Origin of the sequence: Oceanicola sp. 22II-s10i (genome assembly GCF_002210105.1) — a bacterium.
GTDB lineage: Bacteria > Pseudomonadota > Alphaproteobacteria > Rhodobacterales > Rhodobacteraceae > Pseudooceanicola.
The window spans coordinates 112,086-337,842 of sequence record NZ_AQQU01000004.1 but is presented as its reverse complement, the minus strand read 5'-3'; the positions used below and the strand labels follow the sequence as shown (position 1 = coordinate 337,842).

The following is a 225,757-nucleotide window of genomic DNA, read 5'->3' as shown; positions in this document are numbered from 1 at the left end:
GGACGGGGTGTTCGGGAAAAAGACCGAAGCCGCGATCCGCGCTTTCCAGCGCGCGAACGGCATGGCCGAGACGGGCGAGCCGTCGCAGGCGCTGCTGCAAAGGCTGGGCTAGGGCCCGCGCGGGAGGCGAGGATGGCCAACGCCCTGGTCCCGGAGTTCGCCGTCTCGGACTGGCGGGCGTCACGGGCATTCTACTGCGACGTCCTCGGGTTCGACTGCGTCTATGCGCGCGATGAGGAGGGCTTCTGCTACCTCCGCCTCGGCGCGGCGGAGATCATGATCGACCAGATCGGGCTGGGCCGGGACTTCGACGGGGGGCACCTGCCGGACGGATATCCGTTCGGGCGGGGGCTCAATGTGCAAATCGAGGTGCCGGAGATCGCGCCGTTGGTCGCGGCGCTGGACGAAGCCGGTCATCCGCTGTTCCTGCCGGTCGAGGACAAATGGTATCGCATCGACGCCGCAGAGGCCGGGTCGCGACAGTTCGTCGTCGCCGATCCCGACGGCTACCTGCTGCGGTTCTTCCAGGATCTCGGCCGGCGCCCCGCATCAGAGCCAGCTTAGGGCGGGGTTGCCCCCCGCACTGCCGTGTTCAGCCCATCCGTTCGGAGGCGTAGGATCCCGGACTTGCCGGGAAAACCACCGTCTTGTCGTCGTTGATGAACACCCGGTGCTGCACATGCGCATGGACCGCGCGGGCCAGCACGGACGCCTCGACGTCGCGGCCCAGCGAGACGTAGTCGGACGGGCTCTGCGCATGGGTGACGCGCACGGTGTCCTGCTCGATGATCGGGCCTTCGTCCAGATCGGCGGTCACGTAGTGGGCGGTCGCCCCGATCAGCTTGACCCCGCGCTGGTAGGCCTGCTTGTAAGGGTTCGCGCCCTTGAACGACGGCAGGAAGGAGTGGTGGATGTTGATGATCCGCCCCGACATCTTGCGGCACAGATCGTCGGACAACACCTGCATGTAGCGGGCCAGCACGACCAGTTCCGCGCCGCTGTCCTCGACCACCTCGATCAGCCGCGCCTCGGCTGCGGCCTTGGTGTCGGCGGTGACCTTGATGTGGTGGAACGGCAGGTCGTGGTTCACGACGACCTTCTGGTAGGTCAGGTGGTTGGAGATGACGCCCACGATGTCGATCGGCAGCGCCCCGATGCGCCAGCGGTAGAGCAGGTCGTTCAGGCAATGGCCGAAGTTCGACACCATCAGCAGGACTTTCACCCGGCCCGCCGTGTCACGGATGCTCCAGTCCATCTCGAAGGGCTCGGCCACGGACACGAAGCCCTCGCGCAGCGCGTCGAGCGTGGTGCCGGTTTCCGACCGGGCGCTGATGCGGGTGAAGAAGCGGCCGGTCTGCGTGTCGTCGAACTGCGCGGCGTCGGTGATGTTGCAGCCGTGCTCCGCCAGAAAGCCGGAGACGGCGGCGACGATGCCGCGCCGTGACGGACACTGGACGGTCAGGACGAAATTTTCCATGTGGGCTTCCTCTGTTGGCCGGACCCGTTTCGTTTCGCAGGGTTCTGGCCTGAACCCCGGACCCGCCGCAAGCATACAATGGACGTTCCACGATCCGTTTCCGACCGCGCGTGTCGCCGGCGCGTTTTCGGGCGCGGTCCGGGGGTGCCGCCGGGCAGCGGCCCGACCCGCGTGCCGTGTCCGTCACACTCGCCGGTGAAACCGGTCCCCTGCCCGACTGCCGCCTTTGTCGCGCCGTTTTTGGGGAACTACCCTCTGGCACGACTGCACGACGAAAGGCGCACGATGCCCTATTCCGACCTTCCCGATCACGCGTTCTGGCGGCTCTGCCGGGACAGCGGGGATTTCCTGCTGCCCGGCCTCTACCAGCCGAAATTCGCGCTGGAGCCCGGCATGCGGATCGCGACGGCGGGCAGCTGTTTCGCCCAGAACATCGGCCGCTACGTCCGCGCCTCGACGCTGGAGCTGGTGGACGTGGAGCCCGCGCCCGCCACCATGCCCGCCGAGGCGGCGCAGAGGTTCGGCTACGGCCTGTTCTCGGCCCGATACGGCAATGTCTACACCGCCCGCCAGCTGCGGCAGCTGCTGGAGGACTGCGTCTCCGAAACCGTCGACGACAGCGCGATCTGGACGAAGGGCGACCGCGTCTATGACGCCCTGCGCCCGAACACGGAACCGGAGGGCTACGGCTCCGTGGCCGAGCTGCGCGCGCACCGGCTGGATCACCTGCGCCGGGTGCGGTCGATCTTTGGCCAGACGGATGTCTTCGTCTTCACGCTCGGCCTGACCGAGGCGTGGGAGGATGCCGGGACGGGACGTGTCTACCCGACCGCCCCCGGCGTCATCGCTGGGGAATTCGACGCGGCCCGGCACCGTTTCGTCAACCTCGGCTTCGCCGACACGCTGGAGGACATGGCAGCCGCCCGCGCCCTGATGCGTGACCTTGCCCCCGACATGCGCGTGCTGCTGACCGTGTCGCCCGTCCCGCTGACCGCGACGGCGAGCGGCCACCACGTGCTGCGCGCCACGACCTATTCCAAGTCCGTCCTGCGCGCCGTGGCCGAGGAGATGGTTCTGGACGACGCCGCGACCGACTATTTCTCGTCCTACGAGATCATCACCGGCATCCCTTTCGGCGCGCGCATGTACGAGGACAACCTCCGCTCCGTCCGGCGCGAGGCGGTGGACACCGTGATGTCGTGCTTCTTCGGCGCGCATCCCGCACTCGGCCCCGTGTCGCGCCCCGCGGCGCTTGTCGCCCCCGCCGACCCCGAGGCCGAGGCGCGCGACGACGTGATCTGCGAGGAGGCGATGCTGGACGCCTTTGCCCGGCCATGAAGCTCTGCGTGATCGGTGCCTCGCATGTCGCCATGCTGATGCTGGCGGAACGGGACAGCCCGACACCGGGCCTGTCGATGACCTGCTATGCCGCACCGGCGGGCGGGATCGAGGACGCCGCGCTGGATGGCACGCGGCTGTACGCCACCACCCCCGCCCTGCGCGAGCGGCTGGACATGATCGGCACCCCGCACGACCTGGACCTCGCGGATTTCGACGGCGTGGCCTTCGTGGGCGAGACTGCCTCGGCCTTTTCCGCGGTGGCGCTGGTGCGCAAGCACACGGTGTCGGGCTGGCCTTCGGGCGCCGCGGCGCTGGAGAAGGCGGCGCAGCCCTTCGCCCCGCCGCTGCGTCAGCCGCTCATCACCGTGCCCGCCTATCAGGCCGCGCTGACCGAGGCGCTGAAGACGCGATTCACCTTCCGCATGGTGATGGCCCTGCGGCGGTCCAGCGACGTGCCCGTCTTGATCGTCCCGCAGCCCTTCCCCGCAGAGCGGATGCTGGACGGCAAGGGCAACAACCCGGTCTTCCAGCGCGTCCGGCGCGGCGGCGACGGACCGGCGCTGGCCGATGCGCTGCGCGTGGCGCATGACCGTGCATTCGCCGGGATCGCCAACCTGCGCGTCCTGCCGCAGCCCCCCGCAACGATCGCCCGGCACTTCCTGACAAGGAACGAATACGCCCGCGACGCGATGCGGCTGAGCCTGAACAAGCCCCAGCCCGAGGACGATTTCCTGCACACCGGCGGGACCTATGGCGCGCTGGTGATGGGCGACGTGTCCGCCGCCCTGCGCGACCTCGCCGCCTGAATAATTAGAGTCGAAACCGCAGCAATTCCGCGATCCGGAATAGGCCTGTCTTAACTCCTCTGACCCATCCTGCCCCCACGCCAGGTGGAGGTGCGGTCATGCCTGTTCCGATCATTCTGCTGGCCGGGCAGAGCAATGCCGGTCGCGTATCCGACGAAATCGACGCGGCCCTCGCCGCGCGCTACGGGGGCGGAGAATATGTCCTCGTCGATGTCCATGCGTCGGGCGCGCCCCTGACCCGCCCCCGCGACGGCAAGGACGACTGGTTCACGCCCTCAGAACTGCCCGACGATCTGACCGAGGCCGCGGTCACGGCGTTGCGCGACACCCCCGACGGCAAGATCGCCGGAATGATCTGGGTGCAGGGCGAAGGCGACACGCATGGCGCGGGCGTGCCGGACGACTATGCCGCGCGCGTCCGGGCGCTGTGGTCCGGCCTGAGTGAGGCAGTCGGCACCGCCATCGGCCCCGGCACCGGCATTGACGAGGCACCGTTCATCGTCTCGCGCCTCTCCGCCGCGGCCCCGCAGGCGGACTCGCGGGTCAACTGGGCGGCCATCATGGCGGCGCAGCAGGATCTGGGCACGGCTCCGGGCTTCCTGACCGTCGATCCCGACGCCATCGCAGCCCGCGACGGCATGGGGACTGCGCAAATGTTCTCCGATCCGCTGCACTACTCGGATGATTTCAGTGACAGCCTTGCGCAGGAACTGGTCGCCGCCCTGCCCTATGTCGGAGGAACCGATGTCGGCGGACACGATGCCGAGACGGCTGTCCGCGACCTGACCGGCGGTCCGGGCCGCGATGTGCTGCAGGCGACCGATGCGGCCGAGGTCATGACAGGCGGCGGCGGGCCCGACCGCTACGTCGGAACGGCGGCCAACCTGGCGGGCGATGCGATCACCGATTTCTCGAGTCTCGACCGGATCGAGGTGCGCGACGCCCTGCTGTCGTCGACGGACCTCTCCATAGGTCCGGAGCAGGCCCGGCTGGCAATGGACACCGACGGCGACGGCGCGGCGGACGGACTACTGAAAATCAGGGGCGATTTCCGCGACGACAGGTTCCTGACTGTCCATGAAGGTGGTGACACGACCATCGTCCTCGGGGCGGCCACCCCCGCCCTGGCCGAGGGGCGGGCCGTCGATCCAGCGCAATTCGATCCCCGCACGGTGCAGCCGATGTTGACCGGCGACGGCGAAACGGACTTCAGGGTGGAGCTGATCAATGTCGGCTTTGCCGGATTCGACAACGCGGTCGGCGTCTACGAGGTGACACCCCAGGGCCGGATCGTGGATGTGCGGATCCTCTTCGACAGCGCCAAGTCCGGCCCCGCCTCGGCCACGGTTACGGGGGTGGAGGACGGGAACGGCGTCGGCTTTTTCGTCCTGCAGGACGGCGCCGGCTGGGTCCAGGACAACGACGGGGCGGAATTTCGGTTCACTAACCGCAGCGGCGGACCCGCCACCCTGGCCGACGGCGACGGCATGCGCCTGATGGCGGACCAGGAAGTCGCCGAGATCGAGGTGTTCCACAGCCTCGCGGCGGCCCAGAATTCCGACGGGCTGCAGCACGTGATCGCCGGGATCAACGACGATGGCGTGTCGATCACGCTGGGGTTCGAGGACCTGTTCGGCGGCGGCGATTCCGATTTCGAGGATGTCGTTCTGTGGATCACCCCGGACGAGGATATCCTGCTGTAGCATCCGCCATCCCGCACGCCTTAGCGCGGGCCGGATACCGACACCCCACTGGACGGCGTCGTATTTTGAGATAGCTTGCCGGATCACCGGCAGGGCGATTCCAGCATGGGCATCCGCCGCCGGACCTGCGTATCAGGAAAGGGCCGCGACGACCCAGACGACTGACAACGGCAGCATAACGGTGACCGGGCCCCTCTGGCGGAAGCGGCGGCTCTTTCGTGATGTCGGCACCGAAAACAGTGATCCAGCCGCCGGGAAAGCTTTGTCGTATGTCGATAGGTTCCTCGGGTCCCGCCTCGGGCCGTTCCACCCTGTATTTCTTTCGCTGGGCCTTTGCCGTCACCGTGCTCGGCCTCATCCTCGGCGCCTATGTGGGCTGGCACTCAACCGGCACGCTCAGTGGCACGCTCAACATCTTCTTCATCTGCGCGGTCCTCGCGCTGCTCGAAATCTCGCTGTCCTTCGACAACGCCATCGTCAACGCGAACAAGTTGAAGGACATGAAGCCGATCTGGCGGCAGCGGTTCCTGACCTGGGGCATCCTGATCGCTGTCTTCGGGATGCGGATCGTCTTCCCCCTGCTGATCGTGGTGATCGCCGCCAACATCGGCCCGGTCGAGGCCATCGAGCTCTCGATCTCCGACCCCGAGGAATACGCCCACATCATGCACGATGCGCATCTGCCGATCGCGGCCTTCGGCGGGACGTTCCTGATGCTGGTTGGCCTCAGGTTCTTCTTTGACGAGGAAAAGGACATCCACTGGGTGCGCTGGCTGGAAAGCCGGATGTGCCGCTATGCCAGCATCCGCGGCGTCGAGGTGGCGGTGGTCCTGCTGATCGTCATGGGCTTTGCGCAGGTGATGTCCGAGCAAAACGCCGAAACCTTCATCTATGCGGCGGTCTGGGGGATGCTGACGTTCCTGCTGGTCGAGGTGCTGGGCGGCTTCCTCGACCATGCCGACACCGCGCGCGGCGCGGCGGCGCAGGGGGGCCTGGGGGCATTCCTCTACCTCGAGGTGCTGGACGCCTCCTTCTCGTTCGACGGGGTGATCGGGGCCTTCGCGCTCAGCCAGAACCTGTGGGTCATCGCCATCGGCCTGGGCATCGGGGCGATGTACGTCCGGTCGATGACCATCATGCTGGTCGAGAACAAGACGCTCAGCGAATACCGGTATCTGGAGCACGGGGCCTTCTACGCGATCATCAGCCTGTCGGTGGTGATGTTCGCGCAGTCGCTGGTCACGATCCCCGAGGTCATCACCGGCTTTGCCGGGGCCACGCTGATCGGCGTGTCGCTCTGGGCCTCGATCCGCTGGAACCGCATCCACGGCGGCACGGCCGAGGACGCGGCCTGAGGCGTCAGCCGAAGGGCCCGTCCCGGCGGCAGTCGATCGGCAGCGCGCCGAGGTCCTCCGGCACCCGCGCCGAGTCGCGGATCAGCAGACCGGCCGCGATGCCCACGCGGTCGGGCGGCAGGTCGGGCTTGTCCTGCCGGTCGAGGATCAGGCCGAGCGCATCGCCGAACATCCGCTCGATCGGCTGTGCTACGGTGGTCAGGCGGAACCCCGGCCATGCGCCGACGCGGCCATTGTCGTAACCCACGACCGACAGGTCGTCGGGCACCGTCAGCCCCGCGGCCCGTGCCGCCTCGATCGTGGCATAGGCCATCATGTCGTTTGCGGCGAATATCGCATCCGGCCGCACCTCGGCCTGCAGCAGCCGGGTCGCGGCGGCATAGGCGCCACGGAATGTGAATTCGCCGCGGTCGATGGCGAAGGGCTCCACCCCGATCTCCTTGAGCCCGGCCAGGAACCCGCGTTCGCGGTCCTGCGCGGCGGGGTTCATGTTGCCCGCGATGAAGGCAATGCGCCGGTGCCCGCCCGCGACGAGGAAGTGCGCCACGCCGCGCCCGCCCTCGGCCTGATCCTGCCGGACCGACGAGGCGCCGAACGCCTCGCCCGGACGGTTCAGCAGCACCATGGAGATCCCGAACTGCCGCAGCCGTTCGGCCGCGGTATCCGTCATCTCGACCGCGGGGATCACGATGCAGCCCGCCACGCGATACTGGATCATCTGCGGGATCACGTCGTCGATCGTGCCGCCACGCATCACCTGGAACAGCATCAGCTGCCGCCCGGCCTGCGTGACCTGCCGCGCCAGCGTCTGGATGTTTTCCTGATACCAGTAGTTCTGCGTCTCGCTGCCGACGAAGGCCACGATGTTCGAGTTGTTGGTCGCCAGCGACTGCGCGATCGCGTTCGGCGCGTATCCCATGCTTTCGGCGATTTCGAGGATGCGTTTTCGCGTCGCCTCCGAGATTCTCGGGTCGGCTTTCAGCGCCCGCGACACGGTTGACTTGTTAACACCCGCCTCGCGGGAAATTTCGGCTGTTGTCGGGAAACGGCGGACGTTCATGCGCGGGTCTTTCGAACCTCCCCTGTGCAGGCCGCGCCAGCTTAGCCTGCCGGATGCGCAGGCAAAAGCGCATAGCGGGCGATAGCCGATCTACCGAAAAGAAGTATGAAGAAAACAGGTATGTGCAACCGGTCGCACAATCCGTTGACCGATCTATGCAACCGGTTGTATCAGCGAAAACCGGAGGAAAACTCCTGGGAGGTAACATGTCTATCAAAAAACTGGCTGGATCGGTTCCGGCCGCGGCCGCGCTTGCTTTCACGCTTGCCTCGGCCCCCGTGGCCACGGCGCAGGATTACCCGTCGAAGGCCATCGAACTCATGGTCCCGGCGGGCGCCGGCGGCTCGACCGACACGCTGGGCCGCATTCTGGCGGACGGGCTGTCCAAGGAACTGGGCCAGCAGGTCATCGTGCTGAACAAGAACGGCGCGTCCGGGCGGATCGGCACCAAGGAAGTGCTGTCGAAAGAGGCCGACGGCTACACCGTCGAAATGGTCTGGTCCGCGATCCTGACGCTGAACGAAAGCCTGTTCGCCGAACCCGGCTACAACGCGGTCGAGGATTTCGACATGATCGCGGGTTTCGCGACGGTGCCGAACTTCCTCGTCGTGCACCCTGACGTGCCCGCCAACAGCATCGAGGAACTGATCGCGCTGGCCAAGTCCAAGCCGGGTGAACTGAACTACGCCTCGTCCAACCCCGGCTCGATGAGCCGCCTGTCCATGGACCTGTTCAACCAGATGGCCGGCACCGACATCGTGCACGTCCCCTTCTCGGGCGATGCCGAGGTGATGCCCGCCATCGTCGGCGGCCACATCGAGGTGACGATCACCAACACCGTCGCCGGCCTGCCGATGGTGCAGGAGGGCAAGCTGCGCCCGCTGGCCGTGACCATGGCCAAGCGCTCGGTCCTGCTGCCCGACCTGCCGACGATGGACGAGGCCGGGGTCCCCGGCTACGCGACCGACCTCTGGTATGGCCTTGTCGCCAAGAAGGGCACGCCCGAGGACATCGTCAACAAGCTGTCGGCCGCCGTCGAGGCCGTGCTGAAGACCGACGAGGTCCAGAAGGCGCTGGCCGATCGCGGGGCAGAGCCGTTCTACATGGCGCCCGGCGAGATGCTGGAAAAGGTCAAGAAGGACCGCGAGACGCTGGGCGGCGTGGTCAAGGCCGCAGGGATCGAGAAATCCTGATCCGCACAACGGTTGAACGGCGATCCGACCCGTAGCGGTCGCCGTTCTTACGGTCCGGGCGGCACCAGCGCGCCCGGACCGATCCGACGAAAGAGACATCCGATGACCATTGCCACTGCCACCGACTCCGCCAAGTCCGACATTTCCGAATCCGTCACGCTCGACGGCGTGACCTACCCGATCCGGGGCCGGATCGACGCGGGCGCGGATGCCTTCGTCGACGCCTTCATCGCGAATTTCCGCACCGGCGAGGAAACCGGCGCCTCCGCCGCCTTCTGGCAGGACGGCCGCCTTGTCGCGGACCTGTGGGGCGGGTTCCAGGACGAGGACTGCACGAAGCCGTGGCAGGAGAACACGCTGGTAAACGGCATGTCCTCGACCAAGCCGGTCGCGGCGACCTGTTTCCACATGCTGGTGGACCGGGGCGAGGTCAGCCTCGACGATCCCATCGACAGATACTGGCCGGAGTTCGGCTACAACGGCAAGGAAGGCGCGCTGATCCGCTGGATCCTCGATCACCGCATCGGCCTGCCCTCGATCCCCGCGCCCTTCTGGCCCAACGACCTGTTCGATCACGACGGCCTCTGCGCCGCGCTGGCCGCCGCCACCCCGGAATGGAAGCCGGGCACCGACGCGGGCTACCACGTCCGCACTTACGGCTTCCTGCTGAAAGAGGTGTTCAAGCGCGTTTCGGGCCGCGACATCGGTGAGTTCCTGCGCACCGAGGTGACCGAACCCTTCGACATCGATTACTGGATCGGCCTGCCCGAGAGCGAGCATGACCGCGTGGCCGATTTCCTGTCGGAAACCGAGGGCACGATCTATGCCTCGGACATCGCCCGCGACGCCCCGCTGGCCAAGGCCAGCCCCGCCATCCCGCGCGAGATGTACAACTCCGCACAGTGGAAAAGCGCCGTGCTGCCCGCTTCCAACGGCATGGGCAACGCACGATCCCTGTCGAAATTCTACGCCATCCTCGCCCGTGGCGGCGAACTGGACGGCAAGCGGCTGATCAGTGCCGAGGCGGTCGAGACAGCGACAGCGACCCAGCATTCCATCCACGAACGCGTGATGGACCGCACCTACAACCAGGCGCTCGGGTTCCTGCGCTCGTCGCCGCCCATCGTGGTCTTCGGACCCGGCGACCGGTCCTTCGGGCACCAGGGCGCGGGCGGCGCGCTCGGCTTCGGGGATCCCGAGGCGCGGGTCGGCTTCGCCTACCTGCAGAACAAGATGCACAACCGGCGGGAAAACGGGCCGCGCGCCAAGCGGCTGATCGACGCCACCTATTCCATAATCTGAGAGGCAAACAATGGGCAGACTGGACGGCAAGGTCGCACTGATCACCGGCGCGGGCGGCGGCATCGGCCGCGAGATGGCGCAGCTTTTCGCGACCGAGGGTGCGATGGTGCTCTGCGTCGACATCGCATCCGACCGGAACGAGGAAACGGCGGCCCTGATCGAAAAGGCCGGCGGCCGGGCCGAGGCGCTGACGACCGACATCTCCAGCCGCTCCGCCTGCCACCAGATGATGGAGGGCGTGCACCAGCGCCACGGCAAGCTGGACGTGCTGGTGAACAACGCGATGTGGATCTCCTACGACGCGATCCCCGACGTGACCGAAGAGGTCGTGGACAAGATGTTCGGCATCGGCCTCAAGGCGGTGATGTGGACGACGCAGGCGGCGCTGCCACTGATGGAAAAGGCGGGCGGCGGGTCGATCATCAACTACGCCTCGATCGCCGCGCTGCGCGGCACGGCGGAACGGATCGTCTATTGCGCCGTCAAGGCGGGCGTCACCGGCATCACCCGCGCCAGCGCCGCCGAACTGGGCGACCGCAACATCCGGGTCAACGCCATCGCACCGGGCGCCGTGCTGTTCCCCGCTACTGCCGAACGGCTGGGTCCGGAAAAGATCGAGCTGCGCAAGCGGACCACCCCGCTCGGCCGTCTGGGCGAGGCCGAGGACATGGCCCGCGCGACGCTCTTTTTCGCCAGTGACGACAGCGCCTTCATTACAGGACAGGTGCTGACGGTGGACGGCGGGCGGATCATGTCCGCCTGAACTGCCGACCCGGCACCGACGCAACATACCGACGTGAAACCGACCAAGGAACTGACCCGATGATCGACCAGTATTCCCCCGACCGCCTCGCCGACCGGATGGAGATCCAGGACGTGATGCTCAAGTGGTGCCGCGCCATCGACCGGCTGGATGCGGACGGCATGCTCGCCTGTTTCACCGAGGACGCCATCGACCTGCACGGCCCCTACAACGGCCCGATCCCCGGCCTCGTGGACTGGGTGATGAACCGCCACCAGACGATCCCGTTCTCGTCGCATCAGGTGTCCAACATGCTGATCGAATTCGCCTCTCCGACCGTGGCGCTGGCGGAAACCTACGTCCGCACCCTCCAGCGCTACCCGGCCGAGGCGATGGCCGCGATGGCGCAGATGATGGCCAACGGCCCGGCGGTGAAAGAGGGCGAGGGCATGGACCTGATGACCTCCTCCCGCTACATCGACCGGTTCGAAAAACGCGACGGCCGGTGGAAGATCGCGCACCGCCGCCTCGCGCAGGACTGGAAGCAGAGCTTCGCCGTCACCGCCGCCACGCCCGCCAACAACCCCGACTGGCTGACCGGCCGCCGCGATCAGGACGACGCGGTGTACGAGGAACGCCGGAACCTCGGAATCGCGTGATCTGTCAGGGGCCTGCGTGATGCGTATCCGGAACGAGAAGGACTTCTGGTCGGGCGTGATGTTCGTGACCATCGGCGTCGCAACCATTGTGATCGCCCGCGATTACGGCATGGGCACGCTGCGCAGCATGGGCCCCGGCTGGTTCCCGACGGCCATCGGCACGATCATGGCGCTGCTCGGCGCCGTGATCGCGCTCCGCTCGCTCGGCCGCTCCGGCGGGACGGAACGGATCGAGCGCATCGGCCTGCGCGAACTGCTGCTGCTGGCGCTGTCCATCGCGCTGTTTGCCTTCCTGCTGCCCCGGCTGGGCATGGTGATCTCGGTCGCCATCCTCAGCCTCGTCGCGATCTTCGCCGACCACGGCTTCCGCATGATCGAGGCGGTCATCATCACCGTCAGCCTCGTCCTGCTCTCGTGGCTGATCTTCGCGCTCGGCCTCTCTGTCCAGATGCCCGTCTGGCCGACGGTGTTCTGAGGTTTCCCGAATGGACCTGCTTTCCAACCTCGCGCTCGGCCTGTCGACCGCGCTGACGCTGACCAACCTCGGCTACTGCTTCATCGGCGTGCTGCTCGGCACCGCCATCGGCGTGCTGCCCGGACTCGGGCCGCTGGCCACCATCGCGATGCTGCTGCCGATCACCTACCAGATCGGCGAGCCGGTTTCCGCGCTCATCATGCTGGCGGGCATCTACTACGGCGCGCAATACGGCGGCTCGACCACCGCGATCCTGATCAACGTGCCGGGCGAGATCTCCTCGGTCGTGACCACGCTCGACGGCTACCAGATGGCCAAGCAGGGCCGCGCGGGTCCGGCGCTGGCGATCGCCGCCATCGGGTCCTTCGCGGCGGGCACCATCGCCACCGTCGTGATCGCCGCCGCTGCCGGGCCGATGTCGGAACTGGCCTTCACCTTCGGACCGGCCGAATATTTCTCACTCATGACACTCGGCCTCGTGGGCGCGGTCGTGCTGTCGCACGGGTCTCTGCTCAAGGCGATCTGCATGGTTCTGGCGGGGATCCTCGTGGGCACCGTGGGGATCGACGTGAACTCCGGCGTGACGCGGTTCTCCTTCGGATTCGACGAGTTGTTCGACGGGGTGGAACTGGCCGCCGTGGCCATCGGCGTCTTCGGCCTGTCGGAAATCCTGATCAACCTCGAACGCCGCGACCACCGGGAAAAGGTCACCTCCAAGGTCGGCCGCCTGATGCCGACGAAGGACGATTTCCGCCAGTCGACATGGCCCATTCTGCGGGGCGCTGGCCTCGGCTCGATCCTCGGCGTGCTGCCCGGCGGCGGATCGGTGCTGTCCTCCTTCTCATCCTACGTGCTGGAGAAAAAGCTTTCCCGCCATCCCGAACGCTTCGGCAAGGGCGAGATCGCGGGCCTCGCCGGGCCCGAGGCCGCGAACAACGCAGGCGCGCAGACCTCGTTCATCCCGATGCTGACCCTGGGCATCCCGTCGAACGTCGTCATGGCCCTGATGATCGCCGCCATGATGATCCACGAGATCACGCCCGGCCCGCAGGTCATCCGCAACGAACCGCAACTGTTCTGGGGGCTGATCGCCTCCATGTGGGTCGGCAACCTGATGCTGCTGGTGCTGAACCTGCCGCTGATCGGGTTGTGGATCCGGCTGCTGACGATCCCCTACCGCATCCTCTACCCTGCAATCATCATGTTCTGCGTCATCGGCACCTATTCGATGCGCAACAACGTCTTCGACGTCTGGCTGATCCTGCCCTTTTTCGTGATGGGCTATCTCTGGCGCAAGCTGGGGTGCGAGGCGGCGCCGTTCCTGCTGGGCATCGTGCTGGGCCCGATGCTGGAGAAACAGCTGCGCCGGGCGATGATCATCTCGCGCGGGGAATGGGACATCTTCGTCATGAAGCCGATCTCGGCGGCCCTGCTCGGGGTGACGGTGATGCTGCTGCTGGCGGTCGCCCTGCCCTTCACCGCCGGGAAGCGGCGCGAGGTGTTCGTGGAGTCCGAGGATTGAGCGGCACCGGTGCGAAGGCGCATATGCGTGAAACCGCTTATGCATCCGGTTGCGCAACTGCGTGCACCGCGCTAGATTTCCCACGAAAGCGACAGGACGAACCGTTGAGCACCCCAGCCGTCACACCCGAGACCGAAAGCGACGCGGACCGCCGCGCCGCCTACCGGCGCGCGCTCGGGACATTCCCGACCGGCGTGACGATCGTCACCGGGCGCGACAGCCAGGGCCAGCCGCGGGGCTTCACCGCCAACAGCTTCACCTCGGTCTCGCTCGACCCGCCGATCGTGCTGTTCTGCGTCAAGACAAACAGCGCCTCGGGCCATGCGTTCAGCCGGATGCAGCGGTTCACCGTCAACATCCTGACCGACGTGCAGCGGGACATGGCGATGCTCTTTGCCTCGCGGCAGGTGGACAAGTTCCGGGGCATCGACTGGGAACGCGGTGCGGGGGCGACACCCAAGCTGACCGATCCGCTGGCATGGTTCGAATGCAGCACCATGCGCGTCGACGAGGTCGGCGACCACTTCGTCATCTACGGCGAGGTCGAACTGTTCGGGAGCCGCGAGGACGCGGCGCTCGGGTTTCACAGGGGCGGATGGGCCGCCGTCCGCACGATATGAATTCGCGACAGCGATAGGAGGAGAGCAAATGGATTTCGGCATGTTCAGCCTGATGCAGCGGAGGGATCCGAAAAAGCCCTCGGCGCAGAGCATCAACGAGGTGATCGAGCAGACGCAGCTGGCCGAGAAGATGGGGTTCACCGCGTCGTGGTTCGCGGAGCACCATTTCTCCAACTACGCGCTCTGCCCCTCGCCGCTGCTGCTCTGCGCCGCCGTGGCGCGGGCGACGACGACGATCCGCGTGGCGACCGGCGTGGTCCTGCTGCCGCTCTACCGCCCTGCCCGGCTGGTGAGCGAGATCGCCTTCGTCGATGCGATCAGCGGCGGGCGGCTGGTGCTCGGGGTCGGCTCCGGCTACCAGCCCTACGAGTTCGAGCGGTTCGGCGAGGACCTGAAGGAATCCAAGGCCAAGACGCTGGAATTCCTCGACATCATCGAAAAGGGGCTGAGCGAGGACTTCTTCAGCCACGATGGCGATTATTACCACCTGCCCGAGACGCATATCTCGACCCGCCCGACGGGCGCGATGGAGATCTGGATGGCGGGCGACAATCCCATCCTGCACGGTGTCGCGGCCAAGAAGGGTTATGGCGCACTGATCGGCGGCAAGACCGGCGGGCTTGAGACGGTGCTGCAGCAGCGCCAGTGGTGCATGGAGAACTTCGCGGCCGAAGGCGTGTCCGAGGACAAGGTGCCCTTCGCCGTTCAGCGCCACATGTGCATCACCAACGACCCCAAGGTGGCCGAGCGTTACGCCGAGAACGTGCTTTACCAGACGCGGCTGACGACCTCGCTGCGGCGGCGGTCGGAGTCGATGGAGGGCACGATGCTGATGGACCGTCCGTTCCCCGACGAACCCAGCATCGAGGCGATCCAGAAGAACCTGATGATCGGCGCGCCCGAACGCGTGGCCGAGATGCTGGCCGCCGAGATCAAGGCGCTGACACCCAAGCATATGTGCTTCCACTTCCAGGTGGGTGACTTCCCCCATGCGGATGCCCTGCGCTCGATCGAGCTCTTCGCGACCGAGGTGGTGCCGCGGGTCGAGGCCGAGGTCGGGCCGCTGGCGGACATCGGCGTGACGATGCCGCGCGTCGAACGCGCGCGCCGCCAGCTCGCCGGTCAGGCCGCCTGAGCTACGCCGCCCCCGTGCGGCCGAGGATGGGCCAGTGGCCCGTCCATTCGCCCCCGCGCATCAGGTGGTAGCGGGGGTAGAGGTTCACCGTCGGATCGCAGTGCGACGGCACGAAGTCGAGGATCTGCCCCAGCCGGACCGGCGCCCCCGGCGGCAGCATCAGCGCGCCGTGCTCGTCGCCCTTGTAGCGGTAGGTCGTGTCCGACGGGTTCAGCCCCTCGGGTCCCGAGGCGAGGCGCGGCAGGCCGCTGTCGGTGGCAAAGGCCTTGAGCCCCGCGTTCACGATCACCTGCGGCAGGTCGTTGCCGAGTGCATTGGCGCTGACCACGGCGGCCCGGACGAACAGCGAGTGCCGGTAGGGGTTCGTACCATCGGCCTCGAGCGCCAACGGGCCATAGAGGCTGTCGAGAAAGATGAAGGATCCGATCTGCAGCTCGGTAAAGATGCCGAGATCGCGGTCGATCGAGAAGGTCCCGGTCCCGCCGCCGGTGACGATCGCGGGTTCCAGCCCCTCGGCCCGCAGATCGGCGATGATGCCGCGCAGCACATCGGCCTGCGCCTCGACCCTGGCGCGCCGCTCGGCGATGTCCGCGACCTGTTGCAGATGCCCCCAGTAGGCGTGAATGCCCGCGAATGTCAGCCCCGGTGCGGCGGCGATGGCATGGGCCAGCGTCACTGCGGCTTCGGCGGTCAGCACACCGGTCCGCGCCTGCCCCATGTCGCACTCCACCAGCACGCGCAGCCGCATCCCGGCCCGGTCGGCCGCGGCGGACAGGGGCGCGACGGTGTCAGGGTGATCCGCAACGACCATCAGGTCCGCGCCTTCGGCCAGCATCAGTGCGATCCGGGCGATCTGTCCCTTCGTTGCGACGGGCGCCGTCAGCAGCACGCCCTCCACATCCGCCGCGACCATGGCCTCGGCCTCGGCCAGCGTGGCGACGCAGGTGCCGACAGCCCCGGCGGCGATCAGGCGGCGGGCGATGTCGGGGGACTTGTGCGATTTGCCATGCGGGCGCAGCGACACGCCCGCCGCGCGGGCGAGACCGAAGGCCGTTTCGACATTCGCCTCGAAGGCGTCAAGGTCGAGGACCAGCGCCGGGGTTTCCACTTCGATCATGCACCACCTCCCGTCCGTTCGGCGGCAGCATGCCCGGCGCGGCCCGTTCACGCAAATCCTTCCGGATGGAGATACCCGTCCCTCAGCGCGGGTTCAGGCGCGAGATGTCGAATTCCGCCGGGTTCAGCCGGGCCAGCGAATTCGCGTAGCCCTGCAGATGCTTGCGCGCCCGCCGCTCGGCGCGGACCTTGTCGCGCGCGACGATGGCGTCGAGGATCTTGCCATGCGCCTCGGCCATGTGGCGGGCATGTTCGCCCGAGCCGTGACTTTCCATCAGCTTGGCCTGGTGATGCGTCTCGGTCAGCCCGGTCGCGATGGCAACCAGCAGGTCGTTATGACTGGCGCGGAACATGGCGACATGCCAGTCGAGGTTCAGCCGCACCAGAGCGCCACGGTCGGTGAGTCCGATCTCGGCGATCCGCGCGTTGATCTCGCGCATACGGGCGATGTCCTCGTCCGTCCGATGCTCGCAGGCCATCACGGCCAGCGCCGGTTCGATGACCAGCCGCGCCTCCAGCAGGTCGCTGTTCGACACGCTGTCGCCGCCGATGAAGAATTCGAGCTGCCGGGTGACCGTCCGGTCCGACGCGCTTTGCACGACGCTGACACCCTTGCGACCGGGCGACTTGGGGGCCAGCAGACCCTCGGATTCGAGGATGCGGATCGCCTCGCGCACCGACCCGCGTCCGATGCCCGCCAGATCGACCAGTTCACGCTCCGCCGGCAGCGGATCGCCGACCCTGAGCGCACCGCCAAGGATCATCTGCCGCAATTCGCGTGCCAGAACCTCGTACCGACGGCTGCCGGCACCCGGCTCCGCCGCTGTCAGCCTGTCGCGCAGCTGATCTTTCAGTTCGTCCCGCATCTTGTCCATGTCCTCTGGCCGGACACCGTTCTGCATATCCGTTCCGGCAAAGCAACTGTGACGTTTCAGCGCTTTACCACAAGATTGACTACGAGCTTATTAATGGTCATACCATTATTTGCATCGCGCGTCACGACCCCCGCGCCCGCCTGCACATCCGTGTCGCGACAGGGATGGAATATCGCTGCAATGGACATGCTTGTGTCGAATGCGGGCGGAGGCTGGTCGTGACCGGGCGCCGGATGTTCTCTGACCGCATCCGACCCCGTCCCGTCAGGTGTCCGCCGGGCCTGACGCCGCCGCGCGCGCGACCGGGGAGGAACCGAATACAGGGAGGATCAAGGTGGATCAGCGAGTGGAACAGGGCGACCGGAGCTTCGGCGCCTGGCAGATGCCGGACGAATACCGCGAGATGCGCGATGTCGTGCGGCGCTTCGTGCAGACCGAGGTCAAGGCGGTCGAGGATACCCTCCCCCATGACGCGACCTACTGCCCCGAGGACAAGCTCAAGCCCCTGCAGGACAAGGCCAAGGCCATGGGTCTGTGGTGCGTGCGCACGCCCGAGGAATTCGGCGGCGCGGGGCTGAACCTGTTCGGTCAGGCGATCTGGGCCGAGGAGGCCAAGCAGGTCCGCATGGGGCTCTACAACGCTGCAATGGGTGCCTTCGGGATCGACCCGCCCAACGTGATCTGGGAGGGCAACCGCCAGCAGATCGAGAAATACGGGCTGCCGGGCGTCGAAAAGGGCTCGCGCTGCTTCGTCGCGATCTCGGAAAGCTCGGGCGGGGCCGATCCGGGCCGCGCGATCCAGCTGAAGGCCGAGAAGATCGGCGGCAAGTATATCCTCAACGGGTCCAAGATGTGGATCACCGGCGCGGCCAAGGCTGACTGGGGCATCGTGTATGCCCGGACCGGCGGGCGCGGTCGGTCGGGCATCTCGTCCTTCATCGTGGATCGTGACACCCCCGGCCTGACGGTCAAGGAAATCCCCGTCATCCGCGCCTATTCGCCGTTCGAACTGCACTTCGACAATGTCGAGGTCCCGGCCGAGAACCTGCTGGGCGAGGAAGGCATGGGCTTCGCGCTGGCCGAGAAGTGGCTGGTGGACAACCGGATCCAGTATTCGGCGGGCACGCTGGGTGTGGCTCAGGCCGCGCTCGACATCGCGGTGAAATGGGCGAACGAGCGCGAGACGTTCGGCTCCAGGCTGGCGGACAAGCAGGCGGTCCAGTGGATGCTGGCCGACAGCGACATGGAACTGCGCGCGGCGCGGCTGATCGTCTACGAGGCCGCGTGGCGCGGGGATCTGGGCAAGGACTTCAAGCTGGAAGCCTCCATCGCCAAGGTCACGGCGACCGAGACGGCGGGCCGCGTGGTGGATCGCTGCATGCAGATCCTCGGGGGTCTGGGTGTCTCCAAGGAGCTGCCGCTGGAACGCTGGTATCGCGAATTGCGGATCCACCGCATCGGCGAGGGTCCGTCCGAGGTGCACCGCATGGTCGTTGCCCGCAACGTGCTGAACGGGAGGCGCTGATATGTCGATTGATTACGAACTGACACCCGAAGGCGTCGCCAAGATCACTATCAACCGGCCCGAGTCGATGAACGCGCTCGACCCCGATCACTACAAGGCGCTGTCGCAGGCGTGGATCGAGGTGCGCGACAACAAGGACGTCCGCGTGGCGGTCGTCACCGGCGCGGGCGACAAGAGCTTCTGCGCCGGGGCCGACCTGAAGTCCGGCGTCGTCGTGGGTGCGGAATGGGCCGACAACTGGCTGACCCAGCGGGACCAGATCCTGAACCGGGGGCTGGAGGTCTGGAAGCCGGTGATCGCAGCGGTGAACGGCTACTGCCTCGGCGGCGGAGTGACGCTGCTCTACGCGACCGACATCCGGGTCGCCTCCGAAACGGCGACCTTCGGGCTTTCCGAGGTCAAGCGCGGGATCATCGCGGCGAACGGCGGGACACAGCGGACGCTGAAACAGCTGCCCTACTGCCTCGGTATGGAGCTGCTGCTGACCGGCGACCGGATCGACGCGAAGACGGCGCTGGACTGGGGGCTGATCAACAAGGTCGTGGCCCCGGACCAGCTGATGGACGCGGCGATGGACTATGCCGACCGGATCGCCGCCAACGCGCCGCTGGCTGTGCAGGCGACCAAGGAACTGGCGATCCGTTCGCTGGACATGGACCTGACGACCGGGCTGCGGATGGAGCAGCAGATCAGCCGCGTGATGCGCGAGACGGAGGACGCCAAGGAAGGCCCCAAGGCATTCCGCGAAAAGCGCAAGCCGGAGTTCAAGGGGCGATGAGCCTGCGGAACGCCGGGCGCCGCGGCCCGCGCCCTCCCTCGGGTGGGCGCCTTCGGGACGGCTGTCCGGCGGCGGTTTATCTCAGAAGCCCTGAGCTACGGCTTTGTGTAGAAAGACATCGCCATGGCGCCCTCCCCGGGGGGAGGGAGGGCGCGGGCCGTGGCTGGTCGCCACGTCCCCACGGGGCGGCTGGTGCTGAGTCTGCTTTGGCGACCATCGCTTTCACTACCCTGCCCCAAACCGGGCACCACGGATCGCGCCCTTTCCTGGAAGGGCGCACGCGGAACGGCTGCCCGGCGGCACTTTATCTCCAAAGCCCCGGACGACGGCTTGGTGAAGCACGACTTCGCCAAAGCGCCCTTCCGTGGGAAGGGAAGGGCGCGGGCCGTGGCTGGTCGCCACGCCCCCACCGAGCGTCAACAGACTTACTCAACACAATGGAGCAGCGCGCATGAGCACACTCTCAGGCAAATGCGTCATCGCCGGGATCGGGGCCACGAGCTTCGGCAAGCACCCCGGCCGGTCGTCGCAGTCGCTGAACGTCGAGGCGATCCGCGAAGCGCTTAAGGACGCAGGGATCGAGAAACATCAGGTCGAGGGGCTGTTCGTCAAGCCGCCGACCAGCGACTTCCAGATGCTCTACACGGTCAAGGTCGCCTCCGCCCTCGGCATCCAGCCCAAGATGGGCGGCGCATGGGATCAGGGCGGCGCGGCCAACGCGACGCTGATCTCGGTCGCCTGCATGGCCATCGAGGCGGGCCAGATCGACATCGCGGTCGTCTCCTTCGCCGACAACCCGCGCTCGGGCAACGCGGCGGTCTATTCCCGCCCGCGCGGGGATGACGGTCTTTACGGCTGGTTCGGCACCCTGCCCGGCTACGCGATGATCATGCAGCGCCACATCGGCCAGCACGGCACGCCACCGGAAGCCTTCGGCGCCATCGCCGTAGCCGCCCGCAAGCATGGCGCGATGAACCCCAAGGCGCAGGTGCAGAACCCGCTGACGATGGACGACTACCTTGCGAACGGCCCCATCGTCGCGCCGTTGCGCCGCGACGACTGCACGCTGATCTCGGACGGCGGCGGGGCCGTGGTCATCATGTCGGCGAAGAAGGCCAAGGAGCTGGGCGTCAACGAACCCGTGCCGATCCTCGGCTGGGGCTATGGCCAGACCTTCTACGAGGTCGCCTATCGCGACGACCTGACCACCACCAAGGCCGCCGTGTCCGGCGCAACGGCGATGAAGATGGCGGGGATCACCCCCAAGGACGTGGACTGCGTGCAGATCTACGACTGCTTCACCATCGCCGCGCTGATGACGCTTGAGGACTACGGCTTCTGCAAGAAGGGCCAGGCGGCGGATTTCGTGAAGGACGGCGCACTGCACGTCGATGGCGCCCTGCCCTTCAACACGTCCGGCGGGCTTCTGTCGGAGACGGGGATGCCCGGCATGCAGCTGATCCACGAAGGCGTCCGCCAGATGCGCGGCACCTCGGTCAACCAAGTGAAGGGCGCGGGCAACGTGGTGATTTCCAACCAAGGGGGCGTGATGCAGACCCATTCGACACTGGTGCTGGGCCAATGAACGCGAAAGTCGAACCCGACCGCAACGGGCCCGCAGGCGATTTCTGGGCGGCACTGGACGAGGGCCAGCTCAAGTTCCAGCGTTGCCGCGCCTGCGGCCACGCACAGCTGCCCGCGCGCGAGGAATGCGTGAACTGCCTCGAGGCCGATCTGGAGTGGGAAGCGGCCGGCGGCGAAGCCAAGCTGATCTCGTGGGTGGTCTATCACCGCGCGTTCCACGACGCCTTCAAGGACGACGTGCCCTACAACGTCGCGGTGGTGGAACTGGCCGAGGGGCCGCGGCTGATGTCGAACATCCTCGCCGAGACCTCGGCGCTGAAAATCGACATGCCGCTGACGCTGGATTACGGCGAGAAGTTCGGCCAGACGATCCCGCAGTTCCGCCCCGCATGACGACCCTCGCCGTGCCGCAGATGCCCCGCTTCGCGGCGGACCTCGACGCGTCCGCCGAGCGGCTGGACGCACAGGGGATCGCCATCCGCCGATGGGGCACGGGCCGCCCGCTGGTACTGTTTCACGGCAACCACGGGTCATGGCTGCACTGGGCGCGCTGCGTGCCGCTGCTGTCGGCGGAACGCAGCCTCTACCTGATCGACCTGCCCGGCTTCGGCGAAAGCGCGAATGTCGAGTTCACCGACTTCACCGCCTATTCCGAGGCGCTGATCCCCGCGCTCTCATCCGTCCTGCCGGACGGCCGCGTCACCATCGGCGGCTTCTCCCTCGGGTCGATCGTCGCGCTGCACCTCTATCCCGCGCTGCGCGAGCGTGTGGACCGCGTGATCCAGGTCGGCGCGCCGTCCCTGACCGACGGGCTGAACCGGTCGGACCGAGAGATGATCCGCTGGAAGGACCTGCCCGAATCCGAGCGTCCCGCCGCCCACGCCCACAACCTGCGCCAGCTGATGCTGCCGCCCGACGCCGTCGCGGATGATGACAGCATCGGCATTCAGGCGGTGGTGACGGCGCAGGCGCGGCTGCGGATGAACCGCACAAGTCCCGGCAACCGCGCGCATCGCATCATCCGCGAAACGAAGCCCGTCATCACCGCGATCTGGGGCGAAGGCGACGTGATCGTGAAGGGCCTCTTCCCCTCGGCCGAGGCGCGGCTGAGCGGGCTGGAGAACGGGTCGACCATGCATGTCATCCCCGGCGCGGCGCATTGGGTGCAGCATGAAAAGCCGGACGAGGTCGCCCGGCTGATCCTGTCCGACAGCCGAGCCTAGACTCTATTTCCCGGTGAACACCGGCTTGCGCTTCTCCATGAAGGCGCGGCGCCCCTCGGCGTAGTCGGCGCTGTCCATCGCGTCGCGGCCGAGCTGGGCCAGCATCTCCAGATCGCGGTCGACTTCGTGCTTGGCCAGTTCGCGGATCGTCTTCTTGGTCCCGCCGACCGACAGCGGCGCGTTCCCGGCGATCGCCTTGGCATAGCGCAGGACGGTGGCGTCGAGATCCTCGACCGTCGTCACCTCCTCGATCAGCCCCATGCGCAGCGCCTCGTCCGCCGGAAAGCGGAAGCCGGTGAAAAGGATCTTCTTGGCGTTGCCGGGACCGACGAGTTTTTCCAGCCCCTTGATCCCGTCATAGGGATAGACGATCGACAGCTTCGCCGCCGGAATGCCGAACTGGCTGTCGTCCGACGCGATGCGGATGTCGGCCTGCAGCGCCAGCCCCAGACCGCCGCCGAGGCAGAAGCCCCGGATCCGCGCGATCACCGGCTTTTCCGCGATGGAGAGCTGATGCCGCGCCTTGCCGGCGATGCGGTTGTATTCCGCCGAAGCCTCGGCGCTGTTGCGGACCTTTTCGAACTGAGAGATGTCCGCGCCCGAGACGAAGGCCTTGTCGCCCGCGCCCTGCAGCACGATCACCCGCACCTCGGGGTCGGTGGCCCACTGTTCCAGCACATCCCCCGCCGCCGACCACATCTCGAGGCTCATGGCATTGCGCTTTTCCGGCTGGTTGAAGGTCAGCCAGCCGATGCCCTCGCCCTTTTCGGCGATGATCTTGGGGGTGCTCGTTTCGATCTTCTGCATCGCGTCCTCCTCAGACGACAGTCCTGTCCTTCAGCGCCGCGATGGCCGCGGCGTCGTAGCCGAGGCCGCTCAGCACCTCGTCGGTATGTTCGCCGCGGTCCGGCGCGGGGCGGCGGATTTCGCGGTCCTGCCCGGTCATCTGGAGCGGGGAGGCGACGATGTTGATCTGTCCCATCTCGCCGTGCTGCACCGGTTTCTGCATGCCGAGGTGTTTCACCTGCGGATCGGCAAACGTCTGGTCGATGGAGTTGATCGGCCCGCAGGGCACGCCCGCCTCCATCAGCAAGTCGATCCAGTGTTGTGAAGGTTTGGTCGCCGTCACCTCGCCGATCAGGGCGTTCAGTTCCACGCGGTTGTCCGACCGGCCGTTGCCTTCGACGAAGCGCGGGTCGTCGATCAGGTGCCCGATGCCGATGGCCTCGGCAAAACGGGTCCACAGGCGCTGGCCGGATGCGGCGATGTTGATGTGCCCGTCCGAGGTCGGGAAGACACCGGTCGGGATACCCGTCGGGTGGTCGTTGCCCGCCTGTTCGGCCACCTCGCCCGCCATCGTCCAGCGCGAGCCCTGGAAATCGAGCATGGCGATCATCGCCTCCAGCAGCGAGGTCGTGACCCATTTGCCTTCGCCCGTCTTCTCGCGGTCGAAGAGCGCCATCATGATCCCCATGGCAAGGTAGCCCCCGGCGCAGAGGTCACTGATCGGCACGCCGACACGCACGGGCCCCTGCCCCGGCAGGCCGGTGATCGACATAAGCCCGCCCATGCCCTGCGCGATCTGGTCGACACCCGCGCGCGCGGCGTAGGGGCCGTCCTGACCGAAGCCCGAGATCGAGCCGTAGACGATGCGCGGATTGATCTTGCGGATCGCGTCGTAGTCGATCCCGAGCCGCGTCTTCACGGTCGAGCGCATGTTCTCGACGATCACGTCCGCCTCGGCGGCGAGCTTCATGAAGATCGCGTGCCCCTCGGGGTCCTTGAGGTTCAGGGTCATCGCCCGCTTGTTGCGGTGCAGGTTCTGGAAATCCGGCCCGTGCCGCGACCCGCCGACCGCGTCGTTACCGGCATCGGCAGCGGGCGGTTCGATGCGGATCACGTTCGCGCCCCAGTCCGCCAGGTGGCGGACACAGGTCGGACCGGCGCGGGCCAGTGTCAGGTCCAGAACCTTCACCCGCGAAAGCGGTTTGTCCGCCGGGGTTGCCGCGTCGTCCCATGCACCTGCCATGTCCTGTCCTTTCTGATGCCGTTCCGGTCTAACCTGCCACGAAGCCGCGACGGACCTGAATCCCCCCGCGTTCACATTCGTGCAGTTGCCCGATCGGGAACCGCACGGTGCCGCGATATTGCTCACCGAACCGGCCGGCGCGTCGGATGCAACGGCGCTCAGTTCGGCGTCAGCACACGCAGCGGGGCGCCGTCCAGCCAGGCCGCGATGTCCTCGACCGCCTCGCCGTAGTAGACACCGTAGTTCTCGGCAGTGACATAGCCGATGTGCGGGGTGGCCAGCACGTTGTCGAGCCGCCGGAAGGGGTGATCGTCCGGCAGCGGCTCCGTCCCGAAGACGTCGATCACGGCGCCCCGGATGCGCCGTGCCTCCAGCGCCGCGACCAGTGCGTCCTCGTCCACGATCGGGCCGCGCGCGGTGTTGACGAGGATCGCATCGGGCTTCATCCGGGCCAGCATGTCCGCCGTGACCATGCCTTCGGTCTGCGCGTTCTGGACAAGCTGGATCATGACGATGTCGCTCGTCTCGAACAGCGCCTCGGGGCTCAGCCCCTCGATCCCCAGTTTCGCGGCCTTGCCCGCCAGATCGGTGCGGGTCCAGCCCGCCACCTGCATCCCGAAGGCCTGACCGTAGCGCACCATGCGCGTCCCGATCTTGCCCAGCCCGAGCACCCCGAGCCTGCGCCCCTCGAGCTGCCGCCCGAGTGCGACCTGCCAGGGCCCCGCGGCGCGGAAGTTGTTGACCTCCTGCGGGATCTGACGCTCGAAGGCCATCATCGCGGCCCAGGCCAGTTCGGCGGCGGCCGACCCGAAGGCGCCCGTGCCGCAGACCGTGACTCCGCGCGCATTGGCCGCCGCGATGTCGATGCTGCGGTTCCGCATGCCGGTCGTCACCAGCAGCTTCAGGCGCGGCAGGCGGTCGAACAACTCGGCGGTGAAAGGGGTGCGTTCGCGCATGGCGAGGATGATCTCGGCATCCGCCAGCCGTTCGGCCAGCGCGTCGATGTCATCAAGGTGATCGGAATGGCAGCGCAGGGTGATCCGGCCTTCCAGCGCCGACCAGTCGGCACTGACGCGCGCGGCGTCCTGATAGTCGTCGAGAACGGCGCAGACGGGTAGATCGGGCATCGGAAGGCTCCTGTCAAAGTTGGCGCACTGTGACCGGGCGACCGACCGCACTCAAGCGGGGCGGAGCGATTTGCTGCGTCCATGTCGGGGAAAAGTGCCGCGCGGGCGGCGGCAGGGGGCCGGCCGTCAGGGCCGGCCCCGGTCTCGTGACCTCAGAGGCCGTAGTCGTCCGGAAGCTTGTCGAAGATCTCTTCGTTCATCTTCGCGATCATCGCCTCGCGCTCGCCGCCGGTTTCCTCGACGATCTTGCCCCACTTGGCGATCAGTTCGTTCAGCTTGGCGACCTTCGCCTCGGCATCGGGAATGCCATAAGCCGTCTTGGCGTTCTCGATGATGACGGATTCGTCCATCTTGACGAACTCGGCCTTGGCCGCCTTCATCTCGTCAGACGCCTCGATCCGCTCGACGCCGTGGCTTTCAAGCTCGGCCAGAACTTCCTCGTCGGTCTTGGTGTAGAGGATGGTCGTGTCCACATCGAGACGCGCCATGTCGCCGATGATCAGCTTGCGCTGTTCGGGGGTCAGGTCGGCCCACCAGTCGCGGTTGATCGTCGTTTCCGACAGCGAGTGGTAAGTGCCGAGGTTCAGCATGGTGATGTATTTCGCCACGTCCCACAGCTGATAGGACCGGAACGCGCCCGGCGCCTGGATCGCGATGTCGAGCGCGCCCTTGTCGAGGCCCTCGAACATCTCGGACGACGGCACGTTCACTTCGATGCCACCCACGGACTGGGCCCAGCGGGACCACAGGCTGCCCGGCACGCGCATCTTCTTGCCCTTCAGGTCCGCGGTCGAGCGGATCGGCTGGGACGAGATGATCGAATAGGGCGCGGTCGAATAAGTGCCGAGGTAGAGGACGTTCTGCGCCTCGTATTCGGCCAGGCATTCCGGGCAGTGCAGCAGGTTGTATTCCGTCGCCACCGCCATCGCCGTCAGGTTGTCCGGGGTGGACAGGCCCATGTCGGCCACCAGCTGCGCGTTCGGGAACTCGGCCGGGAAGTAGGTCATGGCCAGACCGGTGATGTGCGCGATGCCGTCACCGACGCCCGGCAGCGAGGGCTTGGCGCCCAGCAGTGCGCCGCCTTCGAAATACTGCACCTCGAAGCCGTTCTCGGACAGCAGTTTGCGGAAATCGGTGTAGCCGCCCACGTTGACCGGGTGCTTGGGCCCGGTCCACAGGCTGATCGTGACGTCGGTCGCCTGCGCCACCGTGCCGGCGGTGCAGAGCGCGATGGCCGCTGCGATCGTTCTGAATTTCATTGGTAGTCCTCCCTTGGGTTTCTTTTGTGCCGGGCGTGGCCTCCCTGCCCGCCCGGCATTGCGGTCGTTGGCGACCGCCCGGCTATGCGCCAGGCAGCCAGAGAATGATCTGCGGCCAGATGATGAGCGCCGCGATCACCAGCAGGTCCATCACGACGAACCACGTGATGCCCTTGAAGATCGCATGGATCGGAACCTGATCGCCCACGATCCCCTTCACCACGAAGACGTTCAATCCGACCGGTGGCGTGATGAAGCCGATTTCCAGGAACTTGGCCATCAGGATGCCGAACCAGATCAGGTTGATATCGCGCGCTTCCAGCACCGGCAGCAGGATCGGGATGGTCAGCAGCATGATCCCGATCGGGTCCAGCAGCATCCCCAGCAGGATCAGGATGACCGAAATGATCAGGATCACCTGCAGCTGCGAATATTCCGGCGACGCGATGAAGTCCGCGATGATCTGCGTGGTCCCCGCCAGCGCGAAAAACCGCGTCAGCAGCTGCGCGCCGATGGCGATGACGAAGATCGACGCGGTGGTGCGCAGGGTTTCCTCGATCGCCTCGCGGATCACGGCCCAGCTGAGCGCGCCCTTGGCAAGGCCGATCAGGAACGACAGGGCCGCGCCGACGGCGCCCGCCTCGGTCGGGGTGAAGACGCCGGTGAAAAGGCCGCCGAAGACGCCGATCACCAGCAGGATCACCGGCCATGTGTCCTTGATCGCCCAGAACCGGTCGGCCATCGACACGTCCTCGTGCACCTTGGGGGCGAGCGAGGGGGTGATGGCGCAGCGGGTGATAACCATGATCGAATAGAAGATCGCGGTCATGATGCCGGGGATCAGTGCGCCCATGAAGAGCTTGGCGATCGATTCCTCGACGAAGATCCCATAGATGATCAGCAGGATAGAGGGCGGGATCATCGACCCGATGGTGCCCGCGGCAGCAACCGTGCCGGTGGCCAGCCCCTTGTCGTATTTCGCCGCCAGCATCTCGGGCACCGCGATACGGCCCATGGCCGCGGTGCAGGCCAGCGAAGACCCGGTCACGGCGGCGAACAGCGCCGAGCCCTGGATCGACGCGACCGACAGGCCGCCCGGCAGCCACGACAGCCACAATCGCGCCAGCCTGAACAGGCCCGTGGTCAACCCCGCGTGGTAGCAGAGATACCCCATGAACAGGAACATCGGGATCGAGCTGAGCGTCCAGTGCGCCGTGAAGTCGTAGGGGATCTGCGCCAGCATCCCCACTGTCGGGCGCGGCCCGACGATGTAGTAGAGCCCGCCGAGAGACACGGTGGACAGCGCAACGCCGATCGGCACGCGCAGGAAGATCATGACCAGAAGGACACCGATACCGATGAATCCGACGGTTTCTTTTGCCAGGTCCATCACAGTGAGGTGCCTTTCACGTAATCGGTGGGTTCGTCGCTGACGGCTTCGGTGTTGTCGAGGTCGGGACGGAACAGCATAACGACCGCCCGGTAGAGCTTGACCACCAGCAGGACCAGCAGCAGCCCGCAGCCGATCGGCACCATGTAACGGGTCGGCCAGATCACCACCGGGTAGGACCCCATGATGAATTCGCCGACCTTGTGCTTCTTCAGCGCGACGGTCCATGTGCCGGTGGTAATGAGCCAGATCAGCCAGATGAAGAGCAGGTAGCTGATGATGTCGAGCACCCGCTTCGCCGCCCGGCCCAGACGGGCATAGATCAGTTCGACGTGGATGTTGCCGTTCATCCGCTCCACCGCGGCCAGCGGCAGGAAGACGACGGCGACCATGTAGTAGTAGGACACGATTTCCAGCGTCACCGGGACGGGCGCGGTGAAGACGAACTTGCCGACCACGTCGGCGCTGACCTGAACCATCATCAGCATCAGCGCGATGCCGGCGATGATGATCAGAACCAAACTGATCGCGTCGATGATCTTCAGGGCAATCCTGTCGATCACCGTGATTGCATCGTCGGCCGCTTGATGGCTACTCAACTCCGCTCCTCCCCCCTCGTGCCGCGCCAGAGCGCGGCGTTTGTATTGTGGCGTCCGGTCGGTGCGACCGGCGTCCTGGTCCGCTGCGCGGGACATTGCGAGGGGGGAAACGACAGATGGTCCGCCGGACTGCATCCGGCGACTCCGAGCCACCCATGCCACCGGCACGGGTCCTGTTGTGCGAACGGCTCCTCCCTGACACCGCGACCGCACCCGATCCTCGTGCCGGTTTTGCCCGGCTACAGAGGAATCATTTGCATGCTAAGTGGTTACATGCCGGATAGGCAATAGAAAGCCCTCACCTTCGCATTTCTGTCGGCACCGCCCTTGTCCATGCCCGGCAAACGGGATTGGATCGGCCACGATCATGCGGAGGAGAGCAGCGGATGAACACGGAAAGACTGGATGCGGCGCTGGACAGCGCGCTGGCTGACAAGCGGATCGTCGGGGGCGTCCACCTCGTGTCCGAGGGCGGCGAGACGGTGCGCGCCCGTGCGGTCGGACTGGCCGATCGCGAGGCCGGTCGGCCGATGACGCCCGATACCCGCATCCGCCTCGCCTCGCTCAGCAAGCCGGTCTGCACTGCGGTCTTCATGTCGCTGGTCGAGGACGGCACGCTGGCGCTCGACGCGCCGGTGACGGACCACCTGCCCGGTTTCCGCCCGCGCCTGCCGGACGGGACCGAGCCGGTCATCACCCTGCACCACCTGCTGACGCATACCGCGGGGCTGGGCTATCGCTTCCTCGAAACCGAAACCGGACCTTACGCCAAGGCGGGAATTTCCGACGGCCTCGACCAGCCCGGCCTGTCGATGTCCGAGAACATGCGCCGCATCGCCTCGGCCCCGCTCTACTACGCGCCCGGCACGGCCTGGCGCTATTCGGTGGGCATCGACGTGGCGGGCGCCGTGGCCGAGGCGGCGACGGGCAAGTCCATGCAGGCCCTGCTGGACGAACGGATCGCGACACCGCTCGGTACCACGACGCTCAGCTTCGCGACCGAACCGGCGGAGGACCTCGCCACCGCCTACCGCAACGCCAGCCCCGAGCCGGTGCCGCTGCAGGACGGCGACCGCCCGATCCTCTGGGGCGAAGGCGGTGTGAGCTTCGCCCCCTCGCGCGCCTTCGACGCGGCGTCCTTCCCGTCCTGCGGGGCCGGCATGATCGGCAGCCCGCGCGACATGCTGACCGTGCTGACCTCGCTCGCCGGTCACGGGCCGCAGGTGCTGAAGCCCGAAACGCTGGAGTTGATGAAGAGCCCCCGCATCGCGCCGGGCATCCTGACGATACAGGGGCCGGGCGTCAGCTTCGGCTACGGCTGGGGCATCGTGACGGATGCGGAACTGGCCGCGACGGGCCAGCCGGCGGGCACGCTGAAATGGGGCGGGGTCTATGGCCATTCGTGGTTCATCGACCCGACGCATGACCGTGTGTCCGTGCTGATGACCAACACCGCCTACGAGGGCATGTCGGGCCAGCTGCCCGGCGATATCGTGGGCGCGTTCTACCGCTAAAACTGCCACCGGAGACACGAAGACGCGGCGCATTGCGGCGCCGCGTCCTGATCGCGTATCGGTAACCGGTTCCCCGGCCCCGCTCAGTCGTAGGCGAAGACCTCGTCGCCGAAGTCGATGGCCGCGAAATCATCCTTCTCGGTCCAGTAGTCCTGGTTCAGACGCCATTCGTTCGTCGTGCCCCGCTTGGGCAGCACGTTCTTGCCACGCAGCAGGTAGCCGGGGTTGAAGTCCTCTTCGTCCGGCCAGTCCACGATCTGCATGTCCTTCTCGGATTCGCGCAGGCGCGGGACGACCGTGGACTTCTGATGCTCCTGCATGTGATCCAGCAGGCGGACGACGAACTGCGCCACCAGCTCGGCGCGCAGCGTCCACGAGGACCGCCAGTAGCCCATGACCCACGCGAGGTTCGGCACCCCGGTGAACATCATCGAGCGGTAGCCGAGCGTGTCGTGGAAATCGAGCGCCTCGCCGTCGATGTCGAACCTGATGTCGCCCATCTGGCAGAGGTTGAAGCCCGTCGCGGTGGCCACGACATCGGCCTTCAGAAACTCGCCCGACTTCAGCTTGATGCCGTCCTCAACGAAGGTCTCGATCTCGTCCGTCACGACCGAGGCGCGGCCGGTGGCCAGCGCCTTGTAAAGATCGCCATCGGGGATCCGCGCGATCCGCTGGCGCCACGGCAGGTAGGACGGCGTGAAGTGCTTCTCGACGTCGAACTCCTCGCCCAGATAGCGGCGGGCGATGCCGATCAGTTCGTCCCTGACAGTCTCCGGCTCGTTGAAGCAGCGGTTGGTGAAGTCATGGCTGCCCAGAAGCATCTCGCGCCGGACGATCTCGTGAACCCAGTCCTCCTCGACCTGCAGTTCGCGCAGGCGCTTGGCGATCGGGATCTCGTTCTTCTCGGACCGGAAGTAGGTCGGCGAGCGCTGCAACATTGTCACATGCTCGACCTGATCGACCACGTTCGGCACAAGCGTCGCGGCGGTGGCACCGGAGCCGATGACGACAAGGTGCTTGCCCTTGCCGTCGAAATCCTCGGGCCACGTCTGCGGGTGGATGACCTCGCCCTTGAAGGTCTCCATGCCCGGCCATTGCGGGGTGTAGCCCTCGGAATGGCGGTAGTAGCCCTGGCACATCCACAGGAACCGGGCCGAGATCTCCTCCATCTCGCCGGTCTCGACGTTCTGCACCTTGAGCGTCCAGAGCTTGCGCTCCGAATCCCAGCTGGCCGTCTGGCCGCGCCAGCCGTAATGGATGTGGTCGGCAAGGCCGTATTCGTCGATCGTCTCGTCCAGATACGCCAGGATCTCGGCCGCCGTGGCAATTGGCGGTCCGACCCAGGGCTTGAAGCTGAAGCCGAAGGTGTGCAGGTCGCTGTCCGAGCGGATGCCGGGATAGGTGTGCGTGACCCATGTCCCGCCGAAGGTCAGCTTTTCGTCCACGATGGCAAAGCTGTCGTCCGGCCGCTCGACCTTCAGGTAGCGCGCGGCGGCCAGGCCGGAAATACCGGCGCCGACGATCAGCACGTCGAGGGGCTGGGTGATCTTGGACAGCGGCACGGCGGGCCGCACACTGGTCATCTCGTTCATGATATCCTCCTCCTGGCTCCGTCATCCCGCTCGGGCGGGCCTCGGCTCCGGGTCGCGCCCATCAAGTCCCTTGGCGACCGGCAAGTCAACACCCGACGGGGCGCGACATTGCATTCCCGCATCCGCGCACGCGGAACTGCCGCCTGCGGTAATGCGCGCACTCTGGCCCGCGCCGGTCAATGCGCTACGATCCGTCCGATGCTGAACCGACTCCGCTCACTCTACGAAGACGATACGGACCGCGCGCACCGGTTCCGGTACGGGCTGCTGGCCTTCGACATCGTGACGATCCTCTTCGTGATCGTCACCTCCTTCGTGCCGCGCAGCATGGCGATCGAGATGATCGACATCGTCTTCGGCGCGCTCATCCTTGCCGATTTCGTGGTCAGGATGGCCATCGAGCGCAATCGCTGGCAGCTGCTGTGGCGCCCGGCCACGTGGGCGGACATCGCCGCCATCGGATCCTTCCTCGCCCCGATCGCGGGCGAAGGGCTGGGCTTCCTGCGCATTCTCAGGACAGTCCGCCTGCTGCACACCTACCAGCTGCTGGTGCGGCTCAGGCAGGACTTCCGCTTCTTCCGCGAGAACGAGGACGTGATCCTCGCCTCGATCAACATAGCGGTGTTCCTGTTCATCATGACCGGGCTGATCTACGCCTCGCAGGTCCACATCAACCCCGAGATCAACAACTACGCCGACGCGCTCTATTTCACCGTCACGACACTGACGACGACCGGGTTCGGGGACATCACCCTGCAGGGATCGTGGGGGCGGATGCTGGCCGTCTGCGTGATGATCTTCGGGGTCACGCTGTTCCTGCGGCTGCTTCAGGTCCTCTTCCGCCCCTCAAAGGTCCGGCAGGAATGCGAGGTCTGCGGGCTGGTGCTGCACGATGCCGACGCGGTCCACTGCAAGCACTGCGGCACGGTCATCCACATCCGGACCGAGGGCGAGGTCTGACACATCCGCCGGTGCGATTGACTCCGCCCGGACCCCGCGCCACGCTTACCCGGCTAACCAAAACCGATGCAGACAGGGAGGAGTGTCCGCAATGGGAGGACCGCTGGCCGGATTGCGTGTGCTCGATTTCAGCTCGGTGCTGATGGGGCCTTACGCCACGCAGACCCTTGGGGACTACGGTGCCGACATCATCAAGGTCGAACCGCCCGAGGGCGACATTGTCCGCCAGCTGGGCCCGACCCGGCACGACGGGATGGGGGCGGTCTATCTGAACATCAACCGTTCCAAACGCTCCATCGCCCTGGACCTGAAGACCGAAGGCGGGCGCGAGGCAGCCCTCCGGCTGGCCGAGACCGTGGACGTGCTGGTCACCAACGTCCGGCCCCGTGCGATGGAGCGCCTAGGCCTCGGCTATGCGGCTCTGCAGGCCCGCAACCCCCGCCTGATCTACGCGGCGCTGGTCGGCTTCGACCAGACCGGCCCCTATGCCGATCGCCCCGCCTATGACGACCTGATCCAGGGCGGCGCCTGCATCCCTCACAGCTTCACCCGCGCGGGGATGCGCCCGGCCTATGTGCCCGCCGCTGTGGCCGACCGCATCGTCGGGCTGTCGGCGGTCAACGCGATCCTCGCCGCCGTGGTGGAACGCGACCGCTCGGGTCAGGGCCAGAAGGTCGAGGTGCCCATGTTCGAGACGATGGTCTCGATGATCCTCGGCGATCACATGGGCGGGCTGACCTATGATCCCCCGCTCGACAAGGGCGGCTATGCCCGCCACCTGTCCCCCGACCGCCGCCCCTATCAGACCAAGGACGGCCATGTCTGCGCGCTTATCTACAACGACGGCCACTGGAACCGTTTCTACGCCGCCATCGGCCAGCCCGAGATGCCCGCCGCGAACCCCAAGTTCGCCACCTTCGCCGCCCGGTCCCGCAACATCAACGAGGTCTATGCCGAGGTCGGCCGCATCATGCTGACCCGCACCACCGCGGAGTGGCTGAAGCTGTTCGAAGAGGCCGACATCCCCGCCCTGCCGATGCACAGCTATGAATCGGTGATGGAGGATCCGCACCTGACCGCCACAGGCTTCTTCCGCCGGGTGGAGCATCCGACCGAAGGCGCGATCTACCAGATGGCCGTGCCCGCCAAGTTCTCGCGCACGGCTGCCGAACCCGGCCACATGCCGCCCCGCCTTGGGGCGGACGGGCCAGCGGTGCTGGCAGAGGCCGGTTTTGGCGCGGACGAAATCGCGGCTCTGGCAGAAAACGGGGCGCTCCGGACCGGCGAATGACGCACGGGAGGTGTCGGTCCCGTCGCAGGCGCAAATGAAAAGGGCCCCCGAACCGAGGGCCCTTTCGCTTGTCCCGCCGATCAGATCGGCGCGCAGGATATCACTGGACGATACCCACGTTGTTGCTGTTGCCGGTCTGGCCGAAGTTCGCCGTGTTGGTCCCGCCCACCTGGGTCACGACAGCCTGGTTCGAAGCGCCGGTGATGGTGCCGATGATGGAGTTCGAACCACCGATCTGCGCCATGGCAAAACTGTTCAGATCGCCATTGACCGTCAGGTCAAGAAGGTTCCCCAATCCGTCCTGCACCAAAGCGCCCTTGCCCAGACCCTGCGTGTTCGCCGTCAGGGCCGAGCCAGAGAACGCCACCGAGGACGGCGGGTTCGCCGGGTAGCCGAAGAACGGCACGGTCGGGCTGGTGTAGTTGTTCCGGTTGCCGGTGATCGAGACGTCTATTTCGTTCCCGTCCTGAGTCTGGCTCATGTCCAGAACGTTCAGGTTACCGGTCATCGAGGCGATGAGCACGTTGTTGCTCCCGGAGACATCAGCGGTTGCGTCGTTGGCATCGCCGTCTTGATCGACCCCAGTAAAGTTACCATCGCCGAAGATCTCCGCCATCGCCGAGTTCAGGTCACCCTGCTGTCGGACCGAGCTGGAATTACTGTCGCCTTCGATATCGACGTTACCGGCGTTGAAGCCGCCGATTTGGCTGAGCAAAGTCGGGTTGCTGTCGCCGAGAATCGTTACAGTTCCATTGTTGATTGTCCCATCCTGGATGATGCTGGTGGACCAGTTGTCGTCGCCAACGACGTTCGCCAGAGCGACGTTGAGCGTGCCTTCCTGGTCGATATCGGTGGTGTTGCCGTCGCCTTCTACAGTGGCGGTGCCGATGTTGACCGAGCCGTCCTGAGTAACGCCGGTGGTGTTGCTGTCTCCGGTCACCGACGCCGATGCAACGTTCACGTTGCCCGTCTGGTCGACATTGGTGTCGTTGCCGATCCCGGCGACGTCGATACCGCCCACATTCAGGTCGCCGACCTGCATTGTGAGCGTGTTGTTGTCATCACCCGAGACGTCGGTGTCGGCGAGGTTGCCATCGCCTTCCTGATAGAACCCGGTGCTGTTGCGGTCGCCCGTGATGGTGCTGAGCAGGACGGTGTTGTCATCGCCGAACTGGCCGACGCCCACGGAGTTGTCGTTGCCGGTCACGACGATGCCGGCCGCGCTGTTGTCGTCGCCCTGCTGGGTGGTGCCATAGGCGTTGCGTTCACCCGAGATGTCCAGATCGACATCGTTGCTGTTGCCGTTCTGCACGACTTCGCGGCTGTTGGCGGTGCTTGCAGCGGACGCGCCTCCGGCAGTCAGGTCCGGTTTCCCGTTGTCGATGCCGCTCAGGCGGACTTCTGCGTTGTTGTCATTGCCGGATTGCGACAGCAGGCGCAGCCGAAGGCCCTGACCGTTCTGGACCGCCAGCGCGGTGTTACCCGAACCGGCCTGGATCACACCGCCCGTGTGGCCGCCGCCGGATGACACCTCGTTGCGGTCGAGGTTCTGGTTGGCCGTGGCGGTGTTGGTCTGTTCGACCGTAGCGGTGTTGCCAGCGGCCCCGCCGCCCGCGTTGGACTGGCGGACGTTCGCATAGTTGCGGTTCTGATCGGTGTTCTGTTCGATCGTGGCGCTGTGATTGTCCCCGCTCTGCTTCAGGACAGTCACGATATTGCCGGTGCTGGTGCTGGGCGACGTCGCTGGCGCAGTGCGGGTCTGTTCCACGGTTGCTTCGTTTGCGTCACCGCTCTGGCTGACCTCGGCTGCAGCCGCGTTGCTGCCGACACGGTTGGCGTCACCGCTCTGGGTGATGGCCAGAACGTTGTCGTCGCCGGTCTGCGATGCGGCAGGCAGAGCGCCGAGGTAGCCGATATTGGAATTGTCGGCAGCGCTCTGGTCGAAGCTGGCCGAGTTGTCGGTGCCCGACTGCGACAGCATCGCGTTGTTGTTGTCGGCCATCGCCGACCCCATAGAGAGCACCAGCGTGCTGCCCGATGCCATAAGCAGGTGTTTAAGTTTGATATTCATATGTTTGGTCCTTGAACGAATAATCGGAATAAATGGTTGGTTCCCCTGGAAAAAGCAGTTGGCTCAATGCCTGCGACGAAACCGGTTACCGCGGCTCTTCGTTCAGCGCCGGTACCGTGTCTCGTTCAGTCTGCCGCATTCAAAAGTCCCGTCACCCCCCCGAACATGATGAGCAGAACAATAATGCCACTAATTCGCCGCAATATTCATCCCATTTCGACGTATTTCTGACAAGTTTTAGAACACCTCGAAACAAAACCTGTTCTTCAAATGGATAGCCAAGCGGTGTGCAGACAATTACCTCAGATCCGCTCCATCCCCGGTTGTATTTGACCGAGTTAAATCACGTTATATTAGATCACATTCCAACCAATACCGAATCTCGGAGAATCAGAATCGGAAATTGCGCGGGATTTGAAACTGAAAGCTGACGCCAATATTCGAGCGATTCCGGCCCAGCGTCCGCCCTGATGTTCTTTTGGCCGGCAACACAGTGCGGCGACGCGGGCCACTCGGCCCGCATCCCCGTTCAATCATCCCGCAGAGGCCGAGGGTATATCAGTGCATCCTCAGCCGCGTCATGGCAGCTGTCGCGGCAGACGCCCTGTCAGCCGCACTTCGAGTGACCGCAGGCCGCGCAGGTCATGCAGCCTTCGATCATCACCAGCTCATACTGGCCGCATGAGGGGCAGGCCTTGCCGCGCTTGCCGGTTTCCAGCCCGATCACCTTGGCCTGCGGATCGGTCTTCAGCCCCCGGCCCTCGCCCTCGATGAAACCGATGGATATCAGGTGCCGTTCGATCACCCCGCCGATGGCGGCAAGGATCGAGGGGATGTATTTCCCCTGCACCCAAGCACCGCCACGCGGGTCGAACACGGCCTTCAGCTCCTCCACCACGAAGGACACGTCGCCCCCGCGCCGGAACACAGCCGAGATCATCCGGGTCAGCGCCACGGTCCAGGCGAAATGTTCCATGTTCTTGGAGTTGATGAAGACCTCGAACGGCCGCCGCCGACCGCCGACCACGATGTCGTTGATCGTGATGTAGATCGCGTGCTCGCTGTCCGGCCACTTGAGCTTGTAGGTGTTGCCCTCCAGCTCCTGCGGGCGGTCGATCGGCTCCTGCATATAGACGACCTCGCCGCCCTCGACGGGCATCGGCGCGGGCGCGTCCTCCTTTTCCTCGCTGACGCTGAGGACCGAGCCAGTCACGTCGTTCGGGCGGTAGGTGGTGCACCCTTTGCAGCCCGTATCCCAGGCCTGCATGTAAACGTCCTTGAACGCTTCGAAACCGATGTCCTCGGGGCAGTTGATCGTCTTGGAGATCGACGAATCCACCCACTTCTGCGCGGCGGCCTGCATCTTGACGTGCTCGGACGGCGACAGGGTCTGTGCGTTGACGAAGTAGTCCGGCAAAGGCGCGTCGCCCTTGAGGTCGCGCCACATCTGCACGGCGTAGTCGACAACCTTCTCCTCGGACCGCGACCCGTCCTTCTGCAGCACCTTGCGGGTGTAGCTGTAGGCAAAGACCGGCTCGATGCCAGACGACACGTTCCCCGCGTAGAGCGAAATCGTCCCGGTCGGCGCGATGGAGGTCAGCAGCGCGTTGCGGATGCCATGCTCGCGCACGGCGGCGCGGACGTCCTCGTCCATCGCCTGCATGGTGCCACTGGCCAGGTAGGGTTCGGCATCGAACAGCGGGAAGGCACCCTTCTCCTTGGCCAGATCGACGGAGGCGAGGTAGGCCTCGCGCGCGATCAGCTTCAGCCAGGCCTCGGTCTGCGCCGCCGCCTCGTCCGAGCCATAGCGCAGGCCCAGCATCAGCAGCGCGTCGGCCAGTCCGGTGACCCCGAGGCCCACGCGGCGCTTGGCCTGTGCCTCGGCCGCCTGCTGCGGCAGCGGGAAGTTCGAGGCGTCGACGGTGTTGTCCATCATCCGGATCGCGGTGCGCACCAGTTTCGACAGCGCCGCTTCGTCCAGCTTCGCGGCGTCGGCGAAGGGATCGCTGACCAGCCGGGCGAGGTTCACGGAGCCGAGCAGGCAGGCGCCGTAGGGCGGCAGGGGCTGTTCGCCGCAGGGGTTGGTGGCGGCGATGGTTTCCACGTAGTTCAGGTTGTTGGCGGCATTGATCCGGTCGATGAAGATCACGCCCGGTTCGGCGTAGTCGTAGGTCGACTGCATGATCCGGTTCCACAGGTCCCGCGCCTTGACGGTCTTGTAGACCTTGCCGTCAAAGATCAGGTCCCAAGACCCGTCGGACTTGACCGCCTCCATGAAGGGATCGGTCACCAGCACGCTGACGTTGAACATGCGCAGCCGGGCGGGGTCGCTTTTCGCGGTGATGAAATCCTCGATATCCGGGTGATCGCAGCGCATCGTCGCCATCATCGCGCCCCGGCGCGATCCGGCGGACATGATGGTGCGGCACATCGCGTCCCAGACATCCATGAACGACAGCGGACCCGAGGCGTCGGCGGCCACACCCTTCACATCCGCGCCCTTGGGCCGGATGGTGCTGAAGTCGTAGCCGATCCCGCCGCCCTGCTGCATGGTCAGCGCGGCCTCCTTCAGCATCTCGAAGATACCGCCGAGGCTGTCGGGCACGGTGCCCATGACGAAGCAGTTGAAGAGCGTCACCCGGCGGCTGGTCCCGGCACCGGCGGTGATCCGCCCGGCGGGCAGGAACTTGAAGTCCTCAAGCGCTTCGAAGAACGGCGCTTCCCACGCGGCGGGGTCCTTTTCGACCGAGGCGAGGGCGCGGGCGATCCGGCGCCACGAATCCTCGACCGTGGTGTCGATCGGCGTCCCGTCCGCATTCTTGAAGCGGTATTTCATGTCCCAGACCTGTTCGGCGATAGGGGAGGCAAAGCGGGTCATGAGAGGATCCTCGGCTGGTTAGAGGGGGATTGTTTAGCAGGCGCGGGCGGCAGGAACTAGGGTTTTGATCCCGCGCTTTCCACAAGATCTATTGTGTGCTCATATTTTCTTTCGTCTCCCGCCGGCCCAATGCGCGGAATCAAGGCGAAGCCGCCGCGCAGCGCCTGCCCGTCCCGGGGGCAGGCGCTTTGTCACCCGCGCCCTGACCTTCGAACAAGGAAAGACCCGGCTGGGATAAAGCGCGCCGTTCAGACGTCATGTGCGCCCGCCCACGGACAGGCTTGCCCGGCCAGCTCGCCTTCGGACAGGTGGGTGGCCGCACTGATTATTTCGGAGTTCCGGTCCCCTTTTCAGTCCAGTCACGAGGCACTCCCGGCAACGGGGTTTGCCTTGGGGGGCAGGAGGTGCCGGAATCGCCGCCTCGTGACTGGACCCTTGGGTGACATAGATATATGGTGGGCGAACAGGGGTGTCCACCATATATTGGGTGCGCGATTGGCAAAATATGTAAATCTGGTGAAACTCAGCGTCGGAACGGAGTCGGTCGAGGGACTCGCCGACTGGCAGAGCAACCACGCGGTCCTCACCAACGACGGCTACCCGCGTCACGTCACCCGGATGTGGCCCAAGCGCGAGGACGAGGTTCTGGCGGGCGGGTCGATCTACTGGGTCATCAAGGGCCTGATCCAGGCGCGACAGAAGATCATCCGGCTGGACGAGGTCGTGCGCGAGGACGGCATCCGCCGCTGCGCCATCGTGCTCGACCACAAGCTGATCCGCACCACCCAGGCCCAGAAGCGTCCGTTCCAGGGCTGGCGCTATCTTGCAGCCACCGACGCCCCCGCCGACCTGCCGAGCACCCGGCAGAACGAAGAGGCGCTGCCCCCCGACCTCTCCGCCGCGCTGGCCGAAATCGGGGTGCTCTGACCCGTCAGCCCAATGCGACGAGGTGGTTGTCCCACGCCATCTCGCCCCGCGCCAGCGGTCGCGCGCCGTCGGCATCCACAGTCAGCAGCCCGCCCAGACCGTCGCTGGCCAGATAGCCCGCCGGATGAGTCGCCAGCCCGCAGACATCCGCCCGGGCCATCGCGCCGAGGAACGTGCCGTCCACCGCGAAGCGGTGCAGCCGCCCGCCCTTGGGTGAGGTGATCGCGACTTCGCGCCCGCTGCCCGAAAGCGCGACCGAACCCGCGTAGCCCTTCATCAGCATCTGCTCGGCCAGCGGCGCCTCGGCCAGCACAACCGCCCCGCCCTGCCGGTGCAGGCCCAGAAGCGGCGTCGCGGCCCCTGCCCCGCCTTCCCATTGCATGGCGAAAGCCACAAGCCCGTCCCCCCGCACCGCGAGGTGGCGGATCGAATTCTGCGACAGGTCGGGCTCCAGCACCACCTGCTCCAGCAACGCGCCATCGGTCGAAAGGTAGACGAGGCTCGGCGCCATCGTCTCGATATTCAGCTTGGTCCGGTCCTCGGGATCCGTGGCGATCCCGCCATTGGCGACCACCAGCGTCTCGCCATCAGGCATCAGCCGCAGCTCGTGCGGCCCGATCCCGCCGGTGGCGACGTCCCGCACCCGGCGATACCCCGCGCCGACGTCCCAGACCCCGACCCGGCCCGCGCTGTCCGCGGCCATCTGTTCCGAGGTGAACAGCCAGCGCCCGTCCTGCGAATAGGCCCCGTGGCCGTTGAACTGATGCCCCTCGGGCGGCGTCAGTTCACGCGCGACCACACCGGTCAGGCAGTCGATCACCAGCGCGTAGTGACCTGGACGCCGGGCAAAAGCGACCGCCTCGGCCCGTTTCGGATGTGCCGCCCCGGCATGACCGCGCGCGGGCAGCGGGATCGAGAAGGCGACGGAGCCGTCCGTCCGGATGCCGTGCAGCCCGTAGCTGCCGTCCGGCTCCTTCGCCGCGCCCAGCCAGTCTGGACTGCCGGCGGCGGCCCATCCGAGGCGCGGCGCTGCTGTGGCGGCGGCGAGGCTGGCGAGGAAGGCGCGGCGGGTGGTCATGTCAGTCTCCGTCCTGCGAGTTGAAGCCGGGGGCGATCCCCATCGGCGCGCCGACCTCGGCCTCGATGGCGGCCTCGACCTCTTTCACGCGCTGTTGCACGATTTCGACCTTCAGCCGCTCGCCGGGATCGTCGACGCTCTGGAAGGACGGATCGGTCACATTCCCAGCCACGTCGCGCAGCCGGAGCAGCGCCGCCTGCGTCTCGGGCAGGTCGTGCCCGGCGAGTAATGTGGCTGTCTCGACCGCCGCCTCGACCGTCACCAGCGCGTCGTGCAGGCTGCGCCCCGAGCGCCATGCCTCGGCCCGTTTCGGACGCGGCCGCTCAAAGGTGCCGAGCGGACGGCCGATGCGGCTGTCACGGGTGAACTCCAGCGAGGACAGGATCTGGGTGTAGACCGCGCGCGTCGCCTCCTCGGGCGAAAGGTAGGTCGCATTGCCGTCCGCGCCGCCCGATGTCAGCGTCCCTGCAAAATCACTCCACGCGGCCCTCAACGCCTTGGCCTGTGCGGCAAGGTCGGCGGAGATCGCCCGCGCGAGGCGGCAGCGATAGTCGTCGCGCCGGTAGTCGCGATAGAGCGGATCGTACATCAGCATTTCCAGCGCGAAGAACCCCCGGCCGGCGACCGAGACCTCGGAGAAGGCCTCGGGGTCCGAGACAGCCGGCGCCTCGTCCCGGACAAGCGCACCGATCGTCCGCTGCGTGAAGCCCCGGTCATCGGGCCAGAAGGCGATGGAAATCGCCGCGTGTTCCGTCGGCCCGAGCCTCAGGTCGCCGATCCGCAGCCATGCGTCGAAAGCCGCGTGAAACGGCACCCGGAGCGCGGGGGCCCGGCAGTCGGTATCGGCCGCCAGTTCCAGCGCCGTCGTCTGCTCGACAAAGGCGGAGAGGCCGGGACGGATATGATCGGTGACCACTTCCTCGACACCGGCGGTGACGGGGGTCGCGAGAAGGACGAGGGCGAAGGCGAGACGCATCACAGGGACTCCAGGAATCGTATCAGGGCGGCGCGGTCAGGCTTGGGCATGGCGACAACGGCGTCGCGCATCGGCTGCGCCTCGCCCCCGTGCCACAGGATCGCTTCCAGCAGCGACCGCGCCCGACCGTCATGCAGGAACTCGGTGTGGCCGCTGACCAGCTTCGTCATGCCGATCCCCCACAGCGGCGCGGTGCGCCATTCGGTACCGGTGGCGCGACCTTCGGGGCGGTGATCGGCCAGCCCCTCGCCCATGTCATGCAGCAGCATGTCGGTATAGGGCCAGATCAGCTGGAACGACTGCTCGGGCTGATCCTCCAGCCGATGCGTTACGAACTTGGGGGTGTGGCAGGAGGTGCAGCCGGTGGAATAGAAGACCTCCTTGCCGCGAAGGACTTCCGGGTCGGCTTCGTCCCGCCGTGCCGGCACGGCAAGGTTGCGGGAATAGAAGGTCACGAGGTCCAGCCCCGCCTGCCCGATCTCGACCCCCTCGGCATCCGCGCCGTCCGGGGCCGCGCGGCAGGCCTCCTGCGCGGGGCGGCATTCGCCCGCGCCGTCCGGGAAGAGCGGCGAGGAAATCCCGATGTCCCCGGCAAAGGCCGCGGCCGACTGGTGCCGGATCGTCGGCGCGCCCGCCTTGTGGCCGAACCGGCCGAGCATCGGGACGCCGTATTCGATCGACGGCACGATGTTGGCCCGCCCGCTGATCCCGTCGCCATCCGCATCCTCCGGATCAGCCAGCGCAAGGATGTCCGCGGCCGGGATCGCTTCCAGCAACCCGAGCCCGATCATCTGCGGCGCAACGCGGGGCGACAGCATCGCCTGCGGGTGCAGCGGGCCGTATCCGAGGTCCTCGGCCGCGTAGGTCGGTTTGCGCAGCGTGGCGACCTCGCCATCCGACAGCGGGACCTCGATCTCCTCGTAGCTCACGGACAGGCGATACTCGGCCGGCACCCCCGCCGTGCCGAAATCCTGAAGCTGCTGGCCGTAAACCGGGTCCGGCAGGGTGGCGAGCCAGCCCTCGATGCCGTCGGGGTCGGGCCCGCCGGGGATCGAGATGCGCAGGAACATCGACACCGCGTTGTCTTCGGGCCCCTCGGGCACATGCCCGCGCCCGTCCTTGAAGTGGCAGTTCTGGCAGCCACGCGCGTTGTAAAGCGGGCCCAGCCCGTCCGACGCCAGCGTCGAGGACGGGGCGGAGACCCAGATCTTGCGGAACAGGCCGTTGCCGACCTTGAAGTCCAGTTCCCGCTCGAAGCTGATGTTGCCCGACGGCTGGGAAAAGGCATCAGCATTGGTCCGGGCCCGCACCGTGGCGGCACCGCCCGGATTGGTCTCGAATGTCTCCGCACTGGTGAAATCCGTCGTGGGACGGGTCACTGCGTGGATGCGGGCGGTTTCCTCCGCCGTTCGGGGGATGGCGGACAGGTGAAGGTCCGCCAGATCGCCCGCCGCAAGCGGACCGGCCACGAGGCCGGTCAGCGCAGCGAGAAGGAGCTTATTCGGCCTCGTCCATCGGCGAGGCATTGAGCAGCGCATATTTCTCCGCTCCGAGTCGTTCATGCAATTCGATCTGGGTCTCGAGAAAGTCGATGTGCCCTTCCTCGTCCGCCAGCAGTTCCTCGAACAGGTGCATCGTCACGTAGTCACCCGCCGAGGCGCAGTATTCCCTTGCTTCCTTGTAGAGCGCCCGCGCCTCCTGTTCGGCGGCCAGGTCCGACTCCAGCGTCTCGAGCGGGGTCTGGCCGATTCTCAGCGGGTCGAGCTTCTGCAGGTTCGGATGCCCGCCGAGAAAGATCACCCGAGCGATCAGCTTGTCCGCATGGTGCATCTCCTCGATGCTCTCCTCGCGGCTTTTCTTGGCCATCTTGCCAAGTCCCCAGTCTTCCTGAAGGCGGAAGTGCAGCCAGTACTGGCTGACCGCCGTCAGCTCTGACCGGATGGCACTGTTGAGGTATTCAATGACTTTCGCGTCGCCTTTCATGACGGGTTCCCTGTGTTGTGTCGCGGCGCTTGCGCAGACCGCGAAGTTGCATGGGTACTTCCATACTTGCGCTTTGACGCATGGTTGCCAAGAACAGCGGCATGCAAGATCCGCAATCCGGCGTTTTTCCGAGCGCGCGATAGACCTTGCCGGGGGTCACGATGGTCTGGGGATCGGCGGCGCGCATCCAGTCGATGGCGTTGTGCACATCGCGGTCGGTGATGGCCTGACAGTGGCATACGATCATCCGGGGATCCTCCGCTTTCGCCGGTCCGGCGGGTTGCGGATTTTCTGACTGTTTCACTAGGCAAAGTCAATCCGACAAAATTGGTAGGACATTTGGACGCATAGTATCGAGGCGCCGTGGCCCCGACTCGGAGGCCGGATTGCACGCAGAGGTTGACTTGCAATCGCCCTCACCGGCCAGATCAGGCAGGCAACGCAGGCACACCGCGATGATCCCGCCAGACACTTGGTTCAACTTGTTCAAGGCGCCCTTTTCGGGCGACGTGACCCAGCGGATCGAACCGCGCCTGTTCTCGCCCGACATCGCGGGCGTGCCGGAGATCGAGGAACACATCCACCGCGACGTGGCCAGCTACGGCACCCAGCTGGGCAAGATCCTGGAAGCTTTGCAGACCCTTTCGGTGGCGACGGGCACGCCCCTGCCAGAGATCGACGACCTTGTGCGGAAAGTCGAAGTGGCCAAGACCGAGACTTCCGAGGCGCTGCGCGAACGGGCCGTGCAGGCGCTCGAGCGGCTCAGGCAGGCGGACCCGGCGGCCCATGCGGCGCTGATGGCCGCACCGCCCGATCCCTCAGACCAGCCCTAGCTTCTCCAGCAGCATGCCAAGCGCCGCGCGGTCGGCATCGTCCATCGGCGCGGTGCGCGCGCGGAACAGCGTCGCCTGACTGCGCAGGACCGGCCCGTCGGACAGGGGCCGCAGGTGGTTCGCGCGCAGCGTCTCACCGGTCGAGGTGATGTCGGCCACCGCTTCGGCGGTCTCGTTCTTCACCGTGCCCTCGGTCGCGCCCTGGCTGTCGACCAGCTGGTAGTCGGCCACGCCGAATTCACGCAGGTGATCGCGGATCAGCCGGTGATACTTGGTCGCGATCCGCATCCGGAACCCGTGGTGACGGCGGAAGGCCGCGGCGGCGGCGTCCAGATCCTCCAGCGTCTCGACATCGACCCAGCAGTCGGGGACCGCGATGATCAGGTCCGCGTGGCCGAAACCCATCTCGGCCAGCAGTTCGACCTGCATGTCCCAGCGGGCCAGCTTCTCGCGCACCAGGTCCAGCCCGGTGACACCCAGGTGGATCCGCCCCGCCGCCAGTTCGCGCGGGATTTCGCCCGCCGACAGCAGCACCAGTTCCACGCCCTCGGCCCCCTCGACCTTCCCGGCATATTCCCGGTCCGACCCGGCGCGGCCGAGCGTGACGCCACGCGCACCGAACCAGTCGAAGGTCTTCTCCATCAGCCGCCCTTTGGATGGCACGCCCAGCTTGACGGTCATGCGAGCCCCCCGAGATCCAGCACGAGGCCCGGACGGATCACGCCGCCGACCGCCGGGATTTCCCGGCCGCGCCCCAGCACGCGGGTCAGCGCATCGTAGCGGCCGCCGGTGGCGACGGGCGGCAGGTCGGGCCGCGTTTCGGCGTAGAAGCCGAAGACGAAGCCGTCGTAATATTCCATGTGCGTGCGGCCATAGCTCGCCTCGAAATCGAGCGCGTCCACATCCACCCCCCGCGCGGAAAGCGCGTCGGCGCGGGCGGCCAGCCGGTCGAGCGCGGGATTGATCCACGGCAGGTCCACGGCGATGTCGCGCAGGTGCTCCAGCGCGAAGGGCATCTTTTCCCGCACGGCCAGCAGCGCGTCGATCAGGTCGACCACGTGGGTCGGGATCGGATCGGCGGCAGCTTCCTCGCGCAGGCTCTGCAGCCGCTCCTCGACCTCGGCACGGCGGCGCAGGCCGATCTCGGGCCCGGATCCGGCAAAGGGATCGGCGGCGGCCAGCAGCGCGGCGCGCGCGTCGTCGGCGGGCGGGGTCGAGAACCGGTCGAGCAGGGTGCGGAACCGGCGCGGCCGCCAGATGTGCCGCATCAGGGCGCGCTTGCGCTTGTCGCTGGCATTCAGCCCGGCGACCAGCGCAGTCAGGATGCCGATATCGCCCGTGGCGGCGCGCAGGTTCAGCGGCGCGAGGATGCGCTGGAACAGCGCGAAGACCTCGGCATCCGCATCCGGCGGGTTGGCCCCATCAAACACCTCGAACCCGGCCTGCAGGTATTCGTTGGCGCGGTCCTCGTCCTCTTCCTGACGGCGGAAGACCTCGCCCGCATAGCAGTAGCGCGCGGGCTCGGCGCCGCCGTCCATGTGCATCTGCACGACCGGGACGGTGAAGTCCGGGCGCAGCATCTGTTCGCCGCGCAGGGCGTCCGAAGTGACATAGGCGCGGGCGCGGATGTCCTCGCCGTAAAGGTCAAGCAAGGTTTCGGCGGGTTGCAGGATCCCGGCCTCGATGGCCACGGCGCCCTCGGCCTCGAACAGCGCGCGCAGGCGCAGCGCCTCGGCGCGGGTCGCGCGGCGGGTGGCGTCGGTCGCGGCGTAGAATGGACGGGCGTCGGTCATGACAGTGCCCATGTCCGGAGGTCGTAACCGCCCGGTGCGCGCAGCGGACCGGGCAGCGCCCGCCCGCCCCCCAGGCGGGCGCTTTCAGCGCCCACCACGGGCGGACGCTGCCCTATGTCCCGCTCAATCCACATGATGCTCACCCCTGCCCCGCAAGGATTTCCCGCAGCTTGGCGACCATCTCGCCACGCGGCACCTCGAACTGCGAGGGGCGTTCCTTCCATTCCTCCAGCGTCGCGTTCTGCGCGATCTGCGCGCCGAGGATCAGGTCCTTGATCTGCACCACACCGCGCGCCTTCTCGTCCGCGCCCTCGATGACGGCGGCGGGGGAATTACGCTTGTCCGCGTATTTCAGCTGGTTACCGAAGTTCTTGGGGTTGCCCAGATAGACCTCGGCCCGGATACCCGCCGCGCGGATCTCGGACACCATCGTCATGTAGTCGCCCATCCGGTCGCGATCCATCACGGTCACCACCACCGGCCCGTGGCTGTCCCCGCCGATCCGCCCCTTCTCGCGCAGCGCCGCCAACAGGCGGTCCACGCCGATGGAGACGCCCGTCGCGGGAACCGACTGGCCGGTGAAACGCTTCACGAGGTCATCGTAACGCCCGCCACCCGCCACGCTGCCGAACTGGCGCTTGCGGCCCTTCTCGTCGAGGATCTCGAAGGTCAGTTCCGCCTCGAAGACAGGCCCGGTGTAATAACCGAGGCCACGCACGACCGAAGGGTCGATGACGATGCGGTCGGCCGCGTAGCCCTGCGCGTCGAGGAGGTCCGCGATCTGTTCCAGCTCGTCCACGCCTTCGGCCCCTATAGCCGAGCCGCCAACGGCTGCGCGCAGGTTCGCAAGCGTCGCCGCCGCGCTGTCGCCCTTGGACGTCAGGAAGGCGATCACCGGCTCGGCCTGCGCCTCGCTCAGCCCCACCCCGTCGATATAGGCGCCGGAGGCGTCCAGCCGTCCCTTGCCGAGCAGCTCGCGCACCCCGGCCTCGCCGACCTTGTCGAACTTGTCGATGGTCCGCAGGACGTCCGCCGCCTGTCCTTCGTCGGTGACGCCCATGGCCTCCAGCACGCCGTTCAGTACCTTCCGGTTGTTCACCCGGATCAGGTAGTCGCCGCGCGGAATCCCGACCTCTTCCAGACAGTCCGCCAGCATCGCGCAGATCTCGGCATCCGCCGCGGGCGACGCCGTGCCGACCGTATCCGCATCGCACTGGTAGAACTGCCGGAACCGCCCCGGCCCCGGCTTCTCGTTCCGCCAGACGGGCCCCATGGCGAAGCGCCGGTAGGGCGTCGGCAGGTCGTTGCGGTGCTGGGCATAGACGCGGGCCAGCGGCGCGGTCAGGTCATAGCGCAGCGCCAGCCAGTCGCCCGGCTTCGCCTCCGGGCCGTCGCCGGCCTCCTGCCATGCGAAGACGCCCTCGTTCGGACGGTCCACGTCCGGCAGGAATTTCCCGAGCGCCTCGACCGTCTCGACCGCGCTGCTTTCCAGCGCCTCGAACCCGTAGCGATGGTAGACCCCGGCGATCTTCGACAGCATGTCGCCGCGTTCGGTCACCTCGGTGCCGAAGTAGTCGCGGAACCCTTTCGGCGTTTCCGCCTTGGGGCGCGGGGATTTCTTGTCCTTGGCCATGTCTTACCACCCGGTCTGGCTTCGCGGCGGGGTCTAGCCCAAGGGGTCGGGGCAGGCAAGCAATGCCGCACCATGCGCAAGCGGTTTCGACTTTCCTTTCCCTATGCTAACTGTAAGGAAACATTCTGAGCGTCATATGCGTTGACGAGTTTAAGGGTGCAGTGTGGACGCCCGACGTGTGGAGTGGGGATGCAGCATATCGAGGAAAAGCTCGCGCATATGGAGCGGGTGGTCGAGGATCTGTCGGACGTCATAGCCCGACAGCAGGCCGAGATCGGAATACTTTCCCGCCGCGTCCAGTTGCTGATGGAGCGTGAGGCTGAACGGGAATCGGAAGCCGGAGCTTCGGTGACCCTGTCCGATCAGAGACCACCGCACTGGTAGCATTGGGTGTTCACGGCGACTGAAGTTCGAACGCCTCGACCTTGCCGTCGTGCAGCAGGACGTTCGTCCAGCGCGACCGGTCACTGAAGCTCTCGTACATCGTCAGAAACACCGTGCCGCGTTCCAGCTGCGCAACCCGCGACCCGCAGGGCGTGCCGCTGACAACGCCGCAGACCCGCGCCTTGACGATCTCATAGGCCTTGTCCACCCGGCCCCATGCCCCGTCGCCCGATCCGGTCGAGTAGCGCATCAGTTCGTGCATCTGCACGCCGCCGAACACGCCGAGTGCCCCGATCACCTGACGCGGGCAGCCGTCGGAGAAGCCGGTGACGTAGAAGGCGTGCGGGGCCGCGTTGCCCGGTTCGGAATCGTACAGCCGGTATTTCGGAAAGCGCGAGGGATAGGATTCGACCTGCCTGCCCATCTCGCCGCGCCCGACGCCACATTCCTTGACCACGGTGCCGAACGCAGCCGGTCCGGCCTCCGCCATTTCGGACGCAGCCGCCCCGCCACCGCCGCGAAACAGACCGAAGAACCCGCCACCGGACGCCGCAGCGACCTCGACCGTGTCGTCCCCGGCCTCCGCCTCGGGCGTGGCCGCGGCGGAGCCGTCCGCTCCGGCGCTGGCGTCGTCACGCTTGAACAGACCGAGCAGCCCGCCCGGACGCGCCGCATCTTGCGCGGCGTCCGAAACCACCGACACGCTCGCCTGATCCTCCGGCAGATCGACCTCGGACAGCCGGGTGACGTTGTCCAGCGGCCCGCCGCAACCGGCGGCGAACAGGCAGAGTGTGACGACGGCTGCCGCTCTGAACATGCAGGATCCTCCACGGGGCTTTCCCGGCATGTGTATACAAAGGGTTAAACTATAGTCCACCGCATACGGTCGCGTCCGGGCCCCGCAGGCTTTCCGCCGCCTAGAGGTCCTCGACCGCCATCACCCCGCCGAGGCTCTTGATCGCGCCCTTGATCTGCGGGGTCACCGGGAACTCGACCCCGGTGTCGATTTCCACCTCGCCCGGCAGGTCGTCCTTCATCAGGCAGAACCAGATCGGCCCGCGCGCGGCGGTCTTCACCGTCTCGGCCGCGCCCTGCAGCACCGAGGCGACGGCGGGGATCGACGCCTCGTCCTCGATGTAGATCTTCAACCCGGCCGTCCCGGCATCCGCCACAACCGCGTCGATCGGCGACACGCCCCGCGCCAGCAGCTTGAGCTGGTCGCTCTCCATCGTCGCCTCGACCGTCAGCACGACCTTCGATCCGTTTTCCAGATGATCGCGGCTGGCCTCCAGCGTGTCCGAGAAGATCGTGACCTCGTAGGCCCCCGTCGGATCGGACAGCTGCGCAAAGGCGAACCGGTTGCCGCGCGCCGATTTCCGTTCCTGCCGCCCGGCGACGACACCCGCGATCCGTGCGACGCAGGCACCCTTCTCCTGCGCCTGCTTCGTCACCTCGTCCAGCGTCAGCACCGGGTTCGCATGACCGCGCCCGACCCGTTTCAGCGGCGCCATGTAATCGTCCAGCGGATGGCCCGACAGGTAAAAGCCGACGGCCTTGAACTCCTCCGCCAGCCCCTCGGCCGGAAGCCAGTTGCCGACCGGCGACAGCCGCGGTTCGGGCAGGTCATCGCCCGCCTCACCGAACAGCGACACCTGGTTCGAGGTCTTCTGCTCCCAGATCGCCGTGGAATAGGCGACCAGCGCATCGAGGCTGTCAAACACCCGCCGCCGGTTCGGGTCGAGCACGTCGAACGCCCCCGCCCGCGCCATCATCTCCAGCGGGCGCTTGCCGATCTTCTTCATCTCCACCCGCCGGGCGAAGTCGTAGAGGTTGACGAAGGGCTTGTCCCGCCCGTCGACCCTGCGCCCCTCGACCACCAGCCGCATCGCCTCCACGCCCACGTTCTTGAGCGCGCCGAGCGCATAGACCAGCGCCCCGTCCACCACCTTGAACGTCGCGTCCGAGCGGTTCACGCAGGGCGGCACCCATGGCAGGGCCAGCGCCTTCTTCACCTCTTCGAAATAGGTGGCGAGCTTGTCGGTCAGGTGGATATCGCAGTTCATGACACCCGCCATGAACTCCACCGGGTGGTTCGCCTTGAGCCATGCGGTCTGGTAGCTGACGACCGCATAGGCGGCGGCGTGCGACTTGTTGAAGCCGTAGTTGGCGAATTTCTCAAGCAGGTCAAAGACCTCGGAGGCCTTCTTCTTCTCGACCCCGTTCTCGGCCGCGCCCTTCTCGAACTTGGGCCGTTCGGCGTCCATCGCCTCCTTGATCTTCTTGCCCATGGCGCGGCGCAGCAGGTCGGCGCCGCCGAGGCTGTAGCCCGCCATGACCTGCGCGATCTGCATCACCTGTTCCTGGTAGACGATGATGCCCTGCGTCTCTTCCAGAATGTGGTCGATCAGCGGATGCACGGATTCGCGCTCGCGCAGCCCGTTCTTGACCTCGCAATAGACCGGGATGTTCTCCATCGGACCGGGGCGATAGAGCGCCACCAGCGCCACGATGTCCTCGATGCAGGTCGGTTTCATGCGCTTGAGCGCATCCATCATCCCCGAGCTTTCCACCTGGAACACTGCGACCGTCTTGGCCTTGGCGTATAGCTCGTAGGTCTTCTCGTCATCCAGCGGGATCAGGTTGATCTGGTTCTCCGCTCCATCCGCCGGCTCGTAAAGCTGGGTGCCGTCGGCGGCGGTGTGCAGGTCGCGCCCGCCGGCATGGATCTGCTCGATGGCGTTCTGGATGACGGTCAGGGTCTTGAGGCCGAGGAAGTCGAACTTCACCAGCCCCGCCTGCTCGACCCATTTCATGTTGAACTGGGTCGCCGGCATGTCCGAGCGCGGGTCCTGATAGAGCGGCACCAGCCGGTCCAGCGGCCGGTCCCCGATCACCACGCCCGCCGCGTGGGTCGAGGCGTTGCGCAGCAGCCCCTCAACCTGCATGCCGTATTCCAGCAGGCGGTTCACGACCTCCTCGTTCTTCGCCTCCTGCCGCAGACGTTCCTCCTGCGCCAGCGCCTGTTCGATGCTGACGGGCTTGACCCCCTCGACCGGGATCATCTTGGACAGGCGGTCGACCTGGCCATACGGCATCTGCAGCACGCGCCCGATGTCGCGCACCGCGGCCTTGGACAGCAACGCACCGAAGGTGATGATCTGCCCCACCTTGTCGCGGCCGTATTTCTCCTGCACGTAACGGATCGTCTCCTCGCGCCGGTCCATGCAGAAGTCGATGTCGAAGTCGGGCATGCTGACCCGTTCGGGGTTCAGGAACCGTTCGAACAGCAGCGAATAGCGCAGCGGGTCGAGGTCGGTGATCGTCAGCGCATAGGCCACGAGACTGCCCGCGCCGGAACCACGCCCCGGCCCGACCGGGATATCGTTGTCCTTGGACCACTGGATGAAGTCGGCCACGATCAGGAAGTAGCCGGGAAAGCCCATGCCCTCGATGATCCCCAGCTCGAAATCCAGCCGTTTCTGGTAGTCCTCGACCGAGACCGCATGCGGGATCACCGCCAGACGCTTCTGCAGCCCCTCGTTCGCCATGCGGCGCAGCTCGGCCACCTCGTCGTTGGCGAACTTCGGCAGGATCGGATCGCGCGTCTCGGCCTTGTAGGCGCAGCGTTTCGCGATCTCGACCGTGTTCTCCACGGCCTCGGGCAGATCGGCGAAGAGCGTCACCATCTCCTGCTGCGACTTGAAGTAATGCTGCGGCGTCAGGCGGCGGCGCGGCGCGGACTGGTCGACATAGGCGCCCTCGGCGATGCAGATCAGCGCGTCATGCGCCTCGTACATCTTCTGGTCGGGGAAATAGACGTCGTTGGTCGCGACCAGCGGCAGGTCCATGGCATAGGCCATCTCGACGAAGCCGCGCTCGGTGATCCGCTCCTTGCCGGGCAGCCCGCCCTCGCCCGGATGCCGCTGCAACTCGACATAGAGCCGGTCGCCGTAGATCGCCGCCAGCCGCTCCATCAGCTCCTGCGCGGCGGGGCGCTGGCCTGCCTGCAGCAACATGCCGACCGGCCCGTCCGGCCCGCCGCTGAGACAGATCAGCCCCTCGGCATGGGCCTCCAGTTCGCCGATCGTGACATGCGGCACCTCGCCCCGTTTCTCGACGTAGAGACAGGTCGACAGCTGCATCAGGTTGGCATAGCCCGCTTCGTCCTGCGCCAGCAGGACCACCGGCGCGGGGGGCTTGGGCTGCTGGCCCGGCACCACCGGCAGATAGGCGACATCGACCTGGCAGCCGATGATCGGCTGAACCCCCGCGCCCGAGGCGGCGACGGAAAACTCCAGCGCGCAGAACATGGAATTGGTGTCGGTCACCGCGACCGCCGGCATCTCCATCTTCTCGCAGAGGCCCGGCAGCTTCTTCAGCCGCACGGCGCCCTCCAGCAGGGAATATTCGGTATGGGTGCGGAGGTGGATGAATCGGGGGCTGCTCATGCCCCATGTCTAGCGCCCCTCCCCGCCTCCTGCCACCACTCCTTGCAGCCCCGGACCGCGCGCCGGGCCCTGACGCGCCCGGCTCGCAGGGCACAGGTCCCCTGCTTCTTCTGGTTCCAAATACCTTCGGGGGGGGTCGCGGGCACAGCCCGCGACGGGGGGCAGACAGCCCCCCTTCACCCTCTCCGCCAGGCGCCGACCCTGCCGCTTTCGCGGGCGCCCCCGCATGAAGCCCGCAACGGAACCGCAGGAAATGCTTGCCAAATGCGCACTTCACCGTTTTGCTCAAGAAAACAGCACACCCGCCCCGCTCTATGCCGCATCGGGAGGGGCGCCACGGGTGCAACAGGGTAAGGCGGCGGACAGACCACATGAAGCTCTCCTTTCTCTTGAACGGAGACCGCGTCGAGCTGGAGCGCATTTCGCCCCAGATGACGCTGCTCGACTACCTGCGGATCGACCGCGGGCTCACCGGCACCAAGGAAGGCTGCAACGAAGGCGACTGCGGCGCCTGCACCGTCATGGTGCGCGACGGCACGGGCCGCAAGGCGCTGAACGCCTGCATCCTGCTGATGCCCCAGTTGCACGGCAAGGAGGTGACGACGGTCGAGGGCCTCTCCGCCCCCGACGGCGCGCTGCATCCGGTGCAGCAGGCGATGGTCGATCACCATGGCTCGCAATGCGGCTTCTGCACGCCGGGCATCGTCATGTCGCTCGCCACGGCCCATGCGACGGGCGAGAAGGACTACGATTCGGTCCTCGCCGGCAACCTCTGCCGCTGCACCGGCTACGCCCCGATCATCCGTGCCGCCCAGGCGGCGGCGGGCGGCGACGTGCCCGGCCATCTGGCCCCGGTCGACCTGCCCGACAGCGCGGCCGAGGACGACCTGACCGGCGGCGCGGCGGCCGTCATCGACAGCGCCGACGCGCTGGCCGACTGGTGCCTCGCCCATCCCGACGGGCGGCTGATCGGCGGCGCGACGGATGTCGGCCTCTGGGTCACCAAGCGGCTGGACGACCTGGGCCCCGTGGCCTTCGTCGGCCGGGCCGGGGACATGCGCCAGATCACCATGACGCCGCAGTGCACCAAGATCGGCGCGGCGGTCACGATCACCGAGCTGACGCGCGCCATGATCCCGCTGCACCCGGACCTCTCGGCCATGCTGTCGCGGTTCGGGTCGGTGCAGGTCCGCAACGCCGCCACCATCGGCGGCAACATCGCCAACGGCTCGCCCATCGGGGACGCCCCGCCCGCGTTGATCGCGCTCGGCGCCACGTTGCAGCTGCGCCGGGGAGCGGAACGGCGGACGATCCCGCTCGAGGATTTCTTCCTCGACTACGGCAAGCAGGACCGCGCGCCCGGCGAATTCGTCGAGGCGGTGATCGTCCCGCGTCAGCCCGACCGGCTGGCCTGCTACAAGATCTCCAAACGGTTCGATCAGGACATCAGCGCGCTCTGCGGCTGCTTCAACGTTCAGGTGTCCGAGGGCCGTGTCACCTCGGCGCGCATCGCCTTCGGCGGCATGGCCGGCATTCCCAAACGGGCCGCGGCAGTCGAGGCCGCGCTGACCGGCAAACCCTGGAACGACGAAACCATCGCCGCCGCCTGGGGCGCGTGGGACCAGGATTTCAACCCGATGAGCGACATGCGCGCCTCGGCCGCCTACCGGCTGGAAACGGCACGCAACATGCTGGTGCGCTACTACCTCGAGGATCTCGGCGCCAAGACCCGCGTGCGGGAGGTCTCGGCATGAGCGTCACACAGTCCCTGCCCCACGACAGCGCGACGCTGCATGTCACGGGCCGCGCCAACTACGTCGACGACATTCCCGCCCCGCCGGGTGCGCTGCACCTCGCCTTCGGCCTCAGCGAAGTCGCGAAGGGGCGCATCCTGTCGATGGACCTCGCCGCCGTCCGCGCCGCGCCGGGCGTGGTGGACGTGCTGACCGCCCCGGACCTGCCATTCGCCAACGACGTCTCGCCCTCGGCTCATGACGAACCGCTGCTGTCGGACGGCACGGTGCATTACCTCGGCCAGCCGCTGTTTCTGGTGGTCGCCACCTCGCACCTTGCCGCGAGGAAGGCCGCCCGCCTCGGCAAGGTCGAGATCGCGGCGGAGACCCCGATCCTGACGATCGAAGAGGCGATGGCCGCCAATTCGCGGTTCGAGGAAGGCCCGCGCATCTACGAAAAGGGCGATGCCGCCGCCGCCATCGCCGCCGCGCCGCATGTGGTCGAAGGCACGATGGAGATCGGCGGGCAGGAGCATTTCTACCTCGAAGGCCAGGCCGCCATGGCGCAGGCGCAGGACGACGGCGGCATGGTGGTCTGGTCCTCGACCCAGCACCCGACCGAGATCCAGCACAAGGTGGCCGAGGCGCTCGGCCAGCCGATGCACGGCGTCAAGGTCGAGATGCGCCGCATGGGCGGCGGCTTCGGCGGCAAGGAAAGCCAGGGCAATGCGCTGGCAGTGGCCTGCGCCGTGGTCTCGGCCCGGACCGGCCGCGCCTGCCGGATGCGCTATGACCGCGACGACGACATGGTCGTGACTGGCAAGCGGCACGATTTCCGTATCACCTATCGCGCGGGCTTCGACGGCCGGGGCCAAATCGCGGGGGTGGAGTTCCTGCAACTCGCCCGCTGTGGCTGGGCGCAGGACCTGTCGCTGCCGGTCGCGGACCGGGCGATGCTGCATGCCGACAACGCCTACGACCTGCCCGCCTGCCGGATCGAGAGCCATCGTTTGAAGACCAACACCCAGAGCGCCACCGCCTTCCGCGGCTTCGGCGGGCCGCAGGGGATGGTGGGGATCGAGCGGGTGGTGGATCACATCGCGCATGTCCTCGGGGTCGACCCGCTGGAGGTGCGGCGGGTGAACTATTACGCCGATATGCTTGATGACACAGCAGAAGGGGGGCTGTCTGCCCCCCGTCCCGGCGATGCCGGGACTCCCCCCGAGAGTTTGTCGGGCCAGATGAAGCCTGCGGCGGATGCGCATCAGGACCTCGCCTCGCGCGGGGCGGTCGGGGCCGTAGCGCCGGGCGGCGTGCCCGCCGCGCCGTCCGGAGCGCAGACGACGCCCTACGGGATGGCGGTCGAGGATTTCGTGCTGAACGGGCTGACGGACCGTCTGCTGGAGACCTCGGACTATGCCGCGCGACGGGCGGCGGTGACGGCATGGAACGACAGCCAGCCGATCCTGAAACGCGGGCTGGCGATGACGCCGGTGAAGTTCGGGATCTCGTTCACGCTGACCCACCTGAACCAGGCCGGGGCGCTGGTCCATGTCTACCAGGACGGGTCCGTGTCGATGAACCATGGCGGGACCGAGATGGGCCAGGGCCTGAACCGCAAGGTCCAGCAGGTCGCGGCGCAGGTCTTTGGCATCTCGTCGGACGTGGTGCGGATCACGGCGACGGACACGACAAAGGTGCCCAACACCTCGGCTACAGCCGCATCCTCGGGGTCCGACCTGAACGGCATGGCGGTGCAGGCCGCCTGCGAGACGATCAGGGACCGGATGGCCGGGATCATCGGCCAGCTGCACCAGGTGCCGGCGGCCGAGGTGATCTTCCGCGGCGGCGAGGTGATCGCCGGGGCGGAGGCCATGAGCTTTGCCGATGCGGCAAAGCTCGCCTACGAGAACCGGGTCAGCCTGTCGTCCACCGGCTACTACCGGACGCCCGAAGTCGCGTGGGACCGGATCGCGGGCAAGGGGCGGCCGTTTTACTACTTCGCCTATGGCGCCGCCGTCACCGAGGTGGTGATCGACACGCTGTCGGGCGAATACCGCATCCTCCGGACCGACATCCTGCATGACGCGGGGCGCAGCCTGAACCCGGCCATCGACATCGGCCAGATCGAGGGCGGCTACGTTCAAGGCGCGGGCTGGCTGACGACCGAGGAACTGGTCTGGGACGACAAGGGCCGTCTCAGGACGCACGCGCCGTCGACCTACAAGATCCCCGCCTGCGGCGACCGGCCCGACATCTTCCGCGTCGACCTCTGGGACCGTCCGAACCGCGCGGCGACGGTGCACCGGTCCAAGGCAGTCGGCGAGCCGCCGTTCATGCTGGGGATCTCGGCCTTCCTCGCCCTGTCCGACGCGATCGCGGCCTGCGGCACCGGCTACCCGGCGCTGGACGCGCCCGCGACGCCGGAGCGGGTGCTGGCCGCCGTGATGCGGGTGCGCGATGGCGTTTGAGCTGGACCTCCTCCGCCGCCGGGTGGCCGCCGAGGGCCGCGTCGTCCGCGTGGTCATCGCCGAGGTGCGCGGGTCCTCTCCGCGCGAACCCGGCGCCGCGATGATCGTCGGGCCCGCCGGGACGGACGGCACCATCGGCGGCGGTGCGCTGGAATTCGAGGCGATGCGGGATGCGGCTGACGTGACGGCCCCGCGGGTGGTGCGCCGGGCGCTCGGGCCGGAACTGGGCCAGTGCTGCGGCGGGTCGGTGACGCTGGTCTACGAGCCGGTGGATGCGGAGGTTCTGAACCGGATCGAGGGCGCGGCCTACTGCCGCCAGGTGTCCGTGCAGGCGGGCGAGATGCCCCTGTCGATGCGCCGAGCGCTGGCGGCGATGCGGTCCGAGGGGCGGGACGCGCCTGTGCTCTGCGAGGGCGGCTGGCTGTTGGAACCTGTGGCGGGCGCGCGGCGTGACCTCTGGATCTGGGGCGCGGGCCATGTCGGCCGGGCGCTGGTGTCGGTGCTGGCCCCCCTGCCCGATGTCGCGATCACCTGGGTGGATACGGCGGCCTCGCGGTTTCCGGACGCGGTGCCCGCAGGGGTCGAGATGGTACCGGCCGCGGACCCGGCGCTGCTGGCGGCCCATGCGCCCGAGACGGCGGAGCATCTGATCCTGACCTATTCGCATGCCATCGACCTTGCGCTCTGCGACGCGCTGCTGACGCGCGGCTTCGCAAGGGCGGGGCTGATCGGGTCGGCGACCAAGTGGGCGCGGTTCCGCAAGCGGCTGGCCGGGATGGGGCATCCGGACGCCCGGATTTCGCGCATCGACTGCCCGATCGGGGATCCGGCACTGGGCAAACATCCGCAGGCGATTGCCGTCGGCGTCGCGGCGCGGCTATTGATGGTGGGGACGCGGCAAGAGACCGCGAGGGACATAAGCGCGTGACGGGGACGGATATACTGCTTTCCATCCGGGGGCTGACCAAGGCCTATCCGGGTGTCGTGGCCAACAGCGACGTGTCGTTCGACATCGGCCGGGGCGAGGTTCACGCCCTGCTGGGCGAGAACGGCGCGGGCAAGTCGACTCTGGTTAAGATGATCTACGGGCTGGTCAAGCCGGATTCGGGCGAGATGACCCTGAACGGCTTACCCTATGCCCCGGCTGAGCCGCAGGCGGCACGGGCGGCGGGCGTGGCGATGGTGTTCCAGCACTTCTCGCTGTTCGACGCGCTGAACGTGGCCGAGAACATCGCGCTCGGGATGGCCGATCCGCCCAAGATGCGCGACCTCGCCACCCGTATCCGGGATGTCTCGGAACAGTATGGCCTGCCGCTCGACCCCTACCGCACCGTGGGCGACCTGAGCGCCGGCGAGCGCCAGCGGGTCGAGATCGTGCGCTGCCTGCTGCAGGATCCGAAGCTGCTGATCATGGACGAACCGACGAGCGTTCTGACGCCGCAGGAGGTGGAGATCCTCTTCGCCACCCTGCGCAAGCTGTCGGCGGAGGGGACGGCGATCCTCTACATCTCGCACAAGCTGGAGGAGATCCGCGCGCTCTGCGACGAGGCGACGATCCTGCGGCTCGGCAAGAAGGTGGCGACCTGCACGCCGCGCGACACCACGGCGCGCGAGATGGCGGAACTGATGGTCGGCTCGGAGTTGCACGTCCCGGAACGGGCGGGCAAGGCGCCGGGCGCGGTGCGGCTGGCGCTGAACGGGCTTTCCGTGCGCTCGCCGTCGGAATTCGGAACCTCGCTCAAGGACATCACGCTGGAGGTCCGCAGCGGCGAGGTGCTGGGGCTGGCCGGTGTCGCGGGGAACGGGCAGGACGAACTGCTGGCGGCGCTGTCGGGCGAGATCACCGGCGCGCGCGGGATGGTGGTGCTGGATGGCACCGAGATCGGGAACACGGGGCCGAACGTGCGTCGGCGCATGGGGCTGCTGACCGCGCCCGAGGAACGGCTGGGCCATGCCGCCGCGCCGGACATGAGCCTGACCGAGAACGCCCTGCTGACCGGCGCCGAGCGCGAGGGGCTGGTGTCGAACGGGTTCCTCAAGTGGGGCAAGGCGCGGGACTTCGCCAAGGCGATCATCGAGCGGTTCGATGTCCGGACGCCGGGCACCGAGAACGCGGCGCGGTCGCTGTCGGGCGGCAACCTGCAGAAGTTTGTCATCGGACGCGAGGTGCTGCAACGGCCCGAGGTGCTGGTGGTGAACCAGCCGACATGGGGCGTGGACGCGGCTGCGGCGGCGGTCATCCGGCAGGCCATCCTCGACCTGGCCGAGGGCGGGACGGCGGTGATCGTGATCTCGCAGGATCTGGACGAGTTGATGGAGGTCTCCGACCGCTTCGCCGCGCTGAACGAGGGGCGGCTGAGCGAGGTGGTGCCAGCCAAGGGCCTGACGGTCGAGCAGATCGGCCTGATGATGGGCGGATCGCACGGGATGGAGGTGGCGCATGTGTGATCATCTTCCCGTAGGGTGCGTGCTCGCACGCACCGCCAGACGAACGTCACCCAGGCTCGGTGCGTGCGAGCACGCACCCTACGACGGGAGGTGCCGTCATGCTGAGGCTTGAGAAACGGCGCCAGCCCTCTCGGGTCTGGGCATGGGCGACGCCGCTGGTGGCGGTGTTGGCGACGGTGATCTTCGGTGGACTGCTGTTCGCGGCGCTCGGCAAGGACCCGGTGACGGCGATCCGAACGATCTTCTACGACCCGCTGCTTGGGGAACATGCGTTCTATTACCGCCCGCAGCTGCTGGTGAAGGCCGCGCCGCTGGTGCTGATCGCCATCGGCCTCAGCCTCGGGTTCAGGGCGGGGATCTGGAACATCGGGGCCGAGGGGCAGTACATCATCGGTGCCCTGACGGGCGCGGGATGTGCGCTGGCCTTCTATCCGCTGGAGGCCGTCTGGCTGTTCCCGCTGATGATCCTGTGCGGCGCGCTCGGCGGGTTCATCTGGGCCATGATCCCGGCCCTGCTGAAGGTGAAGTTCGGCACCAACGAGATCCTCGTCAGCCTGATGCTGGTCTACGTGGCCGAGCAATTGCTGGCGTCCATGTCCCTGGGATTGCTGAAGAACCCGCAGGGCTTCGGCTTTCCGGGCAGCCGGAATCTGCAGCAATACGAAAGTGCGCATAACGCCGAGATCATCGCGGGCACCGGGATGCACTGGGGCGTGGCGACGGCCTTCATCATGGTGATCCTCGCCTACGTCCTGCTGAACCGGCACATGCTGGGCTTTCACATCCGTCTGACCGGCGAAGCCCCGCGCGCCGCGAAGTTCGCAGGCGTCGTGCCGGCGCGGCTGATCATCTTCTGCCTCGGCGCCTCCGGAGCATTGGCCGGGCTGGCCGGGATGTTCGAGGTCTCGGGCCCCGCGGGTCAGGTCAGCATCGACTTCAACGTCGGCTACGGGTTCACCGCGATCATCGTGGCCTTCCTCGGGCGGCTGCATCCGGTGGGCATTCTGCTGGCGGGGCTGCTGATGGCCCTGACCTATATCGGCGGCGAGATCGCGCAGTCCGGGCTGGGCCTGCCTGCGGCGGCCATCCAGGTGTTCCAGGGAATGCTGCTGTTCTTCCTGCTCGCGGTGGACGTCATGACGAATTACCGCATCCGGATCGGCGGAGGGCCCAAAGCGTGAATTGCCAGAATCCCGTTTTCGCTTATTCTGACCCCATTGTTCATACTTTTGGGGAATTTTCCTATGAAGACGATACTGACTGGCGCGCTCAGCGCCATTTGCATGACGATTGCCGCAACCGGGGTAACGGCGCAGACACTCCAGCCGCCACAGCAACAGCAGCCGGGGACCATGTCGCCCGCCGGAACGTGGTATTGCGAGATGGGGTTCCAGAACACCGCGCCGGGGGTCAATCCGAACCCGGTCATGATGCAGTTCCAGATGATGCTGTATCAGAACGGCGGCGCGCAGGGACAAGGCGTGCAGGGCGCCAGTTCCGGGCAGTTCCAGTTCCAGTTCCAGGGCCGCTGGTCCGCGCAAGGCCAGATGGTCGTGGTCGAGGGACAGCAGAGCGGCGGACTGGCCTTCGGGCCCTCGCAGTTCTTCTTCCAGTCCAAGATGCAGAGCAACCAGAACATGGCGTTCACGCATCGCTACCAGAACCAGCAGATGCAGGTCTACGCCTCGCAATGCGTGCGGCAGGCCTGACGCCCGCCGCTGACCCCGAGGAGGACGCGGCATGGATCTGAGCGCGATCAACCCCGTCCTTCTCATCGCCTCGCTCATGGTGGCCGCGACGCCGATCCTGCTGGCCGGGATCGGCGAGCTGGTCGTCGAACGGGCCGGTGTCCTGAACCTCGGGGTCGAGGGGATGATGATCACCGGCGCGATCTGCGGCTTCGCGATCGCCGTCAACACCGGGTCGCCCTTCGCGGGCTTCGTCGCCGCCGCCGTTGGCGGGGCGGCGCTGTCGCTGCTCTTTGCCCTGCTGACGCAGGTCGCGCTGGCCAACCAGGTGGCGAGCGGCCTGGCCCTGACGCTGTTCGGGCTGGGGCTGTCCTCCCTGCTTGGGCAGGGCTATGTCGGGATCAAGCCGCCCGCGACCGGACGGCTGGAGATCCCGGTGCTGAGCGACCTGCCCTTCGTCGGGCGTATCCTGTTCGGGCATGACCTGATGGTCTATTTCGGGATCGCCGTCGTCGCGGTGGTCTGGGCGTTCCTGAAGTTCACCCGCGCGGGGCTGATCCTGCGGGCGGTCGGCGAAAGCCACGATGCGGCGCATGCGCTCGGCTACAAGGTCAAGCGGGTGCGGGTCATGGCGATCATGTTCGGCGGCGCCTGCGCCGGTCTGGGCGGCGCCTACATCAGCCTTGTCCGGGTGCCGCAATGGACCGAGGGCATGACCGCGGGCGCGGGCTGGATCGCTCTGGCGCTGGTGGTCTTCGCCTCGTGGAAGCCCTGGCGCGTCCTGCTGGGTGCCTATTTGTTCGGCGGTGTCACCGTGTTGCAGCTTAATCTGCAGGCGGCGGGGCTTGCCATTCCTGTCGAATATCTTTCCATGTCTCCCTACCTGATCACCATCCTCGTGCTGGTCATCATGTCGGCGGACAAGAGCCGGGCGCCGGCCTCACTCGGCCGGATATTCCACGCCTCGCAATAGTGCGACATGACCCGCGCCAGACTGAACGCCATTCTCGAAGGAAGCGACGCCACTTGGGGACCCCTCGCACAGAAGATCATCGGCGGTGCGATCATCCTGTCGGCGGTCGTGATCACGCTGGAGTCGCTGCCCGAGGTAAAGGGCCATTACGCGGGCTTTCTGGCCATTGCGGAATACGTATTCCTCGCCATGTTCCTCGCCGAATTCGTGTTTCGGCTGATCTCGGCGCCGGAACCGTTGCGGTATCTCTTCAGCTTCTGGGGCGTGGTGGATTTCCTCGCCTGCATTCCCGCGCTGCTGCTGGTCTGGCCGGATCTGCAATCGCTGCGGGTCATCCGGCTGTTCCGCCTGCTGCGCGTGCTGAAACTGCTGCGGCTCGGCCATGCCTTCGACCGGCTCTCGGCGGCGGTTCTGACCGTCCGGCACGAGATCCTCGCCGTTCTGATGGTCGCCGTGCTGATGCTTTATCTCGCGGCGGTCGGGATCTACCATTTCGAACGGAATGCGCAGCCCGAGGCCTTCACCTCGATCCCGGAAAGCCTGTGGTGGGCGCTCGCGACGCTGACGACCGTGGGCTACGGCGACGTCTATCCCGTCACGGCGGGGGGACGGATCTTCACCGGGCTGGTGCTGCTGATCGGGCTCGGCATCGTGGCGCTGCCGACCGGACTTCTGACTTCGGCGCTGCTGTCGCCGAAGCGGGACACAAAGACTGAACAAGACACTCATCAAGGAAGGGAAGACCCATGAAGATGAACAAGAGAACGTTCCTCGCCGGCACCGCCGCCGCGATGGCGCTGAGCGCCGGCGGCATGGCCCGTGCGGCCAGCCACGGCGAAAAGCTGAAGGTCGGCTTCGTCTATGTCGGCCCCGTTGGCGACGGCGGCTGGACCTATGAACACGATCAGGGCCGCAAGGCCGTCGAGGCCGAGTTCGGCGACATGGTCGAGACGACCTATGTCGAGAACGTGCCCGAGGGCCCGGACGCCGAGCGCGTGATGACCCAGATGGCGCTTGGCGGCGCCAAGCTGATCTTCACCACCTCGTTCGGCTACATGGACCAGACGATCAACGTGGCCAAGAAGTTCCCGGACGTGAAGTTCGAGCACGCCACCGGCTACAAGACCGCCGAGAACGTCGGCACCTACTCCGCCCGCTTCTACGAAGGCCGCGCGGTGCAGGGCACGATCGCCGGGCACATGACCCAGTCGAACAAGATCGGCTACATCGGCTCCTACCCGATCCCCGAAGTGATCCGCGGCATCAACTCGGCCTACATCCACGCCAAGAAGGTGAACCCGGATGTCGAGTTCAAGATCGTCTGGGCCTTCACATGGTTCGACCCGGCGAAAGAGGCCGACGCGGCCAAGGTGCTGATCGAACAGGGCTGTGACGTCGTGCTGCAGCACACCGACTCCACCGCGCCGCAGGCGGCGGCCGAGGCGGCGGGCAACGTCTATACCTTCGGTCAGGCCTCCGACATGGCCGAGTTCGCGCCCAAGCCGCGCATCAGCTCGATCATCGACAACTGGGCGCCCTACTACATCGAGCAGACCCGCGCGGTCATGGAAGGCACGTGGAAGTCCGAGATGACCTGGGACGGCATCGGTGCCGGCATGGTCGGCATCGGCGAGATCACCGACGCGGTCCCCGCCGAGGTGAAGGCCGAGGCTCTGGCGCTGAAAGACGCAATCGCGTCGGGCGAATACCACCCCTTCACCGGCCCGCTGAAGAAGCAGGACGGCTCCGACTGGCTGGCCGAGGGCGAGACCGCCGACGACGGCACGCTGGCCGGCATGAACTTCTACGTCGAAGGGCTGGAAGGCGAGATCCCGCAGTAAGCGGGTCCGGCGCGGGCTGGTCCCGCGCCGCGTGACGATCATTGCGGGCGGTCCCAACCGGGCCGCCCGTTTTCGTTTCCCATGCCGCCTCAGCCGGGCAGCGTCACCACCAGCGGCCCGCGATCCGTGGCGACGACCGTGTGTTCATACTGGACCACGGGCGCGGCGGGTGTGCTGTAGAGCGTCCACTCGTCGCCGTCCCGCGTTTCGGCCCAGATGCCGCCGGTGGACAGGAACGGCTCCACCGTCATCACCAGCCCGCGATTGATCCGTCGCCGGTCGGATCGCGTGGGCCAGGTCGCGATTTCCTCGGGATATTCATGCAGCGCCCGCCCCACGCCGTGGCTGGCGAGGTTGCGGATCAGCGTATAGCCGCGCGCCTCCGCAAAGCGCCCGATCGCCTGCCCGATGCCCGCCAGCGGCCGTCCGGCGCGGACCTGTGCGATGCCGATCTGAGCCGCCCGCCGCCCGTCCCGGCACAGCCGGTCGAGCGAGGGGCGCACCGGTCCCACCCGGAACGTCGCGCCGGTGTCAGCGAAGAATCCGTCCTTCGACGCCGAGACGTCGATATTCAGCAAGTCCCCCGCGGCGATCACCCGGTCGCCGGGAATGCCGTGCGCGATCTCTTCGTTCACGCTGATGCAGGTCGCGCCCGGAAAGTCATAGGTCGACTGCGGCGCCGACACCGCGCCGGCCCGGTCCAGCAGGTCGCGCCCGATCCCGTCCAGTTCGCCCGTCGTCATCCCAGGCTCGACCGCCGCGGCCATCGACTGCATCGTGGCGGCGACGATCCGGCCGATCGCCTTGAGCCCGTCCAGTTCGTCTTCGTTGGTGATCGTCATCCACGCGTCCTTTGCAACCTTGCCCCTCCTACAACAGCGGAGACCGGATGTCGCGGAGCATCGGGTTCCCGCACACCGACCGCCAAGTTCTCTTTCCGTAACACACGATTTGCACAGACAGCGTTTCGCTCCATCTCTATGGTGGCGATCCGAGGGACGCTTCTGTTCGCGCGGCACGCCTTCAGGGAGCACTACTTGCTAAGACGTCAGTCGCCCAATTTCGACAAGAGCTCGTTCCTGGACGGAACGGGGGAAATGGCCACGCGGATCAGGCAGTTCGACTGGTCGGGCCACCCGTTCGGCCCGCCCAAAGACTGGCCGGTCGCGCTGCGCTCGGCGCTCGGGATCGCGCTGAACTCGGCCTTTCCGGCCTGCATCTACTGGGGCTCGGACCTGCGGCTGCTCTACAACGATGCCTGGTCGCACATTCCCGGCCCGCGCCATCCCGCGTGCCTGGGCCAGCCGGCGGAGGAGGTCTGGGCCGACATCTGGCACATCATCGAGCCGCAGTTCACCCAGGCGATCAGCACAGGCAGCGGGGTGTTCTTTCAAGACCAGATGCTGCCGATGCGCCGCTTCGGGGTCGAGGAAGAAACCTACTGGACCTATAACTTCACCCCGATACGGGGCGATGACGGCTCGATCGGCGGCATCTTCAACACCGGCAGCGAAACAACCCGGCAGGTTCTGCAGCAAAAAAGCACGGGCTTCCTGCTGGAACTCAGCGACATGTTCCGGCACGTGACCGATGCGCCGGCAGGGCGCAGTTCCGCGCTGGAGATGCTGGGCCGTCACCTTTCCGCCGACCGGGTCGGGGTCCGTGAACTGCAGCCCGGCGGCTCCGGCGCTTCGTTGCCGGTGGTCGAGGTCTGGGCGACCCCTGACATGGCCCCGCTCGACGATGCTGTCCGCGACGCGCCGATCGACGGAACCGCATGGACCGATCTGCTGGACGGGCATGTGATCCGGCTGGACGGCACAGATACCAACCGCGCAGATGTCGAAGCGAGTGTTCTCGCCGCGCTCGGCTGCGCCGCCGCGCTGGCGGTGCCATGGGTCGAGGACGGACGCACGCAGGCGATCCTGTTCGTCCATTCGCGCCGCGAACGGCACTGGTCGGACATGGAGGTCGAAACGGTCGAATCCGTGCTCAGCCGGTTGATGCACCTGATCGAACGGGCCCGCGCGGCCGAACGCGAACGGCTGATGTCGAACGAGATCAACCACCGCGCCCGGAACCTTCTCTCCGTGGTGCAGGCCATCGTCCGTCTGGCCCGCGCCGAGGACCCGGACATCATGCGCGCCAAGCTGATCGACCGGTTTTCCGCGCTGGCCAAGTCGCATTTCCTGCTGTCGGACAGGAAGTGGGAGACGGTCACGCTGGAACAGATGCTCAAGCAGGAGCTGGCGCCCTATATCGGCGGCTCGAACAGCGACGTGACGCTGAGCGGTCCCGAGGTCGCCCTGTCGCCGGTCGAATGCACCTCGGTCGGAATGGTCCTGCACGAACTGGCCACCAATGCCGCGAAATACGGTGCGCTGAACGGCGACGGCGGGCGGCTGACGGTGACATGGACGCTATCGGACTACCGGCAAATGCGGCTTGACTGGATCGAGAGCAGCGCGACACCGATCGACGTCGGGGCCGGCTCGGACAAGGGCTTCGGGTCGACGCTGCTGACGCTGATGATCGAACGCCAGCTGGAGGGCACGCTGATCCACGACCTGCGGCCCGAGGGCCTGCACTGCGTCATCGAGGTGCCGCTGAAGGCCCATGACGTGATGGTGGCGGACCGGTTCTAGCCGCCCAGCCGTCCCTTCATCGCGGCTTCGGGAAAACAGGTGGCTGGCAGGCCCTGCGCCTCCTGCCAGCGGCCGATGGAGCGGCGGGTCTTGAACCCGGCCAGACCATCGGCGCCGCCGACGTCGTGCCCCAGCCGTTCCAGCCCCCGCTGCATCACCGCCACGTCCGACCGGTAGAGCCCGCCGACCGCGCCCCACCGGGCGGTGAAGTCGCCGACCCCGTAGCGGATGCGGTCGCCGACATGGCCGACGAACAGCGCGTAGAGATCACTCATGTTGTAGTCCTTGAGCACGTAGAAATTCGGCGTGACGACGAAGGCGGGCCCATGACGCCCTGCGGGCAGCATCAGGAACCCCTGCCCCGCCAGTTCGTGGTCGGGAAAGGGACGGCCCGACACCCGCGTGATCCCCATCCGGGCCCAATCCGCGATGGCCCGCCCCTGGTCCGGTCCCTCCAGCGTGCACGAGACCGAGGCGGGCAGGTTGACTTCGAACCCCCAGTCGCGGCCCGAGACCCAGCCGTGCCTGGCGAGATAGTTGGCGATCGAGGCGATGGTGTCCGCCTCGGACCGCCAGATGTCCGCATGGCCGTCCCCGTCCCCGTCAGCCGCGTATTGCAGGAACGAGCTCGGCATGAACTGCGGCTGGCCGAGCGCTCCGGCCCAGCTCGACTTCATGGCGCTCGACGGCGCGTGCCCGGCCTGCGCGATCCGCAGCGCGGCGACCAGTTCGCCGGTGAAATAGGCGGCGCGGGTGGACATGAAGCCCTTGGTCCCCAGCACCCGGAACACGTCGTGCGGGATCGCGGCGCGGCCATAGCCGCTTTCCCGGCCCCAGATCGCCAGCACGATCCGCCCCGGCACGCCCGTGGCCTTCTCGGCCCGCGCCAGCGCCGCCGCGTGCCGCTGCGCCATCTGTCGCCCGACCGAGGTCGCGCTGTCCACGCCGCCACGGCTGAAATACCTGCCGGGCGAGCCGAACTCGCTCTGCCGCTGCTTGCGCGGCCCTTCCGGCTTGGCTCCCGGCGGCACGAGATCGGGCAAAGACCAGTCCAGCGTCACGCCCGAAAAGGCCCGGTCGAAGGTCGCGCGCGACACGCCTGCGGCCCGCGCCTGCGGCCAGACTGTCTGGTCCAGCCAGCCCCGGAACTGCCGTTCCACGGCCGGTTTGTCGACCGCCCCCGCGATGGCGGGCAGGACGGTCAGGATCAGCGCGGCAAGGATGGCGCGGAACGGCATGGAAGGCTCCCCTCTAGCGTCGGTCCGGTGGTGATACCATGCCCGCCCCGCCGGGTCAGCCACCGGGACCGGCGGAGCGCCGCCATCCGCCTCGGATAGCGCTTTCCCGCCGGCCCGCCCGATGGCACAGTCGCCACATGCAGACCGATACGGATTTCCTGATCATCGGCGGCGGCGTCGCCGGTGTCTCGGCCGCCGCGCGACTGGCCCCGCTCGGCCGCGTCACGCTGCTCGAAGGCGAGGACGCGCTGGCCTATCACGCCTCGGGCCGCTCGGCCGCGATGTTCCTGCGCACCTATGGCGCGGGCGCCGTCCGGGCGCTGAACGAGGCGAGCGAGGATCACCACCTCCATGCCGACGGCGGCGTGCTGACGCCCCGCGCGATGCTGCTGATCGGCAGGCCGGGCGAGGAAGACGCCTTCGAACGCGAACATGCGGATTTCGGCATGGAGCGGATCGGCATGTCCGAGGCGCGCGCGCTGGTGCCGATCCTGAACCCCCAGACGGTCAGCCGCGCGGCGCTGAATACGGGCACCTTCGATCTGGACACCCACCTGCTGATCCAGAACTTCCTGCGCGCCGCCCGCGCGGCGGGGGCCGAGATACTGACCCGGCACAAGGTCCATGCAATCCGCCGCGACGGGTCCGTCTGGGCGGTCGATGCGGGCGGCAAGACGATGACCGCCCGCACGCTGGTCAACGCGGCCGGGGCATGGGCCGATACGGTGGCCGAGATGGCCGGGGTCGCGCCAATCGGCATCGTGCCACACCGGCGGTCGATGGCGGTGATCCCCGCGCCGGGCGGGCACGACCTGAGCGGCTGGCCCTTCATCGACGCGGTCGGCGAGCGCTGGTATGCCAAGCCCGACGTCGGACGGCTGAGCGTATCGCCGTCCGAGGCCGACCCGATGGAGCCGCATGACGCCTTCGCCGACGACACGGTGCTGGCCGAAGGGCTGGCGCGCTACGAGGAGATGGTGACCGAACCGGTGGACCGTGTCCTGCATTCATGGGCCGGGCTGCGGTCCATCGCCCCCGACCACGCGCTGGTGATCGGCCCGGACCCGGCGGTGCCCGATTTCGTATGGTTCGCGGGGCAGTCCGGCTATGGCTTCCAGACCGCGCCCGCCGCCAGCCGCCTGCTGGCCGACTTGATGTCCGGCGCGGCGCCCGAACTGCCGCCCGATGTGGTCGCGGCGCTGCGGCCGGACCGTTTTGAACTAAGGAGGACGGGCACATGATCCGACGCGGGATGATCGCGGCGCTGGCCTCGGCGCTCCTGCTGGCCGGATGCGGCGGCGACAGCGAGATCGGGGGCGGCGAGACGCGCAGCCAGCCGGTGATCCGCCATGCGCCGGGCCTGCCCGCGGCCTTCGGCGACGCGGACCCGCATGGCTGGGAGGGGCGGACACCGGCGAGCTATCCGGTCCACGGGCTGGACACCGCGCGGTTCCAGGGACAGGTCGACTGGGACCGCGCCCGCGCGGCGGGTGTCCGTTTCGCATGGATCAAGGCGACCGAGGGCGGCGACCTGCTGGACCCGGAGTTCCGCGGCAACTGGCGCGGTGCGGGCCGAGCGGGCGTGCCGCGCGGGGCCTACCACTTCTACTACTGGTGCCGCCCGGCGGCAGAACAGGCCGCGTGGTTCATCCGCAACGTGCCGAAGGAGGCGGGCGCCCTGCCCCCGGTTCTGGACATGGAATGGACCCCGTTCTCGCCGACCTGCACCATCCGCCCGCCCGCCGAGACGGTCCGGGCCGAGGCGCTGATCTTCCTGCGGGCGCTGGAACGGCATTACGGCACGAAGCCGGTGATCTACTCGACGCCCGACTTCTTCGAGCGGAACGAGATGTATCGCCTGCGCAGCTACGACTTCTGGCTGCGCTCGACCGCCGGGCATCCGTCGCGGACCTATCCCGGCCATCCCTGGACGTTCTGGCAATACACCGGCACCGGGCTGGTGCCGGGGGTCTACACCAAGGTCGACATCAATATCTTCAACGGCAGCGCCGCCGCCTTCGACAGATGGCTGGCGACCCGGCGGCAGTAGGCGGACGGCGCGGTGATCTGATCAGGATCAAGGCCGGGCACCGCCGGGCATGGTCTGGGTGTTCCGGACATATGCAAGGAGCGGAACATGTCCTGGACCGAGAAACTCGATGCCACAAAGGCGCAGCTACGCGCGCTGAACAAGACCATCCCCGACGCGACCCGCGCCTTCGGCGGTCTGACCAAGGCGGTGAAGGAGAGCGCGGGGCCGCTGGATTTCAAGACGAAGGAATACGTGGCGCTCGGGATCGCGGTGGCGACGGGCTGTGAAAGCTGCATCGCGCTGCATGTGGACACGCTCCTGCGCGCCGGGGCTTCGCGGGCGGAGGTCGGCGACGTGCTGGCGATGAACCTGCAGATGGGGGGCGGGCCGGCGATGATGTACGCCGCCAAGGCGCTGGAGTGCTACGACGAGTTCGCGGCGCGGGGATAGTGTGGGCTCCGCCGGCGGTGCGCTGGCGGAGAGGCCGGGGGCTCTGCCCGTCGCCATCGGACCTGACCGATGGCGCAAACGGAGAGGCCGGGGGCTCTGCCCGTCGCCATCGGACTAGACCGATGGCGCAAACGGAAAGGCCGGGGGCTCTGCCCCCGGACCCCCGGCATATTTCTGGCAAGATGAAGCAGGGAGCCGCGCATTGACGGCGCCCTGTGGCGCGTCAGCCGTCCTTGCGGATGACGGCGTTCTGCGGGTCGTAGGGGCTGTCCTCGGTGACTTCGGCGGGCCAGAGTTCGTTGAACATGCGGACCATCAGCTTCTGGCCGGGCTTCGCGAGGTCGGGGCGGACGTAGCCCATGCCGACGGACTTGCCGAAGGCCACCGAGTGGCCGCCGGAGGTCAGGCGGCCGACCTTTTCGCCGTCGAGATAGAGCGCCTCGCGGCCCCAGGGATCGGCATCGGCGGGACCGTCGATCAGCAGCGTGACGCACATCGAGCGGATGCCGGTGGCCTCCATCGCGGCCTTGCCGTGGAACTCCTTGGAGAGGTCCACGAAGCGGTCCAGACCGGCCTCGAGCGGGGTGGCGTCGCGGCCGAGCTCGGTACCGAAGGCGCGGTAGCTCTTTTCCTGACGCAGCCAGTTCTGTGCCCGCGCGCCGACCAGCTTAAGGCCATGCGGTTCGCCCGCCTCCATGAGCCGGTCCCAGAGGTGGCGCTGCATCTCGATCGGGTGGTGCAGTTCCCAGCCAAGTTCGCCCGTATAGGCCACGCGGATCGCCATGACCGGGACCATGCCCAGTTCGATCCGGCGCATCGACAGCCAGGGGAAGCGCTTGTTCGACAGCACCGTCGCAGGGTCGGCGTCGCGGACCAGCGTGTTCAGCACGTCGCGCGATTTCGGGCCGGCGATGGCGAAGACGCCCCACTGGGTGGTCACGTCCTGCAGCTCGATCCGGCCGAACTCGGCCTCCTTGTCCTCGATCGCCTTCTTCAGGAAATCGGCGTCATAGGCCGTCCATGCGCCTGCCGAGACGAGGTAGTATTCATCCTCGGCCAGACGGACGATGGTGTATTCGGTGCGCGTCGTGCCCGCCGTGGTCAGGGCGTAGGTCAGGTTGATCCGGCCGACCTTGGGCAGCTTGTTGCAGGTGAACCAGTCGAGGAAGGCCGTCGCGCCCGGCCCCTTCACGATGTGCTTGGTGAAGGCGGTGGCGTCGACCAGCCCGACGCCCTCGCGGATCGCCTTGGCCTCGTCCACCGCGTATTGCCACCAGCCGCCGCGGCGGAAGCTGCGGGCGTCGTGGTCGAACCCCTCGGGCGCGTCCAGCGGGCCGTAGTAGTTCGGCCGTTCCCAGCCGTTCACCTGGCCGAACTGCGCGCCGAGCGCCTTCTGCCGGTCGTAGACCGGGGTGGTGCGCAGCGGGCGGGCGGCCTCACGCTCCTCGTCGGGGTGGTGAAGGATGAAGACGTGCTCGTAGCATTCCTCGTTCTTGGTGATCGCGAACTGCGTCGTCATCCAGTCGCCGTAGCGCTTGGGGTCGAGCGAGGCCATGTCGATTTCGGCCTCGCCCGCCGTCATCATCTGGGCGAGGTAATGGCCAGTGCCGCCCGCGGCGGTGATCCCGAAGGAAAAGCCCTCGGCCAGCCACATGTTGCGCAGGCCCGGCGCGGGACCGATCAACGGGTTGCCGTCCGGCGTATAGCAGATCGGGCCGTTGAAATCGTCCTTGAGGCCGACCGTCTCGGAGGACGGGAGGCGGTGGATCATGGACATGTATTCCTCCTCGATCCGCTCCAGATCGAGCGGGAAGAGGTCGGCGCGGAAGCTGTCGGGCACGCCGTAGGCGAAGCGCGCGGGCGCGTTGCGCTCGTAGGGGCCGAGGATCCAGCCGCCGCGTTCCTCGCGGACGTACCACTTGGCGTCGGCGTCGCGCAGGACGGGGTGCTGCGGGTTGGTCTTGCGCCATTCGACCAGCGCCGGGTCCGGCTCGGTCACGATATACTGGTGTTCGACCGGAATCGCGGGGATCTTCAGCCCCAGCAGCTTGGCGGTGCGCTGCGCGTGGTTGCCGGTCGCGGTGACGACATGCTCGGCGGTGATGACGACGGTTTCCTCGGACGGCACGAGGTTCCCGCCCCGCTCGACCATCTTGGAACAGGTGACCTGCCATTCGGAGCCGGTCCAGTTGTAGCTGTCCACCTGCCAGCGGCGTTCGATGCTGACCCCGAACTGACGCGCGCCCTTGGCCATCGCCTGCGTCACGTCGGCCGGATTGATGTAGCCGTCGGTCGGATGATAGATCGCGCCCTTCAGGTCCTCGGTGCGCAGCAGCGGCCAGCGCTCCTTCATCTGCGCGGGGGTCATCCATTCATAGGGCACGCCCGCCGTCTCGGCCGTCGAGGCGTAGAGCCTGTATTCGTCCATCCGCGCATCGGTCTGTGCCATCCGCAGGTTGCCGACGACGTAGAAACCGGGGTTCAGCCCCGTCTCGGCCTCGAGCCCCTTGTAGAAGTCGACCGAGTACTTGTGGATGTGGGTCGTCGCATAGCTCATGTTGAAGAGCGGCAGCAGCCCCGCGGCGTGCCAGGTCGAGCCGGAGGTCAGCTCGTCCCGCTCCAGCAGCATGGTGTCCCAGCCCGCCTTGCCGAGGTGATAGGCGATCGAGGTCCCGACGGCACCGCCGCCGACGACTAGGGCTTTGACATGGGTTTTCATGGCGCAGGGCTCCGCTGGATTGCGGGTCCACATATGGCCGAGAATCCGGTGGCGGCGCACCTGTCATCCGACGCCTGAACGCACAAAACCGACGCGGGCGCGCGGCGGTGGTTCAGGCGACACGGGACAGACCCTTGGATGCATCGGCCCGCCGCCGCACCGCCTGACGCCCCACCATCATTGCCGTCAGGCGGAACAGTGTCAGAATACACCAAAATGCGGACGGGATTATGGTGGAGCCGGGGAATTATCAGACAACCCTGACGTGCATCTGCCGCAATGGTTGCGGGCGGGTCAACGACCACCGGGGATGAAAAAGGCCCCGCCGGTGACGGAGCCTTGTCGGATTGCGTGGTGTCCGGCGGGTGATACCGGGATCAATCCTCGGCGATGCGGCAGCGTTTCGATGCACCGACGATTTGGCAGGACCCCAGCCCGCCTGCAATGCCGCTGCGCGATACCTGGACCTCGGGCTTGCGGTCCTCTGACCCTCCGCCGAACAGACCGCCGATCTGGCTGATCAGTCCGTCGGATTTTGCCTTGGCAGGCAGCGCGCTGGCGCTGGCCGCCGTTGCCGCTTGCTCTGCCGGTTCCGGCGCGACCTCTGCCACGACGGACGTCCCGGTGGCTTCGGGCTCCGGCGCCACATCGATGCCGCGTCCAACCGTCATACGCTGGCTCAGCGCAGCGACATGCTGGCCGAGGCCATAGGCTTGGCCCTGCTCCTTGGCTGCGTTCATCTGGACGGCGTAGTCGGCGGCGAAGAAGGCGCCCCCGCCCGCGACGGCCAGCCCGAACACCAGCGCGATTTTGTATCCCCCGGACATGATCCCGATCTCCCGATTGTGGTCGGGTCCTGCATCACGCGCGAAAGTGCCGAGAATGTGGAAACGGTCGGGCATGTGTGGACAGGACCGCCCGTGTGGTGCGAACAGCACGGAAACCTGACGGTCAGAAATATTCCGCATAGCAGAACATGAAACCGCAGGTCGGACGAAACGTCGCGGCGGATGGGATTTTCTTGGGCATTTTGCTCTGTCCCGCCGCCAGACGAAGCTATATCAACACGCGAGAGCGCGGTCCGAGAGGCCGCGAATCCGCGTTTGGGAAACTGAAGGAGACCGCGTGCAATGAAGGTGCTTGTGCCTGTCAAACGCGTGATCGACTACAACGTGAAGGTCCGTGTCAAATCGGACGGTTCCGGTGTCGATCTCGCCAACGTCAAGATGTCGATGAACCCGTTCGACGAGATCGCCGTCGAAGAGGCTATCCGCCTCAAGGAGGCCGGAAAGGCCGAAGAGATCGTCGTCGTCTCGATCGGTGTGAAACAGGCCCAGGAAACGCTGCGCACCGCGCTGGCCATGGGCGCCGACCGCGCCATCCTGATCGTCGCCGCCGATGACGTCCACAACGACATCGAGCCGCTGGCCGTCGCCAAGCTGCTGAAAGCCGTGATCGACGAGGAGCAGCCGGGTCTGGTCATCGCCGGCAAACAGGCGATCGACAACGACATGAACGCCACCGGCCAGATGCTGGCCGCGCTGACCGGCTGGTCGCAGGCGACCTTCGCCAACGATCTGTCGATCGACGGCGACAGCGCCACCGTCACCCGTGAAGTCGACGGCGGCCTGCAGACGATCAAGGTCAAGCTGCCCGCGATCGTCACCGCCGACCTGCGCCTGAACGAGCCGCGCTATGCCTCGCTGCCGAACATCATGAAGGCGAAGAAGAAGCCGCTCGACGAGAAGACCGCGTCGGATTACGGCGTCGACGTCACGCCACGCCTCGAAGTCGTCAAGACCTCGGAGCCGGAAGCGCGCAAGGCGGGTGAGATGGTGCCGGATGTCGACACCCTCGTCGCGAAACTCAAAGAGAAGGGGATCGTGTAATGGCCGTTCTTCTGCTTGCCGAAGTGAACGACGGCGCGCTGGCGATGGACGCCACCGCGAAGGCCGTTTCCGCCGCGAAGAAGCTGGGCGACGTCACCGTGCTCTGTGCCGGTGCGACCTGCTCGGACGCCGCGAAAGAAGCCGCGACCATCGACGGCGTGGCCAAGGTGCTCTGCGCCGAGAACGCGCTCTACGGTCACCGTCTGGCGGAACCGACCGCCGCGCTGATCGTGTCGCTGGCCGGTGACTACAGCCACATCGTCGCCCCGGCGACGACCGACGCCAAGAACATCCTGCCGCGCGTCGCCGCTCTGCTGGACGTCATGATCCTGACCGACGTGACCGGCGTCGTGGACGCCGACACGTTCGAGCGTCCGATCTACGCGGGCAACGCGATCCAGACCGTCAAGTCCAAGGACGAGAAGAAGGTCATCACCTTCCGCACCTCGACCTTCGACGCGGCCGGCACCGGTGGCTCCGCCTCCGTCGCCGATCAGGGCGCGGCCGAGGATCCGGGCCTGTCCGAGTGGGTCGAGGACAAGGTCGCCGAAAGCGACCGTCCGGAACTGACCTCGGCCGGCATCGTCGTCTCGGGCGGCCGTGGCGTGGGCTCGCAGGAAAACTTCTCGCTGATCGAAGGCCTCGCCGACAAGCTGGGCGCCGCCGTCGGCGCGTCCCGCGCGGCGGTCGATTCGGGCTATGCGCCGAACGACTGGCAGGTCGGCCAGACCGGCAAGGTCGTGGCACCGGGTCTCTACATCGCCGTCGGCATCTCGGGTGCGATCCAGCACCTTGCCGGGATGAAGGACTCCAAGGTCATCGTCGCGATCAACAAGGACGAAGAAGCCCCGATCTTCCAGGTCGCGGATTACGGCCTTGTGGCGGACCTGTTCGAAGCCGTTCCGGCGCTGACCGAAAAGCTGTAATCTGGGCGGTGCGTGGCAAGCACGCACCCTACGGATGAACACGAACGGGCCCGCATCGCGGGCCCGTTTCGCTTCTTATCGGTGCGCGCCGATCAGCGCCTCAATGGCGGGGGCCAGTGCCGCGGCGGCCTCCTGGTGCGCGGCGGGGCCCATGACTTCGGCCGCGATCGCGGCCTCTTCGGCGGCAAAGACCATTCCGTCCGTCCGCCGCGCCATCGCCGCGCCGCTGGCCCTTACGAGCACCTGCGCGGCAGGCTGCGGCGTCAGGGCCGCCATCATCTCGTCCGACACGAACAGCGGCTCACCGGATGCGGGCATTCCCTGCGGCACCGGGCCCGGCGCGTGATCGGCGAACCACAGCAGCACCACGGGCCGTCCGATCTGGCGGATCAGGTCCCCGACGCGCGCGATCCAAGCGAACTGCATCTCGGCCACGAGGATCGCGAACCGGTCCGGCGCGTCCGACGCCAGCGTGGTCAGCATATGGCGGGTGAAGTTGAACTCGGTGAAATCGGCATCCGGGAACACCCTGCGCATCAGGACCGAGGCCTTGAGGAACCTGTCGTTCCGGCGCGGATGCACCGCGTAATAGCGGTTCGACATGTTCTGCGCGCCCGGCACCTGCAGCACGACCGCCCGCGCCCCGCGCGCCGCGTCCATCACAGCGTCGTCCCGCAGAAAGGCGTCCACGCCAGCATTCAGCCAGCCGAAGTTCACGCAGGCCATGCCGATCCGGTCCTCGACCAGCGCCGGAAAGGGCCGCGGTATGAACCGTCCGTAGGTATCTGTGCCGCCCAGAAAGGCGATGTAATCGCCCTCCATCGACCGCTTCGGTCCCCGGAACCCGTTGCGCGATGTGCCGTACCGGCACGGAAAATAATCCAGCGCCTCAACGCGCCGCGTTTCGTAGGTCATGCTACCCACCACCATTTCGTCTCACCCGCGCCCCTTGTCGCGCAAATTCCTTACCGCCGGCCTAATCGCGGCGCGTCAGGTCCGCTTGCAGAGCCCCCCCGCCCCCGCCTATTGTCCGTCGGACATATTTAGGAAGGGGCAGGCGATGGACGTGAACAGGATCGGGGTCATCGGCGCGGGTCAGATGGGCAACGGCATCGCGCATGTGATGGCGCTGGCGGGATATGACGTCCTGCTGACCGACATCAGCCAAGACGCCATCGACAAGGCGATGGCGCTGATCGACAAGAACCTCGACCGTCAGGTCACGCGCAACCTGATCGCCGAGGACGCCAAGTTCGAGGCCATGTCGCGGATCAGCACGACCCTGACGCTGGCCGACCTTGGCCAGACCGATCTGGTGATCGAGGCCGCGACCGAGCGCGAGGCGCTGAAGGACAAGATCTTCGCCGACCTGCTGCCGCATCTGCAGGATCACACGATCCTGACCTCGAACACCTCTTCGATCTCGATCACCCGTCTGGCCAGCCGGACAGACCGTCCCGAACGCTTCATGGGCTTCCACTTCATGAACCCGGTGCCGGTGATGCAGCTGGTCGAGCTGATCCGCGGCATCGCCACCGATGCGGAGACCTACGACACCTGTCTCGGCATCGTCGAACGCATCGGCAAGACCGCCGCCAGCGCCGAGGATTTCCCGGCCTTCATCGTGAACCGCATCCTCGTCCCGATGATCAACGAGGCTGTCTATACGCTCTACGAAGGCGTCGGAAACGTCCGCTCGATCGACCAGGCGATGAAGCTGGGGGCCAACCATCCGATGGGGCCGCTGGAACTGGCGGATTTCATCGGGCTCGACACCTGCCTCGCCATCATGAACGTCCTGCACGACGGGCTGGCGGACACCAAGTACCGCCCCTGCCCCCTGCTGACGAAATACGTCGAGGCCGGGTGGCTGGGCCGCAAGACCGGGCGCGGGTTCTACGACTATCGCAGCGGCACGCCGGTCCCGACGCGCTGATGCTCAGAGCGACGGGTCGGAGGAGACGCGGACAAGGCGGGTGAGGTCCGACAGGCTTTCCACCTGCCGCCCGTGGGCGTCGAAGTTCTTGGGCGACAGCCAGACTTCGAACGCCTCCTTCAGCGCGGGCCACTGGTCGTCGGTCACCGCGAACCACGCGGTGTCGCGGCTGCGGCCCTTGACCACCATGTGCTTGCGGAACACGCCTTCATAGCTGAACCCCAGCCGCTGCGCCGCGCGGCGCGACGGGCGGTTCAGGCTGTCGCATTTCCATTCGTAGCGGCGATACCCGGCGTCGAAGGCCCAGCCCATCATCAGCGCCATGGCCTCGGTCGCGGCGCGGGTCTGCTGCAGGCAGGGGGCGAAGTTGATGTTGCCGACCTCGATCACGCCCATCTCGGGAACGATCCGCATGAAGGCGGCGACCCCGCCCCATTTCTCGGTCTGCTTGTCGCGAATGGCGAGGAACAGAGGATCGGTGCCGCTCTCCACCCCGTGCATCCAACGGTGATACTGCGCGGTCCCGCCGAAGGGCCCGACGGCAAGGTAGTCCCAAAGCCAGTCGTGGCCCTGCATCTCTCGGAACAGCATGGCCGCATGGCGCTCGGCGCTCAGCCGCTCCAGCTGGGCATAGCGCCCTTCCAGCCGGACATCGTCGGGTGCGGCAGGTGCGGTCCACCCGTCCAGACGCGGCCCGACCGGCCGTTCGTGTTGCGTCATCTCGCGTCCTCCGAAGCTCCCCGTGCCGAGCGTAGCCCGACTGGGCGGCGGCGGAAAGCGCCTCTTTCCGGACGGTTGCCGCGCATGGGCCGACGGGGAACCGTTCAAACCACATAGGGGTTGTTCCGGCAGCTTTCATGAAAGGGGCCAGCCATGACGTCGATCTACGATGCAATCAAGAAAGACCACGACCGCCACCGCGAGCTGCTGAACCGGATCGCCGAGACCGAGGGCGCCAGCGAGGAGCGCAAGCAGGCGTGGACCGAGTTCTATCGCGACGTGAAGAGCCATTCCGCCGCCGAAGAAGAAACCTTCTATTCCAAGCTGATGGAACAGACCTGGGGCCAGGATGCCGCCCGCCACTCGGTGCATGAGCACGCCGAGATGGACGAGATCCTCGAGGAACTGCGCGAGATGGATATGTCCTCCTCGGGCTGGCTCACCCGGTTCAAGACGCTCAAGCACGATTACGAGCATCACATGGAAGAAGAAGAGAACGAGGTCTTCGGCCGCGCCAAGGAAGTCATCGGCCAGGAAGAGAACGACGCTTACGGCAAGCGTTTCCATGACCGCAAGCAGAAGGAACTCGGCCTGATCGAGGAAAAGCGCGAGGACGCGCTGGAGGACTGACCCGTTCCGCGGCCCGGGCTACGGCCCGAGGCTGGAAAATCCCGCCCGCACCCCCGAAAAGGCGGTGCGGGCTTTGCCATCCGGCGCCGGTGCCACTATTGAGGCGGCACGCTCAACCTTCCCGGACCCGGACCCCATGACCGCCAGCAAACGCATCGTCCTTTCCAGCGATCACGCCGCCATCGCCATGCGCCAGACCATCGCCCGCCATATCGAGGCGCAGGGATGGGAGGCCGTGGACATCGGCCCCGTCACCCCGGAAAGCACCCACTATCCCCTGCACGGCAAGGCTGCGGCTGAGAAGGTCGCGTCCGGCGACTGCGCGCTCGGCATCGTGCTCTGCGGCACGGGACAGGGCATCATGATGGCCGCCAACAAGGTGTCCGGCATCCGCTGCGGCGTCTGCTTCGACACCTTCTCGGCCCGGATGATCCGCCAGCACAACGACGCCAACATGCTGTCGCTCGGCGCGCGGGTGATCGGCGAGGAACTGGCGCTGTCCATCGTCGACGCCTTCCTCGGCGCGGAATTCGAGGGCGGCCGCCACGCCACCCGCGTCGCGATGATCGAAGGCCCTGCGGCCTGATACCCTGCCTCGGGCGGGCTCAGCCGTCCGACACCCCCGCCTCCGCAAAGGTCGCCATGCCGGAATGACAGGCGACCGCCGCCCGGAGGATCTGGATCGCCACAGCGGCGCCAGAGCCCTCGCCAAGTCGCATCCCCAGCGACAGCAGCGGCGCCTTGCCGAGTCGCGCCAGCAGCGCCGGATGCGCGGCCTCAGCGCTGACATGCCCGGCCACGGCGTGATCGAGCGCCCCGCCGTCCGTTTCCAGCAGGCAGGCCGCCGCCGCGCAGCAGATGAAGCCGTCGAGGATCACCGGTATCCGCGCCACCCGCGCCCGCGCCATGGCGCCCGCCATCGCTGCGATCTCGCGCCCGCCGAGGCGGCGGAGCGTCTCCAGCCCGTCGCCGTGCCCGGCATGCAGCGCCGCCCCCTCCCGCGCCACCTGCGCCTTGAGCGCGAGCCCCGCGTCATCCACCCCGGTGCCGCGCCCGACCCAGTCCTCCGGTGCACCGCCATAGAGCGCCAGTGCCAGCGCCGCGGCCGAGGTCGTGTTGCCGATCCCCATCTCCCCGGTCACCAGCAGGTCGGCCTCGGGATCGACCGCCTCCCACCCTGTGCGCAGCGCCGCGTCGAACTCGGCTTCCGTCATCGCGGGGGCGCGTGTGAAATCCGCGGTCGGCCGGTCCAGCGAGAGGGCGTGAACGGACATCTTCGCCCCGGCCAACTCGGAAAGCTGGTTGATCGCGGCACCACTGGCGCGAAAGTTCTCCACCATCTGCGCGGTCACCGCCGCGGGAAAGGCCGAAACGCCGCGCGCTGCAATGCCGTGATTTCCCGCAAATACAATCACCTGCGGCGCCGCGATCCGGGGCCGTGGATCGCCCCGCCATCCGGCATACCACAGCGCCAGGTCCTCCAGCCGTCCGAGCGCCCCCGGCGGCTTGGTCAGCTGCCCGTTGCGGACCCCGGCCGCGCTGCGGGCACCGGTGTCCGGCCCCGGCACCCCGGCAAGGGCGGCGCGCAGATCGTCGGCTGTGCGGATGTCGGTCATGGGAACTCCGTTGCTCTTGGGGCCGCAGCCGTGTCTAACCGACGGACCTGCCGGAACAAGCGCCAATGACAGACTCCCGACCTCATCCGCGTGACATCGCCGCCGCCCTCGGGCTGCTCAGCCGCCTGCCGCTGAACGCGCCCCTTCTCGTCCCCTCGGGGGTCTGGGCCTTCCCGCTGGCCGGTGCCGTTCTCGGCGCGCTGGCGGCGACGGCGGCCGCGCTGGCCCTGTCGCTCGGCCTGCCCCCGTCGCTCGCCGCACTCGTGGCGCTGGCCACCGCCGTCGTCCTGACCGGCGCATTGCATGAGGACGGGCTGGCGGATGTCGCGGACGGTTTCTGGGGCGGCTGGACCACCGAACGGCGGCTGGAGATCATGAAGGACAGCCGGATCGGCACCTATGGCGTCGTGGCGCTGGTCCTGTCGCTGGCCGCACGCTGGCAGGCGCTGGCGCTGATCCTCGGCGCGGGTCACGGCTGGACCGCCCTGATCGCCGCCGGCGCGCTGTCCCGCGCGGCAATGCCCGCCGTCATGACCGCCCTGCCCCACGCCCGCCGCGACGGTCTCAGCCGCTCGGTCGGCCGCCCCGGCCCGCGCCCCGCATGGATCGCCGCCGCCATTGCCGCGGCGATCGCCCTGATCCTGCTGGACCTCCGCAGCGCCCTCGCCGCCTGCGTCCTGACACTGCTCGCCGCCCTCGGCACGGCCACCCTCGCAAAGCGCAAGATCGGCGGTCAGACCGGCGACACCCTCGGCGCGACCCAGCAGGTCGCGGAGATCGCCATTCTCACCGCGCTCGCCATCTGACCGCCAGAACGGATCCCAGCTTCATCTGGCCAGATAAACTCCCGCCGAAGGCCGCCTGTGCCGGGCTCGATGCCCGGCACAGGCGATCCCGCGCGACGGGCCCCGCCCGGCGCAAACCCCATCCCGTTCACATACCCATATTATCAACCGGCAGGTCAGATGGGGACTGGACCCCGCCGCGGCTCCGCGCGACAACAGAACGCGGGAAAAAGGGAGAGACGCATGACAAACGGGGCCGACCTGCTCTGCGATACGTTGCTGGCGAACGAAGTGGATGTCTGCTTCGCCAACCCCGGCACATCCGAAATGCACTTCGTGGCCGCGCTGGACCGCAAGCAGAACATGCGCTGCGTCCTCGGCCTGTTCGAAGGCGTCGTCACCGGTGCCGCCGACGGCTACGCCCGGATGAGCGACCGCCCGGCGGCGACGCTGCTGCACACCGGGCCGGGCCTCGCCAACGCGCTGGCCAACATGCACAACGCGCGCCGCGCCGCGACGCCGATGGTGAACGTGGTGGGCGATCACGCCTCCTACCACCTGCCGAACGACGCGCCGCTGACCTCGGACATCGAAAGCCTCGCCCGGCCGATGTCGAAATACGTCCGCCGGATCGCCGGTGCGCTGGACGTCAGCCGCGCCACCGCCGATGCCATCGGGCAGGCGATGAACGCGCCGACCGGCGTGACCACCGTCATCCTGCCCGCCGACGCCGCCTGGACCGACGTGCCCGACGACACGCCGATCCACATGGCCGACCGCCGCGCGCCGAGCCGCGTGGACGGGCACCGCCTGAAGGAGGCCGTGGATGCGCTCAAGGCCGGCGGCAAGCCGGTCCTGATGCTCGCGGGCAAGGCGCTCCGCGCCGGGGCCCTCGAGCGTGCCCAGCAGATCGCCGAGGCGACCGGCGCGCGGATCATCGCGCAGCAGTCCAACGCCCGCGTCGAACGCGGCCGTGGCCGGGTGCCGGTGGAGCGGGTGCCCTATGTCGTCGAACTGGCGCAGAAGTTCCTCGAAGGCACGACGCACCTGATCCTGATCGGCGCCAAGGCCCCGGTGACATTCTTCGCCTATCCGAACAAGCCCACCACCCCGATCCCGCCGGGCTGCCAGGTGATGACGCTGGCCGATCCTTCCGACGACGGCCCCGGAGCGCTGGACCTGCTGGCGCAGGCGCTGAACCTGCCGGACACCGCCAAGGTCTCCGTCCCCGACGCCGCGCTTCCCGACCTGATGACCGGCGACCTGACCACGGCCGCCATCGCCTGCGCGGTCGGCCGCTTCCTGCCGGAGAACGCGATCATCGCGGACGAGTCCGTCACCTCGGGACGCGAGTTCTTCGGCTTCACCCATGGCGCGGCGCCGCATGACCACCTGCAGGTCACCGGCGGCGCGATCGGCGGCGGCATGCCGCTGGCGACCGGCGCGGCCATCGCCTGCCCGGACCGCAAGGTGGTGAACCTGCAGGCCGACGGCTCGGCCATGTACACCAACCAGGCGCTCTGGACGATGGCGCGGGAAAAGACCGACACCTGCACGGTGATCTTCTCCAACCGCCGTTACGCGATCCTTCAGGGCGAGCTGAAGAACGTCGGCGCGGGCGAGCCGGGCGTGAACGCCAACAAGATGCTGAACCTCGACGATCCGGCCATCGGCTGGGTGTCGCTGGCGAACGGCATGGGCGTCGAGGCCGCGACGGCGTCGACGGCGGAGCAGTTCAACGACCTCTTCAAGACCGCCATGTCCCGCAAGGGGCCGTTCCTGATCGAGGCGCTGGTCTGATGGCCGATCTGCCCAAGAACCTGTTCAAGGCCGGGCTGGCATCGGGCAAGTGCCAGATCGGCCTCTGGACAGCCCTCCCCGGCACGGTCCCGACCGAGATCCTCAGCGCCTGCGGGTTCGACTGGCTGGTGCTGGACACGGAACATGCGCCGTCGGACCCGCTGACGGTGCTGCCGCAGCTTCAGGTCATGGTCGCGCATCAGACGGCCCCCGTCGTCCGCCCCGCGTGGAACGACAAGGTGCTGATCAAGCGCTTCCTCGACATCGGTGCGACGACCCTACTGGTGCCCTACGTCCAGACGAAGGAAGAGGCCGAAGAGGCGGTGGCCGCCATGCGCTATCCGCCACGCGGCATCCGGGGCGTGGCCGGATCGGTCCGTGCCTCGAAATACGGACAGGTGCCGGACTACATCCTGCGCGCCGAGGAGGAGCTCTGCCTGATCGTGCAGGTCGAGACCGCCGAGGCGCTGGAGAAGCTGGAAGAGATCGCGGGCGTCGACGGCGTGGACGCCGTCTTCATCGGCCCCGCGGACCTGTCGGCCAGCATGGGCCACCCGGGCGACCAGATGCACCCCGAGGTGGTCGAGGCCATCGAGGGCGCGATTGCCCGGCTCAAGAAGATCGGCGTGCCCGCTGGCATCCTGACCACCGGAGACTTCGCGCACCGCTGTATCGAGCTGGGTGCGCTGTTCGTCGCGGTCGGCAGCGACGCGGGCGCGATGGCCAAGGGCGCGCGGGAGCTGTCCGCGACCTACCGGCCCAAGTGACAAGATACGCGAAGGAGGAACGCGAGAATGGATAACCCGAACCTGAAAGTCGAAGACCGCGGCGGTCTGCGCATCGTCACGATGCACCGCCCCGAGGCGAAGAACGCCCTGAACCTCGACATGACCACCGGCCTGACCGAGGTCATGGCCGACAGCCGCCGCGACCCGTCGGTGCGCTGCGTCGTGATCACCGGCGCGGACGGCTATTTCTGCGTGGGCGGCGACGTCAAGGGCATGGCCGCGCGCAAGGCGGGTGAAGTCACCATCGAGGAAAGCGCGCAGGATCTGCGGCTGAAGATGGAATCGGTGCGCAATCTGCACGAGATGGAAAAGCCGACGATCTGCGCCGTCGAAGGCGCGGCCGCCGGTGCCGGTCTGGGCATCGCGCTGGCCTGCGATTTCCGGATCGTCGCGGATGACGCCAAGATCACCTCGGCCTTCGCCAAGGTCGGCCTGTCGGGCGACTACGGCGGGTCCTACTTCGCCTCGCAGCTGATTGGCCCGAGCCAGGCGCGCGCGTTCTGGATGCTGTCCCCGATCGTCTCGGGCAAGGAAGCGGCCGAGATGGGCCTGTTCACCAAGGCGGTCGAACCGGGCAAGGCGCTGGAAACCGCCATCGAACTGGGCGAGCAGCTGGCCAACGGCCCGACGCTGGCCATGGGCCGGATGAAGCGCAACTTCCGCCTTATCGAGAGCGGCGCGACGCTGGGCGAACTGCTGGACAGCGAAGCGATCAACCTGTCGCTGTCGCGCCAGACCGCAGATCACAAGGACGCGGCGAAGGCCTTCGTCGAAAAGCGCAAGCCGAACTTCACCGGCACCTGATCCGGGTCAGCGGGCGGCGGTCAGTAATGACCGACCGCCCCGCCCTCGGCCGCGGCATTCGTCAGCGCGGCATAGACATACTCCGCCACCGAGCGGAAGCAGATCACCCCGAAATCGCCCGGTGCCACGCACCAGACCGCCGCCGGCACCTGCGCCAGCCGCGTGCGGCGGATGTCGCCCGGCCCGAAGGCGCCCGGCGCGAAATCCACCGGCATCAGCTTGCCGAGCGTTTCGCGCACCGCCGCATCCTCGCCCGACAGGCGCAGGACGGCGCGGGCGTCGGTGACCTCGGCGGCAAGGTGGTGCTGACCGGAGAGGTCGGAGGCGATCCTGTCGAGCGCGCCCGCGACATCCTCGGGTGGCATCACCAGCAGCAGTTCGTCCGGCGACATCCACGCCAGCAGCCCGCCGTCGGCCAGTTCCACCTTGCGCTGACCGGGCATACCTGTGCCCGACAGAGCCGTCACGGTGCCCGCGAAGGTCGCGTCGGACAGGTCGCCGCGCAGGGTGATCATGCCCCGGCGCGGCATCTCCTCGACCCGGACGCGTCCGTCGCGGGACGCGCCGCCCAGGGGGGTGCGATGGTCAGACATTCTGTTTCTCCCCGTCCTTGTCGAAGAACACCGGGTCCACGATCTTGGCCGACACGCGGCCGCCGCCGATCTTGCCGAACTCGATCACCTCGCCCATCCGGTCCGGACCGTTCAGGACCAGCCCCATGGCGATGCCGCGCCCCAGCGTCGGCGAATGGTAGGTCGAGGTCACGCGCCCGATGGTGATCGCCTGCCCGTTGGCATTGACCCCCTGCCCCACGGCATAGGCGCCGTCCGGCAGGACGGACCCGTCCGTCGTCTCCAGCCCCACCAGCTTCCACCGCTTGGGGTCGGTCATGTGGCTGCGCGCCTGCGCACGTTTGCCGAGGTAGTCGTCCTTCTTCTTCGAGATCGCCCAGTTCAGGCCGAGATCCTGCGGGATCACCGTCCCGTCCGTCTCGTCCCCGATCATGATGAAGCCCTTCTCGGCCCGCATCACGTGCAGCGCCTCGGTGCCGTAGGGGGTGATGCCGAACTCGGCCCCCGCGTCCATCAGCGCCTCCCACAGGGCGAGGCCCTGGCTGGCAGGCACGGCAATCTCGTAGCTGAGCTCGCCCGAGAAGGAGATGCGGTAAATGCGGGCCCTGATCCCGGCCAGATCGCGATCCTCCCACGCCATGAACGGGAAGGTCTGGCTGTCCATCCCCTCGGCCCCCAGCTTTTCGATCACCTCGCGGGCCTTGGGGCCCACCACGGCAATCTGGGCATATTGTTCGGTCACGTTGGCGACGTAGACCTTCCAGTCCCACCATTCGGTCTGGAGCCATTCCTCCATGTGGGCATGGATACGCTCCGCCCCGCCGGTGGTGGTGTGGCAGAGGAACGTGTCCTCGTCCCAGCGGGCGACCACGCCGTCGTCGATCAGGAAGCCGTTTTCGGAGCACATGAGGCCGTAGCGGCATTTCCCCGGTTTCAGCGTCGACATCATGTTGGTGTAGAGCATGTCGAGGAATTTCCCCGCATCCGGCCCCTTCACCACGATCTTGCCCAGCGTCGAGGCGTCGAGCAGCCCGACCCGCGCGCGGGTCTGGTTGATCTCGCGCCCGACGGCGTCGCCGTGGCTTTCACCGTCCTGCGGGTAGCAATATGGCCGCCGCCAGTGGCCGACGGGCTCCCAGTGCGCGCCGTGATCCTCGTGCCAGCGGTGCATCGGGGTGCGCCGCAGCGGCTGGAAGATCTCGCCCCGCGCCTCGCCCGCGATCGCGCCCATGCTGATCGGCGTGTAGGGCGGGCGGAAGGTGGTGGTGCCGACCTGCGGGATCGGGGTGGACAGGCTCTGCGACAACACAGCCAGGCCGTTGATGTTGCTGAGTTTCCCCTGATCCGTCGCCATGCCGAGGGTGGTGTAGCGCTTGGCGTGTTCGACACTCTCGAACCCCTCGCGCGCGGCGAGCTGGACGTCGGAGACCTTCACGTCGTTCTGGTAGTCGAGGAACGCCTTGGAGCGCAGGTCGTAGCGCGCACCCTGCGGCATCATCCAGACGGGTTCGATCGGGTGCTCGTCGCTCGATGCGGGCTGCGCCGCATCAGCGCGACTCGCTTCGCGGCCGGTGCGTTCGGCGGCCATTGCGCCCGCCACGGCGGCATCGGCGCGGGCGGCCTGCGCCTGCATCGCGCCGGAGGCCGCGCCTGCGGTGATCACGAAGGGCTTGCCGTCATGGCCGGTCGGCGCGCGGTCGGGATCGGGACGGAACATCGCCTGCGCCTCGTCCCACGTCAGCTTGCCGCCGCAGTGCGACCACAGGTGTACGACCGGGGACCAGCCGCCGGACATGGCGACCGCGTCGCAGGGGATCGTCTCCAGCACCGCGCCTTCGCCCGCCTGCGCGCAGATGGCGACGCCGGTGACGCGCTTGCCGCCCTGCACCTTGGCGATGCCCTTGCCGTTCTCGACCCGGATGCCTGCCTCGCGCGCGGCCTGCGCCAGTGCGCCCCCGCCGCCCGCGCGGGCGTCGAGGATCATCGGGACCGACAGGCCCGCCTTGTGCAGCGCCAGGGCGGTCCGGTAGGCATCGTCGTTGTTGGTGACGACCACGGTCCGGTCGCCGGGCGAGACGGCCCAGTTGACTACGTAGTCGCGCACGGCGGAGGCCAGCATCACGCCCGGCACGTCGTTGCCCGCAAAGCTGAGCGGGCGTTCGATCGCGCCGGTCGCCGTGATCACCTGCCCCGCACGGATGCGCCACAGGCGGTGGCGCGGGCCTTCCTTGGCATCCGTGTGGTCCGTCAGCCGTTCGTAGGCCAGCACGTAGCCGTGGTCGTAGACACCCGCGCCCATGGTGCGGGCACGCATCCGGACGTTCGGCATCGCCTCCAGTGCGTCGACAAGGGCCGCGACATCGGCCTCGCCGCCGTCTTCGTCCACCGGCGCGCGGCCGCCCCAGTGCGCCGTCTGTTCGACCAGCAGGACCTCGGCCCCGCTGTCCGCCGCTGCCTTGGCCGCCGTCAGGCCCGCGATCCCGCCGCCGACGACCAGCACGTCGGTGTAGGCGTAGAAGTGTTCGTAGCGGTCGGCATCGCCCTCTTTCGGCGGCTGGCCGAGGCCTGCGGACTGGCGGATGATCGGTTCGTAGACGTGCTTCCAGAAGGCGCGCGGACCCATGAAGGTCTTGTAGTAGAAACCCGCCGGGAAGAAGCGCGACAGCTTGGTGTTGACCGCGCCGATGTCGAATTCGAGCGAGGGCCAGTGGTTCTGGCTTTTCGCCGTCAGCCCGTCGAACAGCTCCTGCGTGGTGGCACGCTGGTTCGGTTCGAACCGGGCGCCCTCGCCGATCCCGAAGAGCGCGTTCGGCTCCTCGGCCCCGCTGGCGACGAGGCCTCGGGGGCGGTGATACTTGAAGCTGCGGCCCGACAGCAGCCGATCGCCCGCGAGAAGCGCCGAGGCGAGCGTGTCGCCCGGATGGCCGCTCAGGCGCTGGCCGTTGAAACGGAACTCGATGCTGCGTGTGCGGTCGATCAGGCGACCGCCGGTTGCGAGGCGGGTGCTCATGTCCGTGCTCCTCGGATGGTGGAGAGCCGGGGGGCTGTCTGCCCCCCGGACCCCCCGAGCATATTTCGGGCAAGATGAAGGATCATGCGAAGTCCCTCCACGACCAGCCGGGCCGTTTGTCGCGGATCTTCGCCAGCAGGTCCTCGGGCGGGCGCGTGGTCTGGGCGGGATAGGTGCCGAACACCTCGAGCGTCTGGGTGCAGCGGGCGGCGTGGAACCACTTGCCGCAGCCGTTCACGTGGCGCCAGCGTTCGAAATGCACCCCGCGCGGGTTCTCGCGGTGGAACAGGTAGGATTCGAACTCCTCGTCCGCACTGCCGGGACCGAAACGCTTCAGATGCGCCTCGCCGCCGCCGTGGAACTCGGTTTCCTCGGCAGTCACGCCGCAGCAGGGACACTCCAGCAAGAGCATGTCACGACCTCCGCACGATGAGAGAGAGCCGCGCCGGACGGTCGAGGTCACTGGCGCGGGCACGAAAAAAGGGGCGGAGGTGCAAAGACCTCCGCCCTGAGGGACAGGTAAGGGACAAGGGAAAATGGACAGGCCGTGCGGTGCGGGCGGCACCTGAGGCCAGTGTCTTCCCAGGCAGTATGGACGAAACGCCGCAGGGGACGGAAAGGTTCCCGGCAGAAGCGGATTTTTCCTTAAGAACGGTCAATCCACCCGAAAAACCCGTGTTTGCGTGGATCGTATTGCCCGCCACATACGCACGAGAAAGGCGGGCCCCGGACAGGACCCGCCCTGCGGCATCAGCCGCCGCGATCAATTGGACTGTGTCAGTCGGTGCCGGCCGTTGCAGATGCGCCAGCTTCGGCATCGGCGCCGGACGCGTCGGCTGCGGGCGGCGTTGCGCTGTCTTCGGCGACAGGCGCGGTGCCTGCACCGGCGCTGGTGTCAGCGCCCGCTTCGCTGCCGGACGTGGCGTTGATCTCGACATTCGGCGCGGTGGATGCGCCACCGTCAGCCATGTCTGCGCCGCCGAACAGCCAGAAGAAGATGAGGCCGACAGCGACGACGAGACCGCCGACGATGAAAGCGATCGTGCCAGTGCTGGTCGAACCAGCCGGGCGGGTTTCCTTGTAGGTTTCGTGGTAATGATGTTCGGCCATGATCCGACCTCCGTCTGAGTTTCCTTTGACGGAAGAACCTCGACGGGGGCGAGTCGGTTCCCAACGGTTGGAATTGCCGCATTCGCAGGCAGAACCTTGCCGATGCGGTCTATATGTAGTTCAGACCGCGGTCGGACACGCAATTCGTTGATCGGACGGGGACATGCTGTGTTAGCGTCGGTTGCAGAGGCAGCCAAGGAGCACGGCAGATGCGCATCCCTGCGGGCAAGAATCCGGATACGCTGACCCTGACCGGCGCGTCGGGCGCGGATTATGCGTTCAGCATCGTCCGGTCCCTGCACGACCTGCCAGGGACGCCAGGCGTCTTCGCCCTGCTTTCGGGCCCCGGCGCAACCGGTGTCCCGCGCATCCTGTTCCTGGGCAGGGCTGCGGGGTCCCTGGCGCAGGACATTCCCCGCCACCCGAAGTTCGAGCCCGCCATCCGCCTTGGCATGCGCGCCTTCGCGGTCCTGCCCCGCGCGCAGGATCTGGACGCGATCCAGTCCGACATACTCGCGGCGCAATCCACCCCGCTGAACGACCAACGCGACGCCCTGCGCGAGATCGCGGCGCTGACCGACCGGCATCGCCGTGCGGCCCGCGGTATCGCGGCCGAGTGAGCCGGAGCGGCCCGGACGGCTGACAGGATGGCCGGCGGTCGGATGCATCAGTGCGCCACCCCCGCGGCGACGCTTTCGTCGATGAAGCGGCCCTCGCGGAACCGGTCCAGCCCGAACTCGGCGCAGAGCGGCCCCGGTTCGCCCTTGGCCATCATGTCGGCCATCGCCCAGCCCGAACCGGGGATCGCCTTGAACCCGCCGGTGCCCCAGCCGCAGTTGATGTAGCATCCGCCGAGCGGCGTCCTGGAGATGATGGGCGAGCGGTCGCCGGTCATGTCCACGATCCCGCCCCACTGCCGCAGCATCTTGAGGCGCGAGATCATGGGGAAGGTCTCGACCAGCGCGCGGACCGTTTCCTCGATGTGGTGGAAGCTGCCGCGCTGCGTGTAGTTGTTGTAGCCGTCCGCGCCGCCGCCGATCACCATCTCGCCCTTGTCGGACTGGCTCATGTAGCCGTGGACCGTGTTCGCCATCACGACGACGTCCATGCAGGGTTTGATCGGCTCGCTGACCAGCGCCTGCAGCGCGACGGATTCGATCGGCAGACGGAAGCCCGCCATCTCGGCCACCACGCCGGAATGCCCCGCGACGACGATGCCCAGACGGTTGCAGCCGATGTCGCCCTTGGAGGTGCTGACGCCGGTGACCTTGCCGCCCTCGGACCGGATGCCGGTCACTTCGCACTGCTGGATGATGTGCATCCCCATGGCCGAACAGGCACGGGCATAGCCCCAGGCCACGGCGTCGTGCCGGGCGGTGCCGCCGCGCGCCTGCAACAGCCCGCCCAGCACAGGATAGCGCGGCCCGTCGATGTTGATGATCGGCACGATTTCCTTGACCCGCTCGGGGCTGATGAATTCGGTCGTCACGCCCTGCAGCGCGTTGGCATGGGCCGTCCGCCGGTAGCCGCGCACCTCGTGTTCGGTCTGGGCCAGCATGATGACGCCGCGCGGGCTGAACATGATGTTGTAGTTCAGGTCCTGGCTGAGCGTTTCATACAGGTCCCGCGCCTTTTCGTAGATCGCGGCGGACGGATCCTGAAGGTAGTTCGAGCGAATGATCGTCGTGTTCCGCCCGGTGTTCCCGCCACCCAGCCAGCCCTTTTCCAGCACCGCGACGTTGGTGATGCCGTGGTTCTTGCCAAGGTAATAAGCCGTCGCAAGGCCGTGCCCCCCGGCGCCGATGATGATGACATCATACGCGGCGCGCGGCTCGGGCGAGGCCCAGGCGCGTTCCCATCCGGTGTGATGCCGCAGGGCCTCTCGGGCGATGGCGAAGGCGGAATAGCGTTTCATGGCGCGGGCGACTCCGGGGCTGTGACAGATGTCCTTCTGGACCCTTATCGCAAAGCGCCGCCGACCGGGAACGTCATGTCGCATCACAGTTGCGACATGCGACGGATCGCGCAGGTATTGGTGCTTTTTCCGTTCCCGCAGACAGGGTAAAGGGGCGCAGGAGAGGGTCGCCCATGCTGTTCTGGATCATCGCTGCCGCACTGACGCTCGGGGTTGCCGCCGTGATGGGCCTGACCGCCCTGCGCGCGCATGGCCTGCCTGCCGCGGGCGGTGCGGATGTGCCCGTCTATCGCGCGCAGCTGGCCGAGGTCGACCGCGACATGGCACGCGGCACCATCGGGGCCGAGGAAGGCGCGCGGTTGAAGAACGAGATCGCCCGCCGTCTGCTGGCCGCCGATGCCGCCGCGAAGGGCGCCGTGCAGGCGTCGCGCCGCGCGGGGCCCCTGGCTCTGGCCGGGGTCGGCGTCGTGCTGGCCGCCGTGACGTTCGGCGTCTACCTGCAAATGGGCGTGCCGGGCTATGGCGATCTGCCGCTGGCGGACCGGCTGGAACGGGCCAAGGAATTCAAGGAGAACCGCCCCTCGCAGGCCGCTGCCGAGGCCGATGTCCCGCCGATGCCGGCCCCCGAGGTGTCGCAGGATTTCCTCGACCTGATGGAAAAGCTGCGCGCCGCCGTGGCGGGCCGGCCCGACGACCTGCAGGGGCACCGGCTGCTGGCACGTAACGAGGCGGCGCTTGGCCGGTTCACCGCCGCCTATGCCGCACAGGAGCGCGTGCTGTCGATCCTCGGGAACGGCGCCGGGGCGCAGGACTATCTGGATTACGGCGAATACCTGATCCTCGCGGCGGGCGGCTATGTCTCGCCGCAGGCGGAACAGGCGCTCCGCGCGGCGGTCGCGCGGGACGAGACGCTGGGTGGGGCGCAGTATTACCTCGGCGTCATGTGGCGGCAGACCGGGCGGCCCGATGTGGCCTTCCGCATCTGGGACCGGCTGCTGCGCAAGGGCCCCGAAGACGAGCCGTGGATCGCCCCGATCCGCGCGCAGATCGACGAGGCCGCGATGCTGGCGGGTGTCGACTACGAACAGCCTGCGCCGGTCGAGCAACTGGCGGGGCCGAGTGCCGACGACGTCGCCGCTGCCCGCGACATGAGCGCCGAGGACCGGCAGGAGATGATCCGGGGCATGGTCTCGCGTTTGTCCGAACGGCTGGCCGCGCAGGGCGGGACGGCCGAGGAGTGGGCCCGGCTGATCGGGGCTTACGGCGTGCTCGGCAACACCGGGCAGGCCCGCGCGATCTATGACGAGGCGCTGCAGGTCTTTGCCGGGCGCGAGGACGATCTGGCGATGATCCGCGAAGCGGCGGTCCGGGCGGGCCTGTCGGAATGATCTACGATACCGTCGAGGATTTCGCGGCCGCGCTGCCCGCCTACCGCGCCATCGCGGGGCTGGATCTGGGCGACAAGACCATCGGCGTCGCCGTGTCCGACGCGATGCGCAGCGTCGCGACGCCGCTGTCCACCATCCGCCGCAAGAAGTTCACCACCGACGCCGAGGCGCTGGCCGAGATCGTCGCCAAACGCGACATTGCCGGTCTGGTGCTCGGCCTGCCCCGCAACATGGACGGGACGGAGGGGCCGCGCTGCCAGTCCACCCGCGCCTTCGCCCGCAACCTGCAGAAGGTCATCGACCTGCCGGTCACCTTCTGGGACGAACGCCTGTCCACCGTCGCCGCCGAACGCGCGCTGCTGGAGGCCGATACCTCGCGCCGCCGCCGGGCCGAGGTCATCGACCATGTCGCCGCGGGCTACATCCTGCAGGGCGTGCTGGACCGGCTGCGCCATCTCGGAGGGGCCGCATGAGCGATGAAGTCTGGAAGCGGCGCGAGATCTCCTCGCCCTGCGTCAAGATCTGCATGATCCATCCGGATGCGGGCCTGTGCACCGGCTGCCTGCGGACGCGGGACGAGATCGCGCTGTGGATGACCTATTCCTCCGAGGAACGGGCGCGGATCATGGCCGAATTGCCGGACCGCCGCCCGCAACTGGTGCGGCGGCGGGGCGGCCGGGCCGCGCGGCTGGCGCGCGGCGGCGATCAGTAAAGCTCAGGCGGCCTCTTCCATCACGAAGAGGTCGATGTGATGCGCGCGGACCTTGCCGAAGCCGCCCGGCACGATGGCGACCACGCGACCGCCCAGCTTGACCAGCGCATCGCCCGGATTCTCGGGGTCCTCGACGATGCCGATCCGGCCGTCACCCGCTTCGCCCTGCTGATAGCCGATGACGATCTGATCCTCGCGCGGGTCGAAATCCTCGATCACCGGCGGGCCGTCATAGTCTGCCTCGGCCGCTTCCCGCAGGGCTTGCATGGCCCGCAGATCGTCGTCGTCATCCTCGTCGTCGTCATCGGACCAGCCTTCGAGGCTCTGCGCCGGCGCGGGCGACAGCGCGTCTTCGAAATCATTGTCGAGATCGGCCTCGTCGAGATCGGGGTCATGTCCGGACATTTCAAACTCGGGCTCAGCTTCGGACTCGTATTCGTCCCGGAACTCCGCGGTCGAAAGGGACTCCGCTGCGGGCACGAACATGTCCTCGCGCCGCATCAGTTCGCGCATCCGGTCCAGTTCGGGCGTCGAACGCCGCGCGGGCTTTTTCGGGCGGCTGGACTGGCCGGAGTCTCCCGCTTCGGCCATGACCGAACGGATCGTGGCGCCCAGAATGGCGTCGTCGAATGCGGGATCCTCGTTCTCGACCTGCGCCGGTGCGCCGCCAAGGCTCAGCCGGTCCTCGGCGCCCAGAACGTCGTTGCCGTCGTCGTCCAGCAGGTCGTCCTCATGCGCCTCGGCATTCAGCAGAAAGGCCGGCTTGGCCCGCGCCGGACGCGCGGCGCTCTCTGCCTCGTCCATACCGGCCTCGTCCATCCCGGTGTCGACCGCGGCCTCCTCGGCCATGCGCGCGGCCTCCTTGGCCTTGCGCTTGCGCTTCTGTCGGGCGCGGCGACCGATGTCGACGCCGAGAATGCCGATGCCACCCTCTTCCTCGCCGCTTTCGCCGCGATCATAGCCGTCGTCCCGGCCGGAATTCTCCGGCTGCGGATCGTTGCCGGTCGTCGTGAAATAGATACCGATAGATGCGAGCGTAAAGACGACAAGTAGCTCAAGCATGGCCGGACTCCTGCTGGTGTTGAGCAGAAGATGGCAATCGAATGCGGCCCCAACGTGTCCCTGACGGGGTAATCCGTGGGAATCCGCGCGGCGGGTGTCAGCCGAATATGGCCTTGCGCAGCATGTTCAGGGCGACCAGCAACAGGAAGACCGCAAAGGTCCGGCGCAGCGGCTTGGGATCCGTCGCGTGGGCCAGTTTCACACCCCAAGGCGTGGTGATGAGGGTCATCGCGATGACCACGAAAAAGGCCGGTAGGTTCACCGCGCCGACCGAATAGGGCGGGATCTGGCCCTGCGGCGTGTAGAGCAGGAAGCCGATGACCGAGGGCACGGCGATCACCACGCCAAAGCCCGACGCGGTGGCCACGGCCCGGTGGATCGGCCGGTTGTAGAGCGTCATAAGCGGCACCCCGAAACTGCCGCCGCCGATCCCCATCAGCACCGACAGGAACCCAAGCAGGGGCGACAGGATCGCGCGTTTCAGCCCCTTGGGCATCGCGTCGGCCAGCCGCCATTCCGCCCGCCCGAACCCGAGATAGAGCCCCACGACGATCCCCAGCACCCCGAACAGGACCTGCAGCGCCACCGACCGGACAGACGCAGCGACCAGCATCCCCAGCAGGGCCCCGACCACGATCCCCGGCGCCCATGCCTTCAGGATGTCCCAGTCCACCGCGCCCTTGCGGTTGTGCGAATGCAGCGATCTGAGCGAGGTTATGACGATCGTGGCCAGCGAGGTGGCCAGGCAGATCTGCATCAGGTTCGGCCCGTCAAAGCCAAGCGTCTGGAAGGCATAGAAGAACGCGGGCACCAGCACGATGCCGCCGCCGACACCCAGCAGCCCGGCCAGCACGCCCGCGAAGGCGCCGATCACCGCCAGCAGGGCCAGCATCGTCAGGATAAGGCCGGTGTCTTCCATCTTGTCCCCCGTCCGTCATGCGGATGTCCGTCACAAGCACGTTTCCCCGCGCGCCGCAAGTGCGGCGCCCGACCGTGCACAGCTGCACCCGCGTCCGTGCGGCAATGCAGCATTCCCCTGACGGGCCAAGGGGCGTAGACCCCGGCGGATCGACGGTCACCGGACCGCACAACCGGAGCGCTCCCCATGCTGCGTCTTGCCATCATCCTCGGCCTTCTGGGCCTGATCGGGCCCCTGGCCATCGACATGTACCTGCCCGCGATGCCGATGATCGCGACCGACCTCGGCGCGACCGAGGCGCAGATCCAGCAGACGCTGACCGCGTATTTCCTGACCTTCGGCATGGCCCAGCTGTTCTACGGCCCGCTGGCCGACCGGACCGGGCGCAAGCTGCCGATCCTGCTGGGGCTCGCGATCTTCGGGCTGGGTTCCGTCGGCGCGACGCTGGCCGACAGCGCCGGGTCGCTGGCGTTCTGGCGCGCGGTGCAGGGTCTTGGCGGAGCCTCGCTGATGGTCGTCACCCGCGCGGTGATCCGCGACCGCTATACCGGTGTCGAGGCGACGCGCCTGATGGCGATGCTGATGCTGGTGATCTCGGTCTCGCCGATGCTGGCGCCGCTGGCGGGCACCGTCGTGATCGCCTTTGCCGACTGGCGCGCGATCTTCGGCGTGCTGGCGGTGCTGGCGCTGGTGAACCTCGCGGTCGCGCTCTTGGCGCTGCCCGAAACGCTACCCGCCGAGCGGCGCCGCGCACTGAACTTCGGCGCCCTTCTGCGCGGGGCCAAGGTGCTGCTGAGCGATCCCGTCTTCGTCTCGCTGACCCTGATCGGCGGGTTCGGCATGGCCAGCTTCTTTGTCTTCATCGCCTCGGCCAGTTTCGTCTACACCGGCCAGTTCGGCCTGTCGGCGACCGGTTTCTCGCTGGCTTTCGCGGTGAACGCGGTCGGTTTCTTCGGCGCCTCGCAGGTGGCAGGCGCGCTCGGCGCGCGCTACGGGATCACGCGCGTGGTCCGGGCGGGGGTCTGGGGGTTCTTCGGCTTCACCGCCACGCTCGCCCTGATCGCGCTCGCCGGGGGTGCCACGCTGCCCGTCATCATGGCCGGTCTGTTCCTCGGCAACGCGTGCCTCGGCCTTGTGATCCCGACCGCGATGGTTCTGTCTCTCGACGAACACGGCGACATCGCCGGTCTGGCGTCGTCGCTGGGCGGCACCCTGCAGATGCTCGTCGGCGGGCTGATGATCACGTTGTCGGGTCTGTTCTTCGACGGCACCGCCCTGCCGATGCTGCTGGCGATCGCCGTCTGTTCGACGGTGGCCCTGACGCTGATGCTGGTCGTCTTCTCGCGCCGCAGCCGGGCGACCGCCTAGGCCGCCTGCGCGAGGTCGGACAGCGCCGCCTCGACCAGTTCGGGCCCAGCACCGGGGCGGTGCGCGCCTTCGGACAGCACCCGGCGCCAGTGCCGCGCGCCGGGGCGTCCGGCGAACAGGCCCAGCATGTGCCGTGACACCTGCGCCAGTTTTCCACCCTGCGCCAGATGCCGTTCGATATAGGGCAACATCCCGCGCGCCACCGCGACCGGGTCGGTAACGGGCGCGTCGTGGCCATAGATCACCCGGTCCGCCGCGGCCAGAATGTCTGTCGGCGCGTGATATGCGGCCCGGCCCACCATCACCCCGTCCATCCCCGCCTCCAGCAGCTCCACCGCCTGCGGCAGAGAGGCGATACCGCCGTTGATCGACAGGTGGAGATCCGGAAACGCCTGCTTCATCCGCAGCACCAGCCCGTAGTCGAGCGGCGGAATATCCCGGTTCTCCTTCGGGCTCAGCCCCTGCAGCCACGCCTTGCGCGCGTGGATCGTCACCCGGCCGACACCGGCGCCCCGGATGCGGTCCAGAAAGTCCGGCAGCACCGTTTCGGGGTCCTGATCGTCCACGCCGATGCGGCATTTCACGGTGACCTCGACCGACACCGCCTCGCGCATCGCGGCGACGCAATCGGCCACGAGGCCCGGCTGCTTCATCAGCACCGCCCCGAAGGTGCCGGACTGCACCCGGTCCGACGGGCATCCCACGTTGAGGTTGATCTCGTCATACCCCGCCGCCTGCCCGAGCCGGGCGGCCTCGGCCAGTTCCTCCGGATCCGAGCCGCCAAGCTGCAGGGCGACCGGATGCTCCTCGGGCGAAAAGTCCAGCAGATGCACCGCGCCGCCCCGCACCAACGCCGGCGCGGTCACCATCTCGGTATAGAGCAGCGTCTCCCGCGACAGCATGCGGTGCAGGAATCGGCAATGGCGGTCCGTCCAGTCCATCATCGGGGCCACGGACAGGCAGGAAACTCTTGATAAGTCTTGTTTTTTATATTTTTCAGTCACTTACAGGCACCTACATTTCGTCTCGTTTCCGCTCATCATGGGCCAAACCCGTCGATTTCGACACTGGATTTGGTCCCGTGGACCAAATACAATTTCGTGGACCAAATGGGGAGGCCATCATGGGCTCGATCACCACACGCAAACGCAAGGATGGAAGTCACAGCTACAGGGCACGTGTACGAGTGATGCGCGAGGGAACCGTCTATCACGAGACGAAGACTTTTGACAGACGCCCAGCTGCGACGACCTGGATAAAGAAGCGCGAGAAAGAACTAGCAAAGCCTGGTGCCTTGGAGGAGCTGAACGTATCTGACCCTCCGCTATCCAAAGCGATCGAGCGCTACACTGAAGAGGCCGTAAAGGAAATCGGTCGCACGAAAGCGCAGGTCCTCAGGACCATCGCGACCTACCCAATCGCCGATCTGCCCTGCTCCACCATCAAGTCGAAGGATATCATCGAGTTCCTTCAGTCTCTGCCCGGACAACCGCAAACCGTCGGGAACTACGCGAGCCACCTCGCCTCCATATTCGCCATAGCTCGACCGATGTGGGACTTCCGACTGGATGACCGAGAGATGAGAGACGCGATCACCGTCGCACGCCGCATGGGGATCATCTCGCGTTCCGCGCAGCGGAACCGCAGACCCACCCTCGATGAACTCGACCGGCTGCTGGCTCATTTCATTGATCGGCGCCAGAGAACACCTCAGGCCATGCCCATGCACAAGGTGATCGTGTTCGCTCTCTTCTCGACGCGCCGACAGGCAGAGATCACCCGACTCACCTGGGACGATTTCCAGAAGGAGCATAAACGCATCCTTGTTCGTGACATGAAGCATCCCGGCGAGAAGCTCGGAAACGATACCTGGGTCGATCTGCCTGAGGAAGCCATTCGGATCATCGACAGCATGCCCGGGCATAAAGGTGAGATTTTCCCCTACTCACCGGACGCAATCACGGCCAACTTCACCCGCGCTTGCAAGCTGCTCGGGATCGAGGATCTGCACTTCCACGATCTGCGCCATGAAGGCATTTCTCGGCTATTCGAGATGGGCTGGAACATTCCCCATGTCGCGGCGGTCAGCGGACACAGGTCATGGGTTAGCCTGAAACGCTATACGCATATCCGGGAAACAGGCGATAAATATGTAAACTGGCCTGGAATGCAGCTCGCAATCGGCAACACGTGATGCGCCAGTACGTCAATCTCATCGAAAGGATCCGCGCATCACTCAAGGTTTTGCCAGGTACAGGCATCAACTTTCATGGCCGCTGAATGCTGAGATAGAGGCAAGTTAGCGATATGCCGTCCATCCTATTGGCGCCCTATTCATCCATGAACTTTCTCTGGTAGCGCTCCTCCGGCGAAACCCACTGCTCGATAAATGACAGCGGATCGAGTTCGCCCAGCATCGAACGCGCCAAACGCAGCCGGGATTCCAGATGCGCGCGCCGCTCTCCGTCCACCATCTGCATACGCTTCTCAGCCTCGACGAAAAACATCTCGACGGAGAGCGCCTTGGTCCAGTCCGCCATGATATCCGAAAGCTGTTGAAGGCTTTCGGAGCGGGCCTTCGCCTCTCGCCAACGCGGGGCTGGTGTTTGGCTTTCGGAGCACCATACCGCAGATCGTTGGCATTCCGACCGGTGTGATCTCCCAGATCCTGCTCGTGGCCGCCGGTCTCAGCAGCCTTTTCGCACAGTTTCCCAGTATCCAGTTGGCACTCAAGGTGGCTGGGACGTTCTATCTGCTCTGGCTCGCCCTGAAGCTTTGGAAAGCCGATGCGCTGGCGCAATCACCTAATGCCACCCCGATCTCGTTTTCTCAGGCGCTGCTGTTCCAGTTCATCAATCCGAAATCTTGGCTGATCGCGCTCACCGCCGTGTCGGCATTTCTGCAGCCCGAAAAGGCGGTTCTTCGGTCGCCGTGCATCCGACTGGACGCTCGACAGGCTGCATCTGGTGCTGCAGGCCGCGTTCAGCTGGACCGACAGCCATCTGCATGAGTTCCGGATCGGCGGGCTGCGCTATGGCGACCCCGATCAGCTTGAGGATGGTTTCGGCGGACCGCAGATTTTCGACTACACCGGGGTCAGGCTTGCGGATTTCACCGGCCAGGATCTGACCTTCAATTACCTCTACGACTTTGGCGATGACTGGACCCATGTGATCCGGATCGAGGAGTGGCTATCCCTCGATCCCCTGCCCCGCCACGCGGAATGCACCGAAGGTGCCCGTGCCCGGCCGCCCGAGGACGTCGGCGGCCCCTGGTCCTATGCCGATTTCCTCGAGACCATCCGCGATCCGAACCACGAGGACCACAACTCCAACCTTCGCTGGGCCGGCGGGCATTTCGATCCGGACTGGTTCGACATCGACCTGATCAACAAGGATCTGCGCAACACCTTCCGCAAGAACACCAGCCGGCGCCTGCATCAGCCCAAGCCAAAGCCTTCTGGTCGGTGAGCGCAGAGGGCTCGGCCCTCAAGGCGCTGCCGCGGGCCTGGATGACCCTCCTCCTGCCGGCAGCACCAGTGTGGCAGCGCCCCCAGCGGGATCCGGGGATGTCTGCACCGCAAAAGGTGCACTGGTCTTGCGGCCTCTCCAGAAGCGTTGCTTGGCGTCGAGGCTCCCGCCCGACTTACCCAAGCATGGGCTCCCTACCCCCTTTCACACGCTTCGGAGAGTCTCCCCGATCCAACGCTCCCGTCCGATTTGCGCTCTATGCTATCCGTCTCCCCGCCAACCCGCTGCGCGCCCTTCTCCCAGCTATGCCATCGTGTTTCACTCCGGGATCATGAACACGGCGTTTCTCTTGATAGCGATGTATTCCGGGCGACCGATCATTCCCGCTGAGGATGTCGCCAGGGATTTTTTCGGTCTGAGTACCGACAAGTTCATCCGCAAAGTCTCGGCCGGTTCGATCGCCCTCCCCCTCGTCCGAATGGAAGCATCGCAGAAATGCGCCAAAGGCGTCCATATCGACGATCTGGCCGAGTACCTGGACAAGAGGCGGGCTGCAGCCGTCAAGGAATGCCTTCAACTGCAGGGTCTTCGGTAAGCGTGTTCCCCTCTGAAAATCGCCGACGGCCAGCCTGCTACCCACGGCACGAAGCCACCACCCTCTTCATCTCGCTCAACAGCACGGATTGAATTCTGTCAGAAAACTGCATATATTTCTGACAGGAAAACGATCATGCAGCACCTTGCAGAACAGATATTGACCCATGCAGAGGGACTTCCGGAAGGAGCGCCACTTGCCGCAAAGGGCCTGCTGCACCTCGGCAGCCGTGCCGGTGTGGATCAGGCCTTGTCGCGCCTTGCCGAGCGCGGCCAGTTGATCCGTGCCGGGCGCGGCGTTTACCTGCGACCGATCAAAAGCCGGTTTGGAACGCGCGCTCCGTCCGTGGAACAGGCCGTCGAGGCCCTCGCGGCGCAACGTGGCGAAATCATCGTTCCAACCGGCGCCGCCGAAGCGAATGCACTCGGCCTGACCACGCAAGTGCCTGTTCGCTCCGTGTACCTGACCTCGGGTCGCAGCCGCACGCTCTCATTGGGCAAACAACTCGTGGAACTGCGCCACGCCCCCCGATGGCAACTCGCCCTCGGGAAGAGGCCGGCTGGCAGTGCTGTTCGCGCCCTGGCCTGGCTCGGGCCGGAACAGGCAGAGACAGCTCTTAGATCGCTGAAGCAGAAACTGCCCGCAGCGGCGTTTGACGAATTGGTAACCGCAGCACCGCAGTTCCCGACCTGGCTTGCACGCAGTGTCGGAAAGGCGGCGCATGTCTGAACTCTTCCTGTCTTTGCCGCCTGCAGACCGCAAGGAAGCCCTGGCCGTAGCTGCAGATCGCTCCGGGCGGCCCGCGCACCTGCTCGAAAAGGACGTCTGGGTTGTCTGGGCCCTTCAGACCCTCTTCAGTTCCGAGCTTGGTGAGCACCTCGTTTTCAAGGGCGGAACATCCCTTTCCAAAGCCTATGGGGTGATCCAGCGCTTCTCTGAAGATGTCGATCTGACCTATGACATACGGGCAATCGCACCTGATCTGGTGGGAGAACGCGCCGAAGCCCTGCCAACCACACGCAGTGAGGAAAAGCGCTGGTCGAAAGCTGTTCGGGATAGATTGCCAAAATGGGTCGTCGAAACGACGCAGCCCTTGATCCAGGACGCCATTGCAGCGCAAGGGCTATCGGCCTCGACACGGGCAGATGGCGACAAGCTTTTCATCGATTACAAAGCCGCCTCTTCTGGCTCCGGCTATGTCGCCCCCAGCGTCATGCTGGAATTCGGCGCGAGATCGACCGGCGAACCGGCGAGCCTGCGTGACGTCACCTGCGATGCGAACGGGCTGATCGAGGGCGTGACCTTTCCGACCGCGACACCGCGCGTGATGCATGCCGAACGAACCTTTTGGGAGAAGGCCACGGCGATCCATGTCTTTTGCGTACAGGGTCGGCTCCGCGGGGAGCGCTTCGCGCGCCATTGGCATGACCTGGTACGCCTCGACGATGCAGGCATCGCGGATGTGGCTATTTCCGACCGAGACCTCGCCTCAGCAGTCGCGCGGCACAAGCGTATGTTCTTCCCGGAGAAGACGGCCGGCGGAACACCCGTGGACTATGAAGCCGCGGTTCATGGCAATCTGCAACTGGTCCCAAACGGAGAGGCTCGCACCGCGCTCGCGGCCGACTACGCGCACATGGTCGACGACGGCCTATTGCTTGAAGACGCTGAGCGTTTCGACGACCTCATCGAACGTTGCGCATCCATTGCCGAGCGCGCAAAGCTCGCAGAAAACAATCAGCACATCCGCACCTGAGCAGGTGGGCATACAGACTTCACGCCAGATAGCGGAAATCCGATGATCTTGGCAATGTCACGTCTTGACGCAATGCCAAGGGTCGTTTTGACTTCAAATCTGTATTTCATCCTGCATCCGAGGCGCGCGTGCGACGAACGTCAAAGACCGAATTTCTCAGAGGGTTAGGCGAATATAATCCCGGCGCACATGGGCCTTCGGGAACATCCTCAGAGCGGCAAAGACTAAAAGAAAAAATCGCCGCATATGATGCTCAACGCGGCGGCGTTTGGAACTACGAAGATCTCTATCATATCCTGACTATGATCCTGAAAGGATACCCCGTAGATAAAGCGCGCGACACGATTGCGGCCTTGGATGGGCCTGGGGAAGCCGCTGCAAAATTAGGAATATTTGACGGAATCTGCGGATATATTCCAATTGGTAAAGCAAATTTCATCGAACGTGAGCGACGGGCTATCGCCTTCGGAAAACATGAAGTCGACATTTCACCTGACTTTAGCTTCAAGGCAAATCAGGAAATTTTCGAAGTCTTCATTTATCCCTATAAGTCACCTCCACTCAAGCAGCAACAGAGGCATGCGATCGTTAACGCCATTGCCGCGACCGAGAGGAAAGTCCCGCATTTCTTAATTTTGGCAGAGTACCCAGAACTGTCCGGGATACGAAAATTCAAAGCAGAAACCTTTGATTTTCGTTACAGAGTTACTGAAGAGGGCTTCATAAAACACATGGAAACCTTCTATGATCTCCTCGACGAACGATCCAAAACAGGAGATTTATTCGGAGGATAGTGCATGGGCGACGATCGTGTCTGCCGCACTTGCGATCCCCCACCGCATGACCCGCCGCCTCAGAACTTTAGCTGAAAAGTTGTTGACGCACCCCAGTCACTTCATGAAGCAACAGGCCACTATCGCATAATTTGGATGGAGGATGGCATGGTGGCCCGCAGGAAGAAACGTGCCACAGAAACTTCACTATCGAGCAACCTCTCGCGCCCAGAGTCCAATGAAATTTCCCTTACTGTTCAATACGCAAGCGCCAGGCTCACGTGATCTATGTCAGGGGTTCGATCTTGATTAAAATTCTTCACACTGCTGACGTCCATTTGGACTCTCCCCTCAGGTCACTGGCCTTGCGCAACTCGGACCTTCGCGACGCGGTTGCAGCAGCCTCCCGGTCCGCTTTCCGCGGACTGGTCGATTTCGCCATCTCCGAACAGCTCTCCGCAGTCCTGATTTCCGGCGATCTGTTCGATGGAAAAGAGCGCAGCGCAAGAACGGGCGCCTTCCTGATGGCCGAGCTTGATCGCCTTGGCGATGCGGGGATCAAAGTTTTCTACATCAAAGGCAATCATGATGCCGAGAACCCGATCACCGGAGCGCTTGATCTGCCTGCCCAAGTTCACGCTTTCGATGCACGCGGCGGCATGGTGCCGCTGACAGACGACATCGTGATCCACGGTGTCAGCTTCGCGGACCGTCACGCGCCCGACAGCCTTCTGCCGCGGTTCAAACCGCCGGTTCCGGGCGTGGTGAATATTGCCATGCTGCACAGCTCGCTTGGCGGTGCGGCGGGTCATGATATCTATGCCCCCTGCAGCCTCGCCGATCTGGCCGGCATGGGGTTCGATTATTGGGCGCTCGGCCATATCCACAAACGGCAGGTCCATTCGGCCGCACCCTGGATTGTCATGCCCGGCACCCCGCAGGGGCGAGATATAGGCGAGTCCGGCCCAAAATCCGCGACGCTGCTGACCATCGATCAGGGCCAGATCGATATTAGCGAAGTACCCAGTTCGGTCGTGGAATTCGCCCAAAGCGAACTGGATGTGACAGAGACGGAGAGCGACGAGGCTCTGCGCGGGCTGCTGAAGTCCCACCTGAGTGCGATGCGCAACCAGATCGCGGCGCCGATCGGCGTTATCCGACTGATCTTGACCGGAACGCCGAAGCGCCATTGGCAAATCCTACGGGATCGCGATGTCTGGATCGAACAGGTGAACGAGCTTGCCCAGGCCACCGGGGATCTCTGGATCGACAAACTCCTGTTCGACCTGCCGCCGCCGGACGCAACCGAAGGCGCAAGCGGCGCCGCCGACGAACTGGCGACGATCATGGCAACGATCCGCGGCGAGCCCGGCTTTGCCGCCCTCGCCCGCGACGAGGTCGAGACCGTCCTGCAGGAACTGCCCGTTACCCTGCGCGACCGCTTGCTGCCGGATGAGGCCGCGCGCGATGCGATGGTGGATAAATTGACCAAGGCCGGCGCCGACGTCGTCCTGGCCCAGATGAAGGGGGCCGGACACTGATGCGGCTCCAGCGCCTCTCCCTTGATCGTTTCGGCCATTTCACCGACCGGCACTTCGACTTTGGCTCGGCCTCCGATGGCCATGATTTCCACATCATCTATGGCCCGAACGAAGCCGGAAAAACCACCACGATGGAAGCCGTCCTACGGCTATTCTACGGCTTCCCGCTGCGCGAGGGCTATGCGTTCAAGCATCCGCGCAATAACCTCCAAGTCTCGGCCAGGCTGGACATCGACGGTGTCTTGCGTGATTTCACGCGACTACCGACGCGCAGCGGATCGCTGGTCGACGCGACCGGCACCCCGCTGCCCGAGGCTGCCCTCTCCGCCCATCTCGCGGGATTGTCCGAAGAGGATTACCGCCGCCTGCTCTGCCTTGACGACGAGACAATCGAACGCGGCGGCGAAGAGATCGCAAATGCCGAAGGGGATATCGGGCGCCTGCTCTTTTCCGCTGCAGCGGGCGTGGCCGACCTGAGCACCGTTCTGGATCACGTCCGCGAGCGGGCCGACGCGCTATGGAAGAAACGCGGACGCACCACCCACATGGCCGAATTGAAACGCGCCTTGGCCGACGTTGAAAAAGAGATCAAAGACCGCGACGTGACCGCCAGCGCCTGGAAGGCCCTCAAGAAAGATTTGCGCAAGGCACAAGAGGCCGAGCGGGAGGCGCGCAAGACGCGGGATGCGCTGAATCTGACGAAGGCGCGCATGGAGGCGCAGCGGCGTGCCCTGCCCCTGATGGGCGAGATCCGGGACCTGGAACAGGCGATTGCCTCTTTCGCGAGTTATCCCGATCAACTGGATTTCGATCCGGAACGGCTGATCGAGCTAAACAGAGACCGTGGGCTGGCCACACAGAATATCGCACGCCTGACCGAGGAGATCGCGAACCTCAGGGAAAATCGCGACGCCGTCGCCTTGGATCCGAAGCGTCTTGAGCTTTCGACCGCGCTGGCAGCGCTGGAGGATCTCGCCGCGCGGGATCGAACCGCACAGCTCGACCTTGACAGGCGCGAGGACGAACGGCGGGCCGCGGAGGCATCGATGAAGCAGGCTGCATGGGATCTTGGGGTCACCTCGCCAGACGTCGATCTGCAAGGGCTGGTCCTGTCGGGCGCCGATATTGCGTCTCTGGAGAGCGCCAGGGAAGCTCTGCGCGAGGCGATTTCCCAAGAAAAGATCGAGGCGCGCGAAACCGCCGAATTGAAAGAGCGGGTGATCGCCGCGACCGAAGCCATGCAGGATGGCGCGCCCGCGGATGAGGAACGCCCACAGGTAGCAGATATTCTGCTGCGCTTCGATGCGGAGACCCTCGCCCCTGCCTACGCCGCAGCGCAACAGGCGATCGCGGATATGAAGATCAAGGCGCGGCGCTCCCTGGCTGCGCTCTCATTCGCAGGCGTCACTTTCGATCACCTACCCGCCTGCCCGACCTCACGTCACCAGGCAACCAACTGGGCCGAGCGCCATCAGGACTTGCTTCACGACCTGCGCACGACAACGGCAAAGCGCGACGAGCATCTGGAGGATGCGGAGGCCCGCGGGGCTCAGGCCAAATCACTGGCCCGGGACGCGAAGCTCATCTCGGATGCCGATGCCGAGGATCTGCGCGCGCGGCGCGATGCACGCTGGGCGGAGCATCTTGCCGCCTTGGACAGACAGACCGCCGCCGACTTCCACGAGGCAATGCAAGGGCATGATATCGCTGCCGAAGCGCGATTGGCGCAGTCCCGCGAACTGGCACAGCTCCGCGAAATCGGCCAGGCCGAAGCCCAGGCCCGCGCCCGTGCGGCTCAGACCGACAAACGCCTGGAAACCCTTCGTGAAGAACGCACCAATATCGAGGCCTCGGTCAGCGCGGCGGCGGCTCAGGTTGGCCTTCCAGACAGCATCACGCCTGCGGAATGGTTGGACTGGCGGCGAAGTCACGAGGCGGCCAGCGAAGATGCCCAGGCCCTGCGCGATACCGAAGAGACCAATCAATCCACCCTCCAACGCGCCGACGCCCTACTGGCCGAGCTGGCCCGGACCCTGCCCTTTCCCCCGACAGACCTGACCGGCGCCCTGGCGGCGGCCCGGCGTCAGGCCGAGGACGACCGCAAGCAAACCGACGCCCATACAACGGCCGAGGCAACCCTGCGACAGGCGCAGCGGGATCTTGCCCGGCGCGAAGAGCGTTACGCAAAAGCGTTTAAGGCAAAGGAGGATACGAAGAAGACCTGGCGCGCACTGGTCCACGACCTCCTCGGAGAGGCATTGCCCCCCGAACGGCTGGAGGCATCGCTGGAGCCCCTGCGCGCTTTGCGCGAACACGAAAACACACGGGCCGCAGCCGGGCGACGGATCACAACCATGCAGGCGGACCAAAAGCAGTTCACCCAGGAGATCGACAGCCTGGCACGCGCCCATGGGCAGGAGCCTCACGCAACGGCGGCAAAGACATTCGCCGCCCTCAAAACCCTGGCGGAAAAAGCGCGTTCGGCCACTGAGACGGGCCGAAAACTCGACACCGCGATCGAGACGGCCGAGGCCGATCTTGTCGAACACAAGGATCGACAAAACGCCATCGACCAAGAGGTCGCGACCATCGCCATGCTTTTCCCCGATACGACCACCCCGGGCGATATCGGCGCCCTGCGCGAGGCCGCAATTCGCACGCAGAAAGCAATCGACAACCGCGCCGCGCTGGCGAAAATCACCCGCCAGGTCCTGGCCGAACTGGGCACGACCGACATCGAGACAGCCCGCGCCCAGCTTGCAGAGTCCTCAGTTGCCGCATTGGAGGGCGAACTCGACAGCAACCGATCCGATCTTGCCCATGCCGAGGACGAGCTGACCCTCGCCATTCAAAACCGCACAGCCGCCGAATATGCCCTAGCCGAGGTGAAGGGAGACGACACGGTTGCGGAATTGGTCGAGCAGAAAGCCACGCTGGAACTGCAGCTCGAAGAGGCTGCCTTGGAGCATCTCGAACTTTCCCTGGGCCATCACCTCGCCTCCGACGCCATCCGGCGCTATCGCGACAGCCATCGCAGCGGCATGTTGACAGCCACGGAAGACTGCTTCGCCAGTCTCACGCAAGGCGCCTATCCGACCCTGAGTACCCAGATCGACAAGGAGTCCGAGATTTTGCTCGCCGTCGATGGCAATGGGGTCAGCAAGCGTGCGGTCGAAATGTCCAAGGGCACGCGCTTCCAGCTATACTTAGCGCTGCGGGCAGCGGCCCACGAACAACTTGTCGCGCAGGGCACGAGGCTCCCGTTCTTTTGCGATGACATCTTCGAAACCTTCGACGAGGCACGCACCAGCGCCGCCTGCCGCGTCATGGAAGCCATCGGCGGACGCGGCCAAGCGATCTACCTGACCCACCACCGCCACGTGGTCGAGATCGCAAAGAGCGTTTGCGTAACGCCTCCGGTCATTCATGAACTTTAAGACATCGCGCCGAGGAGAGTTGATTTGAGTACTTGGAATGCTCGCCGAGAGGCCTGGAACCCGCAGAAGGAAGACGCCCGGAATATCGGGGATGTCGACTATGGCCGGGTGATCCATTCGGCATCATTCAGAAGATTGCAGGGCAAGACCCAGATCCTGAATCTCGGCGACAGTGATTTCTATCGCACGCGCCTGACGCATTCCTTGGAAGTTGCTCAGATCGCGGGAGGGCTCGCAGTCCAGCTCGCGCGCAGTTTCCCCGATCACTCGGCAACGGCAAGTCTCCCGGACCGCAGCCAAATCCATGCGATCGCCTGCTCCCACGACCTGGGCCACCCACCATTCGGCCATGGCGGTGAAGTCGCACTGAACTACTGCATGCGCGATGCGGAAGGGTTCGAGGGCAACGGCCAGACCCTGCGTCTCCTGGCACGGCTCGAAAACTTCTCAGCCGCTGCGGGGGCCAACCTGTCACGTCGTTCCATGCTTGGCGTCTTGAAATACCCTGTTGCACTCTCAAGGTTGCGCAACCCCGAATTGCGCCCGCGGTTGCAGGAGGGCCCTTCGGTTCTGCAAACCATCGACTTGAAAGCCTCGACTCCGCCAAAGGGATATCTCGACAGCGAAACCGACGTCGTCGACTGGATTCTCGAGCCGCTCGGCAATGCCGATCGGGATGCCTTCACGTCGATCGAAAAGCGCGAAGGCAAGCATGCCCGCACTCTCCACAAGTCTCTCGATTGCAGCATCATGGATCTCGCGGACGATATCGCCTACGGGGTCCATGATTTGGAGGATGCCATTGCACTTCGGCTCGTCACAGAGCGCCAGTTCCGCGACCTCGTTCCCGAGGAATCCTGCAAAATCTTTGTCGAAGAAAGGCGGCTGAAGGGCCCCACCGAGAGCAACGCCCCATACGAGGCCATGGTCGACGGGCTGTTTGGCGACAGCAACACGCGCAAGCGCTGGATCAGCCGGTGGGTCAATCATCTGATTACACCCGTCCGTTTCATCGAATGTCCCGAATTCCAAGACCCCTTGCTCCGCTGGCGCGTCGAGATTCCAGAAGGTCAGGCCCGCTTCCTCAAGGCCCTAAAAGAGCTCGTAATGCAGGTGGTTATTCGCAGTCCGGGCGTGCAACATCTCGAATTCAAGGGGCAATCCATGGTTGTCTCGGTCTTTGAGGCAATGCAATCAGATCCAGAACGTTTGCTCCCGCGCGATGCGCAAGCGAAATTCGAAGCAGCAGATGGCGACCTCCGGCACATCAGCGATTTCGTGGCTGGTATGACCGACACCTATCTGCTCAAGACCTATGAAAGGCTGTTCGAGCCGAGGATGGGCTCAGTGTTCGACAAGCTTTAGTGAGCACTGTCCCTAGGGCGATGCTCAACCGCTCTAGCGGCCGCGTCGAAGTTCAAGCGCGATGGCCTGCTTAAAAGCGCGAGGCCCGCGGGGAGCTACACAAGTTGCCGGGACATCATCTGGGTATCTCCCGAGACAGGCGCCGGGAACCACTCTCCCAGGCCTCAACCCGTCGCCGTGAAACCGGTCAAACTGGTACCCTTTCTGGCAAACGATGCTTAGTTGTTGGACTCCCACGCCTGTAATTCATCGGTGTTGACCTGCGCTCGAAAATGGCAGATGTTGATCTCGGCCTTTCTCGCAGGCCGGTGTGCCCGCCATGCGAAGCTTTGCAGCGACCTTGACTTCGAACAGCAGACTTCATGCCATCGGCGGGTCTGATTAGCAGCGGGCACCTAGTCGGATCCAGCTTGGACATGGATCATGACAGAGAACGACAAGCTTAAAACATTGAAGCTCTTGGCAAAGCGTTGCGCCAGAGCGATGGGGCAACCGCAACATGTGGCACTCGACTTTGTTGCCAATCGTTTGGGCTTTCCTCATTGGAACGCATTGACAGGAAGCGCCAATAGAGAGTGGACCCCATCCGAAGCACAAGTCGCCTCAATCAAGGCGTTTGTGGAACGCATTACTTCCTACGAAGGCGCGGCCTTTGACCATGTATTCGGAGGGCCCAATGCAATTACTCGGGGAGATGTAAGGGGGCATCCATACGAGTTGAAGACAATGCTCGGCGACGTTTATATGGAAGGTGAGGGCTGGCGAATAGTGCTGCCAGAAAACCCCTCGGCGGCCCCGAATGTCGAGATCGACATCAGCCACGCCCAGAACAGCCCGATAAATGATCGAGTGCTGCTTGCAGAGGCGATCGGAATTGCCAAGGAGTTGATGAAGAGCGTCAAGGCACGACGATTTTCTGATTGGCCACGGCGCGCCACAAAACCGGATGCAGAGGGAACGGTCCGCCATCCGTTCTTGGAGATGGAGAAATCAAACCTCTGGTACTGCCTTCACTGCGACGCAGAGATCACCGGTCCACAGATCGCTGGAAACCAATGGCACTGCCCCGGCTGCGGCGCTTCACCGATCAACATCTTTCCAGAAGCCTTCTGGCTGGGACGGAACGATGAAAAGCCAGCGCCAGTCCAATCCCGCGCCGAAGAGCAAGAGATTGAACCCATCGTGTCAGTTGTTGATCCGCGGCCTAGGCTTGATCTCAACAAGAACCAGGTGACCCATCTGATCCGATCAGCCCTGTTCGAGGATGCCGCGAGTGCCAGCGAGCGAATGGGAGCGAGTCTGGCCGAGATCTGGGTTGATGACGATCTCGAGGTGATTGTTTCCCTCGAGGATCACTACTGGCCCGAGGACAAAGAGCCGACCGCTGCGATCAAAGTGGCCGCACTGCTTGGGATCGAAATTGAGTTGGAAGTTACTTGGTCGGATCCGTTGTTCGCATGGCCAGGTTTGGGCACTATGACCCGGAGCACGGCCGAATATACGCGCATGATGCTTGATGCCTACCGCAGTAAAGGCATCGTGGAAGAAAGGGGTGGAAACCGATAGCTCCTTAGCCTGCGCGGCTTCGACAACCAACTCGCCGGGCACCGGCAGGCGCGAAACGCCTTCAGTCTGGCGGGTTTCTCCGCTGGGTCTGAGGGGAGACCCGTTCCTCAGAACTGGATCTCATCATCGCGGTCGACCAACTCGGGATGTTCGCTCTCGGCCGAGGCTGTGTGGAAACTCGATCGAACATTGCCTGCCCCGGAACGATATTCTTGGACAGGCGCACCTGTGTAAGTTTGTTCCAATGCGGGCCGCCACAGGCAGGCCAGCAAGGAAACCATTCTTCACGAATTCGGGAAATAAGAGCTTCCATGCAGCCTCGGCCCTCAAGAGACATTCGAGCCAGGAGCAACGGATGACCGGTCTCAGCCCCGCTCAAGACATTCGTGTTAAGCGCTGCATGCGACCGAGCGCTGACACCGAGGGCGGGGAATTGCCTTTCGCGGTAGCACCGACCAACGACCGTTTTGGGGTCGTCTTCTGTCTGTTCGCTTGGCGGTCCCCCGATTGAGATGGCCGTCATTCCCGACATCTGATCACCAGAGCCAGTCGCTTACATCAGTGACCATGGATTTCCGCTCCCTGGCCAACCTGCCGAGGCGCACTTTCAGACATGCCGCTGGAAATCGGATCGTGTTGCGACCATGATGTCATGAATCTCCGATATGCGAGCGTAGAAAAGAAGGAATGATCGAAAATGAGTATTTCTATGGCGAACAAGGGCAGACGTGACGTCCGCGCCGCGGATCTCCACAGGGGGTAATGATGACCGATCGGAGCGCGGTTTCCACGATTACTGGCTATTTCTATCAGTTCGACCGCTCTATACTCAGCATCCTCGCGCTAACCGGAGATAATGACTCTGTGGCGATCGAATGCATCGAGGACATTGACGTCCAAACGGCCACGGAAACAACCGCCGTCCAGTGTAAATATTATGAGAAATCCGAGTACAACCATTCTGTTATCAAGCCCGCGATCCTTTTCATGCTCGAACACTACAAATCGGGCCTCACCGCCGGTCGGCCAGAGATCCAGTATCAGCTTAGCGGGCATTTTGCGTCTGGGCAGAACAAGCTCGCGCTCCCTTTCGATATCGGATTCCTCAAGTCGAATTTTCTCACCACTACATCGAAGGGGAAAACGATCAGAAAGCATGAAGAGCTGGGTCTCAGTGACGCCGAGCTTGAAGGCTTCTTGAAACTTCTATCCATCGACGTGAACGCGGCGAAATTCGACGATCAGTTTCGGAGTATCATCGAGAGTCTGGCAGAAGAATTTGAGTGCTCGCCGTTCGTGGCTGAGTTCTTTTATTATAACAGCGCCCTGCGAGTTATCAAAGAACTGGCCACCGAATCGGAGGAGGCTCGGCGGGTCATAACAAGAAAAGCCTTTGTAAAGCGAATAGACACATCATCGTATCTCTTTGATGAGTGGTTTATCGCTAAGCTCGGTATGGATAAATACTATCTTGAGTTGCGCAAAGAGTTCTTCGCAAGTGGCGTCAACGTCTCCCCTGTGGAACGGCTTTTCATCATCCATCTGGCTGGTAGAAGCTATAGCCGAAGCACGGTTAAAATGCTTCTGAAGACCATATCCCGGAAATATTCCAAGCTGTCCAAGCGCGACGCGAAGCCCTTCTCGCCTTACGTTCTGCTCGTCGGTATCGGCGAAAGCGAACTTGTCGGTCTAAAACAGGAGCTACACAACGAAGACGTTCGCTTCGTCGATGGCTACGATTTCAAGGGGGCCCAGTTCGACGCCGGGTCTATCTCCCGCCGCGCGTCCGTTGCCGGCCCGGCACTGAGGCTATTCTGCAATCTAACAGAGGCGCGGCAGACCTTTCTGTCATTCCGTCGCTCACGCGAGATATACGAATTCTATAGCAGTGAGCCGGTTGAAGACTTTGGTGATGTCGCCATCAACCATACCCGGTTCCAGGTTCCAAAATACGAAGATATCAATAAGATAATTTAGGAGATGACATGAGTGATGTAAAAGCGGAAGTAGTCGCGGTCTTTCCAAACAAGGTCAAGATTGTTGTCGATGACCTCGAGAATTTCAGAATCGCTGAAGAGTCTCTCCGCGTCGGATCTTACTTGAAGATCGCCGACAATGAGAACGCGGTTCTGGTCGCTATCATTGAGAATTTCCAGATTCAGGCGCGCGATGACGGCAGCCAAGACTACGTGATCGAGGCCTTCCCGCTCGGCGTTCTGCGCGATCAGAAGTTTGAGCGCGGGGGCGACGCCCTCGCCATCCCACCAAAGACAGTCCAACCGGCGACAATCGACGATATCCGACTGATTTATGGAAGTTCGCTAGCCGTGAAGGATCGCTTCTGCTTTTCGAACCTCGCGACGAACAATGAGGTCGAGGTTCCTGTCGACGGGAATAAATTCTTCAACAAGCATATCGCAGTGGTCGGTTCTACGGGCTCTGGCAAGTCGCACACCGTCGCGAAGATCATTCAGAAGGCGGTTGGCGCCAAGGGCGACTATACGCTCAACAACTCTCACGTGATCATATTCGATATCCATTCGGAATATCGTGCGGCTTTTCCGGAGGCGAACTTCATCGACAGCACCAGCTTGGTTCTCCCCTACTGGATGCTGAGCGGCGAGGAGTTGGAAGAGTTCTTTCTCGACACCGAGGCGAATGACCACAATCAGCGCAACGTGTTCAAGGATGCCGTGATCCAAAGCCGTAAGGCTGAGTTTACGGGAAATGACGACGAAAGGAACCGGATCCATCTGGACACCCCGCTCCCGTTCGACATTCGCTACGTTTTGGATCATGCCAACCATCTCAACACCGAGATGGTCGACACCGGCGAGGTGTATGCTGCTAGTAACAAGGCGAAGGCCGGACAACCGAAACTCACGCAGGGTAGCCTTCATGGGCGGCTGACCAACTTTGTGAATCGTCTCGAGAACAAGATTAATGATCGGCGCCTCGACTTCTTCCTTGGCGAGAATTCTAAATCGATCTCTTTTGAGGAAACGCTCCGATCCATTCTCGGCTATAGCGCTGACAAGCATAACAACGTTACGGTCATCGATCTGAGCGGCGTCCCGTTCGAGGTCCTGAGCATCACGGTCTCCCTGATTTCGCGGCTGATTTTCGAGCATGGCTATTTCTATAAGCGGCTGCGTTGTGCCGCCAATCCGAAGGAAGAGATCAACAACGATGCACCGATCCTCCTTGTTTACGAGGAAGCGCACAAATACGTGCCGACTAGCGAACTTTCAAAGTTCCGAGCGTCGAAAATGTCGATCGAGCGCATTGCCAAGGAGGGTCGTAAATATGGTGTCACCCTGCTCCTAGCGAGTCAGAGGCCCTCAGAGATTTCGGAGACGATCTTTTCACAATGCAACAATTTCATCGCAATGCGCCTGACCAATCCGGTCGACCAAGGCTACGTTCGCAAGTTGCTGCCAGACTCGCTGGGAACGCTTATCGACAAGATGCCCGGGTTTAAGCAGGGCGAAGCGCTGCTCGTCGGAGAGGCTGTCGCCCTACCGTCTGTAGTCCAAATCGAGAAATGCACGGTGGCTCCAGCATCGACTGATATTCCTTACTGGGACCTCTGGCAGCAAGAGTGGAAGGATCTTGCGATCGACAAGATCCGCGACGAGTGGTTGCGCCGCTAGTCAGGCGATGGGGAGCAGCCGGAAAGTCATTGTCGACCGTTCTGCGAACTATTTTGCAGCTTGGCCAGTGATGTTGGAACGCGCCTGACATCGGCCTTAGGCGACAGGTCTTAGGAGAAGAGCACCGGACGCTAGAAGGACTGAGATTGGGCGCAAAGCGGACGTTGCTCATGAGGAGATCAATCGGCGGTTAGGTCCGGGACTGTCGGTCGCTGTGGCAGCGGAGCCGCCCGAACTGCATATCCGCTTCAGCACCAGAGCCGCCGTTCGTTCAGGTCGCAGCGAACGGCAGCTGTCCGCCCTTTGCGTCAAATCCTTGGGGCAGATAGGGCCTTACTAGTGAAGACAGCAGATGTGGGGCGGACGTAGCGTTCAATTTAAGGATCCTTTTCGAACAATAGCTGCGACCACATCCGGAAGCGCCTGCACCGACAACCTTGAGGATTCCGCGTCCAGAACTAGAAGCGCGCTAGACAGATATGGATGAAACTTCTCCGACATCAGGTTTCCTGCTCCCGCGAACAAATCGACAGGTTCGCCGGATCGAATATCGGCCAGGAGTGCTCGAAGATCAGGTGTTTCATCGCCGACCTCCACCAGCAGAAACCCGTCATGCTGCTCGACTGAAAATCCCTCACTTCTAAGTGCGAGCGCCAGGGTTGACGTCTTAACCGTCCCCACTCGCGTTGCGATGATCGATGTACGCTCGCTGAGAGCCTGGATATTTGTGGCTCGAAACCCAAGTTGGTCATAATGTGCACGCGCTTCGTCTAGCATCTCTAGAGAAACCGCGTCCATGTATGCCGGTTGGGTGCCTCCTTCGAGCACTGCGAACATTCGATCAATCACCTTGTCATGAATGTCACCAGGATCACCGCCAAAGACAGGAGGCACGCCCGCCTTCGCGGGTTTGACCACGATCACCTTCTCGCGGTCATGGATTTCCTGAACCACCCACCGCCGCCCAGAGAAAATCAGAAGCATCCCTGGGGCAAGAACATTGTCAATCGGCAGGGTGCCAAGATCCCTCCCGTCTGCGACCAAGCGGAATTCCTCAGGCGTCTGAAACACTGCGTAGAAGCTGTAATGTTCGACCAGCTTTTCGCCTGCAGGTCCCAAGAGTAGCAGTCCGCTTCCGGACTGTTCGATCAAACCGGTTTCGGTATGACCGATCGAACGCAACACATCCGCGAAAACTTCGGTTGTGACCTTGCGGAAGGGGCCCTCGCGACACAGGATTCTGTAGACCACACTGGCAGAAGCACCTCCGCGTTGTGCAATGACAGACAGTATCTGATGGACGAGCGTCGAAAGATGAAGCGCCTGCGGTCTTGGCGGTTCGCACCACCCCTCAAGTAACAGGTCTATCATCGCGATAGACCGGATCAAACCAAGGCGAAGACGATCAACGAAGCTGCTTTCTGGCGTCAACTGAGTCTCGACGGCATACTGCCGCAAGACGGCTGGTTGTCCCTCGCGTCGGCCGGACCGGCCGAGACGTTGTCGCAACGCGGCGACGCTGAATGGCGCGCCGATTTGGGCCACGCAGGTCACATCACCGATGTCGATTCCAAGCTCGAGCGTCGACGTGCAGACGGCAGTTGTCGGCTTTGCGGCGTCCTTTAAGCGGCGTTCCACGAAGTCTCGGTGTTCGCGGGAGAGGCTAGCGTGGTGAGGATAGAATTCCTGCGGCAGATGTTCCCTCTCGCAGAGTTCCCGCAGCCGATCTGCATAGATCTCGACTCGTTGCCTCGCCCCAGCGAAGACGAGGTTGTCGCTGCCTCGAAGGTGCTTGAACAGATGGGCTGCGATGGCATCCGTTGCGGATGGGCTGTTTTCATCCTCATCGCCTGATACGTAGCCGCGAAGCTGGAGCCTCAATTCAGCCTCGCCGCCATCTGCTTCTATGAGCTGGACAGCGTTTGCAGCGTCAGGGCGAAGATAGGCCTTGGCGAGGTCCATGTCGCCCAGCGTAGCTGACAGACCTATCCGACGGAGTGGGCGCTTTATCGTGAGCTCGAGCCTTGTGAGCAACGAACGGAGCTGGACACCGCGTTCGCTATCTAGAACCGTGTGCAACTCATCGATAACGACCGCGCGCGTGGCCCCAAACAGGCGGCTAATTTCCAAACCGCGACGAATGAACAGTGCCTCAAGGGACTCTGGAGTTATCAGCAGGATCCCTTTTGGAGATTTCAGCGCGCGCGTCTTGATCGATTGAGAAACATCCCCGTGCCATGGAACAACCGGCAGCTCTGCTTCCTGGCAGATGCCCTCCAGCCGCATGGCCTGGTCCGTGATCAAGGCTTTCAGCGGACCGATATAAAGCAGGTCGAAGCCGATGCCGCCGAACGGCTCGTCAAGCACCTGTGAAATCAACGGCAGGAACGCCGCCTCGGTCTTTCCGCCCGCCGTGGAAGCCGCAACGATCAAATCGGCATCGGTCTCGCAGATCGTCCGGATGGATCGCGCCTGGATGTCGCGAAGCTCGCGCCATCCTTGCTGGCGTATCCATTTCTGCACAGGCCTCGCCAGCTTGTCGAACGCACTGCTCATCGGCGTCAGAGCTTGAAGCTGATCAGGTCATCATCACCGGGGTCTTGGGCACCAGTCGACTCGTCGACCTCGGTCATGTCTTCGCCGCGGTCTTCGTATACCTCGATCTTTTCGATTAGGTCGCTCCACTCGACACCGGGGTTTTGCTCGAGCACGGAAAGCAGGTTCACGAAGGCCGTCACCGTATTGCGCGGGGTGCGGAAGTAAGCTTCACCGATCCGGTCCGAGCAATGCGCCATGAAGGCCTCGAGCGCATCGTCTGGCAGAGCACCGGCGTCGTCCTGCATGATCCGCCGGACATTGGCCAGAAGAACGAAGAGGTCCTCAGGGGTCAGGCTGGCCAGCCGGACAACAGGTCCTGAAAGGTCAACCAACCCGTCTCGCGCGAAGGTGTTCTCGGCCAAACGCGACTGGAGGGCCTCGTAGCTGTAAAGCCCTCGACGGGTGTTCATCAGGAATTCCGGTGTGCCGCCCATGAGAAATCCGAGGTTCTCGGCACTGCCCTGCAGCACATCATTCAGGATCCGGAGGATCTGTTCGTAGTTTGCATTGCGAGCCTGCGACGAGGTCAGCTTGTAGAGGTTCACCATCTCGTCGAGGCCGACGAGCAAGCCTTTGTAACCGGCTTCACACACGAATGCCGACATCAGCTTCAGATGGTCATAGACACTGGCATCGTCGATGATCGTTCGCACTCCAAGCGCCTTGCGCGCGTCGGTGCGTGTGGCGAATTCACCACGCAGCCATCTCAAGGCAGCGGATTTCAACTCGTCGTCGCCGGTCTCATGGCCTTCCCAATATCGCCGGATCACCTCTGCGAATTCAAACCCCCCGGTGAGCTCTTCGAAGTGACCAAGGCGTTCACGAATGACAGACCCCGTGGGCGCATCGCGTTCCTCAGCATCGCGGTGTGCTTGGCTGACGAAACGCTCCACCACGCTGGCCAAGGCCCCGCCATCTGGCTTTGTCCGTGTCGACAGGTTTCGGGCCATCTCTGCATAGAGGCCTCGAGCTTGACCACCGGTCGCGTGAATGCGCCGGTCGGGCGCCAGGTCCGCGAACATCACCACCAGACCCTTTTCAAGCGCGACAAGACGGATCAGATTCATGAAGAACGTCTTTCCCGATCCGTATTCTCCGATGATGAACCGGATCGCCGATCCGCCATCGGATATCCGGTCCATGTCCTTGACGAGCTCTTCAATCTCGCGGACGCGGCCGACTTGGATGTGACGCAGGCCGAGCTTGGGCACGACCCCTGCCCGAAGCGCCTGCACGATTGCATCGCGTTCACGTGGTTTCAACTTCGACATCCCTGCCCTCCGCACTCATCTTTTCTTTTACCGCCTCCGCAATCTCAGGAGACACGTCATATCCATCATACTCGTCGAGAAGCGCTTCATCGTAGGTCTCAAAAGCCCATTCATTCACGACTTCCAAAGCCCCGGATACCATCAAACCATGCGAGGCGCAGATCTTCTCGAACTCGGTCTCAGACCAATGCTCGCGAGTAAGTACTTCGAGGACAAGGGCGCCGTGTTTCGGGTCAAGCCCTGCCACCAGGCATTCGTAGTCAGGCGTGGAGGCACCGCTTTCTTCCTCTTCGACATCGAAAATCTGACCGAGGACGGACGACACGCGCTCGGTGTCCGAACGGATTGCTGCGATCCGCGAAGCGTCGAGCTTGGGTCCGCTGGCTTTCACAAGATCGGGTATCGCTTCGCCCGGACGACCCGGTTTCGAGGCACGAACAGTGCGAGGACCATCCGCAACTTCGCCAGCATGCAGGTCTGAGTAGGCAAGCGCAGGATCTAGACCCAAAGCCTTGTAGATTTTCTCGATGCTTGCAACTTCGTCGGAGTGAATAATGCCATCGGCATGTGCTGCACCAACCAACGCTGCCCGCATAGCGGCCTGGCTGTCTTGGCCCACTTCCTTCAGTTTGCGGCGCAAGAGCGTCATGTCCGGTGGCACGGCCAGGAACCATTCAAGGTTTGCGCGCAGCCTGCGGCCTTCCTGATCGCTTAGGTCCGCGGCGGAGACCTGATCCTCCAGCGCCTTGCGCTCAGGCTCCGCGATGCGACCATCCGCATGAGCAACGAACGACCCAAGTGCCAATTCAATCAGGGCGCTTCGATAGCTGTCGGAAACTTCCTCCAGTCTTTCGATCGGTTCGCCCAGGCTGAACAGTACCACAGGCTCCTCCGCCTTGGGCGACCGGAGCGCAAACCGAGGGTCGGGCGCCAGACCGAAACCGAGACGGGCGAGCGCGTCGGCCGCTCCTGTCATCTGCCGTTTCCCGATCTTCTCGCTCGTTTCTCCCTCCAGACGTCCGATCACCTCCTCAAGCGGCACCAATCCCCCCCGATCGACGATAGTGCTTGCCCAAGATTTCAAGCGGTCCATTTCCTCGGATGGGAAGGCATCCCACAGTTCAGAAGGCAGCAATGCATGCGCTTCCACGCTTCCGCGACCGTCAGGGTTTCGGCCCAGGAAGCGACTGAGCTTGTCGAGATCGTTCATAGCCTCATCGGCCAATTCTTGTGCGATCTCGACCGGCTTACGCAGGCCAGAAATATCCGGCACCGGCTTTCCTTCAACAGTTGGGTTTGCTGAGCCCTCAAACTCGCTGGAAGCAGCCCTATAGGATACCTTGAGCGTTTTCCGGGGTTTGGCAACCTTGAGCCCGTCAGGAAACCGCTGGTCAAACCGGATACGGAAAAGAGCGATGAACTCATCCCGGCATCGCGTCGCCGGAGTTCTCAGATATGTTTCAGGGTGACAAATGAACCAACTCAACAACCATTCGGCAGTCAAGTTTTCGCCCTTGTAAATCCGAGCCCCGATTGCGTACTTCAGTGAAAACGGGAGTTCCCAGCCCTGCTTCTCAAAAATGGGCTCGATCGCATCGAAGTCGATTTCGACAAGAGTCGCGATGTCGAGGAACTCCCCCAGGTAGCGCCGGACGGAGTGACTATCGGGGTACAGCGACTGCAACCTTCGAACTTCCTGGACGATATCCTTAGCGTCATCCTGGGACTGATCGACGAAGAAACGACGCTCCAACCCGTAAAAATACAGGAACATGTATCCTGCATCAAACCATGCATCTTTTCGACCGCCGGCAAGCCAATCGAGATAGGTCGCCCTGCAGTCCGGCGAGATTTCCGAGTAGTTCGGCCAATACGGCAGCCCGCTTCCAGCAACGTCCGTGCCCCGCTTTGCCACTGGCAAAGCGGGATCGATATAGCCTCGGCACTTTGAACGATAGCCGTTGGTGTTCAGCGAAGGAGGGGTTCCGACGTAAACCATCCCGCCGATGTTGCGGCCCGCGACGCTCGTCGTTTCGTCAGATCGGATCCACCCGATTTTTGGTGATCTCCAAGACAGGGTAGCTGGCGCTGGTTGCTTTCTTTCAGCCGCTGCAGCTAGAGCTGGCGCCGCGGACTTTCCGGCACGGACGATCGCGGCGTAGTCCTGCTTCGGATGAACGTAGGCCTTGGTGGCCGCCTCTGTCGCTTGCGAAGGCTGCGCTCGTTCGGCCGCGGTCAATGAGTCTGGCATGGAAGACCGTCCCGCACGGGCGATTGCGGCGTTGTCCTGCGTAGGTGGGGAGTAGGCTCGAATGGCAGCCGGTGCTTGGGACGCAATGGCTTCGCGAGTTCGTTCGCGCTCACGCTCGATACGTTTGTCGTAGGCACTTGGTTGGGCTGCCAGCTCAGGTCCGAGTGGTCGGGTTTCGGAACTTCCCACGGCTTGCGCTTTTGCAGCGACTTTCCGCGATCTCCGCTTTTCTTGCCACCAGACCAAAATGATAGGAGCACCAAATGCAAACAACATTTGGCCACCCACCGGCCACCCCTGGAGGACTGTGACCACCACGATCATGCAAAAGATGAAGTAGACAAAAAGAAAGAATGTAATTCGGAAAAACTTGAGTAATGAAGACACTATCGCCCCTCCCCCTTCAGTCACACTATTTTACACGAACATCATTTCAATCATTAAAGCGGAGCCTGAACAGTTTTCCGGCCAGCGTCCACTGCCCAATGAGGTGACAGCGGTCATGCCCCAAGCACTTGGGGCCTTCAGCGCCCCCCTGATCTGAACTCGCCACCACGGAGATGATCACTGAGGGAGTGGGTGGCATTGGGGATAACGCATTCATCTCGCGCGTTGACTGGCACCAGCGCCACTGAAGCTGCACATCAACCTCAGACTGCCCTCCCGCCGCAGATGGGAGCCCGATCGCCCTGCATTGCCCTCGGATGCGGCGATCCAGTTCGTTTGACCACCAAGGTCCTGCTCAAGCTGCCGCCCCGGCAAGCGACTGAGATAGTGGCCAGCCCGTTGAAGATGGCGGACTTAGACTGGACGGAGGCGTATCGAGCCAAAGATGCGTTGCCTGAAATCCTTCGAAAACGCTTTGCCGCTAGAAACCCCGGCTGCCAATCCGCCGAGATCAAGATGCGTGCTGCACTGATGAACCGTTTCTCGGCCCTCGGCACCGCCGTGATCGTCTGCACCGCCTGACAAAGACCGATAAAGGGGCCATCACGCCTCAAGCCATCGTTCCGCAACAATGCCGCGGCGGCCTTGAAGGTGCAGCAGGCCAAACTTGGACTAGCCCTAACATGTCGTCGCCGCGATCTTCACAAAAGGCATCCGCGAAAAATTTGGTACTTGGTACACAAGATCACCGCTTACTGTATTGATTATATGAATGTATTCTGGATCAATCCGTCCAATCCATCATGGGGGCTACGGACAGGCGCGCAGCATTATTTACTTTTATTTTCATCTACCTAGACAACATTCCGTTTTGTGTCCGCCAATCAGGATTCCTTGCTTTTCCCGGATGTTTCCTTCTGTCTCCGGGGGTTTTCGAAGATCACCCGCTACTGGGTAGCAGCATCCGATCCATCCGTCTTGTCCGAGCCAGATCGGCACCACGGTCCGCCTGACCACCCGAATCCGGCTGCGCCTCGACTTACCTCACTCGCACGACTTCCGCCCAGATCGAAGTGACGCCAAGCTTTCCACGATTATCAAGATAGGGACAGTCGGGTCTCAGGTCATCGAGGACGCCAAGAAGTGGAGTGATGACACGTTGGTCCGGATACAACCGGGTCTGATCGCTTCAGGGCAAGCCGAGGGGTCGGAAACAGGACCGCAAACATGCGATCTGATCAAGAAGAGGAAGGACAAGGGGCGATCCAAGACGGGATGTGTCCGAATACATCGAGATGTTGGACACCCCGAAACGGGAGCACACGAACAACGGCATGCCGTCGCCCGTTGGCTTCGAATTGAGGCTGCAGAGCCTGAACAGGGCAGTGGCCTCGGAAACCGGCGGCACCTCAGGGCTCACGCCATGGGAAGATCACCAATGGTCGGCAGAGGACCAAACCCTGAACCGGGCGACCCCATAATAGCGAACTCCAAGGGGAGCAGGCCAAGGGCTCGAAACGTGCGAAGCTGAATGTCTTGTGACTTGCCACGACGCCCGCGCTGCATGATGATCCGATCACAATGACGAAATACCTGCTCGCACTCTTCCTGGCGCTGACCGGGCTGATGGTGGTGGCCGCCCCGGTCGCCGTCATGGCCATGTCCGGTGCCATGCTGTGCGAACAGCAGGCGGGCGGCACCATGCAGCATGCCGCGCACCGGTCCGCGACTGCCGTGATGGACCATGGCCACCATGGAGCGGACCACGGCATGCATCAGGTGGTCGAAGCTTCGGATGAGGCGCCGACGGACTCGGCGCCAATGTGTTGCGACCATGCCTGCGTGGCCGAGTTGACGGTGATGCCCGTGATGCTCGGCGACGGCCAGGTTGCCTCAGGCGCGCCGCATGATCTGTCGTCGTCCGACCTGACCGAACTGACGCACCCGAACGGGCTGCGACGACCTCCGAAGGCGTGATCGAGCCGTCGTAGGGCGCTTTCCGGCGCCTGTCCTGCCGATCCCTTCCGGAGACCAATCATGAAGATCCTCTTGGCGGCCGCCGTGCCGCTGGCGCTCGCAGGCTGTTCGCAGCCTTTCGAGCCCCCATTGGCCACCCCGCTTACGCGGGCCGCCGATCCGTCAACAGCGCACATGGCCCCGCCCGGACCCGCCGTCACGCACACCTCGCGCTCTATCGAGGCGCCGGGCGACTGGCGCAAGCTGAACGACGCGCAGGCGCCGGGAGGGTCATCATGAGGCGGGCTGTCAGGATGAGCGTCGCGCTTTTGCCGCTGGCCCTTGCGGCCTGTGCGGATGCCGGGCTGGTCGGCCAGGCTTCGGCCCCCGGCGCGGGGTTCTCGCTGGTTTCCAGCGGGACGAAACGGGCCACCGGCGCGACGGGCGTCTGGGCGCAGTCGGCCGCCGAAGTGGCCGCGAACGAAGCGCGTGCCCGCGCTCTGGTGCATCGCAAGACCATCGGGCCCGACACGGCCGTCCAGGTGGCGCTGATGAACAACCGCGGCCTTCAGGCCGCCTATGCCGATCTGGGCCTCTCGGCGGCGGACCTCTGGGAGGTGGCCATGGGCCCCGTGCCGTCCTTCGGCGTGACGATCTCCGGGATCGGAGAGGTCGGGCTGGCCCGCTCGCTTGAGGCGGTCGTGACGGGCGCGATCCTCGACGCGGCGACGGTGAAGCCCCGCCGCGCCATCGCTCAGACGAAGTTCCAGCAGGCGCAGTTCGCCGCCCTGGGCGCGACCATCGCGCTGGCGACCGAGACGCGGCAGGCCTGGATCGACGCGGTTGCGGCCTTCGAGGCGGCTTCGCTGATCGGACGGGCGCAGGGCACGGCCGATGCGGCGTCGGAACTGGCCGCCGAACTGGGACGCACCGGCGCGATGAACCGCGGCGATCAGGCGCGGGAGCATGTGTTCACCGCGGAGCTTGCCGCCGAACGGGCCGATGCCCGGCTGGAAGCGCAGCTGGCGAAGGAGAAACTGACCCGCCTCATGGGCCTCTGGGGCTCGGATATCGACTTCTATGTGCCGGATCGCCTGCCAGGGCTGCCCGGTCGTCGACCGGGCCGGTCGGATGTTGAAAGGCTGGCGCTGGAGCACCGCACCGACCTCGCCATCGGGCGGCTGGAGCTGGAGGCCATCGCGCAGGAATACCGGCTGGCGGGTCAGACGCGGATGCTCTCGGCTATCGAGATCACCGCAGGCGCCGAAGTCGAGCGATCCGACACGCCCACGGGACGGGAGACGGAGACCTCGCGCGTTCTCGAGGCCAGTTTCGAGATCCCGCTTTATGACACAGGCAAACTGACCAGCCGCCGGGGGGAACTGGTCTACATGCGCGCGGCGAACGAACTGGCGCAGGCGGCCGTGAACGCCCGGTCCGAGGCGCGGTCGGCCCATGCCGCCGTCACCGGCAAATACAACATCGCCCGGCACTGGCGTGACGAGGTCCTCCCGCTGCGCCGCATCATCGATGCAGAGGCGCTGAAGTCCTACAACGGCATGCTCACCTCGACCTTCGAACTGATCACCGACGCCCGCGAGGGGCTTGAGGCCGAACTCAGCTACGCCGAGGCCAAGGCCGACTACTGGCACGCCGAGGCAGCCATGACCGCCGCCATCTGGGGTGGCTCAAGCACAGGAGGTGCAGAATGAACCGCAGACAACTTCTGACCGCGGGGGCCGGTCTTGCCATGGCGTCTGCCGCACAGGCCCAGACCCGGTTCCGGGACCTGCCCGAAGCCGCGAGTTACGACAGCCCGAACACGCAGGTGCCGCCGCGCCCCGGCAACGGCCCGGACTACAACCCGGTCGTCACGCTGAACGGCTGGTCGCTGCCCTGGCGCATGAACGGCAACGTGAAGGAATTCCACCTCGTCGCCGAGCCGGTCGAACGGATCATGGCCAACGGCATGATGGCGCGGCTCTGGGGCTACAACGGCCAGTCCACCGGCCCGACCATCGAGGCGGTGGAGGGCGAACGGGTGCGCATCTATGTCACCAACCGCCTGCCCGAACATACCTCGGTCCACTGGCACGGGCTGATCCTGCCCTCGGGCATGGACGGTGTCGGCGGCCTCAGCCATCCCGCGATCCCGCCCGGCAAGACCTATGTCTACGAGTTCGACCTGACCAAGTCGGGCACCTTCATGTATCACCCGCATGCTGACGAGATGGTGCAGATGGCCATGGGCATGATGGGCCTGTTCATCGTGCATCCGCGCGATCCCGCCTTCATGCCGGTGGATCGGGACTTCGCCTTCCTGCTGGCGGCCTACGACATCGACCCGGGCACCTACATCCCGAAGGTGGCCGAGATGACCAACTTCAACATGTGGACCTGGAACAGCCGGATCTTTCCCGACATCGACCCGCTGGTCGTGAACAAGGGGGATCGCGTGCGCGTGCGGGTCGGCAACCTGACAATGACGAACCATCCGATCCACATGCACGGCTACGACTTCGAGGTCACCTGCACCGACGGCGGATGGGTGCCAGAGAGCGCCCGATGGCCCGAGGTCAGCATAGACATCCCCGTAGGCGCCATGCGCGCCTACGAGTTCGACGCGGTGCACGAGGGTGACTGGGCCATCCACTGCCACAAGTCGCACCACACGATGAACGCCATGGGGCACGACCTGCCCACCTTCATCGGCGCCGACAAGCGCAAGCTGACCGGCATGATCCGGAAGGAGACGCGCGGCTACATGCCCATGGGGACCGCCGGCATGGCCGACATGGGCGAAATGTCGATGGAGCTGCCCGAGAACACCGTGCCGATGATGACCGGCTGGGGCCCATACGGCCCGCTGGAAATGGGCGGTATGTTCTCTGTCGTGAAGGTCCGCGATGGCATCGCGCCCGGCGACTACGCCGACCCCGGCTGGTATGAAAACCCGCCCGGAACCGAAGCCTGGGAATGGACCGGCGAGCTTCCCGAGGAGGCCCGCAACACCAGTCCCGAAACCATCATCCCGCCCCGCGACCATGTGCGTCGCGGCTGATTTCCCCCTGCGTCCGGCTTGTCCGGGCGCGACCCCTCTCGTCTTGAAAGGACTCCTCCGATGAAAACCCTGATGACCCTCGCGTTTGCTCTCTTCGCCTCGACCGCCACCGCGGAAGGCACCCATTCCGGCGATCATGGCGGTGCGGGCATGAGCATGGGCACGATCACCAAGGTCGACACCCAGTGGAAGCGCCTGACAATCGATCACGGCCCGCTCGAGAATCTCGACATGGAGGCGATGACGATGGTCTTTGAAGTCGCCGATCCGGCAATGCTGGAGGGCCTGTCCGAAGGTCAGGAAATCGCCTTCACGGCCGACCGCGTGAAAGGCAAGCTGACCGTCACCGAGATCATGGCCGAGTAATCCATCCGGCCAGACATGCGGCGGGGCGTTCCGGCAAGCCGGGGCGCCCCTTTTCATGTCACGACCTCGTGTGGTTGCGCTCGATCAAGGAAATTCGCAGCATTCCGTCGGACGGTGATGGTGCGATGTCTCAACCCCGGAGGGTAACATGAAACGTCTCGCACTTCCCCTTGCCCTGGTGGCCCAGCCGGCAATGGCGGACCCTGAGGGCTATGATCACATGATGGGCTGGGGCTATGGCTACGGTCCCGGCATGGTGTTCGGACCGGTCCTCTGGCTGATCGTCCTTGGCCTGATCGTGGCCGGGATCGTCTGGTTCGTCCGACGCATGGACGGGCAAGCGACGGGCGGCAAGTCCCCTGGCGCGCTGGCGGAACTCGACATGCGGTTCGCCCGTGGCGAGATCGACGCCGAGGACTACGCCGCCCGGAAGAAGCTGCTGGCCAGCTGACCGGCACGTGCGCACGGGTTTTCAGTCGGCGGCGTGTGTCCGCTGGCTCTGAACCTCCTGCGCGCGTTCCGGCCAGGTCGACCGGATGAAGGCGAGTATATCCAGCACCTCGTCTTCGGTCAGCGTCTTCTCGAAGGCAGGCATCCCGCTCTTGAAGCCGGTCACGCCCCGCGACTCCAGCGTGGCCTGACCGCCCTTCAGCGTGTACTCCAGCAAGAGGGGTGTGTCGTGGTGCCAGGTGTGGCCGGACACATCATGCGGAGGCGCGGGAAGGATGCCGTCCTCTCCGGGGGTGCGCCAGTCGGGCTGCCCCTCCAGATCGGCCCCGTGGCAGGAGGCGCAGGTCTCGGCATAGAGGGCGGCGCCAGCTTCGATGTCACGATCCGTGAGCCGATGATCGGCCTGCGCGACCGTTGCGGCGCAGGCAAACAGAACCGTCGCAAGTCTCATTTCGCGCGGAAGTCCGCGTGGCACGCGCCGCAGGCCCTTCCGATCTCATGCATGACCTGCATCAGGTCGCCGGAGCTTTCGACCGTCCCGGCAAAGCCCGCGGCCGTGGTCTGGAGCGTCTCGGCGCGGGCCGTGAAGGTCGCGAAGTCATCCCAGATCACCGGCAGCGCCTCGGATTTGGGATCGAGGGCCTTTTTCTCGAAGAGCGAGGGAATGTAGGACGCTTCCTCGGCGATCTTCTCGAGCGCGGCATTGACCGCCACCGCATCGAACGAGGCCTGTCCCATGTGCATGCCGCCGATGACCTTCATCTGCTTGGCCAGTTCCGACATGCCCATCATCCGGTTCATGACATCAGGGTCCTTCACCCCGCTATGGGCGAAAGCCGCAGTGCCGGAGACGATCAGGGCGATGGCGATGTATTTCTTCATGGTATTTCCTTCCTGTTGAGGGGGTCAGGTTACATTGATCCAGGTGGTCATGCCCGACGCGGCATGGCCGAGCATGTGGCAGTGGAACAGCCACTTGCCGGGGTTGTCGGCGACAAAGGCGATCTCCAGCGGTTCATCCGGATAGCTGAGGATCGTGTCGCGCATCGGGCCGAGGGTGCCATCCTCCGCCACCTGCCGGAAGTGCATCCCGTGCAGGTGCATGGCGTGGGCGAAGGCCGTTTCGTTGGTCATCCTGACGCGCACGGTCTCGCCCCGGTCGAGGCTGGCAAAGGGCGTGTCGGTCATGCCGACCTGACCTGCAAGCGCCCAGAACTGTCCCTGCCCTGCCATCTCGCGAAAGCCAATGGCGCGGCCGTTCATCATGGCGCCGGACATCCGCCCCATGGCCCCGCCCTCCATCGCCATGTCGAGCCGCCGGGCACTGTCGATGCCCGGCACCTCAATGTTCGGGTTTGGCGGCAAGGCGGCGGGGCCATCGCGCCGGGTGGCAGATGCCGTGCCAGCGACCGGGAACCGCGCCTGGGGCCGCCACTGGTCGTCGTCGAACCTGACGAGCGCCGCGGTTTCCCCGACGTCTGCCGTCACATCGACGATCAGGTCGATACGCTGTGCGGGGGCGAGGATCAGTTCCGCCTCCACGGGTTCCGGCGCGGGCAGAGGCATGCCGTCCAGCGCGATCGTCCAGCCTTCGAGGCCCGCCAGTTGAAGCACGAAGATCCGCGCATTGCTCGCGTTGATCAGGCGCAGGCGGAGGCGCTCGTTGGCCTTCACCTCGCGGGCATAGTCATAGGTCCCGTTGGTGCCCAGCAGGTTGCCGAGGCGTCCGCCGTGGCTAAGGCTCATCGGATGACCGAACGGTTCCATGAACTGCGCGTCCTCGGGGTTCAGCAGCCAGTCGTCGAGGACCAGAACAACGTCCCGGTCGACCTCCGGCGCATCCGGTTCCTCGACAATCAACGCGCCGGACAGGCCTCGGGCCACCTGCTCAAACGAGTTGGTATGGGCGTGATACCAAAAGGTCCCGGCGTCCGGCACGGCGAAGTCGTAGTCGAAGGTTCCGCCCGGCGGCACGGCCTCCTGCGTCAGGCCGGCCACACCGTCCATAGCATTGTCGATACGGATGCCGTGCCAGTGGATCGAGGTCGGCACAGACAGGTCGTTCACCAGCCGGCGGGCCAAGCGCCCGCCCTGCGGCACGCGCAGGACAGGGCCAGGCAAAGCGCCGTCATAGGTCCATACTTCGGTGGCAGCGTATTTCGGCGGTGCGATCTGGGCGGTGGCGACGCGGGCTGTCAGCGTCTTTGGTGCCATCGCCCGCACCGGCAGGGCGGCAAGTCCAGCGGTTCCGGCCATAGCACCGCAGAAGGCACGTCGTGTCATGCGTAGGGTCATGTCACTCGATCCCGTTGGCGCGTTGTAACTCGCGAACATAGGCAATGATCGCGCCGACATCGGCCTTCGTCAGGCCGGATTGTGCGGGCATGTCTCCGAAGGCCCAGTGATGGGCCCGGACGCCGTTCTGGACCGCCAATACGAAGGCCATGTCCGCATGGTGGTTCGGCTCGTAGATCCTGTGCACCAGCGGCGGGCCAAAGCCCATCTTTCCGGTAGCGCTGGCCCCGTGGCAGGCGGCGCAGGTCGCGTCGAAGGCCCGCTGGCCGATGATGGCGTCGGCGGACAAAGTGTCGGGCACCGTGATCGAGACGAGCGGTTCGCCTTGGGCCGGCTGTGCACCGGGGTCAGGCGCACCGGGCCGGGTGAGGTAAAAGGCTCCGCCGGCAATGGCGACGACGGCCAGGGCGGCGGGAATGATCTTGCTCATGGGTCATGATCCTGAAGGGCTCGGCCATTGCGGCCGGGCATATCGGTGATCTGCGATCGGCGTCGCAGTCGCGGCTTTGGCGCGCTCAGGATCGTGGAGGTGGCAGGTCTCTGGACAGGAAGGCGGACGCCAGTTGCAGAGCTTCGTCCGGGCGGCTGCTGCGCACCGCGACCGGATCCACCGCAAACGAATTAAAGACTGGCATCGCATGGGCCGCCGGACCGCAGCCCGCGCCATGGTGGCAGTCAATACCCGAGGCGTGACCGCCCGTACCCCCCATTTCGGGACAGCCGGTGCAGTCACCATCCATGGTCGTGGTGCCCGCCTCTGCATGCGGCATGCCATGCGCCTGCGCCGCGCCGGGCAGAAACGCCCAGGCGGTGACGATCAACGCGATGATGACAAGGATATGCCGCACAGGACCTCCGGACGTGTCGCCGGAGTATGGCCCCATGCCGTTGGAGAGGTCAATCGGAGCGGGCGTCACATTCCGGTTTGCCCGGCAAGGAACCGAATGCCGATCCGGACCCGCATGAGCCTCATCAGGTTCTCCGTCAGAAAGATTGTCTTAAGAGGCACATTCCAATCCCAGCCGACGCAGACGCACTCGAGCTTGCGCTTGTCGATGCAGACCGCCGTGAAGACGCGCACCGCGCCGATTGCCCCGATGGCGAGGGCGAGCGGGGCAGTGAACCACGGCAGGAGCCCTGCCGTCATAGGAATGCCCGCCAGCGCCAGACCATAGCGCTCTCGTCTCTTCGCCAGCAGGTCGATCCCGAGGAAGATGCGCACCTCGACGTGGCCGCCGATCCGCTTTCCGTCGACGAAGGTGTGCGAAGTCGTCTGCACATTATGCCCTCGCCTGAGGTCATCGGTCTCTTAGCGGGCCCAGAGGTCGTGGTCTTCCACCTTGCAATCATGCGTTTCGAGCAGATGCTTCGACTTCAGGCCATAGCCGAGCGCGTGCTCCGGCATAACCACGCGGGAGCCCGCGACGGTTTGCCTGGTGTCCCCGGACATGTCGCTCTCTTCAGTTCGCGCAGGTGAACTGGCCGCGGAACCCGGCGGTGTAGTCGGGACCGGCGGTCACGATCAGGTCGTGCAGGTCCGCATCGTCCGTCTGGTTGACCTGCGCGCTCAGCGGGTCGGCGACAAACCCGTCGCCATCGGCCTCCAGCCGGACGAGGTCGCCGCTGATCCGGATCAGCGCGCTGTCACTGCCGGTGACAAGCACCGGCGGGCTGGTCTCGGTGTAGGTGAAGCGACAGGCGGCGCCGTCGGGAAAGACCTTGGCGATGTCGTCCTCGGTCAGGAACTCCGGGTCGACGGTCCTGACGACCTCGGACGAAAGTGCCCGGGCAGCATCCATCAGCTCCGGCGCAGGCGCGGCAGGTCCCGGGTGCGCCTCGCCATTGGCCGCGATGTCGGCAAGCAGATACCGCATCTCGGCAATCTCCTTGTCCTGCGCATAGACGATGCTGTCCGCCAGGTTCCGCACCCGTGGGTCCGTCAGATCGGCGCGCGATGAGGTCATGATCGCGATCGAATGGTGCGGGATCATCGCACTCATGTAGGACCGGTCCTGCACCGTCACCTGGCTGCGCACGAGCCAGAGTGCCCCGGCAAAGACGACGATGGACCCCGCGAAGATGGCGATGTTGGCGGCGCGGTTCGTATACATGCCCAGCATGAAGGCCAGCATCACGAACGCCATGACCGCGCCCATGACCAGCGCCATGTAGGCGCGGGTTTCGGACCAGAAAACATGGCTGACGAGGTAGGTGTTCAGGTACATCAATCCGAACATCAACAGGGTCGAGGTCGCGATCATGAGGAAAAAGCGGGTGTAGGCCATCGGGAATCTCCTGAAGTTCTCAGGAGAACAACAACCTTCCAGTTGCTGGATGTTCCCGAAAAAAGCACTTCGGTTTCGAGATTTCGGACGCTGAAAAGGCCAGTTCCTTCAGACGAACCGCGCGGAAATGATGTTGAGATTGGTATCGCCGCTCAGGTCCGCGCTCAGCGATGCCCGGTCCACCCTCTGTCGTCGGTGAACGCCCGCGCGTCCGAAATCGACGTGTGCCTGTAGCCTTTCGGCAGGCCCGCCAAGGGGCGCACCGGCTTTTGAGATGCGACGAACAGTATGTTCCCGCGATCCCGCCGGTTCCATGCACCGTCGACGACCTCCACATGTGGGAAGAGCTCCCTCAGGATCGCGTTCACCCCGCGCGCCAGCGGGCCGTCTTCGCGGTCGATCAGGTTCACATAGACCGGTCCGTCGACGATCTCGCGCAGGCGGGCGAAGGTCTCCACGGTGACCAGATGCGCGGGGACGGAGTTGGAGGAAAACGCGTCCATCACCACGGCGTCGAAGCGCCGGTCCGTCTCGTTCAGATAGACGCGGCCGTCGGCATGCACGAGGCCGAGGCGGCCGTTGGCCTCCGTAGAACCGGACTCATCGTAGCCGGTTCGCGCGATCATCTCGCCAGCGCGCGGCATGTGCGCCCGGACGACCTCTGTCACCAGGGGGTCGATCTCGACGGCCACCGCTGTCGCGTCGGGGCGCGTGGCCAACAGTTTTGTCGGAAGCGTGTAGCCCCCGCCGCCGATGAACAGAACCGAAGGCGCGGGTCCGAGGTCACGCTGCATCCGGGACCAGAGCCATTCGGTGTAGCTGAGGCCGAGGCCGACGGTGTCGTCGGCAGCGTCGGGCAGGACGCGCCGTTCGGAGGCCTGCATGATGCCGTCCGAGATCAGCCGCACCTCCGGCCCGCGCTCATCCACATGGAGGCAGGAGAGACCGGATTCGAACTGGCAGGACGGCGCGCCTGCGAGCCCCGCGAAGGCGACGAAACCGGCTGCGGCAACGGTGATGCCCTTGTTGCCTTTCTCGCCGCCCCGCAGGAACGGCAGGCAGAGGAGCGCCACCGCACCGCAGGCGGCGAAGGTCATGGTCGAGCCGATCAGCGGAAGCGTGACGAAGCCCGCGAGGATGGCGCCGAAGATGGCACCGACCGATCCGGCGGCCATAACGATGCCGAGCGACGATCCCTCGCGCCCCGGCCGCGCCTCGATGGCGAGCTTGGCCAGCATGGGCGACGGCAGGGTCACGGCGACGGAGGCCGGGAAGAAGACCACCAGCACGGTGATGATCATGCCCCAGGTGCCCCGCGCGCCCGAGGCATGCAATGTGCCGAGAAGCGTCGGCGACACGGCCATCAGCACCGCCGTCGCGATCAGCGCGTTGCGGACATTCCGGATGGCGATGACCCGAGGACGCTCGGCCACGAAACCGCCCAGGGCGCTGCCGAGGGAAAAGCCGCCCAGCACCGTGGCGATGACGGTGGTCCAGGTCAGAAGCGAGGTTCCGAAGAACGGCGCGAGGACGCGACCGGCCGCAATCTCGTAGGTCAGACCGACGGCGGACAGGACGAGGATCAGGAGGATGGTGATCGGAAAACGGATGGTGGCCTCCTTAAGCTCATGTCGGGCGCGTGTCCTCCGCGCCATATAGTCCGATGGCGGCGCAAGACCGTTTGTGGGCGCCGAATGCCCCGAGAACCCGCCAACAAAACTCAAAAGCCAGCGGGACCCTTTCGGGCCCCGCTGAAATGCATCAGCTGGCGTCCTTGAACACCTGGTAATCACCGCGGACCTGGACCGTGACGGTCACGACACTGCTGTCCCGGTTCCGCCAGAACCAGCCGTGATCGCCGTCGAAGGCGGCCGTGATCTCACCCTCCTCGCCGGTCGATCCCCGGCCTTTCTCGTAGGTGACGGACTTGCCGCCGCCGTGGCCGTGCAGGTCGAAGTTCACCCGTCCGCCCTCGACCGTCATGCGGTATTGCGCGACCTGGCCTTCGGTCATCTCCATCTTCCACTCGGCGGATTCGCCGGGGGCCAGCATGAAGATCGTCTCGTCCCGCCATTCCGGCGCGTCCTGCGCGGCGGCGCTGCCGACGAAGAGCCCGGCCAGATCCGCCCAGAGGCTCGGGCGCGCATCGACCATGCTCATCTCGTCCAGCCGCTTCTCTTCCGCCAGCTGCTGCTTGATCTCGCCCATCTCGGTCAGTCCGAGGACACCACCCACGCGGGTCGGGTCGATCCCGTATTCGGCGGGTAGCACCACGGTGACTAGGATCACGACGGCCGAGGCGGCCGCGATGGCGGTGGATTTCAGCAGCTGCCGCGTGGTGGGCAGGTCTTCGAGCGCGGGTTTCTGTGCGTTGTGCATGGGTATCTCCGTGATGTCAGGAAGTGAGGAACAGGCCGGTCAGCTGATAGCCCATGAGGATGAACCCCAAGGACATCATCACGACATTGGCCGTGTAGGCGTGGCGCCAGAAGGACGGCTGGCGGCGCCACCAGCCCATGGCGATCAGGATCACCGCGAGGGCCATGATCTGGCCCAGCTCGACACCGACATTGAACGCCAGCAGGTTGGGCACGAGGCCCTCCGAGGCGATGTCGTAGTCGAGGATCTTCGTCGCCAGGCCGAGCCCGTGGAAGAAGCCGAAGATCAGCGTCGCGGCCTTGGTGTTCGGTTGATATCCGAACCAGCGCTGGTAAGCGCCGAGGTTGTCGAGCGCCTTGTAGACCACCGACAGGCCGATGATTGCGTCGATGAAATAGGCGTTCACGCCCCAGCCGAACCAGACGCCGAGCAGCATGGTCGTCGAATGCCCGAGGGCGAAGAGCGACACGTAGATCGCCACGTGCTGCATCTTGTAGAGGAAGAACACCACGCCCAGCAAGAACAGGATGTGGTCGTATCCGGTGACCATGTGCTTGGCGCCGAGATACATGAAGGGAATGAGGTTCACCCCCCAGATTTCCTGGATATAGCCCGCGTCACCCTCGGTGACATTGTGGGCCATGGCCTGCGTGGCGCAGAGCATGAGAAGGGTGAAGATCAGGAGTGCGATGCTCGGGCGCCTCATGGCCCGGGCCGCATCCTGCGAAGGTGCGATCATTGAGAGATCTCCGATATGCGTTGCGATTGGACGGAACGGGCCCGCAGGCCCGGCGTCACGCGCGCGGAGGTCGGTCGTGGGGGGCTGTGGGGGTCGATCGCCAGTCTGTCGGCAGCGCGGCATCGGCGCTCCGTTCGACCGGGGTCCAGTGCAGGGCGGGCGCGCCCGTCAGCACCGCGGAACTGTGGTCGTGATCGGCCTTGTCGTGGCTGTGGCCGTGCATGGCCCAGGCCAAGTCTTCCTCGAGGCCATGGCTGTGGCCATGCGCCTCGACCATCTGCGCATGCTCGGCCAGAACGTCCAGCACGGCAGGCACATGAGAGGCGACCGGCTGGATCGTCCAGACAAGCAGCGACAGGCACAGCATTGCTGCCATGCCGTTCCGCAAGATCGTCAGGAATACGCGTCCCGGCCTCATCCGCCTGTTGCCATCCACTTTCGGGCGCTTTGCGCACCATCTTGAGTTATCCCCCCCGGGGGGTTACCCATACCCTATGACATCCGGCCACACCCATGCAACCCACCCCAAGATCGTGACGCGGCTGAAACGCGCCGAGGGCCACCTGCGCGCGGTCACCGCGATGATCGAGGACGGCAAGCCCTGCCTCGACATCGCCCAGCAGTTGCAGGCCGTCGAAAGCGCGATCCGCAACGCCAAGCAGGCCCTGATCCATGACCACATGGACCACTGTCTGACCGATGGCGCGGCCGACCGTGACGAGCTGAAGGCCATCTCCCGCTTCCTCTGAGGTTTCCATGCTCAGCATCCTCGCCGACCGCACCTACCGGCACCTGTTCCTGGCGCAGATCGTCGCGCTGCTCGGCACCGGGCTGGCGACGGTGGCGCTCGGGTTGCTGGCCTATGACCTGGCCGGAGACGGGGCGGCGATGGTGCTGGGCACCGTCTTCACGATCAAGATGGTCGCCTATGTCGGCGTCGCCCCGGTCGCCGGAGCCTTCGCCGACCGGGTGAACCGGCGCGCGCTGCTCGTGGCGCTCGACCTTGTGCGGGCCGGATGCGCGCTGGCGCTGCCTTTCGTCACCGAAGTCTGGCAGGTCTACGCCCTGATTTTCCTGCTGCAATCCGCCTCGGCCGCGTTCACGCCGACCTTCCAGGCGACCATCCCCGATGTCCTGCCCGAGGAGGAGCGCTACACCCGCGCGCTGTCCCTCTCGCGCCTCGCGTATGACATGGAGAATATCGTCAGCCCGACCCTCGCCGCCCTCCTGCTGGCGGTGATGAGCTACAACGCGCTCTTCCTCGGAACGGTCGTCGGGTTCGTCGGTTCGGCGCTGCTCGTCGTGTCCGTCATGCTCCCGAGCCCCAAGCCGTCCGAGCCGCGCGGCATCTACGACCGCACCACCCGCGGCATCCGCATCTACCTTGCCACCCCGCGCCTGCGCGGACTGCTTGCGCTGAACCTTGCGGTCGCCGCGGCGGGAGCGATGGTCCTGGTGAACTCAGTCGTTCTGGTAAGGGGAATGCTTGGCCTGTCCGACTCCGCCCTGGCCTGGACGATGTTCGCCTTCGGCGCCGGGTCGATGGCTGCGGCGCTGATCCTGCCACGCCTGCTGGACCGTCTGCCGGATCGTCCGGTGATGGTCGCCGGTTCGGTTGTGATGGTCGCGGTCCTTCTCGCCCTCGCGGTGGCAATGTCCGCCCTCGGCCTCTCCTGGCTCATGCTCCTGACTGCCTGGCTGGCCATCGGCTTTGGCTATTCCGCGGTCCTGACTCCGTCGGGCCGCCTCCTGCGCCGGTCAGCCCATGCCGAGGATCGCCCGGCCGTTTTCGCCGCCCAGTTCGCCCTGTCCCACGCCTGCTGGCTGATCTGCTACCCGCTCTCCGGCTGGCTGATGACCCGGCTCGGCGCTGTCGCCGCGCTGGTCGTGCTGGCAGCCGTCGCCGGTGCCGGGATCGTCGCGGCACTGCGGCTCTGGCCCGCCGGGGACACGCCCGAGGTCGAGCATACGCACGACAACCTGCCGCCCGATCATCCGCATCTTCAAGGGCATCGCAGGCACACGCATGTGCTCGTCATCGACGACCGGCACCCGAAGTGGGCGACGCATTTCTGAGTGGCAAAGCGGACATTCCGTTTCGAGTTCGCCAGTGGATGCTTGGGGCCGGAAGCGGTCACGCAGTGACACTCGCTGTGCCCTTTTCGGAAGTCGGCCATCCTTGACGTCTTAAATCCAGATGTTGGGTGACCTGGTCCACGTGGTTTCGCGACGGCTCACTGCGCCAATCGATCTCAAGCCGGGGCTCTGCACCCCGATAGAAATCAGCGTGATGCGGTTCGTCGGGCGACAGTCTTCAAATCGTAGGCGGGGAATGGAAGTCTGTTCTCCTCGGCGGAGGAACGGCTTCAGGTGCTCGCCCTAGCTGCTGTCGCAAAGCATGCCGGCGCATCGGCTGATCTTCACCGGCAGCAGCATGTCCTACCGCCACGATGACGCGCTGGCACGGCGCTGGCCGGAGGTGCTGTGCGACACGGTCGATTCGGGCTGGGTGCAGACATGGATGGGAGGGCCTCTGCGCCCGCCCCGCTTGAGCTGGCGCATCACGCGCAGGCCAGGCTGGCCACCGGCGATTGCGCTGCGGCGCAGATGTCAGGCGAATACCGGCGCCGCATGAAGGCCCGGAAACCGGACGGCAAAACCACCGACACCGGGTTCCGGTATGCCCTCATGGCCAAGCTCGACGCTCTGATCGCAGAGAGCCTCGGTCGGGACAGGGCGCGGGGCGCTCGAACAGCACCGGTGGAACGGTGCCGCCACTTATTAATCCGGCTCATTTTTGCAATCGAATTATGCACTCTAATGCATCTCCGCCCACGCCCCAGATCATGTTCACAACCACCAACAAAGGATACGGACATGTCTGACGACATCAACAAGAGTGACCCGACCGATCCCGCACGCCGCTCGCTGCTTGTCACCGCTGGCGTCGGTGCCGCCGCCCTCGGTGCTGGCGCGCTCGCCGGCAAGGCCGCTTGGGCGCAGGACGCCGGCGACTGGGACAAGACCTTCCCGAAAAGCGACGCGGTCGAGCACTCCAAGGTGAGTTTCACCAACCGCTACGGCATCGAACTGGTGGGCGATCTCTACATCCCCGCCGACCGTCCCGAGGGCACGATGCCCGCACTGGCCGTCGCGGGCCCCTTCGGCGCGGTGAAGGAACAGGCATCGGGCCTCTACGCCCAGACGATGGCCGAACGCGGCTTCGTCGCGCTGGCCTTCGACGGCTCCTACACCGGCGAAAGCGGCGGTGAGCCGCGCTATGTCGCCTCGCCCGACATCAACAGCGAAGACTTCATGGCGGCTGTCGATTTCCTCGGCCTGCACGAGGCGGTCGACCGCGAGCGTATCGGCGTGCTGGGTGTCTGCGGCTGGGCCGGCCTTGCACTGAATGCCGTTGCCGCCGACAAGCGCGTGAAGGCGGTGGCCGTGACCAGCATGTACGACATGTCCCGCGTCAACGCACAGGGCTACTACGACGCGATGACCCTTGAGCAGCGCACGGAACTGCTGACCCGCCTCAGCGAACAACGCTGGGAAGACGCGGCCTCGGACGGCCCGCCCGCGCTGGCCGGCGGTCTGCCGGATACGCTGGACGGCATCGATGACCCGGTCATCACCATGTATTACAACTACTACAAGACCGATCGCGGCTATCACCCCCGCTCGGTGAACTCCAACGGCGGCTGGAACGTCACCTCGGCGATCTCCTTCATGAACATGCCGCAGCTTACCTACATCGACGAGATCTCGCCCCGTCCGGCGCTGATCATCGCAGGGTCCGAGGCGCACTCGCGCTACTTCAGCGAAGATGCCTATGCCGCGGCGGCTGAACCGAAGGAGCTGATGATCATCGAGGGCGCCGATCACGTCGATCTCTATGACCAAACTGACATCATCCCCTTCGACAAGCTGCAAAGCTTCTTCGAAGGCCACCTGGCCTGATCTGACGCACCGCAAAAAGCCGGGCCACGCGCCCGGCTTTTTCGCGCCCACATATCTCGATCAAACCGTTTCCGGCCGTAACCAATCTGCCTGAAACGGGACGGGACTTTGCTCAATTTGAACGCGGGCGCGATCCGGGTTCGCGGCAATCGCGCCGATGACCGTGGTCATTTGCACTGAAGGTTAGACTGGCGCGTATTCTGTGGAAAGCGGCCAGCTCCTTTCCCAAGGCCGTCGAGCCAGGGCGATCAGGCCGACGCCGAGATCATGGCACATCCGGTGCATCCGGAAGCTGGCCTTCGCCATCGTTACGAAAGCGACGCTCATCGACTTGTGTTTTTCGCGAACAAGGTGCCGTCCATTGCCCACCGACCCGTGGCGGACAGTGAATCCGCGTCTTGGGGATGTCACGCTCGTGTCTCGGATGGCGTCAGGTGCAGCCTGGCTGCTTGAACGCATGAGCCACCAGTGCCGGGACAACTCGGCTCTCCCAAAAGGTCTCCCACAATCTGCGGGTTTGCCGAACCTGTCGAGATCGGGGCCAACTGCCTTCATTCACTGTATTTGGAAAAAACCTTCGTTGCGGATAACCGCAGCGCGCCACCCCGCGCATGCAAAGCGACGACAGCATCCATGCCGCCACGCGGAGCCGGTCCTGTCTCTTCTTCATCACACTTGTAGCGTCGGCCGTTGGAGGCATACTCCGCCACAACCAACTACAAGTGATTGCCTTGACCATCGCCACGCCTGCCCGGACCTACGTCGTTGTGCTCACCGCGCTCGGCGCGACGCATCTTCTGAACGATCTCATGCAGTCGCTCATCCCGGCTGCCTATCCGATCCTGAAGGAGGCCTACGGGCTCGACTTCGTGCAGATCGGCCTGATCACGCTGACCTTCCAGATCGCCGGATCGCTGCTGCAACCGGTGATGGGGATGGTGACGGACCGCTATCCGGCGCCCTATTCGCCGGTCGTCGGCATGGCTTTCACCCTGTCCGGGCTGGTCTGCCTGGCCTTCGCCGGAAGTTACGCCGCAATCCTCGTCGCGGTCGCGCTGATCGGCATCGGATCCTCGATCTTCCACCCCGAGGCGACACGCATGGCGCGCTACGCGGCAGGTGACCGGCAGGGGCTGGCGCAGGGGATATTCCAGGTGGGCGGACAGTCGGGCGGCGCACTCGGGCCCGTCTTCGCCGCGTTGATCATCGTGCCGTGGGGCCAGCCGAGCCTCGCCTGGTTCGCGGTACTCGCGCTGCTCGCGATGGCGCTGCTGACCTGGATCGGCAGGCAGCAGAAGCGGATCCGGGCGGAGTTCACGGACCGCTCGGCCCGCCGCCGGGCCGAGGCCCCCTCCCCCGAGCACAGCGCCGCCACGATCGCAATCGGACTGATCGTCCTCACCTTCCTCATGTTCACCAAGAACACCTATGGCGAGAGTTTCCGCTCCTTCTACACATTCTATCTGATCGAAAAGTTCGGCCTGTCGATCCCCGCGTCGCAGATGATGCTGTTCCTGTTCCTGATGGCGGCGGCGGTCGGCGTGCTGATCGGCGGCGTCGTGGGCGATGCGATCGGGCGGCGGCAGATCATCTGGATCTCGGTGCTGGGGCCGCTGCCTTTGACGCTGATCCTGCCCTATGCCGACCTGTTCTGGACCGGCGTGCTGACGGTGGCGATCAACCTGATCATGGCCAGCGCCTTCGCCTCGATCCTGATCTACGCGATGGACCTGCTGCCGAACCGCATCGGCCTGATCGGAGGCCTGTTCTACGGCCTGAACTTCGGCCTCGGCGGGATCGCTGCGGCGCTGCTCGGGGTCGTTGCGGACAGCTACGGGGTCGAGCAGGTCTACCGGCTCTGCGCCTTTCTGCCCCTCGCGGGGCTCGCCGTCTGGTTCCTGCCGCCGATCGAGGAACGTCGCGTGAGGTAGGCCGGGGCGATTGGCGGTTCCGGTGCGACCGCCGTCGATTGCGCATCGAGAGGTCGGAGAGAGCTTGGCTGATGGCGTGGTCCTGATTTCCGCAGGCCGACAGAGAACGTTCCGAACATGACCCGGCTTGGCGTGATGATAATCGCGCTGTTTAACACCCGCCTCATGACGCTTCTGGCAAGCGCCGCGATCAGGTCCGTTCGGGTGAGGAAACCGAGTCGTGTTCGATGACCGGCACCGCACCGACATCACCATCGACCATCATCGGGAGCAACGCACTGATCGGCGTGGCGGTCATGGCGCGTGGTCCGGCGACGCTCATAATGTCTCCGGCCTGAACCCGTCGATCTCTCCGACCGTCCAGCAACCGTTTCAGCGCAGGCACGAACCGTCGGCCCCCGTATACCACGTCACCCGCTTTCAGCGCGTCTCACTCCAGCCGCCCGAACCGCCGCGCAGCGATATCCTACAGGAATCCCGCGTCCCTCAGGTTGGAGATGCCCAGCGATGTCCCGTGGACGGACAGGTGCGCGCCCTGCTGGATCGCCTGTAGGACCTCCGCCGGCGACACACCGGCGTCAAGCGCGCAACGGATGGCCTGGCGCAGAGCGACCGCATCGTAGCCGGTGAAACACCCGGCCAGCGCAATGCGGATCAACGCCTTCTCACCCGAGCTCAGCCCCCCGTCGGTCCCGCGATGCGACAGCAGGTCCAGCACCGCGTCGAGATAGCCCCGATCCAGCCGCGCCAGAACCTGCGCCGCCGCGGGCGGGATCGCCGGCTGCGACGCGATCCGGTCTGACAGGGGGGCAGGCAGGACGTCGGAGGGGGCAATGCCCGCTTCCTCCGCAAGGATCGCCGCGCCGGCATAAACGGCGTCCAGCCCCTGCGTGGCCACGATGCTCAAGACATCCAGCACATCGGCCACAGTGGCACCTTCCTCGCGCGCCTTGACGAGATGGGTAAGTAGACCCGGCTGAAAGAGATGCGTGGCCGAGGTGTCGGCGGCGACATAGATCAGCTCGACCATGCGACCGGACAACGGCCCGTTGCGCGCGGGATACGCCGCGTAACCTGAATAGGCGGTAAGGAAACCGGGGTCGATTTCCAGCAGCGTGTCGCACCATGGCCGCCAGTAACCGCGATCCTCGATGAACCGGGCCTTGACCGCTTCCTGTTCGGCTGAAAGCCCGGCCATCACGTGCCCCCGCGTTTCAACGGCACCGTCTGCCCGGTTACGAACTGCGCCCGCGTGCCGCCGAGGAAGGTGGCGACCTCCATCGCGTCACGGTCCAGCCGCAGACCCGTGGGCTGAACGGCATTCACCCGGCGCCCGCTGGCGCCCAGTTCGCAGGCCAGCGTGGCGACCAGCATACGCGCCCCGGCAAGATCCCCCTGCGCGGCATACGGGGCAGCCGGATCGTCCGGCGGCAGGATCAACGTCAGACTGGCGTCCTGCGGATGGTCGGCGGCAAAGGCGCTGGCTGCGGCGTGGACGGCCTCCAGCCGGGCGCCCGGAGGGGAATGAAGGGGGCCGGCGTCGATCACCGCAGCATAGGGCGCAGCCGCGTTGGTTGCCGCCAGCGGTTCATCTTCGGGGCCCGCGTTCCGAAGCGACCACGCCGCCGCTGCGTCCAGCGGCAGCGCCGCGCGCCCGCCCGGCGCATATCCATACGTGCCGCCATAGACGGACGATCCGCCATCGACGCAGAGCTGCCCGCCGTGCATCGCCGCCGCCTCGGGGCTGGCGAGAAAGACCATCGCCTCGGCCAGATCCTCTGGCTGGCCGAGCCGGCCGAGCGCGATCCGCGCCGTCGCGCGCACCATGTCGAGCTGGCCGCTGGCGATCAGCTTTTCCACCAGCGCCGTGCGCACCATGCCGGGGCACAAGGCGGTGACCGTGAGGTCGGGCCGCTGCGCCGCAAGCGCTCGGGTCATGCCCAGCACACCCGCCTTGCTGGGGCTGTAGGCACTGCGGAACGGCACGGCCCGCAAGGCGGCACCCGACGCGACGTTCACCACGCGCGCACCCTTGGCAAAGCGCGGGGACAGCGCCTCGAACACCTGTGCCGGTGCGCGCAGGTTGAGCGAAAGCAGCCGATCCAGCTGCGAAAACGGCTGATCGGTCAGAAGCGTGCCGCTGTCGTCCGAGATGCCGGCGTTGTTGATCAGTGCGTCGATCTCGCCGAAGTCCTCCGGCACCGTCAGGCGCTCCGCGCCCTGCACCAGGTCGACGGTCATCGCCATGTGCGGCCCGGCCGCGGTCTCCGGCAGCGCCGCCAGCACCTCGGCCAGACCCGCTTCATCCCGGTCGATCAGCATGACGCGGGCGCCCGCCCTAGCAAAGCTGGCCGCCGCCGCCCGTCCAAGGCCCGATGCGGCCCCCGTGATCACGACACCTGTCATATGTCCCATCCCATTGTTCCGCCGGGGCCGGGACGCCAAACGCCCGGCCGCCTTTGCCTGTCGCGGTTGCCTTGCCGCATCATGCCGTCATGCCTCCTGCGCCGTTCGGCCCATCACCCATGCGCCAAGATAGACGACGAGGGTGCATATCGCGCAGATGGTGGCCAGTTCGACATTCGAAAGGCCCAGCACCATGTCGCCGGGCACCGCCATCGCCAGCCCGCCGACCACCAGAAGCGCACGCGCCGGATAGCCGAGAACCCCGAGCCGCGCCGTGCTGCCCAGCCCGTAAAGATAGCCCTGAAGGCCCATCGACAGGATGGCCACGCCGATCACGGCGTTGAAGACATGGACAAGGATGTCGAGCGGTTCGCCCTGCATGATCAGCGTGGGTTCGAGCACGAAGAAGAACGGGATGAAGTAGATGATCGTGGCGAACTTCATAGCCTCGAACCCGGTGCGCATCGGGGTGGATCCCGCCAGCGATGCAGCGGCGAATGCCCCGAGCGCGACAGGCGGCGTGATGTAGGACAGCATCCCCCAGTAGAGCATGAAGAGATGGACCCCCAGCACGTTCAGCCCGGAATCCGCCAGCGCCGGTGCCAGCGTCAGCGCCAGCACGAGGTAGGCCACCGTCACCGTCACGCCGATCCCCATGATGAAGCTGACCACGGCGCCGAGGATCAGCAGCAGGAAGACCTGCCCGTCCGCAAGGCTCAGTAGGTCGAAGGCGAAGGTCGAGATCTTGCTCTGGTAGGCCAGTGCGCCCACGATCAGGCCGACGCCTGCCAGAAGGCCCGCGAGTTCCGCGAACAGGCGGCCGATCGCCTCCCAGAAGTCGACAAAGCTCTGCCGTGTCATGCGGTGGCGCGGGATGACCTGGTTGATGAACAGCAGCAGAAGCGTGGCGATGTAGGGCGCCTGCGTCTCGCGGTTGGCGCCGACCAGAAGCCAGATCAGGATCCCGAAGACGACGAGGAAATACCAGCCTTCCTTCAGCACGCGGGTGACGGGTTCCAGATCGCCGCGCGCCATGCCCTTCAGGTTGGTCCGGGCGGCATACATGTCGACCTGGATGAAGATCGAGAAGAAGTAGAGCAGCGAGGGAATGATCGCGGCGATCAGGACATCGCGGTAGGGAATGCCGAGGTTGATCGCGATGATGAACGCGGTCGCGCCCATGACCGGGGGCATCAGGACCCCGCCGGTCGAGGCGCAGGCCTCGATCGCGCCGGCCGTGTGGGGCCGGATCCCGGTGCGTTTCATCGCGGGAATGGTCATGGCGCCGGTCGTCAGCACGTTGGTGATGACGCTGCCGCTCATCGAGCCGAGCAGCCCGGAGGAGATCACCGACACCTTGGCCGGGCCGCCGCGCACGCCGCCCAGCAGGGCAAAGGCGAGACGGATGAAGAACTGACCGCCGCCCGTGTGCTGCAGCGCGACGCCGAAGATCATGTAGCCGAGGACGAGATCCGCGAAGGCGCGGAACGGGATGCCGATCACGCTTTCGGTCGACAGCAGGTGAAAGGCGGCCGTGTCGGGGATGGACTCGGTCGTGCCTTCGAGAATGCCGGGCATGAAGCCGGCGAACAGCGGATAGGCCGAGATCACGCCGACGATGCAGAGAACCACCAGCCCGCTGGCACGGCGCGTCGCCTCCAGCACGATCAGCCAGAGCGCGATGGATATGTATTGCATCATCGGCGGGGCGACGAATTCCCAGCCGTAGTTCAGGATCGGATCCGCATACCAGACCAGCACCGCGGACAGGCCGAAGGCCGCAATGGCCAGAGCCCCGTCGATCCATGTGGCCCATCCTCCGGCCGCACCGGGCGCCAGCGGAAAGACGATGAAGGCGCCGGGCAGCAGGAACGTCAGGATGATGTAGTAATACTGGCTGTCGAGAAAGATGTATCCCGTCAGCGCACCAAGGTTGAACACCCGGTAGATCGCCATGGCGATGGCGAGGGCCGTGATCGCGATCAGGGCCCCCTTCACCGACGACGGCAGGGTCCGGTAGCGGCCGGAGTCGTCGGTGGACGGCTCCGGCACTGCGTCGTTGCTGGTCATAGCATCAGTGCCTTAGTCGAAGTTGACCGCCTGCCCTTCGGCACGCAGCTTCTCGGCCCGCGCGTCCATCCAGGCGGCGGTGAATTCCTCGCCGTCCAGATCCGCGCCCGGCCCGGCGTTGAACTCGTCCCAGGCCGCCATCAGAACGGCCTGACGCGCGATCAGGGCGTCGTTGTGGGCCTGATCCTCTTCGGTCCATTTGCCGATTTCCTTGAAGTAGCGCACCGAGCCTTCGTGATAGGGGATGGCCCACTGCATCTTCTGCCGGTCAAGCGCCCAGCCCGTCGCCCCGGCGGCGCCGTCCTTGTACTGGTCGAAATTCTCGACCATCGCCTTGGTCACTTCGTAGACCACGTCCGCGTCCTGATCGGCATTGGTCGTCAGGATCGGATAAGGATAGGTCGATCCCTCGATCGGGTTCTCCTTGGACAGTTCGGTCCCGACGGTCGCGTTGGTCTGGACGAAATAGGGCGCCAGCGCCTGGACACGGGCCCAGCCTTCTTCGTTCTCGAACGGCATCGGCAGCCATTTCAGGCCCTGCGGCGACGCGGCGACCTTCTGGGTCAGCGGCGAGACGGTGCTGCTGAAGGTCGCATCAGCACGGCCTTCGGCCAGCGCTTCGTGGTCGGCACCGGTGCCCGACACTTCTACGACTTCGACGTCATCCAGCGTGATGTCGGCAAAGGCCAGCAGCGCGGACAGCGACCAGTTGACCGAAGCCGATCCCTTGATGACGGCGACCCGCTTGCCGCGCAGGTCTTCCATCGTCTCGATGCCGGATGCCTCGGTCACGGCCATCATCAGCGCGCTGTCGGCGGAGGAGGACATCATGATGCGCAGCGGCTGCGGGCCCCAGCCTTTGGTCCCGAAGAGATAGACGCCCTCCTGCCCCATCCAGACGGTGGCCCCGCAGTTGCAGAACTCGGCCCGGCGGTCACGCAGCGGCGTCATCCGGGACACGTCGTTCTTGCCGGGCAGGATGCGCACGTTGGTGCCGTACTGCTCCTTGAGCATGTTGGCGATGGCGACGGTGTGGGCATAGCCCGACGACGTGGTCTGATAGGCCATCCAGGTCATGCTCCTGGGCAGATCCTGTGCCGTGGCCGCGCCGATCATGCCACCCAGGGCGATGGCCGCCGCGGTGATGCGGGCCGTGGAAATTCCGAACATAGTTTTCCTCCTTGTTTGATCTTTCGCCGAAGTCCCCCCGGAAACGGCGGGGCCGGACACGGGCGGTGACCCGGTATCAGACGGCCTGAGCCGGCATTGCCGCGCTTGCGGCCGGGCATGGAATGGCTGAGTGCCGAGGCGTTCTCCGGCCGCGGGGATCAGCAATGCGGACATGGAACCGATACCGTTCTGATCGAGCGAAACACGCCGTGATTCTCCTCCCCAGGGACGCTGACCGGCCGGTCAGGCACCACTTGAATGACATATCTTAAAATTTCTTTCAATGATATTGCTTTCATTAGATGAAATAATTTGCCAGGCGCCGAACATAGAGTAAAACTACTATTTTTCAGAGGCTTGAGCCGAAATCAAACCCGCGTTCCACCCTCTGCAGGCGTGCGTGGTTAGCGTTCCTGCGCGGTGAAGTAGATTGATCGACCCGCGCAACAGGTGTAGCTACGCCGGACGCAATCACGAGGACACACCTTGCCACCCCGCCTGGATCTCACCGGCCGTTCCCTTGACGCTCATCGGCGGGGCGCAAGCTTCGGGTCTGTGGTATGAGGACTGTCAATCGCACCTTCTCGATCCTAGAAGCCTTTACCGCGGATCGACGTTCCCTGGCCCTGCACGAGATCGCCAAGATCGTCGGCCTGACCAGTCCGACGACCCTGCGGATCGTGAAATCCCTGGTGGACCTCGGCTATCTCGTCCGCCTGTCGAAGAACGAATATTGCCTGTCGCCCAAGGTCCTTCGCTTTTCCGCCGCGCTGAAGAGCACGCTCGGTATTCGCGAAATTTCCTATGACATCAGCCACGACCTGGCCGAACAGACCAAGGAATCCGTCGCGATCTACATGGTCGACCAGCTGGAACGTGTCTGCATCTACGCCATCGACTCGGAACTCCGACTGCAGGCCGTGGTCCGCGAAGGCGAACGGGCCGAACTTGGGCAAGGCGCCAGCGGCAAGGCCCTGCTCGCCTTTCAGGATACCAAGACCACCGCCGAGGCCATCGAAAACAACCGGCGCAAGCTGGGCGTCGAGCCCAGGGCGCTGGCGGCGGAACTGGACGAGATCCGCGCCCGCGGCTATGCCGTGACGAATTCCGAGGTGACCTTCGGCAACGCGGCAGTGGCCGCCCCGATCTTTGAACGGGACGGCACGGTCAGGTTCGCGCTGTCTCTGGCCTGTCCGGAGGTCCGGTTCGGCAAGAGCCGCGAACAGTTCACCGAGAAAGTCCTTCAGTCCTCGCGGCTTATCTCGCAACGCAATGGCGCTGTCCTGACCGACTTCCCGAACGTCTCCTGATCCGGCCGCGCAGATGCCGCTGTCTCAGTCGTCGCTGAACACGGCCGGACGTTTTTCCAGGAAGGCCGCCATCGCTTCCTTGCTGTCCGCCGTGCCGCTCATCTCGACCGTCAGGTTCTGTTCGAAGCGGTAGCCGTCCTTCAGCCCCATCGTCTCGACCGTGTTCAGCGCGCGCTTGGCCAGACGGATCGCCGTCGGCGACTTGGAGGCCATCGTCCGCGCCATGTCCATCGCGGTCTCCATCAGCTCATCCGGTTCGACGCAGGCTTCGATCAGGCCGCGGCGATAGAGCTCTTCGGCCGGCACGCGGTAGCCGGTCAGAACCATTCGGCGGGTCAGGCCGATCGGAAAGACACGCATGGTATGACGGACGCCGCCCATCAGGCCGATGTCGATTTCGGGCAGGCCGAAGACCGCATTTTTCGAGGCCACGATGATGTCGGAACAGATCGCCAGCCCCATCCCCGCGCCAAGCGCCGGCCCATTCACGGCAGCGATGACGGGGATGTTCATCTCCATGATGACGAAACCCACCTCGCGTGCGCGCCGCAGATGGCGGTAAGTCTCGCCCGGCGCCCAGTCACTCTGCTTGCTGCGGGACTTGATGTCGGCACCGGCCGAGAAACACTTCCCGTTGCCCGTCATGACGATGGCCCGGACACCCTTGGTCGCGTTCAGTTCGTCGAAGACCGCGATCAGCTCTTCCATGAACGCCGTCGACTGGGCGTTCACCGGCGGCGCGTCGAACGTGATCAGCGCGACGTGATCCTCGATGGTGGTCTTGATGAGGTTGTTTTCCATGTCCGGTCCTTTTGAACTGCGGCGGACCCCGAAGGGATCCGCCAGAAGCAGGCGCCGCAGCGCTCCATGAAGCGTCTGACCAACCGGTCAGTCAAGTGCACGGTAAAAAGGATCCGGCGCATGCTCAACAGCCATCGCACGCCATCTGGACAACTCGCATATATGAAGTTCGCGACCGCCGGCCGCGCCGGGTCTACTGGACCACGGCGGGGCGCGCGGTGGTTGCGTTGATGGCGCCGTCGTAATTGACCAGCGCCGAGGTGTCGCGGGCGTCGCTGGTGGCGACCACCTGCCCGATCAGCACCGTGTGGGTGCCGGCCGCCTGCGCCGAGAACGGCGTGCAGATCAGGGACTGGTGCGCGGTCGACAGCACGGGCGCGCCGTTTTCGTCATCCTGCCAGACGGGATCGGCGAACCTGTCCGCCCCGCGCAGACCGGACTGACCGGCAAAGGTCCGGGCCACATCCTCCTGCGCGCCGCTGAGGATGTTGATGCTGAAGCTCGGCGCGGCCACGATCGCATCGTGGACCGAGGCGCTGCGGTTCAGGCAGACCAGCACCATCGGCGGATCGGCCGAAACCGAGGTGAAGGCGGAAACCGTCATGCCCCGGCGCGCGCTGCCCTGCCCGCTGGCCACGACGCAGACTCCGCTGGCGAACTTGCGCATCGCGTTGCGGAAAGCATCGGCACCGACCGGCCGCATCGCCGGGATCAGCTCGATATGCGCCCGGATCCCGCCGTCATCCGCGATCCATCCATGCTTGCCCGCAAAGGCGCACATAGCCGCGAAACCCGCGTCCCAGTCCGCGTCCCCCGACCGGTGCGACAGGGCGCGCACCGCGTCGGGGCGCACCCATCCGTGATCCGTATCGCCATCGGCCATCCGGCCCACGGGGGCCAGGGCCGAGGCCGCGTCGCAACGCAGCCTCTCGTCCAGCGCGATGGAGAACCGGCGGAAGTCGTCCGGCGCCTCCAGTCGCGGGGGCGTGTCTTTCATCAGGATGATACGCATCGGATCAGGCGTTCACGGCCTGCTTGGTCTCGGTCGAGGTGCCGAGCGCCTTGCGGATTTCCGGGATGATGGTCGAACCCCAAAGCTCGATCTGCTTGAGCATCGTCTTCTGGTCGAAGTTGCCGAGCTGGGTCTGCAGCGCGATGTGCTTGGGCTTGAGAACCTCGATCTCTTCCAGCATCCGGTCGATGACCTTGTTGACGCTGCCGATCGGCAGGTTCGCCGCCATCTCGTCAAAGGACATTTCCTGCTTCAGCGGGACTTCCTTCATCAGGTAGCCGTCATCGGTCTGCTGGCGACGGTCGCGCAGGCTTTCCGACAGGCGGCGGGCAAAGCGGGCGTTGTCGAGATAGGATTCAATTTCCGCCTTGTTTTCAGTGGCAAAGCCGCAGCGCAGAAAGCCAAGCTTGGTGTCGTCGAGGTTCGTCCCGGCCGCATCCGCGCTTTCCTGCAGCTTGTCGCGCAGGCCCTGGATCGCGTCCAGACCGCCGTGCAGGACGGTGACGAACAGGTTGTGACCTTCCTTCATCGCGCGCTCGCGCACTTTCGGGTTGCCGGTCGTCACCCAGATCGGCGGCATCGGATCCTGCACGCAACGGACCGAGATCGAGGTCGGCGGGATATCCAGATACTTGCCGTGGTATTCGAAGATCCGCTCCTGCAGCGCCATCGGCAGCACGTCGAGGTATTCCTGGAACGTCGGGCCCGCGTCGGCCAGCGAGGTGGCGAAGCGTTCGAATTCGAACTGCTGGTAGCCGGAGCCGATGCCCAGCTCCAGACGGCCGTTGGAGACGGTGTCGGCATAGCCGATCTCGGCCAGGATGCGCGCGGGATGATAGAGCGGCAGGATGCAGACGGCGGTGCCCAGACGGATCGTCTTGGTCCGGCCTGCCAGATGCGCGACCGTCATCAGCGGCGAGGGTGACAGGGAATAGTTGTTGAAGTGGTGCTCCGCGTTCCATGCGGCATCGAAACCGGCCTGCTCGGCCAGCACGGTCTGCTCGATCGTGTCGTGGATCACCTGAGCCGAGTTCTGCTTGTAGTCCCGCTGCTGAGCGAGCGTGAAGATGCCGAATTCCATCGCGATTCCTCCCTTGGCGTTAATCTTGCGAGGAAGATAAGTCATTTGTTTTTAGAGTATAATAAGCTAAGATCGAGGAACACCTTTCCGAAAAATGAAAAGATAGATGGATAAAGTCAGAGCCATGGAGCTTCTGGTCGCGGCGGCCGAGACGGGCAGTTTCTCGGCGGCGGGGCGTCGGTTCAACCTGTCGCCCGCCAGCGTGTCGCGGCACATCTCGGACCTCGAGGCGCATCTGGGTGTCACGCTGATCCACCGGTCGACCCGCAGTCTCGCGCTGGCCGAGGCCGGTCAGACCTTCGTCGCGCGGGCCGAGGCGATCCTCGAAAGCATCCGTGCCGCCGAAGCCGACGCCGCCAGCCTGCAGGACGTCCCGCGCGGCGTGCTGCGGGTGCATTCGCGCACCATGTTCGGCATCTCGGTGCTGGCCAAGCTGCAGGCCGATTTCCATCGCGCCTTTCCCGAGGTGTCCGTTGAGCTCCACCTGTCCGAACGCCCTGCCCGTCTGCGCGAGGACGGGTTCGACCTCGATTTCCGGATCTCGCCGCCGCAGGAATCCGGCCTGATGCGCCGCCGTCTGCTGGCCAGCCGCCGCCTGATGATCGCCGCGCCCGATTACCTGCGGAACGCACCGCCCCTGACCCGGCCGTCGGACCTGAAGGGTCACGCCTGCCTGCCCTATGTGCTGGGTCACGACGTGGTCTACTGGCGCTTCAACCGGGGCAGCGAAACCGAGGAGATCGCGATCCCGGCCGCCTTCGCATCAAACAACGGGCATGTCCTGCTGGAGGCCGTTCGCCGCGGACACGGCATTGCGCTGCTGGACGAATACACCGTCGCGGCGGACATCAACGCGGGCAATCTGATTCACCTGATGCCCGAATTCAGCGTGACCAACGCGACGTTCGAGGAAGGGATCTTCGCCACGTATCTGGAAACCGTCCAGATGCCCATCAAGTTGCGCGTCTATCTGGATTTTGTCGCACAAAACTGGCGCAGGTATACCGGTCTGGCGGACAATGTTGCGGCGCGGCATTGACCGATCGGTCAGTGGCCGGGTAAGTTGTGGAAAGTGTTTCAGGAAAGGGGCATTCGCACATGAAAGTCGAAATGGAGCCCCTCGAGGATGCGGCGGACGAACCCGCCTACAGTCCCCGCGTGATCGAGATCCTCGAAGCGGGTGCACGCGTCTTCGCGGAAAAGGGATATGACGCGGCCACGATGCGCGACGTGTCGATCGCCTCGGGCGTCTCGAAGGCGCTGCTGTATCATCACTTCGAAAGCAAGGAACAGTTCTTTTCCCAGATCGCCAGCCGGTCGGCAAAGCGTCTGAACGATTACGTTTTCGAGCGGATCCCCGAAGACGGAACGGCCTCGGAAAAGGTGCGCGCCTTCATGATCGCGACGGCGGATTTCTTCCAGACATACCGCTGGGCCTGGGTCGCCTCGACGACCGCCTTCTGGAACGACCCGGAGCGGCACCTGCAGACGGAACGCATGGAACGGCGCGCGCAGTTCGAACACAAGCTGCGCGACCTGATCCGCGAGGGCGTGGAAAGCGGCGAGTTCAACGATCTCGATCCGGCAATCACCGGGCGCCTGATCCTGTCGAGCATCAACTGGATGCACCGCTGGTTCAATCCGGAGCGCGAACTGACCGCGGCGCAGATCGTCGAGGAATACTACGGTATTCTGCTGAAAGGACTGGCCAAGCGCTGAGGCTCGGTCAGTCCCGCTTGCGGGGAATGTGGGTCATCAGCGTATGCGTGAACCCGCCGTCCACGACGATTTCGGCGCCGTTGACGTAATCCGCCTTGTCACTGGCCAGGAACAGCACCGCATCCGCGATGTCCTGCGGCTTGCCGATACGGCGGGTCGGCACCACTTCCTCGCGCGCCTTCCGGTCGGCGGGATCGGCGTAATATTTCTCGGACAGCGGGGTCAGGATCAGGCCCGGACTGACGATGTTGCTGCGGATGCCCTCTGGCCCCCACTCCACCGCCTGCTCGCGCGTCAGCATGGACAGCGCCGCCTTGGCCGGTGAATAGGCCACGCTCTTGGGCATCGCGTTGGTCGCCGCGATCGAGGAAATGTTGATGATCGCCCCGGTCCGCCCGGTATCTCGGACGGCGTAGAACGCCTGCGCGGTGCGAAAGGCCGAGATCATGTTGATCGTCATCTGGTCGGTGAACACCTTCTCGGGCACCGTGGCCAACGGCGCGCCGATCGAGATCGCCGCGCCGTTAACGAGGATGGAGGGCGCCCCGAGCGCCCCGGCCGCCGCTTCGATGGCCGGGACGATGCTGTCGGTCTCCAGGAGATCGAGCGGCCGGGAAAAATGACCGTCCCCGATTTCATCCGTCAGAGCCGCCAGCTCGGCCTCGTTGCGATCGAAGAGCGCGACACGCGCCCCCTCCGCCACGAGGCTGCGGACAATGGCTGCCCCGATGCCGCCGGACGCCCCGGTGACCAGCGCCACCCGCCCTTCAAGACCAAGCCAGCTCATTCGCGCTCTCCTTCTTCTGTTCAGATCACTCGAGGGTGATGTTGTTGTCCTTCACCACCTTGCCCCAGACCTCGAAGTCCTTGTCGAGCCAGGCCTGAAGTTCTGCCGGGCCGCCGACCTCGGGGATCATCCCGACGTTGATCATCTTCTCGCGCAGGCCCTCGTCCTTCATCGCGTTCTGGACGGCGGTGGAGACCTTCGATGTCATCTCGGACGGCGAACCCGCGGGCGCCATCACGCCGAACCAGAAGGACGACACCAGCGAGGGATATCCCAGCTCGGTCGTGGTGGGCAGGTCGGGGAACTGCTGCATCCGCTCGGGGGTGGTGATCGCCAACATCTTCAGGTCGCCGGACTTCTCGTGATCCAGCAGCGACACCGGGGCCGAGAAGTTCAGCTCGTTCTGCCCGCCGATCAGGTCGACGACGGCGGACGGGTTGTTGCGATAGGCGACGTCGACCATGTCGACGCCCAGTTCCTTTTGCAGGAACAGCCCGAACAGGTGGGTGACGCTGCCCGGCCCGAGCGTTGCGTAGCGCAGGGGACGACCGGTTTCCTTGGCGTAGTCCGCAAGGCCCTCGATCGTGGTGACACCGATCGAGGTCGGCACGGTGATCGTCAGCGGACCGCTCAGCATCGTTGCCACCGGCTCGAAGTCGTCGATGCCGTAGGGCAGGCTCGGACGCAGCAGGATGTTCAGCGGGATCGGGCCGGTGGCGCCGATCAGGTAGGTGTGGCCGTCCGCATCGGAATTGGCGACAAAGCTGGCCCCCACGATGCCGTTCGCGCCGGGCTTGTTTTCGACCAGAACCGTCTGTCCGAGTTCGGCGGTCATCAGGTCCGCGACCTGGCGGACGATTCCGTCGATCAGGCCGCCGCCGCCGTAGGGAACGACCAGCGTGATCGGATCCCCGGACTGCGCCGAACCGGCGTGCGGCAGCGTTGCGACGAGGGTGGCGGTGGCCGCAGCCATTACCGCGCGGCGAGTCAGTCTAGGCATTTTTCTCCTCCACTTTCAGGCAGTTAAGCCATCTCTGCGTCCGATGCGAGATCGGACAGGCATCGCGACGGTAGGACTGACCGGTCAGTCAGTCAATCGCGATTCTTCTGTTGCCAGCCAAAATTGCCGGTGCTAGTCATCGGCTGACCGTCCGGTCAGTCATGCCGGAACAACGCCCCGCGGAGGAGAAGAAATGGCCTACGAAACACTGCAGTTGGAGCTCGATGGACACGTCGCCGTCGTCACCCTGAATCGTCCGCCGGTGAACGCGCTGAACCGGCAGATGCGCAACGAGGTGATCCGCGCATTCGACGAAATCTCGGCCCGTGACGACATCCGTTGCGCCGTGCTCACGGCCGCGGGCAAGACCTTCTGCGCCGGTGCCGACCTCAAGGACCGGCCCGATCCGAACGTTCCGGGCGACTTCCTCGACCACAACCGGATCACCCGCGAAACCGGCAACGCGATCCGCGAATGCTCCAAGCCGGTGATCGCGGCCGTGAACGGCGCGGCACTCGGCGCCGGGCTGGGCCTCATGTCCGCCTGCGACATCTATTACGCCTCCGAGAACGCCACCTTCGGCATGCCCGAGATCAACGTCGGCCTCGCCGGTGGCGCCTCCATGCTCAAGACGATGTTCGGTCGTTCCACCTCGCGCCGGATGTTCTACACCGGCGTCCGCCTGACCGCCGCCGAGATGCTGGAACGCTCGATCATCGAGGCGGTGACCAGCCCGGACGAGCTGCTGCCGACGGCCATGGCCGTGGCGCAGGACATCGCGTCGAAGAGCCCCCTCGCCGTCCGCTACGCCAAGCAGGCGATGACCATCGTCGAATACATGCCGCAACGCGACGCCTACCGGATGGAACAGAACTACACGATGGCTCTGGCCCAGACCGAAGACGCCAAGGAAGCGCGCATGGCCTTCCTCGAAAAGCGCGAACCCAAGTTCACGGGGCGCTGAGATGTCGGACGGGCGCATTCTGGGCAACGGGCTGGAGGCGATCTTCCGGCCCTGCTCCATCGCGGTGATCGGCGCGTCGTCCGACCACCGCAAGACGGGCGGCCGTCCCGTGCATCTGCTCAAGATGCATGGCTTTCAGGGTCGGATCATGCCGGTCAATCCCAAGGGCGGGGAGATCCAGGGCCTGCCGGGTTACACCGGTGTGGCCGACCTGCCCGAAACGCCCGACCTCGCCCTGATCGCGGTCCCCGGCGCCGGTGCGCTGGAGGCGGCAAAGGACTGTGCCGCACGCGGCGTTCCGGCGGTGATCGTCCTGTCGGCTGGCTTTGCCGAACAGGGCCCCGAAGGCGTCGAACGCCAGCGCGAACTGCGCGCCGTGGCCGACCGCACGGGCATGCGCGTCCTCGGCCCGAACTGCCTCGGCACCGTGTCTGTCCCGGAAAAGGCCATCGGCACCTTCTCCGTGGCGCTGGAAACGGAAATGCCGTCTGAAGGCCCCGTCGCCATCGTCTCGCAGAGCGGCAATGTCGGCAGCCTCGCCATGAAGATGCTGGGCAAGAGCGGGGCGGGCATCAGCCGCTTCCTCGCCTCCGGCAACGAATGCGACGTCGACATCGCCGACGCCATCGCGTGGCTGGCCAATGACGAAGCGACCCGCGTGATCCTGTGCTGCCTCGAAACCTGCCGCGACGCCGACCGCCTGACAGGCGCGCTGGACATGGCGCGGGCGGCGGGCAAGCCGGTGATCGTGCTCAAGATGGGCTCGTCCGACGCGGGCAAGGCCGCGGCCCTGTCCCACACCGGCGGGCTTGCCGGGTACGACCGCGTGTTCGACGCGATCTTCGCCCGCCACGGCGCGGTGCGGGTCCGTTCCCTCGAAATGCTCGTCCAGCTGGGCAGCGCCGTGTCGGCGCTCGGCGACCGCAGGGTCAGCCCCGGCGCCTCGGTCTCGGTCATCGCCGCGTCTGGCGGGTTCGGGATCATGATGGCGGATGCCGCCGAAGAATCCGGCCTCAGCCTGAACCGCACCGGCGACGCGGCCATCGCAAAGATCCTCGACGTCCTGCCCCTCGCCTCTCCGGTGAACCCGGTGGACGCGACGGCGCAGATGTCGGCCAACCCGGAAACCTTCGGCACCCTGCTCGAAGCGGTCGTCACCGATGACGCGAACGAAATCGCCGTGATCATGATGGCGCTCGGCCTCGAGGTCCCGCGCCTGCGCGAGGTCTATCTCTCGACGCTGGACCGCGTGCGCAAGGCGCATCCCGACCGGGTCATCGCCGCCTGTGTCGCGGGCCCCGACGACGCGCTGGCGATCCTGAACGGCATGGGGATCGTCACCTTCCCCACCATCGCCGCGACGATGCAGGGCATCGCCCATCTCGGCACGCTGTCGGCCACCCGTGACGCGGCCCGCGCGACGAAATCCACCGTCGCCCCCGCCCCGCTCGACCGCCACGCGGTCCGGAACGAGGCCGGCGCCAAGGCCGCGTTGACCGCCGCCGGCATCGCCTTCCCGCGCGAGGAAACCGTCATCACCGCCGAAGCCGCCGCGGCGGCCGCGCGTGACATGGGCACGCCCGTGGCGATGAAGATCCTCTCCGCCCAGATCCAGCACAAGTCCGACATCGGCGGCGTCGAGCTCGGCGTGACGGCGGATGACGCCGCCGCAGCGTTCACCCGCATCATGCAGGCCGCCGCCGACAAGGCGCCCGGCGCGCAGGTCGACGGCGTCCTCGTCGCACCGATGATCCAGGGCGGCACGGAACTGATCCTCGGCAGCACCACGGACCCGATCTTTGGCCCAGTCGTGATGGTCGGGCTCGGCGGCATCTACGCCGAGGTCTTCCGCGACACCGCTCTGCGCATCGCCCCCGTCACCCGTGACGAGGCGTTCGACATGCTGCGCGAGCTTCAGTGCTTCCCGCTGCTCGACGGCGCGCGGGGCCAGCCCCGCGCCGATATCGACAGCGCCGCCCAAGCCATTGTCGCCCTGTCGGAATTCGCCGTCCGCCACGCAGGCGACGTGGCCGAAACCGACATCAATCCCCTGCTGGTGCGGGCCGAGGGCGAAGGCGCGGTCGCGCTCGACGCCCTGATCGTCACGCATCCCGAAACCAACGCGGAGGCCGCAGAATGACCCCGACCGCCCTGGCCGACAGGCCCCAATCCTCAAATGTCGGCCCCGACGCCCGTAAGTGGCTCGACGCCAACCTGCCCGACGCCCTGCGCGAGGACGTTCTGCAGCAGACGCCGCGCACCCTCGCCGACATGCGGGCGTGGGAAGCGCAGCTGCACAAGGCGGGCCTCGTCGGCTCCACCTGGCCCGAAGCCTATGGCGGGCGCGGCCTCGGCCTGCGCGCACACCTCGATATCAGCCGCGAGATCGGGCGCACCCCGATGCCTGAAAGCGTGAACTCCATCGGCAAGGAACTGGCCGGTCCGATCATCATGGCGGTCGGGCGCGAAGAGCAGAAGCTGGAATACCTGCCCGCCATCCTCGAAATGCGCAACATCTGGTGTCAGGGCTTCTCGGAACCCGGCGCGGGGTCCGACCTTGCCGGTCTGCGCACCCGCGTTGAAAAGACCGCCGACGGCTGGGTCGTCAACGGGCAGAAGATCTGGACCTCCGGCGCGTCCAAGGCCGACCGCATCCTGCTGCTGGCCCGCACCGGCACCGTCGAGGACCGCCACAAGGGCCTCGTTCTCTTCGCCGTCCGCACCGACACCCCCGGCGTCGACATCCGCGAAATCCGCTCCATCGACGGCGAGCGGCATTTCTGCGAGGTCTTCTTCAACAACGCCGTCGTGCCCGAGGAAGACATGCTCGGCTCGCCCGACGAAGGCTGGGCCGCCGCGACCCGCGTCCTGTCCATCGAACGCGCCACCAACCGCATGCACCGCGCCTGGCGGTTCGAGAACCAGCTTCAGCACCTCGTCTCGGCCTGCGCCGCCAACCCGGCGACGCGCGAACTGGTGGAACGCGACTACGCCGCACAGCTGGCCGATGTGTCGGTCAACATCGACCTGCTCAAGGGCCATGTGGAAACGCTCGTCGGCTCGCTGATCGAGGGCGAGGAGATCGGCCCGCGCGGCTCGCTGCCCAAGCTGTTCTGGAGCGAGGCGCACCAGTCCTTCGCGGCCCTCGCGCTGGAAATCGTCTCGCGCTTTCCGCCGGACATGAGCGACCCGCTCCGGGCGGTTAAGCTGCGGATGGAGGAAATCTATCTCAAGGCCCGCGCCGAGACGATCTATGCCGGCACCACCGAAATCCAGCTTGGCATCATCGCCAAGCGCATCCTCAAGCTGAACCGGAAGGCGTGACCATGGCATCCGATCTCGACTTCTCGCCCGCCGACTTCGCCGACACCGCCAGCGCGGTTGTCGCGGCCTGCTCAGACGCCGCCGACCTGCCCGCCCGCATGGCTCTGCTGGCCGAGGCCGGGCTGACCGGCATCCTCGCACCCGAAAGCGCCGGCGGCCTCGCCCTGCCGCTCGATTACGCGGTGCCGGTGATGCAGGCCGCCGGTGCGGGCTTCCTCGCCGCGCCGCTGATGGAGACCATGCTGCTGGCCCGCGCCTTCGGCGATACCGACACCGACATCGCCACCGCGCTGGCGACCGGCGCGACCACCGCGACGATCGCGTGGTCCGGCGCGCTCGGCTCCACCGGCGGCATCGTCGGCCGCGCGCCGTCCGTGCAGGACTGTCAGCACGTTCTGGTGTTCCGCACCGACGGCACCGCGACGCTGGTCGCCCTCGGCGACGGTGCGCAGGCCCTGCCCGAGGAAAGCCTCGACCTCGAACGCCCCGAGGGACGCGTCGAGGTCGGCACCCTCACCGGCCCGCAACTGGACGCCAATGCGGTCACGCGCCTGCACCGGTCCGCGCAGATCCTGCGCGCGGCCCAGATCCTCGGCGCGACCGAGGACGCGATGAACCGCGCCGCCGACTATGCGCGGGACCGCGTCCAGTTCGGCCGCGCCCTCGCGGATTTCCAGGCGATCCAGCACCACCTCGCGCGCCAGTGCCTCGCGGTCGAAACGATCCGCAACAGCATCGCCCGCAGCCTGTCGCCCCATTGCGAAACCCCCGTGGCCGCCGCGCGCGCCACCTTCGTGGGGGCCTGCGACCTGGGTGCGAAGGCCGCGGAAAGCGCGATACAGGTGCACGGCGGCATGGGGTTCACATGGGACGTCCCGGTGCACCGGCACCTGCGGATGACCAAGGCGCTGGCCGCGCAGGGCGGTGCCGCCGCATTGAAACGGGATGTTCTGGACCGGTTGCTGTCCGGCCAGAACAAGGAGGAGGAACAGGTTCATGTCTGACACCACAGTCGCACTCATCACCGGGGCCGGGCACGGCATCGGCAAGGCCACCGCGAAACTTATGGCCGCCCGCGGCTGGACCGTGGCCATCAACGACCTCAAGCCCGAGTTCGTCGAGGAAGCCTTGGCCGAGGTTCAGGCCATGGGCGGCAAGGCCATCCCGGTCGTGCAGAACGTCGGCACCCGCGACGGCGTGCGCGCGGCGGTCGAGCTGGTCAGGGCCGAGGCGGGACAGCTGGACGTCATGGTCAACAACGCCGCATGGGTCCGCTACCAGGCGATCCCCGACATCCAGCCGGAAACGGTCGAACGGATGATGCAGATCGGCTTTGCCAGCATCATCTGGGGCATTCAGGCCGCGGCAGAAGCCATGCAAGACCGGGGCGGCACGATCGTCAACACCGCCTCCGCCGCCGCCTTCCGCTCCGCGCCGAACTCGCTGGTCTACAGCGGCATCAAGTCGGGCGTCACCGGCCTGACCCGCGCGGCCGCCGCCGAACTCGGCGGCCAGGGTATCCGCGTGAACGCCGTCGCGCCCTCCGCCGTGCCGACCGAGGGCACGCAGAAGCACCGCAACGCCGCGCTCGACGCCAAGCGGGTGGCGACCACGCCGCTCGGGCGGCTCGGCACGGTGGAGGATATCGCCCGCGCGATCTGCTATTTCGCCGGGCCGGAGAGCGACTTCGTGACCGGTCAGACCATGCTGATCGACGGCGGCATCGTCCGGTCGAACCTGTAAGGCCACGGCACGGCGACATAGGCATCCGCCCGGTTCCGCCGGACGGATGCGACGGGAGGACCAGAGCAGGCTAGGGGAGGAGAACCCGTGCTCGAATTCATCAGAACCAGACGCGAAGACCTGATTGCGGGCCTCGTCACCGTCGGGATCGGCATCTTCATCCTGACCGAGTCCTTCGGATACCGCCTCGGCACCCTGCGCAGCATGGGTCCAGGCTATTTCCCGATGCTTCTGGCCGTGGCGATGTGTGCCCTCGGCCTGATCCTGATCCTCACCGCCACGCCCGACAAGCCCTCTGACGGGGCAGCGCAATTCGCCGACAAGCGTGGCGTGCTGCTGGTCGCGGCGGCCTTCCTCGCCTTCGCCCTGATGATCGAACGGACCGGCATGGTCCCGGCGATCGGGGCCGCGGTCTTCCTCTCGGCGCTCGCCAACCGGACCACGTCGTGGCTGACGGCGCTGATCCTCGCGGCCGCGACGGCGGGCACCTGCTGGCTGCTCTTCTCCGTGCTGCTCGGCCTCCAGCTCAGGGCGTTCGGCTGATGGAACTCCTGTCGAACCTCGCCCTCGGGCTCTCCGTCGCCGCCTCTGCCGGCGGACTGCTCTACTGCCTGCTCGGCGTCACGCTCGGCACGCTGGTCGGCGTCCTGCCGGGCATCGGCACGATGGCCACGCTTGCCATGCTGCTGCCGATCACCTTTCACGTGGAGCCGAACTTCGCCCTCATCATGCTGGCTGGCATCTACTACGGCGCGGCCTATGGCGGCTCCATCGCCTCGATCCTGCTGAACCTGCCGGGCACCGCCACCAGCGCCGTGACGGGCATCGACGGCTACCCGATGGCCCGCAAGGGCCAGGCGGGCGTCGCGCTGTTCATCACCGCCATCGCCTCATGCTTCGGGTCGATGTTCGGCGTGGTCCTGCTGTCGCTCTTCTCGGTCCCGCTGGCCCGCGTCGCATTGCAGTTCGGACCGCAGGAATACTTCGCCCTGATGTTCCTCGGGCTGATCGCCGCCGCGCTGATCGGCTCGGGGCGGGCGATCCGGGCCCTTGTCGCCGTCGCGCTCGGCCTCGCGCTCGGGCTGGTCGGCCTCGATATCAACAGCGGCGTGGCCCGCTTCGCCTTCGGCATGCCCGAATTCTACGACGGCCTGCCGCTGGTGGCCGTCGCCATCGGCCTGTTCGGCCTGCCCGAGATCATCGCCAACGCCGGCCGCGTCATCAAGTCCACGGTCCAGACCAGCGACATCAGCATGCGCTCGATGCTGCCCGACCGCAGCCAGTGGCGCCGGTCATGGGGGCCGATGTGGCGCGGTTCGGCCATCGGTTCGTTCTTCGGAGCCCTGCCCGGCACCGGCGGTGTCGTCGCGACCTTCATCAGCTACGCCACCGAGAAGAAGCTCAGCCGCACCCCCGATGAATTCGGCAAGGGCGCGATCGAGGGCGTCGTCGCCCCCGAGGCCGCGAACAACGCCGCCGTGCAGTCCGCCTTCATCCCGACGATGAGCCTTGGCATTCCCGGCGACCCGGTCATGGCGATCATGCTGGGCGTGATGATGGTGCACGGCATCCTGCCGGGGCCGAGCGTCATCACCGACAGCCCCGACCTGTTCTGGGGCCTCGTCGTCAGCTTCGTGATCGGCAACATCTTCCTGCTGATCCTGAACCTGCCGCTCATCGGCATCTGGGTGCGCATCCTCGCCATCCCCTATCACCTGCTGTTCCCGGTGATCGTCGCCTTCGTCTGCATCGGCATCTATTCGATCAACTACCAGGTGATGGACATCTTCGTGCTGCTGGCCTTCGGCTTTCTCGGCTGGGGCATGAAGGCGCTGAACTTCGAGGTCGCGCCGCTGCTGCTCGGCTTCGTCCTCGGCCCGATGATGGAAGAGAACTTCCGCCGCGCGCTGGTCGTGTCGAACGGAGAGGTCTCGACCTTCCTCACCCGTCCGATCGCCGGGGTCATCATGACGATCGCCCTTCTCATCATCGCGTGGTTCGTGCTGAAGGGCCTGCGCGACCTCGCCCTGCGCCTGCGCCGCCGCGACACGGAGAACACCAATGCCTGACACCGCCCCCCGCCGCACCGTCTCCGTCACCCGGCTGACCTCCACGCCGGACATGCTCGGCGAAACGCCCGTCTGGGACAATGCTGCGAACTGCCTGTGGTGGATCGACGGCGCGGGCGGCAAGGTCCGGCGGATGAGCTTCAACGGCGACAAGGCGGGCGATCCGGAAAGCTTCGCCCTGCCCGGCCACGTCGGCTCCATCGCGCTGGCCGTGGACGGGTGCCTCGTCGCCGCGCTGGACCGGTCGATCGTGCTGTTCCAGCCGGGCGATCCCCTGCGCCTGACGCTGCTGGACCTCGGTCCGCCGCAGACGCCGCTGCGGCTGAACGACGGCAAGACCGACCGTCAGGGCCGGTTCCTGGTTGCGGACATATCGCTCGACCGGCAGCCGGTCGGGCAGTTGCACCGCATCGGCCAGGGCCGCGCGCACGAGGTGCTGGTCGAGGGCATCACCGTCGGCAACGGCCTGTGTTTCAGCCCGGACGGCGCGACGATGTATTACTCCGACAGCGCCCTGCGGAAACTGATGGCCTGCGACTACGACCCCGCGACCGGGGCCTGCGGTGCGCCGCGCGTCCATATCGACACCGCCGACATCGGCAGCGGCATCGACGGCGCGACCGTCGACAGCGACGGCAACATCTGGGGCGCGCTGATCCATTCCGCCCGGATCGGCTGTTTCTCCTCCTCGGGCAGGCTGATCGACAGCTTCGCCGCACCGGTCGACCTGCCCGCAAGCCTCGCCTTCGGCGGGCCGGGGATGGACCGGCTTTTCGTGACCTCCATCCGCGACTCCGGCACCGGCAAGGCCGTGTCGAAACATCCCGATGGCGGGCACCTGTTCGTCATCGACGGGCTTGGCGCGACAGGCATTCCCGAGGCGCGCTTCGGCTGAGGCGGCGGATCAGGCCGCGCCGGTGGTTGCGGCCTGCCCGCCTGCCCCGGCCGCCTGCGGTTCCAGCAGGCCCTTCAGGGTCATGTCGAGAAAGACGTCACAGACGGCCTCGGCCGACATGCCGCTGCCCTGCCTGTGCCAGCGCGGGATGTAGTTGACCCACGACAGCAGCAGCCGCGCTGTCAGCGCGACGTCCATCCGGCGAAAGACCCCCTGATCCATCGCCCGCTCGACCTCGGTCCGCAGCGTGTTCTCGAACTCGTCGCGCAGGGCGACGATGACTTCGGCACCGGGCGAGGTTTCCAGCGAAGCGAACAACTGGCTTCCCACGATCCAGGCTTCACGGTTCCCGTCGATCCGCGACGCGCAGTGCCGCACGAAGGCCGCGATACGGGACAGCGGGTCAGCGGGTGCACGCGACAGCGCCGCATGCATCGACTTGTTCAGCTGGGCCATGCGGGTCACGTAGACCGCCCTCACAAGGCTCTCCTTGTCGGGAAAATAATAGTAGAGCGCCGCCTTGGTCATGTCGCAACGGTCCGCCACGTCCTTCAGCGTCGTCCCCGAAAAGCCCTTTCGCGCAAAGAGGAATGCCGCCTCGTCGACGATCTGCGTCCGCCGGTCGATCCGGGCCAGTTCTTCCGTCACGATATCGGGGCGTGGTTTGCGCGCCACTTCAGGCTTCTCCCGTCGTCAGAAGACCGGCGAGAGCGACACCGACCGGTCATGTGCACCTGCGCCGTCCTCGTCCGGGACGGCGCAGGAAGGTGTGAAAACCTAGCGGCCAATCAATCCGCGGACAAGCCCGCCTCCGACTGTCGCCGCGCCGCCCTGCGGCGCCACGAACCGACGAAGTTCAGGATCAGCAGACCCGCCGAAAGCGCCAGACAGACCTGCGCGATCGGCCCCTCGATGAAGGTGCCGAACTCGCCGCCGGACAGCAGCAGCGCGCGGCGGAAATGCTCCTCCATCAGCGGGCCCAGCACGAAGCCGAGGATCATCGGCGCGGCGGGCATCGCCAGATAGCGCATCAGGTAGCCGAGCGCGCCGAGGATCAGCACCATCCAGATCTGCAGCGACCCGTTGTAGGTGGTCAGCACGCCCATCACGATGAACATGACGATCGCCGGGAACATCAGCTGGAACGGCACCCGCAGAAGCCGGACCCAGAGCCCGACCATCGGGATGTTCAGCACCAGCAGCATCAGGTTGCCGATCCAGAAGCTCATCACCAGACCCCAGAACAGGTCCGGCTGCTCGGTCAGGACCAGCGGCCCCGGTTCGATCCCGTGGATGATCAGGACGCCCAGCATGATCGCCATGGTGGGCGAACCGGGAATCCCCAGCGTCAGCGTCGGAATGAACGCGGTCTGGTCGGCGGCGTTGTTGGCCGATTCCGGCCCCGTCAGCCCCTCGATCGCGCCCTTGCCAAAGCGGCTTTCGTCACCGATCCGCTTCTCCACCGCGTAGGACATGTAGGCCGCGATCAGCCCGCCCGTGCCCGGCAGCGCGCCAAAGAACGACCCGATCCCCGACCCGCGGATCATCGGCATGACCGAGGCCCGGAATTCCGACACCGACGGCAGCATCGACCGGAACGTGATGCGGCCCGGCGGGATCGAAGCCGTCTTGACCGAATTGACCGAACTCACCACCTCGGCGATGCCGAAGATCCCCATGGCCAGCGCGATGACCGAGATGCCGTCGAACAGCGCCTGCTGCCCGAAGGTGAAGCGCAGCTGGCCGGTGTAGACGTCGGAGCCGACGATCCCCAGCAGGATCCCGAACAGCACCATCGACACGCCCTTGGCCGCCGATCCCCCCGCGATGGTCGAGGCCGCGATCAGCCCCAGCACCATCAGCGCGAAATACTCGACCGATCCGAACTCCAGCGCCGAGGCGGCGATCATGGGCGAAAACCCGGTCAGCAGCAGGATACCCACCGACCCGCCAAAGAACGACGCCACGGTCGTCATCAGCAGCGCGGTCCCGGCCCGCCCCTGCTGCGCCATCGGGTGCCCGTCGAGGCATGACACCGCCGAGGACGGCGTGCCCGGCACGTTCAGCAGGATCGCGGATGTCGACCCGCCATAGGTCGTGCCGTAGTAAATCCCCGCCAGCATCACCAGCGCGGGCGTCGGCCCGATGTGAAAGGTGATCGGGAACAGAAGCGAGATCGACACCAGCACGCCGATACCGGGGATCACCCCCAGGATGGTGCCGAGGAAGACCCCGAGGAAACAGAAGAAAAGGTTTTCGGGCATCAACGCGGTCTGCAGCCCGAGCGTGAGGTTGTCGATCATGCCACCCATGCGTCACCACACCCGGAAGAACACAGGCAGCGACACCTGCAGGATCAGTTTGAACATCGTGATGCAGATCACCGTCAGCGACAGCGCGAGGATGGCGCGCAGCTTCAGGCTCATCCCGCGATCCGCGAAACTGGCCACGAAGACGAGGATCGGAACCGCTATCCCGTAGCCCGTCGTCTCGACCAGAAGTGCAAAGATGGCGATCGCCAGCAGGATGAAACCCAGGGGCCGGGCCTCGAACGGCACGCCCTTTTCGCGGGCCGTGGCCAGCAGGGCCTGAACTCCGACAAGGGCGCCGCTGACCACCATCAGCGCGCCGATCAGCACCGGGAACAGCCCCGGACCGGGCGAGGACATCGCCCCGATTGAATAGTTCGAATACGCATGAAGGCAGGCAAACAGCCCGACCCCCATGACCAGAACGGCGCCTGCGGCGTCGCGTGTCATCCACGACTTCATGATATTCCCCTCCGCCAGATCCGGCGCCCCCCGGAGGGGCGCCGGACGGTTGTCCGTTGTCACTTCGCCAGCAGGCCCTGCTCTTCCAGCTTCTTCAGCGCCGCCAGTTCCGACGTCATGAAGTCCTTGAAATCCGCCTGTGTCTTCGGCGTGGTATCGAGCCCGCGCTTCTGCAGCTGCGCGTCGATGTCTTCGCGCCGGGCGATCTTGGCCACGGCCTCAAAGATCGTGTCCTGGATGTCCTGCGGGGTGCCGGTCGGGACGAAGAAACCGAAGAACGACCCGAATTCGAACGGAATGCCCAGTTCGTTGAAGGTCGGAACGTCCGGCGCCTCGGGGCTGCGCTTGGCGGCGGCGATGGCCAGCGCCTTGGTCTTGCCCGCACGCACGTTCGCCATGCTGGAGATCCCGTCAAAGATCACGTCGACCCGGCCCGCCAGCACGTCGGTCATCGCCGGCGCGGTGCCCTGGTAGGGGATGTGCAGGAAGTTCACGCCGACCTTGTCGGCCCAGAGCAGCGCCGCGATATGCGGGCTGGCGCCGATCCCGGACGAGGCGACCTTGAGCTTGCCGGGATTGTCCTTGGCATATTGGGTCAGGCTGTCCAGCGTATCGTGTTCGAATTCGCTGCCGATGATGAGCATGTTGGACCCGCGGCCCAGCAGATAGACCGGCTCGATGCTGGCCGGGTCGTAGGGCGAATCCGGCAGCAGGATCTGGTTGGACAGCAGCCCGTAGGACCCGAGCAGCAGTGTCAGGCCGTCCGGCTCGGACGTGCCGACTTCCATCGCCCCCAGAAGCGAGCCGGAGCCCGGCTTGTTCTCGACGATCACCGTCTGGCCCCAGGCTTCCTGCAGTTCGGGCGCGATCAGACGCGCGTAGAAGTCCGTCACACCGCCGGCCGAGTAGGGCACGATGATCCGGACGGTGTCGGACGGATAGTCCTGCGCCTGCGCGGTGGTCACACCGGTCGCGAGAACGGCCGCGGTCGCCGCGGCGGCAAAGAGTTTTCTGAACATCTGTTCCTCCTCCTGTTGAGACATTCTTTACTTACTAACTGTAAGGCAAGGAAGTTACCTGAGACGCACATCATTTCAATGCATTTCTCGGGAAAATCACGGACATGGAAGAGGCGTTTCGCATAGCCTTTGGTGCGGCGAGAAATCCTTCAGGCCGTTAGTAAAACTTATTTATATCATCGCGTTGCAGCGACTATTCTTAACCCGAACAGGGCCAGGCGGCACTTCTTGGCCGCGATCCGGACGGAGGACTGCGCTCCCCGCCCGCACCGCGTTGACATCCTCCACCGGGTCCATAACTTACCATTCGTTCAGTTAATAAAGTCAGCGGCCGAATTGCCCCTGATCCCACAGGAGGAAACCGATGAGAAACAGCCCGCGCCGAATCGTTCTTGCCCGCCGTCCAGACGTGCGCGAGCCCAGGGACGAGTTCTTTCGCATCGAGGATATCGACATCCCCACCCCGGCCGAGGGCGAGGTCCTGATCGCCGTCCGCTACATGTCGCTCGACCCCTACATCCGGGCCCGCATGGACGACATCAAGGGCTACACCAGCCCGACGGCGATCGGCGACACGATGGAGGCCGGCGCGGTCGGCGAGGTGATCGAGAGCCGGTCGCCCGACTTCAAGCCCGGCGACTACGCGCAGGGGCTGCTCGGCTGGACGACCCACGCCTGCCTGCCCGCCGAGAAGCTGCGCAAGGTGGATCCCGACGAGCTGCCGATCTCCACCTCTCTGGGCGTTCTCGGAATGCCCGGCTTCACCGCATGGGCCGGGATCACGGCCTATGGTGAACTCAAGCCCGGCGAGACGCTGGTCGTCGCCGCCGCCACCGGCCCGGTCGGCTCCATGGTCGGCCAGCTGGCCAAGGCCGCGGGCTGCCGCGTCATCGGTGTCGCCGGCGGCCCCGAAAAGTGCCGCATCGCGGTGGAAACCTTCGGCTTCGACGCCTGCATCGACCACCGCGAGAACCCGACGGCCGAAGACATGGAGAAATCGCTCGCCGCGCTCTGCCCGGACGGGATTGACGTCTATTTCGACAATGTCGGCGGCCCGATCCTCGGCGGTGCGATGCGTCTGCTGAACATCAAGGCCCGCATTATCATCTGCGGCATGATCACGTGGAAGGACGGCGCGCCCGATCCGACCGGCGACAGCAAGCTGCGCGACCTGTGGCGGCTGGCCGTCGTCAAGCGGGTCAAGTTCTACGGCTTGCTGCAGACCGACCACGCCCACCGGATGCCGGAATTCCTGGCCGAGATCGCGCCCAGGGTGAAGAGCGGAGAGATCGTCTATCTCGAAGACGTGGCCGAAGGGCTGGAGGCCGCGCCCGGCGCGCTCCGCTCGCTGATCAGGGGCGGGAACCTGGGCAAGCAGGTCGTCCGCATTTCCTGATCCGTCGGGGCCGCGCGATACATGACGCGCGGCCTTGCTTCCCCCCGCCGCCATCGGCTCAGACGGTCCTGGGCACGATCAGCGCGTCCAGCACCGCCGCGCCCTTTTCGCGGATCAGGATCGGGTTCATCTCGACCCCTTCGACCTGGTCCGCGTTCGCGACGGCGAAATCGGACAGCCTGAGGATCGCCTCCACCAGCGCCGCCCGGTCCCGTTCGGGCCGCCCGCGCCACGCGTCCAGCAGCTTGGCCCAGCCCGTGCCGCGCACCATCGACTCGGCGCGCGCGCGGCTGACGGGGACCGAAGCGAAACTGACGTCGCCCAGCATTTCCGCCATCACACCGCCCGCGCCGGCAAGGATCATCGGGCCGAAGACCGGATCCGAATGCAGGCCGAGGATGATCTCGGCCCCCTCGCCCGCCATCGGCGCGACGATGACACCCTCGATCCGTGCGTCCGGCGCATGTCGCGCCGCGCTCTCGGTGATCCGGGCGAACGCCTCCGCCACCTCGCCGGCCGATCCGAGGTTCAGCGCGATGCCGCCCACCTCGGTCTTGTGGGCGATGTCGGGCGACAGCACCTTCATGACCACCGGAAAGCCGATCCGCTCTGCCGCCCGCACGGCACTTTCGGCATCCGCGCATTCGGCCTCTTCCGGCACCGGCAGCCCGGCCCCGGCCAGCAGCCGCTTGGCCCGCGCCTCGGTCATCGGCAGGCTCAGGTCCACCCGTGCCGCATCGCCCGGCACCGGCGCGTCGCCCAATGCCGCCGCGCGCCGCGCGACCAGCGTCGCCGCTCCGCCGATGGCCTTCACCAGCCGCGACGGGTCCTCGAACACCAGCACGCCGATCTCCTCCAGCGCCTTCTGGACCTCGGGGTGCGGCGGCGTGACGACACCGATCACCTTGTCCGGATGCTGGCGCCGCAGCAGGCGCATGTTCTCCAGATGCGGCGCGAACGCCTCGGGCGACATGCCGGAGTTGGCCAGGTAGATCACGATGGCGTCGTATTCGCCGCTGGACAGCAGCGCGTCGTGGATCAGCGGCAGCGCGTCGGGCCGCACCGCCACCTGCGCCGTCAGATCCAGCGGGTTCGACCCTTCGGCGAAATCGAGGATCCCGCGCACCTCGGCGCGCAGCCCGTCGGACTGCGGCGGCAGCTCCATCCCCGACCCTTCCGAGGCGTCGGCCATCATGATCCCGATCCCGCCCGAGAACGAGACGATCACCGCGCGCGGCCCCTTGGGCTCGGGCCCGATGCCCATGACATAGGCCACGTCGACCATCTCTTCGATCGACCGCGCCCGATAGGCGCCGCCTTCGCGGATCACCGTGTCGAACACCTTGTCGTTGCCCGCCAGCGCGCCGGTGTGCGTCGCCGCCGCCGCCGCACCGATCTCGGAGGCGCCGACCTTCATGAAGATCACCGGCTTGCCCGCCTCTGCCGCCGTCTTCAGCGCCGCCCGCAGCTGGTCGCCGTCGGTCGAGCTTTCCACGGCGGCGCAGATCACCTTGGTCTCGGGATCATGGGCGAGGTGCGCGATGACTTCGGCGGTGTCGATATCCGCCTCGTTCCCCGTCGCGACGATCCGCGACAGGCCAAGCCCGCGCCGCGCCACCATGACGTAGGAACACGATCCGAACGCCCCGCTCTGCGTCACCACCGCCACATTACCGGCGGGCGGATGCATGCCCTGGAACGCGGTCGAAAAGGTCGCGCAGAACCGGTCATGCGGCGAGACGGAGCCGAGCGCGTTCGGCCCGGTGATCCGGATCCCCGTCTCGCGCACGATCTCCATCAGCCGCTCCTGCCGCGCACGGCCTTCCTCGTCCGCCTCGGCAAAGCCCGAGGTCAGCACCTGCACCACCTTCACGCCCTTCTCGGCGCAGGCCTTCAGCGCATCCTCGACGAATTTCGCCGGCACCAGCATCACCGCCTGATCGACGGGGCCGGGAATGTCGCGCACATCCGCATAGGCTTTCAGGCCCTGCACCTCGGGCTGCGCGGCGTTGACCGGATAGATCTCACCCTGGAACCCGTAGTCCTTGAGAAAGGCGATCGGCCGCCCGCCCAGTTTCAGCGGGCTGGTCGAGGCCCCGATGATCGCCACGCTGCGCGGCGAAAAGATCGCGCCAAGGGCGCTGCTGTCGGTCTGGTCCTTCATCTGGTCCCTCATGCGTTCATCATGTCCAGCCGCTCTTCGTGATGCAGTGCATCGCCGAAGTCGAAACCGGCCTGGATCAGTCGCTTGTTCAGCGGTGTGACCGCCAGTTCCTCGGTCATGCCCATGCCGCCATGCAGCTGGATCGCCGCCTCGGCCGACCGCCGCGCGGCGCGGCTGACGCCGATCTTGGCCAGCGCCGCGACCCTGAGTGCGCCCGCGTCGTCCTGCTCCTGCGCCTGCACCGCATGGACCACCAGCGCCGAGGCGTTCATCAGGTCGATCAGCATGTCGGCCGCCCGGTGCCGCAGCACCTGGAATTCGGACAGCGTCTGGCCGAACTGCCGCCGCTCGCCGAGATAAGCCAGCACGTGTTTCAGGACCGAGGCCATCAGCCCGATCGATTCCACGCAGGTCAGCATCGCCCCGAGCGCCTGCGCCCTGTCGCGCGCCAGCCGTGCGCCATCGCCGCTCAGCAGCACCGCCTCGGGCGGAACGGCCAGGTCCAGATCGAAACCAACGGTCGCACGGCCGTCGATCCCGACGCCCTGCACCGGCGTCAGTCCCTCCAGCGGCACGAGCACCAGCCGGTCCTCGGTGGCGACCAGCAGCTCGCGCGCGCCCGGCAACGGCGCGATGCCGCGCACCGGCCCGCGCAACCTGACGCCGCCACCTTCGGCTGAAACCTCCAGCCTGTGCGAGAGGGCCAGCACCGACAGGACCGGCGCGCCCCCTGACAGATGACCCTCCAGCGCCGCGTCGCGCCGGGCGCCCTGCCCCGCCGTCAGCAGCACCGGCGTCACGCCGCAATGCACCGGCAGGGCCATCGCCAGACCGCCGCGGCCCGCGCCCTCGATCGCCGCCGCCAGATCCGACAGCGTCGCGCCAACTCCGCCGTCCGCTTCGGGCACCAGCGTCATCGGCCAGCCCATCTCGGCCACCTGCGCCCAGTCCGGCGTGCCTGCCGCGATCCGCTGCGCCGCCTCGTTGATCTCGCCGCCGAAGGCCGGCGGATGCACCGCATCGACGCCGCCGGCGAACATCGCCTGCGCGATCAGGTTGCGCTGCACCTCGTTGGTGCCGCCCACGATCGTCCGTGACCGGTTGTAATAGTAGGTGCTGCTCCAGTGTGCCGCGGCCGGATCCGCCAGGTCGCCCGCATGATCCCGCGCCGCGATCTCCATCGCCAGCTCGCTCAGTTCCTGCGCAATCTCGGTCGACACGATCTTGAGCGCCGAGGGCATGATGCCCAGGTCGCCCCCCTGCATGACCGTGGCCACGGCGATCCGGCCCTGCTCTTTCAGTCCCCTCAGGCGCGTCTCGGCCGTCACCAGCCGCCGCCGCGCATCGGACCGGCGCAGCGCACCGCCCGTATCGCGATCCACGAGGTCACGCAGGTTCTGGAACATCTGGAACAGCGGCGCGGTGTTCGCCCCACCCAGCCGTTCATGGCTCAGCAGGTATTTCGCCAGCGCCCAGCCCTTGTCCTCCTCGCCGATGCGGTTTTCCACCGGCACCCGGACGTTATCGAGGAACACTTCGTTGACGTGGTGGATACCGTCGATCGTCTCGATCTTCTTGACGGTGACGCCGGGCGACCGGATGTCGATCAGCACGAAGGTGATACCGGCCTGTTTCTTGCCCTCGTTCGAGGTGCGGACCAGCGTGTACATCCAGTCCGCTTCCTGCGCGTGGCTGGTCCAGATCTTCTGACCGTTGACCACGTAGGCATCGCCATCCAGCACCGCCTTCGTGCGCAGCGAGGCGAGGTCGGACCCGCTGCCCGGTTCGGAAAAGCCCTGACACCACCAGTCGTCGCCACTCAGTATGCCCGGCAGGAACCGCTTCTTCTGCTCTTCGGTGCCATAGGCGATCAGCACCGGCCCGAGGTGGCGCAGGCCATGGTGATACTGGGGCGGGCATTCGCATTCCGCCAGCGTCGTGTCGAAGATGTAGCGCTGCCGCGCATCCCAGCCGGTGCCGCCCTCGGAGACCGGCCAGTTCGGCGCGCCCCAGCCGTGATCGCTCAGAATCCTCTGCCAGCGCGCCCAGACGTCACGGGTCAGCTTCTCCGAATTGCGGACCACCCGGCGGATGTCCTCCGGGCAGTTGGCCAGCGCAAAGGCCCGGACCTCCTGTTCGAATGCGGCATAGGCGTCTTCTGTCAGCGGCATGTGATTGTCCTTCATCAGTTGGTCTTGCAGCGGATTGCGGTCCGCCGATCGGTGTCGCGTTGAAATCCGGCCGGACCGCACCGGGGCGGCCGCCGGCGGGCGATACTCGTTTCGGGCTTCAATCTCCTGACCGGCAGGTTAGTGTCCGGGGCAGCACCGAAACCGCGAAGGATCGCCCCATGCCCCATCTCTTCACGCCCCTGACCATCGGCGGGATCGAGGTCCCGAACCGGATCCAGGTCTCGCCGATGTGCCAGTACAGCGCCGTCGACGGCCTGCCGCAGGACTGGCACCTCGTTCATCTGGGCGGCTGATGCTGTCCGGCGCCGGTCTGGTCGTGGTCGAGGCCACGGGGGTGGAGCCCGAAGGCCGCATCACCCACGGTTGCCTTGCCCTGTCGAATGACGCGCAGCAGGCAGCCTTTGCCGACCTGATCGCGAAGCTGCGACCGCTGTCCGAGGCACGCATCGGCATCCAGCTGGCCCATGCCGGGCGCCGTGCCTCGGCGCGGACGATCAAGGACCGCCACAAGGGCGAATCCCTGCCCCCCGAAGAAGGCGCTTGGCCGACACGCGGACCCTCGGCCCTGCCCTACAACGACCAGTGGGCGACCCCGGTCGAGATGTCCGAAGCCGATCTCGACACCGTGCGCACCGCCTTCGTCGACGCGGCCCGCCGGTCGGTCGAGGCCGGTTTCGACCTGATCGAGATCCACGCCGCGCACGGCTACCTGCTGCACCAGTTCCTGTCGCCGCTGACCAACCTGCGGACGGATCAATGGGGCGGCAGTTTCGAGAACCGGATGCGCTTTCCGCTCTCCATCGCCGAGGCGGTCCGCGCCGTCGTGCCCAGGACCCACGCCCTCGGCGCGCGCGTCACCAGCACCGACTGGCACCCGCAGGGGCTGACCATCGACGACGGTGCCGAGTTCGCACGGCGTCTCGGGGCGCTCGGGCTGGACTACGTCACCATGTCCGCCGGCAACCTCGTGCCCGACGCACAGATCCCGCCCGCCCGGCCGGGCCACCAGGTGCCCTTCGCCGAACGCGTCCGGGCCGACACCGGCCTGACCACGGTCGCCGTCGGAATGATCACCGACCCGCACCAGGCCGAAGCCATCCTTGCCGAAGGCCGTGCCGATATGGTCGCCCTCGGTCGCGGGTTTCTCGACGATCCCCGCTGGGGCCTGCATGCCGCCGCGGCGCTCGGTGTCGATGTCCCGTGGCCGCCGCAATACCTCAGGGCGCGCCCCAACAACTGGCTGGGCTACCGCCTTGTGCACCCCGACACGCCCGAAACCACGGACAGCCGACAGTCCGATCGCCCGGCAGGGGCGGACTGGAACCGTCCCGCGAACGGGCGCGCGGCACCCTAGCGCCCTGCGGCAAACTGGGTGCCCGGTGCCGCCCGAAGCGACGATGGCATCTGCACAGCGCCGGCCCCGGTTCCGGGCCGGCGCCACCGGCACGGCCGGACCGCCCCCGTGGACGGAATGGAAATCGCAATGACCACGACTCAAGACACGGCTCCTCCCTTCCGTCTCTTCAGGCAATATCAAGGCTGACCGATCGGTCAGTCACCGTATTGCTAACTTAACGGTCGTTCAGGATCAAGCCACTCGCGCCCGCGCTCGCGGCGCGCGCCGGTTGGGTATCGGAAGAAGGCAATCGGCGGCCAGTGCCGGAGTCACCGACAGCACCGGATCCACGGAAAGGGGAACGGTGCGCAGAGAATGATGAACAAGGCTGGGATGGTACCGCCTCCCTGGCTTGAACAGGGGACCTCTGGATCCACAATCCAGCGCTCTAACCAACTGAGCTAAGGCGGCACGTGGGGGGCGATGTAACGGGACACGCCCGCGATTGCAAGAGGCCAACGCATGCCCCGGAGGCCGGAAAAACCGGGCGGCGGACCCACCGGGATCCCGCCGCCCGTCTCCGGCACTCAGACGCTACCGGAGTTGCACGGTGTTCCGCGTCAGCATGATCTCCTGCCCCAGACAGAGCTTGGCGATCCCGAGCGCGTTGGTCGTGGTCGTCAGCGTCTCGGCAAGGTCCGCGGCCAGCGGGCCCACGATGTCCAGCGTGTCGCCGAGCAGACCGCCGGTGGTGTCCCAGACCTCCTGCAGATACCCCCCGAGCGGCGAGGCCGGATCGACCAGCGCCGGGATCGCGGCGGCGACACTGGCGTCGAGGAACAGGAACACCCGCGCCCCGTCGCCGGGCTGACAGTTCGCGCCCTGCCGGATCGAGATCACCGGCTCGGGCTCCAGCGGCAGCGGATTGCCCAGCAGCGCGGCGAGGTTCGACAGGATCAGGGACATGCGGACCTCGACATCCGTGTCGAACTCCACCGGGCAGTCCGAATAGAGCGCGACATTGTCCAGCACCAACGGCCCGCGCACCCGCAGCACCTCGTCCGGGTCGCAGGTCACGTGATAGCTCTCGCCCGCGCGCAGCCGATAGGTGTCGAACAGGGCGGCGGACAGGATGTTTGGCACCTGCCCCACAAGGTCCTTGAGGTCGCCCGCCAGATTGCGCGTCTCCCACACCGTCTGCTGCGTGCCCGTCAGCCCGCCCAGCCCCGCCAGATGCAGCAGCCCGTCCACCGGCTTCTTCCGGTCCAGCCCAACGGCCCGTGCGATCAGCCCGTCCACGAACTCAGCCGCCTGCGCGGTCAGCCATGTCTCGCCCAGACCATAGGTGACCGAGGCCGACGCCTTCAGGCAGATGCCCGCAAAGAGGTCGGTCTGCCCCAGGTCCAGCCGGGTCTTGAGCGACAAAAGCGGATCGGTGCAGGGCAGCATCTCCTTGCGCTTGATCCGCGCGATGGAACTGGCGGTCAGGTCGAAACTGTCGATCCCCACCATCCGCAGCAGCGCCGTCGGCTCGGGATTGCCGTTCGCGATCGTCCTTTTGAGCGTCACGCGCACGGCGTTCGGATCGTCATTGCCGGGGGTAAAGCCGTAGCCCCCGGTTTCGGCCATCCGGCCCAGTTCGAACCCCGCGTTGGTCCACGCGCCGGTGATATGGGTCGCCGTCAGCGCCGATGTCACCGTGTCGCGCGCGGCCCTGCGCGGGCTCGACCCCAGTTGCGGCTCGGCCAGCCGGATCGCGCCGCTGATCGCCGCGGTGTCCGCCGAGGCCTGCAGGATCGCCTGCACCCGCGCCCGGTTCGACAGGTCCAGCACCGTGCCGCCCGCCACCAGCAACAGCGCCAGCAGGTAGATCATCGTCAGGTTCGCATCCCCGCGCTCGCAGCGCAGGAACCGCCTCAGCCAGCCGGGGCGCCCTCGCGCAGCCGGTGCCGGTCTGTTTGGAATCTCCGCCATGATCACACCGGCTCTTTCAGCATGGTGACCCGCGTCACCCAGTCGCCGCCGATCATCCGCATCGCGGTGTTCGTGATTCCAAGCTTCGAATAGGGCGTCGACACGCTGACCGTGACGGTCCGCCGGTCGCTGGCGATATCGACCTCGAAATCCTTCTGGCTCCACGACAGGCCATGCTGGATCACATGGCGGGCCTCGCTCTCGGTCAGTTCGAACATCGACATGCCCCGCGCCGCGACACGTGTCTGCTGCCACATCGAGGCATTGACCGTGAAGGCATAGGCGAAATCGAGAATGGCGAAGAAAATGAAAGCGACCAGCGGGAACCAGAGCGCAAAGGCAATCGTGACCGCCCCCCGCTCGTCCGATCTGAATCGCCGCATACAGGCCGTCGGGCCACGGCTTTCGCCGCACCGAAAATGGCACATAACACACCTCACACAACAAACGGACTGCAACACACACGCGGTCCGGTACACAGGCCGAGTGTCGGGAAGGATTGTGGCAACAAATGGGTGAGGACCGGATTCCTTAGTCAGAATTGCATCAATTCAGACCAAACCGAAACAATCACCTAGAATGCTGCCCGCTGTTTCCAGATCAGAGCGTTTTCGTCCAGGTCATCTCGACCAGCGGCTGGCCATAGTTGGTGATCGGCCGCCCCGCACCCGCCGTCCAACCGAACCGTGCGTAGAGCGCGCAGGCCGCCCGGTGGCTTTCATGGGTCCACAGCTTCAGCGCCACGCAGCCCTGCCCCCGCGCGATATCCTCCGCCGCCGCCAGCAACCGCGGCCCGAGGCCCGTGCCCCGCATCTCCGGCTCGATCAGGAACAGCCGGACCTGCCCCGTCGTCTCGTCCAGCCGGGTCGACAGGATGCTGCCGACCCTCCGGTCGCCGCTGACGGCCACGAACCCCGCCTCGCGCGGATCGTTCCGGTCAAGGAACGCCTGCGCGACCTGCCGGACCACCAAGCCGAAGGTCTCGTCGAACCCGTTCTCCTCGGCATAGAGGCGGGCATGGGTGGCGACGATCCACTCCAGATCGTCGGGGCCGAAGGCGCGTATCACGGGCATATCCATGCCGCCATCTTCTCCCGTTGCGCTTGCATTTCAAGCGCCACGGGCGTACCCCCCTGCCGTTCCTGCGGAGAGACGGCACATGGGCATCGACACCGAACGCGACATCGAGGCGAATCTTCAGATCGGCCCGACCGACAAGGGCATGGTCCGGCTGTTCATCACCACCGACGGCGGGCTGGAGATCCCGATGGATTTCGAACCCGACGAGGCGCTGGAAATCGCCGAAGAGATCCGCGCCGCCGCCGAAACCGCCCGCTCGGGCGGGGGCCGCAAGAAGCGCCGCTGACCACTCGCAGATCGCGCCAGCCGACTGGCGGATCGCGCCACTACACTCGCGGATCGCGCCACATCTGCAGCCGCCGCGCCGCGCAGCGCGCGAATTCCCGCGTCATCGCCTTGCGCCGCGCCGCCGCCAGCGGCACCTCCGGCGCCTCCCGAACCAGCTCCGCGCCATAGCCATCCGCGATGATCAGCCCGGTGTCATCGGGCAGCAGGTCCAGCGGGAAATCCACATCGACGGCCCAGAAAAAACGGTCACACCACTGCAGATAGCCGTCCCACTTCATGTCCGACATGAAGTCGGCCCGCGACGACTTGCACTCCACCACCCAGATCTCGCCCTTGGGTCCGATCGCGATCACGTCCACCCGCTTGCCCCGCTCCGGCACGAACTCTTCCAGACAGGCGAAATTCATCGCCTCCGACAGGAATCGGCAGACCCCCCGTGCAAGGATCTGTCCCGGCTGCGGGGCGGGTGGCGTGGGGATGAGACTCGGCATGTCACTCATGCTGAAATGGTTGAACATTTCGTGAACATTTGCAACCCGCAGCACCGTGATTTGGAATTGTACGGGGCAACGCCCTATCTTCACTGAATTATCCGCTCGAAGGGGGGCACCGACTTGAGCCAGAAACGCGACCGCCGCGCCGAGGAAGCGCGCGAGCTCGAGGGGCACCTCGGCGTTCTCGACAGTTTCACCGGCACCGCGCTCGGCGTGCTGGCCGTGGCCTCGGGGATCTACACCTACCTCGGCGTGTCGTCCCTGCTCGACGGTGACGGCGCGATGACCAGCTTTGCCGCCATCGCCTATTCCACCGCCGTCTCGGTCGGCATCTTCGTCTTCTGGTCCTACATGATGCGCCTGCTGCCCGCGATGCGCAGCGCGCGGTCCCGGCTCGGGCTGTTCGGCGCCATGGGGCTCGGCTCGCTGGCCATCATCGCCATGTCGTCCTGGCTGAACGCGGCTGCGCTCGCGGGCGCGGCGGCGGTCGAACAGCACATGGCCGAAACCGTGCAGGACTACCAGGGCGCGCTGGAACGCAGCCATGAAATAGCCCTGTCCGCACAGGCACTTGAGCGCGATGTTTCACGCACCCGCCAGTCCTTCGAGGACCTGTCGGAGCAGGAGGCGCAGGGCTCGCTCTCCGGCCTCGCCGGACGTGGCGCGGTGTTCCGGGTGCTGCGCCAGAAGGCCGCCGAGCTGTCGGCGCTGGAGACGCAGATCGCCGCCCAGTCAGAGCAGGTGGAAACCGCCTTCGACACCGGCAACGCGCTCCTGTCCCGCATGCGCGCCCTGACGGTGGAGCCGGGCGAGGTCGAGGCGCGGTCGGTCGAATTCTCCGAGCTCGCCGTCCGCCTTGCGGGGCTCATCGCGGAACTGCGTCAGCTCTCCGTCGCCCCCCTCGTCCAGCGCGCAGCCCGCGACCTGTCGGCATCGGTCGTGCTGCCGGAACTCGACGGCTCCACCGCAGGCGGCCGCGAGGCTCAGGGCGCGACGATCACATCCGTCCTTCAGGTCCTCGCGCAACGGGCCGAGACGCTGGAGAACGCGGCGGGCGAGGTCATCGCGATGCCGCCGCCGCCCGAAACAACATATACCCCCGTTTCCGCCGCCGATGCCGTCATCATGTATGCCGGCAACTTCATCCCCTCCTGGGCCGGGGCCATCGCCATCGACCTGCTGCCCGCCGTGCTGGTCCTGATCCTCGCCATCACGCAGGGCGCGATCCGCGCCTCGCGCGAAGGGGTGCCGATCGAGGACCGGATGACCGTGGCCGAGCTGCGCGCCGCCCTCGCCGCCGCGCGCGAGGTGGACATGAGCTACGACGCCCCTGTCCCGCAGGGCCCGCCGGCCCCCGCCAAAACCGAGGCCGAGGGCGAGGACAGGCCGCGCGTGCAGGAAGTCCCGCCGGTCTGGAAAGCCTGACCCGATGACCGAAACCGCCAGCTCCAGCCGCCACGGCCCGCCGGTCCGCCGCGCCCTGATCGCCATCCTGCTGTTCCAGCTGGGCATCGCTGTGCTGCTTGTCATGGGCGACGTGGGCCGTGACTTCGCCCTGCCGTCGCGCGGGCCCGCCGCGCCGGGCTTCGACCGGCCCACGCAGCCCGGCGACCAGACCCGGCGCTTCGATCCCTCCGACCTGCCCGCGATCCGGCCTGCCGCCCCCGGCAGCCCGGACACCGCGCCTTCGGTCCCGATGCCCGACCGCCTGACGTTCGAGCTGGAGGGCAGCGACATCACCCTCACCGGCCGGATCGCCGAGGGCGATGCGGACCGCATCGCCAAGCAGGTCCGCGACCACCTTGCCGCCGCCCCGTCCTCGGCCGGGCGGCCGCGCATCATCCTCAACTCACCCGGCGGGTCGGTCGGGGACGCGCTGACGCTGGGTCGTGCGATCCGGGACACCGGCCTCGCCACGGCGCTCCGGCCCACGGACATCTGCCTGTCGGCCTGCCCCTACATCTTCGCGGGCGGCACCGAACGGATAGCGGAGGACGGTGCGCGGATCGGGGTCCACCAGCATTACTTTGGCGAGAACACCCTCCTGCCCGCCTTCACCGCCGTGTCGGACATCCAGCGTGGTCAGGGCGCGGTGATGCACTATCTGTCGGACATGGGCGTGGATCCGATGCTCATGTCGCACGGCCTCGTCACCCCGCCCGACGAGATCTATCTCCTGACGCCGGAGGAGATGTCCCGTTACGATCTCACCACCGGCGACGCGCCGAGCTGATGACCGACCGCAAATCAATCGTCGCCCGCTTCTTCGCCGCCATCACCTCGGGCGACCGCGCCATGGTCGAGGCGATGGTGGCCGAGGACTTCACCTTTACCAGCCCGCGCGACAATGCGCTGGACCGGGCGGCGTGGTTCCGGGACTGCTACGCCCACACCGGCGCGATCGAGCAGGTCGACCTGCTGTTGCTCGCCGAGGACGCCGACAGGGTGTTCGTCACCTACGAAGCGGTGGCGAACGGCGCCCGGTTCCGCAACACCGAGGTCTTCACGGTCGCGGGCGAAATGATCCACGCGGTCGAGGTCTATTTCGGCTGGACGCTGCCGCATCCCGCGCCGTCCGGAGGGTCGGTTCCGCCGGCCTGACAGCCGCGTGATCCGTTCCCTCTTGCCGCCGAACCCGCGCGGGCCTAGATGGGGATCAGGCGGGTTCTGCCCTTCCCGTAAACGGTTACATTCCGGTGGCCTTAAGCAAATCCGAGGGAGCTGGCTCTGTCCGGGCCCTGGTCCGGTTACCTGGCGCCCACCTGTAGATACAGGTCCTCGGGAATGCACAACCAAACGTTTGTGGTGGTTCCCGCCGCCTCGCCTTCCATCAGCTTCGAGAGCTTTCCAGTCAGGCGCAACGCCCGGCCCCCAAGGGGCCGGTGCGCGTTCAGTTGAAGCTGTTGTCGCGGGGGAAGCCGCGGGGCGCCATCCGGCCCGAGGCCGCGCGCTTGCCGATCCATTCCGACAGGTCAGTCTCGGTCCGCGTCCGGCCCGCCGGATCGTGCCAGGACAGGCCGTCCGACATGGCGAAGGTGGTCAGGTCCGACAACCCGCCGTCCTTGAACTTCTGCAGACGGACGCCCTTGCCGCGCATCATCTCGGGCAGCTCTTCCAGCGGGAAGACCAGCACCTTGCGGTTCTGCCCGACACAGGCGACGTGATCGCCCGCGACCGGCTTGGCACAGAGCGCGGTGACGCCGTCCTTGACGTTCAGCACCTGCTTGCCCGACCGGGTCTGGGCCAGCACCTCGTCCTCGGGCACGAGGAAGCCGTCGCCCGCCGTCGAGGCCACGATCAGCTTGCGACCCGGCTGGTGGACGAAGATCGTGATGATGTCCGCCTCGTTCGGCAGATCGACCATCAGGCGCAGCGGTTCGCCCATGCCCCGCCCGCCGGGCAGGTTGGACGCGGGGATCGTGTAGAACCGGCCGTTGGTGGCGAAGAGCACGATCTTGTCGGTGGTCTGGGCGTGGATGACGAAGCGGCCCTCGTCACCGTCCTTGAACTTGAGCTCCGAGCTCAGGTCGATGTGGCCCTTCATCGCGCGGATCCAGCCCATTTTCGAGCAGACGACCGACACCGGCTCGCGCTCGATCATCGCCTCGAGCGGGACCTCTTCGACCTCGCCCGCCTCTGCGAACTGGGTGCGGCGCGGGCCGCCCTCGAAATCCTTGCCGAAGGTCTTCTTGACCTCTTTCAGCTGCTCGCCGATCCGGGCCCATTGCAGGTCCTCGCTGTCGAGCAGATCCTCCAGCCCGGCACGTTCCTCCATCAGCGCGTCGCGTTCACGGACCAGCGCGTCCTCTTCCAGACGGCGCAAGCTGCGCAGCCGCATGTTGAGGATCGCCTCGGCCTGCACGTCCGACAGGCCGTTTTCGCGTCCCGCGTAGCTGTGCGGCACGGTGCGGGTGCCGTCATCGCTTTCGGCCAGCACGCCCGTCGCCACGGCATCTGCGTCGGCGATCAGGACCAGCGCGTCCATGTCCACCCCGGCCAGCGGCGAGCGGTAGTCGCGTTCGTCGGTGGCGCGCGGGATGGATGACTGGTGCGTCCGCGACCAGTCCTCGTACATCAGCGCGGCCTTGGGATCGTCGTCGTAGCGGATGATGTCGATCACCCGGTCGAGGTTCAGGAAAGCGGTGATCAGGCCCGCCAGCACCTCGAGCCGGTTGTCGATCCGGGCCATCCGGTGCCGCGACCGACGGACCAGCACCTCGCGCCGGAAATCGAGGAAGGCGCGCAGCACCTCCTTGAGCGAGCAGACCTTGGGCGTCACGCCGTCGATCAGCACGTTCATGTTCAGCGAGAACCGGACCTCGAGGTCCGAGTTCCGGAACAGCATCCCCATAAGCAGCTCGGGGTCGACCGTCTTGGCGCGGGGTTCCAGCACCATGCGGATGTCGTCCGCGCTCTCGTCGCGGATGTCGGCGAGGATCGGGATCTTCTTGGTCTGGATCAGGTCCGCGATCCGCTCGATCAGCTTGGACTTCTGGACCTGGTAGGGGATTTCGGTGACGACGATCTGCCAGGTGCCGCGCCCGAGGTCCTCGACCTCCCACTTCGCGCGCAGGCGGATCGAGCCGCGGCCGGTGCGATAGGCCTCGGCGATGACCTCGCGCGGTTCGACGATGGTGCCGCCGGTCGGGAAATCCGGGCCGGGGATGTAATTCAGCAGGGTGTCGTCGCGAGCGTCGGGCACCTTAATCAGATGCAGGCAGGCCTCGCAAAGCTCGGCGATGTTGTGCGGCGGGATGTTCGTCGCCATGCCGACCGCGATCCCCGACGATCCGTTCGCCAGCAGGTTCGGATAGGTCGCGGGCAGCACCACCGGTTCGCGCAGCGTGCCGTCGTAGTTGTCGCGGAAATCAACGGCGTTCTCGTCGAGGCCCTGCATCATCGTTTCGGCGATCGCCGTCAGCCGCGCCTCGGTGTAGCGCGAGGCGGCCGGGTTGTCGCCGTCGATGTTGCCGAAGTTCCCCTGCCCGTCCACCAGCGGATAACGGACGTTGAAGTCCTGCGCGAGGCGGGCCATCGCGTCATAGATCGCCTGGTCGCCGTGCGGGTGATAGTTGCCCATCACGTCGCCCGAGATCTTGGACGACTTGCGGAACCGGCTGTTCGCACTCAGCCGAAGTTCGCGCATGGCATAGAGAATCCGGCGGTGCACCGGCTTCAGCCCGTCGCGGGCATCCGGCAGCGCGCGATGCATGATCGTCGACAGCGCATAGGTCAGATAGCGCTCGCCGATCGCGCGGCGCAGCGGTTCGGACAAAGCTGCGGGGCCGATATTGGGGTCGTCGGTCGTGTCGGACATAGATGATGTGATACATCGCCGGGTCGTTCCCGTAAAGCGGACAATCGGTATCGGTAGTTTTACCGACTGCAGCCCGTCACCGAATCGAGATAAGTTTGGAACAGATTTAAGTTCAATGCGTTATCCGTTTGCTGCTGACGGAGGGGTCTATGACGCGCCTAGTTTTTGTGTCGCTTATCTTTATGGGATGGGCATTTTACGAGTTGAGCGGGGGCGCAGACTTTGTCCCTGCCTCACAACGTGGGGCCGCGGTCGCGGCTGTCACGCAAACATCAACCGACGAGCCCGAGGTCGCCGCCCGCGGCGAGGCGGACCCGTCGCGTGCCGAACTCAAGGTGGCATCGATTGCCACCAAGTCGGACGCACCGCCGCAGGCCGATCTGCTGCCCGCGGTCGCCAAGGTGACGGACCGGATCGAGGTCAAGGACGAGAACATCGGCGAGGGCACGCTGCGTGTCCTTGCGCTCGAGACGCCTGATGTCGAAGAGGTCCGGGCCGAGACTGTCGCGATGATGAGCGCACCCGTGGTTTCTGCCACCGCGGACCTGCGCGTCGTGACCGGGACCCGCGTCAACATGCGGAACGGTCCGGGCACGCGGTACAGCGTGGTGTCGCGCCTCGATCAGGGCGACGAGGTCGAAGTGCTGCAGGATCCGGGCGACGGCTGGGTCAAGCTGCGCGTGTCCGACACCGGCCGGATCGGCTGGATGGCTGACTTCCTTCTCGCCTCCGCCAACTGACGGCGACGGGAAGAAGCGAAAGCGCCGCTCCCTCGGGCGGCGCTTTTGTTTTGGGCGAATGCGGTCCGGGACATACCGGAAATCGGCCAGCCCCCTGACATTCCCCGTTTCGTGCCATAGCTTCCCGGCAACTGGGCAAGAGGCAGGCATGACCGGGCAAACCATTCTCATTACAGGGTGTTCTAGCGGAATCGGACTGGATGCGGCGCGTGTTCTCAGGGACCGCGGATGGCGCGTCTTCGCATCTTGCCGCAAGGCCGCCGACTGTGAACGCCTGCAGGCCGAAGGGTTCGAAAGCCCGCGCATCGACTACGAGGACGCGGCAAGCATCGCCTCCGGGCTGGACGAAGTGCTGGCGGCGACCGACGGAACGCTGGACGTGCTCTTCAACAACGGGGCGCACGGGCTGGCGGCGGCGGTCGAGGATATTCCGACCGACGGGATGCGGGCGATCTTCGAGTCGAACTTCTTTGGCTGGCACGACCTCACGCGCCGGGTCATCCCGGTGATGCGCGCGCAGGGCGGCGGGCGGATCGTGCAGTGTTCCTCCTCGCTCGGGATCGGCGCGATGCGCTGGCGCGGGGCCTATGTCGCGACCAAGTTCGCGCTGGAGGGGCTGACCGACACCCTGCGGCTGGAGTTGAGGGGCGAACCGATCCACGTCATCCTGATCGAGCCGGGGCCGATCACCACCGATTTCCGCATCAAGGGTCGGCAGTATTTCGAACGCTGGATCGACTGGAAGGCGTCGGCCCGGCCCGAAATCTATCGCGACAAGCTGATCCCGCGGCTCTATTCCGAGGTCCCGTCCCGCGACACCTTCGAGTTGCCCGTCGGCGCCGTGACTGCTAAGCTGATCCGCGCGCTCGACGCCCCCCGCCCCCGCGCGCGCTACTACGTGACCACCGTCACCTACATCCTCGCATGGTCGAAACGGCTGCTGCCGGTCCGCATGGTCGACTGGCTGACGGCCAAGGTCTGAGCCCTGCGCGCAAATATCCGGTTCGCTTTCCCGCGCAGGTCCACTAGATCAGGGGCACATGGTTCAAGGAGGCCCCAATGGCCGATGATCCCCTTTTCTGGCTGGTCGCCGTCGCCGTGCTCGGCGTACTTGGCATCCTGATGTTCGGCATCGGGGGCTTTGCCCGTGGCGTGGATGGCAAGAAATCCAACAAGGTGATGCAGCTCAGGATCGCGGCGCAGTTCGTCGCCGTGCTGCTGATCCTGCTCTTTGTCTGGATGCGAAGCGGAGGCTGACATGGTTGTGCTGAACAAGATTTACACCCGCACCGGCGACAAGGGCGAAACCGCGCTCGGCGACGGATCGCGGGTGCCGAAGCCCTCGCTCAGGGTCGAGACCTACGGCACGGTGGACGAGACCAACGCGACCGTCGGCCTTGCCCGGCTGCATGCCGAGGGCGAGATGGACGCGCGGCTGGCGGCGATCCAGAACGATCTCTTCGATCTCGGCGCGGACCTGTGCCGTCCGGCGATGGAGAAGGACGGCGAAGCCCCCTACACGCCGCTGCGCATGGTGGCCTCGCAGGTGGACCGGCTGGAGGCCGAGATCGACGCGATGAACGCCAACCTCGCCCCCCTGCGCAGCTTCGTCCTGCCGGGCGGGTCGGCGGTGGCCACCTATCTGCACCTGTGCCGCACCGTGTCGCGCCGTGCCGAACGGCTGGCCGTCGCGCTGATGGCCGACGAGGGCTGCAACCCCGAGGCGGTGCGCTACCTCAACCGGTTGTCCGACTGGTTCTTCGTCGCCTCACGCGCGGCGAATGACGGCGGCGCGGGGGACGTGCTGTGGGTTCCGGGACAGAACCGCTAGGGCCGCCCGCGCGGGATGCGCTGTATTTCAACAGCGCGACAGGGCTGGAACATGCGGGCGACTCCGAAGCGGAGGCCGAGGCGCACTGGCTGATCGAGTCGATCGCCGGGATGCTGGGCGCGGACGGGCCGGACTGGGTCATCGAAGACGGTGACCGCAAGATCGGCAAGCTCTCCCTATCGCTGATCCGCAAGCAGTCGCAGCAGGGGGCGGCCCTGTCGCTGAAGGTCGGACGACGCGGCTGGACGGTCACGATGTCGGTGGCCGCGCGTCACTGGGTCGAGATCGCGGTGTCGACCGGCGCGGCGGAGTTCGTGGCCTATGCCGAACGGCAGTATGAAGAGATCGAGCTCTGGCCGGCGGGCCATCGCGGCGAGGCATGGAGCATTTCGCCCGGACGAATGGGCAAGCGCTACACCTGGATCAGCCTGACCGCCGAGGGCTGGCCCGAGATCGCAGGGGTCGCGCCGAGCGGGGTGCTGAACCTCTACGAGTCGGGCACGGTCGAGATCAGCGGATAACGCGCCAGCTCCTCGTGCAGCGGCCCTTCGGGCGTGCGGGTGGAGTGATAGAGCACGAAGCTGTCCACCGTGAACGACGGGCTGCGGAAGGCGGCATGCGCGCGCAGGAACTGCACCAGCGCATCCGCCTCGCCCGGCTGCGGGCGCTTGCGGAACCGCGCCAGCGTGACATGCGGTCGAAAGCGTTCGCGCGGCAGCTCGATCCCGGCCATCCGCACCCGCGCCCGGATCGCACGGTGCAGGTCCGTCACTGGCCCCGGATCGGCGACCCCGGCCCAGAGCACCGCGGGCCAGTCGCTTCCGAAGGTGCCGAGCCCCGACAACGTCAGGTCGAACGCGGGCGCGATCAGCGTTTCCAGTTCGCTATGCAGGTCCTCGGCCACCGTCTCGTCCGTCTCGCCGAGGAAGGCGAGTGTCAGGTGGAATGTTTCGGGGTCCATCAGCCGCCCGGCGCGCAGATGGTCCTGCACGTCCTCCAGCGCGTCGCGCACCGGGTCGGGCGGGTCGATGGCGATGAACAGGCGCATCGCCCTAGTGGCCGCGCCCGAACAGGTGCCATGCGGTGCGCAGCACGATCAGCAGGGTCAGCGAGGGCAGGACGACCATCCGCAGGATGAAGATACCGGTCAGCGACAGCGAGGCGTCGAGCAGTTCGTCGGCGCTGTTCCAGAAGACGCTGGCGGCCGAGCGGTAGGCCTCGAAACTCTCGCGCCAGCCGCGTTCGTCGCCACCCGGCGTGTCGACGCCGATCAGCGCGTTCGCCTCGTTCCCGATCCGGTCGAGCGTCGCATGGGCGGTGGCCCACGCCTCGCGCGTCAGGAACTCGCCGCCCCACAGGCCGAGGATGAAGGCGAAGGGCAGCGCGATCGCCAGCGCGAAGCCAAGTCCCCCGCAGGAGCCGAGCGCGCGGCGCAGACCTCCGTGCGTCATGGCCCAGCCCCCCGGCGCGGCCTCGCATCCGCCGCGCCCCAGGAACGCCAGCGCCAGCAGAAAGAACCCGGCGGCCACGGCGGGGGCCATCGACATCGACAGCACGCCGGTCAGCACGGCGATGGCGAAGATCAGGCCCGAGACGCGTTCGACCGTGTCATCCACGGGCTCCAGCCACTTGAATGGCTGGACGGACCCGGTGACGACGACCGAGCCGCCGATCTCGACCTCCTGCGCAAAGGACAGGGCGGCGTTGATCGCGCGGAGCGAGATGTAGGTCGCGCCCGAGGCGATGGCGACGTCGCGCTGGAAGCGCTCCGCCTCGCCCACCATCGGGTTCAGGCGGGGCGAAAGGGCGAGCGCGATGCACAGCACCGCCGCGAGGAGCGAAAAGAATGCCGCCCCCGCGCGCCTCACAGCGAGCCCGGCACCACCAGATCGGGCGGACGGTGCCCGTCGGCATGGGTCTTGATGTTGATGATGACCTTTTCGCCCATCTCGATCCGGCCCTCGCGGGTGGCCGAGCCCATATGCGGCAGCAGCACGACATTGGGCAGGCTGCGCAGTTCGTCCGTCACCTGGCCGAACTCGTAGACGTCCAGCCCCGCGCCCGCGATCTCCTTGTCGCGCAGCATCCGGGTCAGGGCGTTCTGGTCGATCACCTCGCCGCGCGAGGTGTTCACGATCACCGCGTCGGGTTTCATCAGTTTCAGCCTGCGGGCGTTGAGCAGGTGGAAGGTCGAGGGCGTATGCGGGCAGTTGACCGACAGCACGTCGACGCGCGCGACCATCTGGTCGAGGCTTTCCCAGTACCGCGCCTTGTATTCCTCTTCGACCTCGGGGCGAAGCTGGCGGCGGTTGTGGTAGTGCACCTGCATCCCGAAGGCATTCGCCCGTTGCGCCACCGCGCGGCCGATCCGGCCCATCCCGAGGATGCCCAGACGACGCCCGGCGATGCGCCCGCCGTTCAGCAGGCCCGGCGACCAGCCGTCCCAGTCCTCGGACTGCATCTGCGCCAGCCCCTCCGGGATCCGGCGAGTCACGGCGAGAATCAGCGCCATGGCCATGTCGGCCGTATCCTCGGTCACCACGCCCGGCGTGTTGGACACGAGGATGCCGCGCTGGCGACATGTCGCCACGTCGATGTGGTCAACCCCCGCGCCGTAATTCGCGATTAGCTTGAGCTGCGGCCCGGCCTGCGAAACCAACGCATTATCGACCTTGTCCCGCAGGTTCGTGACCAGCACATCGGCCGTTTTGACCGCTTCGGCCAGCTCTTCGCGGGTCATCGGACGCTCGACCTCGCCGAACCTCACGTCGAACAGTTCCCGCATCCGCGCCTCGACCGGCTCTGGCAGGCGTCGCGTTACGACAACACTCAGACGTTCAGATGACATTCGGCCCCTCCCGAAACTTTATTGCCCGACGGCTCGATGGCAAAGTGCATCAATGAGGCGACCGGCACAAGAACCGGCACCAAAGAACAATAAGTATCGGGCAAGACACCATGTTGAAGCGGGCGTTCGTCACGAGCGTGATCCTGTGCGCGGCAGTCATTACTGGCGTCCATGCGGCATTTGCCGAGGACGAGGCGCTGAATATTGAGGCGGTGCAGACCGTCGCGGCCCTGTCCGTGGGGCCGGAAACCCACCTCCCCCTGCCGCGCTACGTCTCGATGCGCGCGCAGGAAGGCAACGTGCGCCGCGGGCCCAGCCTGACCCACCGGATCGACTGGGTCTTCACCCACCAGAACATGCCGCTGCAGATCGTGGCCGAACACGGCCACTGGCGCCGGGTGCGCGATCAGGACGGCATGGGGGGCTGGGTGCATTATTCGCTGCTGAGCGGGAATCGCACCGTTCTGGTCAGCGCGGAAGAAATCGAACTCCGGATGCGTCCCGACGCCAAGGCCGGCCTGACCGCCAAGCTGGAACAGGGCGTCATCGCCCGGCTCGGGGACTGCAGCGAGGAATGGTGCCACCTGCGCGTCGCGGGCGTCAGCGGATGGACCCACAAGGACGGGCTGTGGGGAGTGGCACCGGACGAAGTGCGGCGCTGACCGGCGCCGCCGGGTCTTGCGGGACCGGACGCCGGCGTTAGGATACGAGGGTCATATTCCAAGAGCCCATTGATCCCGTGCGTTTTCTGATCCTGCCGCTGCTGCTGCTTTCCCTCACCCTGCCCCTCGCCCCGCTGCCCCTGTTCGCGCAGGACAGCAACCAGCCCTCGGGCACGATCGAGGTCGAGGACAACCGCGAAACCGATGCCGCCATCGCCAACCGCATCCGCGCCATCCTGCGCGAGATCGGCGGCTACGAGGACGTGACCGTCACCGTCGCCGCCGGGATCGTCACCCTGCGCGGGACGGTGCTGGACGCGGCCAAGGCGGCGGAACTGAACGTCATCGTCGCCCGCGTCGAGGGAGTCGTCGCGATCCGCAACGAGGTGCAGGAGACGACAGACGTCGTCCGCCGCCTCGATCCGGCGATCGAGCGCTTTATCGCGCGGTTCTGGCAGACCGTCGCCTATCTGCCGCTCTTCGCCGTGGCGCTGGTGGCCTTCATGGCGGTGGTCACGGTCGGCGTCCTGCTGGCGCGGCTGAAAAAGCCCTGGGACCGGATCGCGCCGAACGCCTTCATCGCCGACATCTACCGCCAGGTGGTCCGCCTGGCCTTCGTGGTGGCGGGCATCGTGGTCAGCCTCGACATCCTCAACGCCACCGCCCTTCTCGGCACCATCCTGGGTGCGGCGGGGATCATCGGTCTGGCCATCGGTTTCGCGGTCAAGGACACGGTCGAGAACTTCATCGCCTCGATCATGTTGTCGATCCGCCAGCCCTTCCGCCCCAATGACGCCGTGGAGATCAACGGAGACGAGGGCAAGGTCATCCGCCTGACATCTCGCGCGACGATCCTTTTGTCGTGGGACGGCAACCACATCCGCATCCCGAACGCGACCGTGTTCAAAAGCCGGATCGTCAACTTCTCGCTCAATGCCGAACGGCGGTTCAAGTTCTCGCTAGGGATCGCGCCGGATGCGGACATGGCCCTTGCCGTGCAGGTGGCGCAGGACACGCTGAACGCCCTGCCCTTCACGCTCAAGAGCCCCGCCCCGAACGTGTGGATCGACGGGGTCGGCGACAGCACCGTGACGCTGACGCTGATCGGCTGGATCAACCAGAACGACACCTCGCTGCTTGGCGCGCGGGGCGAGGCGATCCGCATCTGCATGGCCGCGCTGACCCAGGCCGGGATCGAGATGCCCGAGCCGACCTACCGCCTGATCGGCGCCGGCGGAGCCACCGCCGCGCAGACCGAACGCACCGCCCCCGCTCCGGCACCTGCCCCTACGCCGGACGACGCGCTGGATGTGCAGGCCCATGCCGAGCACGAACTGGAGGCCATCGTAGAGGAGGAACGCCGGGTGAAAGGCGACGAAGACCTCCTGAACCGGGCAGCCCCCACGGAATGAACCGGCCGCGCCCCGCCCCGGCGCGACTGGATGGATTTTTTCCGGATTGAGGGCTTGCAGAGGATTCAGGTGCAGCGTAAATACCCGCCGACGTTGGGGTGTAGCCAAGTGGTAAGGCAGCGGTTTTTGGTACCGTGTACCGTAGGTTCGAATCCTACCACCCCAGCCATCTCCCCTTACTTCACGTAAATCAACAGCATGACCGACGCCACGCGGCAGCGGGTTCTGTAATTTTACGTGCGATGCACTTGGGGCGGCGTCGTCGGATCAGACCTCGATTCCGATAGCATTCTGCCTCCGGCGACGTGAACAGAAGCCTTCGAGCCTGCGAACGACCCCAAAAGCTACCCGGTTGCTTCACATTCTCTTATTCGACCCGCGGTGTCGCGCGGCAGGACGTGGTCGAATACTTCGAGCTTCTCTCTCACCCGAAGCGCAAACACTTGAACAACGGCATGCTGTCTCCCCACCCAAGCGCGCAACGTCCCGGTAACTCGTCCAACCCACCTCTGAATTGGCCTGTCCTGCCTTGTATCCCGCAAATGAATCAATTATTCATGAAATATGGATAAGACAAAGACCCTCTCCGCGCTGGCGGCGCTAGGCCAGGAAACCCGACTGGACGTCTTCCGCCTGCTGGTCAGGGCCGGTGCGGACGGGATGGCGGCGGGGGATCTTTCCACCGCGCTCGGCGTCCGGCAGAACACGATGTCGGCCAACCTGTCGGTCCTTCTGAACGCCGGTCTCGTCACCAACCGCCGGCAGGGCCGGTCGATCCGGTATTTCGCCGACATGGACCGCATGAAGGGACTGCTGGCCTTCCTGCTGGAGGACTGCTGCGGCGGACGGCCCGAGCTGTGTCAGCCTGTCCTGGACGAACTTGCCTGCGCCTGCTGAAGAGCTGCACCCAACCCGATCCACCAATCAAAGAGCCCTGCCCGTGACAATTGTCATTCATCACAACCCTGCCTGCGGCACCTCGCGCAATGTCCTCGACATCCTCCGCAAGGCAGGGGAGGACCCGGTGGTCATCGACTACCTGACCGAAGGCTGGACGCGCCCGCAGCTTCTGGGGCTTTTCGCCGCCGCGGGCCTGACCCCGCGCAGCGCCCTTCGCACGACGAAATCGCCGGCCGCCGATCTGGGCCTGACCGATCCGTCCGTTCCGGACGAAGCCCTGCTGGAAGCGATGCTGATCCATCCGGTGCTGGTGAACCGGCCGATCGTCTGTTCGCCGAAGGGTGTGCGCCTCTGCCGCCCCTCGGAAACGGTTCTGGACCTGCTCGACCGGCTGCCGCCCGGCCCGCTGACCAAGGAGGATGGCGAGATCATCATCGACGCCGAGGGCCGCCGCCATGTCTGACACCCCCGCCCTCGACGAAACCCATTTTCGCCCCATCGATGCCGACACCCTGTTCCCCGCCGTGCGGCGCACCGATCCGCCGCGGTTCCTGCTGCTCTACGGCTCGCTCCGCCAGCGCAGCTTCTCGCGCTTCGCGGCCGAGGAATCGGCGCGGATACTCGAGCGGTTCGGGGCCGAGACGCGGATCTACAACCCCTCCGGCCTGCCCCTGCCCGACGATGCGCCCGCCGATCATCCCAAGGTGGCCGAGCTTCGCGAACTGGTGACATGGTGCGACGGGATGGTCTGGTCCTCGCCGGAACGGCACGGGTCGATGACGGGCATCATGAAAGCACAGATCGACTGGATCCCGCTGTCTCTGGGGGCCGTGCGCCCGACGCAGGGCAAGACGCTGGCGGTGATGCAGGTCAGCGGCGGATCGCAGAGCTTCAACGCCGTCGGCCAGCTGCGCATCCTCGGGCGCTGGATGCGGTGCCTGACGATCCCGAACCAGTCCTCGGTCCCCAAGGCGTTCCAGCAGTTCGACGAGGCCGGGCGGATGAAGCCCTCACCCTTCTACGACCGTATCGTCGACGTGATGGAGGAGCTGGTGAAGTTCACCCTGCTGACCCGCGACATCCGCGAGCATCTGGTGGACCGCTATTCCGAACGGAAGGAGGCGGGCGACAAGCTGATCGCCCGCGTGAACAGCACCGGCGGCAGCTAGTCAGACGGCCCCGGCCCGAAGCGGGGCCGGATCGATCCGCCGCTCGTCCGCGCCAAAAAGGTGCAGGCGCGACAGATCGGGGTAGAGCGTCATCTCCGTGCTCAGGACCTGCCCGGCCGGGAAAGAGGCGACCACGGTTTCCCCGCCCACGCGGAAATAGCCGAGCCGCTGCGAGCCGAGCTCCTCGATATTCACCAGCCGCGCCGGCATCCCCGCACGCGCTCCGCCGGGCACGAGCGCGAAATCCTCGGGCCGCAGGCCGACCGTCACCGCGCCATCCGGCACGCCGGGGGCCGGATAAACCGCGTCGGCCACCCTAACCTCGCCCGCACGCACGGTGCCGGACATCAGGTTCATCGAGGGCGAGCCGATGAACTGCGCCACGAAGGTCGAAACCGGGTTGCGGTAGACGTCGAGCGGTGTGCCCACCTGTTCGATCCGCCCCTGCCGCAGCACCACCAGCCGGTCGGCCATGGTCATCGCCTCGAGCTGGTCGTGGGTGACGTAGACTGACGTCGTGCCGAGCCTGCGCTGCAGCGTCCGGATCTCGCCCCGCATCGTCACCCGCAGCTTGGCGTCGAGGTTCGACAGCGGCTCGTCGAACAGGAAGGCCGAGGGTTCGCGCACGATCGCGCGCCCCATGGCGACGCGCTGGCGCTGGCCGCCGGACAGCGCCCTTGGCTTGCGGTCGAGATAGGCGCCGATCTCGAGGATGCGCGCGGCCTCGTCCACCCGGCGCACGATCTCGTCGCGCGGGGTGCCCCGGTTCTTCAGCCCGTAGGAGAGGTTCTGCCGTACCGTCATGTGCGGGTAGAGTGCGTAGTTCTGGAACACCATCGCGATGTCCCGCTCGGCCGGTTCCAGCCGGTTCACGACGCGGTCGCCGATGCGGACCGTGCCCTCGGTGATCTCTTCCAGCCCGGCGATCATCCGCAGCAGGGTCGACTTGCCACAGCCCGAGGGGCCGACCAGCACGACGAATTCGCCGTCGCGGATGTTCAGGTCGATGCCCTGAACGGCGGGAACACCGCCCGCATAGGTCTTTCCCACGTTCTCGATGGTGATGGCGGCCATCTATTTCTCCGTCTCGACGAGACCCTTCACAAAGAGCCTCTGCATCGCGATGACGACGATCACCGGCGGCAGCATCGCCAGCACGGCGGTCGCCATGATGTAATTCCAAAGCGGTTCGCTATCGACGACATCGGCCATCCGCTTGATGCCCGCGACGATGGTGTAGAACCCCGCGTCGGTCGTGATCAGGATCGGCCAGAGATACTGGTTCCAGCCGTAGATGAAGAGGATCACGAACAGCGCCGCGATGTTGGTGCGCGACAGCGGCAGCAGGATGTCCCGAAAGAACTTCATCGGGCCCGCGCCGTCGATCCGCGCGGCCTCCATCAGCTCATCAGGGATGGTCAGGAACACCTGCCGGAACAGGAAGGTCGCCGTGGCCGAGGCGATCAGCGGGATCGTCAGGCCGGCATAGCTGTTCAGCATCCCAAGGTCGGCCACGACCTGAAAGGTCGGCACGATCCGCACCTCGACCGGCAGCATCAGGGTGACAAAGATCATCCAGAACGCCAGCTGCCGGAACGGGAAGCGGAAATAGACAATGGCATAGGCCGACAGGACCGAGATCACGATCTTTCCGACCGCGATCAGCACCGCCATGATCAGGCTGTTCTTGAGCATCGTCAGGATCGGGACCGACATCTGCGAGGATACCCCGCCCTCGAGCACCGAGGCATAGGTCGCCACCGCGTTGTCGCCGGGCAGAAGCGGGATCAGTCCCGACACGAAGTCCGCCGGTTCATGGGTCGAGGCGACGACGGCGATGTAGACCGGAAAGGCGACGATCACGACCCCGAGGATCAGGGTCAGATGCGCGAGGACGTCCAGCCAACGGTGATTTTCGACCATGTGCGCCTCAGTAGGTCACGCGCCGCTCGACATAGCGGAACTGGATGATGGTCAGCGCGATCACGATCCCCATGAGGATCACCGACTGCGCGGCGGAAGAGCCGAGGTTCAGGCCGATGAAGCCGTCGTCGTAGACCTTGTAGACGAGGATCATCGTCGCCTGCGCCGGGCCGCCCCCGGTGGTCGCGTCGATCACGGCGAAGGTGTCGAACATCGTGTAGACGACGTTGACGACCAGCAGGAAGAAGGTCGTCGGCGACAGCAGCGGCAGGGTGATGGTCCAGAACCGTTTCACCGGCCCCGCCCCGTCGATCGCGGCCGCCTCGCGCATCGAGGCGGGAATGGACTGCAAGCCCGCGACAAAGAACAGGAAGTTGTAGCTGATCTGCTTCCACGCGGCGGCGATGATGACCAGCGCCATCGCGTCGCCCTTCTGCAGCGCGTGGTTCCAGTCGTAGCCGACCCGCTCCAGCAGGTAGGGCATGATGCCGATGGTGGGGTTGAAGATGAACCACCACAGCACACCCGCGATGGCGGGCGCCACGGCATAGGGCCAGACCAACAAGGTCGTATAGACCCGCGAACTGCGGATCGTGCGGTCGAGTGCCAGCGCCAGCAGCAGCGACGAGATCAGCGCAAGCGCGGCGGTGGAAACCGAGAAGACCAGCGTGACCTTCAGCGCGTTGATGTATTCGGCATTGTCGAACAGGCGGGTGTAGTTGGACAGGCCGACGAAGCTGGTCTTGAGCCCGAAGGCGTCTTCGCGCAGGAACGACTGCCACACGGCCTGCCCGGCGGGCCAGAGGAAGAAGATCACTGTCACCGCCAACTGCGGCGCCAGCAGCAGGTAGGGCAGCCAGCGGTTGCCGAATATCGTGCGTTTGGTCTGCATGGGGTCTCACGCGAAGACCCGCACCCCGTCAGGGATGCGGGTCCTTGCTGTCTTTCGTCGGATCAGCCGTTGGCGCCCTGGAAGTCGCGGATCATCTCGTTCCCGCGCTTCACGAGGCTGTCGAGCGCGCCCTGCGCGTCGACCTCGCCCGACAGGAGCCGCTGGAACTCCTCGTCGATGACGGCGCGGATCTGGACGTAGTTGCCGAACCGCAGGCCCTTGGAATTCGGGGTCGGCGCGTTCAGCGTGATCTGCTTGATCGCGATGTCCGAACCGGGGTTCGCCGCGTAGAAACCCTGTTCCTTGCCCAGATCATAGGCCGCCTCGGTGATCGGCAGGTAGCCCGAGAACTGGTGCCAGTCCGCCTGAACCTCGGCCGAGGAGAGGTAGGAGAAGAATTCCGCCACGCCCTTGTACTCTGCCTCCGACTGGCCCTGCAGAACCCACAGGGTCGCGCCGCCGATGATCGAGTTCTGCGGCGCGTCCTCGACGTCGTCGTAGTAGGGCAGCATGCCGTAACCGACCTCGAAGTCCTTCGCGTTCGCGACGACGCCCGCGCGGCTGGCCGAGGAGTTCATGTAGATCGCGCAGTCCTGCGCGTAGAACTTGGGCGCGCTGTCCGCACCGCCGCCGGGGCCGCCATACTGGAACGTGCCGTCCTGCTGCCAGCGGGCCAGGTTTTCCCAATGCTTCACCTGAACCGGACCGTTGACGGTCAGCTCGGTGTCGAGCCCGCCGAAGCCGTTCTCCAGCGTGCCGATCGGCTGGTTGTGCCAGGCCGACAGGTTCTCGAGCTGCACCCACGAGATCCAGCCGGTGGTGAACCCGCAGGAGGCCGCGCCGGAGTCCATAATCTTCTTGGAGAACTCTTCGACCTCAGCCCATGTCCGGGGCGCGGTTTCCGGATCGAGACCGGCTTTCTCGAACACGTCCTTGTTGTAGTAGAGGATCGGGGTCGAGGAGTTGAACGGCATGGACAGCATGTTGCCGTCGGTGTCGGTGTAGTAACCCACGACCGCGGGCAGGTATCCCGCCGGATCGAAATCGGCGCCCATGTCGGCCATCAGCTGGTAGACAGGGTAGATCGCGCCCTCGGCCGCCATCATGGTCCCGGTGCCGACCTCGAACACCTGCACGATGTCCGGCTGCTCGCCCGCGCGGAAGGCGGCGATGGCGGCGGTCATGGTCTCGGCGTAGGAGCCCTTGTAGGTCGGAATGACCTTGTATTCGGACTGGCTGGCGTTGTAGCCGGCGACGATCTCTTCCAGCTTGGCGCCAAGCTCGCCACCCATGGCGTGCCACCAGTTGATCTCGGTCTCGGCCTGCGCGGCGCCGAGGGTTGCCGCCAGCGCGAGGGCGGACGTGGAAAGCGTTCTGAGCATCGGGTTCCCCGTTTGTGTTGATCGCCCCGCTCATGAGGGGGCGATGTAACAGGGATGCGGAGGTTTCTTGAAGATTTGTGACGGGCCCGCGTGAAGGGCGGGTTTTCCGTGCTCGCAGTCTGCGCGAGGGACCGGACGGAACTCCCGCGCAAAAGCGTGGTGAATTTGACCGATCCGTCCGCGAAGGGACTCAGCGGCGCGCGAACGAAGGTGTCAGCCGCCTGCAGCGTCCGAGCAGGAATTGGCAAAGGTCATCACGGGCCATTCTGACTGGCGCAGCGCGGTTTTGCGGACCCAACCGGCATCCTCGCCAAATCTGGCCCGGCACCAGATGCCATCCGACGCGGTGGTGCAGAAATTGACCTTGAGACAGATGCCCTCGTTCAGAACGCCGATGACGGTTGCGTCGCTGCGGGGCTGACTGCGGACATTCATCCGCGCAACGATCCCGACACTGGCATAGACGCCCCCGTCCTCGGTCATCGCGGGTTCTGCCAGATCCTCTTTCTTGGCGCAGTCCGAGGTAAAGCCGACATAGATGCAGCGATGCTTGCGAATGGCCTCGGCCAGCGCGGCAGTTTCCTGGCTGCCGGCCGCACGCTCTACGATCACCGCGCGTTGCGTGCCCTCGATTTCACCGGTGATCCGACTCTGGTTCCCGCCGAGCCGGATGATCACTGAGTCCGACGCGTCCAGAAGATGCAGCATGCCCTCGTCGATATACCATTTCTTCAGACCGGACACCGGTGTGACACAGTTGCTGGACGCGGCCTTGTAGCGGACGGGCTCGCCCTCGCCCGTGTCTTCGAGGGAGATTGCGCAGGGATCCTTTGCACTGGCATAGGCCGGGTCGAACACGTACCACTGACCGGAAAACGCTTTCACGAATTCCTGCACGGACTGCGCCTGCACAGCCGGGGCCGCGCCAAGCGCAAGCACCGTTGCAAGAGCGGCAATCGTGGATCGTATCGGCATCATGGTCTCCCCCCTTTGGTCCCGGCTCTCAGTCCGCGCCGGGCAATCTGAATGTAGCTTCGGCCTCGACCCGGCCATCGACCTCGAGGCTGAGCACGATGTCGAGTTTCGCATCGGGGCCAGCCGACAGATTGACCCGGCCGATGACGTTGTCGCTGCCTGCGCTGGTCGTGACCGTCTTGCCCTGCTGCGTGTTCATCTGCCCGGACTTGTCCGATTTCATGATCGAGAGGCGCGCGCTCACGACACCGTCCGATGTGCCCAGGACACGGCCGGAAACCTCATATCCGGTTTCGGTTGGAATCACGTCGATTTCCGGGATGCCCGAAGCGGCTGATGCAGGCGCGGGCACAAGCATCCCGAGCAATAAGGCGCAGCGGCGAAACACGGCGACAACGCTCAGTTCGTTGTCTGCGTGATCGTAACGGTTCCGCCGTTCGAATAGACCTGCGGAAGCGTGGCGGCCGTCAGCCCGTTGCCGTTCTGGATGTAGGTGACCGAGGTCCCTGCGCTGCCGGACACCTGAATGCCCAGCTCGTTGTCATTGCCGTTCTGGTTGAGCGAGCCCGACACCCCGTTGCCCAGAACGTCCACCGAACCCCAATTGCCATTGCCATTCTGTACCAGCGTGCCCGAGGCACCCACCCCGAAGACATCGACATCGCCAAAGTTTCCGATACCGTTCTGGTTGACGAGAATGCTGGTCAGAGCCCCGCCGCTGAGGTTTGCGCTGTTAACGTCCGCTGCTGTGCCGTCAATTGCGGGATTGGACTGCAGAAGCACAACGTTGGCGCCTTCCCCCTCCAGCGTGACGGTTGCATTGTTGCCGAACCCGGATTGGACCGCAGGAGCCGTGCCCTGCTCATTGCCCGCTATGGTTGAACCGAATGCCTGCGACTGATCCACCGTCAGGGTATTACCGAATGCGCCCGCGGTCGATTCTTGCAGGATGACGAGGGTGTTGTCGCTGCCAGCATGAACTGGCGCGGCGATCTGAAATACCGCGATCGCGGACATGACATAGGTTATATGGCGAAATTTCATGATCTAAAAACCTCGTATCGGACGAGGCTTTTTACCACGAGCTCTGCGATATTGCCAAAGAATTTCCCGTCCCGATCTGGCTGAAATGCGCGACATTTCCGTTACCGACCTGCATCACCGCAGCGGAGTTTCCGGTGCCCGAAATATAGCCGGCAACCATATTGTTCATACCGCTCTGGAACAGGCTGAACATGTTCTCCGTCCCGTGCACTTCCAGGGCCATGACGTTATGCGAGCCGATCTGGGTCAGAGTACCGGGCGCCGCGAACCCGCCGAACAGATCCGGCAGCAGCCAGTCGGAGCCGAACCCACCGTTGCGCGTTCCCTCGACCGTCACGACCATGGCGTTGCCGGCCGGCTGCGTTTCCTCGATGATTTGCAGGGTGTTGCTGATATCCGTGGACATCAGCGAAAGGAAATTATCGTCGCTGGGGGTGGCATTGGCCGGAGCCGTCAATCCCAGAAGAACTGCAATAACGCCGATTTTCGCCTTGATACGCATCTGAACTGCCTCCGATCGCGCCATTCAGCGGCGCCTTGATCCGAGATTGCCTGCCAGACGTGGCAGGAATGTGGTTCAGATGAGGTAATTGAAGATCACCAATATGATGGTTTGGAGACCTATTGTTTCAATTCGCGCAAACCATCCGGCATGAAATCAGGGCGACATGAAAGACGCGTCAGCCTACGACTTCGTTATCCCCTGCCGCAGGCGGCTTCGGCACGTCCGGCTGGCTCTGCGTGGGCGGAAGCTGACGCACGCTCGCTCTGGGCGCGGGCCGGGAATAGGGCACGGTCTGTGTGATGTCAGCGGCGCCACGGGTCTTCGGCGGCACGATGAACCGCGCCGTTTCCGGCAGGTTCGCCCCGTACTTCTCGCCGCGATACCGGCCGATGAGCGACGCCCCGGCAGACTTGTCCTTGAACGACCAGACGCCCAGTTCAGCGCCTTCTATCACGAGAGAATAGACAGCCTTCTCAATGGCTTGCTGAACCGCGATCTGTTTTGGCTCGTTCGCCGTAACGCCCGCTTCCATCTCCAGCAGTTCATTGAGCATGACATAGCGGAAAACGCTGCCGCGGATCGACGAGGATGCCACGGACTTCTGCGACATGACCGAAGCCAGAACCTCGCCGGTTTCGGTCGACACGGCGCGGAGGCTGACCGTTACGGTATCCAGGATCCACCGGCCATCCATGCCGATGCCGAGGTAGCGCGCCCCGGCGCCCCCGGTCTGCACGTTCGTATCGTACCCGACAATCCCGCCCTGCAGCAGGATGCCGGCATGCAGAAGCGGCTTCAGAGCAGAGGGGTTGACCTGCGCCTCGTTCCGGTATTGACGGCGCATTTCGGTGACGATCTGCCTCTCCCGGACGAGATCCTGAAGGCCGGATCGATCGAGAACCGTGAACCAGCGCCTTTCGCCTGCGTCCTGCAAAGCCTTGATCAGCATGGCAGATCCGCCTTGGGTCACAGCGCGTGACAGCGACTGGACCGCATCGCGTTCCTTGTACTGTCCGGTCAGGTCGGGAAAATCATAGACCGCGATGTTCATCCGGCGGTTCGGTGCAGGCAGGTTCCGGAGCGCAAGGTTCTGCGGCGTTACCGTGACAAGCGTCGGTTCAGCCGTGTCGAAGAATGTGGATTCCATGTTGGCGCAGCCGCCGGTGGCGACCAGAGCGGCGGCCAATGCAAGATACCTTGCCTTCCGAATTGGGAATGACACGTTCATCGTATGTCCTATATTCGCCTGTATTCTTGCATGTCTTGCTTGATGGGTATTGTCGTCAGCTTCCGGTCACGAGTTGCGGCACGACAATTTCAGTCACCGTCCCGTCCACGGAATCCGTGATCACCAATCGGATCGAATCCAGCGTCCGCTCGAAAGCGACCGTGGTCGTGCCGAATGTAACCGTTCCGTTGTCTTGCGGGTTGTCTCCGAAGATCGCCGAGGTCACCTGCCCAGCAAGCGCGGACAGCAGACGTCCCTCGAGCTGCCGGACAAAGAGATCCGCATCCGTCGTTTCGGACTGTCCAGGCGTCCCCGTCCCCGATGTTCCGTCGTTCGCATCAGCGGCAGTGGCATCGCGCTGTGCGTTGGCGAGGCCGAGAAGGTGCGAGGAATTCAATGGATTTCCACCAAAAGATGGATTGATCGGAGTATAAACCAGATCCCCGGCGAGCGACGGCGCCGCTCCGGCCATTGCGACGAGGCAAGCAAACACCCGTGCCTTCATACGTTCAGTCCCTCTCCCACCCAGCACCGCACGTCAGCGGATGGATTCTCTCGTCCTTGTGACATGGTCGGCCGGAAAGCGCGAGACCGGAATCGGCATGAATCGTGCTTCAAGGCGAAATGTGACAGTTTCGTCGCGCAATTCGCAGGAATCCCCAGTGGGTTCACGTGATTCTTGCCGCCCAATCCCCATTTTTCGGGAATGCGAATCGAGAGCCGCAGACATGCAACCTATGAGGGTTTTAAGACTTCAATTCAGCCAGCATAGATAGAATGTGTCAGATTATTGACGTAGAGAATCCGTCGTTCAACAGCCCGCCCCGACTGGAGCCGAAACGGGGACAATGGGAATCGCTCATATAAATCAGGAACTTGAAGTCAATAACAAGGCCCTGACAGAGCCCCGCCCCGCGTCTTACCCAAGGAAACTCTTGCCAGTCGCCTTAGTTTCGCCCCAGTCTACGGGCTGGGAAACGCATTTTATTTCTTGGGGGGAGTTGGGCGCGCCCAACGATATTATTCGGCAGTAGCCGTGATTGTCTTGAGCTTGGGAGTTTCTCCCGCGGCGATATCACAGGACCGAATGCATGAGGGAATGGCCGGGTAATTTTCCGGGCCTGATTTCGTGCGCCTGTGCATCTCGCGAGCCGTGAAAAGCCAATGCTTCAGGACACTTAAAACGGATCGCGTAAAGGAGATCTTTGAAGTGACGATTTTGAAGAACGCACTCGCAGCCTCAACCGCTATCGGCCTGCTTGCATCGCCCGCTTTCGCCGCGAATGACAACGATGCCTTCCTCAGCCAGAGCGGCGACGACAACACCGCAAGCATCGTCCAGTCCGGCAACGGCAACGCCGCCGGGACCGCAGCGAGGAACGTGCGCCAGAACGGCGACAACAACGAGCTGGACATCCTCCAGTCCGGGAACGGGAACAAGGCCGGCGCCACGGGCGACGGTTTCAACCAGTCGTTCAACCGCAACAAGCTGCTCGTCACCCAGTCCGGGAATGACAACGAGACCAAGCAGATCCTGCAGCGCGCGTCGTTCCACAGTGTCGTGTCCAACGATCTGACGATCATGCAGAGTTCCGACGACAACTTCATCGGCGTCGTCAACCAGGACATCGAGGGCAACATCACCGATCCGGCTGACGGGAACATCGCCTCGATCACCCAGCAGGTCGGCGACGGCAACGATGTCCAGCGGCTGGAACAGCTTGGTCGGAACAACGACGCGACGATACTGCAATCCGGGACAGGCAACACCATTCTCGCCGTCCAGCAGGGCGACGTTTACGGTGGCAGCACCGAGAACAATGATGACGGCCTGGTTTCGATTTCGCAGGTCGGCGCCAACAACTTCATCGATACCGTCGAACAGTTCGGCAGTGGCCACAGTGCAATCCTGAGCATCACCGGGGACAGCAATGGCACCTCTGGCTTCAGCTCGGGCAAGGCAGCCGAAGCCGCGGGCGCGTTCAACGCGAGCAGCCAGCAGTTCGGTGTCGGGAACTCGGTTCAGATGACGATCCTGAATGCCAGCAGCAACCAGTTCGGCTTCTACCAGGACGGCACGGGCAACATGGCCGTGAACATCCTGATCACTGGCGACGCGAACGAACTGGGCGTGCATCAGACCGGGACCGACAACAGTCTCGACCTGGGCACCATCGCCGGAATGGAGAACATCGTCGGCCTGATCCAGAACGGGTCCGGCAACGTGGCGAGCCTGGATGTGATCGGGGACCAGAACGGTGGTTACAACGCGTTCACCGGCGCCGACGCCATCGCAGTCGGCCTGACGATGCCCGGCCTGATGGAACAGATCGGCACCAACAACCAGATCGCCATGAGCGTCTCCGGCACCGGCAACGTCTTTGCCTTCTACCAGGAAGGCGCCTCCCTGGCGACCGGGGGCAACACCATCGTCGGCAGCCAGGACAACTCGGCCGGTGGTGCCTACAACCAGGCCGCCGTCATGCAGGTTGGCGACGGGAACGCCGCGAACTTCACTCAGATCGGCGGCGGAAACGTGGCCGGAATTTCTCAGTAAATCTGGGCCCGGTGCCCTCCGAGGGCCGCCGGGTGGGGCAAAGCCGGACGCGCGAGCGTCCATAACAGAAAACAGCAGTGCAATGGCACTGCAGACTGCAAGGGAATTACTTGAATGAACGGTTTCAAGAACACGCTTTTTTTGTCGACGGCACTTGGGATTATGGCATCCGTTGCGGCTGCCGGGGACAACAATGCTGCGTACCTGCTGCAGAGCGGCGATGACAACACGGCACTGATCACGCAGCTCGACAACAACGCAAGGGTCGGCGATTCCGGCACCGGTCCGGGTGCGGCGGTTCAGGACGGCGCGATGAACAAGATCACCATCCTGCAGAACCACAACGGCACCGTCGGCACCGGCGGCAACTATGGCCATCGTAACGCTGGCCTCGACCAGCTTGGCGATCGCAACCTGCTGGACGTCACGCAATCATTCGGCGCCCGCGCCTACGAAGTTCAGCAGGTGTCGACCGGCGCCACCGGCACCGCGACCGATACCACGAACAGCGCAACTCTCGTTCAGGTCGGCAACGCGGCGGTGAGCCGTATCAACCAGACCTACACCGGCGACGGCAGCACCGGCACCGCGAACGTCATCCAGGTGAACCAGGGCGGCAGCCAGTTTCAGCGCAACACGGTGGGCAACTCGCTCGGCTTCGATCCCGACCCGCGCGGCATCTATCAGACTGGCTCGTCCAACTTTGTGGACATCGATCAGGTTGCCGCAAACAACGACATCTTCATCGTTACCCAGACCGGTGTCGGCAACAGCCTGACGGCCTCGCAAACCGGCCTGAACAACCTTGTCGAGGCAACGCTGCAGGTTGGAAACTCCAACTCGGGCTCGCTTATTTTCAACGGAAACTTCAACGGGCGTGACGGTTTCTCGATCGGGTCCGATGCCGATAGCGTCGGTGTGGCGACCGCAACGCTGACCCAGCTTGGCGACTTCAACGTGGCTTCGCTGGAGACGATCGGCAACGACAACGAATTCGGCTTCTACCAGGACGGCGACTCCAACACTGCCACCGGCACACAGACCGGCGATCTGAACCAGGTTGCGGTCAGCCAGATCGGTACGTTGAACGTCGCCGCTTTCACCCAGACGGGCAACGGCAACAACGCCGGTATCTCTCAGTAGATCAACCGAAAAAGATCCGGGGCGTGGTGCAATTGAACACGCCCCGGTCAAAGCGGCGGGGGCATTCTGAACGCGCAAGCGTTCGTTTTGGCGGTTGGGAGACCGTCTAGGGAAGGGAAGACTTGAATGCGTACTATGAAGAAAGTTCTTGTCGCCTCCACGGCACTTGGCCTCATGGCCTCGATGGCCGTTGCCGGCGATGCAAACAAAGCGTTCGTGGAACAGGACGGCAACAACAACGCGGCCTCCATCGACCAGTCGGCGGGCCCCGGCGGCAACGACTTTGCCACACTGTCGAACCCTGCCACGCAGCGCGGGAACGACAACCAGCTGCGGTTCAGCAATGGCTCGGCCAACAACAACCACAACAACCGTTTCAACAACGACGTGAACGTGGCCGAGCAGATCGGTAACGGCAACTGGATGAACATCACCGTCGGCAACCTGTCGAACAACAACACGGTGGAGGATGCCCAGCAACTCGGAGACACCAACAGCCTTCTGGTCTCGCTCAACGGGTCGCGTGGCGGCACGATCGAAACCGTGCTGCAGGACGGCAACGTGAACTCGGCCGTGCTCAAGCAGTCCGGCAACGACAACACGATCCAGTCCGTTTCGATGATCGGCGACGACAACGGGTATGCCAACCGCTTGGAACTGACCTCGGGTCGGTTTGCCAGCCTGCGCATCCTGCAGACGGGCAACACGAACCTTGTGACCAGCGCGACGATCGAAGGCAGCAACAACCGCCAGATCCCGTCCAACGGCTACGCGCCTCTGCTGGACATCCGTCAGACCGGCAACATGAACATCGCCTTCGGCAACATGCTGGGATCTGATGGCAACTATCTGAACATCCTGCAGAACGGCACCGGAAACGATGCCGGCGTCAATCAGGGGTCGACCGCCGCTTCGACCCAGAACGATGCGGATATCGACCAGATCGGCGACGGCAACTATGTCCGGGCCACCCAGACCGGCAGCTACAACGCGCTGAATGCCTCGTTCACGGGCGAAGACAACGGCGTTGGCACCATGAGTGGAGATGCCGGTACGCTGGTCAGCAGCCACATCGAGCTGACCCAGGGATCGATCCTTCAGGACTCCGCGCTCGCGGCCAGCGGCAACACGATCGACTACACCGTCGTGGGCAACGACAACATGTTCGCCTTTGCCCAGATCGGCGGTGGCAACACCATCACGGGCCTTGTCGGCAATCTTGGCGCATCCAACCTGAACCAGGCGGCGATCATTCAGGTCGGCTCGTCCAACATGACGTCGTTCTCGCAGAACGGCGGCGGGTCGAACAACCTCGCCGTGTCTCAGTAAGTCCCGGCCGGGCCCGTCGCCATTCGCGTGCGGGCCCGGACCATATTCTGATCCTCGGAAACGGATCCTGACATGACCCTACGCGTCCACCGCGCAATCCTGACAATCACCACCGCCGTTCTGCCGGTGGCGGTCCTTGCGGCGGACGACAACGTGGCCTTCATCGACCAGATCGGCGCGGACAACGTTGCGCAGATCGACCAGGTCGGCTCGCTGAACCAGGTCGGGCTGGAAGCGGATGCAGCCCTTCAGAACGGGTACTACAACCAGCTGTCGATCAGCCAGACCGGAGCCCGGAACCAGATCGGCACCGAGGGCAGCGGGCTGGAGCAGAACGGCGAACTGGCCACTCCGAGCGTCCACAACCTCATCGACGTCGAACAGAGCAGCGATGAGAACGTGGTTGGAGAAGTCATTCAGAGCGCTCTTGGCGCAATACCGGGCGCTGCGAACCGCCTGATCATCCGCCAGGGTGGCCTTAATGACAACCGGATCACGCGCGTCTACCAGATCCAGGAAGATGCGATGCCGGGGCAGGTCGCCAGCGTCACACAGGACGGCGAAGGCAACGTGTTGGCGCTGTTGCAGCAGCGGTCGATCGCGGCCCAGCAGTTTCAGGAAAACCGGATCGTCGCCAATTTCACAGGCGATTTCAATGGGGTATACGGCCTGACCGGCCCGGCACTGGTGACTGGCGTGACCTCTTCGGCCCTGATCCAGGATACCGGCTATGACGGTATCGGTGCGAACGGGAACGAAATGGACCTGGCGATTCAGGGCAACTTCAATCGCTTCGGGATCTACCAGGGTGGCTGGATGAACTCGGTCGGCCTGCTGACCATCGCCGGCGACGGCAACGAGTTGGGCGTCCGGCAGGACGGCTACGAAAACGATCTGACGATGTCGACCATCTTTGGTGATGGAAACCGCGTCGGGATCGACCAGATCGGCACGAACCGGGCATTCGTCACCATCATCGGCCAGAGCGACGAAAACGACCTGCTGGGCATTCAGGAAGGCACCAACGACCTGAGCTTCTATGTCGAGGGCAATTTCAACAACGTGACCGTCGAACAGGGCTACAACACGGGCCTCGGCGGTGACAACGAAGCCTCCGTCTCGATCACGGGGTCGTCCAACTTCTTCAACCTCACCCAGTTCGGCACGAACACCGCGGCCATCACGGTCGTAGGCGACTCGAACAACAACAGCGGTGCGGGGCTGTCGGGTGTCGCGGCCATCGCCGGCCTGACCGTAGGCTTCCTGCAGCAGACCGGCGCCGGCAACGATTTCAGCGCCGACATCACCGGCAGCAGCAACCTGGTCGCGGCGGCGCAGACCGGCGACGGGAACATCGCGACCCTTGTCGTGCTGGGCGGCGGCACCAACAACCAGGCGGCGTTCCTGCAGGGCGGCTCATTTAACAATGCCTACGTGGTTCAGAACGGCTCCGGCAACATCGCGGGCATCATACAGAACTGATCCGGACCTTCCGGACGCGGACATTTGAACGAGAACGATATGAAGACGACACAGAAATTGATGGCTTCGGTCGCACTTGCGACCCTCGGAATGTCTGCTGCGGGCTATGCGGGCGACGAAAACGAAACGTTCCTCGTCCAGTCGGGCTCTGACAACTCCGCTTCGGTGGCACAGCAGGACGGGAACGGGAACACCGCAGGCCTGTTCGGTTCCCTTGCGATGATGCAGGATGGCGATTTCAACGACCTTGTCGTCACCCAGACAGGCAACAACAACGCTGTCGGCGATCTTGGGCCGGGCGTCGATCAGATCGGCGACCGCAACGCGGCGGTGATAGGACAGAATACCAACCGGAACCGGGTCGGTATCTTCCAGCAGCAGGGTCAGGATGGCGCCGTCGTTCTTCAGAACGAGGCGACCGTTATTCAGGGTGGCGGGAATTTCAACCTGGTCACGCGCGTGGCGCAGACCAATGACGGCTCAACGCCATCCGGGAACTCGGTTTCACTGGAACAGAACGGGCGCCGCAACATGATCGGCAATACCGGTTTTCTAGGGCTGGGCGTGATACAGACCGGCTCCGGCAACACGGCCGATGTGAATCAGGTCGGTAACTTCAACGGCTCCAACGGGCAAAACGGCGCGAACTGGGATGTAGGCACATTCGCCGTGTCCGCAGATACAGGACCCGCCACCACACTCGCATTCCAGGCCACGTTGCGCCAGACCGGGACAAACAACGTTGCCAGCATCGGGCTGACCGGCAATCGGAACCTCTTTGCCCTGGACCAGAACGGAAGCCAGCACAGGCTGAGTTATTCCGTTCTCGGCAATCGGAACCAAGGCGCCTTCCAGATGTACGGAGGTGACGGAAACTGGGCCGAAGCCCTCCAGATGGGCAATCTGAACGACACCTCTGCGCTGCTTTTTGGCAACGACAACTTTTCCGACATCTCACAAACCGGCGACGAGAACATTGGCTGGTTCAATGTGATCATGGGCGATGGAAACACCCTCGGAACCATCCAGAGCGGCGACGCCAACCATTCCAGTACGCAGGTCTACTTCGGCGATCGCAACGACGTCACCGTTCTGCAGGGCCCGATGGTCGTCGGGATCCCCCTGGGCGGCGATCAGAACCGATCCGAGGTCTATGTCGAAGGCAACGACAACCTGATCTTCCTCGAACAGACCGGCAACCAGCACCAGTCGGGCATCGGCATTCATACCGGATCCGACAACGTGGTGACAGTTCTCCAGACCGGTCTGCTCGGCACGGGGAACAACTCGCTGGTGACGATCGGCGGACCGGCTGTCCCGAATTCGGACGGCAACGAGGTCGAGATCACACAGACCTCCAGCAACACTTCAACCGTAAGGATCGACGGCGGCGCGAACCGGGTCACCGTCGACCAGGTTATACAAAGCACGTCTGAAGTCGGGATCCTCGGCGCTGGCGGCGGCAACGATAACGCTGTCTCAGTAAGCCAGGAAGGCTTCAACGATTCAATCGTCTCGGTGCGAGGGGATTCGAACCTGATCACTGTCGATCAGACCGGCCTTGGCGGGCTGCTGTCCCTTAATACTTCGGGGGTGACGATCGCCGGTGCTCTCGGCGGCGACGGTATGGGCAACGACGTCGACGTCACTCAGGATGGTGTCAACGCGTCGACCGTGGACATCACCGGCGACACGAACATCGTCACCGTGGACCAGATCGGCGGCAATATCGCGACCGTGGCCATTCTCGGGCAGGTCGGCGGCAACGGAAACCTGCTGAACATCGGCCAGACTGGCGCACTGAACCTGACAACGGTCGAAATTCACGGATCCGACAACAACGGCGCGGGATTCACGGGCGGCGGCACTGCGGATGTGGTTGCGACCAACAACGCTCTGACTCCCGGAGACATCTTCCAATCGGGCACCGGCAACGAGATCGAGCTATGGGTAGGAGACGGTGCGGGCGACTCCGACGCCAACGCCTTTGCCTTCCGTCAGTCAGGGTCGCTCAACAGGATCTCCGGCACCATTCGCGGCGGTGCTGGGAACGAGGTTGCGGTGGCGCAGATCGGGTCCAACAACCTGACAACCTTCCAGCAGATTGGGTCGTTCAACGTGCTGGGCGTCAACCAGTAGCGATCGTAGCGTGGCGCGGGTCACGCCGATCCGCGGCGGTGGTCGATAACAGCACTCGCCCGACGGCAAGTGGGGCCTTGGTGCGTGCCTATCACGCATTCTCTCGGCGACCCGTTTTGCGGTCCGGACGGATCGCGTATCGCCAGCGCGACCTGCACCACGCGCAGCGGTCGTCTTTCGCCCCGCGCGCAACATTTCGGCAAGCGATCCCAAAGGCTTGGATGGTGGGTGATGAGAGACTCGAATTCTGGACTATTCCAATAAAATCAATATGTTACGGAAACTTTTGTAACCATGTAACCGACCAAAAAATGGGCGGTTTCGGGTCTAGCTCTAAACGCACTCGCTGTGTCCGACCGGTCGCAGCTGTAAGTCTCCATCGACAATCTGGCTCACACTCTTTTCAATCACGTTGCCGTTATCATCACCCAAGCATAACCTGCCCTTGGTGAAAGGGAGTGAGTCATTTGAAACTACTGAAAGTTTTTGTTGTGCTGTTCAGCACAACGCTGTTTGCGTGCACACAACAGTCAGCGCCGGAAACGTCAAACTATCGCGGCGAGCGTCTTGTAATTGAAGCCGAAGCAACACCCGGACTGATTGACGCTGAATTTGTCCTTAAGATAAACGGTCAAACGGTGATCAGAGATCGAACTGAGCCCTTCGGAGGTTCCTCGCAATCGTTCTCCGGAAGCTATCGCGGCCAGCAAGTCATGGCGCGCGCTACGGCTGTGCAGAAGTTCTTCTCTGCTTACACGATGATTGATGTGTTCATTAACGGCGAACACGTCGACACGCTGACAGTTTGAGAACAGCCTGACTTCGCAATGTGTAACCCGCCAGCTTTGCACTGGCGGGTTCCTTTTTCAGTTGTCGCTCAGTTCAGCCCATGCTCTTTTTCAAGGACCGGGCGGATCCTTTGAGCAGCGCCAGCGTAGGTCCGGCCGTTTCTCTCCCACTGGTCGAACTCAACATAGTTGCCGATAGTGACTTCAACGTCCGGACGTGCGTTGATCGGCATCTGAGCCGAAACGCTCCACACCTTCCCGCATGCACGGTGCAGCTCCTGTGCATGTTCGCGTTTAGGAAACTGGACGTAAGTGTCCAGCGCACAACAGAAGAACTCTATGTTAGTCATGCTTTCACCATTTCTGCGGCGAATGCTTGTGAAACTGAGAGAACGAAGCGCGGATTCTGATCCCAATCGCGGATAGCCTCGTCCGGGGCGTCGTCATCGGGTTGATCGGTCCTTGTCATTTCGCGGAGCGAAGTGAATTCGCGTTGCGCCGCCTACAGATGCTCCAATATGCACTCAACATCTATCACCAGTGTCTCGAGCTCGTAGCCCGGATCATCACACCGGCGCAGTTCTCCGATGATTTGATCACCAAGCTCATCAGGCAAGACGGAGTCGAAGCCGTGGTATCCGAAGAACTTGTATTCGGCGGTCTCGTCGCTGATTGCGGGCGCAACCAAGTGTGACACAGTGCCAGTCCGCACAGGGGCATCAAGAAAACGCTGAAACAGCTCGCGTTCGGTGAGAGTTGCGGTGTCGGATCGGGTCAAGTATTCTGGTGCCACAAGTGGCCTCCTTTAGCTATTGGGTGTCGTTTGGTAACAGCGGGCGGTTAGGTTTGCAGACAGAGCCGCCCGCGCACTTCCCAATATAGCAGGAACGCAAGAGCATTTCCGTAGGAAGTTTTAGGATTCTGAAGGCGCGCTAGTTCAGCGCCCCTTCCGGCCACACGCCACCGATCTCACCCAAGGCGGCGATGACCTCGGTTTTCGCATCCGTCCCGGCAGGCTCAAACGGCGCTTCGATGAGACGCGCCAGCGTGTCGACCAGCCGGTCATAGATCGTGTCCGGGATGTATGTGTCAGGTGTGAGGGGGATGTCTTTCATTTGTGGCGCTCCGCATTTTCTCTGATGAGACATGCCATAATCGCCCTTGCTTTCGCAAGGCAAAGTTATTTCTAAGTATTTGATTTTATTGTATTTAAGCGCTTACTTACAAACGCCGCTCCGGGGGTGACTTACAATTTCGAATGCGAGAATTGTCCCGGAGCGGCGCCCCTACTGTTGCAAAATTACAACAATCAAGTCAGAGACGCAATCGACAAGTCAGGCCCCGTCCTTCTTTCTGCCCCGGAACCTGCGTGCGCGTTCGCGAGCAAGCTTTCGGATGTGCTCCTGCCGTTCCTCCGGAGACATCGCCGCCAAGACCTCTTTCGACGTATTGGCTGCAGCTCGAACCTTCCTCCGGCCTGCGTTGTATTGGTCCCGGCCACCCTCTGCCCGCCACTGATCCACGTTGCGCCGGCCTCGCCACGTTTCATCCGTCGCCCGCTCGTCTTCCAGTTCAAGCTGACGTTGCGCGGCGATCCGCTCTTGTGCGATGTCTTCACCGGTTTGGGCAGCGTTGCGCTCCGCCTCCCTCACCCGGAGAAAGGCCCGTTCATAGGGCGATAAGTGTCCCATGACCTCACGGGTCTTCTCAGCGGCTTCACGCGCAAGCTCAGCCTCTTGCTCGGACAGGCCCACATAGGGGGGCAAACGGTGTCCAGCTTCCCCATCAGGATCAAGAAGGGCAGACAGGGCATTTTCCATGTCCTGTTCATCACGCTGGCGGACCTCTGCATCACTCGGTCCAACGGACAGATCATCATTGGTCGCGGCATGGGGAACACCGGCAAAGAACGCGGTCAGCCGATCCTCAAATTCCTCTTGGTCGGAACACGTATCTTGCTGACCTTTCGGTCTGCAGTTGCTATATTTCGGCATGTGGGAATGCGCCTATATCTGTGGGCGAAAAGGGCCGGTGTTGCAGCACCGGCCCTTCCTTATTCTGCGGTATTCATGCTTTGCGTGACCACCCGGTCCAACACTTCCGCCAGTTCCATCGTCAGGTCTCGCGTCAGGATTTTCGAACCCTCGCGCGATCCGGATATCGTCTTCACTTCGATACCCTGCCCCTTTCCCACGATATGAAAAACGGATTTGTGCGACGCGGCAAAGATCATCACGCCACCTTTGGGCCGATCACCTGCGACGAATTTTCGGATCGTTTCTGCGATGCCAGCAGCTTCTTCAAAAGAGAAACCGGAAGTCGGTCCATCTTCGAACCTGATCGCGATCCCATCGGAGAGGGCGTTGATCGTGACACCGGGAATGTCATGACCAATCAAACCCTCGCGCCGGGCGAGGTTTAGCAGCTCACCAATCACGGCGCTCATCGTCGTGTCCGGCATGCCAAGCGAAAGTTGTCGCAGTTGCTCCAAGCGCTCACGGGGGAGCTGAATGGTCGGGTTCTGTTTTCTGGGCATGCCCAGCCTCCTAGTAAGACGTAGCCGGGAACACTATAGCATTGCCGGAAGGGAAACACTATAGCGTTCTCGCGCGTCTTCTAGCCGGGAAGGCTTGGGGGGTATCCGGGGAAGGGTCAGCCCGCGTAACGTTTTTGCACGTATTATAGTTTGTTCTTATTATAGGTATAATTAGATAGTAGTCATAAGACGTGCAAAAACGTTACGCTCCGGATACCGTCACCGCCTCACGCGGCTAAGCATGTTTCCCGGACGCATCTGCCGCACCAGTTCATCCACAACAACACCGCGCATGCTCGCCTCCACGGACCGGCTCATCTGGCGCGCAAGGTCCGCATTCTGGTCCGGCGATCCGCCGGTTGCGTTGACCGTGACAGGCGCAGAGATGTTGACCACCGGCGCGGCGTGCCGTGGAGACTCCATGCTCGCCCCTGACAGGGCATGTAGGGGTTCCCGGCCACCCACGTAGCCGCCAGCGCTGTAGCCCCTCCTAGCGGCCTCGTGCAGTGCCTCTAGGTTCTGCACCCCGATCCGGCGGGTCGCGTCAGCGCTGATCACGTATTCGCCCCGATGGACCACACCAGCAGGTTCCAGCTTTCCGCCCTTGCCGGTGAAACCGCCATTGGAGAACCCAAACAGTGCACCGGCGAGCGTGGTGATCCAGTTGGTGCCCCCTCCGCTATTCTGAGACGCGGAATTGCGATTGGTGAAGCCGGTCCAAATATTCTCAAATGCGCGGTTCGCCGCGACCTCTGCCAGCCTCCCAAGAACATCCGCAAGAACCTGATCAAGTTCGCGGGCGCCCGTGATCAGGTCCGTGAAAGCATCGCCCGCAACATTCCTCACTTCGGCCTTCGCCTGAACGAGACGATCAAGGCTTTCCTCTGCCTCATCTGCGGCTTGCGCAGCTTCGCCATATTCCCCGGCAAGTTTGGCGATTTCAGCACGCAGTGCCGGTGTGATTTCGCGGCCCTGCTTTTGTGCCGCATGAAGAAGTTCAGCCTCGCGCCGGGCGGCTTCAATTGCACTGGCGTAACTCTTACCCGCCGTAGCAGTGGCCACCAGTGCAACGGCTTCCAGCCTGAGCGCGGTCGTCTCGTCGCGGATCGCCTCGACCTCACGGACGTATTCGTCCGCACGGCCACCGCCGCCGCCCTTGCTGCCGCCACCGGTATCGCCAAGCTCGTGCGTCATGGCGGGCGCCGTGCGCGGCCTGAGCGACGTGGAGGGTGCCAGCGGCGAGCGTGGTGCGTTCCCTTCGAACCGGCGGCGCTCGACCTCTGCGGCACCGTCACCACGTCCAGAACTGACGTAGGCGCCCGGCAGTTCGGTCTTGAGCTGCGTGGCCTTCTGAATGGCCAGTTGCAACGCGCCGGAAATGCCGTTGATTGCGCCGATCACGCCACCAAAGCGGGTTTCGTCAATCGACGCCAGTTCACGGCCAACATCCTCGGCCTCACCAACCAGATCGGCCATGCGCTGCCCGAAGTCATCGGCAGAGATTTCACCCTTCCGGAAAGCACTTATAATCTTGCCGATGTCATCGAAGATACCGGCCAAGGCGTATTTCGCTTCTTGGTCGTCAATCTCGAAAATGCGGATACCATCCGGTCCTGTCGCAGCGTTGATATGCCGGAACAGATCGTCATAGACATTCTGAAGGTCACGCACCTCGCGCTTGTGAACCTCAAGAACGTCCCGGCTCTTGTTCAGTTCATCATAGATACCATCGCCCAGAACCGCGCGGCCCATTTTCTCATTCGGGAAAATGCTGTCAAGTTGGGCACGGAAGTCTGCCGCTTCCGCGATACCATCCGCGATTGCCACGGCCACGCGCTTGCCAAAGGACGAAACCTTAGAGGTGAGCGCATCCAATTTCCGCGCGACCTCATCGGCTTTCTGCACCACGTCATCACCAAGGACAATTCCAAGGTCGTGGGCACGCTGGATCGTCTTACGGAGCTCGGCATCACTGCGGCCCATCAGTTCGACAAAACGCTCACCGGCAGTGCCGCCGAAGATCTCATCCGCGACGCGGATACGCGCGGCGCTGTCCAGCCGCCGGGCGCGTTCGAAGATCTCAAGTAGAAGCTCAGACGGTTGCTTCAGCTTGCCAGTCAGTTCTTCAGCGCCGAACCCCAGCCGGGCAAATGCTTCAGCCGCCGGCCCTTGACCAGTGACCACGAACTCATCCGCCCGAAGGTTCAGCTCCTTCAGCCCGTCCGTCATTTGATCAACGCCAATGCGGTTCTGCTCGGCGACGAACTTCCATTCTTGGAATGCTTGAAGCGGCACCCCTGCCCGCTTCGCCTCATCGCCCAGGCTGGCGACCTGCCGCGTGGTGTCAGCAATAGCCCTTGCCGTTCCGGCCGATGCGATCCCTGCCGCCAGCGGCACGGCCATTCGGGCGAACTTCGCGGCGACGGCGCTCGTCATCCGGCCATAGGTGACACCGATCCGATCAGCGGATTGTGCGGCGCGGCGCTCCATCGTCCGGGCAGTCTTGCGCTGCGTGAGGTTGGCCTTCGCCAAACCCTTCTCGAAGCGGTCGATCCGGGCTTCAAGTTCGACCACTAGACCGGGAAGTCGTTCGTTCATTTGCTCACCTCAGAAACTGAAAATTTCGGCATTGGCGCCGGTGTAATTGGACCTGTTGCTCTCAGCGGCCATTGCCCTGCTAACTGCCATTGCCGCGGCTACGGCGCCGTCAATGTGTCCGCGCTTCGGATCGGCCTTGGTCATCCAGACCATGCCGGTGTCATTCCGCTTCGCGGCGACCCCGCCGAAATGATTGCGCAGAACCGGGTTGCCATCGTGCCGGAGCAACCGACCATTCGCAGCGCGGATAAGCTCACCGTTGGCCGGCCCCATCGTCGCCGGACCCTGACGCATTTCCAGCATGGGCACGCCTTCCTGCATCAGCTCAGCGGCGGCGCGGCGGAACTGCCAAGGATCGAAAGCGGCTTCGTGCACATCGTGCCGGGCGCAGATCTCAATCACCAGCTCCTGAACGGCTTCTTGGGTGACAACCGGCCCTTCGACCTCGATCACCAGACCGTCGGTTATCCACCGGCGATAGGGCACGTCCTCTAGGCGCTCGCGCTCTTCCAAGCCTTCGCTCTGGACGAAGAACCATGCACGGATCGGGACAGTGCCGTCATCTGCGCGCCACGCGGCGACCACAGCGGCCAAGTCGCCGCTCTGCGCGTAGTCGATGCCCAGATAGCAGGGCAGATCCTCAAGATCGGCCTCGTCGGTCGCAAACCGGCAGGCATCGTATGCTTCGAAGCTGAACAACGGATCGCGGCTGTTCCCGTGCCAGAAATTTAGATGGAATTGCCGGAACTCATACATCTTGGCCGGGTCATCGCGTGCCCGCTTCGCGTCGATGCGGAGCTTTTTTGCGTCGAGAAAGCCAAAAGCAAGACCGGGGTTCACCCGGTGCCAAACTTCCTCATCCGTCCAGTCGTCGCCCTCTTGCGGCTCAAACAGGATCGGCAGGAACGATGGATCTTGGACTTCGCCTGTCGCGACCTTCCGGGCATAAGCATAGCGCTCAGCGGCCAGACCTTCCCGGCCTCGCCCGGCTGTCGTCGCAATGATGGTGAGCCCGCCGGCACGCTTCGCCATGCCGGACTGCAATGCTTCCCACAGATCCCGGCCACTGCTGCGCCAAGCGTGGATCTCGTCAATCAGGCAGAAGGTCGGTGTGGTGCCGTGCTGAGCGCGACCGTCTGAGGCAATAGCCTTCAGGGTCGAACCATCAATCTCAGAACGGATCATCTTTGCGGCGTTGAACTGGTCGTGGATCTTGGTGGCGTTGATCAGCCGCTTGTCGCACTGGACGATTTCAGCGGCTTCCCGGAAGCCGATGCCAGCTTGTTCCCTATCCGACGCGGCAAAAATGATCTGGCCAGCGGGAAGGCGCTCCGGTCCCAAAAGGTGCAGAAGCGCCAAAGCAGCGGCGAGACTGGTCTTCCTGTTCCCGCGCGGGATCAAAAGGAAAACGTCAGTGACGATCCGGGCGCCATCTTCGTCGCGCGGCCCATAGATCGCCCTGACAATACGTTCCTGCCAAGGCGTGAGCTGGAACGCATTGTTCGGGGCAGTGCTGGCGGGGTGACGCAACCGCCGCAGGAATGTCACCGCGCGCTCACCGTAACCCAGAGGGTCGGGAATGGGGCTCTCGTCCATTACCCATGCAGGATATGTGCTGACGCTTCCCACGCTCACACCGCAAGCGGGTTGTCGTCGTCATCCTGTTCCGGAGACACTGCGCCGATCCGGGCGCGGCTGGTCGGGGTCAAGCCATATTCGGCGGCGAGTTGGCGCGCGGACTGCGCAGCTCGGTTCAGCACCCCGAACAACTTCACGTCGATCAATCCACCGGATGCCGCCCGTTCCTCTTCGATCTGGCGCACGATGCCGACGCAGGTGCAGTAGTTTTCCAGCCCTGCCAAATCGCCCTTCGTGATGATCCGCCGGGCAATGAGCTGCGGCATGATCCGGCGCCATTCGGCCTTCGCGTGCCGGGCGAGATAGGCAGGCACCGGCGGCGCCTTCGTCAGCACGTCAGGATCGGCATTGAGGAACGGCTTCACGCCGCGCGAATGGACGCTCATGCCCAGCCACCGGGTCTTCTTTGAGCACTTTCAATCGCGGAAATGACGCGCATAGTGTGGGTCAGCCTATGGAGGAAAGTGTATTGAAACAACGCGACTTCTTTTTGACTGCAATCAGTATTGGTGCGATCGGAATTGCGAATTCCACTTTGGCCTTCGGACGAGATGACCAGTGGAGCTCCGGATATGGACAAGGCGTCTGCGAAGCCGTCGTGACCAGCGGAGCTGGAAACCAGATCTACGTCGCGTGTGAGTGCGGTAGCGGCAGACCCTCGGCCATCTACTTCACACTCGCAGGTCGCGCACCTGCCGGTGACAAACTGTTCCTGTCCTTCGACAACGGCCCGGCCACTCCCGTCGGCCTTTGGTCCGGCGCAATACCGTCGGATTGCCATGCCTGTGCCAGCACTTTCGACTTCGTCAAGGATGGGCTCAAACGACACTCTACCGTAAGGGTAATGTATCAGAACGGGGACGCAGCAACCTTCACCCTCAAGGGTTCTACAAAAGCAATTGGTGAATGCGTGGCGGACTTCTGGAAATGAAATGATGACCTGAAGGTGGCGCTTCATCGCATCCTCGCGACGCGCAGCTCAAGGACGCGCCGCCTCCCAATCTCGACCACCTCGTCAATGTCATAGGCGGCACCGTCATAATTCAGCCTCTCCGCCGTGGTGATCCCGGCGAGATAACGGACGCGGAACACCGCGCCGCCGCCTTCGGCTTCACCGAACCCGGCGAGGTATTCGTCGGCGTTCTGCTGCACCAGCTCCGCCCGAACGGTTGCAACAGCCGCCCATTCCTTCGACACGGCACCGGTCGCGGCCACCGTTTCTGTCTGCCGCTCAATCGTGATCAGGCGATCCAGCTTACCGGCGCGCATCGTCACACCCTCCACCGGATCGCACCTTCGACGGTGCCGACACCGTGGCAGTAAGCAAGCTGCGGATCAGGGTCGCGCATGAAGCTGAAGCTCGGGCGCTCGAAGGCGTCGATACCGACCTCGGCAGTCGGCGGAGCATCCCAGAGCGCGAGCGATACAGCACCGCCGATCTGGCGGGCCATGTCGGCGCCTTCCTCAAGTGCCCAGATGTGCAGATTGATCAGGACACGGGTCAGGTAGCCGCCGCATGCGGTGCGGCCCAAGTGCTGCGTCACCGGATTTGCGAGGATGATGCACGGCAGGTTTTCCGGGCGAGTCGAACCGGCCCGGACACTGTTGGCAGGCACCAGCGCGGACACCGCAGGATCGGTGACAAGCGCGGTGCGCACTGCCGTTTGAAAGGCGATGCTAGGTTCGATCATATCGCGCCCCTCGCAGCGTTCCGGATCGCCTTGCCGATTGCCCGTTGAATGCGGCGCATCGCGCGCGGCTTGGCGAGCCTGAAGCCGGGAAGCATGAACGGCTGCGCCTCTTGCTTCACCGTGCCGAACTCCTGAAGGTGCCCGTGGCGCACGCCTACATTCCCGACCGTGACCAGCGCCTCGTTCGGGTTTGCGGTTCGCCTGCCGCCGTCCGACGCATAGGCCGGGGTCGTATCGCCGGGTCCAGTGACCGCGATACTGGCCTGTAGATCGCCCTCATCCACGGGCACCAGCGCACGCATATTCCCTGCGACCTCTTCAGCGCCCTTCACCAGCGCCGGGCGCACCTCGTCCAGAACTTCGCCGGGGATAGCCTTCAGCCGCGCCTCAAGCGCCTTCGACTGCTTACTCAGCGACGACACGGCCAGTCACCTCATCACGGTAAGAGCGCAGCAGATCGCGGACACCGAAGGGCACCGGTGCGGTCGTCAGCCCGAAGGATGCGGCCTCGCGTTGCTCATACCAGTAGGCGGCGAGCTGCAACGCGGCCTCGGTCATCGCTGCGTTGGTGCCATCGAAGGCTATGCCGGTGAAGTTCGCGATCCAGATTTCGGCGGCGTCCAGCTTGTGGGCTAGAAGCGCGTCATCAAGATCATGCTCAAGATTGAGCTGCGATTTCAGTAGTGTGAGAGGGGTTTGGGCGGCCATTGTCGGAACTCGGAAAGGGCATGTGTTGCAAATATACCACACTCAATTGAGGTCCAGAAGGGGCTTTGGAAAAGTTATATTCGGGCTGTCTTATGCGGACCTCCCCGCGCCGGTCCCCGATGCGAGCGCAAATTCCCGTAGTGCCCCCCGGGTCTGCGCAGTAATGTGCCAATGGCCGCTCTGATCGCGCCGGAAACCGGACAAGGGACCAACATGAGAAGCTTTCAAAGCCCTGAAGACGTCGCAAACTTCATGGAAACAGATCAAGCTGGCGTTATCGCCCTGTATCTGGACGATGGTCTCGATGCCGAAAAGCTGCGAGCAATCCACGAAGCGAAAGCTCACTTCGATCCGTTGGTTGGCACTGCTTGGCACTTGCTCATGCCGCGCAAGAATGGCGACTTGACGCCGGATTTTGCTCCCGATCCTGATCAATACAACAGTGCTTTGAGCCGCGAGATGGCTGATGAACTCGGGGTCCACGCTGAACGAATGCCCGTGCTGGTCTTCCCGGACCCGGACCAGAAACACAGCGCACTCGTAATCGAGCTCGGCGCACTGTCGCGTGAAGAACTCATCGCTGAGATCCGTGCCATCGCGCACGTTGTTACGCGCCCACAAGAGCCTCACCAAGACATCCTGAGCTTTCGAAGACAGGTCGTCTCCGAAATCAAAGCCAGAGAGCAAGGCAAGAAGCTTGCGTCGGTTGTGCCGGTGGTGGCCCAGGGACTTGCCGGGTTTGCGAAGATATTCTTCTGATTGCCGCTGCATCAACTTCTCTCCGCTTGCTGCTTCTTCCGGCTATGGCAGGACGTGCAGAGCGGCTGCCAGTTGCTCCGATCCCAGAACAGGCGCTTGTCGCCTCGATGCGGAACGATGTGATCCACCAGCGTGGCGGGCGCACCACAGCCGGGCCAGGCGCAGCGGTCATTGAGCTTGAGAAACTGATCACGGGCTTTGCGCCACTCATGCCCGTAGCCGCGTGACGCAGCAGAAGGACGGCGCCGATCATGGCGCTGTTGCCGGGCGCGGCGGGCGGCTAGTTGGCAATCACACAGCGCGCCATGCGGAACGGTGCGGCCACATGAACAGAGGTGCGGAGGGCGCGGCATCAGAATAAGCCCTTACCCTTCAGGGCCATCAACCCGGCACGGTCGAACTCGGGGTCTAGGCCAAGATCGATGTTGCGGGCGCGTTGCGCAGGGGTGTTGCCGGAACTGGCGGCACCTTCTTCCGGTGTCGCACTGCCGTGGATCACGGTCAGCATTCGGATACGTTCGTGGAATGCGTCTGAGATCTCTTGCGGGACTGCTGACCACGCAGTTTCCGGCGACCATCCAAGCCAACCCGTAGCGAATTTGAACAGCGACAGATATGCCTCTGACCACTGCATGGGTATGGCCGCTTCAGCGGTCGGATTGTCTGCCACGTCGGGTTTCAGCAACATCGCGGCCACCAACGCATAGAGGGGCGCCTGTGCGGCCTGTTTGAAGCCTGACAGGGGAAGCGCAGCGGCACGGGTAAGAAAGCGATCAACGGCCTTCTTGTCTGCGGCAGCTTCGATGATCGTCCGGACCGTGCGCGTGTCGAACTCTTCGACCTTGCGTAGCAACGCCGGGAAACCATCGTGGAGGCGCTCCAAATGGAGCGCTGCCCGCAAAGACGGACGAAGGGACACGGTGCACCCGCCATGTTCCAACGTGATCCCGCCATATGCGGACAGCATGGTCATAGCCTGTTAGGCGACCATCTTCAGCTTGCGGAACACATCCGTGCGAACCACACCGGCCCCAACCCGGCGCCGGGCGTGGAAGCGGGCAATGCCACTCGTGCGCTGCGTCAGCATGTCGGGCAGGATGTCCAGCGCCACGCGGTCATAGATGCGATACCCTGCCTTGAAGTCACCGAAGATGATCGGCGTGGTGCCACTGGCGATGTCGGGCATATCGACGGCTTCGACCACCGGGCGACCAAGGATCGTTTCGGGCTGGCCAGCCTGATAGCTCGGCTGCCACAGGTAGTTGCCTTGCCCGTCCTTCAGCTTGCGGATCACCGCGAGCGTCGTGCCGTTCATCACCCACGCGCCACGGTTCCGGTAGGTCGCCGGCATCGCATACATGAGACTGATCAGGGCATCGGCGGCGAGAACGGTCGCATGCCCGTTGTTGGTCTCGGCCACGCCTGCGGCGGTCATGAAGCCGGTCGGTTCGTTCGCGGTCGAACCCTTCACGAAGGCAGTCGCTTCCTTGGCGCCGAAGTCCTCGGCCAGAGCAAGGCGCACCTCGGCTTCCACGTTGGCGGAATCTTCCAGCATGCGGAGCGACAGATCCACGAAGGTGGCCAGTTCCTTCACCGCAATTTCCGACTGGTCGAAAGTCGGTTCACTGCCGGTGCGCGCGGCGGTCTCACCAACCCACACCGCGTTCGTCACACCGGTGCGTTTCGGCAGAAGAATGGTATGGCTGGACGTGGTGCGCACATCCGCAATGGATCGGATCGGGCTGAACTCGACCAGATTGCGGATGAATTCGTTCGAGGTTTCTTCTGGTGCCAGAACGTAGCTCGGCGCGTCGGCGGCGATGGTCAGGGTTTTCCTGTCGATGCCGTCACCCTGCAGGAACGAAACGAACGCCTTCCGGGTCACGTCTTCGCCCATGGTGACATGCACACCTTGGGGACGGTTTCCCTTGGCTTCCAGCCGGTCCAGCCGGGATTTGATTTCGTTGAACGCCTTCGTGTCGATCTGGGGCGCGTCGTTTGCCGGGGTCTGTGCCTCGGGTTTTTCGTCGATATCTTCGTTTTCCATGGCGGGTTCCTCGTGGTGCATGGGGGTGTCATCGGATTTCACGGAAGTGATCTGCGCGCCCGGATGACACGGGACGGCGACCACAGAGATTTCGTGCAGCTCAGCGGCAGTGATGGTGCGGCCCTTGGCGTGGCGCTTCGCGCCTTTGGTCACGAAGCCGATGGACAGGCCGGAAACGGCCTTGCTGCGGATCATGGCGCGCACCTCGCGCGCCCGCTCCACATCGTGGATCAGAAGGCGACCTTTCACGGTCAGCCCTTCGTCGGTTTCACCGATCTCATCCCACACCCCGATCACTTGGCTCTGATCGTGCGCGAAAAGCATCGGCACCGTGCCGGACACGGTAATCGCGCCCTTGCCGATCACGTCTCCCACTCGGTCAGGCGCACCGAACGGCCACGCGATCCCGGTGATTTCGCCTTCGTCGGTGACGTCCAGCGCAGCTTTGATTTCGATGCGGTTGGTCATGCTTGCGGCTCCGGGTTTGCGGTGCCGCTCCAACGGGCATCCAGAATGTCCATGGCGAGGGGGAACAGCTCACCGATCGGTCGGTTGCGGCCATAGGCGTTCACCAAGCGCATTGCCGCTTCGGGCGATGTGCCGCCGCCGATCAGACCGAGACGGATGATCTCGACCAAGTCTGTAAGCGGGAATTGCGCTTTCGCAGTGCGAAGGTAGAGGGCGCCAATCCCAAGACCGGACACCCGTTCAAGCTCAGCAATCATGTCGTCGGTAAGGGCAAAGGTATATTCGCCGTCGCCGTAGAAGGCGCGATGCTTCATGCCGCCTTGTCCTTGCCCGTGGTCGTGTAGGGGTTTTCGAGACGATCACCGCCGTCCTTGGGCGGCAGGTTCAACCCAGCTCGCACCTCATTCGCGGTCAGGGCACCCATGGAGCGATATTGCCCGTAGGCGGTCGCACGGGCGGCTGCGTCGGTCGTCAGCAGGTCGTCGGTGACGAACTCGACATAGGCGTCGGCACGCTCTTCCGGGGACAGCAGGACACGGGCGTAAGCCCAAGCCCACGCGGTCAGCCAAGGCTTCAGCGTCACCTGAAGGAACTGGCGCGCCATTTCCTCGGTGTTGGACCACGTGCCGCGCGTCAGCTCGAAAAGCATGGTCGGCGGAACGCGGAACACGCGGGCGATTTCGCGGATCTGCTCAAGGCGGTTTTCTGCGAACTGCTGATCAGCAAGCGTCATGCTGAGCTGCTGATATTCCATGCCTTCATCAAGAATGGCAGTGCCGCCAGCGGCTTTACCACCGTGGCCGACGAACCAACTGGCGGCGAGCTTCTTCTTGGCTTCGATGTCCATGATCTTGGGGCTGCGGATGACGCCAGACGGGCGCCCGCCATTGGCGAACACCCCGCCTATATGGCTTTCGAAAGCGATTGCCAGGGCGATTGCCTCGCGGCCCAAGGTGATCGGGGAAATGCCACCGAAAGGCTTGATCGTCAGCACGTCGCGGAAGGTAAGGCGCTGCTGACCTTCCGGTGTGCTGATCAGGTAGAAGGGTTCGCCATCCGGTTCGAACTGCTCTTGGACCTTGCCGGGTTCCAGCCGATGCAGCTCATAGGGGGTGCCGTCGCTCAGTCGGATCACCTGTGCGTGGCCAGCGCCATGCAACAGAGCATCAAGGGTCAGGTCGGTGCGGAGCTGCGCGGCACTGGTCCATTCGTTTGCTTCGTCATGCACCAGTCGGAATGCGGCGTGGTCGCGCAGGGTGGCCTTCGTCTCGCGCTGGTAGAGCTTCGCCGGAAGTGCACCGATGGTTTCGCTGATCAGAGACACCGCGCACGCTACGGCGGGGACGCGCAGGGCATTGCCGGGGCCAATAGACAGGCCGGTTGTGGTCGGGACTACTCCAAAAAGCGCCAGCGCGGCGGGGTCAGTGAGCGTGACTGACTTCTTTTCGGTCGTTAGACCGAGTGCCTTCTTGATCGCGGTAAGGGCCATGTATCGCCTGCTTGATCTGAGTGTTGCAAAATTACCACAATCAGATCTCGAGCGAAAGGTTAGATTTCGTCAAATTTACTATGATGAGCCTCATTCTTGAATTATTGGATAAACGGAATGCGGTGAAAAGGAAAGTAGACCATGGACCTAGATGATGCGACAGTGAAGTTCTACCAAATTTTCAATCCCGGCCTGATGGAAGAGGTGCAAAGCGTCGCCGAGAATGGAAAGCGGTTTGCTTATTACACCTCAGCGGACACCGCCATGCAGATAATACGAAACAAAGAGCTATGGTTTCGAAACGCGACAGTTATGAATGACTTCTCCGAGATTTCGTATGGCCTAGAACTTATTGGAGCAGTATTTTCAGGCAATGAAGGCGAAAACTTCCGCAACGCAGTTGAAAGCATATTCCCAGGTATTATTGGGGAGGCAAATGAACTACTTTCCGGTTGGGAAAGCGATTGGCGTTCAGAAACCTATATCGCTTGTGTATCCGCCCACGACGCTAAAGAAGACAAGAGCGGTCGCCTTTCGATGTGGCGTGCATATGGAGATACGGCACTCATAGTTAAAAATACCCCCATGGTGGCGGTAACAGACTTGTTAGCGGTCTACTCCCTTCCTGTCCTATATCTGTCGGAACAGGATCTGACCCAATACTTGGCCAAGATTACTCAGGCAATAGAAATGAACGCCGCCCATCTAAGCAGCCTTGGTCGAGAAACCGTAGTCACATATATCCACAGGATGCTGTTCAGATTAGCCATTGCCACGAAGCACCCAGGATTTGAGGAAGAGAAGGAATGGCGCCTCTACTACCGGCCCTCAGAAGGAATTAGCCCCGAAATGACGAAGGCAACGCTAGTAATAAACGGGACCCCACAAACTGTATTCAAGCTCAGATTAGCAAATGAGCCAGAGCACGGCCTCTTCGGGGCAGACATTCCGTCGCTCCTA

Annotated in this window: 216 protein-coding genes, 2 tRNA genes and 1 pseudogene (2 of these 219 only partly in view); 114 read left to right on the top strand and 105 right to left on the bottom strand. The window is 65.1% G+C overall.

Going from position 1 to position 225,757, the window contains the following annotated elements:
* Together ATO6_RS13385 and ATO6_RS13380 are read left to right on the top strand one after the other, a co-directional pair.
* A protein-coding gene (locus tag ATO6_RS13385) for a lytic murein transglycosylase (protein WP_088624509.1) crosses the window boundary here: on the top strand, positions 1-112 show its end. Its footprint begins 1,127 nt before the window's first position; 112 of the gene's 1,239 nt are visible here — the last part of the coding sequence; the start codon falls outside the window, past its left edge; its stop codon occupies positions 110-112.
* A gap of 20 nt (positions 113-132) precedes the next feature.
* Positions 133-564 carry a VOC family protein gene (locus ATO6_RS13380; RefSeq protein ID WP_088624508.1) on the top strand — a complete coding sequence of 144 codons (432 nt, stop codon included), beginning with the start codon at positions 133-135 and terminating at the stop codon, positions 562-564.
* Between the two features lie 28 nt (positions 565-592).
* Here ATO6_RS13380 and purU read toward each other — a convergent pair whose 3' ends face one another.
* Positions 593-1,477, bottom strand: coding sequence for a formyltetrahydrofolate deformylase (gene purU / locus ATO6_RS13375; RefSeq protein ID WP_088624507.1), 885 nt, complete (start codon positions 1,475-1,477; stop codon positions 593-595).
* Between the two features lie 285 nt (positions 1,478-1,762).
* On the opposite strand from purU, the gene ATO6_RS13370 reads away from it, so the two are divergent.
* The 4 genes from ATO6_RS13370 to ATO6_RS13355 all read left to right on the top strand — a co-directional run bounded on the left by ATO6_RS13370 (position 1,763) and on the right by ATO6_RS13355 (position 6,682).
* Positions 1,763-2,815 carry a GSCFA domain-containing protein gene (locus ATO6_RS13370; protein WP_088624506.1) on the top strand — a complete coding sequence of 351 codons (1,053 nt, stop codon included), beginning with the start codon at positions 1,763-1,765 and terminating at the stop codon, positions 2,813-2,815.
* Entirely contained in the window at positions 2,812-3,624 is an 813-nt protein-coding gene (locus tag ATO6_RS13365; protein ID WP_088624505.1) for a hypothetical protein, read from the top strand. Before ATO6_RS13370 ends, ATO6_RS13365 begins: the two co-directional genes overlap by 4 nt.
* 98 nt (positions 3,625-3,722) lie before the next feature.
* Positions 3,723-5,327, top strand: coding sequence for a DUF4114 domain-containing protein (locus tag ATO6_RS13360; RefSeq protein WP_088624504.1), 1,605 nt, complete (start codon positions 3,723-3,725; stop codon positions 5,325-5,327).
* 269 nt (positions 5,328-5,596) lie between these two features.
* Positions 5,597-6,682 carry a DUF475 domain-containing protein gene (locus tag ATO6_RS13355; protein WP_088624503.1) on the top strand — a complete coding sequence of 362 codons (1,086 nt, stop codon included), beginning with the start codon at positions 5,597-5,599 and terminating at the stop codon, positions 6,680-6,682.
* A gap of 4 nt (positions 6,683-6,686) precedes the next feature.
* Here ATO6_RS13355 and ATO6_RS13350 read toward each other — a convergent pair whose 3' ends face one another.
* Positions 6,687-7,742, bottom strand: a complete 1,056-nt coding sequence (locus ATO6_RS13350) for a LacI family DNA-binding transcriptional regulator (RefSeq protein ID WP_088624502.1) — start codon at positions 7,740-7,742, stop codon at positions 6,687-6,689.
* A 206-nt stretch (positions 7,743-7,948) separates the two neighbouring features.
* Between ATO6_RS13350 and ATO6_RS13345 the strand changes: the two genes are divergently transcribed.
* The 8 genes from ATO6_RS13345 (at position 7,949) to ATO6_RS13310 (ending at position 15,390) form a co-directional block, all read left to right on the top strand.
* Positions 7,949-8,935, top strand: a complete 987-nt coding sequence (locus ATO6_RS13345; protein ID WP_176440926.1) for a tripartite tricarboxylate transporter substrate binding protein — start codon at positions 7,949-7,951, stop codon at positions 8,933-8,935.
* Positions 8,936-9,037: 102 nt separating this feature from the next.
* Positions 9,038-10,237, top strand: coding sequence for a serine hydrolase domain-containing protein (locus ATO6_RS13340; RefSeq protein ID WP_088624500.1), 1,200 nt, complete (start codon positions 9,038-9,040; stop codon positions 10,235-10,237).
* Positions 10,238-10,247: 10 nt separating this feature from the next.
* Positions 10,248-11,000: an SDR family NAD(P)-dependent oxidoreductase gene (locus ATO6_RS13335; RefSeq protein ID WP_088624499.1), complete on the top strand. Its 753-nt coding sequence runs from the start codon at positions 10,248-10,250 to the stop codon at positions 10,998-11,000.
* A 59-nt stretch (positions 11,001-11,059) separates the two neighbouring features.
* Positions 11,060-11,638 (top strand): nuclear transport factor 2 family protein, encoded by a 579-nt coding sequence (locus tag ATO6_RS13330; RefSeq protein ID WP_088624498.1) that lies wholly within the window; start codon positions 11,060-11,062, stop codon positions 11,636-11,638.
* A gap of 19 nt (positions 11,639-11,657) precedes the next feature.
* Complete coding sequence (locus ATO6_RS13325) at positions 11,658-12,113, top strand: tripartite tricarboxylate transporter TctB family protein (RefSeq protein WP_088624497.1); 456 nt, start codon at positions 11,658-11,660, stop codon at positions 12,111-12,113.
* 10 nt (positions 12,114-12,123) lie between these two features.
* A complete protein-coding gene (locus ATO6_RS13320) occupies positions 12,124-13,635 on the top strand; it encodes a tripartite tricarboxylate transporter permease (protein ID WP_088624496.1) in 1,512 nt (503 codons plus the stop codon).
* A gap of 104 nt (positions 13,636-13,739) precedes the next feature.
* Positions 13,740-14,255, top strand: coding sequence for a flavin reductase family protein (locus tag ATO6_RS13315; RefSeq protein WP_176440925.1), 516 nt, complete (start codon positions 13,740-13,742; stop codon positions 14,253-14,255).
* A gap of 28 nt (positions 14,256-14,283) precedes the next feature.
* Entirely contained in the window at positions 14,284-15,390 is a 1,107-nt protein-coding gene (locus ATO6_RS13310) for an LLM class flavin-dependent oxidoreductase (protein WP_088624494.1), read from the top strand.
* A gap of 1 nt (position 15,391) precedes the next feature.
* Here the strand turns inward: ATO6_RS13310 and ATO6_RS13305 are convergent, their stop codons facing one another.
* Entirely contained in the window at positions 15,392-16,507 is a 1,116-nt protein-coding gene (locus tag ATO6_RS13305; protein WP_088624493.1) for a DSD1 family PLP-dependent enzyme, read from the bottom strand.
* Positions 16,508-16,589: 82 nt separating this feature from the next.
* Positions 16,590-17,408, bottom strand: a complete 819-nt coding sequence (locus ATO6_RS13300) for a FadR/GntR family transcriptional regulator (protein WP_088624492.1) — start codon at positions 17,406-17,408, stop codon at positions 16,590-16,592.
* Positions 17,409-17,715: 307 nt separating this feature from the next.
* On the opposite strand from ATO6_RS13300, the gene ATO6_RS13295 reads away from it, so the two are divergent.
* The 5 genes from ATO6_RS13295 (at position 17,716) to ATO6_RS13275 (ending at position 22,491) form a co-directional block, all read left to right on the top strand.
* Positions 17,716-18,906: an acyl-CoA dehydrogenase family protein gene (locus ATO6_RS13295; protein ID WP_254919149.1), complete on the top strand. Its 1,191-nt coding sequence runs from the start codon at positions 17,716-17,718 to the stop codon at positions 18,904-18,906.
* 1 nt (position 18,907) lies between these two features.
* Positions 18,908-19,684, top strand: coding sequence for an enoyl-CoA hydratase/isomerase family protein (locus tag ATO6_RS13290; RefSeq protein ID WP_088624491.1), 777 nt, complete (start codon positions 18,908-18,910; stop codon positions 19,682-19,684).
* Between the two features lie 451 nt (positions 19,685-20,135).
* Entirely contained in the window at positions 20,136-21,269 is a 1,134-nt protein-coding gene (locus ATO6_RS13285) for a thiolase family protein (protein ID WP_088624490.1), read from the top strand.
* Positions 21,266-21,661: a Zn-ribbon domain-containing OB-fold protein gene (locus tag ATO6_RS13280; protein WP_088624489.1), complete on the top strand. Its 396-nt coding sequence runs from the start codon at positions 21,266-21,268 to the stop codon at positions 21,659-21,661. The genes ATO6_RS13285 and ATO6_RS13280 overlap by 4 nt, the downstream gene beginning before the upstream one ends.
* Positions 21,658-22,491 (top strand): alpha/beta fold hydrolase, encoded by an 834-nt coding sequence (locus tag ATO6_RS13275; RefSeq protein ID WP_088624488.1) that lies wholly within the window; start codon positions 21,658-21,660, stop codon positions 22,489-22,491. Before ATO6_RS13280 ends, ATO6_RS13275 begins: the two co-directional genes overlap by 4 nt.
* Before the next feature lie 3 nt (positions 22,492-22,494).
* Here ATO6_RS13275 and ATO6_RS13270 read toward each other — a convergent pair whose 3' ends face one another.
* The 6 genes from ATO6_RS13270 to ATO6_RS13245 form a co-directional block, all read right to left on the bottom strand.
* Positions 22,495-23,298: an enoyl-CoA hydratase gene (locus ATO6_RS13270; protein ID WP_088624487.1), complete on the bottom strand. Its 804-nt coding sequence runs from the start codon at positions 23,296-23,298 to the stop codon at positions 22,495-22,497.
* A gap of 10 nt (positions 23,299-23,308) precedes the next feature.
* Positions 23,309-24,520 (bottom strand): CaiB/BaiF CoA-transferase family protein, encoded by a 1,212-nt coding sequence (locus tag ATO6_RS13265; RefSeq protein ID WP_088624486.1) that lies wholly within the window; start codon positions 24,518-24,520, stop codon positions 23,309-23,311.
* A 158-nt stretch (positions 24,521-24,678) separates the two neighbouring features.
* Entirely contained in the window at positions 24,679-25,647 is a 969-nt protein-coding gene (locus tag ATO6_RS13260; RefSeq protein ID WP_088624485.1) for a D-2-hydroxyacid dehydrogenase family protein, read from the bottom strand.
* Positions 25,648-25,799: 152 nt separating this feature from the next.
* A complete protein-coding gene (locus ATO6_RS13255) occupies positions 25,800-26,906 on the bottom strand; it encodes a C4-dicarboxylate TRAP transporter substrate-binding protein (RefSeq protein ID WP_088624484.1) in 1,107 nt (368 codons plus the stop codon).
* Positions 26,907-26,988: 82 nt separating this feature from the next.
* Positions 26,989-28,296 (bottom strand): TRAP transporter large permease, encoded by a 1,308-nt coding sequence (locus tag ATO6_RS13250; RefSeq protein ID WP_217898998.1) that lies wholly within the window; start codon positions 28,294-28,296, stop codon positions 26,989-26,991.
* The gene (locus ATO6_RS13245; protein WP_176440924.1) at positions 28,296-28,895 is read right to left on the bottom strand and encodes a TRAP transporter small permease subunit; all 600 of its coding nucleotides are present in this window, start codon (positions 28,893-28,895) and stop codon (positions 28,296-28,298) included. Before ATO6_RS13245 ends, ATO6_RS13250 begins: the two co-directional genes overlap by 1 nt.
* Before the next feature lie 386 nt (positions 28,896-29,281).
* On the opposite strand from ATO6_RS13245, the gene ATO6_RS13240 reads away from it, so the two are divergent.
* The gene (locus ATO6_RS13240) at positions 29,282-30,409 is read left to right on the top strand and encodes a serine hydrolase (protein ID WP_088624482.1); all 1,128 of its coding nucleotides are present in this window, start codon (positions 29,282-29,284) and stop codon (positions 30,407-30,409) included.
* Between the two features lie 83 nt (positions 30,410-30,492).
* On the opposite strand, the gene ATO6_RS13235 is transcribed toward ATO6_RS13240, so the two are convergent.
* Complete coding sequence (locus tag ATO6_RS13235; protein WP_088624481.1) at positions 30,493-32,001, bottom strand: NAD(P)/FAD-dependent oxidoreductase; 1,509 nt, start codon at positions 31,999-32,001, stop codon at positions 30,493-30,495.
* 198 nt (positions 32,002-32,199) lie between these two features.
* Between ATO6_RS13235 and ATO6_RS13230 the strand changes: the two genes are divergently transcribed.
* Entirely contained in the window at positions 32,200-32,961 is a 762-nt protein-coding gene (locus ATO6_RS13230; protein WP_088624480.1) for a potassium channel family protein, read from the top strand.
* A 91-nt stretch (positions 32,962-33,052) separates the two neighbouring features.
* Positions 33,053-34,252, top strand: coding sequence for a CaiB/BaiF CoA-transferase family protein (locus ATO6_RS13225; RefSeq protein WP_088624479.1), 1,200 nt, complete (start codon positions 33,053-33,055; stop codon positions 34,250-34,252).
* 100 nt (positions 34,253-34,352) lie between these two features.
* On the opposite strand, the gene ATO6_RS13220 is transcribed toward ATO6_RS13225, so the two are convergent.
* Both ATO6_RS13220 and ATO6_RS13215 read right to left on the bottom strand, forming a co-directional pair.
* Positions 34,353-36,323: a hypothetical protein gene (locus tag ATO6_RS13220; RefSeq protein WP_088624478.1), complete on the bottom strand. Its 1,971-nt coding sequence runs from the start codon at positions 36,321-36,323 to the stop codon at positions 34,353-34,355.
* Positions 36,324-36,930: 607 nt separating this feature from the next.
* Entirely contained in the window at positions 36,931-39,201 is a 2,271-nt protein-coding gene (locus tag ATO6_RS13215) for an adenosylcobalamin-dependent ribonucleoside-diphosphate reductase (protein WP_088624477.1), read from the bottom strand.
* A gap of 495 nt (positions 39,202-39,696) precedes the next feature.
* Here ATO6_RS13215 and ATO6_RS13210 point away from each other — a divergent pair, with 495 nt between their 5' ends.
* Entirely contained in the window at positions 39,697-40,128 is a 432-nt protein-coding gene (locus ATO6_RS13210; RefSeq protein ID WP_088624476.1) for a DUF1489 family protein, read from the top strand.
* Positions 40,129-40,132: 4 nt separating this feature from the next.
* On the opposite strand, the gene ATO6_RS13205 is transcribed toward ATO6_RS13210, so the two are convergent.
* From ATO6_RS13205 to ATO6_RS13185, 5 genes are read right to left on the bottom strand one after another with little or no spacing between them, the layout of a single operon-like run.
* Positions 40,133-41,206 carry a DUF1513 domain-containing protein gene (locus ATO6_RS13205; protein ID WP_088624475.1) on the bottom strand — a complete coding sequence of 358 codons (1,074 nt, stop codon included), beginning with the start codon at positions 41,204-41,206 and terminating at the stop codon, positions 40,133-40,135.
* A gap of 1 nt (position 41,207) precedes the next feature.
* The gene (locus ATO6_RS13200; protein WP_088624474.1) at positions 41,208-42,182 is read right to left on the bottom strand and encodes an imelysin family protein; all 975 of its coding nucleotides are present in this window, start codon (positions 42,180-42,182) and stop codon (positions 41,208-41,210) included.
* Positions 42,182-43,708, bottom strand: coding sequence for a di-heme oxidoredictase family protein (locus ATO6_RS13195; protein ID WP_254919148.1), 1,527 nt, complete (start codon positions 43,706-43,708; stop codon positions 42,182-42,184). The genes ATO6_RS13200 and ATO6_RS13195 overlap by 1 nt, the downstream gene beginning before the upstream one ends.
* Positions 43,680-44,165: a bacterioferritin gene (bfr, locus tag ATO6_RS13190; RefSeq protein WP_088624472.1), complete on the bottom strand. Its 486-nt coding sequence runs from the start codon at positions 44,163-44,165 to the stop codon at positions 43,680-43,682. Before bfr ends, ATO6_RS13195 begins: the two co-directional genes overlap by 29 nt.
* The gene (locus ATO6_RS13185) at positions 44,140-44,412 is read right to left on the bottom strand and encodes a bacterioferritin-associated ferredoxin (RefSeq protein ID WP_088624471.1); all 273 of its coding nucleotides are present in this window, start codon (positions 44,410-44,412) and stop codon (positions 44,140-44,142) included. The genes bfr and ATO6_RS13185 overlap by 26 nt, the downstream gene beginning before the upstream one ends.
* Positions 44,413-44,620: 208 nt before the next feature.
* On the opposite strand from ATO6_RS13185, the gene ATO6_RS13180 reads away from it, so the two are divergent.
* Positions 44,621-44,998 carry a hypothetical protein gene (locus ATO6_RS13180; RefSeq protein WP_088624470.1) on the top strand — a complete coding sequence of 126 codons (378 nt, stop codon included), beginning with the start codon at positions 44,621-44,623 and terminating at the stop codon, positions 44,996-44,998.
* Here the strand turns inward: ATO6_RS13180 and hisG are convergent.
* The 3 genes from hisG to hisS form a co-directional block, all read right to left on the bottom strand.
* A complete protein-coding gene (gene hisG / locus ATO6_RS13175) occupies positions 44,984-45,679 on the bottom strand; it encodes an ATP phosphoribosyltransferase (protein ID WP_088624469.1) in 696 nt (231 codons plus the stop codon). The two genes, ATO6_RS13180 and hisG, sit on opposite strands and share 15 nt — an antisense overlap.
* The gene (locus ATO6_RS13170) at positions 45,676-46,791 is read right to left on the bottom strand and encodes an ATP phosphoribosyltransferase regulatory subunit (protein ID WP_088624547.1); all 1,116 of its coding nucleotides are present in this window, start codon (positions 46,789-46,791) and stop codon (positions 45,676-45,678) included. The genes hisG and ATO6_RS13170 overlap by 4 nt, the downstream gene beginning before the upstream one ends.
* A 139-nt stretch (positions 46,792-46,930) precedes the next feature.
* Positions 46,931-48,424: a histidine--tRNA ligase gene (hisS, locus tag ATO6_RS13165; RefSeq protein WP_088624468.1), complete on the bottom strand. Its 1,494-nt coding sequence runs from the start codon at positions 48,422-48,424 to the stop codon at positions 46,931-46,933.
* A gap of 189 nt (positions 48,425-48,613) precedes the next feature.
* Here hisS and ATO6_RS13160 point away from each other — a divergent pair, with 189 nt between their 5' ends.
* Positions 48,614-48,808, top strand: coding sequence for a SlyX family protein (locus ATO6_RS13160; protein ID WP_088624467.1), 195 nt, complete (start codon positions 48,614-48,616; stop codon positions 48,806-48,808).
* Between the two features lie 10 nt (positions 48,809-48,818).
* Here the strand turns inward: ATO6_RS13160 and ATO6_RS13155 are convergent, their stop codons facing one another.
* Both ATO6_RS13155 and dnaE read right to left on the bottom strand, forming a co-directional pair.
* The gene (locus tag ATO6_RS13155; RefSeq protein ID WP_088624466.1) at positions 48,819-49,625 is read right to left on the bottom strand and encodes a hypothetical protein; all 807 of its coding nucleotides are present in this window, start codon (positions 49,623-49,625) and stop codon (positions 48,819-48,821) included.
* A 100-nt stretch (positions 49,626-49,725) separates the two neighbouring features.
* Positions 49,726-53,256 carry a DNA polymerase III subunit alpha gene (gene dnaE, locus ATO6_RS13150; protein ID WP_088624465.1) on the bottom strand — a complete coding sequence of 1,177 codons (3,531 nt, stop codon included), beginning with the start codon at positions 53,254-53,256 and terminating at the stop codon, positions 49,726-49,728.
* A 371-nt stretch (positions 53,257-53,627) separates the two neighbouring features.
* Between dnaE and xdhA the strand changes: the two genes are divergently transcribed.
* The 9 genes from xdhA (at position 53,628) to ATO6_RS13105 (ending at position 64,410) form a co-directional block, all read left to right on the top strand.
* Positions 53,628-55,010 (top strand): xanthine dehydrogenase small subunit, encoded by a 1,383-nt coding sequence (gene xdhA / locus ATO6_RS13145; protein ID WP_088624464.1) that lies wholly within the window; start codon positions 53,628-53,630, stop codon positions 55,008-55,010.
* Positions 55,007-57,460, top strand: coding sequence for a xanthine dehydrogenase molybdopterin binding subunit (gene xdhB / locus ATO6_RS13140; RefSeq protein WP_088624463.1), 2,454 nt, complete (start codon positions 55,007-55,009; stop codon positions 57,458-57,460). The genes xdhA and xdhB overlap by 4 nt, the downstream gene beginning before the upstream one ends.
* On the top strand, positions 57,450-58,388 hold the full coding sequence (xdhC, locus tag ATO6_RS13135; RefSeq protein WP_088624462.1) for a xanthine dehydrogenase accessory protein XdhC: 939 nt from the start codon (positions 57,450-57,452) through the stop codon (positions 58,386-58,388). Before xdhB ends, xdhC begins: the two co-directional genes overlap by 11 nt.
* A complete protein-coding gene (locus ATO6_RS13130) occupies positions 58,385-59,908 on the top strand; it encodes an ABC transporter ATP-binding protein (RefSeq protein WP_088624461.1) in 1,524 nt (507 codons plus the stop codon). Before xdhC ends, ATO6_RS13130 begins: the two co-directional genes overlap by 4 nt.
* A gap of 98 nt (positions 59,909-60,006) precedes the next feature.
* The gene (locus ATO6_RS13125) at positions 60,007-61,089 is read left to right on the top strand and encodes an ABC transporter permease (RefSeq protein WP_088624460.1); all 1,083 of its coding nucleotides are present in this window, start codon (positions 60,007-60,009) and stop codon (positions 61,087-61,089) included.
* Positions 61,090-61,152: 63 nt separating this feature from the next.
* Complete coding sequence (locus tag ATO6_RS13120; RefSeq protein WP_088624459.1) at positions 61,153-61,617, top strand: hypothetical protein; 465 nt, start codon at positions 61,153-61,155, stop codon at positions 61,615-61,617.
* A gap of 31 nt (positions 61,618-61,648) precedes the next feature.
* Positions 61,649-62,569, top strand: coding sequence for an ABC transporter permease (locus ATO6_RS13115; protein WP_088624458.1), 921 nt, complete (start codon positions 61,649-61,651; stop codon positions 62,567-62,569).
* A gap of 6 nt (positions 62,570-62,575) precedes the next feature.
* A complete protein-coding gene (locus ATO6_RS13110) occupies positions 62,576-63,319 on the top strand; it encodes an ion transporter (protein ID WP_088624457.1) in 744 nt (247 codons plus the stop codon).
* Positions 63,316-64,410: a BMP family ABC transporter substrate-binding protein gene (locus ATO6_RS13105; RefSeq protein WP_088624456.1), complete on the top strand. Its 1,095-nt coding sequence runs from the start codon at positions 63,316-63,318 to the stop codon at positions 64,408-64,410. The genes ATO6_RS13110 and ATO6_RS13105 overlap by 4 nt, the downstream gene beginning before the upstream one ends.
* Positions 64,411-64,499: 89 nt before the next feature.
* Here the strand turns inward: ATO6_RS13105 and map are convergent, their stop codons facing one another.
* The gene (gene map / locus ATO6_RS13100; RefSeq protein WP_088624455.1) at positions 64,500-65,252 is read right to left on the bottom strand and encodes a type I methionyl aminopeptidase; all 753 of its coding nucleotides are present in this window, start codon (positions 65,250-65,252) and stop codon (positions 64,500-64,502) included.
* 195 nt (positions 65,253-65,447) lie between these two features.
* Here map and ATO6_RS13095 point away from each other — a divergent pair, with 195 nt between their 5' ends.
* A complete protein-coding gene (locus tag ATO6_RS13095) occupies positions 65,448-67,055 on the top strand; it encodes an HWE histidine kinase domain-containing protein (protein WP_254919147.1) in 1,608 nt (535 codons plus the stop codon).
* On the opposite strand, the gene ATO6_RS13090 is transcribed toward ATO6_RS13095, so the two are convergent.
* Complete coding sequence (locus ATO6_RS13090; protein WP_088624453.1) at positions 67,052-68,293, bottom strand: lytic murein transglycosylase; 1,242 nt, start codon at positions 68,291-68,293, stop codon at positions 67,052-67,054. The two genes, ATO6_RS13095 and ATO6_RS13090, sit on opposite strands and share 4 nt — an antisense overlap.
* Before the next feature lie 137 nt (positions 68,294-68,430).
* Here ATO6_RS13090 and ATO6_RS13085 point away from each other — a divergent pair, with 137 nt between their 5' ends.
* The 3 genes from ATO6_RS13085 (at position 68,431) to ATO6_RS13075 (ending at position 70,775) form a co-directional block, all read left to right on the top strand.
* Positions 68,431-69,534 (top strand): FAD-binding oxidoreductase, encoded by a 1,104-nt coding sequence (locus ATO6_RS13085; RefSeq protein WP_088624452.1) that lies wholly within the window; start codon positions 68,431-68,433, stop codon positions 69,532-69,534.
* Positions 69,531-70,343, top strand: a complete 813-nt coding sequence (locus ATO6_RS13080) for a GH25 family lysozyme (RefSeq protein WP_088624451.1) — start codon at positions 69,531-69,533, stop codon at positions 70,341-70,343. The genes ATO6_RS13085 and ATO6_RS13080 overlap by 4 nt, the downstream gene beginning before the upstream one ends.
* Positions 70,344-70,430: 87 nt before the next feature.
* On the top strand, positions 70,431-70,775 hold the full coding sequence (locus tag ATO6_RS13075; RefSeq protein WP_088624450.1) for a carboxymuconolactone decarboxylase family protein: 345 nt from the start codon (positions 70,431-70,433) through the stop codon (positions 70,773-70,775).
* A gap of 223 nt (positions 70,776-70,998) precedes the next feature.
* Here ATO6_RS13075 and ATO6_RS13070 read toward each other — a convergent pair whose 3' ends face one another.
* Both ATO6_RS13070 and ATO6_RS13065 read right to left on the bottom strand, forming a co-directional pair.
* Positions 70,999-73,494 carry an FAD-dependent oxidoreductase gene (locus tag ATO6_RS13070; RefSeq protein WP_088624449.1) on the bottom strand — a complete coding sequence of 832 codons (2,496 nt, stop codon included), beginning with the start codon at positions 73,492-73,494 and terminating at the stop codon, positions 70,999-71,001.
* 377 nt (positions 73,495-73,871) lie between these two features.
* Positions 73,872-74,396: a hypothetical protein gene (locus ATO6_RS13065; protein WP_088624448.1), complete on the bottom strand. Its 525-nt coding sequence runs from the start codon at positions 74,394-74,396 to the stop codon at positions 73,872-73,874.
* A gap of 228 nt (positions 74,397-74,624) precedes the next feature.
* On the opposite strand from ATO6_RS13065, the gene ATO6_RS13060 reads away from it, so the two are divergent.
* Together ATO6_RS13060 and ATO6_RS13055 are read left to right on the top strand one after the other, a co-directional pair.
* Positions 74,625-75,383 (top strand): electron transfer flavoprotein subunit beta/FixA family protein, encoded by a 759-nt coding sequence (locus tag ATO6_RS13060; protein WP_088624447.1) that lies wholly within the window; start codon positions 74,625-74,627, stop codon positions 75,381-75,383.
* Positions 75,383-76,309: an electron transfer flavoprotein subunit alpha/FixB family protein gene (locus ATO6_RS13055; protein WP_088624446.1), complete on the top strand. Its 927-nt coding sequence runs from the start codon at positions 75,383-75,385 to the stop codon at positions 76,307-76,309. The genes ATO6_RS13060 and ATO6_RS13055 overlap by 1 nt, the downstream gene beginning before the upstream one ends.
* 75 nt (positions 76,310-76,384) lie before the next feature.
* On the opposite strand, the gene ATO6_RS13050 is transcribed toward ATO6_RS13055, so the two are convergent.
* The gene (locus ATO6_RS13050) at positions 76,385-77,224 is read right to left on the bottom strand and encodes a DUF6473 family protein (protein WP_088624546.1); all 840 of its coding nucleotides are present in this window, start codon (positions 77,222-77,224) and stop codon (positions 76,385-76,387) included.
* A gap of 145 nt (positions 77,225-77,369) precedes the next feature.
* Between ATO6_RS13050 and ATO6_RS13045 the strand changes: the two genes are divergently transcribed.
* A complete protein-coding gene (locus ATO6_RS13045; protein WP_088624445.1) occupies positions 77,370-78,245 on the top strand; it encodes a 3-hydroxybutyryl-CoA dehydrogenase in 876 nt (291 codons plus the stop codon).
* Between the two features lie 3 nt (positions 78,246-78,248).
* On the opposite strand, the gene ATO6_RS13040 is transcribed toward ATO6_RS13045, so the two are convergent.
* A complete protein-coding gene (locus ATO6_RS13040) occupies positions 78,249-78,965 on the bottom strand; it encodes a GNAT family N-acetyltransferase (protein ID WP_088624444.1) in 717 nt (238 codons plus the stop codon).
* Between the two features lie 153 nt (positions 78,966-79,118).
* Between ATO6_RS13040 and ATO6_RS13035 the strand changes: the two genes are divergently transcribed.
* Both ATO6_RS13035 and rpiB read left to right on the top strand, forming a co-directional pair.
* A complete protein-coding gene (locus ATO6_RS13035) occupies positions 79,119-79,595 on the top strand; it encodes a hemerythrin domain-containing protein (RefSeq protein ID WP_088624443.1) in 477 nt (158 codons plus the stop codon).
* 136 nt (positions 79,596-79,731) lie between these two features.
* Entirely contained in the window at positions 79,732-80,181 is a 450-nt protein-coding gene (rpiB, locus tag ATO6_RS13030; protein WP_088624442.1) for a ribose 5-phosphate isomerase B, read from the top strand.
* Positions 80,182-80,200: 19 nt separating this feature from the next.
* Here rpiB and cobT read toward each other — a convergent pair whose 3' ends face one another.
* Positions 80,201-81,211 carry a nicotinate-nucleotide--dimethylbenzimidazole phosphoribosyltransferase gene (cobT, locus tag ATO6_RS13025; protein WP_088624441.1) on the bottom strand — a complete coding sequence of 337 codons (1,011 nt, stop codon included), beginning with the start codon at positions 81,209-81,211 and terminating at the stop codon, positions 80,201-80,203.
* 65 nt (positions 81,212-81,276) lie between these two features.
* On the opposite strand from cobT, the gene cobS reads away from it, so the two are divergent.
* From cobS to ATO6_RS13005, 4 genes are all read left to right on the top strand, one after another.
* Positions 81,277-82,017 (top strand): adenosylcobinamide-GDP ribazoletransferase, encoded by a 741-nt coding sequence (gene cobS, locus ATO6_RS13020; RefSeq protein ID WP_088624440.1) that lies wholly within the window; start codon positions 81,277-81,279, stop codon positions 82,015-82,017.
* Positions 82,018-82,239: 222 nt separating this feature from the next.
* The gene (locus tag ATO6_RS13015) at positions 82,240-83,796 is read left to right on the top strand and encodes an acetolactate synthase large subunit (RefSeq protein WP_088624439.1); all 1,557 of its coding nucleotides are present in this window, start codon (positions 82,240-82,242) and stop codon (positions 83,794-83,796) included.
* Positions 83,796-84,563 (top strand): HpcH/HpaI aldolase/citrate lyase family protein, encoded by a 768-nt coding sequence (locus tag ATO6_RS13010; protein ID WP_088624438.1) that lies wholly within the window; start codon positions 83,796-83,798, stop codon positions 84,561-84,563. Before ATO6_RS13015 ends, ATO6_RS13010 begins: the two co-directional genes overlap by 1 nt.
* Positions 84,564-84,590: 27 nt before the next feature.
* The gene (locus ATO6_RS13005; protein WP_088624437.1) at positions 84,591-85,388 is read left to right on the top strand and encodes an enoyl-CoA hydratase-related protein; all 798 of its coding nucleotides are present in this window, start codon (positions 84,591-84,593) and stop codon (positions 85,386-85,388) included.
* 20 nt (positions 85,389-85,408) lie between these two features.
* On the opposite strand, the gene ATO6_RS13000 is transcribed toward ATO6_RS13005, so the two are convergent.
* The 4 genes from ATO6_RS13000 to ATO6_RS12985 all read right to left on the bottom strand — a co-directional run bounded on the left by ATO6_RS13000 (position 85,409) and on the right by ATO6_RS12985 (position 90,080).
* The gene (locus ATO6_RS13000; protein ID WP_088624436.1) at positions 85,409-85,981 is read right to left on the bottom strand and encodes a sarcosine oxidase subunit gamma; all 573 of its coding nucleotides are present in this window, start codon (positions 85,979-85,981) and stop codon (positions 85,409-85,411) included.
* A complete protein-coding gene (locus ATO6_RS12995; RefSeq protein ID WP_088624435.1) occupies positions 85,974-88,970 on the bottom strand; it encodes a sarcosine oxidase subunit alpha family protein in 2,997 nt (998 codons plus the stop codon). Before ATO6_RS12995 ends, ATO6_RS13000 begins: the two co-directional genes overlap by 8 nt.
* An 82-nt stretch (positions 88,971-89,052) precedes the next feature.
* Complete coding sequence (locus ATO6_RS12990) at positions 89,053-89,382, bottom strand: sarcosine oxidase subunit delta (RefSeq protein WP_088624434.1); 330 nt, start codon at positions 89,380-89,382, stop codon at positions 89,053-89,055.
* Positions 89,383-89,747: 365 nt separating this feature from the next.
* Positions 89,748-90,080 carry a hypothetical protein gene (locus ATO6_RS12985; protein WP_088624433.1) on the bottom strand — a complete coding sequence of 111 codons (333 nt, stop codon included), beginning with the start codon at positions 90,078-90,080 and terminating at the stop codon, positions 89,748-89,750.
* 209 nt (positions 90,081-90,289) lie between these two features.
* Between ATO6_RS12985 and ATO6_RS12980 the strand changes: the two genes are divergently transcribed.
* Positions 90,290-90,700, top strand: coding sequence for a hypothetical protein (locus tag ATO6_RS12980; RefSeq protein WP_088624432.1), 411 nt, complete (start codon positions 90,290-90,292; stop codon positions 90,698-90,700).
* Between the two features lie 47 nt (positions 90,701-90,747).
* Here ATO6_RS12980 and ATO6_RS12975 read toward each other — a convergent pair whose 3' ends face one another.
* A complete protein-coding gene (locus ATO6_RS12975) occupies positions 90,748-91,995 on the bottom strand; it encodes a sarcosine oxidase subunit beta family protein (RefSeq protein ID WP_088624431.1) in 1,248 nt (415 codons plus the stop codon).
* A 173-nt stretch (positions 91,996-92,168) separates the two neighbouring features.
* On the opposite strand from ATO6_RS12975, the gene ccmI reads away from it, so the two are divergent.
* From ccmI to ATO6_RS12960, 3 genes are read left to right on the top strand one after another with little or no spacing between them, the layout of a single operon-like run.
* Positions 92,169-93,383: a c-type cytochrome biogenesis protein CcmI gene (gene ccmI / locus ATO6_RS12970; protein ID WP_088624430.1), complete on the top strand. Its 1,215-nt coding sequence runs from the start codon at positions 92,169-92,171 to the stop codon at positions 93,381-93,383.
* Positions 93,380-93,856 (top strand): Holliday junction resolvase RuvX, encoded by a 477-nt coding sequence (gene ruvX, locus ATO6_RS12965; protein ID WP_088624429.1) that lies wholly within the window; start codon positions 93,380-93,382, stop codon positions 93,854-93,856. Before ccmI ends, ruvX begins: the two co-directional genes overlap by 4 nt.
* Positions 93,853-94,095, top strand: coding sequence for a DUF1289 domain-containing protein (locus tag ATO6_RS12960; protein ID WP_088624428.1), 243 nt, complete (start codon positions 93,853-93,855; stop codon positions 94,093-94,095). Before ruvX ends, ATO6_RS12960 begins: the two co-directional genes overlap by 4 nt.
* A gap of 3 nt (positions 94,096-94,098) precedes the next feature.
* Here ATO6_RS12960 and ATO6_RS12955 read toward each other — a convergent pair whose 3' ends face one another.
* Positions 94,099-95,157 (bottom strand): hypothetical protein, encoded by a 1,059-nt coding sequence (locus ATO6_RS12955; protein ID WP_088624427.1) that lies wholly within the window; start codon positions 95,155-95,157, stop codon positions 94,099-94,101.
* A 97-nt stretch (positions 95,158-95,254) separates the two neighbouring features.
* Positions 95,255-96,076, bottom strand: a complete 822-nt coding sequence (locus ATO6_RS12950) for a sulfite exporter TauE/SafE family protein (protein ID WP_088624426.1) — start codon at positions 96,074-96,076, stop codon at positions 95,255-95,257.
* A gap of 186 nt (positions 96,077-96,262) precedes the next feature.
* Between ATO6_RS12950 and ATO6_RS12945 the strand changes: the two genes are divergently transcribed.
* A complete protein-coding gene (locus tag ATO6_RS12945) occupies positions 96,263-97,444 on the top strand; it encodes a multidrug effflux MFS transporter (protein WP_088624425.1) in 1,182 nt (393 codons plus the stop codon).
* On the opposite strand, the gene dusA is transcribed toward ATO6_RS12945, so the two are convergent.
* Entirely contained in the window at positions 97,441-98,448 is a 1,008-nt protein-coding gene (gene dusA, locus ATO6_RS12940; protein WP_088624424.1) for a tRNA dihydrouridine(20/20a) synthase DusA, read from the bottom strand. The two genes, ATO6_RS12945 and dusA, sit on opposite strands and share 4 nt — an antisense overlap.
* A gap of 119 nt (positions 98,449-98,567) precedes the next feature.
* On the opposite strand from dusA, the gene ATO6_RS12935 reads away from it, so the two are divergent.
* A complete protein-coding gene (locus tag ATO6_RS12935; protein ID WP_176440923.1) occupies positions 98,568-99,638 on the top strand; it encodes a site-specific integrase in 1,071 nt (356 codons plus the stop codon).
* 136 nt (positions 99,639-99,774) lie between these two features.
* Here ATO6_RS12935 and ATO6_RS12930 read toward each other — a convergent pair whose 3' ends face one another.
* On the bottom strand, positions 99,775-99,984 hold the full coding sequence (locus tag ATO6_RS12930) for a hypothetical protein (RefSeq protein WP_088624422.1): 210 nt from the start codon (positions 99,982-99,984) through the stop codon (positions 99,775-99,777).
* A 62-nt stretch (positions 99,985-100,046) separates the two neighbouring features.
* Between ATO6_RS12930 and ATO6_RS12925 the strand changes: the two genes are divergently transcribed.
* The 12 genes from ATO6_RS12925 (at position 100,047) to ATO6_RS12870 (ending at position 115,600) form a co-directional block, all read left to right on the top strand.
* Complete coding sequence (locus ATO6_RS12925) at positions 100,047-100,454, top strand: LysE family translocator (protein ID WP_254919146.1); 408 nt, start codon at positions 100,047-100,049, stop codon at positions 100,452-100,454.
* The gene (locus ATO6_RS12920) at positions 100,411-100,914 is read left to right on the top strand and encodes a plasmid pRiA4b ORF-3 family protein (RefSeq protein WP_254919145.1); all 504 of its coding nucleotides are present in this window, start codon (positions 100,411-100,413) and stop codon (positions 100,912-100,914) included. The genes ATO6_RS12925 and ATO6_RS12920 overlap by 44 nt, the downstream gene beginning before the upstream one ends.
* Positions 100,915-101,245: 331 nt before the next feature.
* Positions 101,246-101,509 (top strand): pyocin activator PrtN family protein, encoded by a 264-nt coding sequence (locus ATO6_RS12915; RefSeq protein ID WP_020043354.1) that lies wholly within the window; start codon positions 101,246-101,248, stop codon positions 101,507-101,509.
* 135 nt (positions 101,510-101,644) lie between these two features.
* Complete coding sequence (locus ATO6_RS12910; protein WP_088624420.1) at positions 101,645-102,238, top strand: DUF6088 family protein; 594 nt, start codon at positions 101,645-101,647, stop codon at positions 102,236-102,238.
* Complete coding sequence (locus tag ATO6_RS12905; RefSeq protein WP_088624419.1) at positions 102,231-103,265, top strand: nucleotidyl transferase AbiEii/AbiGii toxin family protein; 1,035 nt, start codon at positions 102,231-102,233, stop codon at positions 103,263-103,265. The genes ATO6_RS12910 and ATO6_RS12905 overlap by 8 nt, the downstream gene beginning before the upstream one ends.
* 128 nt (positions 103,266-103,393) lie before the next feature.
* Positions 103,394-104,059, top strand: a complete 666-nt coding sequence (locus ATO6_RS24840) for a hypothetical protein (RefSeq protein WP_141101995.1) — start codon at positions 103,394-103,396, stop codon at positions 104,057-104,059.
* Positions 104,060-104,319: 260 nt separating this feature from the next.
* Positions 104,320-105,579 (top strand): DNA repair exonuclease, encoded by a 1,260-nt coding sequence (locus ATO6_RS12895; RefSeq protein WP_121062041.1) that lies wholly within the window; start codon positions 104,320-104,322, stop codon positions 105,577-105,579.
* Positions 105,579-109,016, top strand: a complete 3,438-nt coding sequence (locus ATO6_RS12890; protein WP_088624418.1) for a YhaN family protein — start codon at positions 105,579-105,581, stop codon at positions 109,014-109,016. The genes ATO6_RS12895 and ATO6_RS12890 overlap by 1 nt, the downstream gene beginning before the upstream one ends.
* Positions 109,017-109,040: 24 nt before the next feature.
* Positions 109,041-110,381 (top strand): anti-phage deoxyguanosine triphosphatase, encoded by a 1,341-nt coding sequence (locus ATO6_RS12885; protein ID WP_088624417.1) that lies wholly within the window; start codon positions 109,041-109,043, stop codon positions 110,379-110,381.
* Between the two features lie 423 nt (positions 110,382-110,804).
* Positions 110,805-111,947 (top strand): hypothetical protein, encoded by a 1,143-nt coding sequence (locus ATO6_RS12880; RefSeq protein ID WP_254919144.1) that lies wholly within the window; start codon positions 110,805-110,807, stop codon positions 111,945-111,947.
* A 765-nt stretch (positions 111,948-112,712) separates the two neighbouring features.
* Entirely contained in the window at positions 112,713-113,924 is a 1,212-nt protein-coding gene (locus ATO6_RS12875) for a DUF4297 family anti-phage-associated protein (RefSeq protein WP_254919143.1), read from the top strand.
* An 8-nt stretch (positions 113,925-113,932) separates the two neighbouring features.
* Positions 113,933-115,600 carry an ATP-binding protein gene (locus ATO6_RS12870; protein ID WP_088624414.1) on the top strand — a complete coding sequence of 556 codons (1,668 nt, stop codon included), beginning with the start codon at positions 113,933-113,935 and terminating at the stop codon, positions 115,598-115,600.
* A 372-nt stretch (positions 115,601-115,972) separates the two neighbouring features.
* Here the strand turns inward: ATO6_RS12870 and ATO6_RS12865 are convergent, their stop codons facing one another.
* The 3 genes from ATO6_RS12865 to ATO6_RS12855 are packed head-to-tail and all read right to left on the bottom strand — an operon-like array spanning position 115,973 to position 122,107.
* Positions 115,973-118,156, bottom strand: a complete 2,184-nt coding sequence (locus tag ATO6_RS12865; protein ID WP_088624413.1) for a DEAD/DEAH box helicase — start codon at positions 118,154-118,156, stop codon at positions 115,973-115,975.
* A 5-nt stretch (positions 118,157-118,161) separates the two neighbouring features.
* The gene (locus ATO6_RS12860) at positions 118,162-119,469 is read right to left on the bottom strand and encodes an ATP-binding protein (protein ID WP_088624412.1); all 1,308 of its coding nucleotides are present in this window, start codon (positions 119,467-119,469) and stop codon (positions 118,162-118,164) included.
* Positions 119,447-122,107 (bottom strand): TerB N-terminal domain-containing protein, encoded by a 2,661-nt coding sequence (locus tag ATO6_RS12855; protein WP_254919142.1) that lies wholly within the window; start codon positions 122,105-122,107, stop codon positions 119,447-119,449. The genes ATO6_RS12860 and ATO6_RS12855 overlap by 23 nt, the downstream gene beginning before the upstream one ends.
* 424 nt (positions 122,108-122,531) lie before the next feature.
* Here ATO6_RS12855 and ATO6_RS25445 point away from each other — a divergent pair.
* The 7 genes and pseudogenes from ATO6_RS25445 to ATO6_RS12815 all read left to right on the top strand — a co-directional run.
* A pseudogene (locus tag ATO6_RS25445) lies at positions 122,532-122,689 on the top strand (IS5/IS1182 family transposase); the annotation flags it as partial.
* Positions 122,690-123,688: 999 nt separating this feature from the next.
* Positions 123,689-124,084 carry a hypothetical protein gene (locus ATO6_RS12840; protein ID WP_088624409.1) on the top strand — a complete coding sequence of 132 codons (396 nt, stop codon included), beginning with the start codon at positions 123,689-123,691 and terminating at the stop codon, positions 124,082-124,084.
* A 60-nt stretch (positions 124,085-124,144) separates the two neighbouring features.
* A complete protein-coding gene (locus tag ATO6_RS12835; protein WP_088624408.1) occupies positions 124,145-124,363 on the top strand; it encodes a hypothetical protein in 219 nt (72 codons plus the stop codon).
* Positions 124,360-125,775 (top strand): TolC family protein, encoded by a 1,416-nt coding sequence (locus ATO6_RS12830; protein ID WP_254919141.1) that lies wholly within the window; start codon positions 124,360-124,362, stop codon positions 125,773-125,775. Before ATO6_RS12835 ends, ATO6_RS12830 begins: the two co-directional genes overlap by 4 nt.
* On the top strand, positions 125,772-127,124 hold the full coding sequence (locus tag ATO6_RS12825) for a multicopper oxidase family protein (RefSeq protein WP_088624406.1): 1,353 nt from the start codon (positions 125,772-125,774) through the stop codon (positions 127,122-127,124). Before ATO6_RS12830 ends, ATO6_RS12825 begins: the two co-directional genes overlap by 4 nt.
* A gap of 60 nt (positions 127,125-127,184) precedes the next feature.
* Entirely contained in the window at positions 127,185-127,490 is a 306-nt protein-coding gene (locus ATO6_RS12820) for a copper-binding protein (RefSeq protein ID WP_088624405.1), read from the top strand.
* A 148-nt stretch (positions 127,491-127,638) separates the two neighbouring features.
* The gene (locus ATO6_RS12815) at positions 127,639-127,941 is read left to right on the top strand and encodes an SHOCT domain-containing protein (protein ID WP_088624404.1); all 303 of its coding nucleotides are present in this window, start codon (positions 127,639-127,641) and stop codon (positions 127,939-127,941) included.
* Positions 127,942-127,962: 21 nt separating this feature from the next.
* Here the strand turns inward: ATO6_RS12815 and ATO6_RS12810 are convergent, their stop codons facing one another.
* From ATO6_RS12810 to ATO6_RS12760, 12 genes are all read right to left on the bottom strand, one after another.
* Positions 127,963-128,391 (bottom strand): cytochrome c, encoded by a 429-nt coding sequence (locus ATO6_RS12810; protein WP_088624403.1) that lies wholly within the window; start codon positions 128,389-128,391, stop codon positions 127,963-127,965.
* Positions 128,388-128,822 carry a cytochrome c gene (locus tag ATO6_RS12805; protein ID WP_088624402.1) on the bottom strand — a complete coding sequence of 145 codons (435 nt, stop codon included), beginning with the start codon at positions 128,820-128,822 and terminating at the stop codon, positions 128,388-128,390. The genes ATO6_RS12810 and ATO6_RS12805 overlap by 4 nt, the downstream gene beginning before the upstream one ends.
* 24 nt (positions 128,823-128,846) lie before the next feature.
* Positions 128,847-130,196 (bottom strand): multicopper oxidase family protein, encoded by a 1,350-nt coding sequence (locus ATO6_RS12800; protein ID WP_254919150.1) that lies wholly within the window; start codon positions 130,194-130,196, stop codon positions 128,847-128,849.
* Positions 130,197-130,236: 40 nt separating this feature from the next.
* Positions 130,237-130,665: a cytochrome c gene (locus ATO6_RS12795; protein ID WP_088624400.1), complete on the bottom strand. Its 429-nt coding sequence runs from the start codon at positions 130,663-130,665 to the stop codon at positions 130,237-130,239.
* Positions 130,666-130,750: 85 nt separating this feature from the next.
* Entirely contained in the window at positions 130,751-131,083 is a 333-nt protein-coding gene (locus ATO6_RS12790; RefSeq protein ID WP_141101994.1) for a hypothetical protein, read from the bottom strand.
* A gap of 65 nt (positions 131,084-131,148) precedes the next feature.
* Positions 131,149-131,514, bottom strand: a complete 366-nt coding sequence (locus ATO6_RS12785; RefSeq protein ID WP_369597068.1) for a hypothetical protein — start codon at positions 131,512-131,514, stop codon at positions 131,149-131,151.
* Positions 131,515-131,544: 30 nt separating this feature from the next.
* Entirely contained in the window at positions 131,545-131,685 is a 141-nt protein-coding gene (locus tag ATO6_RS25595; RefSeq protein ID WP_369597067.1) for a hypothetical protein, read from the bottom strand.
* 10 nt (positions 131,686-131,695) lie between these two features.
* Positions 131,696-132,520, bottom strand: a complete 825-nt coding sequence (locus tag ATO6_RS12780; protein ID WP_088624398.1) for a DUF6692 family protein — start codon at positions 132,518-132,520, stop codon at positions 131,696-131,698.
* A gap of 164 nt (positions 132,521-132,684) precedes the next feature.
* Positions 132,685-134,175 carry a fused MFS/spermidine synthase gene (locus tag ATO6_RS12775; RefSeq protein WP_176440922.1) on the bottom strand — a complete coding sequence of 497 codons (1,491 nt, stop codon included), beginning with the start codon at positions 134,173-134,175 and terminating at the stop codon, positions 132,685-132,687.
* 106 nt (positions 134,176-134,281) lie between these two features.
* Entirely contained in the window at positions 134,282-134,899 is a 618-nt protein-coding gene (locus ATO6_RS12770; protein ID WP_088624397.1) for a transmembrane anchor protein, read from the bottom strand.
* Positions 134,900-134,915: 16 nt separating this feature from the next.
* Positions 134,916-135,605: a HupE/UreJ family protein gene (locus tag ATO6_RS12765; protein WP_176440921.1), complete on the bottom strand. Its 690-nt coding sequence runs from the start codon at positions 135,603-135,605 to the stop codon at positions 134,916-134,918.
* A gap of 88 nt (positions 135,606-135,693) precedes the next feature.
* The gene (locus tag ATO6_RS12760) at positions 135,694-136,014 is read right to left on the bottom strand and encodes a hypothetical protein (protein WP_141101993.1); all 321 of its coding nucleotides are present in this window, start codon (positions 136,012-136,014) and stop codon (positions 135,694-135,696) included.
* A gap of 118 nt (positions 136,015-136,132) precedes the next feature.
* Here ATO6_RS12760 and ATO6_RS12755 point away from each other — a divergent pair, with 118 nt between their 5' ends.
* The 4 genes from ATO6_RS12755 (at position 136,133) to ATO6_RS12735 (ending at position 141,532) form a co-directional block, all read left to right on the top strand.
* Positions 136,133-136,387: a metal-sensing transcriptional repressor gene (locus ATO6_RS12755; RefSeq protein ID WP_088624394.1), complete on the top strand. Its 255-nt coding sequence runs from the start codon at positions 136,133-136,135 to the stop codon at positions 136,385-136,387.
* Positions 136,388-136,394: 7 nt separating this feature from the next.
* Positions 136,395-137,714: an MFS transporter gene (locus ATO6_RS12750; RefSeq protein WP_088624393.1), complete on the top strand. Its 1,320-nt coding sequence runs from the start codon at positions 136,395-136,397 to the stop codon at positions 137,712-137,714.
* Positions 137,715-138,515: 801 nt separating this feature from the next.
* A complete protein-coding gene (locus tag ATO6_RS12740; protein WP_088624391.1) occupies positions 138,516-139,601 on the top strand; it encodes an alpha/beta hydrolase in 1,086 nt (361 codons plus the stop codon).
* A gap of 731 nt (positions 139,602-140,332) precedes the next feature.
* The gene (locus ATO6_RS12735) at positions 140,333-141,532 is read left to right on the top strand and encodes an MFS transporter (RefSeq protein WP_088624390.1); all 1,200 of its coding nucleotides are present in this window, start codon (positions 140,333-140,335) and stop codon (positions 141,530-141,532) included.
* A 466-nt stretch (positions 141,533-141,998) separates the two neighbouring features.
* On the opposite strand, the gene ATO6_RS12730 is transcribed toward ATO6_RS12735, so the two are convergent.
* The 4 genes from ATO6_RS12730 to ATO6_RS12715 form a co-directional block, all read right to left on the bottom strand.
* A complete protein-coding gene (locus tag ATO6_RS12730; protein WP_088624389.1) occupies positions 141,999-142,730 on the bottom strand; it encodes a carboxymuconolactone decarboxylase family protein in 732 nt (243 codons plus the stop codon).
* Entirely contained in the window at positions 142,730-143,938 is a 1,209-nt protein-coding gene (locus ATO6_RS12725; RefSeq protein WP_088624542.1) for an SDR family NAD(P)-dependent oxidoreductase, read from the bottom strand. The genes ATO6_RS12730 and ATO6_RS12725 overlap by 1 nt, the downstream gene beginning before the upstream one ends.
* Before the next feature lie 87 nt (positions 143,939-144,025).
* Entirely contained in the window at positions 144,026-146,008 is a 1,983-nt protein-coding gene (locus ATO6_RS12720) for a TRAP transporter fused permease subunit (protein WP_088624388.1), read from the bottom strand.
* A gap of 12 nt (positions 146,009-146,020) precedes the next feature.
* The gene (locus ATO6_RS12715) at positions 146,021-147,178 is read right to left on the bottom strand and encodes a TAXI family TRAP transporter solute-binding subunit (protein ID WP_176440919.1); all 1,158 of its coding nucleotides are present in this window, start codon (positions 147,176-147,178) and stop codon (positions 146,021-146,023) included.
* Positions 147,179-147,738: 560 nt separating this feature from the next.
* On the opposite strand from ATO6_RS12715, the gene ATO6_RS12710 reads away from it, so the two are divergent.
* Positions 147,739-148,488, top strand: coding sequence for an IclR family transcriptional regulator (locus ATO6_RS12710; protein WP_088624386.1), 750 nt, complete (start codon positions 147,739-147,741; stop codon positions 148,486-148,488).
* Positions 148,489-148,512: 24 nt separating this feature from the next.
* On the opposite strand, the gene ATO6_RS12705 is transcribed toward ATO6_RS12710, so the two are convergent.
* The 3 genes from ATO6_RS12705 to ATO6_RS12695 form a co-directional block, all read right to left on the bottom strand.
* Positions 148,513-149,289 carry an enoyl-CoA hydratase/isomerase family protein gene (locus tag ATO6_RS12705; protein ID WP_088624385.1) on the bottom strand — a complete coding sequence of 259 codons (777 nt, stop codon included), beginning with the start codon at positions 149,287-149,289 and terminating at the stop codon, positions 148,513-148,515.
* Between the two features lie 193 nt (positions 149,290-149,482).
* Complete coding sequence (locus ATO6_RS12700) at positions 149,483-150,286, bottom strand: flavin reductase family protein (protein ID WP_254919140.1); 804 nt, start codon at positions 150,284-150,286, stop codon at positions 149,483-149,485.
* 19 nt (positions 150,287-150,305) lie between these two features.
* On the bottom strand, positions 150,306-151,382 hold the full coding sequence (locus ATO6_RS12695) for an LLM class flavin-dependent oxidoreductase (RefSeq protein ID WP_088624383.1): 1,077 nt from the start codon (positions 151,380-151,382) through the stop codon (positions 150,306-150,308).
* A 106-nt stretch (positions 151,383-151,488) separates the two neighbouring features.
* On the opposite strand from ATO6_RS12695, the gene ATO6_RS12690 reads away from it, so the two are divergent.
* Positions 151,489-152,421: a LysR family transcriptional regulator gene (locus ATO6_RS12690; RefSeq protein ID WP_088624382.1), complete on the top strand. Its 933-nt coding sequence runs from the start codon at positions 151,489-151,491 to the stop codon at positions 152,419-152,421.
* Positions 152,422-152,480: 59 nt separating this feature from the next.
* The gene (locus tag ATO6_RS12685; protein WP_217898997.1) at positions 152,481-153,101 is read left to right on the top strand and encodes a TetR/AcrR family transcriptional regulator; all 621 of its coding nucleotides are present in this window, start codon (positions 152,481-152,483) and stop codon (positions 153,099-153,101) included.
* Between the two features lie 7 nt (positions 153,102-153,108).
* On the opposite strand, the gene ATO6_RS12680 is transcribed toward ATO6_RS12685, so the two are convergent.
* Positions 153,109-153,888: an SDR family NAD(P)-dependent oxidoreductase gene (locus tag ATO6_RS12680; protein ID WP_088624380.1), complete on the bottom strand. Its 780-nt coding sequence runs from the start codon at positions 153,886-153,888 to the stop codon at positions 153,109-153,111.
* Positions 153,889-153,913: 25 nt separating this feature from the next.
* Positions 153,914-154,888, bottom strand: a complete 975-nt coding sequence (locus ATO6_RS12675) for a tripartite tricarboxylate transporter substrate binding protein (protein ID WP_254919139.1) — start codon at positions 154,886-154,888, stop codon at positions 153,914-153,916.
* A 193-nt stretch (positions 154,889-155,081) separates the two neighbouring features.
* Between ATO6_RS12675 and ATO6_RS12670 the strand changes: the two genes are divergently transcribed.
* From ATO6_RS12670 to ATO6_RS12635, 8 genes are all read left to right on the top strand, one after another.
* Positions 155,082-155,852: an enoyl-CoA hydratase/isomerase family protein gene (locus tag ATO6_RS12670; protein ID WP_088624378.1), complete on the top strand. Its 771-nt coding sequence runs from the start codon at positions 155,082-155,084 to the stop codon at positions 155,850-155,852.
* 1 nt (position 155,853) lies between these two features.
* Positions 155,854-157,992 (top strand): acetate--CoA ligase family protein, encoded by a 2,139-nt coding sequence (locus ATO6_RS12665; protein WP_088624377.1) that lies wholly within the window; start codon positions 155,854-155,856, stop codon positions 157,990-157,992.
* Positions 157,989-159,176, top strand: coding sequence for an acyl-CoA dehydrogenase family protein (locus ATO6_RS12660; protein WP_088624376.1), 1,188 nt, complete (start codon positions 157,989-157,991; stop codon positions 159,174-159,176). The genes ATO6_RS12665 and ATO6_RS12660 overlap by 4 nt, the downstream gene beginning before the upstream one ends.
* Positions 159,177-159,178: 2 nt before the next feature.
* Positions 159,179-160,180: an acyl-CoA dehydrogenase family protein gene (locus ATO6_RS12655; RefSeq protein ID WP_088624375.1), complete on the top strand. Its 1,002-nt coding sequence runs from the start codon at positions 159,179-159,181 to the stop codon at positions 160,178-160,180.
* Positions 160,173-160,919 carry an SDR family NAD(P)-dependent oxidoreductase gene (locus ATO6_RS12650; protein WP_088624374.1) on the top strand — a complete coding sequence of 249 codons (747 nt, stop codon included), beginning with the start codon at positions 160,173-160,175 and terminating at the stop codon, positions 160,917-160,919. Before ATO6_RS12655 ends, ATO6_RS12650 begins: the two co-directional genes overlap by 8 nt.
* A gap of 87 nt (positions 160,920-161,006) precedes the next feature.
* On the top strand, positions 161,007-161,462 hold the full coding sequence (locus ATO6_RS12645) for a tripartite tricarboxylate transporter TctB family protein (RefSeq protein WP_088624373.1): 456 nt from the start codon (positions 161,007-161,009) through the stop codon (positions 161,460-161,462).
* Positions 161,462-162,988, top strand: coding sequence for a tripartite tricarboxylate transporter permease (locus tag ATO6_RS12640; protein ID WP_088624372.1), 1,527 nt, complete (start codon positions 161,462-161,464; stop codon positions 162,986-162,988). Before ATO6_RS12645 ends, ATO6_RS12640 begins: the two co-directional genes overlap by 1 nt.
* The gene (locus ATO6_RS12635) at positions 162,981-163,883 is read left to right on the top strand and encodes an SMP-30/gluconolactonase/LRE family protein (protein ID WP_088624371.1); all 903 of its coding nucleotides are present in this window, start codon (positions 162,981-162,983) and stop codon (positions 163,881-163,883) included. The genes ATO6_RS12640 and ATO6_RS12635 overlap by 8 nt, the downstream gene beginning before the upstream one ends.
* Positions 163,884-163,892: 9 nt before the next feature.
* On the opposite strand, the gene ATO6_RS12630 is transcribed toward ATO6_RS12635, so the two are convergent.
* The 4 genes from ATO6_RS12630 to ATO6_RS12615 all read right to left on the bottom strand — a co-directional run bounded on the left by ATO6_RS12630 (position 163,893) and on the right by ATO6_RS12615 (position 167,673).
* Entirely contained in the window at positions 163,893-164,558 is a 666-nt protein-coding gene (locus ATO6_RS12630; protein WP_088624370.1) for a TetR/AcrR family transcriptional regulator, read from the bottom strand.
* Between the two features lie 113 nt (positions 164,559-164,671).
* The gene (locus ATO6_RS12625) at positions 164,672-166,186 is read right to left on the bottom strand and encodes a tripartite tricarboxylate transporter permease (protein ID WP_254919138.1); all 1,515 of its coding nucleotides are present in this window, start codon (positions 166,184-166,186) and stop codon (positions 164,672-164,674) included.
* Between the two features lie 12 nt (positions 166,187-166,198).
* A complete protein-coding gene (locus ATO6_RS12620) occupies positions 166,199-166,642 on the bottom strand; it encodes a tripartite tricarboxylate transporter TctB family protein (RefSeq protein WP_176440918.1) in 444 nt (147 codons plus the stop codon).
* Positions 166,643-166,713: 71 nt separating this feature from the next.
* On the bottom strand, positions 166,714-167,673 hold the full coding sequence (locus ATO6_RS12615; protein ID WP_176440917.1) for a tripartite tricarboxylate transporter substrate binding protein: 960 nt from the start codon (positions 167,671-167,673) through the stop codon (positions 166,714-166,716).
* Between the two features lie 364 nt (positions 167,674-168,037).
* Between ATO6_RS12615 and ATO6_RS12610 the strand changes: the two genes are divergently transcribed.
* Positions 168,038-169,069, top strand: coding sequence for an NADP-dependent oxidoreductase (locus ATO6_RS12610; RefSeq protein ID WP_088624366.1), 1,032 nt, complete (start codon positions 168,038-168,040; stop codon positions 169,067-169,069).
* 58 nt (positions 169,070-169,127) lie between these two features.
* On the opposite strand, the gene ATO6_RS12605 is transcribed toward ATO6_RS12610, so the two are convergent.
* Together ATO6_RS12605 and ATO6_RS12600 are read right to left on the bottom strand one after the other, a co-directional pair.
* On the bottom strand, positions 169,128-171,233 hold the full coding sequence (locus tag ATO6_RS12605) for an acetate--CoA ligase family protein (RefSeq protein WP_088624541.1): 2,106 nt from the start codon (positions 171,231-171,233) through the stop codon (positions 169,128-169,130).
* A gap of 8 nt (positions 171,234-171,241) precedes the next feature.
* Positions 171,242-173,404, bottom strand: coding sequence for an acyl-CoA dehydrogenase family protein (locus ATO6_RS12600; RefSeq protein WP_141101992.1), 2,163 nt, complete (start codon positions 173,402-173,404; stop codon positions 171,242-171,244).
* Between the two features lie 179 nt (positions 173,405-173,583).
* Here ATO6_RS12600 and ATO6_RS25440 point away from each other — a divergent pair, with 179 nt between their 5' ends.
* Both ATO6_RS25440 and ATO6_RS12595 read left to right on the top strand, forming a co-directional pair.
* Complete coding sequence (locus ATO6_RS25440) at positions 173,584-173,718, top strand: hypothetical protein (protein WP_254919137.1); 135 nt, start codon at positions 173,584-173,586, stop codon at positions 173,716-173,718.
* Positions 173,718-174,779 carry an oxidoreductase gene (locus ATO6_RS12595; RefSeq protein WP_254919136.1) on the top strand — a complete coding sequence of 354 codons (1,062 nt, stop codon included), beginning with the start codon at positions 173,718-173,720 and terminating at the stop codon, positions 174,777-174,779. The genes ATO6_RS25440 and ATO6_RS12595 overlap by 1 nt, the downstream gene beginning before the upstream one ends.
* A gap of 376 nt (positions 174,780-175,155) precedes the next feature.
* Here ATO6_RS12595 and ATO6_RS12590 read toward each other — a convergent pair.
* The 4 genes from ATO6_RS12590 to ATO6_RS12575 form a co-directional block, all read right to left on the bottom strand.
* Positions 175,156-175,232, bottom strand: a tRNA-His gene (locus ATO6_RS12590).
* 123 nt (positions 175,233-175,355) lie between these two features.
* Entirely contained in the window at positions 175,356-176,735 is a 1,380-nt protein-coding gene (locus ATO6_RS12585) for a TadG family pilus assembly protein (protein WP_088624364.1), read from the bottom strand.
* 2 nt (positions 176,736-176,737) lie between these two features.
* The gene (locus tag ATO6_RS12580) at positions 176,738-177,118 is read right to left on the bottom strand and encodes a TadE/TadG family type IV pilus assembly protein (protein WP_088624363.1); all 381 of its coding nucleotides are present in this window, start codon (positions 177,116-177,118) and stop codon (positions 176,738-176,740) included.
* Positions 177,119-177,335: 217 nt separating this feature from the next.
* On the bottom strand, positions 177,336-177,815 hold the full coding sequence (locus ATO6_RS12575; protein ID WP_088624362.1) for a GNAT family N-acetyltransferase: 480 nt from the start codon (positions 177,813-177,815) through the stop codon (positions 177,336-177,338).
* A gap of 79 nt (positions 177,816-177,894) precedes the next feature.
* Here ATO6_RS12575 and ATO6_RS12570 point away from each other — a divergent pair, with 79 nt between their 5' ends.
* Entirely contained in the window at positions 177,895-178,101 is a 207-nt protein-coding gene (locus ATO6_RS12570; RefSeq protein WP_088624361.1) for a DUF6324 family protein, read from the top strand.
* Between the two features lie 40 nt (positions 178,102-178,141).
* Here ATO6_RS12570 and ATO6_RS12565 read toward each other — a convergent pair whose 3' ends face one another.
* On the bottom strand, positions 178,142-178,594 hold the full coding sequence (locus tag ATO6_RS12565; RefSeq protein ID WP_088624540.1) for an MmcB family DNA repair protein: 453 nt from the start codon (positions 178,592-178,594) through the stop codon (positions 178,142-178,144).
* Positions 178,595-178,717: 123 nt separating this feature from the next.
* Between ATO6_RS12565 and ATO6_RS12560 the strand changes: the two genes are divergently transcribed.
* From ATO6_RS12560 to ATO6_RS12550, 3 genes are read left to right on the top strand one after another with little or no spacing between them, the layout of a single operon-like run.
* A complete protein-coding gene (locus ATO6_RS12560) occupies positions 178,718-180,022 on the top strand; it encodes a hypothetical protein (RefSeq protein ID WP_088624360.1) in 1,305 nt (434 codons plus the stop codon).
* Positions 180,023-180,026: 4 nt separating this feature from the next.
* Complete coding sequence (locus ATO6_RS12555) at positions 180,027-180,830, top strand: hypothetical protein (protein ID WP_088624359.1); 804 nt, start codon at positions 180,027-180,029, stop codon at positions 180,828-180,830.
* Positions 180,830-181,198 (top strand): nuclear transport factor 2 family protein, encoded by a 369-nt coding sequence (locus ATO6_RS12550; RefSeq protein WP_088624358.1) that lies wholly within the window; start codon positions 180,830-180,832, stop codon positions 181,196-181,198. The genes ATO6_RS12555 and ATO6_RS12550 overlap by 1 nt, the downstream gene beginning before the upstream one ends.
* Positions 181,199-181,487: 289 nt before the next feature.
* On the opposite strand, the gene ATO6_RS12545 is transcribed toward ATO6_RS12550, so the two are convergent.
* Positions 181,488-183,914, bottom strand: a complete 2,427-nt coding sequence (locus ATO6_RS12545) for a DNA topoisomerase IV subunit A (RefSeq protein WP_088624357.1) — start codon at positions 183,912-183,914, stop codon at positions 181,488-181,490.
* 335 nt (positions 183,915-184,249) lie between these two features.
* Here ATO6_RS12545 and ATO6_RS12540 point away from each other — a divergent pair, with 335 nt between their 5' ends.
* The 5 genes from ATO6_RS12540 (at position 184,250) to ATO6_RS12520 (ending at position 187,006) form a co-directional block, all read left to right on the top strand.
* Positions 184,250-184,654, top strand: coding sequence for an SH3 domain-containing protein (locus ATO6_RS12540; RefSeq protein ID WP_176440916.1), 405 nt, complete (start codon positions 184,250-184,252; stop codon positions 184,652-184,654).
* A gap of 148 nt (positions 184,655-184,802) precedes the next feature.
* Positions 184,803-185,636, top strand: coding sequence for an SDR family NAD(P)-dependent oxidoreductase (locus ATO6_RS12535; RefSeq protein WP_088624355.1), 834 nt, complete (start codon positions 184,803-184,805; stop codon positions 185,634-185,636).
* Positions 185,637-185,713: 77 nt separating this feature from the next.
* Complete coding sequence (locus ATO6_RS12530) at positions 185,714-185,911, top strand: twin transmembrane helix small protein (protein WP_088624354.1); 198 nt, start codon at positions 185,714-185,716, stop codon at positions 185,909-185,911.
* 1 nt (position 185,912) lies between these two features.
* The gene (locus ATO6_RS12525) at positions 185,913-186,485 is read left to right on the top strand and encodes a cob(I)yrinic acid a,c-diamide adenosyltransferase (RefSeq protein ID WP_088624353.1); all 573 of its coding nucleotides are present in this window, start codon (positions 185,913-185,915) and stop codon (positions 186,483-186,485) included.
* The gene (locus ATO6_RS12520; RefSeq protein WP_088624352.1) at positions 186,461-187,006 is read left to right on the top strand and encodes a hypothetical protein; all 546 of its coding nucleotides are present in this window, start codon (positions 186,461-186,463) and stop codon (positions 187,004-187,006) included. Before ATO6_RS12525 ends, ATO6_RS12520 begins: the two co-directional genes overlap by 25 nt.
* On the opposite strand, the gene thpR is transcribed toward ATO6_RS12520, so the two are convergent.
* The 3 genes from thpR to ATO6_RS12505 are packed head-to-tail and all read right to left on the bottom strand — an operon-like array spanning position 186,973 to position 189,333.
* Complete coding sequence (thpR, locus tag ATO6_RS12515; protein WP_088624351.1) at positions 186,973-187,533, bottom strand: RNA 2',3'-cyclic phosphodiesterase; 561 nt, start codon at positions 187,531-187,533, stop codon at positions 186,973-186,975. The genes ATO6_RS12520 and thpR overlap by 34 nt on opposite strands.
* A 4-nt stretch (positions 187,534-187,537) precedes the next feature.
* Positions 187,538-188,353, bottom strand: coding sequence for a hypothetical protein (locus tag ATO6_RS12510; RefSeq protein ID WP_088624350.1), 816 nt, complete (start codon positions 188,351-188,353; stop codon positions 187,538-187,540).
* Positions 188,350-189,333 carry a D-glycerate dehydrogenase gene (locus ATO6_RS12505; protein WP_088624349.1) on the bottom strand — a complete coding sequence of 328 codons (984 nt, stop codon included), beginning with the start codon at positions 189,331-189,333 and terminating at the stop codon, positions 188,350-188,352. The genes ATO6_RS12510 and ATO6_RS12505 overlap by 4 nt, the downstream gene beginning before the upstream one ends.
* A gap of 110 nt (positions 189,334-189,443) precedes the next feature.
* Between ATO6_RS12505 and ATO6_RS12500 the strand changes: the two genes are divergently transcribed.
* From ATO6_RS12500 to arsH, 6 genes are all read left to right on the top strand, one after another.
* Positions 189,444-189,995, top strand: coding sequence for an SH3 domain-containing protein (locus ATO6_RS12500; RefSeq protein ID WP_088624348.1), 552 nt, complete (start codon positions 189,444-189,446; stop codon positions 189,993-189,995).
* A gap of 86 nt (positions 189,996-190,081) precedes the next feature.
* Positions 190,082-191,407 carry a mechanosensitive ion channel family protein gene (locus tag ATO6_RS12495; RefSeq protein WP_088624539.1) on the top strand — a complete coding sequence of 442 codons (1,326 nt, stop codon included), beginning with the start codon at positions 190,082-190,084 and terminating at the stop codon, positions 191,405-191,407.
* A gap of 94 nt (positions 191,408-191,501) precedes the next feature.
* Positions 191,502-191,576 (top strand) — tRNA-Gln (locus ATO6_RS12490).
* A gap of 395 nt (positions 191,577-191,971) precedes the next feature.
* Positions 191,972-192,304, top strand: coding sequence for a helix-turn-helix transcriptional regulator (locus tag ATO6_RS12485; RefSeq protein ID WP_088624347.1), 333 nt, complete (start codon positions 191,972-191,974; stop codon positions 192,302-192,304).
* A gap of 43 nt (positions 192,305-192,347) precedes the next feature.
* Positions 192,348-192,770: an arsenate reductase (glutaredoxin) gene (gene arsC, locus ATO6_RS12480; RefSeq protein WP_088624346.1), complete on the top strand. Its 423-nt coding sequence runs from the start codon at positions 192,348-192,350 to the stop codon at positions 192,768-192,770.
* Entirely contained in the window at positions 192,763-193,476 is a 714-nt protein-coding gene (arsH, locus tag ATO6_RS12475) for an arsenical resistance protein ArsH (protein WP_088624345.1), read from the top strand. Before arsC ends, arsH begins: the two co-directional genes overlap by 8 nt.
* Here arsH and ATO6_RS12470 read toward each other — a convergent pair whose 3' ends face one another.
* The 10 genes from ATO6_RS12470 to ATO6_RS12425 all read right to left on the bottom strand — a co-directional run bounded on the left by ATO6_RS12470 (position 193,477) and on the right by ATO6_RS12425 (position 201,930).
* A complete protein-coding gene (locus ATO6_RS12470; RefSeq protein ID WP_088624344.1) occupies positions 193,477-194,550 on the bottom strand; it encodes an ABC transporter ATP-binding protein in 1,074 nt (357 codons plus the stop codon).
* Positions 194,551-195,399, bottom strand: a complete 849-nt coding sequence (gene ugpE, locus ATO6_RS12465; RefSeq protein ID WP_088624343.1) for a sn-glycerol-3-phosphate ABC transporter permease UgpE — start codon at positions 195,397-195,399, stop codon at positions 194,551-194,553.
* Positions 195,400-195,406: 7 nt separating this feature from the next.
* Positions 195,407-196,291: a sn-glycerol-3-phosphate ABC transporter permease UgpA gene (gene ugpA / locus ATO6_RS12460; RefSeq protein ID WP_088624342.1), complete on the bottom strand. Its 885-nt coding sequence runs from the start codon at positions 196,289-196,291 to the stop codon at positions 195,407-195,409.
* A gap of 62 nt (positions 196,292-196,353) precedes the next feature.
* The gene (ugpB, locus tag ATO6_RS12455) at positions 196,354-197,673 is read right to left on the bottom strand and encodes a sn-glycerol-3-phosphate ABC transporter substrate-binding protein UgpB (RefSeq protein WP_088624341.1); all 1,320 of its coding nucleotides are present in this window, start codon (positions 197,671-197,673) and stop codon (positions 196,354-196,356) included.
* A 213-nt stretch (positions 197,674-197,886) separates the two neighbouring features.
* Positions 197,887-198,648, bottom strand: coding sequence for an SH3 domain-containing protein (locus ATO6_RS12450; protein WP_176440915.1), 762 nt, complete (start codon positions 198,646-198,648; stop codon positions 197,887-197,889).
* A 28-nt stretch (positions 198,649-198,676) separates the two neighbouring features.
* On the bottom strand, positions 198,677-199,006 hold the full coding sequence (gene csgH / locus ATO6_RS24830; RefSeq protein ID WP_303395924.1) for a curli-like amyloid fiber formation chaperone CsgH: 330 nt from the start codon (positions 199,004-199,006) through the stop codon (positions 198,677-198,679).
* A gap of 41 nt (positions 199,007-199,047) precedes the next feature.
* A complete protein-coding gene (locus tag ATO6_RS12440) occupies positions 199,048-199,692 on the bottom strand; it encodes a hypothetical protein (RefSeq protein WP_141101989.1) in 645 nt (214 codons plus the stop codon).
* A gap of 31 nt (positions 199,693-199,723) precedes the next feature.
* Positions 199,724-200,194: a hypothetical protein gene (locus tag ATO6_RS12435; RefSeq protein WP_176440914.1), complete on the bottom strand. Its 471-nt coding sequence runs from the start codon at positions 200,192-200,194 to the stop codon at positions 199,724-199,726.
* Between the two features lie 178 nt (positions 200,195-200,372).
* Positions 200,373-201,383, bottom strand: a complete 1,011-nt coding sequence (locus ATO6_RS12430; RefSeq protein WP_176440913.1) for a CsgG/HfaB family protein — start codon at positions 201,381-201,383, stop codon at positions 200,373-200,375.
* 97 nt (positions 201,384-201,480) lie between these two features.
* Positions 201,481-201,930, bottom strand: a complete 450-nt coding sequence (locus ATO6_RS12425; protein ID WP_088624335.1) for a curli assembly protein CsgF — start codon at positions 201,928-201,930, stop codon at positions 201,481-201,483.
* Positions 201,931-202,554: 624 nt separating this feature from the next.
* Between ATO6_RS12425 and ATO6_RS12420 the strand changes: the two genes are divergently transcribed.
* The 6 genes from ATO6_RS12420 (at position 202,555) to ATO6_RS24825 (ending at position 210,884) form a co-directional block, all read left to right on the top strand.
* Positions 202,555-203,982 (top strand): hypothetical protein, encoded by a 1,428-nt coding sequence (locus tag ATO6_RS12420; protein ID WP_141101988.1) that lies wholly within the window; start codon positions 202,555-202,557, stop codon positions 203,980-203,982.
* Between the two features lie 114 nt (positions 203,983-204,096).
* On the top strand, positions 204,097-205,125 hold the full coding sequence (locus tag ATO6_RS12415) for a hypothetical protein (RefSeq protein WP_088624333.1): 1,029 nt from the start codon (positions 204,097-204,099) through the stop codon (positions 205,123-205,125).
* A 135-nt stretch (positions 205,126-205,260) separates the two neighbouring features.
* Positions 205,261-206,454: a hypothetical protein gene (locus tag ATO6_RS12410; RefSeq protein WP_088624332.1), complete on the top strand. Its 1,194-nt coding sequence runs from the start codon at positions 205,261-205,263 to the stop codon at positions 206,452-206,454.
* A gap of 72 nt (positions 206,455-206,526) precedes the next feature.
* A complete protein-coding gene (locus ATO6_RS12405; RefSeq protein ID WP_088624331.1) occupies positions 206,527-207,936 on the top strand; it encodes a hypothetical protein in 1,410 nt (469 codons plus the stop codon).
* A gap of 39 nt (positions 207,937-207,975) precedes the next feature.
* Positions 207,976-210,075 carry a hypothetical protein gene (locus ATO6_RS12400; protein WP_141101987.1) on the top strand — a complete coding sequence of 700 codons (2,100 nt, stop codon included), beginning with the start codon at positions 207,976-207,978 and terminating at the stop codon, positions 210,073-210,075.
* 467 nt (positions 210,076-210,542) lie between these two features.
* Positions 210,543-210,884 carry a hypothetical protein gene (locus ATO6_RS24825; protein WP_141101986.1) on the top strand — a complete coding sequence of 114 codons (342 nt, stop codon included), beginning with the start codon at positions 210,543-210,545 and terminating at the stop codon, positions 210,882-210,884.
* 68 nt (positions 210,885-210,952) lie between these two features.
* Here ATO6_RS24825 and ATO6_RS12395 read toward each other — a convergent pair whose 3' ends face one another.
* The 8 genes from ATO6_RS12395 to ATO6_RS12360 all read right to left on the bottom strand — a co-directional run bounded on the left by ATO6_RS12395 (position 210,953) and on the right by ATO6_RS12360 (position 218,021).
* A complete protein-coding gene (locus ATO6_RS12395) occupies positions 210,953-211,213 on the bottom strand; it encodes a hypothetical protein (RefSeq protein ID WP_088624329.1) in 261 nt (86 codons plus the stop codon).
* Between the two features lie 152 nt (positions 211,214-211,365).
* Positions 211,366-211,656 carry a hypothetical protein gene (locus ATO6_RS12390; protein ID WP_088624328.1) on the bottom strand — a complete coding sequence of 97 codons (291 nt, stop codon included), beginning with the start codon at positions 211,654-211,656 and terminating at the stop codon, positions 211,366-211,368.
* Positions 211,657-211,795: 139 nt separating this feature from the next.
* Positions 211,796-211,978 (bottom strand): hypothetical protein, encoded by a 183-nt coding sequence (locus ATO6_RS12385; protein WP_088624327.1) that lies wholly within the window; start codon positions 211,976-211,978, stop codon positions 211,796-211,798.
* A gap of 219 nt (positions 211,979-212,197) precedes the next feature.
* Positions 212,198-212,857 carry a hypothetical protein gene (locus tag ATO6_RS12380; protein ID WP_141101985.1) on the bottom strand — a complete coding sequence of 220 codons (660 nt, stop codon included), beginning with the start codon at positions 212,855-212,857 and terminating at the stop codon, positions 212,198-212,200.
* A 59-nt stretch (positions 212,858-212,916) separates the two neighbouring features.
* Complete coding sequence (locus ATO6_RS12375) at positions 212,917-213,399, bottom strand: hypothetical protein (protein ID WP_088624325.1); 483 nt, start codon at positions 213,397-213,399, stop codon at positions 212,917-212,919.
* A gap of 219 nt (positions 213,400-213,618) precedes the next feature.
* Entirely contained in the window at positions 213,619-215,997 is a 2,379-nt protein-coding gene (locus tag ATO6_RS12370; protein ID WP_141101984.1) for a hypothetical protein, read from the bottom strand.
* Positions 215,998-216,006: 9 nt separating this feature from the next.
* On the bottom strand, positions 216,007-217,593 hold the full coding sequence (locus tag ATO6_RS12365; RefSeq protein ID WP_088624323.1) for a terminase large subunit: 1,587 nt from the start codon (positions 217,591-217,593) through the stop codon (positions 216,007-216,009).
* 35 nt (positions 217,594-217,628) lie between these two features.
* The gene (locus ATO6_RS12360; RefSeq protein WP_088624322.1) at positions 217,629-218,021 is read right to left on the bottom strand and encodes a P27 family phage terminase small subunit; all 393 of its coding nucleotides are present in this window, start codon (positions 218,019-218,021) and stop codon (positions 217,629-217,631) included.
* An 83-nt stretch (positions 218,022-218,104) separates the two neighbouring features.
* Here ATO6_RS12360 and ATO6_RS24820 point away from each other — a divergent pair, with 83 nt between their 5' ends.
* Positions 218,105-218,566: a hypothetical protein gene (locus ATO6_RS24820; protein WP_141101983.1), complete on the top strand. Its 462-nt coding sequence runs from the start codon at positions 218,105-218,107 to the stop codon at positions 218,564-218,566.
* A 23-nt stretch (positions 218,567-218,589) separates the two neighbouring features.
* Here ATO6_RS24820 and ATO6_RS12355 read toward each other — a convergent pair whose 3' ends face one another.
* The 4 genes from ATO6_RS12355 to ATO6_RS12340 are packed head-to-tail and all read right to left on the bottom strand — an operon-like array spanning position 218,590 to position 220,034.
* Entirely contained in the window at positions 218,590-218,904 is a 315-nt protein-coding gene (locus ATO6_RS12355; protein WP_088624321.1) for a phage head closure protein, read from the bottom strand.
* A gap of 2 nt (positions 218,905-218,906) precedes the next feature.
* The gene (locus ATO6_RS12350) at positions 218,907-219,326 is read right to left on the bottom strand and encodes a DUF3168 domain-containing protein (protein WP_088624320.1); all 420 of its coding nucleotides are present in this window, start codon (positions 219,324-219,326) and stop codon (positions 218,907-218,909) included.
* The gene (locus ATO6_RS12345) at positions 219,323-219,748 is read right to left on the bottom strand and encodes an HK97-gp10 family putative phage morphogenesis protein (protein ID WP_088624319.1); all 426 of its coding nucleotides are present in this window, start codon (positions 219,746-219,748) and stop codon (positions 219,323-219,325) included. Before ATO6_RS12345 ends, ATO6_RS12350 begins: the two co-directional genes overlap by 4 nt.
* Entirely contained in the window at positions 219,732-220,034 is a 303-nt protein-coding gene (locus tag ATO6_RS12340) for a head-tail connector protein (RefSeq protein WP_088624318.1), read from the bottom strand. Before ATO6_RS12340 ends, ATO6_RS12345 begins: the two co-directional genes overlap by 17 nt.
* 171 nt (positions 220,035-220,205) lie before the next feature.
* On the opposite strand from ATO6_RS12340, the gene ATO6_RS24815 reads away from it, so the two are divergent.
* A complete protein-coding gene (locus ATO6_RS24815) occupies positions 220,206-220,793 on the top strand; it encodes a hypothetical protein (protein WP_141101982.1) in 588 nt (195 codons plus the stop codon).
* 11 nt (positions 220,794-220,804) lie between these two features.
* Here ATO6_RS24815 and ATO6_RS12330 read toward each other — a convergent pair whose 3' ends face one another.
* Genes ATO6_RS12330 through ATO6_RS12310 form a run of 5 tightly spaced genes read right to left on the bottom strand, consistent with a single transcriptional unit; the run spans position 220,805 to position 224,797 of the window.
* Positions 220,805-221,146, bottom strand: coding sequence for an HNH endonuclease signature motif containing protein (locus tag ATO6_RS12330; RefSeq protein ID WP_088624316.1), 342 nt, complete (start codon positions 221,144-221,146; stop codon positions 220,805-220,807).
* Positions 221,146-221,760 carry a hypothetical protein gene (locus ATO6_RS12325; RefSeq protein ID WP_088624538.1) on the bottom strand — a complete coding sequence of 205 codons (615 nt, stop codon included), beginning with the start codon at positions 221,758-221,760 and terminating at the stop codon, positions 221,146-221,148. Before ATO6_RS12325 ends, ATO6_RS12330 begins: the two co-directional genes overlap by 1 nt.
* Before the next feature lie 12 nt (positions 221,761-221,772).
* Positions 221,773-223,308 carry a phage major capsid protein gene (locus tag ATO6_RS12320; protein WP_088624315.1) on the bottom strand — a complete coding sequence of 512 codons (1,536 nt, stop codon included), beginning with the start codon at positions 223,306-223,308 and terminating at the stop codon, positions 221,773-221,775.
* Positions 223,305-223,622: a gene transfer agent family protein gene (locus ATO6_RS12315; protein ID WP_088624314.1), complete on the bottom strand. Its 318-nt coding sequence runs from the start codon at positions 223,620-223,622 to the stop codon at positions 223,305-223,307. Before ATO6_RS12315 ends, ATO6_RS12320 begins: the two co-directional genes overlap by 4 nt.
* A complete protein-coding gene (locus ATO6_RS12310; RefSeq protein ID WP_088624313.1) occupies positions 223,619-224,797 on the bottom strand; it encodes a phage portal protein in 1,179 nt (392 codons plus the stop codon). The genes ATO6_RS12315 and ATO6_RS12310 overlap by 4 nt, the downstream gene beginning before the upstream one ends.
* 141 nt (positions 224,798-224,938) lie before the next feature.
* Here ATO6_RS12310 and ATO6_RS12305 point away from each other — a divergent pair, with 141 nt between their 5' ends.
* Positions 224,939-225,757: the 5' portion of a DUF2971 domain-containing protein gene (locus ATO6_RS12305; RefSeq protein ID WP_088624312.1), read on the top strand. It continues 138 nt past the right edge of the window; the window shows 819 of its 957 coding nt (coding positions 1-819); the start codon lies at positions 224,939-224,941; its stop codon lies beyond the right edge, outside the window.

Excerpts from the sequence above, each read along its gene's own strand:
- ATO6_RS12640 (WP_088624372.1), top strand. The coding sequence starts at position 161,462 with ATGGAACTCCTGTCGAACCTCGCCCTCGGGCTCTCCGTCGCCGCCTCT.
- ATO6_RS13260 (WP_088624485.1), bottom strand. The coding sequence starts at position 25,647 with ATGCCCGATCTACCCGTCTGCGCCGTTCTCGACGACTATCAGGACGCC.
- ATO6_RS12795 (WP_088624400.1), bottom strand. The coding sequence starts at position 130,665 with ATGAGCAAGATCATTCCCGCCGCCCTGGCCGTCGTCGCCATTGCCGGC.
- ATO6_RS12350 (WP_088624320.1), bottom strand. The coding sequence starts at position 219,326 with ATGATCGAACCTAGCATCGCCTTTCAAACGGCAGTGCGCACCGCGCTT.
- ATO6_RS12565 (WP_088624540.1), bottom strand. The coding sequence starts at position 178,594 with ATGCCGAGTCTCATCCCCACGCCACCCGCCCCGCAGCCGGGACAGATC.
- ATO6_RS12990 (WP_088624434.1), bottom strand. The coding sequence starts at position 89,382 with ATGCTCTTGCTGGAGTGTCCCTGCTGCGGCGTGACTGCCGAGGAAACC.
- ATO6_RS12770 (WP_088624397.1), bottom strand. The coding sequence starts at position 134,899 with ATGCACAACGCACAGAAACCCGCGCTCGAAGACCTGCCCACCACGCGG.
- ATO6_RS12550 (WP_088624358.1), top strand. The coding sequence starts at position 180,830 with ATGACCGACCGCAAATCAATCGTCGCCCGCTTCTTCGCCGCCATCACC.
- ATO6_RS12725 (WP_088624542.1), bottom strand. The coding sequence starts at position 143,938 with ATGACAGGTGTCGTGATCACGGGGGCCGCATCGGGCCTTGGACGGGCG.
- ATO6_RS12570 (WP_088624361.1), top strand. The coding sequence starts at position 177,895 with ATGGGCATCGACACCGAACGCGACATCGAGGCGAATCTTCAGATCGGC.
- ATO6_RS13335 (WP_088624499.1), top strand. The coding sequence starts at position 10,248 with ATGGGCAGACTGGACGGCAAGGTCGCACTGATCACCGGCGCGGGCGGC.
- ATO6_RS13090 (WP_088624453.1), bottom strand. The coding sequence starts at position 68,293 with ATGCCGTTCCGCGCCATCCTTGCCGCGCTGATCCTGACCGTCCTGCCC.
- ATO6_RS13000 (WP_088624436.1), bottom strand. The coding sequence starts at position 85,981 with ATGTCTGACCATCGCACCCCCCTGGGCGGCGCGTCCCGCGACGGACGC.
- ATO6_RS13290 (WP_088624491.1), top strand. The coding sequence starts at position 18,908 with ATGTCGATTGATTACGAACTGACACCCGAAGGCGTCGCCAAGATCACT.
- ATO6_RS12930 (WP_088624422.1), bottom strand. The coding sequence starts at position 99,984 with ATGGCGGACTGGACCAAGGCGCTCTCCGTCGAGATGTTTTTCGTCGAG.
- ATO6_RS13005 (WP_088624437.1), top strand. The coding sequence starts at position 84,591 with ATGGATAACCCGAACCTGAAAGTCGAAGACCGCGGCGGTCTGCGCATC.
- ATO6_RS12950 (WP_088624426.1), bottom strand. The coding sequence starts at position 96,076 with ATGGAAGACACCGGCCTTATCCTGACGATGCTGGCCCTGCTGGCGGTG.
- ATO6_RS12620 (WP_176440918.1), bottom strand. The coding sequence starts at position 166,642 with ATGACACGCGACGCCGCAGGCGCCGTTCTGGTCATGGGGGTCGGGCTG.
- purU (WP_088624507.1), bottom strand. The coding sequence starts at position 1,477 with ATGGAAAATTTCGTCCTGACCGTCCAGTGTCCGTCACGGCGCGGCATC.
- ATO6_RS13065 (WP_088624448.1), bottom strand. The coding sequence starts at position 74,396 with ATGCCCGACCGTTTCCACATTCTCGGCACTTTCGCGCGTGATGCAGGA.
- ATO6_RS12415 (WP_088624333.1), top strand. The coding sequence starts at position 204,097 with ATGAACGGTTTCAAGAACACGCTTTTTTTGTCGACGGCACTTGGGATT.
- ATO6_RS12585 (WP_088624364.1), bottom strand. The coding sequence starts at position 176,735 with ATGGCGGAGATTCCAAACAGACCGGCACCGGCTGCGCGAGGGCGCCCC.
- ATO6_RS12665 (WP_088624377.1), top strand. The coding sequence starts at position 155,854 with ATGTCGGACGGGCGCATTCTGGGCAACGGGCTGGAGGCGATCTTCCGG.
- ATO6_RS13345 (WP_176440926.1), top strand. The coding sequence starts at position 7,949 with ATGTCTATCAAAAAACTGGCTGGATCGGTTCCGGCCGCGGCCGCGCTT.
- bfr (WP_088624472.1), bottom strand. The coding sequence starts at position 44,165 with ATGAAAGGCGACGCGAAAGTCATTGAATACCTCAACAGTGCCATCCGG.
- ATO6_RS13120 (WP_088624459.1), top strand. The coding sequence starts at position 61,153 with ATGAAGACGATACTGACTGGCGCGCTCAGCGCCATTTGCATGACGATT.
- ATO6_RS12425 (WP_088624335.1), bottom strand. The coding sequence starts at position 201,930 with ATGAAGGCACGGGTGTTTGCTTGCCTCGTCGCAATGGCCGGAGCGGCG.
- ATO6_RS12530 (WP_088624354.1), top strand. The coding sequence starts at position 185,714 with ATGGCCGATGATCCCCTTTTCTGGCTGGTCGCCGTCGCCGTGCTCGGC.
- ATO6_RS13370 (WP_088624506.1), top strand. The coding sequence starts at position 1,763 with ATGCCCTATTCCGACCTTCCCGATCACGCGTTCTGGCGGCTCTGCCGG.
- ATO6_RS12685 (WP_217898997.1), top strand. The coding sequence starts at position 152,481 with ATGAAAGTCGAAATGGAGCCCCTCGAGGATGCGGCGGACGAACCCGCC.
- ATO6_RS12750 (WP_088624393.1), top strand. The coding sequence starts at position 136,395 with ATGCTCAGCATCCTCGCCGACCGCACCTACCGGCACCTGTTCCTGGCG.
- xdhB (WP_088624463.1), top strand. The coding sequence starts at position 55,007 with ATGAGCGTCACACAGTCCCTGCCCCACGACAGCGCGACGCTGCATGTC.
- ATO6_RS12975 (WP_088624431.1), bottom strand. The coding sequence starts at position 91,995 with ATGAAACGCTATTCCGCCTTCGCCATCGCCCGAGAGGCCCTGCGGCAT.
- ATO6_RS12470 (WP_088624344.1), bottom strand. The coding sequence starts at position 194,550 with ATGGCCGCCATCACCATCGAGAACGTGGGAAAGACCTATGCGGGCGGT.
- ATO6_RS13240 (WP_088624482.1), top strand. The coding sequence starts at position 29,282 with ATGAACACGGAAAGACTGGATGCGGCGCTGGACAGCGCGCTGGCTGAC.
- dnaE (WP_088624465.1), bottom strand. The coding sequence starts at position 53,256 with ATGAGCAGCCCCCGATTCATCCACCTCCGCACCCATACCGAATATTCC.
- ATO6_RS12880 (WP_254919144.1), top strand. The coding sequence starts at position 110,805 with ATGACAGAGAACGACAAGCTTAAAACATTGAAGCTCTTGGCAAAGCGT.
- csgH (WP_303395924.1), bottom strand. The coding sequence starts at position 199,006 with ATGCTTGTGCCCGCGCCTGCATCAGCCGCTTCGGGCATCCCGGAAATC.
- ATO6_RS13230 (WP_088624480.1), top strand. The coding sequence starts at position 32,200 with ATGCTGAACCGACTCCGCTCACTCTACGAAGACGATACGGACCGCGCG.
- ATO6_RS13220 (WP_088624478.1), bottom strand. The coding sequence starts at position 36,323 with ATGAATATCAAACTTAAACACCTGCTTATGGCATCGGGCAGCACGCTG.
- ATO6_RS12820 (WP_088624405.1), top strand. The coding sequence starts at position 127,185 with ATGAAAACCCTGATGACCCTCGCGTTTGCTCTCTTCGCCTCGACCGCC.
- ATO6_RS12985 (WP_088624433.1), bottom strand. The coding sequence starts at position 90,080 with ATGGCCGAACATCATTACCACGAAACCTACAAGGAAACCCGCCCGGCT.
- ATO6_RS13350 (WP_088624502.1), bottom strand. The coding sequence starts at position 7,742 with ATGAACGTCCGCCGTTTCCCGACAACAGCCGAAATTTCCCGCGAGGCG.
- ATO6_RS13085 (WP_088624452.1), top strand. The coding sequence starts at position 68,431 with ATGCAGACCGATACGGATTTCCTGATCATCGGCGGCGGCGTCGCCGGT.
- ATO6_RS13330 (WP_088624498.1), top strand. The coding sequence starts at position 11,060 with ATGATCGACCAGTATTCCCCCGACCGCCTCGCCGACCGGATGGAGATC.
- hisG (WP_088624469.1), bottom strand. The coding sequence starts at position 45,679 with ATGACCGTCAAGCTGGGCGTGCCATCCAAAGGGCGGCTGATGGAGAAG.
- ATO6_RS12450 (WP_176440915.1), bottom strand. The coding sequence starts at position 198,648 with ATGCCGATACGATCCACGATTGCCGCTCTTGCAACGGTGCTTGCGCTT.
- ATO6_RS13340 (WP_088624500.1), top strand. The coding sequence starts at position 9,038 with ATGACCATTGCCACTGCCACCGACTCCGCCAAGTCCGACATTTCCGAA.
- ATO6_RS12865 (WP_088624413.1), bottom strand. The coding sequence starts at position 118,156 with ATGAGCAGTGCGTTCGACAAGCTGGCGAGGCCTGTGCAGAAATGGATA.
- ATO6_RS13015 (WP_088624439.1), top strand. The coding sequence starts at position 82,240 with ATGACAAACGGGGCCGACCTGCTCTGCGATACGTTGCTGGCGAACGAA.
- ATO6_RS12660 (WP_088624376.1), top strand. The coding sequence starts at position 157,989 with ATGACCCCGACCGCCCTGGCCGACAGGCCCCAATCCTCAAATGTCGGC.
- ATO6_RS13320 (WP_088624496.1), top strand. The coding sequence starts at position 12,124 with ATGGACCTGCTTTCCAACCTCGCGCTCGGCCTGTCGACCGCGCTGACG.
- ATO6_RS12715 (WP_176440919.1), bottom strand. The coding sequence starts at position 147,178 with ATGTTCGGAATTTCCACGGCCCGCATCACCGCGGCGGCCATCGCCCTG.
- ATO6_RS13325 (WP_088624497.1), top strand. The coding sequence starts at position 11,658 with ATGCGTATCCGGAACGAGAAGGACTTCTGGTCGGGCGTGATGTTCGTG.
- ATO6_RS12905 (WP_088624419.1), top strand. The coding sequence starts at position 102,231 with ATGTCTGAACTCTTCCTGTCTTTGCCGCCTGCAGACCGCAAGGAAGCC.
- ATO6_RS13380 (WP_088624508.1), top strand. The coding sequence starts at position 133 with ATGGCCAACGCCCTGGTCCCGGAGTTCGCCGTCTCGGACTGGCGGGCG.
- cobS (WP_088624440.1), top strand. The coding sequence starts at position 81,277 with ATGACAGACTCCCGACCTCATCCGCGTGACATCGCCGCCGCCCTCGGG.
- ATO6_RS12890 (WP_088624418.1), top strand. The coding sequence starts at position 105,579 with ATGCGGCTCCAGCGCCTCTCCCTTGATCGTTTCGGCCATTTCACCGAC.
- ATO6_RS12910 (WP_088624420.1), top strand. The coding sequence starts at position 101,645 with ATGCAGCACCTTGCAGAACAGATATTGACCCATGCAGAGGGACTTCCG.
- ATO6_RS13250 (WP_217898998.1), bottom strand. The coding sequence starts at position 28,296 with ATGGACCTGGCAAAAGAAACCGTCGGATTCATCGGTATCGGTGTCCTT.
- ATO6_RS13155 (WP_088624466.1), bottom strand. The coding sequence starts at position 49,625 with ATGTTCAGAGCGGCAGCCGTCGTCACACTCTGCCTGTTCGCCGCCGGT.
- ATO6_RS13115 (WP_088624458.1), top strand. The coding sequence starts at position 61,649 with ATGGATCTGAGCGCGATCAACCCCGTCCTTCTCATCGCCTCGCTCATG.
- ATO6_RS13215 (WP_088624477.1), bottom strand. The coding sequence starts at position 39,201 with ATGACCCGCTTTGCCTCCCCTATCGCCGAACAGGTCTGGGACATGAAA.
- ATO6_RS12740 (WP_088624391.1), top strand. The coding sequence starts at position 138,516 with ATGTCTGACGACATCAACAAGAGTGACCCGACCGATCCCGCACGCCGC.
- ATO6_RS12710 (WP_088624386.1), top strand. The coding sequence starts at position 147,739 with ATGAGGACTGTCAATCGCACCTTCTCGATCCTAGAAGCCTTTACCGCG.
- ATO6_RS13225 (WP_088624479.1), top strand. The coding sequence starts at position 33,053 with ATGGGAGGACCGCTGGCCGGATTGCGTGTGCTCGATTTCAGCTCGGTG.
- ATO6_RS12405 (WP_088624331.1), top strand. The coding sequence starts at position 206,527 with ATGACCCTACGCGTCCACCGCGCAATCCTGACAATCACCACCGCCGTT.
- ATO6_RS25440 (WP_254919137.1), top strand. The coding sequence starts at position 173,584 with ATGCCCCATCTCTTCACGCCCCTGACCATCGGCGGGATCGAGGTCCCG.
- ATO6_RS12505 (WP_088624349.1), bottom strand. The coding sequence starts at position 189,333 with ATGTCATCTGAACGTCTGAGTGTTGTCGTAACGCGACGCCTGCCAGAG.
- ATO6_RS12365 (WP_088624323.1), bottom strand. The coding sequence starts at position 217,593 with ATGGACGAGAGCCCCATTCCCGACCCTCTGGGTTACGGTGAGCGCGCG.
- ATO6_RS12360 (WP_088624322.1), bottom strand. The coding sequence starts at position 218,021 with ATGAGCGTCCATTCGCGCGGCGTGAAGCCGTTCCTCAATGCCGATCCT.
- ATO6_RS13365 (WP_088624505.1), top strand. The coding sequence starts at position 2,812 with ATGAAGCTCTGCGTGATCGGTGCCTCGCATGTCGCCATGCTGATGCTG.
- ATO6_RS13010 (WP_088624438.1), top strand. The coding sequence starts at position 83,796 with ATGGCCGATCTGCCCAAGAACCTGTTCAAGGCCGGGCTGGCATCGGGC.
- ATO6_RS12960 (WP_088624428.1), top strand. The coding sequence starts at position 93,853 with ATGAGCGATGAAGTCTGGAAGCGGCGCGAGATCTCCTCGCCCTGCGTC.
- ATO6_RS13200 (WP_088624474.1), bottom strand. The coding sequence starts at position 42,182 with ATGCGTCTCGCCTTCGCCCTCGTCCTTCTCGCGACCCCCGTCACCGCC.
- ATO6_RS12955 (WP_088624427.1), bottom strand. The coding sequence starts at position 95,157 with ATGCTTGAGCTACTTGTCGTCTTTACGCTCGCATCTATCGGTATCTAT.
- ATO6_RS12605 (WP_088624541.1), bottom strand. The coding sequence starts at position 171,233 with ATGAAGGACCAGACCGACAGCAGCGCCCTTGGCGCGATCTTTTCGCCG.
- ATO6_RS13280 (WP_088624489.1), top strand. The coding sequence starts at position 21,266 with ATGAACGCGAAAGTCGAACCCGACCGCAACGGGCCCGCAGGCGATTTC.
- ATO6_RS12595 (WP_254919136.1), top strand. The coding sequence starts at position 173,718 with ATGCTGTCCGGCGCCGGTCTGGTCGTGGTCGAGGCCACGGGGGTGGAG.
- ruvX (WP_088624429.1), top strand. The coding sequence starts at position 93,380 with ATGATCTACGATACCGTCGAGGATTTCGCGGCCGCGCTGCCCGCCTAC.
- ATO6_RS12600 (WP_141101992.1), bottom strand. The coding sequence starts at position 173,404 with ATGCCGCTGACAGAAGACGCCTATGCCGCATTCGAACAGGAGGTCCGG.
- ATO6_RS12755 (WP_088624394.1), top strand. The coding sequence starts at position 136,133 with ATGACATCCGGCCACACCCATGCAACCCACCCCAAGATCGTGACGCGG.
- ATO6_RS13060 (WP_088624447.1), top strand. The coding sequence starts at position 74,625 with ATGAAGGTGCTTGTGCCTGTCAAACGCGTGATCGACTACAACGTGAAG.
- ATO6_RS12765 (WP_176440921.1), bottom strand. The coding sequence starts at position 135,605 with ATGAGGCGCCCGAGCATCGCACTCCTGATCTTCACCCTTCTCATGCTC.
- arsH (WP_088624345.1), top strand. The coding sequence starts at position 192,763 with ATGTCTGACACCCCCGCCCTCGACGAAACCCATTTTCGCCCCATCGAT.
- ATO6_RS13270 (WP_088624487.1), bottom strand. The coding sequence starts at position 23,298 with ATGCAGAAGATCGAAACGAGCACCCCCAAGATCATCGCCGAAAAGGGC.
- ATO6_RS12310 (WP_088624313.1), bottom strand. The coding sequence starts at position 224,797 with ATGGCCCTTACCGCGATCAAGAAGGCACTCGGTCTAACGACCGAAAAG.
- rpiB (WP_088624442.1), top strand. The coding sequence starts at position 79,732 with ATGACCGCCAGCAAACGCATCGTCCTTTCCAGCGATCACGCCGCCATC.
- ATO6_RS25595 (WP_369597067.1), bottom strand. The coding sequence starts at position 131,685 with ATGTCCGGGGACACCAGGCAAACCGTCGCGGGCTCCCGCGTGGTTATG.
- ATO6_RS12340 (WP_088624318.1), bottom strand. The coding sequence starts at position 220,034 with ATGGCCGCCCAAACCCCTCTCACACTACTGAAATCGCAGCTCAATCTT.
- ATO6_RS12915 (WP_020043354.1), top strand. The coding sequence starts at position 101,246 with ATGAACACGGCGTTTCTCTTGATAGCGATGTATTCCGGGCGACCGATC.
- ATO6_RS13040 (WP_088624444.1), bottom strand. The coding sequence starts at position 78,965 with ATGACGCAACACGAACGGCCGGTCGGGCCGCGTCTGGACGGGTGGACC.
- ATO6_RS12720 (WP_088624388.1), bottom strand. The coding sequence starts at position 146,008 with ATGACCAGCAACGACGCAGTGCCGGAGCCGTCCACCGACGACTCCGGC.
- ATO6_RS12835 (WP_088624408.1), top strand. The coding sequence starts at position 124,145 with ATGAAGATCCTCTTGGCGGCCGCCGTGCCGCTGGCGCTCGCAGGCTGT.
- ATO6_RS12525 (WP_088624353.1), top strand. The coding sequence starts at position 185,913 with ATGGTTGTGCTGAACAAGATTTACACCCGCACCGGCGACAAGGGCGAA.
- ATO6_RS12730 (WP_088624389.1), bottom strand. The coding sequence starts at position 142,730 with ATGGCCGGGCTTTCAGCCGAACAGGAAGCGGTCAAGGCCCGGTTCATC.
- ccmI (WP_088624430.1), top strand. The coding sequence starts at position 92,169 with ATGCTGTTCTGGATCATCGCTGCCGCACTGACGCTCGGGGTTGCCGCC.
- ATO6_RS12830 (WP_254919141.1), top strand. The coding sequence starts at position 124,360 with ATGAGGCGGGCTGTCAGGATGAGCGTCGCGCTTTTGCCGCTGGCCCTT.
- ATO6_RS13045 (WP_088624445.1), top strand. The coding sequence starts at position 77,370 with ATGGACGTGAACAGGATCGGGGTCATCGGCGCGGGTCAGATGGGCAAC.
- ATO6_RS12800 (WP_254919150.1), bottom strand. The coding sequence starts at position 130,196 with ATGGCCGGAACCGCTGGACTTGCCGCCCTGCCGGTGCGGGCGATGGCA.
- ATO6_RS13075 (WP_088624450.1), top strand. The coding sequence starts at position 70,431 with ATGTCCTGGACCGAGAAACTCGATGCCACAAAGGCGCAGCTACGCGCG.
- ATO6_RS13310 (WP_088624494.1), top strand. The coding sequence starts at position 14,284 with ATGGATTTCGGCATGTTCAGCCTGATGCAGCGGAGGGATCCGAAAAAG.
- cobT (WP_088624441.1), bottom strand. The coding sequence starts at position 81,211 with ATGACCGACATCCGCACAGCCGACGATCTGCGCGCCGCCCTTGCCGGG.
- thpR (WP_088624351.1), bottom strand. The coding sequence starts at position 187,533 with ATGCGCCTGTTCATCGCCATCGACCCGCCCGACCCGGTGCGCGACGCG.
- ATO6_RS12775 (WP_176440922.1), bottom strand. The coding sequence starts at position 134,175 with ATGGCGCGGAGGACACGCGCCCGACATGAGCTTAAGGAGGCCACCATC.
- ATO6_RS12935 (WP_176440923.1), top strand. The coding sequence starts at position 98,568 with ATGGGCTCGATCACCACACGCAAACGCAAGGATGGAAGTCACAGCTAC.
- ATO6_RS12810 (WP_088624403.1), bottom strand. The coding sequence starts at position 128,391 with ATGAGACTTGCGACGGTTCTGTTTGCCTGCGCCGCAACGGTCGCGCAG.
- ATO6_RS13360 (WP_088624504.1), top strand. The coding sequence starts at position 3,723 with ATGCCTGTTCCGATCATTCTGCTGGCCGGGCAGAGCAATGCCGGTCGC.
- ATO6_RS12670 (WP_088624378.1), top strand. The coding sequence starts at position 155,082 with ATGGCCTACGAAACACTGCAGTTGGAGCTCGATGGACACGTCGCCGTC.
- ATO6_RS12680 (WP_088624380.1), bottom strand. The coding sequence starts at position 153,888 with ATGAGCTGGCTTGGTCTTGAAGGGCGGGTGGCGCTGGTCACCGGGGCG.
- ugpB (WP_088624341.1), bottom strand. The coding sequence starts at position 197,673 with ATGCTCAGAACGCTTTCCACGTCCGCCCTCGCGCTGGCGGCAACCCTC.
- hisS (WP_088624468.1), bottom strand. The coding sequence starts at position 48,424 with ATGGCCAAGGACAAGAAATCCCCGCGCCCCAAGGCGGAAACGCCGAAA.
- ATO6_RS12575 (WP_088624362.1), bottom strand. The coding sequence starts at position 177,815 with ATGGATATGCCCGTGATACGCGCCTTCGGCCCCGACGATCTGGAGTGG.
- ATO6_RS12945 (WP_088624425.1), top strand. The coding sequence starts at position 96,263 with ATGCTGCGTCTTGCCATCATCCTCGGCCTTCTGGGCCTGATCGGGCCC.
- xdhC (WP_088624462.1), top strand. The coding sequence starts at position 57,450 with ATGGCGTTTGAGCTGGACCTCCTCCGCCGCCGGGTGGCCGCCGAGGGC.
- ATO6_RS12980 (WP_088624432.1), top strand. The coding sequence starts at position 90,290 with ATGCGCATCCCTGCGGGCAAGAATCCGGATACGCTGACCCTGACCGGC.
- ATO6_RS12625 (WP_254919138.1), bottom strand. The coding sequence starts at position 166,186 with ATGATCGACAACCTCACGCTCGGGCTGCAGACCGCGTTGATGCCCGAA.
- ATO6_RS13035 (WP_088624443.1), top strand. The coding sequence starts at position 79,119 with ATGACGTCGATCTACGATGCAATCAAGAAAGACCACGACCGCCACCGC.
- ATO6_RS12315 (WP_088624314.1), bottom strand. The coding sequence starts at position 223,622 with ATGAAGCATCGCGCCTTCTACGGCGACGGCGAATATACCTTTGCCCTT.
- map (WP_088624455.1), bottom strand. The coding sequence starts at position 65,252 with ATGACGATCACCAACGAAGACGAACTGGACGGGCTCAAGGCGATCGGC.
- ATO6_RS13205 (WP_088624475.1), bottom strand. The coding sequence starts at position 41,206 with ATGACCACCCGCCGCGCCTTCCTCGCCAGCCTCGCCGCCGCCACAGCA.
- ATO6_RS12555 (WP_088624359.1), top strand. The coding sequence starts at position 180,027 with ATGACCGAAACCGCCAGCTCCAGCCGCCACGGCCCGCCGGTCCGCCGC.
- ugpE (WP_088624343.1), bottom strand. The coding sequence starts at position 195,399 with ATGGTCGAAAATCACCGTTGGCTGGACGTCCTCGCGCATCTGACCCTG.
- ATO6_RS13170 (WP_088624547.1), bottom strand. The coding sequence starts at position 46,791 with ATGACCGACGCCCGTCCATTCTACGCCGCGACCGACGCCACCCGCCGC.
- ATO6_RS13110 (WP_088624457.1), top strand. The coding sequence starts at position 62,576 with ATGACCCGCGCCAGACTGAACGCCATTCTCGAAGGAAGCGACGCCACT.
- ATO6_RS12870 (WP_088624414.1), top strand. The coding sequence starts at position 113,933 with ATGAGTGATGTAAAAGCGGAAGTAGTCGCGGTCTTTCCAAACAAGGTC.
- ATO6_RS12485 (WP_088624347.1), top strand. The coding sequence starts at position 191,972 with ATGGATAAGACAAAGACCCTCTCCGCGCTGGCGGCGCTAGGCCAGGAA.
- ATO6_RS12825 (WP_088624406.1), top strand. The coding sequence starts at position 125,772 with ATGAACCGCAGACAACTTCTGACCGCGGGGGCCGGTCTTGCCATGGCG.
- xdhA (WP_088624464.1), top strand. The coding sequence starts at position 53,628 with ATGAAGCTCTCCTTTCTCTTGAACGGAGACCGCGTCGAGCTGGAGCGC.
- ATO6_RS13275 (WP_088624488.1), top strand. The coding sequence starts at position 21,658 with ATGACGACCCTCGCCGTGCCGCAGATGCCCCGCTTCGCGGCGGACCTC.
- ATO6_RS12400 (WP_141101987.1), top strand. The coding sequence starts at position 207,976 with ATGAAGACGACACAGAAATTGATGGCTTCGGTCGCACTTGCGACCCTC.
- ATO6_RS12535 (WP_088624355.1), top strand. The coding sequence starts at position 184,803 with ATGACCGGGCAAACCATTCTCATTACAGGGTGTTCTAGCGGAATCGGA.
- ATO6_RS13050 (WP_088624546.1), bottom strand. The coding sequence starts at position 77,224 with ATGACCTACGAAACGCGGCGCGTTGAGGCGCTGGATTATTTTCCGTGC.
- ATO6_RS12410 (WP_088624332.1), top strand. The coding sequence starts at position 205,261 with ATGAAGAAAGTTCTTGTCGCCTCCACGGCACTTGGCCTCATGGCCTCG.
- ATO6_RS12380 (WP_141101985.1), bottom strand. The coding sequence starts at position 212,857 with ATGCCGAAATATAGCAACTGCAGACCGAAAGGTCAGCAAGATACGTGT.
- ATO6_RS12500 (WP_088624348.1), top strand. The coding sequence starts at position 189,444 with ATGTTGAAGCGGGCGTTCGTCACGAGCGTGATCCTGTGCGCGGCAGTC.
- ATO6_RS13305 (WP_088624493.1), bottom strand. The coding sequence starts at position 16,507 with ATGATCGAAGTGGAAACCCCGGCGCTGGTCCTCGACCTTGACGCCTTC.
- ATO6_RS12860 (WP_088624412.1), bottom strand. The coding sequence starts at position 119,469 with ATGTCGAAGTTGAAACCACGTGAACGCGATGCAATCGTGCAGGCGCTT.
- ATO6_RS12695 (WP_088624383.1), bottom strand. The coding sequence starts at position 151,382 with ATGGAATTCGGCATCTTCACGCTCGCTCAGCAGCGGGACTACAAGCAG.
- ATO6_RS13265 (WP_088624486.1), bottom strand. The coding sequence starts at position 24,520 with ATGGCAGGTGCATGGGACGACGCGGCAACCCCGGCGGACAAACCGCTT.
- ATO6_RS12815 (WP_088624404.1), top strand. The coding sequence starts at position 127,639 with ATGAAACGTCTCGCACTTCCCCTTGCCCTGGTGGCCCAGCCGGCAATG.
- ATO6_RS13185 (WP_088624471.1), bottom strand. The coding sequence starts at position 44,412 with ATGATCGTATGCCACTGTCAGGCCATCACCGACCGCGATGTGCACAAC.
- ATO6_RS12875 (WP_254919143.1), top strand. The coding sequence starts at position 112,713 with ATGACCGATCGGAGCGCGGTTTCCACGATTACTGGCTATTTCTATCAG.
- ugpA (WP_088624342.1), bottom strand. The coding sequence starts at position 196,291 with ATGCAGACCAAACGCACGATATTCGGCAACCGCTGGCTGCCCTACCTG.
- ATO6_RS12330 (WP_088624316.1), bottom strand. The coding sequence starts at position 221,146 with ATGCCGCGCCCTCCGCACCTCTGTTCATGTGGCCGCACCGTTCCGCAT.
- ATO6_RS13285 (WP_088624490.1), top strand. The coding sequence starts at position 20,136 with ATGAGCACACTCTCAGGCAAATGCGTCATCGCCGGGATCGGGGCCACG.
- ATO6_RS12435 (WP_176440914.1), bottom strand. The coding sequence starts at position 200,194 with ATGCGTATCAAGGCGAAAATCGGCGTTATTGCAGTTCTTCTGGGATTG.
- ATO6_RS12355 (WP_088624321.1), bottom strand. The coding sequence starts at position 218,904 with ATGCGCGCCGGTAAGCTGGATCGCCTGATCACGATTGAGCGGCAGACA.
- ATO6_RS13105 (WP_088624456.1), top strand. The coding sequence starts at position 63,316 with ATGAAGATGAACAAGAGAACGTTCCTCGCCGGCACCGCCGCCGCGATG.
- ATO6_RS13355 (WP_088624503.1), top strand. The coding sequence starts at position 5,597 with ATGTCGATAGGTTCCTCGGGTCCCGCCTCGGGCCGTTCCACCCTGTAT.
- ATO6_RS12840 (WP_088624409.1), top strand. The coding sequence starts at position 123,689 with ATGACGAAATACCTGCTCGCACTCTTCCTGGCGCTGACCGGGCTGATG.
- ATO6_RS13160 (WP_088624467.1), top strand. The coding sequence starts at position 48,614 with ATGCAGCATATCGAGGAAAAGCTCGCGCATATGGAGCGGGTGGTCGAG.
- ATO6_RS13080 (WP_088624451.1), top strand. The coding sequence starts at position 69,531 with ATGATCCGACGCGGGATGATCGCGGCGCTGGCCTCGGCGCTCCTGCTG.
- ATO6_RS13180 (WP_088624470.1), top strand. The coding sequence starts at position 44,621 with ATGATCCCGCCAGACACTTGGTTCAACTTGTTCAAGGCGCCCTTTTCG.
- ATO6_RS12615 (WP_176440917.1), bottom strand. The coding sequence starts at position 167,673 with ATGTTCAGAAAACTCTTTGCCGCCGCGGCGACCGCGGCCGTTCTCGCG.
- ATO6_RS12995 (WP_088624435.1), bottom strand. The coding sequence starts at position 88,970 with ATGAGCACCCGCCTCGCAACCGGCGGTCGCCTGATCGACCGCACACGC.
- ATO6_RS12320 (WP_088624315.1), bottom strand. The coding sequence starts at position 223,308 with ATGACCAACCGCATCGAAATCAAAGCTGCGCTGGACGTCACCGACGAA.
- ATO6_RS12655 (WP_088624375.1), top strand. The coding sequence starts at position 159,179 with ATGGCATCCGATCTCGACTTCTCGCCCGCCGACTTCGCCGACACCGCC.
- ATO6_RS12440 (WP_141101989.1), bottom strand. The coding sequence starts at position 199,692 with ATGAAATTTCGCCATATAACCTATGTCATGTCCGCGATCGCGGTATTT.
- ATO6_RS12375 (WP_088624325.1), bottom strand. The coding sequence starts at position 213,399 with ATGCCCAGAAAACAGAACCCGACCATTCAGCTCCCCCGTGAGCGCTTG.
- ATO6_RS12610 (WP_088624366.1), top strand. The coding sequence starts at position 168,038 with ATGAGAAACAGCCCGCGCCGAATCGTTCTTGCCCGCCGTCCAGACGTG.
- ATO6_RS12545 (WP_088624357.1), bottom strand. The coding sequence starts at position 183,914 with ATGTCCGACACGACCGACGACCCCAATATCGGCCCCGCAGCTTTGTCC.
- ATO6_RS12700 (WP_254919140.1), bottom strand. The coding sequence starts at position 150,286 with ATGAAAGACACGCCCCCGCGACTGGAGGCGCCGGACGACTTCCGCCGG.
- ATO6_RS12370 (WP_141101984.1), bottom strand. The coding sequence starts at position 215,997 with ATGAACGAACGACTTCCCGGTCTAGTGGTCGAACTTGAAGCCCGGATC.
- ATO6_RS12325 (WP_088624538.1), bottom strand. The coding sequence starts at position 221,760 with ATGCTGTCCGCATATGGCGGGATCACGTTGGAACATGGCGGGTGCACC.
- ATO6_RS12805 (WP_088624402.1), bottom strand. The coding sequence starts at position 128,822 with ATGAAGAAATACATCGCCATCGCCCTGATCGTCTCCGGCACTGCGGCT.
- ATO6_RS13125 (WP_088624460.1), top strand. The coding sequence starts at position 60,007 with ATGCTGAGGCTTGAGAAACGGCGCCAGCCCTCTCGGGTCTGGGCATGG.
- ATO6_RS12385 (WP_088624327.1), bottom strand. The coding sequence starts at position 211,978 with ATGAAAGACATCCCCCTCACACCTGACACATACATCCCGGACACGATC.
- ATO6_RS12690 (WP_088624382.1), top strand. The coding sequence starts at position 151,489 with ATGGATAAAGTCAGAGCCATGGAGCTTCTGGTCGCGGCGGCCGAGACG.
- ATO6_RS24815 (WP_141101982.1), top strand. The coding sequence starts at position 220,206 with ATGGCCGCTCTGATCGCGCCGGAAACCGGACAAGGGACCAACATGAGA.
- ATO6_RS12395 (WP_088624329.1), bottom strand. The coding sequence starts at position 211,213 with ATGACTAACATAGAGTTCTTCTGTTGTGCGCTGGACACTTACGTCCAG.
- ATO6_RS13055 (WP_088624446.1), top strand. The coding sequence starts at position 75,383 with ATGGCCGTTCTTCTGCTTGCCGAAGTGAACGACGGCGCGCTGGCGATG.
- ATO6_RS12780 (WP_088624398.1), bottom strand. The coding sequence starts at position 132,520 with ATGGCCTACACCCGCTTTTTCCTCATGATCGCGACCTCGACCCTGTTG.
- ATO6_RS12635 (WP_088624371.1), top strand. The coding sequence starts at position 162,981 with ATGCCTGACACCGCCCCCCGCCGCACCGTCTCCGTCACCCGGCTGACC.
- ATO6_RS13235 (WP_088624481.1), bottom strand. The coding sequence starts at position 32,001 with ATGAACGAGATGACCAGTGTGCGGCCCGCCGTGCCGCTGTCCAAGATC.
- ATO6_RS12760 (WP_141101993.1), bottom strand. The coding sequence starts at position 136,014 with ATGGCAGCAATGCTGTGCCTGTCGCTGCTTGTCTGGACGATCCAGCCG.
- ATO6_RS12705 (WP_088624385.1), bottom strand. The coding sequence starts at position 149,289 with ATGGAAAACAACCTCATCAAGACCACCATCGAGGATCACGTCGCGCTG.
- ATO6_RS13070 (WP_088624449.1), bottom strand. The coding sequence starts at position 73,494 with ATGAAAACCCATGTCAAAGCCCTAGTCGTCGGCGGCGGTGCCGTCGGG.
- ATO6_RS13255 (WP_088624484.1), bottom strand. The coding sequence starts at position 26,906 with ATGAAATTCAGAACGATCGCAGCGGCCATCGCGCTCTGCACCGCCGGC.
- ATO6_RS12650 (WP_088624374.1), top strand. The coding sequence starts at position 160,173 with ATGTCTGACACCACAGTCGCACTCATCACCGGGGCCGGGCACGGCATC.
- ATO6_RS12580 (WP_088624363.1), bottom strand. The coding sequence starts at position 177,118 with ATGCGGCGATTCAGATCGGACGAGCGGGGGGCGGTCACGATTGCCTTT.
- ATO6_RS12675 (WP_254919139.1), bottom strand. The coding sequence starts at position 154,888 with ATGCCTAGACTGACTCGCCGCGCGGTAATGGCTGCGGCCACCGCCACC.
- ATO6_RS13195 (WP_254919148.1), bottom strand. The coding sequence starts at position 43,708 with ATGCCTCGCCGATGGACGAGGCCGAATAAGCTCCTTCTCGCTGCGCTG.
- ATO6_RS13300 (WP_088624492.1), bottom strand. The coding sequence starts at position 17,408 with ATGCAGAACGGTGTCCGGCCAGAGGACATGGACAAGATGCGGGACGAA.